Here is a 230686-nt window from a genome sequence, read left to right as displayed (position 1 = left end):
TGTCAACCTTAGCGGAAGTGGAATCCATCTCATCATAGCCGGCAATTGCCTGAAGGACATACGCAGAGTCCTCCACGTTTTTCGTAATCGGCCCGATCTGGTCAAGGGATGAAGCAAAGGCTACAAGCCCGAAGCGGGATACGAGGCCGTAGGTCGGCTTGAGGCCGACAACGCCGCAGTAAGAGGCCGGCTGGCGAATCGAACCGCCTGTGTCAGAGCCGAGAGAGAAGTATACTTGTCCCGCAGCTACTGCAGCTGCCGAGCCGCCGCTGGAGCCGCCTGGCACATAATCAGTATTCCATGGGTTGCGTGTCGGGTAAAAGCTCGAGTTCTCATTGGAACCGCCCATTGCAAATTCATCCATGTTCAGTTTTCCGATCGTAACCGATTGTGCCGCCTTCAGTTTGCGTGAGACGGTAGCATCGTAAATCGGGTTGTAATTGCTCAAAAACTGGCTCGCACAAGTTGTCAGCAGGTTCTCCGTGACAATGTTGTCTTTAATCCCTGCGGGCAGACCAAACAGCAGACCGCGTTCTGCGCCGCCTGCCAGCTGGCTGTCCAGCTCCGCTGCTTCCTTGCGTGCCTGCTCTTCATTTAAGGTCAGGAATGCCTTGATATTGGAGTCTGTATCCGCAATTTTCTTGTAGGATGCTTCAACGAGCTCCGCAACGGATACCTCTTTGTTGTTAAGCTTGCTATGTAAATCCTGCAGGCGCAAATCAAACGTTGATGCCAACAGTGATTCCTCCCTTCAGTTCTGTTCGAATCTATTCCAGTACAGCCGGAACGCGGAATTGTCCATCCTCTTCATCCGGCGCATTGCGCATCGCTTTCTCCACGCCTGTCGACGGACGCGATACGTCCTCGCGCATAACATTTGTGATCGGTTGTACATGGCTGGTCGGCTCCACATTATCCGTATCCAGCTCGCCCAGCTTTTCGGCATATTTCAAAATTGCATTCAACTGGCCCGTGAACTGCTCCTTTTCTTCCTCCGAGAGCTCCAGACGCGCCAGCGCTGCAACATGCTCTACATCTTTAATCGTAATGCTCATGAATCGTGCTCCTCCTTTTCCAAGCCCTATACTCAATGTTCCCATTATAGCCTAGAGATGGCTTCAACTCAATAAACTCCGGGATAAACACATTGCCCGTTCCATGCAGACCAGGTCTGAACGAAACGGGCAATGCAAAATACATTATGAAAAATTCGCACAAGGGTAACGGTTAAGCCGCTCCTGACAACATCGGCATCAATTTGCCATTAAAGGTTAGAAGAAAAATTGCGAGTTTCTTCACCTTGTTAAATCCAGGCCTTAAGATTAATCTGTCTGACAAAATCTTCAGGCTTGGTAATGACGGTGTGCTCCTCGTCTGCTTCCTCTTCCACCGCGTCCCCATTCATAATCCGCTTGAACAGCGCTTCATTATGGGTTGCCAGCGCAAAGTCAATCAGCGCCTCACGCTCAATGCGGTCAACCTCTTCCTGGACCAGCACTTCCTCCAGCTCCAGATCAGAGCCCGGAACAAAGAAGTTCTTATTCACCTTCGGAATCCGTACGACATAATCAAATGCATTATCCGCATTCCGGTCATACGCAATTATATACCCATACTCCCCCACAGGGAGATTCTGTTCAAATTTATCTTCGACAACGATGACTTTCTGCCCAAGCTTCCACATCGCTATCCGCCCCCTATTCTAGCAGCTCGTTAATTCTTGTATATATCCTACTAAAAAAAGATAGCGGTGTCCAATGGTAGAGACTCCAGTCATTCAACGGCTGATTAAGCAAAGGGCAGACTATACCTTTTGCAGCAGCATTGCCCTTTGCAAAACGAATAAAACTTCCAGGCACAACATCAATAAATGATAGTTTTGGATAGCTGCTATTTAGCTATTATTCCATACATTATTTAATTGGCAGTCTAATCAATTCCTCTTTGGAGCGTGTAAGGGCAAGCGGTTCTCCTTCAGTGACCGCGTATGTATTCTCAATGCCGACCACCCCTCTGCCCGGGAATGTAAATTTGGGCTCAATTGCCAGCACCATACCCGGCTCCAGCGGATTGCCAAATCCCTTCGCCAACACAGGGAGCTCATCAATCTCAAGACCGATGCCGTGACCCAGAAATTTCACCTGGTCATCTCCATAGCCCATAAAATGTCCGGATAGTCCGGCATCAGCCGCCAGCTTCAGCGCATCTGCGTACAAGGCTTCACATGGTATGCCCGGAATCAAGGCGCTCTCTGCCGCCCTGATGATCTGCACAGATACCTCATAAGCGCTAAGCAGGTCTTCATCCATAGCTCCGATAACGGCTGTCCGGGTCTGGTCAATCACATATCCGTCCACACAGCAGCCAATATCAATTAATATCGGTTCGTTCCGCATGAACGTCTTGCGGCTCACACTTTGAGGCGCTGCCGGGCCGAGCCCTCTGCCGCCAGCAGGACCGTCAAAGTAGGAAGGTTCTGCCGCGGCCGCGCCTGAGCCGACCATCCCGGTCACAACTTCCTGGTTGTAGCCGCGCATCCGCATCAGCCCGATATGTCCGCGCACCCGAATCTCCTTCTCCAGGCGGGCCATCCATTCCAGTTCGGTCACTCCTTCCCGCAAATAAGGCAATGCAGCCGTCAACGCTTCATCGACCACAGCCGCAGCCGCGGAAATTCTCCCTAGTTCATAAGGCGATTTCACCATTCTTACTTCGCGGATCACCCCTGAGCCTTCTGCCAGTTCTATCCTTGCGGTGCCTGCATTCAATATATCGGCCAGCTTCAAGTAAAGCTGCGCCGGCATCACGTCCAGCTCCGTACCGATTCTGACCGGATTGTTTCCTGAAAAGAGCTGCGGATAATCAGCAGCCAATGTCCGGGCAAAATCACGAAATGAGCCGAGAGATACTGTCCGGACTGAAGCTTCTCCAACAGCCCTCATTAAACTTCTTCGCACATAATAGGTCGGCTCTCCTTCTGCCGGTACAATTAAATACCCGGTCTGCATGGAGCCCGTCAAATAATATAAATCCACATTCTGAGTTGCCAGAAACGCGTCCAGCCCCGATTTGCGCATCGCGGCCTGCAATCTGCGTGTACGGGCTGCACACTCGCCCCTGCTGTCCTGCCATTCCAAGTTCATCCTGTGTTCACTCCTGTCCTTAAATTCCCTCCTTTCATTACAGCAAATTTCCGCTTGTGGCGTCAACTTGTCAGCAGCTCTGCCACCCCCTTTATTTTCCACTCGATCGGATCAAGAACCGTGAACGCGCGCGGGTACTTCATTTGTGCTATTATAACGATCCCCGGACCCTGCAATATCACCTCAAACTGATGTTCAGCCGATCTGTAACGGTAAGGAAAAGACTGATCCCCGTTAATGATGTCAAAAACAACAATTTCCGGTCTCTCCTTGAGCAACGATCCCGGTTCCGGCCGCCCCCCGCTGTCCAGAAGCAGGTTATAGTACAAATAATGCATTGCCATCTCCCTCGCAGCGGTCCGGTCAATCACCAGCTTCCCCGATGCAAGCTCAGCCTGATCCAGCTGCTGGGCTGCCGCATGAGCAGCCCGATTGACCGCGTGCTTGCCATGGAATAAGGTTTGAATCGCCATCTCCTCATCCAACTGAAGCACATGCAGCATCATCCAGACAACCATCATTAACGGAATCAGCAGCAGCTTGTACATCTTGCGAATGCCTCCATTTCTACCTGATAAACTCGCTCATTTTCATGCCTTTCGCACTCATAAGAGAATCAGCGGCAGGAGGCGTCAGCCCGATCAGTCGGTCAATTTCCAGTATGCGCTCATAAGGATAGCGAATCGTTAATATGATTCCGGTGCCCCGGCGCAAGGGAACAGCAGGATTATCAGCAGCCAGGCCGTTTGTGGAGACAAGCTCATAAATGGCCAATTCCGGCTTGAGCCCGACTGCTGCAAGCCGCCCCTTGGACTCCTCAACCATACCCCGGCTGATATAACCGTGCTCACCGCTTGCCCCTATCTCCAGCAGATAGTCGACCTCCTTTTGAAGGACAGCCTGCCGTACAATAAACACATGCTTATAGATGGGAGAGAACATAAACCAGCACATCGTTGCAGCCAGCATGACAAATACAAGCAGTGACTTCACGGGTCAATCCCCTGAATCAGCAAACTCATTTTCGAGCCGCTGCCGGTAATCAGCTGTTCTGCTCCCCTGTCTCCCCTGAAAGTATCGGAAAAAATGACAATAATAGCGGCAATCAGCAGAACGCTGATTAGAATCCCCCGCATATCAGCCCTGCCTCCTTTGCATGCTGCAGATTATTGCGGGGCGAGTGCGCCAATTTTCGTATTGGCGGCTGTCCCCTGCTTCTGAATCTGTGCTTGTGTTCCGGTACTGCCTTGCGTAATGATGCCATTGAACAGAAGAACAACGACCACAAGCATCATGACGGTCATCAGAATATTTCTCACTTGAAGCTCACCTCCTTTCATGGATAGACTATGTATCCGTTAATTGGAATGGATGAAGTACCTTTTTTTCAGTTGAGTGATTGAAAAAGCTTCTGCGCCTCCTGGACCCAGGGATAGATAAAAATCTGAAACATGTACAAAATCGGTACTCCTGCCAGAACAAACAGCAGGTAGGATGCCGATTCCTTGCGGCTTTCCTTGACCAGGTCAAGCTTCTCCTTATAGTCTTGAATCCGCTCACGCAGCAGCCGGTAATACTCCTCGCTTTCATGCAGACGAAGCGAGCTGATCGTCTCGACAAAGCTTAGGCCCTCCTCGGTTCCGATACGGAGCTTGAATCTTGTCATGGCGCCTTCAGCGTCATGGTACCATTCGCCCAGCAGCCGCTGAAGATCGCCACGGAGCACTCTGGCATAAGGCAGACAGCGCATCAGCTTTGTATGAATATTCAAGGATGAGCCGGATAAATAGAGCAGCTGATTACTGATCGTATAAATTTCCTTGGTCATCCGCTGTGTCCGCCATCCTTTCATGCCTTGCAGCCAGGGCTTATCGAACAATAGGAGGACGGCTCCGGCAGCGGCGCCTGAGTACCAGAGCGGCTGTATGCCTTGCTTGTAGCCAATTGCAGCAGAAGCCTGAAGCAGCACCAGCATAAGCTGCCTGAGCAATAAATAGAGTGCAGGATCACCCGAATAGCCGATGCCAACCAGGAGCCCTTCCCGCTCCTTGAAGGCCTCGCCATCCCTCCCGAGCCCCAGCCAGCGCAGAAGGGAATCAGGTATTCGACTTTGTCCGTCCGGACGCCCGGAGACAAGATGAAGCCATCTCGGTCTTCGCAGAAACAAAGCCCGCAGCAGGGCTACGGCTGCAATGAAGCCGAGCACATATTGACCGGCAAGCGCAGCCCACAACATATATTGTCCGGTTACCATAGGCTCCGCTCCCTTCTTTTACATTTTTTTGCGGGACAGATAAAGCCCCATAATAAAAGAAACAAATATAAGCACGGCTGCATTAAGCAGCATATCCCGCCCTTGCGGGTCCAGCACATAATAGTAGTAAGCCTGTTCCGGGTTATAGTAGAGATTGATGCCGATGAAAAGGGCCAGAAACAGAATCGGGGTGAAATTGGCAATCCTAATCTCCAGCAGTTTGTTACGCTCCTGCTGGTTGGCGCGGCGCGCCTTGCGCATATCCGTAATCAGTTCTTTGAGATTATCCCCTACAGCGTGGCCCTCAGCGAGCGCCACACGCAAAATCTGGACATAATAATCCGCCCACACATGACCGAGAGATGCTGCAAATATACGAAGACTGCCCTCATCATCTCCACGGACAGACAAATTGCGGTACAACTGCTCAAAGACACTCTGAATCGGGCCGAGCAGCCGCTTCTCCTCCACCGTCCGCTGGAGGGCGTTCCGGATTTGACGTTCCCCCGTAATCAGGTAGCACTGGTAAAACAGCTCTACAGCCGGGAGAAAATCAAGCTGTGTATTGAGTTGTCTCTGGACAAGCGACATCCGGAGCCCCAAATATGGGGCTGCCCCCAGCAAGGCGGCAAGCAGCACCGCTCCTTTTACACTGTGAAATAAAATAATTCCTCCTGCAGCGCCAGTGACAAATAAGACAGCGCACAATAATACAAAACCGCCTGCCTGCAGCGGCCATCGCATGGACTCCAGCAAATCTGATAGATGGCGGTGCGGCGCTTCATATTTTGCGAGCCAGCGTGCAAAGCGGTTGACAAGTCTGCCGTTGCGTTTGTAATGCAATCTGTCCTGTCTGCTCTCCAGCTGTGCCATTCCGTGGAACATAACATAAAGCACGCCAAATACGAGAAGAAAAAGCAGGACTCCCAAAACAGACAGAATCGCGCCAAGCCCCATCGAATCGCCCCCTAGCATTATCTTGAATATCGTCCGGGTACAGTTCCGCCACCGTTTGTCCAAACACTGCTGCCATGTGCGATACCTGCTTGTACTGCTTTTTGCGCATGCAGCTCCTGTCAGTATGATACTTGTTCATGAGCTGCTGCTTAACCGTTCACTGCCTCTCCAGGTGATGCTTTGCCTTGCGATACTTGCTCATATGCTGCTTGCTCAGCTGTTTCAGGAAATACCCATGTTTCGCGCTGTATGTCGTATCGGACCCAGTTCCTTACTGCCGGCTGCCCTTTATGCCAGTACAAGCTGCCAATGCGTACAATTCGCCGCCTGCCGCTGATCAGCCTCATCTCAATGCCGACCTGGGTCACATATTCCGTGATCCGCTTCATCAGCCGTTCGGGATTCATGGCCCTGCCATCAAGCATGCACATATCGGTTATTGCCTCCGGCAAATCTTCCAGTGTATTGGCATGGACGGTCGTCATACTCCCGGAATGCCCGCGTGTGCACGCTCTGACATAAATGTTGGCATCCTCATCCCGGATTTCCGCGTGGATAATCCGTTGGGGCGATTGACGAAGGGCCAGCTTGAACGCTTGTGGAGCACTGTGCAGAACATCTTCCTCATCCGTCTCATATTCCACGACATTCTTATTCGGAAAGTCCCGGCGGAGCCTCATCTCCAGCCGGTTCTCAATGGTAATGATCCGCTCTTCATCCGGCAGAGCGGCAATTAAGGACTTGATCAAATGTGTCTTCCCTGAATTGGTCGGGCCGATAATGACCACATTGAACCGGGATGCAAGGATATGACGAACCATCTGAAGCACGCCCGCGTTCATTGTCTGTACTTCCGGACTGCACAGCCCTTCCAGATCGAAGTGACGCACCGTATAAAACCGCAATGTCAGTGTCGGCTCTGAGGTAAAGCCAAAACCGGTCATCGTAACCCTCGAACCATCAGAGAGCATGACTTCCGCCCACCGCTTGCGCGGATTAATGCGGTCATTATTATACAAAACCAGGTTTTGCTGAATGCGCTCCACATCATGCACGCTGTCAAATGAATAGGATGAGGGAGAGGCATGACCGTCCCTGATCTCAAATATTTGCGTGCCGACAACCTGAATTTCCTCAAGCCCGTCCTTGTGCAGCAGTACCAGTTCCAGCACATGAAGGCCGATGACTTCGGCAAACAGCGCTTCGGCCAATGTCGGATAGGGATGGTTATACCCGGCAATCTGATGGACCCGGTGCCTGATCAAACGGTCGGTAATCATCGCAAGCACCTCTTCCCGCTCCCGGCGGAATCCGAGTACCGCCCTGTTCAAACGTTCATTATGCTGTCTCCGCTCCTCCTCTGTCGTTCCGCGCGGCGCTGCCAGATAGCCGCGAATATCCTCTGCGAGCTTGCTGAACTCCTGCTCCGGCTGGTTATCTTCCCTTACGTGCCTCCGGTCTGTCTTCACCTGCTCTTGCCCTAGCCGGGCCGCATATTCCGATGGAGAGAAGCGACTCTCTGCTGCCCGCTCAGTCATAAACCAGCTCCGTTACGTATGGCTGCCAGCCTTCGGAACCAAGGCTGCTTCCGCTTGTCCATACGTCTTGGCAGCATAAGCTCACGGGTGATCATATCGGCTGCAGGCTGCATCGCCTGGCAGCCCTGCTTGTCTGATTTCAGCCAGTCCTCCAGCCTCCCGCTGTCCAACTGCATCAGCATGGATTCTGTTATTTTGAATTGCCCCGCCAGGGGAATACCGGTTTCTTTACGAATGTCTCTCACTGGGAATCCTCCGTTTCTCCAAGGGGGAGAAATAATAATGCTTCTGTATTCTGAAGATGAAATTCCAAAAAGGGGGGACACCTGCCCAATCCAGCGCTGCCCATCCTCCTGGAAGCTGGAGAGCGCTGCTGTAGTTGTCAGCATCCTGATTGCAGCTCTCCGCATGACTGTGACGGTTGCCGCGTTATCCCAATAAGCACTGACATCCGCGATCACAACGGAGTATGCCTCCTGTGCAGCTTCCAGCAATCTATCTATATCCGCCGGAGTGAAATATTCCGCCTGGTCTCTGAACATATTGCCGAATAAGACATGAAGCTGCGGACAAGCGGGCATTTCGTAGGCTGCGCCTGTCAGCTTGACGCTGTTCATAGAGCCGGACAGAAGCTCCGGACGCAAATGGTCCAGCGTTATGCCTGGGCGGTCAATCCCAAGATAGCGGTGAAGCTTGGCACTCTTCAAATTCAGATCCATAAAGAGTACCCGCCCCTCAGAACTCTCGGCCAGACGATATGCCGCCGCAAACGCTGCTGATGTCGTTCCAATATTGGGCGTTGTTCCGATAAAACTGATTAATGGTGTCATAGAAATTGTCACTGCACCCCGTCCTTCCCTCTCATTTCCGGCAATTCAAGGGACAAAGGGCTGAAAGCAATGACCAGCTTGGCCTCTCCCGGACTGCACAGCTTGTCTATTTCGAGCCATTGCTCCTCTGTCAAATTCAAATTAATATAATCAATCATCGCATTGGCGTCACGGCGTGAGACATACATTCCTTCCACATTACCACTGGCCATGGACAGCATATTGGATTTGTTCGGATCATCGACCTCCTGATTGCCGGAACTCTTGACCGAGGCTACCGTCACAGGCTCTCTGAACAATCGCTGGGCTCCCTGCTCTTGTCCGGACAAATACAGAATAACCTTATCTCCAGCGCGGATACCGTTAGAGACGGACAGGACATATTCCCTTGGAATTTGAAAAGTAGCCTGATCTCTTCCTGGCAGGAGCCTGTAGGGGCTGATCTTCCAGTTGAGAATCGGCTCGCCAAGGCCCAGCGGGACAGCCGTCTCCATCCCAAGGACATGTACGGGGTCCGTCATCATTTCTTCCCCATATGCAGCCCTTGAGATCTTCTTAACGGACAGCACATCAGCTGTAATCCTCTCTCCTGTAGCAATAAAACGGCTGGGTACAATAACCTCTACTGTCTCTTGCAGTACAATTTGCCGAACCTGCAGCTCATACATCCCATAGACCAGCAATGCGGACAGAGCGGCCGCAATTAAGCCGATCATTACATTCCGTTTCCGGTTCATTACGCCTCCTTTGCAATAAGCCAACCTGTCTCCAAACGCTAAAAAACGCAAAAAAGAACGCAGCGAGGGTGGATACCCTTGCATGCGTTCTTCGCATAGCGGTTGCTTATAGAACTATATTTAGATGGTGTTATAATATCAGCTTTCCTGTCATTTGTCTACAAAAATTTCTAATGATGGTTTTATTTATGTGTAAAGGAAATAGACAATTCCCTGCCCTCACTTTCAAAAAAAGAAGCTGCCCTTACGGTTTCTAACGCCAATCATCATGGTATATTCTATAATAAAGCAACACCTTTATTTATTGATCTGAGTGATATTAACCATGTATAGAATTCATATGGACGATCATCCACTTACCTTTGGGAGGGAATGTATGGGCAGCTATATTTTATCCATTGATCAAGGGACCACGAGCACACGGGCGATTTTATTTGACAAGAGCGGTGAGATTGTCCAGTCAGCCGGACAGGAAATTCAGTCGCACTTCCCTCATCCGGGATGGGTGGAACAGGACGCCGAAGAAATCTGGGTATCCGTACTGGGAGTTATGGCCTCTGTACTATCAAAGGCAGGCGTCAACTCCACGGAAATCGCCGCAATCGGCATTACGAACCAGCGGGAAACAACAGTCGTGTGGGATCGTCATACGGGAAGAGCCATTCATCCGGCGATTGTGTGGCAATCGAGACAAACTGCCGAGCTGTGCGAAGAGCTTAAACAGGCCGGCCACAGCGAACTGATCCGCAAAAAAACCGGACTGCTCATTGATCCCTATTTCTCCGGCACGAAAATCAGATGGGTGCTGGATCATGTGGACGGAGCAAGAGAAAAAGCGCAGCAGGGAGATTTGCTGTTCGGTACGATAGATTCGTGGTTAATCTGGAAGCTGACCGGAGGCGAGGTGCATATGACGGACTATTCCAATGCCTCGCGGACGATGCTGTTCAATATTTATGAGCTGAAGTGGGACGATGAGCTGCTTGCGCTGCTGGACATTCCTTCATCCATGCTGCCTGAGGTCCGCTCCTCCTCTGAAGTCTATGGCCATACGGCCCAGCATCATTTTTTCGGAAGCCGGGTGCCGATTGCAGGCTGCGCGGGAGACCAGCAATCCGCCTTGTTTGGCCAGACCTGCTACGAGAAGGGCATGGTTAAAAATACGTACGGCACCGGCTGCTTCATGCTGATGAATACAGGAGAATCACCAGTCGCATCGGATCACGGACTGCTGACGACGATTGCCTGGGGTATCGGCGGCAAGGTCATCTATGCGCTGGAGGGAAGTGTATTTGTTGCCGGTTCCGCTCTGCAATGGCTGCGTGACGGACTGCGCATGATCAAATCGAGCAAGGATACGGAAACCTATGCTGCCCGGGTGGAGTCTACAGAGGGCGTCTACGTTGTGCCTGCTTTTGTCGGCCTGGGAACCCCTTACTGGGATAGCGAGGTTCGCGGCGCAATTTTCGGGCTGACAAGAGGTACGGAGAAAGAGCATCTGATCCGGGCTACGCTGGAATCCCTCGCCTATCAGACACGGGATGTGCTGAGTGTGATGGAGGAGGATTCAGGAATTGCGCTCAAAGCATTGCGGGTTGATGGAGGAGCCGTTCAGAATGCTTTACTGATGCAGTTCCAAAGCGACCTGCTGGGCACATCTGTGGAGCGGCCGGATAATTTGGAGACGACAGCTCTAGGTGCTGCTTATTTGGCAGGGCTGGCGGTCGGCTTCTGGAGCAGCCAGGAGGAAATATCCGCTCTGTGGAAAGTAGGCCCGACCTACACACCTTCCGGCAATACAGAGCATTTTGAACACCTCTACACAGGCTGGAAAAAAGCAGTCAAGGCTGCAATGGCGTTTAAGAATGATTGAAATTCAATAAAAGACAGTTTCAAAAAAACAAAGCCGGAACCACTCTTGAGCGAGCGGTACCGGCTTTGTCTTTTAAATTATTCGTCAGCGTCCTCCCACTTCTTGGAGTACGCCTTGTTCGTTGCCCATATCGTCACCCAGATTATAAAAACGGTAATGATGCCGGCAGCGACCCACACACCTGTAGGTACATCCATTGTGCAACCCTCCTTGTTCCGGATTCAAAGGCTGCTCGTCGACCTATTGCCCGCGATAATTCAATCCGCCAAGAATGAAGTCTGTTGCATGTTCAATAATCGCCTCTTTGGAATGAGGCCCTTCCGTCATCAAGGATTTGAACTCTGAATGCTTGGTACCAAACAACAGGACGCCCAAAACCGACATCAGCGCCAAATCGCCGGAATTAAAGCGGAATAATCCCCGGCCCCTGCCATCTTCCAGCAGGCGCTTGAGAAGCTCCCATGTCGGAAACATATTGGTCCGGATAACCTCGCTCCGCGGAGAATCAATCATCATTTCCTGGCGTAATATCCGAATCAGCTCAGGCTCGGCCATCCTGAACGTTGTGACTTCCTCAATGAGTACTTTTAACGCAGCTACAGGATCCTGTTTGACAGCTTCAACGCGCTCACGTCTTTCCTTGGATATGAAGTTCTCGAACAAGGCATTGAATACTTTTTCCTTGCCTCCAAAATGATAAGATACCATCGCAATATTAGCGCCCGCATCCTCGCAAATTTGACGTACTGTCGTCCCTTCAAAACCTTGCATCGCAAACAGCTTCTTGGCAGACTGCAAAATCCGCAATTTGATATCGGGTTCATCGTTACGCATTGGCAGCCTCCTTTCTCAATCCCTGAAAGGAAATGAAAACTTCATCATGGTCTCTATAAATTATGAAGTTGTTGCACCCATAAAGCAAGGGATTAATTTGTTGCGACAGTCCCGTGTCCGGGAACATCAACTCTCTTGTCGCGGCGAAGCGCAACCGCACCAAAGCTGAGCAGCAGCGCAATTACCAGAATGACACCAAGCATTCCTACAGCCCGTCCTGCCCCGGTACCGCCAAACAGCAGATCCATGTAACCTTCTACAGAATAAGTGGCAGGCAGCAGCTTGCCCAGACCGATATAAAAGTCAGGGAGAAGCTGCCGCGGAATCATAGCCCCTGATGTAACAAGCTGTACAGACAGAACGATAATATTCAGCAGCATTCCTGCCATGCCCAGGAGCAAGATGAAGAACTGCGACACAAACATAAAGGTCAATACTACGCTGAACTGCAAGCCCCACACGGCCAAAAACCCCTTTACCATCTGGCCGCCAAGCGCATAAACCAGCGAAGAGCCCACAAGGGATACCACCACAGCCGCTATGACATTAAGCAGACTGCGAACAGCAAACCTTCTCCATTTCCCCGTATGGGCACTAATTGCCATCGCCGACTGCTCAAAATTCATCGCCATAATCATTGCCCCGACATAGGAAGCCAATACCATCATCATCGGAACCATCTGGCTATTGGTGCCCTCTACCGGATTCGTAATCGTAACGTTTGCAGCGACTCTCTCCGAGAGTGTATCGGAGGCGCCGTTCACAGTTTGCTCCGGCAGATGAAGACTGCTGAGCAACGCCTTCGATCCGTTGGCAATCGCCTGCTTGTTAACTGCTGCCGTCACCTGTGAGGAAATCGTGGTCATCACACTCTTGATCATGGAAGGGTTCGATTCATTAATAAAATAATCCAGTTTGGCCGCTTCCCCGGAAGCTGACAAGCCGGCACTGAACTCGGCTGGAATCCGGATAATCATCTGCAGCTTGCGCTCATCAAGGAGCTGCTGTGCTTCCTCAAGCGTGCTCGTCTTCGTTATCTGCACAGGCAAAATTTCGGCCAGCTGGCCGGCAATTACTGCGCCTGTCTCCCCTTTATCCTCATTCAGGATACTGACGTGGAGCCGGTCGATTCTTTCCGATACTCCACTGTATCCCGTCATCCAAATGACCGAGAAAATGAGCTGAAACATAATGGCGGTGACCATACCTACAATTGTTGTTGGTCTTTTGAGAAATGCCTGTAAAGCATTCTTCATAAATTCTCACTCCTATTTTTTTATCTGCCGGCTGTTTATGCAAACAACCATTTAAAACAATTATTTTAAACAAATGTTTAAAACGTATGTTTGGATTATAAAGCAGGAATTTTTCCTTGTCAACCAGCAGATCAATGTTTGTCCTCCCCGTGCTGATGGGTAATAAAGGACGACAAGGCAATGATGATGGGAGCTGGACGATTGAAATACAAAAAAGCCGCAGCACTCACGAAAATTCGTGAATGCTACGGCTTCTTAAACATGAAGCGCCATATAACGGGAATCTGGGTTTTGCTGCTTTGCTCACCGGCAGCGTCTTAAAAATCGATAAGCCCCACGCTAATTTGCAGCGCTTCGTCAACCTTGCGCATCGTTTCGTCATCCAGATGCGTAATTTTATCCGTTAATCTCTGCTTATCAATTGTCCTGATCTGTTCCAGCAATATGACCGAGTCACGGTCAAATTCATGTGTGGCTGCATCTATCTCGACATGCGTCGGAAGTTTGGCCTTCTGAATCTGCGCCGTGATGGCTGCTACAATGACAGTGGGACTGAACCGGTTGCCGATATCATTTTGAATGACCAGAACAGGACGTACTCCTCCTTGCTCGGAGCCGACCACCGGTGACAAATCAGCAAAGAACACATCGCCTCGTTTTACGATCAAGCTCTACACCCCGCTTACAAGACGGCCGAGCGTACTGTCGGCATCTTCCTCCGCTTGAAAGGCTTCCGAGGCCATATTCAAGTTGATTTTCGCCATTTCCAGATAACCCCGCTGCATCGATTCCCTGATCTGCCGCTTTTTTCGCTCAATCAAATACAGCCTCATGGCCTGCCGGATAAACTCGCTTCGATTCGAATTTTCTCTTGCCACAATTCCGTCCACTTCCTGAAGCAAGTGATCCGGCAAGCTAATCATGATTCTTTTGGTGTTCTGCATATTGGCCACCAACTCGCACCTCCAAAAACATTTCCGAAAAACCTATTCCCAGTATTTCGCTAAATGAACCGAATTATACACCTGACGTCAACGGCTGCCAGCTTCCCTTGGCATGGCAGCAGCATTTTGCGAAGAAAGATAAGCTTCATCATGTGCCGAAACTTATGCTTTCTTATACTTTGAACATATCTATGCACAGCTTATAGCATTTATGTTGTACTTATAATGAAGCTTGATTGTACCCATTAGGCAAGTATCTAACTCACCCTGATCTAAATAGTTCGTGCTTCATCCCAAAAATCCTTTTCCAAACGACAAAAAAATATCTGGTAAATGAGACCAACTACATAAGAGAGCAATTGCTTACAGACAAATTCTGCCCTCCGCGGGTATATACGCGAGCTACGCGTGCAGCCAGCATACAGGTAATCTCATAGTTGACCGTGCCAAGCAGAGCAGCAATTTCCTCAACAGGAATTTGCTCATCCCCCTGCCGTCCATATAGCACAATCTCCTCCCCTTCCTGAACCGGAAGCTGATCTGCACCTGCAGCGTTATCCAAAGAAATCATGCATTGATCCATGCAGATCCTTCCCCGGACAGGAACCCGGCGTCCGCGCAGCAGCACCTCGGCCTTGCCGGTCAGCATCCGGGAGTATCCGTCTGCATATCCAATCGGCAGCGTGCCGATTCTTTCTTCAGCATCCGCTACATACACTGTTCCATAGCTGATTCCCCAGCCCGGAGGAACCTGCTTCACCATGACAATCTCTGTCTTCAGTGTCATCACAGGTTCCAGCAAAATCCGCTGTTGATTCACCTCATCGGATGGATACAGCCCATACATGCCAATACCAAGGCGAAGCATTCCGCCAGTCCATTCCGGAAGTTCAATGCCAGTGGCACTGTTGCCTGCATGTTTGATCGGAATATCCCATCCGCGTTCTTCAATGTACCCGATAACCTGTGAGAAACGCTCATGCTGCAAGGCTGTGTAAGTTTTATCGGCTTCATCCGCGCTTGCAAAATGGGTATATACGCCTTCAACTTCAATTCCTGGAGCAGTCATTGCCTGCTCCAAAAAAGACTGCCACGATTCATGCGGCATGAGTCCGAGACGTCCCATTCCCGTATCGATTTTCAAATGCACCTTGAGCCGCTTTCCGGAGGGGGGCAACACAGCGGCAGCCTCCAACACATCCTGACGGAACAGGGTAATTGTAATATCCAGCTCCCGGGCCAGCCCGACCGTATCCGCTGCAACATAGCCCAGTACAAGAATCGGGGCTGTAATGCCCGCCTGCCGCAGACATACAGCCTCATCTAAAAAAGCAACGCCCAAATAATCGATGCCGCACCGTACGGCTTCCTTGGAAATTTCCACTGCACCGTGCCCGTAAGCGTTCGCTTTCACAGACGCCATCAGGCGTGTTCCTGCTGGAATAGCATTCCGGAACGCGGCCAAATTGCTGGCCAGCGCATCCAGGGAAATTTCCGCCCGGGTTGGCCGATAGTAATTCATCAATGTCTTCACCTTCTCTTCCGACAAACCCATGTAGACTTTATGTTATACGGTTCGACAAGGACTGTCAATGAAGGAGGGAGAGGAATGTTCCGGTACGTATTGGTGGAAAAGGATTTTACTTCCACCTGGTCTGCAGCAGACTCTAATTGGTTTTATTTCTCCATCAGCTGCACGGATTGAGCGACCTTGATCATCTCGGTTTCCGGCAGGTTGGCACTGGTGAGACGATACTCTGCACCCTCCGAAATCCAGGTCAGCGTACGCTGCTCCTCGCCGGTGACAAAGCCCACCGTGAAGCCCAGATCCAAGGTTGTACTCGGCACCATTGCAGCCGCTTTATCCTTTGGTTGTGTCTGTATAAGCGTATAATCATACGTACCGCTATATCGGATCAAAAATCCTTGATTTCCGCCATAGACAATCTCATCCATATCCTTCAGGGCTACCCCCTCAGGCAAATAGGTCGGCTCCATCAGCGACAGCTCTCCGGTAGTTCCGGAAGTGGGCTGACCAGCCGTCGGCTCGGCTCCGGTCTCGTCTGTCTGACCGGTCTCCTCCCCGTTCTGTGGAGCACCCTCCACTTCATACGGAGTAATCGCTCCTTCTGAATGGCCTTCGGAAGGCTGAGTTCCTTCAACCTCCGGCTCAAGCGCAGTCTGGCCCTTCTCGCCTTTGCCCTCCTGATATTCCTTGGTTGCAGCCTCCATGTTTTTCGCCATGTCGAAGGCGTCCTTCTCGAATGCCGGACCAAACTCGAAGGAATCGAACTTCACCTCTACAACTACAGTGCCGTTGGCATCACTGACCTGAACATGATCAGGACGGTAGTCCTTTTTGTTCAGCCATATTTTCTGACGTGCTAATGATCCGTTCTGATAATTAGCCATGACATCAAATACGTAGGCTTCATTCTCTGTTGTGAATTGTCTGGAGTTGTCAAGCTTGATGCTCTCTACAAGGGTCTGGTACAGATAGACCTGTCCCTGATTTTTCGGCCAGTCGCTCTGGAAGCGGAAGCTCTTGTTCAGATGAGGTGTCAGTACAAATACACCGTCATCGTTGCGCAGGACAATTTGCGAGATGTCTTTTTCTTTATTTTTCAATGCAATACGGTAAAAGTCCGGCTTCTGATACCAAACTTCAACTTGATACTCCAGGGGCTGCTGTCCGGTCAGCAAGGTCATTGTTCCCGTGCCTTTATAGCTTTCCATATCACTTACGACTTTCCCTAAATCTTTAACTACCGACTCGGCATCTTTCGTTCCGCAACCGGCAAGCAGCACCGTTACACTTACGATTACGGCTGCGATCCATTTGATGCGACGCATGAAATCATCCCCTTTTGCACATGGTTTTAACAGGCTGATACCATGTCTATGTGGGAACTTGGACAATTATGCGGACTAGATTGACGAGCTTCAGACCTGGCTTTGCGGCAGGCTTGCCTGGCCGTACACCAGCCCGCAAATTCAAAGATGAACGGACTTGGACAGCTTGCCGTATTTAATAGACTTTCCCTGATGCATCAGACTTACAGGAAAGTTCAAGCGTAGCTCCGCCCCGCCCTCTTCCCGGTTCCCTGCCGATATGGAGCCGCCGCAGCGCTCAACAATGGCTCTGGAGATCGCCAGTCCGAGGCCGGACTCTCCGTCCTTCCCTTTTACAAAGCGGTGGAACAAATAAGGCAGCAGTGACTCGGAAATCCCCGGTCCGTCATCTGCAACTGTAATCTCAATCTGCCCTCTTTGCAGGGAGACCCCTATTGTAATTTTCCTGACAGCGTAGCGTGTCGCGTTTGCAGCCACATTCAGCAGCGCCTGCAGCAGTTTATCCCGGTCTGCATAGAGAACCAATTGCTCCTCATCCCGGCAGTTCAACTCGACTTCCAGCCCTTTTTGCACCACAAGCGGATTAATACGCTCAATTGCTTCCGTCAGCAATTCATGGACGCGGATTTCCGACCGCTGAAAGATGTTCTCCTCACTATCCAGCTTCGCCAGCAGCGTCATTTCGGTGACCAGCTTTTTCAGGCGGGTACTTTCACTCATTATAATGTTCAAGCCCTTGTCTACCTGTTCCCCTTCAAATACACCGTCACGTATACCCTCCGCGTAGCCGGAGATAGACATCAGGGGCGTCTTTAGCTCATGGGATGCGTTTTGGAAAAAATGTTTTTGTACCTGGTTAAACCGGTTCAATTCGCCCGCCATCTCATGAACAGTCTGGGCTACAGTACCCAGCTCTCCACCCGACTTCACAAGCTGTACCTCGGAAAAACGGCGCTCCTTTACCTTGCGCAGTTCTGCCCTAAGCTCCATCAGCGGTTTAATGAGCCTCTTCGTTATAAATAAGCTGAGTAAAAACATAGCCAGTCCGCCAGCAAGCAATACGATCAGCATCTTTTTTAATAAAGCCTGTTCAATTTCCTGAATTTTGTTCATGGGGCTCACAAGTGTCAAATTCCCTTGGGGCAAGGCCTGAACCTCAGTGATATATTTAAATTGTCCGCCAAGATTTGCAAAAATGCCTTCCTTATTCATGTTTTGTCCCTGTGCAACCGTTGTGACCTTCGACATTTCTAGTCCATCTTCACTTCTTAAACTAGCAGCACGCGAAAGCAACGGCTGCATCCGTTGAACAATTTTTCCGTTCTCATCTGTAATAAAAGCTTCAACACCGGACTCCAGAGGGGCAATCGCCGCGGTTGTAATCTGAAACGGGTCCAGATTGCCCACTCCGCTTGCCAGGTCATATTTATCCAGCTTTTGTGCCATGGCACTGCTGATCGCGCGAAGCTCATTCTTCTCGGCCCCAATAAAATGATCCAGCAGCACATAGTGAATGACAAGCCCAATGATGGACAGGACAACAATAAACGCCAGACCAAAAGCAAGATTAATTTGGTGGGTCAACTTCATACTGCCTGCCCCCCTTCTTCCACGCGCAGCCGGTAACCGTGTCCCCATACTGCTTCAACGGGAAGCTCGTCCATCTTTTTGCGGATTCGCTTGATCAGATGATCAACCGCACGGTCACTGCCGAAATAATCATCTCCCCATACATACGTCAACAGCTCATCTCTGGCAAAAGCCCGGTTTGGATGCTCCGCAAGCACTTTTAAGAGCAAAAACTCCTTATTGGTCACCTCAACCTCTTCCCCTGCCCAAAAGACACGGCGTTCTTCCCTGATCAAATGAAGGGGACCTACCTCAAGCTTTGACACAGACTCGGATTGCAGGGCGGACATTTCGTCAGCCTGATTAAATCGGTACCACTTATGAAGCTGCCGCTTGATTCTGGCTACCAGCTCCCTGGGACTAAACGGTTTCACCAAATAGTCATCGCTGCCAAGCTCAAGGCCGAGTATTTTATCCACTTCATTATCTCTGGCAGATATCATAATAATCGGAACTTCCGCTTCATTGCGGATGCGTCTGCAAAACTCATACCCGTCCATGCCGGGCAGCATGATGTCCAGCACCCACATATCAGGAGGGTTGTTCTTCCATAGTGTCCATGCCTCTTCTGCTGTCTCCAGACCAATAGTGCGATAGTTCTCTTTCTTTAAGTAAGCTTCCACTAGATTACGTATATGCTCGTCGTCGTCCACAATGGCGATCAAATAATTTTGGTTCAAGATCGGGTTCCTCCCGCGTTAGTCTTGCCTTCAGTATAACAAGTTCAAGACCTGCAAAAAACAATGCCATCGTTTTTCCATAATTTAAGCCACGTTCTGCCACACTTGCTCTGTAGACTGATACCTGTAAGACAAACCAAATCAAACAAACATGAGGAGTGTTGATCTATGAATTACAAGCCAATGATGAAAAAAGCTACCCTGTCCGTATTGATGCTGTCTGCTATTGCAACTGCCGGAGTGGCGAGTGCCGCCACCGATAACGGCACTGTCGACAAGTCGCTTCCTACGGCTGCAGCTGTAAGACTGGAAGCTGCAGCATTCTCTAACCCGCTGGAGCTTGCCAAGAAATATGCGCCGGATACCGTGAACGAATGGAAGCAAACACTTGATGCATTCAAAGAACACGGGCTTAAAACGCCATCGTTTGCTTTGTCCGAAACCGAAATGAAACCGGCCGGTGACGGCGACATTAAGCAGGTCGACGGATTCAGAAGCATTACAATTCGTACAGAAGCTGGCGATAAAGAAGGCAAGCTGACCCCCGCACTCAATGTAGACAGCAAGGAATTGAGCCATGCTGCTGCTGTAGCTGTGAGAGGAGCTGACGGTAAGGAAATCAAGTTGACAGCAGAACAAGTAAAAGGAGGACAAACAGTTTTCGCGCCGGTCAAAGACTTGAATGCTGCTCCTGTTCAAATAAAAGAAGGTTCCCGGACTGACTTGGCAATAACTGTAGATGCGAATGCAAGCATGGAGCTGTTCAAAGCGGAGGCAGAGCTGGCAAGAGTGGAAAAACGCGGAGATGCCTCAGAAATTCAGACCGCATTGACACGACTGTTGGACGCTTACCAAGATACCATTGAACGGTACCAGCAAAAATAAGAAGCAAACTATTAAAGGAGCTTGAAAGCTGCGCTGATCTCACTCCATTCCGTTCTGACCCTTGGGAACGGACCAGAGAATGGATAGCCGTGCAGCAAAAGGCCGCAGCCACTTCCAAAATGGAAGCAGACTGCGGCCTTTTGCCTGTTATTCTTCTGTAACACCAAGCGCCTTGTTCTTTTCCTTGAACCGCTCATTGTGGGAAGAGACATAAGCCATATATGGTGCCTCAGGATCCATATACAGCTTGGCGCTGTTTACGGCAAGGGCAGCATCAGTAAAGGCCCCGGCAATGAGTGTAATTTTGCTATCGTATGCTGCGAAGTCACCCGCACTGAAAATACCGGGAAGATTCGTATTCAGCTTCGGACCCACAAACACGTTCCAGTCATCCATGTGAAGTCCCCAGTCCTTAATGCCGCTGAAATCCGCCTTGAGTCCATGGTTCACGATTACGGCATCGACCTCAAGCTGCTGAGTCTCTTCGCTCTCTATATGGCGAATGGTGACCCGTTCAATCGAATGCCCGTTACTGCTGTAGAGTTGGGTGACTTCGTGAGGGGTCAATACATCGACGGAAGAATTTTTCATCCGCAACACATTTTTCTCATGGCCGCCAAACTGGTCTCTACGGTGTACAACGGTAACATGGCTTGCAATCGGCTCCAGCTCATTGGCCCAGTCTACTGCTGAATTGCCTCCCCCGGAGATAAGGACGCGCTTACCGCGAAACGGCCCCAGTTCCTGCACCGTATAGTGCAGATTGGACACTTCGTAGCGCTCCGCACCTTCCAATTCCAACTTCGCCATCTTCAGAATACCGCGGCCGATTGCCAGCAGAATGGTCCGTGTCCAGTGACGCTCCCCTGAAGCAGCCTCCAATATGTAAGTACCGTCTTCCTGACGCTCCAGTCCGGTAATATGCTGCCCCAGAACAATCGTAGGGTCAAAAGTTTTGGCCTGCTGAACCAGCTGTGTGACAAGCTTCTCGCATAAGATTGGCGTGACACCGCCTACATCCCAAATCATCTTCTCAGGGTATATGAGCATACGCCCGCCCAGTTCTTCTTTGGCGTCAATCAGCTTCGTCTTCATATCTCTCATCCCGCTATAAAATGCTGCATACATACCAGCAGGCCCGCCACCAATAATGGTTATATCATAGAGTTCCAACTGCTCGCTCAATTCTATATCCTCCCTTATGAGAACTCTCAAACTTTTGTTGAGATAAATTATCATTATCATTAATTTTAGTCGCTGTCGAACTCGCTAGACAATGCACAAAGCCGACTGCCAATTTATATTTGTACAAATCTGAATAACACGTCCAAAACATTTAAAAATGATACTCATTCTCATTTATTGTAAAACAAAAAGAGCCTTCCTTCAACCTTCGTTGAAAAAAAGCTCTATCTTCCTCAAAGTTGAACCGTTATTTCACATCGAACATCCAGTATTACTTCTTATTATAAGCGTTCCCGACTTGAGTCAAAAACCATAAGCCAGCCGCACACAATAACCCAATCACCACATTCATCCATGGGAATACGAAATACATGACGGCTGATCCACTCCCGGAACGGCAGGCAGCACAAACTGGATAGCACAGGAATGAAAAAGGTAAACGGGCTTATCTTGATCAGCATGATGCCCCCCTCCCTGGCGGTTCATTGCATAATCATCATGCCAATTACGGGTTATTCCTTCTCAGCCCGCAGTTCCTTCAGCCACTGCTGCAGCTCGGGCTTTGCAGAAGGACTTGGAAGCTCCAGGCTTCGCAGCGCATCTACCGCAATCCGCAGCACCGCATAATTGCGGTACCAGCGATGGTCTGACGGTACAACATGCCAAGGGGCTGACTTGGCGCATTTGTCGAACAGTTCTTCATAATAGCCGCGATACGCCTTCCAATGCTTTCGCTCTGTCAAATCAGCAGGATCAAATTTCCAGTTTTTCTCCGGATCCTCGATCCGCTTGATTAGTTTTTCACGCTGAAATTCCTTGGAAATATGAAGAAATATTTTCACAACCTTGATCCCGCTGTCCTCAAGCAGCGTTTCAAAATGATTAATATGCTTGAACCGCCGCTTCGCATCCTCATCACTGATCTGCTGGTGCACTCTTGTAATGAGTACATCTTCATAATATGAACGGTTGAAGACTGCAATCTGACCCAGTGCAGGTGTATGCCGGTGTACCCGCCACAGAAAATCATGACCCTTCTCATCGTCTGTAGGCGCCTTGAAGCTATGTGCCTTTATTCCTTGCGGGTTCAGTCCTGCAAACACATGCTTGATGACCCCATCCTTGCCGCTGCAATCCATCCCTTGAAAGACGAACAGAACGCCCCTGCTTGCTCCAGCTGCAAGCTTCTCTTGCAGCTCCTGCAGCTCCTTTTCCAGCTCAGCTTCTTCCCCTGCCACATCCTCATTGGACTTAAAATCTCCTGTGAACTTCGGGTCTATCGAAGACAGCTTTGCTTTCTTTTTCCCTGTCCATACAAACGGGTTCGTCATCTCCTTCTACCTCCCTGCAAATTGATCCCTGCTGTATCTGATATCATGTTGCCCATCTCTGCCGGATCCATGACTTCCACCGCTCGCAAACACCAAAATAAAGCGGATTCATTTCACTAAAACAAGACTTAATCTTCATTCTAACGCAACCGGCCGGCCATATAAAAAAGAATCTTTTTTCCCGCTTATTATAGTCACGTAATCGTAATTGTATAAATCCCTTTTATGTGCTAGAGTAACATGGGGACAAACGCCAACGGCGTTGTCAAGCATCATGATTTTGGCGGCACGAAAAGCGCTGAGATAACCGGGCACGGGATAAGTAAGCGCCTGATTATCATTCGTATGGGGTGGTGAGATAAAATGATTCAGGTTAAAGAATTCGTAGACACAGATTCCCGTCTTGCGGAGAAATCTGCCAATGAGTTTCTGGCTACGCTCGACGAGCAGCAGGTGGTTGAAGTCTGCTACGGCAGTATGATCAAGCAAAATCCGAACCAGCTCAGCTCGCAAAGGAGCTCGATCCTGGTTGTATATAGAACAACCAAAGTGTAGCCCTCATTCCTATAAACAAGAAACCGCAGTTTCGGACACCATCCGCCCGCTGCGGTTATTTGGCATTTCATACTCTGGATACACCAAGCGAACTTCCACTAAAACTTCACTTCAAGTTTGCGATAAATTATCCTATAATCAGAGAGGCGGCTGACACTGTCAGAGAGGCCGAATAAGTCAGTGTGGTGATCAAGATGTCGGATAGACATAACAGCATGGCAGAGCATAATATGAAGCTATCCCGCTGGGTGCAAAAGCTGCTGCTCTCGTATTGGATCATTATTGCCGTTCACGGCATCGCCCAGCTTTTCTGTTTTCTGTTTCTCCCCTACCCCGCCACAGCACTGCAATTTTATGTGCATATCCTCATACTTCCTACCATTATTATGAGCGGTGTTACGCTGCTCGCGCAATTCGTCCACCGGAAATATAATGTCTTCGGTTTCTATTCCCTTTTCTTTGCAGGCACAATTATAGCCGTGATGATTATCCGTTTAAACTACGATATAAGAATTATTACAGCGGCCTTTTTGCTCCCGATTTTCACTTCGGTCATTTTTTTTCGTCGCGGCCTGACCTTTTTCTCTGGCGCTCTGCAGCTTGGCGGATTTGGTGTTCTGTATGTAATAGATGCGAAATTCCGCGGCTATCTCTCTGTGTTTGACTTGGTGGCCATTCCGCTCTTTCTCGTGGCGGGCACACTGATTGCGAACATTATCCGGATGAGTGGTCAGGAATTGCTTCGTGATTTGCAAGCTACGCTGACCGCAAAGCAGGATTTAATTGTAGAAAATGCTTTGATGGTCAAGTTATCCAAAACCGACGCCTTAACTAATTTGTACAACCATATTTCTTTTCATGAATACTACAATAAAGCGGTTGAGTATGCGGCCGCTGTTCCGTTTCATCTGGCACTGATTGATATTGATAATTTCAAGTCAATCAATGATTCATTCGGCCATCGAACAGGCGATATTATTCTGGCGCGGGTTGGACAGCTTATCAAGGAAAATATGGCGACGAACGACGTTGCCGCACGCTATGGCGGGGAGGAATTCGCACTGCTGCTATTCGAGAAATCCCCTGAAGAGGCGCTGCAAACCTTAGAAAAAATCCGGATTCAACTGTCCCAGCTTCATCACCGGGAACTGAACGGAAAGGCAGTAACCGTCAGTATCGGCCTGAAAGGCTATGCAGCACCGCTCACCAAGGAACAACTTTTTGAAGGAACGGACGCTTATTTGTATGCCGCTAAAAACGGCGGGAAAAACAGGACTGTAATTTCCTCCTGATCCCTCCATTTGAAGACTTGCTCTTGTGCAGGAATGCAGTTGAACACATATTTCTTCCGCTCTTCTCCTCTCTTTCTACTTCTAATTCCGCCTTAATTATTAAGCCTGAATCCCCGGTCCGCTGCCGCTGCGCCAATTAGTATGGCCATCCGGCCAACCAAGCAACGGGCACTACGACTATTAAATGTATAATCTATGATTTCACTTCAGCCTTTCATACCCTTGTCGCTCCTCATGCTGCACTGCCGTAAAATCCCGGTTCATCTGCCAATGGCCTTCCCTCTATATGAAACTGATTTAAAAACAGGCTGCGGGTTAAGGAATATAGGAGACGTACAACGCGGTTAAGAGAGGAGAATGTATATGGGACACTATATTAAGATGGAAGACAATGCGAAGCTTTACGTAGAGGATATTGGTTCCGGTACTCCCCTGATCTTCATGCACGGTTGGCCGTTGAACCACAAAATGTTTGAATACCAGTTTACGATGCTGTCAAGAAGAGGCTACAGATGTATTGGAATTGACCAGCGGGGATTCGGACGCTCTGACGCTCCCGCGTCGGGATACAGCTATGACCGCATGGCCGATGACCTGCGCACCGTCATTGATCATCTTGATCTTCAGGATGCAGTGCTGATCGGCTTTTCTGTTGGAGGAGCCATTTCGATCCGCTATATGGCCCGCCATCACGCACACCGGATTAGCAAGCTCGCTCTGATCGGCGCTGCCGCCCCGGTGTTTACCCAACGCCTTGACTATCCCTATGGCATGACCAATAAAGAAATGAACGACCAGATTCAAGCGGTTATTACGGACCGGCCGAAGATGCTTCGGGACTTCGGCAAACAGTTCCTGGCTCATAAAGCAAACCTGTTCAATGCCGTCAGCAATGACTTTACAGACTGGCTTCATCAACTGGGCCTTGAGGCTTCCGCATGGGGCACGGTCCGGGTTGCTGAATCCCTGAGGGATGAAGATTTGCGTACGGACCTTGAACACATTCGCTGCTCCGTCACCATTTTCCAGGGCTTGCAGGACAAGATATGCCCGCCGGATTTTGGGCAGCTTCTCGTGAAGGCAATTCCCAAATCCACCCTTGTCCAATTCGAAGACAGCGGACACGGCATTATGTTCGATGAGCCGCAAAAATTCAATGACGAACTGATCTCCTTCCTTGAGAAGTCACGGCCTGTACGGGATGCTGTTAAAGGACCGACGATTTTGATTTAATAAATGAACATAAAACCAATGCGAAGAAGCAGGACTTGTTCCTGCTTCTTCGCTTTACAAATACCATGATTACAAACCGTACACGCGAGGGCTGTCGCATTTCTTTTGAAACTCCGCCAACAACCAAGCTTTAAAGCTTATAATCAATCTCCAGAAACCGCTCCACTTCCTTCACCCATCGCTCCTGTACAAATTGCACATGAAGCGGGTGCGCATTATATGCTTCATACTCCGCCTGATCGGCAAACTCCATAGAAAAACCGAAAGCGTAATCATTTTTCGGGCTGACCTGGCGATACACCTGAAAGTTTTTGACGACGGGAATCTGCGTAAGTATCGCTCTCCCATCCTCCAGAAAACGGCGCTCTTCCTCTGATCCTGATGCATGATTCAAATTAAAGATGACGGAATGCTGAATCCACGCTGACATTCGGACACACTTCCTTTATGGTTATTAAACCGAGTATAACAGAGGTTCAGCGGAGAGGTGAATTTTTTTAATCCGATATCCAAATGCAGGAATAAAAAAGCTTGATGAAGGCAGAATAAGACCGCTTCAAAAAACTTCTAAAGGAGCTTACACCGTGAATCAGAATATCTCCAATCAAATTCAGCAATGCGAACAAATTCTTAACCAGTTGATGAACCAAACCCAGCAAGCCAGCCAAAATTATCAACAATTACTTCAACAAGAACAGCAAAATGCTGCGCAACTGGATGCGCTGGCTCAGCGTGAGCGCCAGGCTGTACAAGTCATTCAGAACGCGCTTCACGGACATCAATTGGCGATGCAGCAAATGCAGCAAGCTACTCAGATCTGCAAGCAGTTGGAGCAAATCCAGCAATCCCAGTCTCAATTGAGCTACGGCGCAATTAACCAGTCCAATCAAAGCTCCTACAGCCAACAAAGATATCAATAAGCTGTTACTAAATATAGGATGCACTGCAGCTTAAACTCGAATAGAGCTGTCCTCCATGCGAGAAGCATAGGACAGCTCTTTTCAATAGCGTGCGCATCCGTTGCAGAGTTGCCTATGAACTCATCGAAAGCCCACCGTCAACATGAAGCACCTGCCCGGTTACATAGCGGGAATCATCCGAGGCCAGATAGACAAAAGTGGGCGCAATCTCAAATGGCTGGCCTGGACGGGACATTGGCGAATCGGTGCCAAAGGTTGCATTCACATCCGCCGGGAAGCTGGCCGGAATCAGCGGCGTCCAGAATGGTCCTGGCGCAACTGCATTTACCCGGATGCCCTGGCCGACAATGCTTCTGGCAAGCGCTCTGGTGAAGCCGACATTGGCAGCTTTGGTAGCCGTGTAATCAATCAGCTTCTTTTCACCGTTATAAGCCACAACAGAGGATGTATTAATGATCGAGCTGCCAGCCTTCAAGTAAGGCAATGCTGCGCGGGTCGTATAGAAATGAGAATATATATTGACTTTAAAAGTATCATCAAACTGCTCATCCGTAATATCCAAGAGACTTTCCTGATGGAATTGAATCCCCACATGATTGCATAAAACATCAAGCCTGCCAAAGACATGCAGGGTCTGCTCCACAATTGCACAGCATTGCTTCTTGTCACGCAGATCCCCCGGCATCAGCAGACAGCGGCGGCCAAGCTGCTCTACCCTCAGTCGGGTACGCTCGGCATCTTCATGCTCATCCAGGTATGCGACCGCTACGTCCGCCCCTTCCTTGGCGAAAGCGATGGCTACCGCGGCTCCCATGCCGCTATCTCCGCCGGTAATAAGCGCTACCTTGCCCGTCAGCTTACCGCTGCCGCAATAGTTGGGATTCTCAATTATCGGGCAAGGGACCATAAGCCCTTCCACCCCCGGCTGGCGAAGCTGGCGCTGCTCCGGCGCAATAAGCGGCGTATCCATATAGCTGGTAATCATGCCGTAATTCGCATTCATCGGGTAAGGGGATGTTACTTTATGCTCGTCAAACATCTGCTGATACGCTCGAATTTGTTCAAGTCTCTCCTTGTCGTCCATGGTCAGCCTCCCGGGCATTGTTTTGATGTTACCATATGAAAGATAGGCATTAGCCGTGCTTGAACCACAGGGAAAATTTCTAATACCCGGTACTTGCTCCGAACCGGCAGGACGCGCGTAACATGGAAAAAAAGCAAAGGAGCTCTTGCATGATACCCTTTTACTTCAACCCTCAAGTTCACATTCTGCTCATTAATCAAACGAATGACCGTGTTCAAATGCGCTACGATAATAATCCCTTTACCTGGTCAATGCCGCTGATTGGCCCCCGTCCGCCATACTATACAAATCCCCGTTACGTTTTCAATTATCCGGTGATCTAACTACAGCAGTCAGGTATGATGATCTACCAGGAACGGTAAAAAAAACCGTAAAGCCGGAATTCGGCCTTACGGTTTTTTCGGGTGTAAATTACAATGATTTTTTCTCATAATCAATCATCACAATATGGCCCAGTTGGGCAACCTTCTTCATTGTAAAAGTGGCCGGAGTGACTCCTTGAGGGAACAGTGGAATGCCTTCGCCAAGCAGCTTGGGGATTATTGCAATTTGCATTTCGTCCATGAGTTCCTTCTCCAGAAATGCTTTGACAAGCTGACCGCCTCCGACCAGCCAAATCGCCCCCTCGGACGACTCCTTCAATCTGTGAACAAGAGTATCAATGGCTTCATCTGTAAACACAGCATTCGGATCAGCAGGCATTTCCGACCTCGTCAACACATATACCGGCTTGCCCTTATACGGAAATTCATCCGACAGCTTCAATACTTCCTCATACGTAGACCGCCCCATCACAAGTGTATCAATGGTACTGTAAAAGGCCTCGTAACCGTTATCCCCTCCATCGCCTTCTACATCGAACAGCCATTCCACTGAACCGTCCGGCTTTGCAATATACCCGTCCAGACTCATTGCAATATACAAAATGACTTTATTGTTTTTCATTTCAGTATCGCTCCCTTCTAAGATATAGGTTAAACTATATTTATGACATAATATGACGTAATTAAGGGAGCGTATCATGAACGAGCGCAGAATAGCGATGATGCAAATTATTGATTCACGCAAAAAGTTTACAGCCCGCGAGCTGGCTGAACGCTTTGGAGTATCCGTGCGGACGATTCAGCGCGATCTCGACTATTTGCAGCAAATCGGCTTTCCACTCTATACGGAGCAGGGACCTCACGGAGGCTACCGGGCGCTGCCCAACCGGATTTTGCCCCCGCTGCAGCTCAACCAGACTGAAGCATTGGGACTCTTCCTCAGCTTGCAAGTGCTGGAGAAGATCAGTGACTTTCCCTTTTCAGCGGTGAGGAGCCATTTATCAGCCCAATATTACGCCAGCCTGCCGCAGGATATTCAAGACACCATCGACCGGATGCACAACTATATCGCCTTTTACCAACAGCAACGGGTGGAGAAATACGCGCCCTATACGACCGAAATTTTGCAGGCTGCTATGGAGCAAAGAGCTTTGGCTTTTCAATATCAATCCAAATCCGGCAGCAGACAAGTATATGCTTTCCCCGTGGGACTCTATTATGAGAACGGGTTCTGGTATATGCCCGCGCTTCATAAAGAAAGGATCCTGCTTTACAGAGCAGACCGCATCCAAAACGCATCTATCACAGAAGAGATGATGCCCGGGCTGCCCTCTTTGAAGGAATGGCTGGCATCCGAAGAGCAGCGTGAAGGCGAAGAGGTGAAGCTTCAATTTACAGAGCAGGGGGCAAGAATCGCACAGGATGACCGTTTGTTTCAGGCTGTCAAAAACCAGGTTTGGCGCGGCCATGTGCCTTACGAGGAAATGTCCTTTCTGGCCCGCAAGCTTGTGCAGTACGGCCCGGAGGTTAAGGTTATTGCGCCCGCCTCACTTCAGGAGCAGGTTGTGGGACTGCTGAGACAAAGCCTTGAACAATATATATCGTAGACTTGCCTAATCTTTTTTGCCTTTTTTCTGAGCAGAATTATGATCAAGCTTGCAAACGAAGAGCGGCTGCCACCGAAATTATCACGGGGCAGCCAGGATTAAATCGTTATTTAATTGGCTTCGTCTTCTTCTCCTCTACTATGGAAACCAGAATCAACTGAACAACCTCATCGTCGCCTTCAATCGGTTCAATTGTATATTCAAACCTGGCTCGAGTATGTTCAGGCATGGCCTCGATGGCATCAAACAGCTCCGGGCCAAATTGGAATGCGGTGGCTCCCCTTCCGTCCCACTTGATCTCCACCGTATGTCCGTCGGCCAGTCCGACAACTGCGCCTTTTCCGCTATAAACTACATTTTGCTCGGAGACCGGATTAGCCGGAACAGCAGCCTTGGCCCCTCCTCCATGACCATCCAATGCGACCATTACGATGAGCGGAAGGGTAACGAGCCATTTCAGCAATGTTTTATAATAATTTGACAGTTTCATCATCAAGCACCTCTCTCTTATCTTCCGTATTCACTCCCCGGGATATTCACTATTACCCAATTTCCGTCCGGGTTATGACGAAAGAACAGAAAAAGTCAGCCTTCCCCGAAATAGAGGCACGATTCCTCACCTTCTGGATGTCATCCATTCGAAAGATGACGAAAGGCCAGGCATCATAAGAAACGCCGTTTGGATGGCATGAAGTCTGTAATGAGACGTCATGTCGCCCACACGGCGTTGATAAGCTAACTGTTATATTTAATGAAGCTTGCGGAATTGCTCAGGCGTCATGCCTGTACTGCGGCGGAAGGTTGCGACAAAATGACTTACATCCCGAAAGCCGACGTCTTCGGCAATCCGGGTCACCGTATATTCTTCCTTGCCAGCCAGCAGTTCCTTTGCCTTTCGGAGCCGCACATTAATGAAGTAAACATAGGGCGACATCCCGAAAGTCTGGTTAAACAAGGTGCTTAAATAGCGGCTGGAAATGCCCAGCACGTCGGCCAGATCATCAAGCCCAATATCCGGATTGTGATAATGGACTTCCATCCACCGCACAAGCGGCTGAATTTTATCAATATTGCGCGAGACGGAAAAGTTCTGGTGAAGCCGTCCGAATTTGCTGAGTGTGCCGAGAAAACGGTAAGCATCTACGGATGCCTCCAGGCCGAACATATCCTCGACCGATTCCAGCCGCTCCAGCATCTGCAGCAGCAGGCTGTCACAGGGTGAATCCTTTTCCCAGCGCAAATAACTCGCTTCGTTCATACCCAGGGAGGCCAGCAGACTGAACACCGCGGCTCCATCGAAAGTCAGGTACATCGTCCGCCACTGCGGGGATACTGCTTCATAGTGATGAGACATCCCCGGGGGCAGCAGCAAGCCACTGTTCTGAGACAGCAGCCAGGTAGTCCCGCCGACAGTCAGTGCGCCTTCCCCCTCCTCCGTTTGCAGCCAATGATATAGCGGGTAGCCATCGGGACGGGTGATGGGCTCTTGGTCGAAATTGATGCCGATACTCTCCACAAAGAGCGGCAGCGACTGTTCAGCGGAAGCGGAAAAGATTATGCGGCGGTGATTGGGCAGATTCATCATTGTCCTCCTGAAAAAGCATCTATCATACAGGAATGGCCCGAAAACTGTTGCTTTGATTCGGAACGAGCCTTGATGAATGATATTTATTGGATGTATTTCATAATTTATGTGTTCCGTATTATTATACGTCATCTCGTTAATCTTATATTTATAGCGGCGAGTCAAACACATACAATAAGACTATATAATTATACTTTAAATTTAACACAAAAGGATGTGCTGATGTTGATTAACGATAAATTGCCGAAAATCTGGTATGGCGGCGACTACAATCCGGAGCAATGGGGCGAAGAAGACTGGAATGAAGATGTCCGGATGTTCAAGCTTGCAGGCATCGACGTTGTAACATTGAATGTATTCTCCTGGGCGCAAAACCAGCCGAGCGAAGATACGTATGACTTCTCTTTCCTCGATGCAATGATGGACCGCATGCACGAAAACGGAATCTATGTCTGTCTGGCAACCAGCACTGGCGCACATCCGGCTTGGATGGCCCATCGTTATCCGGACGTCCTGCGTGTCGACATTCAGGGTCGCAAACGCAAATTCGGCAAACGCCACAATTCCTGCCCGAACAGCCCGACCTACCGCAAATATGCGACTGCAATGGCGGACAAGCTGGGCGAGCGCTATAAAGACCATCCGGCACTCGTAATCTGGCACGTCAACAATGAATTCAGCGACTACTGTTACTGTGACAACTGTACTGCACAATTCCGTGTATGGCTGAAAGAGCGCTATGGCACCCTTGATGCGTTGAACAGCGCATGGTACACCAAATTCTGGGGGCATACCTTCTATGATTGGGAAGAAATCGTCCTTCCAAGCGAGCTGAGCGAAGAATGGGGCCTGGACAACACGAACTTCCAGGGCATCTCCCTTGATTTCCGCCGCTTCCAGTCCGACAGCCTGCTCGACAACTATAAAATGGAGCATGAAGCGCTGAAGCGCCATACTCCTAATGTTCCAATTACAACAAACCTGATGGGTCTGTATCCGGATTTGGACTACTTCAAATGGGCAAAAGAACTGGATGTAGTCTCTTGGGACAACTACCCCGCACTCGATACACCAATCAGCTTGACTGCAATGTCGCATGACCTGATGCGCGGTGTTAAGGGCGGCAAACCGTTTATGATCATGGAGCAAACACCAAGCCAGCAAAACTGGCAGCCGTACAACTCCCTGAAACGTCCTGGCGTTATGCGTCTGTGGAGCTACCAGGGTGTGGCTCGCGGTGCTGACACGATCCTGTTCTTCCAGCTTCGCCGCTCGATTGGCGCTTGTGAAAAATACCATGGCGCTGTCATTGAGCATGTTGGTCACGAGCACACCCGTGTATTCAGAGAGTCTGCAGAGCTTGGAGCCGAGCTGCACAAGCTGTCCGATTCGCTGCTGGATGCCCGTGTACCAGCAAAAGTCGGTATCGTATTCGACTGGGAAAACCGTTGGGCGGTTAACCTGTCTAGCGGGCCGTCCGTTGCGCTTGATTATGTAGCTGAAGTGCATAAATATTATAAAGCATTGTTCGATCAAAACATTCAAGCCGATATGGTCGGTGTCGAAGATGATCTGAGCAAATATGATATCGTCATCGCACCGGTATTGTACATGGTGAAGGAAGGCTATGCCAAGAAGCTGGAGCAATTCGTAGAGCAAGGCGGCACGTTCCTTACAACCTTCTTCAGCGGCCTGGTTAACGAGAATGATATCGTAACAACTGGAGGCTATCCTGGAGAGCTGCGCAAGCTGCTGGGTATCTGGGCTGAGGAAATCGATGCACTGCTGCCTGAGCAGTCCAATCAGATTGTATTCAATAAAGAGTGGGGCAAACTGAGCGGCAGCTACGAGTGCGGCATTCTGTGCGATCTGATTCATTCCGAAGGCGCTGAGGTGCTTGCCGAGTACGGAACAGATTTCTATGCCGGCATGCCGGTTGCTACGGTGAACAAGTTCGGTAAAGGTAAAGCATACTACATTGCTTCCAGCCCGGATGATGCTTTCTTGAAAGGCCTTGTTGCCAACCTGTGCGCTGATCACGGCATCAAGCCGATCATCGAAGCTCCTGCGGGTGTAGAGGCTTCTGTACGTACAAAGAATGGCGAAGATCTGCTGTTCCTCCTGAACCACAATGCCGAAGCGGTCAAAGTCAATCCGGGTGAGGGCACGTTCCTGAACATGCTGACTGGCGAGACACTGCAAGGCGAGCTGGAGCTTCCAGGCAGAGACGTACTGATCCTCAAAAAATAAGCTTGATGAGCTTAATGAATAAATCCTTTCAATCCTCCGGGCCGTTGGTCCGGGGGATTTTTTGATGAATAGACGCTTTATGTCCGTTCTAGGGCAGGCTGCAAGATGAAGGAATCTTTAATCCTTGCCGTATCCTTTTGCTCCACCTATTCGTTTATACTATAGGGAGACAACAAACAACGGATGCCGCCGCTCTCGCTGGGACTGGCGCATATCGTAAGTACAGAAAGGATATGAAACTATCCGATTAAGGCTAACGGAGGTGCCGGTAATGAAAGCATTGCCCAATATAAGCACGCGTAGCACAGCTGATTCGCTATTAGGCGACAAGCTTGCCCAGCTTCACGCTGACCTGCTGCACTATTGCACGGGGCTGACAGGTTCAAGGCATGCTGCAGAGGATCTGGTTCAGGATACTTTTCTGAAGGCCCTTCACCTGCTTCAGCAGAAGATGCCGCATCCGAATCCTGGCGCGTATCTGAAACGGATTGCCCGGAACCAATGGATCGATCTGGTCAGGCGCAGCGCCCGCTATGAGGATCTTCTAAAGCTGGCTGCGGCTCACCAAGAGGAGACCGGCGCTCCTTGGAAAGCAATGGAGCAATCACAGGAGTTGGAAAACGCACTCAAGCTGATGATATCCTGCCTCTCACCTCTCCAGAGAACCGTGTTCCTGCTGCGGGAGGCATTATCCCTCACAGGACCGGAGACCGCGGCTCTGTTGAATACAACAGAAGGTGCTGTAAAGGCTGCTCTCAGCCGCGCCCGCTCTGCATTGTCCCGTGTGCCGGATGGTGACAGGATAGACGATGAAGCAGAAACCTCAACTCCGATTGAGACTGCTGACTTCTCTCTGCTGCAGGCATATTCGGCCGCGCTTCAGCTCGAGAATACCGGACTGCTTGTGCAATTAATGAACAATGACCGGCTTGATCCGGCTGCATCTGTTGTTGTACTGCGTAATCACGCCTCCCGGGAACGCAAAGCTGCATCCGCCCCGCAAGCCTGCTTGGCTGCCTGACCGCAAACAGATACCGCAACCGTTGCCGGGGACAGGACATAATCATTTTTTTGAAGGAGGCGTATAACTATGAACCTGATTCCTTATGTCGTAGAACAAAGCAGAAACGGTGAACGGAGCTATGATATTTACTCCCGTCTGTTGAAGGACCGTATTATTATGGTAAGCGGCGAGGTTAATGATGATATGGCGAATGCGGTAGTAGCCCAACTGCTGTTTTTGGCAGCCGATGATCCGGATAAGGACGTTCAAATGTATATCAACAGTCCTGGCGGATCGGTGACAGCCGGGTTTGCCATCTACGATACGATGCAATATATGAAGCCGGATGTTTCAACGATCTGTGTAGGAATGGCAGCCAGCTTCGGGGCCATGCTGCTGGCAGGCGGTACGAAAGGCAAGCGCTTCGCGCTGGAGAGCAGCGAAGTGATGATTCATCAGCCGCTGGGCGGCGCACGGGGGCAGGCATCAGATATTATGATCCATGCCGACTGGATCTTGAAGACGCGGGAGAAGATCAACCGGATTCTCGTGGAGCGGACCGGGCAGCCTCTGGAGCGGATCGAGCGGGACTCAGACCGGGATTTCTTCATGGATGCTGAAGCAGCCACAGAGTATGGGATTATTGACGGGATTATCCGAGGCAGCAAGTAACCGTCGACCCGGCACACTACGGTAAAAAAGCAACAAGCGGTGAGAAGCAGCCTTTGGCTGAACATCCTCACCGCTTGTTTTATTTCATCCCCGTTGTGGCGATCCCGCGGACAATTTGCTTCTGGAAGAACAGAAAGACGATGATGAGCGGCAGCACCGATACAGCAGCTCCCGTCATAATTTGCACCCAGTTGCTGCTGTCCTTGGCTTCACTGGAGAAGAAGGCCATTCCGACAGGAATGGTGAACATCTCCTCTGTCTGTGTCACAATGAGCGGCCAGATGAAGGCGTTCCAGCTCCCCAGGAAGGACAAAATGCATAAGGTCGCTACAGCCGAACGGACAAGCGGTACCACAATACGTACCAGAATACCCCACTCGCCCATTCCGTCAATCCGTGCCGCATCAAGAAGGTCCGAGGGCACCGACTCCATGAACTGCTTCATCAGGAAGATGCCGAAGGCTGAAATGATACCCGGAAACATTACGCCCCAGTACGTATCCACCCAGCCAAGATTGGCCGCATACAAGAACCAGGGAATAATCAGCATTTCTGTCGGTACCATCAATGTGCTTAGAATAAGCAGATAAATAATTTTCTTGCCATGGAAATTGAACTTCGCTAACACATAGCCGATAACCGTATCGAAAAAGCAGACGCTAATCGTCGTCAGCACAGCTACAATAAAACTGTTCACAATCCATTTGCCAAAGGCTGTGCCGCTAAAGAGGGCCGAATAATTATCCCATGCCGGAGCCGAAGGAATAAGACTAAGCGAGTAAATTTCCTGAGGTGACTTGAGTGATGTCGCGATCATCCACAAAAACGGGAACACCATGAAGACGAGACCCAATGCGAGAAGGATGTAACTGATCAAAGTGATTGCATAACGATCTCCCGGAACGCCCGTTTTCCCCTTAAATGAAAGCCCCGGCTGCACTGGCTTGCTCATCTGCTCCCTCCTTCCCAATTTCATCTTGCCTGTTTCCGGCAGCCTCCAACTTCTGCTTCCAGGGCAGTTCTGCCGACCCGTCGCTGACATCAATTAGCCAGCCACATACTGCTAATGCTCCACTTTACGGTTCAGCACCTTTAGCTGCAATATCGTCAGTGTCAAAATGAGCAAAAACAGTACGACCGTCGCAGCCGATGCCTGCCCCATCTCGAAGCTCTTGAAGGCACGGTTGTAAATATACAGCACAATTGAGTTCGTCGAGTTGAGCGGGCCTCCGCCTGTCATATTGAGCACTTGAGTAAAAGTCTGCAAAAAGCCAATACTGGCAATAACAACGGAGAACAGCAGCACCGGATTGAGCAGCGGCAAGGTGATATGAATAAATTTGCGCCAGCGGCCCGCCCCATCAATAGAGGCGGCATCATAATAGAGGCGCGGAATATTTTCGAGCCCTGCCAGAAATACCAACATCTGAAATCCGATATTTTGCCAGATTACCGCAATAATGATCCAATAGACAGCCTGCGAAGGTGAATAGAGAAAGGGCTGTGCCGAAAAGCCTAGCTCCAAAAGCAGCCCGTTGGCTACCCCGTTTTTCATCAGAATCCAGCGGAACACCCAGCTCACAGCCACTACACTGGTAATATACGGGATAAAGTAGATGGTGCGGAAAAAGCTGCGGAAACGGACGATGCGCTGAAGCAGCAGCGCAACGGCCAGCCCCGCTGCAAGCTGTCCGGGGACGCCGGCGACGACATAGATCAACGTGTTCCAGATCGTCTGGACAAACACCTCATCCTGAAATATGGCCGCATAGTTGGACAGCCCGACAAACGGCTTGGTCTGCGATAACAGATCCCACTGGCGGAAGCTGACATGGAAGGAATACAAGATCGGCAGCACCCGCACGATAACAAAAAAGAGCAGCGGTATGAGCAGACAGCTATAGATAAACAGATAGCGCTTCGTCTTGAGTCCCGGACGCCAGACAGGCAGCGCTAATTTGCGGCTTGACGAGGCGGCTTCGGCCTGTTCCAATGTATTCCCTCCTTTCTAACCCCGAATTGTTCTGATTCCTCAATAGAAATAGCGTACCTGTTGAGAGCCGCACTTTATTTCTGATGGCTCCTGCCGCCACTCTTCAACTAGCTTCCCTGCTTGCTCCAGTAATCGTCATACAGCTTCTGTGTTTTAGCGACCAGATCAGCGAAAGCCTTCTCAATCGGCACGTTTGTAAGCAGCACCTGGTCGACGGCTTCAATGAACAGCGTTCTTTCCTGTGTCTCATCAATGAAGAAGTGAGCACGGCCATCCGGCAATTGTTTGATAAAGGCGCCGAGGAATTCATCCTGAATATATTTGTCCTGCAGTGCAACTTCCTTCTGGGCCGGGAGCTCGCCGATTTTGTCCACCCACTGCTCCTGGACATCCTTGCTCGTTAAAAATTTCAGAAATTCCGTCGCAGCTGCCAGTTTTTCATCCTTAACGGTAGATGGTATTGCATTGGCCCAGAATGAAGCCTGGGTAGACTTGTTTTTGTAAGCCGGAAGCGGCGCAATCGCATAATTCAAATCCGGCGCATCCTTGCGCAGCGAGCCAAGACGGTAAGATCCGTCGACATTAATGGCTGCATGACCCGTTTTGAACGCGTTGGCGTCATCCGTATAGAAACCGTTAATCCCGACTTTATGCTCCTTGGCAAAATCGATCAAATATTTGAATGCTTCAAGTCCGGCAGGAGATTCATTCCATAAAATCCGTTTCCGGTCCTCACTCGTATCCTGGCCTCCTGCCTGGTAGAGCAGGCCGTCACGGAACCAATGGTGCAGTTGGGAACCAGGCTCCCAGGCGAAGCCTTCAATAACAAACTGCCCTTTGCTGTCCGTCTCCGTCAGCTCCTTGGCATATTCGACAAGCTCCTCCCATGTTGCCGGCGGCTTCGCCGGGTCAAGTCCGGCTTTGGTAAACAAGTCCTTATTGTAATAGAGGCCGAGCGTGCGCACGCCTGTTGGCAGCGCATAGTATTTTCCGCCAAGCCTGGCTGTCTCAACGAATGGAAAGAAATGCTCCTCGATATCAGCAGCCGGGAACTCGCTTTCCGGGAGTGGCTGCAAATAGCCGGAGGACACATATTTCGGCAGCCAGCCATAATAAAGATTGATGACATCCGGACCTTTGCCAGCCGGAATGAGCGTCGCCACCTTCTGGTTGTACTGGTCATAAGGGAAGTTCGTCTGCTTGACCTTGATATGCGGATGCTCCTGCTCAAATTGCTTGATCAGCTCATTGATCAGCTCCACCTTCGCCGGGAATTCATACTGCCAATATTCAATCGCAACCTCCTTCGGCTGCTCTGTCGAGGCGGAAGTGTTGCTTTTCCCTTCAGCCGATGAATTGACCGGTCCGCTGCTGTCTGATTTATTCCCGCCGCCGTTTGCCCCGCCGCAGCCCGCAAGCATTACAGCCCCCAGCAGCAAAGTTGTCATTAAGGTATACAATGATCTCCTTCTCACCCGAACCCTCTCCTTTGTCTCTATCCGTTTTTTTATCTGTACAATTAACCGCCCGTCTCGGATATTTGTGTGTTCGTGCTGTGCAAGGTGTGCAATCCGAGCAGCCGGCGGGCATTGTTGCCAAAGATATTTTCAATATCGCCTTCCCCAAAACGCAAATCGCGGCAGACACGGACCTGATCCTGCAAGTACCTGTAAGGATAACCCCGCGGAAATCCGAGAGAGTCTGTGCCGAATACGATTCGCTCCGGCCCGATCAGCTCATACGTTTTGCGGAAAAGCGTCTCCAGCGTCAGCTCGTAAGGCATCCATCTGACCCACTGGTTAGAGCCGGAAGTATCCACGTAGACGTTCGGACAGCTCCAGCACAGATGAAGCAGCTCCTGAAAGTAACCCGCGCCAAAATGGGGAATGATGAACGGGATATCCGGGTATTCTCTTGCGGTGTTGAAGATCGCCAACGGACTAATATTCGGATGATGAACAATTCCGCCTGCATGGCCGAGAAGCCCGAAATGAATGAGCACAGGAAGCTTGCGCTCGGCAAGTACTGTCCATACCGGATCCAGTGACGGATCGTCAAACGGGATGCCTGTCAGCGGACCAAACAGCTTGTAGCCTTTGAGCCCCAATACATCTGCTGCCCGCTTCAACTCCTCCGCAGCACCCTCATCCTCAATCGAATGGTACGCAAATCCGGTAAAACGGCCGGGATGACGGGATATCTGATCCGCCATATTGTCGTTGTCCAGTGCCGTCAAAAAATTCAATCCGGCAATATTGTATTTGTCCAGCTCCTGCACCCAGCGGTCAATGAGCGGGAGCGTCTCATTGTGCTGATTTTCTATGGCAAGCTCCTGAAAATCCCACGTCAGCCGCATCCGCTCGCTTCGCTCGGCCCCATAGCGGCTAACCAGTTCATGCCTTTTTCCCCCAAGCACAAGCCGGTAAGGCAGATGTCCATGAATGTCAAATACGCGAAAAGGACTGCGAAACATAAGCCTTCTCTCCTCTCGTGTCCGTTCCTGACCGCAGAAACTCTAAATTAATGGCTTTCTCTTCAGCTCTCCGGTGCCTTGCCTGCTAACGAAAAAAAGACTTCTCACATCAATAGTGGAAGTCTCCGGTTATCCGGTAGATTAGTATATTATTCCAAGCGGAATTGTATGATTAAGATACTAACACCGATTATTTAAATGTTCAACCTTTTTTTGAAGAATAGTAAAATCAAATGATGCTGCTTGATGCGAGCAACATAAATTTGCATCAAAACGTCGTATTTATAAAACTCCCAAAAAAATTCAAGGGGGAGGGTGGCATGAAAAAGACAAGCCTGCTTTTATTTTTTTGCTTAACCTTTGTATTTTCGGGCTGCTCAGACTCCGCCCAAGAACAACTTCAAAGCTGGGCATTTGATGTGGTTACCTGGGATCACGGTGTTTATCGGATGACAAACGAGGCTGTTAATGATATTGGCAAGCAAATCGGAGTCATTAAAGTGCAATCCACAAAAGAAAGAAGCGGCTTGCCGAATCTGTTCTCCAACAGGTACAAGAAAGGCACCCGGTTGTATCAGATTCACAATGTCGACCCGGCAGATGGCATAGCTGTTCAAGAAAACGGAACTTACTATAAAGCGGAAAGAGTGGGAGGCATGAAAACAGCAGCCAATGGGGCTGCTGTTTTCATGCTGAATATTTAACTCCTGCTATTTCTATATACTTTTAAGAGCTTACACGCAACACAATTTTTCCGATATTCTGATTCTGTTCCATATGAGCATGAGCCTGCTCCACGTCCTGCCAGTCCCATACAGAGTCAATAACAGGATCCAGCCTGCCGTCCTCCAGACGGGGAAGGGCGAATTCGGCAAAGCGCCGGGTCAGATCCAACTTGTCTGCCAGTGAGCGGGAACGCAATGCCGTTCCGATTACTTGAAGCCTTCTGCTTAGGAGCACACCAAGATTCACTTCCGGCACCTTCGCGCCGCCCAGCATGCCGATGAGCAGCAGTCGCCCGTCAACAGCCAGAGAAGCAAGGTTCTGCTCCCAGTAGGACGCTCCGATAAAGTCCATAATAATGTCCGCGCCTTTTCCCCCGGTCTGCTCTTTAACAATGGGAGCGAACGGCCCGGCTTTATAATCAATGGCATGGGCGGCACCCAGTTCAAGGCAGGCCTTCCGCTTCGCTTCGGTCCCAGCTGTCACAATGCTGGCTGCACCTGCTTCGCGAACCAGCTGTACAGCTGCAGTACCGACACCGCTCGCTCCAGCATGTATGAGTACGGTGTCTCCCTGTTTCAGTCCGCCGAGCATGAACAGGTTCAAGTATGCCGTCAGAAATACTTCCGGCACACCGGCAGCCTGCTCGAAGGTGAAGGACGATGGAATGCGCATCGCCATGCCTGCCGGAATAACAACACGCTCGGCATAGCCCCCTCCCGGCAGCAGGGCGCAGACACGATCCCCCTTGGACCAGCCGCTTACCCCTGGCCCAATCTCTTCGATTATACCGGACATTTCCAGCCCCAATATATCAGAGGCTCCCGGAGGCGGCGGGTATAGCCCGCGCTTTTGCAGCAGATCTGCACGATTGAGTGCAGTCGCCTTAACCGTTACCAGCAGTTCCCCTGATCCCGGACTGGGTTCCGCGGTCTCTCCGATAACAAGACGCTTTGACACCTCATCAACTAATACAGCTTTCATACTGGTCCCGATCTCCTCTCTGAATAGCTGAATTTTCCATCATGCATACCAAATTCCGCCCTATGGAATTTAAGATGCAATTTCATAGCTAATCCCCAAGATACGCTTCAGCAGGCATGTCTGTATAAACACCAGTTTAGCTTACACTCCCTTTATTCTCAATAAAATCCAAGACGGCCCTCGGGTTTCATCCATTTTCCCTTGCGCCCTTTATCCAGCTCTTCCTTCATGCTCCGCACCAATTTGTCAACGTGGACAGGCTGCCCCTCATGCCACTCCAGCGCCGCGCTGACATACAGTTCGCTAAGCTGCGCCAGCGAGAAATCCTTGGTCAGCTGTGCTGCTTCGCTGACCCCTTCTGAGCCTGCAAAAGTATCAAAGCCGCGCAGCTTTAAGTATTGTACGCGCAGCTCCTCATCCGGCAGTCCGATCTCATAGGAGCGGTCAAAGCGGCCGGCTCGGTTCATCAAGCCCGGGTCAATCTTGTCCGGATAGTTGGTCGTCCCGATGAGGAAGATTCCTTCCTTCGAAGTTGCTCCATCCAGTGTATTCAGGAAGAAGGAGCGGACCTCCTGAGGCATCGAGTCGATATCCTCGATAACGAGCACCATCGGCGCCAGACGCACAGCGGCGTTGAAAACTTCCTCCACCGACTCGCTGCACGTATGCTCGGTAATCTGCCAGTAAGCCACTGGCCCTGGAACACTGCCGGCAATCGACTTGACAAGCGTCGTCTTTCCGTTGCCCGGCTGTCCATAGAGCAGAATTCCACGCTTGTATGGAATGTTATAGGTACGGTAGAATGTGCGGTCTGCAGCGAAGAACTGGTCGAGGGAGCGGAAAATCTCCTGCTTCAGTTCCGGCTTCAAAATGACTTCATCCCGTCCAATTGTCCTTGTAATCGGCTCCAGCTCACTATTGATGCCGTGACGTGTATCGGTAAAAACCGTTACCTGCCGCATGTTTTGCTCCCGCTGTCTGGCTCTGACACTGCCCAGAAAGGCGCGTAATTTATCGTCGTCAACCGCAAATACATAGTCATCGCTGCCGATGCCATGCTCGCGGAAGACCGGAACACGGGCGAGTGCAACGCCCCAGGCCGGATAAGCGAATACATTGTTATGCACCGAGCGGTGAACACTGTATTCCGGCTCTGTGCGATTATCTTCATAGGCAAAGGTCTTCTCCTCCAGCCTGTCGAAAATTTTGGCCACATGCTCAACTCCGCTGTCCGGCCGGCGAACATCCTCTTCAAGCAGCTTCCAGTATTCCATATTCGGGTCACCGCTGGAATACAGCTCATAACGGATGCCGTACCGAGCCATCAGTGCCTCTGCAATACCGTCGATTACCTGGGCATAGATTTCATATCTGTCAATCCGCTGATTCGCCGCTTCCGTATAGCTATAGATTGCAGGAGCAGCACTGGTCTGCTCCTTGGATTCACCGTGTTCTTTCCAATCCTCTATCTTCGTCCAAATATCCAAACTTTATTTTGCTCCCTTCACAGCGGCGAGCGGCTTGCATTTGGCGACGACATCCGCCAGTCCCGCTCCCGTTACACTTTCAATAATATCGTCCACGTTCTTGTAAGCCTGCGGCGATTCGTCAATGATCGATTCCAGCGAAAGCTGATTGACGACGATCTCATCATCGGTGCCGACCTTTAACGCCCCGGCGAACTCTTCCACCGTAACCAGCCTCTTCGTTGCTGACCGCGAGCGAATCCTTCCGGCTCCATGGCAGATGGAGTAATAGTTGGCTTCGCCTTCCGGCCGTCCAACCATCAGATAAGAGGCTGTTCCCATCGAGCCCGGAATAAGCGCCGGATGACCTGTAGCCATATAAGGCTTGGGATTGTCAGGGTGTCCTGCCGGCAGAGCCCGGGTTGCTCCCTTGCGGTGAACGAACACAGATCCTCTTTTGTCATGATGCTCTTCCCAGGCATAATTGTGCATCAGATCGTACAGCGTCCGCAGCTCGCAGCCGCTGCCCATTACCTCACGAAATGCTTCGCGAACCGCATAGGCAATCAGATGACGATTCACAACAGCATAATTGAGAGCCGAGTACATCAAATTCACGTACTGCATACCGTCCGGGTGATCCAGCGGCGCAAAGACCAGCTTGGGATCAGCCGTACCCAGCCCGAGCCTGCCCATTGTCTTCTTTATGGCAGTCGTACACAGCTGATTGACCGCCCCGCCCCATGCGCGCGAGCCGGAATGGATCATCACAGCAATCTGTCCGTCGACAAGTCCCCATGCTTCAGCGACAGCGCGCTGTTCTTCGGCAATTTCAATGGCCTGAATTTCGACAAAGTGGTTGCCGCCCCCAAGTGTACCAAGCTGGCGGTGCGCCCGGTGAATCGCCTGCTCCGGCATTGCATCCAGCACAGATTCATCAAATGCAAATTTCCCGGATTCCACATGTGTCAGCGAAGTCGATTTCTTCGGCGTATAGCTGTCCGGCACATATTTGCCCGGCAGTCCATGAAGCCCCTTCTTCACCACATGTTCTAGGCGAATATCCGAGAAATGTCCACGCTGGTGGGACTCCATCGGCAGCAGCTTCCCGATTGCCTTGACCAGTCTGCGGCGCAGCTTCACATCCTTCAGATCGCTGCTGTGCAGATTGGTCAGATGGACCCGCATCCCGCAGCCGATGTCACTGCCAACAATGGATGGCGATACATAGCCGTCCCCGTTGTTCCACACCGCTGTTGTGCCGATGCAGGTTCCGACGCCTACATGCACGTCCGGTGTATAGCTCATAAATTGAATACCCGGAATTTGCAGATTGTTATTGGCCATTTCAAATATTTTATAATCCAGCGTACTGAACAGCTCAGGCCCTGCATACACCTGAACATCTCCCGCAGGAAGTTTAACTTTATGAAGATAAGTAGACATATAATTTATAATTCCTTTCCTTGCTCTCGTTATGGCTTGCAAATCAGCCCCGCCATCTGCACAAGGTTAAACGGCTTAGCTGTCCTTGGCAGTCCGGGCGACGTTTCGAATCAGAAATATAAGAATCGCTGGCTGTCACGCGCTGCAATTTCTTATATCAACAAAAAATGCCACAGACTCATCGTCCATGGCATTCTCACGCAGATCATAGATTATCGATTCCCGTACCTTCCATACGCAAATACAAAGGCCCCGCCTTGCAGGCTTCGGCCTCAATCTATCATGTCGCCCGTGCGGGGCCGATGATTAAAACAGGTTCATATGCGGTTATATTCAGATAATTGTTCCATGCTGTCATGATAAATCGGCCCCCTCTCGTTATTGTTATCGTCTATATTAAAGGTGTGCTTCAAAAAAAGTCAAGCAATTTTTGGTAATTGGTTCTTGACGACTATAAAGCGGCTTTAAATTCATTCCCCTTTTTCCGATAATAAAAATAACGAATACCAATCAGAAAGGAGTCTGACACCATGAAAATTCAACCTGTATCCGCCGTAAGCCGGATTGCCCCGGCAAGCGGCAATTCAAGCCAATCATCCTTGCTGGACCGGCAGATAGCCGATTTGCAAAAGCAGATTTCAGACGTCAAGGAAAGCAAGCAGGATGCCCAGAGCAAAGCGAAAGCTATCCAGGATCTGGAGGGCAAAATCGCCGAGCTTCAAAAGCAGCGAAATCAGGAGCTGCTCAATGAGCGTAAAAAAGAGCTTGAAGAAACGCAGCAGAAAATGGCTGAAAAGCTGGAGCGAGAGGCGAGAGAGAAGCAGGAGCCGGATCAGGCATTATTCACCTTGCAGGCACAAAATATGATGAAGGCCGTTACGCAGCATTCTGACCTGCAGGCGGCGCAGCAGGTAAAGGCCGCCATGCCTGACCAGGAGACCCGGGACGCCTTCGCCCTTAAAACAGCGGCCAAAGCCTTCGGGCAGCAAAAGGAACTGTCCAAATCGGCAGTGGAGCAGGCCCGGCTGGCCCGGGAAGCAGAACAGGCGAGATTGGAACAAATACAAGAATCTGCTGACTCCGAAGATGACCCTGACAGTCGGACGGATTCCGTTGACTTTAGAATCTAGCCGCGTTTGATTTTGCCTAATCATCCAAACGGCTAACTCTCCAAACAATCGGCCTGTCTCCCCCATTTCCGCGATTGAAGCTGAAATCAGGGAAACGGGCTTGTTTTCATCAAATTCCTCATTTCAATGGCATAACACAAGGGATACGTTTAAAAATGCCGAATTAAATGAATATGATAAAATTCCCACTTAACCGGTACTTTAGCCTCAAACAGTTAATCTTCTTTATTCTATTTCTGTCTATTCTGCTTGGGCTGCGATGGCTGTGGTTCACAGCCAATGCCATCCCGGACCAGCCGTTGGCATCCCAAGGCATACTCGACCTGAGGAGTTGGGACTTTGAGAGCAACCGATCTGTCTATTTGAATGGGGAATGGGAGTTTTACCCGGAGCAATTTATCTCCCATCATGACACGCTGGCAAATCAAATTAAAGCCCCCTCCCATATTCAAGTGCCCGGGGACTGGAGCAGCGGCTTTTCAGAAATAAAGGACAGATCTTACGGATATGGCACCTATCGGCTCCGTATTCTGGTCGGAAAGGAAATTCATCAGCCTTATTACTTCTGGTTTCAACCCATTGAAGCTGCTTCCCAGGTCGAAATCAACGGCATTTCAGATCCAAGTTTTGGACTGCTTGCAGCACATGAGGCGGACTACGAGCCTAAGGCGGTATCCTACACGGCAAGCTACATTGCCGGAGACCACAGGGAAATTGAACTGCTTGTACGTGCAGCCAACTTCGATAACCCTGTCAGCGGAGGAATCACCCATTCGATCCGCTTTGGCATGCAATCGACAATTGATACAGAACGGATGTACTCCCTCGGATTCCAGCTAATCGCCTTTGTTATTCTGTTGCTTCATGGCTTATACGCCGGGATTTTGTTTTTCTTCAATCCGAAGCAAAACATATTTCTCATGTTCTTGCTGCTGTTGATTTGTGCCGGCATTTCCGTCGTATCCGATCATGATTCCATTCTGCTGTTGTGGCTGCCGATCAACTACACCTGGGCTTTTAAAATCAAATTGCTGTCCTATTTGTGGTTATCCTTTTTCATGATTTTACTGACCACAAGCTTCTCGGCATATGAAAAGCCAGGATGGGCCTTCAAGTCATACCGTATAGCATTGTGCGTCTATTCTTTCGTTGTATTGGTGACGCCAGTCGATTTTGTACTTTATACAGCCTTTGTCTATAACATCTTAATCCTGCTCTATCTGCCGCCAATAATCGGAGTCGTCTATCTCATTGCGAAAATGATCATCAAAAACCAACAGGATGCGGTCTATTTATTCGCTGCGGCCACCGGCATTTTTTCAAGTGTCGTGTGGGGGATCTTCGTGAACATCGGCGCTGTGGAGGGCACCTATTACCCTGTCGATATTTTAGCGTCGATTATCGGCTTTTCCGTTTACTGGTTCAAGCAGTACTTCCGGAATTCCAGGGAAAAAGCCAGGCTTAGTGAACAGCTTCAGCATGCAGATAAGCTAAAAGATGAATTTTTGGCCAATACGTCCCACGAACTGAGAACACCGCTGCACGGCATTATCAACATTGCCCAGACCATTGCCGTAAATGAGAAGCAGTCACTGAATGAAAAAAGCTTCAAGGATCTGGAACTGCTCATTACAATCAGCCGCCGCATGTCATTCCTGGTCAATGATTTGCTCGATGTGGTCAAGCTGCAGGATCAAAAGATCAGGCTTCAACAGGAACAGGTACGAGTTCAATCCGCTGCTTCCGGCGTAATGGACATGCTCGCGTTTATGACTGACGGGAAGCCGCTCACACTCCGAATGGATATTGGCCAGACCTTCCCTCCTGTTTTGGCCGATGAAAAGAGACTCGTTCAGATTTTGTTCAATCTGATTCATAATGCCGTCAAATTTACAGACGAAGGGACGATCGCCATTACCGCCGAAGTCCGGGGAAATGAGGCTGTTATCCGCGTATCCGATACAGGGGCTGGAATGGATGCCGATACAAGGGAGCGCGTATTTAACCGGTATGAACAGGGCTATCCGGGAATAAGCAATGGCGGGCTTGGACTTGGATTAAGCATTTGCAGACAGCTTGTAGAGCTGCATGGAGGAACAATAACTATGGATTCTTCGCCCGGTAACGGCTCCATCTTCTCATTCTCACTTCCTTTAGCTGATTTGAACGCCACACAGACTGTGGAGACTGCAGCTTCCCAGGAAGAAGTAATCGTGAAGGACACTTCCCGAAGAATCATACATCAAGATGCAGCAGCTTTGTCCGGCATATGGACAACTTTGCAGAATACCACATCCACTGCTTTGGGAGGGAAGCTGAATATACTGGCGGTTGATGATGACCCTGTCAATCTGAAGGTGCTGCTCAGCATTCTTCCTGCAGAGCACTACCATATCCATACAGCCATGTCTGGCGTTGAAGCTGTAGGGCTCCTTGCATCCCGGCAATGGGACCTGCTGATTTCCGATGTGATGATGCCCCATATGTCCGGTTACGAGCTGACTCGGATTGTCCGTGAACGCTTTACAATTTCCGAGCTGCCGGTACTGCTGCTGACCGCAAGGAACCAGCCAGAAGACATTTATACAGGGTTTCTGTCGGGAGCCAATGATTACGTTGCCAAGCCTGTCGATGCTCTGGAGCTGCGCTATCGGGTGTGGTCATTAACGGCATTAAAACAATCGGTAAGCGACAGCCTGCGTATGGAGGCTGCCTACCTGCAGGCGCAAATTCAGCCGCATTTCCTGTTCAATACACTCAATTCCATTATGGCGCTGAGCAATATCGATTCCGAAAAAATGCGCAGGCTTGGAGATGCGTTTACCTCATACCTGCGCATCAGCTTCGACTTTATGAATGCAAAGCAGCTCGTTCCGCTGTCCCATGAACTGGAGCTTGTACATGCCTATTTGTATATTGAAAAAGAAAGATTCGGAGAACGGCTGCATATTGAATGGGATATCGGCCCGGGTATTGAGCTTATGCTCCCGCCGCTGACCATACAACCGCTGGTCGAGAATGCCGTCCGGCATGGCCTCCTGAGCAAGTTCAGCGGGGGCAAACTGGTCATTCGCATCACTGACCGGGGCGGAGATACACTATTCGAGATTATAGACAACGGTGCAGGTATGGAGGAACAAATGGCAGAGCAACTGTTGAACCCTTCGCGCCAAGGCCAGGGCGGCATCGGACTGCTCAATACAAACCGCCGTTTGATACAGCTTTACGGCAAAGGGCTGCTCATTATCAGCAAGTCCGGGGCGGGCACGACGGTATCATTCACGATTCCAAGACAAGAATCTTCTTCAATTTAACGGCTTATAGAGCTAACGCAAATAACCGTCCAGAGGGATATTACAAGAAAGTATACCAGGCAAAGAGCCTTCACCTCCGCTGTATGGGAGATGAAGGCTCTTTGATGATCGGTTCTGTTTGGGCTTTCAGATGACTATGAAAATTTGCGGTTGTACATTGGCTAAGGTCTTAATCTGCCAGCTTCACTGCTTGCAGGAAGCGGTCCAGGATCGCAGCTGCCTCAGCACGGCTGGCCTGATCGCCAGGACGAAGGTTCAGACTGCTGTCATGCTTGAACAATCCTGCTGCCACTCCATCTTGCACAGCCTGGATCGCCCAACTGCTGATCTCCCCGGCATCTTTGAATTGCAGCTGCTGGTTGTGATTCGCGGAAGTGTCGATCCGATCTGTCAGAGCGATCGCACGCGAGAACATTACGGCCAGTTCTTCACGGCTCACCGGCTGCTCCGGACGGAACAGTCCGTTGGCATACCCTTGTACCAGACCAGCGGCAACAGCCGCGTTCAAATCATTTTGCAGCGCCGCTCCTTGTACATCTTTAAAGGATGCTGTCCCCTGGTATTCAGACAAGCCCAGGCCGCGAACTAGCAGGTGAACAATTTGTCCGCGTGTTACCGGAGCTTCTGGTGTGAATGCATCCGCCTTTGTGCCTTGCACAAGCGCTTTGGAAGCAAGCTTCTCTATGATAGCCTGCGCCCAGTGGCCCTGCAGGTCAGCAAAGGATTTGTCCCCTTGCACAAGCGCATAGTCGCCACTGCCCAGTTGATGAACAACTGCGAAATAGCTGCCGTCCGGCTGGAGGGCAAAAGTTGCAGGAACTGGCGTCCACACACCCGATGCAGCAAGCTTTAATACGGCTGTTTGAGCAGGGTCCAGTTTGCCCGCAGCAAACGTCTGATCTGCAAAGACCGGGCTGGCAGGCTTCCACTCTGACGTTTTTCCTTCTTGATCAATCAGAGAAACTTCAAAAGAAACGCCTGCAAGTGCTGTAAATCCGCTTTCTGCAAGCGCCGGCTTTACTTCTCCGGCCTTCTTGCCCAGCGTTACTTTAACTTGCTTGATATTATCCAGCTGGATTGCATCAAGCGGCAGATTGTAGCTGCCAAGGCTGCTGACAACAATCAATTGAGCTTTTTTGCTTCCCCTTGCTGCCGCTTCTTTCACGATGCGGGTATCCAGCTCGAACGTAATTTGGCTTGCGCTTTTATCCACAGGAACATGAACAATAAAGCTGTCCGTTCCCTCTTTCGCTGCCTTCAGCTCTGCCAGTGCTTTGTCCACATCCAGTGCTGCAAGCAGGTGGCCATTGGCAATTTCCTTCGGCTTCAGTGTGCTGGTCAATTCCAGCTTGGTGCCTGCAGCCGGTGTAATTCCCGTTGGGAGGGAAGGCTTGCTTCCCTGTCCCTCCGGTTGTCCTCCTGTGCCTCCAGCAGATGAAGGGCCGCTCGGATAATAATTGTTGTTAGGTACAATTTTATATAGAGCGGATTCATAAGCTTTCAGAGACACCTTAAGTTGACTTTGCATATCAACAAAACTCAGCGTCTTCTCTTCCCCCGTCCAGAGGTTGGTAACAGTATACTTGTCTGCAACCGGAATACCGGCACGGGTATAGCTCAATGTACGCTCTGCAGGAGCATTCGCATAGTTGAACAATGCCGCGTAATAAGCACCTTTATCTTCAAGAAGGAACATATCAGCTGCACTCTGGCCTGTGTTGCCTTCGAGCGGACGGAATGCTTTCCCGATCTTCGCAACATTATTGACAGCCGGGTTGGTCATCAGTTTTTCCATCAGCTCTTGTGCTTTTGTGTTTCTGACATCGTCAGAGCCCAAATAAAGTGTACCTGAGATGGCAAGTGCAGTCACGCGGGATTGCGCCGCTTCAAATGTCTCGCCCTTCAACAGGGTCATGTAGTCCGGATCTGTGTAGTGATAGATCGTACCATCCTGCCACCAGCCGTAGGTCAGATTATTCAATTGATATTCGGTCTTGCCGATCGTACCGTCAACATCGCAGGAAATCCGTCTGCTGTGCGCATACTGGCTTGGGAACGTCGGCGCAATCGAAGCACTGACAAACATTTTGCCATCGAGCACTTCGTTGACGTAGGCCATGCCCTCATTGTAAGCCTGAATTCCTGTATGAGCATCCTTGTTGTAATGAACACCTTCAAAAGCGCCATGGGTCAGGAAGTCCAGTTTGATAAATTCAAAACCATGGGACATGAAACGGTTCATATAGTAGTCAATCCGCAGTTTTGTTCCCGGGTGGGTAGGGTCCACTGCATATGCACCGTCAACTGTAGGCAATACATTGCCTTCATGGTCACGAAGTACGATATCCCCATAGGTGTATTTACCATCGGAGCCTTCGACTTCCTGCTCCATGTTGTCGCCCCAATAAACGAATGGAGCATAGTAAATGCCTGCACGCTGGCCATTCTTTTTAATGTGCTTAACCAGGTTGCCGAGCTGCTCATCGTTCATATTATCCCAGTAGGAATCGAGGTTAATATAAACATCACCATTGTTGATAAAATTGTTGTTTTGCAGCTTTTCCTTGTAATAGTCAGAAGTTTGAATCGCAATATCATAGCTCAATTTATGCTCATGCGCGCCCCAGCTGTTCCAGCCGAATGGAACACCAGTAGGAATGCCTTCACCAAACGCCAGTGGCGGCGCAATCTCAGCATTGGCACGGCCATAGGCTTCCATACCATTGCGATAATCGGAATAGTAGCCGACCATCACTTTCGGAGATTTGACGATTGTACCCGTTACCTTGCCATGCTCAAGTTTGTCATGAGTCGAAGATTCTGAAGAGAAGCCGCCATATACATTCAGCTTATTCAAACGGTTGTTGTTGCCGCTCCAGTAGATGCCTGTCTTCTACGTATCATGGGTAACCGATCCAATAACCAATCCTTTGCGGCTCGTATTGTCAAAAATGGCTGTAAGCTCCGAGCTGATGTAATGATCGTTATTCAGGAAAGTATTCATCGACTTGGACTGGTATCTGGACCACATGTCGTTATCGAACGGTGCCACCAGCACCCGGTTGTCATCATAGCTGCCAATGTCAATTGCACCCGTTCTGTCTACGATAATAGGTGCCAGATAGTTCGTACTGATAGGCGTATCATTCTCAATGATCGTCTCCGTCAGGAAATGGTCTGCATTCTCATATAAATAATACTTTTGCTTCATGGTTGGAAGACCTTCCTTGGTGTTCACAACCGTCATTTCAATTCCTTTGCCAATGCCGTCCCGGAAAGATACCGGAGGCTGAGCATCGAGCTGGTGCGTCGTGTAATCGGTGTTTTTCACCAGGCTGTCCACTTGAACACCGCTTGTGACACCTTTGGCTATAACCTTGCCGCCCCACGTATACTGCGCAAAGCCGGTTGCCGTGTTATATTGCACCTTGTATTTTCCAGTTGAAGCAACGATACCTTGCGTGTACTTGGCTATGGTCACACCGCCATATTGGGACTCGCTAATCAGGGTACCGATATCCCCGTCTTCCCCGTCACCCGGTCCAGGATTGGAGCCGCCTTCATAGGAAATCTTGATCTTGTCAATATCCGGGGAATAACCGCCTGCGTCGCTGATCAAAATTGTGTTGCTGCCTTGATTCAGATGAATGTCAATCGTATACTGACCGACCACATCCCAGCTCTCTGTCTTGGGAGGGTTAAAGTTCTCCAATTCCCCTCCGTTAACGCTTACAGAAAAAGGCCGCTGATCGCCGGATATGTAATACACCGTCATTTTGTAGATGCCGCTTGTACCAGCCTGCACATTATTGAATTTCACGGAAGAGCCCTCGTAGAGGTCTCCTACCTTCTTGCCCCCTGAGCAAGCTGTACAATTAGAAACTTTCGCGTTGCCTGAAAGTTCATTCGCTTCAGCTTCAGCCTCGTAGTTGGCAGAGGAAGAATCTCCGCCTGCAAATGCCAAATCAATTTTGTCGATGTCCGGGGAGTAGCCGCCGCCGTCGCTGATCAGAATTGTGTTAGCGCCTTCATTTAACAGAATTTCAAGTGTATATTGGCCGACAGTATCCCAATTCTCCATCTTCGGAGGATTATATGTTTCCAGTTCTCCGCCGTTAGCGCTTACAGAAAAAGGCCTTGGATCACCTGAAAGATAAGATACGGTCATCTTGTATACACCGCTTTCAGGAACAACCACATCATTAAATTGCAGAGAAGCGCCCTGATACAGGCCCCCTACTTTTTTTCCGCCGGAGCAGGCCTCACAATTGCTAGCGCTTGCATTTCCAGTCAATGTATTAATCGTTGCCTCCGCCTCAAAAGACAAGGCAGCTGTCTCTGCCGCCGCCGCATTCCCCGTTGTAAAAAACGGGGTAACGGGCAGCAGCAGTACAGCCAGCAAGGAGGCGATGACCATTTTGAAAGTTTTCATTTTCAATGCGTTCATCTTCATCCTACCTCTCAGTTCTTAATTTCAATTCTGAACAGCTTTGACTGGGCGGGTTCCAAATCCACGCTCAGATTGCCTTGTCCTTCCTTATCCGTCTGTTCCCACAGATCGAAGATCCGATATTTTGCTCCAGCATCCAGTCCAAGCCGCTGCAAATCAATATTGCGGACAGCAGGCTGTGCGGCATTATAGTTGAAGACAGCTACATAGACCTTATGCTGGTCCTCATGCAAGGCAAAGACATTTGTCGAGCCTTCCTGGACCGGGCTTTCTACCGGGACAAAGGTTTTGCCAAGACGCGCAACCTCAAGGACAGACTCATTCGACAGCCATTCTCTGGCACGCGATGCAGCCTCCTCCACCCGATAGTCATCCCCAAGCAAAAATACCGTTCCGGAAATGACCGAGGCATTCAGGCGACTTCTGCCTTCTTCCCTCGTTGTTGCTTCATGGTTATAGCTTTTGTACAGCACGCAGTGGTCCGGATCATTAAACCGGTACACAGAATCGTTCAGCCACCAGCCATGACTCAGCGAATTGAGCATGTATTCCGTATCATGCAGTGTACCAAACGCATCACAGGAGACACGGCGGCTATGTGCAAACTGATGCGGGAATATCGGAGCGATGGACAGATTAATGAAGAATGGACGCCCAACACGCTCAGGTGACAACCGTTCTTCCAAGTAAGACAATCCGAAATGGTAGGCAGCCATGCCCGTCGTAATCGCGGAATCATAGTGCTTTCCTTCCAAAGCGCCATGACCCATGAAATCCATCTTGATATAATCAAATCCCTCGGCTATGAATCGATCCGTGTACCAGTCGATCCGCTGCAAGGTGCCGGGATGTGTCGGGTCAATCGCCAGACCGCCGTCCAAATCAGGCAGCACTTCACCTTCCAAATCCCGAAGCAGCAGGTCTTTATACGTGTAACGCCCTTCTGTCCCCTCTACCTCACGGTCAAACTCTGCTGGTCCTCCCCAAAAGGCAAATGGAGTCCAATAGGTCCCCGCCTTATGGCCGTTGCTATGGACAAGCTCGACCGCATCCTTGATTTGCTGCTTCGAAAGGTTGGTCCAGAAGGAGTCAAAATTGACATAGACCTTGTCTTCATTGCGGAACAAAGGTACGTCCGTTTTAAAGAAATTGCTTGTTGCCGTATAAAGGTCGTAATCCAGCTGGTCTGCCGCAGCAGACCAGCTGTTCCAACCAAACGGGACGCCTTCCTTCCATTCCAGCGCAGGCGCAACGACTGCGTTCGCTCGTCCGAATGCCTCCAGCCCGTCGCGATAATCCGTGTCGAAGCCAAGCCACACGAGCGGCGATACAATCTTGCTGCCGGTAACGTAGCCATGCGGCAGGGAATCACGGGTCAATTCGGAAGCTGCTCCTCCGAACACCTCCAGATTTTCAATCTGGCCGGAAGCGTTCCCCTTTACCCGGATGCCTGTCTTCCACAGCTCATGTGTCAGAGAACCAACAACGATTCCCTGACGGCTCTCCCGGCGGTAGATAGCAGACGCTTCATAGCTCTCCGTCTCGCATGGCAGGGTGTACGCCGCATAGCGTACCCACTTGTCGTTATCGAACGGCACACGCAGGACCGTCAGGTCATCATCCCCTGAACTTTCGGCAGGTGTAATGACAGAAGACGACTGAATGACGGCAAACCGGTTGATCTTCAACTGCTCGGAGCTGGAGAGCTCCGCCCGGATCAGGACGAAGCTTCCTTCCTCATACAGGAAACAGTGCTGTAAAAGTGATGGCAGGGTGGCATCTTCCATTTCATGCAGAATCGTGACATGAAGGCCCTTGCCAAAGCCATCCTCTACCTGGGCAGGCGTTCCGGTCAATGTATGCTTCTGATAGTTACGGGTGCCGACCATGCGTCCCTGCCATCTGAACTGAACCGATGCATCGCGAACCTCGGTGCCATTTGCTCCTGTATAGGTTGTAGTTCCTTGCTGAAGATCGAACTGGACAGATGCACTTCCATTATCCAGACGGAGAAGAGAAGACGATTGCTCAACGTCAATTCTGATATTGCCTTCTGTCATTTACCTTACCTCCTTATTCTTTGGCAGACCAAAGCTTCATGCGCTCTTCATATTTCTTGTTGATAATTTCTTCAACTTTGCTGTCGCCAGCTTTTTTCATGTCTTCCAGCATTTTATCAAAGATTGCGTTAGCTTCTTTTTCGCTTGGTGCGATAATCACTTTAGTCACGCTTTGATCCATAATATCTTTTACTTTCTGTGCAATCAGAGCCTCTGGCGTACCGCCGTCAGGGTTCAGGTTGTCGTATGGAGCCGTATCCCATGTGGAATCTCCAAGACTTGCAATTGCATGCTTATCAACTTCATTACGCTCATATTTAACCGTCATATCATATGGCTGGCCTTCGGTATCCAGACCGTTCTTGATGAACCACAGCCATTTGCGCACGCCAGACTTCTTCACAGCATCGTCCCAGTTGTCCTTAAAACTTTGCAGCAGTTCTTCGTTCGGAACTTTTTTGCCGTCTACACGGTTCCAGTCTTTGCCTTCCAGACCCCACAGCAGCAAGTGCTGGCCTTCTTCGCTTGCAAGGAAGTTGAACAGCTTCATTGTAGCTTCAGGATGCTTGTTGTTCTTGGTAATACCGATTGCATCCCATCCAAGGGAACTTCTCGGTCCGAACGTTGTTTGTGCAGGATCAACGCCTGGTGCAATCACTTTATAAGCAAACAACTGGTTTTCCTCGCCGCCGTCTTTCTTCAGAGCGGTATTACCGTTACCCGGATCCCAGAAAGCGCCTGCAGTGGAGAAGACATGTCCTCCAGCCAACTTTTGCTCCCATGTTTGCTTTTTGCTGATCGCGAATTCTTTCTCAATCAGACCTTGTCTGTACAGGTTGTTCATGTACAGCACCATTTCACGGTACTTCGGATCTTTCACGTCATATTCCAGCTTGCCATTGTTTTCGTAATAAGTTTTCATTCCCCAAATCCCTTTGAACGCACCCAGGTTTGCACCCATGTTCTCTCCGTTCATTGTCAAAGGAATGGACTCTTTGCCATCAATTTGCTTATGCTTGCTCTTGAAATCTTTCAACAGAGCTTCGAATTCTTCTGTTGTCAGCGGTTGGCTTCCATCCGCTTTGTCCGGAGCCAGCTCTTGCACCAGATTACGTCTCATCAGCATACCGAATACCGGGTCGCTGTCGAGCGAGTACCAATTGGCAAGGTAGTAGTTTTTACCGTCTGTATAGCGGGTTTTGATCAGTGTATCGCCATACATTTCTTTGATATCAGATCCATGCTGATCGATGAGTTCATTCAGCGGAATGAATGCGCCAGTGGAAATGTATTTATCCATTGAGGCATCCCCTCTGCTCATCACTACGACATCCGGATAATCGCCACTTGCAAGCATCAGGCTCAGCTTCTCCGTCGGGTTACCGGTCGGCTGTTGAATTTCCACTTTTACGCCGGTACGTTTTGTAATCTCTTGAGCGACGGCATCGGTGAACGGCTCGCCCTTCGTATTCGAATCAAACCAGGAAAGCGTAATCGGTCCGTCTGTATCTGAACCTGTTTTTGTGTCGCCTTTATTGGAAGCGCATCCAACAAGTAAGCTGGAAACCAATGCAACAACAAGGCTAATTTTCATCCATTTGTTTTTAGTAGACACCCTGATTCCTCCTAAGTAAATCCATGATAGTATTCCTGCAAAACTGCGAAGCAAACGCCCGACGCTCACCTCCCTTCATGGCTGCCGAGATCCCCGGCAGCCATGTTGTTTACCCTATTTACTTTTAATCGTGCAAAACTTATACGATATTAACTCTTAACAGCACCAAGTGTCATCCCTTTGACAAAATACTTCTGCAGGAACGGATATACAATGACAATCGGCAAGGTCGCAACCATCGTCGCCGCCATCCGGATAGTATCGCTGGACACCGCGGTACGCTTGGCGGAATCAGCCAGCATCTGTGCCGAGGATACCATACCGCCTGTCTGGAACTGGTTCAAAATTTTAACAAGCACAGCCTGCAAGGTTTTCAGGTCATTGCTATACGTGAAAGCGTAAGAGTCAAACCAGGAATTCCAGTGTCCGATCGCCTGGAACAATCCGATTGTCGCAAGTACAGGTGTAGTCAACGGGAGAATGATGCGGAAGAAAATCGTCAGATCATTCGCTCCGTCTACTTTAGCAGACTCTTCTACTTCTATCGGAAGCCCCTCCATAAAGGTCCGTACAATAATCATATAGAACACGTTCATCAGGCCTGGCAGAATGAAAACGGAGAACGTATCGATCATGTTCAGCGCTTTAAGCACCATATAGTATGGGATCAGTCCGCCACCGAAGTACATCGTAAAGATAAAGTATAAGTTAAATCCTTTGCGTCCGACCAGATGCCTGCGGCTCAGCGGGTACGCCAGCATCGTAATAACCATTACAGACAACGGTGTACCAACGATAGTACGCTTAATCGTTACCCAAATTCCGTTCAAAATCTCGGTGTCATTCAAAATTTGCTGATAGCTGCTAAAGGTAATATCCCTTGGCCAGAAGTACACGCCGCCACGTACGGTGTCGCCAGCACTATTCAAGGATAGAACTAGAATGTTCCAGAATGGCAGGAACGTTGTAAGCAGAACCACGACCAAAAAGAGATAGACAAAAAACTTAAATATATAATCCCCGTATTTTTCCAAAACCATCTCAAGCGCTCCTCTCCAATTTTTGTCTTAAAACAACGCTTGATCGTTCATTTTCTTGGCAATCTGGTTGACGATAATGACAAGAATAAATGCGACCACCGATTTGAACATCCCTACAGCCGCCCCGTAGGAGAACATGCTGTTCTGCAATCCGTATTTATAAGCATAAATATCGATAACTTCCGAGTATTCAAGAACCGTATTATTTTGCAGCAAATATTGCTGATCGAATCCCGCGTTCAGAATGCCCCCGATAGCCAGAATCGCCAGAATCACGATTGTTGGACGCAAGGATGGCAGCGTAATATGAAACATTTGGCGGAAGCGGCTCGCTCCATCCACTCTCGCTGCTTCATACAACTCAGGGTTGATGGCAGAAATGGCGGCCAGATACATGATCGCACTAAAGCCCATTTCCTTCCACATATTCGATAATGCGATAATCCACCAGAACAAAGGCCCGTTTTGCAGGAAGGCAATCGGTTCCTTGATGATGCCCAGCGTTACCAGAATGCTGTTAATCATCCCTTCGGAGGAAAGCATAGTAACAATAATATTGGCTGCAATAACCCAGGAAATAAAGTGAGGCAGGTATGAAACCGTTTGTGTAAAGCGTTTAAAGAATCCTTGTTTCGCTTCGTTCAGCACCAGGGCCAGCAAAATTGGCGCCGGAAATCCGAAGAACAGGGACAACAGGCTTGTTGCCAGCGTGTTGCGCATAACCCTGTAAAAATCACCAGTCGTAAAGAAATACTCAAACCATCTCAGGCCGACGAACTCTGAACCGAAAAATTGCTCTAAGAACGTTCCGCCCCCGGGCTGATAGTTAATAAACGCCATATACAGACCAAACATCGGACCGTAGGAAAAAAACAATGTCGCAAGTAAGGCAGGCAGCATAAGCAAAAATAACCATTTTTGATCTTTCAGCCGTTGGATTAAACCAGTGCCCCTGACTGTTTTGATAGCGTTTCCTTGATACATCAGGCACTCCTCCTGTTTTGATAATGAAATAGATGCATTAGCTGCAACCTTGTTTTAATGCTCATCAATCATCTTACGCTCCAGAAGGTTTTGTTTCTATAATAAAATCCACCGAATGATACCGCTTTTTAACTATATTTCTGGACATCTATTGTTGGATTTCGATATATTATTTACTATGATACATAGGTAAACATGAATGAATTACTAGGGATAATAAGGGAATATTATTATAAGCGTAAACAGCTTTTCCATCCTTTAACAGACAAAAGCTCCGTTTCGCGCAGAAATTTAACCCGTTGATAAAAGTGAAACTTATACTATCTTATATTTTAAAAACTTATATTTTTAAAAAAAGCGGATTTTTGCAGGAGGCGATAAGCCATGTACGACATACTGCTCGTGGATGATGAGAAAATCGAACTTGAGGCGCTAGAGCACTATGTACCATGGGAGACGATGGGACTCCGGGTAGCAGGAACAGCCCGCAACGGCAAGGAAGCACTGGAGCAGATGAAGTTGCTTGAGCCGCAAATCATCATAACCGACGTCCGCATGCCGGTAATGGACGGTCTGGAATTTGCCCGCCGGGCCAAGCAATTGAACGCCAATGTAAAAATTATATTTTTAAGCGGTCATAATGAATTTCAATATATTAAATCCGCACTGAATCTGGAAGCGTCCGGTTATTTGCTCAAACCGGTGGATGTAAGTGAACTCGGCGAAACTATGGAAAAGATGAAAAGCAGACTCGATTCTGAAGCTCTGCTTGCCCATTCCGCCGCTTCCATGTCTGAAGGACTGCTGTTCAAACTGCTGCATGAACCTTCGCTCCAGCTCAGGCACGGACTTGCAGCCGAACTGCGGCTTATTCAGCCTTCTCTGCAGGCCGAGGGTCTGCTTGCCGTCTCCTATTTGATGTTTGGGCCGTCTGAAAAGAATGAGGAAGCGGTAAGCAATCCCCGTATGCTGCTGCCGGGTGAGGAGGCCATACCCGGTACACATGATATTTGGGTCAAGCTTCCTCCACATGCCTGGTTTATCGTGCACCAGATTCCGATTGGGCAGGCCTATGCCGCCAGGCTGCTGCTGCGAACGTATTGGGAGAACTGGCAGAATAGAAGTATTGCGGCCGGAACAACAACTGCTGTCGTTGGTATCTCCGCCCTTGGAAGCGGTTCCTTGAAATTGGAGGAGCTGCACAACCGTTATACAGAAGCCAAAGCTGCAGCGGAGGAGCGGTTCTTTGCAGGGACGGGAGCGGTAATTCTATATGAGGAAATCCCTCCTGCAACAGCCGCTGTACCTGCCGTCGATCCGCTCATTAAGGAATTGAGCACCTCCATCGCCAGAGGAATGCCGCAACCTGCAGAGAAACAAATCGGACAATTTGCAGAACAGCTCCGCCTGGAACGTTCGCAGCCCCGGCAAATCCGCTCTTCTGCGGTTCATATTTTATCTGCGCTGGAGCAGCATTTCTCGTCCATGATTGCCCATTCGCAGCCCGAGCTGCTTATGATCGATCATTGGAAGAGTGTTGCGGAGCTGACAACACTGGCGGAAATCGAGGTGTATTTGGCTCAATACTGTATCCGGCTATGCTCCCTTATTGCTGAGAAGGAGACAGACCGGAATGCAGTAGTTGTACAAAAAATAACGGAGTTTATTCAGGAGCATTATTCGCAATCGCTGACCGTGGAGAAGATAGCCCAGCATGTCTACCTCTCCCCCAATTATGTCCGTTCGCTGTTCAAGGAACATACCGGAGAGACGATTCTCAATTATATAACCCAGCTTCGGATGCAGACGGCGTCCCAGCTGTTGAAGCAGCCTGAGCTTAAGATTCATGAGATTGCGATGGCTGTCGGGTATGAGAATACATCATATTTCTGCTCTGTATTTCACAAGCATGCGGGATGTACCCCTTCGGAATACCGAAACTCCATGCGATATTAAAAGGAGGCTCCCGCCACCGTGCGTTATTTGTATCATAAATGGATTTACTTGCCCTTTGTAAACTTAAGCTTCCGCTCCAAGATGTTTGTCGTGTTCGTTCTGGTGACGATCATCCCGATGCTGCTGTTCGTCTACTTTTCATTCGAGCTGACAAAGTCCAAGCTGACGGAGCAAATTTATATTAATATGGTAACCTCAACAGCACAAATCAATAAAAACCTGGAGAACAAGCTGGACAGCTATGAGCGGATTTCCGCCTCCATCTACCTGGATAACCGTCTGTCCGGCTATTTAACCAGCGAATACGACGACACCCCTTCCTATTTGGAGGCTTACAGATTCATCGGCAACAGCATCGACACGATCAAAACGGCCTACATGGATTTTGATGAGGTTTTTATTTATTCGGATAATGCATCGTTGCCCAAAGATAATTATTACGTTCATCCGGTAACAGATGCCACCAGGAAATCCGAATTGTTTCACCTGCTCAGCGAATCTCACGGCAACCTTGTTCATATGTCCACTCCACAGACCGGGAACAGCCCCGCAATGTTTACGATTGCCAGGCTTTTGAATAACAACCAGATTCAATACCCCTATGGCATTCTGGTGTTCCGGATTCCCGAATCAGCCATCTACTCTCTGATGGAAAAGGAGACGGATGACAAGGATATATTCATCGTGAACGAGGACGGCATTATTTTGTCGGCAGCGGATAAGCAAATGCTCAATACAAGTCTGCCCAAGCTGCTTGACCTCGGAGAGAACGGACTTCCGGCCGGCAGATTTGATGCGGTATACAAGGGAGAGAAGGCTATTGCCGTCTCCAATACAGTCAAAAACGGCTGGAAGACTGTATCGGTTTTCCCGTATGAACGGATCATCCATGAAGCACGTTCATTCTCCAACCTGATTTTGGTGATCTCGCTCGCCTTTATTGTGGTCGCCCTGCTGCTCATCTATATTACCGCACTGCTGTTCAGCAAGCGGATTACGATCTTGATTAAGATGGTGCGTCGTGTTGAGCGGGGAGATTTTACTCCGGCGGGCCACCGGAATCTGGGGAATGATGAGATTGGCCAGCTTCATTTTGCCTTCGATCAGATGACCGTGCGTCTGAAAAATCTCATTACAGAGGTGTATCAGAAGGAAATATCGGGCAAGGAGGCCGAGCTGGAGCTGCTGCAGGCCCAGATTAATCCGCATTTTCTGTATAATACGCTAGGCTCTATCTCATCGCTTGCAATGAAGCATAATGACCCGCGCATTCAGAATATGGTGGTCAATCTGGCGAAGTTCTACCGGATTTCACTGAATAAAGGCAAGAGCATCCTTCCGATTCATGAGGAGCTCAAGCTCACCCAGAGCTACATTGCCATTCAGACAACCCGATTTGAAGGTCAGCTGAACGTCACATATTCTGTAGACGAAGCAATCCTGCCACACTCTACAGTGAAGCTTACCTTGCAGCCATTTGTCGAAAATTCCGTCGTTCATGCTCTGTGGGATCAGGACAACCGGTTAAACATTCATATTAAAGGCATTTTGGAAGCAGATGATATTGTGCTGTCGGTCATTGATGACGGAGTGGGCATGAGCCAGGAGACAGTCGAATCCCTGCTCCAGGAGCGCCCTGGACGAGGCTATGGCATTATGAATGTCGACCGCAGAATCAAATTGAAATTCGGTGAAGATTACGGAGTGAACGTGTTCAGCCGGCCCGGCATTGGAACCACGGTGCAAATTCGCCTGCCGCAGAAGGGTGTCATTGAGGCACCCGACAACGGGATATAGCAAGCAGCAGCTTGAGAACGATTAGCCGTTCGCAAGCTGCTGCTTTTTTTCGTGACGATGTGAACTATTATGGGCTACTCTTCAATAACCAGAAGTTTCAGAAGCCGAAGCTCATTGCCGATACTGCGCTCATCCTTGCTTGCCGTATTGCGGATCGACAGCCGGATAGACTGTGCCTCTTCATACAGCTCCAGCTGAGAGATAATCGGCCGATAAGCACCGAGACACCATTCATCGAACATGTTGACCTGCTTATACGCCGACCCGTTAACAGAGTACTCGAATATGCCCGACTTTGGCCCCCACATCGCCAATACGCCGATTCCTTTGACTTGCAGTCCGATTGTCAGTTCTGCCCCAGGCTGGTCGGTGAACAGATGGGTGGAGTCGTAGCGCCAGTTCATGATCGGCTCCTGTGACAAATCTCGCAGCGAGAACCCATCAGGCGTTGCCAGTCCGGCAATATCCTGCATCGCCGCATATGCCAGATTATTCGCCTCCAGCGGAGCGGTTGCCGCAGCTTGAATCAGGTGGACATCTGTAACTGCCTCTTCGCTGAGTACAGTGCCAAGAAATGTAGTGAGTCTGTCTGCATAGACAGCATACCCCGCATCATTCGGATGGGTGCGGTCAGGGGCAAGCTCCTCCCATGTTGTTTCTCCCTCACGAATCATCCCGCGGACATGAGCCGCAAAGTTGACTGACGGGAGATTGTAATGGGCGGCAACTTCCTCATGAACAGCAATGTTGAACGGCAACCCCTCTCCCAGATTGTCATCGTCTGCCGTATACAGGAAACAGATGTCAGCCTGCGGATTCAGACGATTACACTGTCTGACGATGCCTTCCACCCCGCGAATGGATTCTTCACGGTCTGCGCCGTCATTAACGCTGAACTCCACGAAGAGCAGATCAATACTGCTGATGCCGGACATCACATGCTCCTGGAAACGATGGGCGCCGAATGTTGAAGTCGTCCCTCCAACGCCTGCATTGATGCAGGTGACATTGTCTGAGCCAAAAACATTCTGCAAGTATTGCCCGGTCAGAGCCCGGTAGCAGCCTGTATCCGGGTCCTTGGCACCGTAGCCCTCCGTGATGGAGCCGCCCAGGAATCCGACTATAATCGGTTCATTCCTTTGCCGCCTTGCTTGAAGATTCGGAAGCCCGCGCCGTACTTGCACTTCGCGGCCATATTCAGTCTGTGCATTCATCTTGCTCTAACCCCCGAAAGTTTAATGTGATGATGCCGAGGCAGGCTCGAGGCGAAGCGTCTCTCCTTGAACGGTATCAATTGTGAGAATGCTGCCCGACAAGGACAGTGATCCCTGCTCCCTGATGCAGGTCACGACATCCCCCCAAGGATTATATACGCTAAGCGGTTCCCCGGCTTCGCTCTGCACCTCTACCCAGCTAACCGTTCCTTCTCCTGCAGAGGCGCTGATCAAGAAGCCCCCAACAGCCCGCAGTGTGGAAAACTCTGCGCGCTGATGAAGCGGCCAGTTCGGGAACAGCCGGATAATGCCATTATAACTCTGCATCAGACATTCGTTAATAACCGCGGGCAGCGCAAAATTTTCAAACCAGATGCCCATTGGAGCCATATAATCAAACGCTGTCGCGTCTGAATACCGTCCGCCAGCCTCCAGAAGCTTGTCGGTGCAGGTTCCGTTTGGCAGCATGCAGTAGGCAATCTGGCGTTTGAAACGCTCCAGATCAAGCCGGCCAAGCCGGGCTCCCGCCATGTGATAGAAGACCAGCTCGTTGCCGCCTTCATTGCGATGGTTCAAATACGAATTGAGGGCAATCTCGTAATCCTCCGGTGATGAGTGAAGCCCGTACTCCTCGCCAGGAAAAACAGGAGTTATACTGTTTGGTACATTGTATACGGCCTCCGGGTCCTCTCCGTGAACAGATACAAAAACTTCTCCACGCTGGGATATGGCCGTTGGATATTCCGGGAAACGCTCCAGAATATCCCTGACCTCTTGCAGCAGTTCCTGCTCCGCTTCCGTCCTTTTCAGCACCGCGCACGCCTTGCCAAATGCATGGAACAAAAATTTGGTCAGGGTCAAATCGACGAGACAATCCTTGTTTTTCTTAAATCCAGGGGTCAACTCGTACAGCTCAGGCACAACAGTCGGATAAATGTGGTAACGGTCATCTCCCCATGCTTCCCCGTGCGCATCCGGGCGCTTCATATAATCGACCATGAACAGAACCGCATCCTTTATGGGGCAAAATGCCCGTTCCGCCAGAAAATCCTCATCCATCGTGTACATATAATGCCACCATAAGCTTTGTACAGTCCACGGTGTCTCGCAAATCTCCCAGCCCCAGTGCGGGACCGGATACGGCATCATGTTCATTTCGACCGGATAGGCCGAGTGGGGGAAATAAGCTCCGCGCAGACCGTAATATTCATTTGCCCACTTTCTGCTGACCGGAAGCACGTGATCGACCATATCCACATAGGGCAGATGCTTGTCGGCATGATTGCTGGAGAAGGCGAGCCAAAAAGGCTGTTGGGTATTATAATTCATGTGATAGTCCCCATGCCATTCCGATCCAATTCTGCCGTAACTCCAGTTGGCGAACAATCCCGGACATGTTACACCCGGCTTCACCGCACATTGGAAGAAATACAGGTTCCGGTACCATACCTGCTCCAGTTCCTCATCTTCCAACGATACCCCGGAGCGGGACCAAAACGCATCCCATACGCTGTCCGATGCCGCCATTGCTTCCGTAAAAGCTTTATAATCAGGTTCCGGGAGCAGTGGCGGCGTCTTGGACACCTCTGTATCCAGCCCTTCTTCAAGCATGATACAGGCTGTAAACGAAGTGTTCCCCCGAATCAGTCCCGCCTCCAACTCCTCCGTCCCTTTCTGTTCAAAAGCTTGCGACAACCTTGCAGACAGCCGGAAAGCCCGGTTCTTGGCCCTTTCCGCCTCACCCGCATCTTCCTTCACGGAGAAAGGAAGAATCTGACGGTACGAAAGCTGGCTGGCCGAAAAGTCGACCGCAGCGCTCAGTTCAGGCAATTCCTGCGGCGTATTCGGATCAGGCAGCAGCCGGACCCGGTTAAACAGTGATGCTGGTCCTGTACCATCTGCATTCTTAATAGTCAGCCACAAGCGGTCGTCATTCTGGTCTGCAAAGATTTGCAAAGTCGCCTCTCCGTCACCGAATTTGAAATGGACTTCGCATAAACCGTTGTCCATATGCAGCGAGTGGCCCAGCACCTCGGCCTCACGGCGGTCAAAGCCCAGCACCAACGTACCACACGGCATCGGGCGCGGATAAGGATGGCTGTAGTTCTCAGCCGTCATTTGAACATATTCCCGGTACCAGTCATCCTCGTCCAATGAAGCAAAATCCACAGGTATGTCCTTCATTCTGGTAAAGAGGCTTTCGAAATCGCCGATTTGATCCTGATGATTCTCTTCAATCCGGATATCCCACACATTGTTATGTCCAAAATGAATGGCTACCGCATCCGGACGGGTCGTGACAACAACGCCGAGCCCGCCGTTGCCCAGCAGCGCACCCTCGAAGAATGTAGCAGCAGGGCGGTCATAGTGAAGGGTGTGCTTGCCAGCCAATATATGTGAATTCAATGTGGTTTCCTCCCAGGTTTGATGATGCTTGATTGTATGTGATTCAGAACTGGTCCGGCAAGGGACTAACGATCAAACTATCCGATAGCGGTTACCTGAAGACGGCTGTCCAGTTCATATACACGCCCTGCCTCAAGCTCCAATGTCACCACCGTCTCGCCGGCACGTACAACAGCGTTCGTAGAGGAGTAAGCTTTGATCACCGCTCCGCTCAGTGCCCCCTGCTCCCAGGCTGCATCAATCTCCAGATTGCCCTTCGCACGCAAGCCTTCATAAGAACCGCTCTCCCATGCCTTCGGAATAGCCGGCAGCAGATGAATTTCTCCAGCATGGCTCTGCAGCAGCATATCTGCGATCGCCGCCGCTCCGCCATAATTTCCGTCAACGACGAATATATTGGTCTCCGCACCAGCTACTCCGGCTTTGGAATAGGTCAGCAGGTTGTCGAAGCAGAGCTCGCCAATGAGATGATTTACATGCTTGGCTGCCCGCTCCCCGTCATGGAGTCTGGAGAAGCCCGATGCAAACAAGGCCGCAGTAAACTCAATATCCTCCAGCTCCTCTGTCTGCATCCGGCCGAGCAGGGTCTTGCGCACAGCTTCGCTCAGCTCAGGCGTCTTGTTCGGCGCGATTTGGCTGCCCGGATACAGCCCATACAGGTGGGAGAGGTGGCGATGCTCCGGCTGTGCTTCCTCGTAATCCTCCAGCCACTCCTGCAGTTGTCCCTTCCTGCCGATTTGCAGCGGCGGCAATTGTCCGATTGCCGTTCTCAGCCGTGCTTGCAGCTCCTGATCCGTATCCAGCAGCTCAGCTGTTTCCAAAACAAAACCGAACAGATCCCGCACCAGCATCTGGTCCATCGTAGAGCCCATTGTCAGCTGCTGTGCGCCCTCCTCGGGCGCTCCCGGATAGAAGCTGTTCTCCGGCGAATTGGAAGGTCCGGTTACGAGCCAGCCGTACTTCGGATGAATGACCATATAGTCCAGGAAGAAGATAGCAGCTTCCTTCATGACCGGATACGCCTGCTGCTCCAGAAATCCGCGGTCCAGTCCGTATTCGTAGTGCTCCTTCATATGGGTAGCGATCCATAGACCGCCTGTGACATTCAATCCCCATGAAGTCTCCCAGCCCGGAACTGTGAAGCCCCATGCATTGGAGAATACATGCGCAACCCAGCCATCACACCCGTAGAAATCCTTTGCCGCGAGGCGTCCTGCTTCCGCCAGACGCCCGATATAGTTCATCAGCGGAACATGGCATTCTGCCAGATTGCTGATCTCAGTCGGGTAATAATTCATTTCCGTATTGACATCCAGATGGTAATCACAGCTCCAGGCCATCCGGTTCGCCTCCCCGTCATTCCACAACCCCTGGAGATTGAGCGGCAGCGGGGAATCTGCTCTGGAGCCGGCAATTGTCAAATACCGTCCATATTGATAGAACAACGCCGTCAGTGCCGGATCATCGGTATGCCCGTCCCGCAGGCGTCTTGTGCGCTCATCTGTCGGGAGTTCGCTGTACGGGGAACTGCCCAAATTGACGCTTACACGTTTATATAAGGACTGATAATCGGAGAGATGCTCCTCTTTCAACTGCACATAATCCTTGGACTGTGCAGCCTGAACTTGTCTGCGGCTGTCTGCAATCCAGCTCTGGCCCGACTTCGCATAATCCGTATGGACCGCAAAGTAAATCACAGCCTCATCTGCCCCTTCGATGATAATCTCCTGGTCCTTGCTTTGAACCGTACCTCCTTCAACCTTGACAGCCAGTTCACCCTGGCACAGAACGCCACATTGGCCGTTGCTGTGGACATCCTCCAGCGCCTGTCCTGAGAATACAAGTGTATGCGGATCAACCAGAGAAGCTGTAAATTCCTTGGTGCGCCCTTCAAGACGAAGCGTAAAGCTCACCTTTCCGGGCTTGTCACCCTTAATCCGGGATACAACAATGCCTGCGGGATGCGAGGCAAAGGTCTCTCTTGCAATCGTGTAATCAGAGCCTCTATATGCAGCCTCTGCAACAGCCGTCTCCAGATTCAGCTCACGAACAACCGACTGCATCTGGTCCCCATAGCGCAGAACCACATCGCACAGTCGAAGATGTGTCCCGAAGTTGCCTTTCTTCGGCTGAAGGAATTCCTTGGCCAGACGGTCGCCCGCCGCATAATCACCTTTGAAAAATGGCTCCCGCATCTGCTCCAGAGCAGCTTTGCCGTCCGGTGAACCTGTGATCCGTTCGGATTTGCCGGACCAGTATGTGACCTCTGTCATGTTCCAGGTCTCTTGCTCCAGCCCTTCATGAACGACTGCACCTATTCTGCCGTTGCCAATCGGAAGTCCTTGCGCCCAGCCTGCTGCAGGGCCGTTGTACCAAAGCTTGAAGTTGTTCATTTTTTCCATCCTCTCGAGTATGCTGCTGCTGACCGCCCGGGGTTCCAATACACAATCCGGACTGGCTGCAAGCTTGTTCATATATTGATAATTAATCCGCTAATAAAAGCAGACCGCTTTCATAAATTTCGTAGTTATTGTAACATGGTTAAGGAATGATGTATTTGCTTCGTCATCCATTCATTTGATGATTTGTCCGCTAATATTTTTAAGCGATATGAAATGGAGAGCATTGTTATGAAGACGCTGAATGAGCTTACCCCCTATGTCGGGGATTCGATGAGTTATCTCTATGCGGGCCGCTCCAACGAGAAGCTGCGGGCCGGCAATGTATTTGCCTTTCATTTATTCAACGATGGACCAGGAGAGATGGAAGTTAATGGAATCCGCTACCCGATTGAGAGCAAGACGCTCATATTTGTAAGGCCGGGGGAGCCGCATGCGTTCCATGTGAAGCCCGGACACCGTCTTTCCTCATACAATATTTATTGTGATTTGTGGGAGGCGCAGCGGCCGCTATCACCAAGCCGCGGCTTTATATATGCGCCAGAGCCCCTTCATATGGACCCGCTTGCGCTTACCGAGGAATGCCCGGAGCTGGATTCACTGCCGAGCGCATTTTCGCTCCAGCCCTATCCCTGGCTCTATGAAGCATTCGTTACCCTCTCGAATGTCTACAGCAGCTCCTTCCATTACCGGATGGAGATGGTCAATCAACTGCTCTATGCCTGGATTTTGGGCTGGTACAACGTGATCCATACCCGCCAGCCTACCGACTACCGGATCGTCAAGCTGCTGGCTTATTTAAACGAGCACCCGGAAGAGCCTGGCTCCATTGAATCCTGGGCCGTCCGGTGCGATCTCAAGCGCTCTTACTTTTACTCCTTGTTTGTCCGGGAGACAGGGCTGACGCCCAAAGCCTACCATCATAATCTGGTCATGCGGCGTGCCGCCAATCTTCTGCTCGAAACGGAGCTGTCCGTCACCACCATTTCCGATATACTCGGTTATGTATCGCTTCACCCCTTTACCCGGCATTTTAGTGCCTACTATGGAGTCAGCCCGCGCCAGTACCGATTGAAGCGGCCTAACTCGATAAGTTGAATGGCAGGCTCGAGCAAGTCCGCCGTGTGAAAAACCGGCAGTTCAGATCCGGCTCGACCCAACCCTACTATAATCTTTGGAACACGGGCTGTCTTTGCCTGCAAGACTGATTATTTGTTTAACACTACGAAAGAAATAACAGCCATCCCCTCCATGCAGCAGTAGCGGAGAAGATGGCTGTTTGAGATTTCGATATGCAATTATTTGTAAATTGTGAAAATCAGATCACGGTTGCCTCCGCTCTCTGTATGCCAGGTGGCTCCGCCGTCTGTGGACAGCCGCTCAAAGCCTCCCGCGTACGGATTGGCATCGCTATAGGCAAAACCGTATTTATTATTCGTCGATTTATCATCCTTCGACTGCGGGGAACGGAGAATCAGACCATATTTTTTGGACGTATCCAGCCCCGTCAGACGAGGGAAAATCGCATACGGCATCGGTGTGCCCGGCATATTGTATGGATGAAGAGCAGCGCTGAAGAGCACTTCAGAAGGATTATCATGCTCATCAAGCAGAACAATATCCAGATAGAGATTATCCTCCGGTACCTTGTTGACATAGCTCTCGTACAGATAGACATCCATTCTTGGCAGGCCCGAGGATGTGAGCGTGAATGTCTGCATCCGCTGAACCGCATCGCGGATATCCGAGTAGGTTTCGTATGCAGCCCCGCTGTTGTCCTGATCAATGATGCTTCCGGTATTGCCCGGTACATGATAGGCTTCAATTTCCTGAATGGAAGGAATGAACCTCGCATTCTTGACGTACAATCTGATCTTGGTTGTGGACACCGCAGAAAAATTGAACTCCTTGCGGTCGCCGATCGTATACCCCTTGGTCAGATCGACGTAGCTGGAACCGTTCCAATATTGGAGCGCATACGTTTCGATCTGGAAACTTTGATTGCCGCTTCCGTATTCATGCACGACAACCCTGTTTACATCTGTCTGTGCTCCAAAATTGACCTCAATCCACTGATTGTTCGCCGTACCTCCCTCTGCGCTCCAGCGTGTCGACAAGCTTCCGTCCGTCACTTTGGATGCCTCATAACCGGTTTGGGCTGACCAGGTTGACGAAGCTGCCGCAGGCTTGCCAAGCGCCAGATTCACCGGCTCCGCAGGCCAGCTTGTGGACTGCTCCGAAATTCGGATAATGACCGACTCTCCCGGCTTCAGAGTCCGGCTGTAGCTTCCGGAGTAAACACCTGTCTTCGTCTTGCTGTACAGCTCCGTCAATGTATAAGACGCGCTTGGATTCAGCCCAAGGTCCTTGAAGGCAACAGATACCGGGAGCGGCTGATTCATATTCCAGTTGGACAGCCCGACAACCTTGTCCCCGTTCGTATCCGTCAAATAGATAACATCAGGCGAATGCTCCAGCTTATGATAAAAATTCGTCATCCTGACCGGCTTGGCTGCCTGGCCCTTTTTCACCAGAGCAAGCAATTCCTCATTCATCAGAACATCCATTCTGTCATCAGCCAGGAATGGAACATTGTCCCCGACCAGCCAATGTCCACCGCCCAGAATAATTGAGGTGGCAAGCAGCTTTGCTTCATTTAATGTCATTTTGTTAAAGCCGTCAATAATGTTCTCCGGGAAAATCATATCCGGATCGTTATAGGCATACATCGTACCATTCGTCCACCAGGATGCCGACGTATTGAACGCCTGACGCTCGATGCCCGGATACGACTCCAGGCCGATTGTCGTATCAACAGCTGTCCTTCTGCCGTGTGCCTGCCCGGAAGGCATTAACGGTGCAATGGATTCATTAATGAAAATGTCCTGCGGCGCGGCCATCAGCAGATCGCGCATGAGATCCATCCCGATCCGATACGCCTGCATGCCATTCTTCGTTGTGTCATAGAAGCTGCCCTCGTACATGCCAAGATCGATGAAGTCGAGCTTCACATAATCAAAGCCCGGATTGACATGATAGGTCTCCATAATCCAGCTCAGATAGGCCTGCCCGCCCGGATGGGTCGCGTCTACAATGTACGTATTAATATAAGATTTGATCGGATTCCCCGCAGCATCCTTGAGGGCAATCTCTCCAAAGGTATAAGACGTTCCCGGCACGGTCGAGTTTAAATCATCAAAAATCGCAAACGGCGCTGAATAAGTCCCTGCCTTTAATCCTTTGCCATGGACGTAGTCGACGAATTCATTCAAATTCTGCACATCTGTCTGCCCCGGCACTCCCTGGTAGCAGCAGTCGAGATTCATATAATTATAGCCCAGTGATTTGAGGTGGTCGGCAAAATAGTCCGTAAGGGGCAGCAAGGCATCTGCCGTCGGGTAAGTATAGTAAGCATACCAGGTGTTGAAGCCGATCGGCACATCTCCGCTCCACTCCAGCTTGGGCTCGCCTACGGCATATACTTTGCCAAAGGTCTCCAGCCCGTCACGGTAATCGTCGAAGTATCCGAGGAAAAAACGGTCGGAGGAAACAGAGGGGCCGCTCATCTTTCCGCCCGCATTGTAAACGGTAAAGCCGCTCAGCGGACCATTAGGTGCAGAAGCCTGGCCAAGGTGCTGCATGCTCTTCCAATTGGTGGTCGTCGCTGCCCCTGCAATAAAGCCCTTCTGGCTGATATTGTCGAACATACCGGCCACCCAGTAGCTCCTGCCGTTGAAAGGGCTCCACGTTTCAACGAACCCATGCGGGCGGTCATCCCCATTTTGGCTCTTGCCAAAATCATTCACCGGGGCTACGCCAAAGTCATAGTTGTTCGTATAAGGCGCCGTATAAATGCGCTTGTCGGTGCCCGGACCGATATCGAGGTTGTTCGCGGCAATCGGTTCCAGGAAATTGACGGTCAGTCCTCCCGGACGGCTCACTGTCATATCTGCGAGCAGATATGGCTTGTCCTCATACATTGCAAGGTGCAGCTCAATCGTAGAACCGGATGAGAGACTGCTCGTAATGGTCAGCTTCTTGCCGCCCGTCCCATATCCGTCTGATCCGATAGACGTCCAACTGGCCGTTCGGGCTGCCGGGTCTGACGACTTGTACCGTGTGGAGCTTCCGTCCAGCCCATAATTCGAGTAGAAGCCGGACATCAGTGTATTGCCGCTCTGCTTAAGCTCCCCTGTCCCTGAAGACAGGTCATACGTGACGGACAGAATCCCATTGGTAGCGGTTACAATATTGCCCGTCTGTGAAATTTCCACTCCTGCTGCAGACGCTCTGGATGTCTCTGACGACAGATACAATGAAAATCCGAGCGTCAGAATCACGAAGAATTTCACGCTTTTCATCAACATGAATAATCCCTCCGAATGAACGAGTAGGCGCATTTCATCCTGGTGCAGCACGCCCCGAAGCTCATTATATCGTGAGGGATTGACAGCGAACATTCAATTATTTGTGCGAACGGTGTTCAATTTTTTGCCAGTTGCCGGTTTAAGGGGCAGACCATGTCTGCCCCTTCACCTAACCTTTCACAGCCCCGGCTGCAATCCCCTTAATGATATATTTCTGCATCAGCAGGAAGAAGGCAATAATCGGGATCATTCCCATTACCGCATAGGCAAAGGCCAAGTTCAGATCACTGCTGTACTGGCCGAAAAAGAAATACTGCTGGAGCGGTATCGTCCGGTACGCCTTATCCTGTAAATACAGGAGGGGCAGCAAAAAGTCATTCCAGATAAACAGCGCATTAAGCACGAGTACGGTTGCCGTCACAGGTTTGAGCAGCGGCATAATAATCCGGATAAAGATACCCGGCGTCGAGCATCCGTCAATCTTGGCAGCCTCCTCGATCTCCGTCGAGATTGCACGGATAAACCCTGCATAGAACAGGACGCCCATCTGTACGCCAAACCCGCCGTAAATCAGGGCAATTCCCCAGTGCGTATTCAGCAGTCCCAAATCCTTGCCCAGCTTGTAAAGGGGCAGCATCGTAATCTGGAACGGAACGACAAGTCCGGCGAGAAATACGATAAAGATGAAATTATAAAAGGGCTTGTTGCGTCTGGCAATGGAGTAGCCTGCCAAGGCGGAAACGAAAATAATAAGCGTGATCGAAATCGCCGTAATCAGAAAACTGTTCAGCATGGCGGACGGATAATTGGACGCGCTCCAGGCGGATGCAAAGTTGGCCATATTCAGACTTGAAGGCAAACCGTAGAAGGAGTCAAAGGTTTCCTTGGGCGTCTTGAGCGCCATAAGCAAAGCGACATAGAACGGGAACAGAAATACCAGCGCTGCCAGCAGAACGGCGGAGAAGATAGCGGTCTGTCTGATTTTCATTAGAGGTCTACCTCCCGCCTTCTAAAAATTGAGATTTGCACAACGGTCACGATGACGAGAATCAAGAAGAAAATCATCGACAAGGCCGTTCCGTAGCCCGCCTGGAAGGACGAGAACGAGATTTTGAAAATATAGGTGGTGATTACCTCGGTAGAGAATGCGGGTCCGCCCTGAGTCGTCACATAGACGAGATCGAATACTTTCAGTGCGCCCGTGAGCACCAGCAGCATATTAATCGTAATGGAGGGAGCGATCAGCGGCAGCGTGATATGCCAAAATGTCCTGGTCGTGTTTGCCCCGTCGATGCGTGCGCTCTCCAAAAGCTCGCCGGGCACGCCTTGCAGACCCGCGATGTAAATGATCATCGGCGACCCGATGCCCTGCCAGACAGCAATAATAATCAGCCCGAGCAGCGCATAATCGGGATCGCCCAGCGGACTTGTAAGCTCAACCCCAAAATAGCTGAATAAATTCGGAATCCCGATCGCGTAGTTATATTTCCATATAAATCCTGATAGTACAATCGAAATGACACCCGGCAGGAAAAATACGGTCCGGAATACATTCTTGAATTTCAGATAGCTGTCGAGCAGCAGCGCCAGCAGCAGCGCGATCACATTGACCAGAATCGTGATGACAATGGCATACTTGAACGTATTCCATAAAGCGCTCCACAAATCGCTGTCTGCCAAAGCCCTGGTATAATTGCTCCAGCCTATATATTTCGCTGATGGGGACAGGCCGTCCCAGCTGGTCATTGAATAACCGACTCCCATGCCAAGCGGTACGAGAACCGCCAGCGTAAACAACGCCAAGCCTGGGATGAGAAACAGCACATACCACAGCTCGCCTCGAATGATTCGTTTTAAATTTGCCATAGCTTCCCTTTCCCGATGTATAACGGCATAGGCAGCGCCTATGCCGTTATCTCGTGATGCCCGTTATTTGTGATTTTTTTGCACCCAATTGTCCATCGCCTGGATCACTTCATCCTCAGTTGCCTTGTTGAAGAACAGCTTCTGAAGATTCTGGATGAGCTGTCCGGACCAGTCAATTGTCGTCTTGGCCAGATACACCTGGGAATCATACATATCCCCGCTGTCAAAGTACGGCTTCAAATCATTGACAGCCGGAGCGATATTGGTATCTGTCCCTTTCACATAGCTCAGGGAGTTGATGTTCTTTACAAGCAAATCTCCGCCTTCCTTACTCGCCATAAAGGCCAGGAACTTCTCAGCGGCTTCCTTGTGCTGTGATTTGCTGCTGATGGCAAGGGATGCATCCGGGTTGAATTCGAGCTTGTTCAGCTTCTCGTCATTGCTGAACGGGTAAGGGAAGTAGCCCATATTATTATAAATGTCAGGATTTTTCTTCTGAATGTCTGCCAGCGGCCATGTGCCCATGTACATCATCGCCGCTTCGCCCTTGGCGAACAGATCGACTACGCCGTTGTAGTCCACGCCGAGCTGGTCTTTGTTTCCGAGAGCAAAAAGCTCCTTGGCATGCTGAATTGTCGTTTTGATCGCCGGGTTGTCTGCGAATTTGACCTCACCGGTCTCCAGCTTTTCGAAGAAATCCGGCTGATTGGCTACCAGGGCCGTATTGCTTGGCAGGTCCCTGCCGATCCACATGCCAAGGGTCCAGCCGTCTTTCCAGCCGAGCGCGAATGGTGTCTTGCCTGCCGCTTTCACCTTTTCAGCCGCTGCGATCATTGCATCATAGGTTCTCGGCACCTCAATGCCAAGCTCGCTGAATATTTGTTTGTTATAAAATACCGCGATCGGGTTCGCGTTCATTGGCATAATGTAGTTCTTGCCATCCGTTTTTTGAGAATCAACGACACTCTGTTCAAAGTTCGAAAGGAACGGCTTGCCGCTCAAATCCTCCAGGTAGCCGCCGTCCACGAACAGCTTGGTCTGGGCTCCCGCATTCAGCGTAAAGACATCCACGACATCGCCACCGGCCATTTTTGTTTTGAGCAGCGTATAGTAATCATCATATTTAACAGGCTGAACATCTACCTTGATATCCGGGTTTTCGGTTTCAAACTGTTCGACAATTTTATTCATGCCATCTGTAAAATCACTTTTGAAATGCATAAAGGAAATGGTCACTTTCTCTCCATTGCCCGCAGCCTTGCCGCCTTGTGGCGTATTATCAGGAGTGCCTCCGGTTTGCGTGCCGCTGTTGCCGCCGCAGGCCGTCAGCATCAGCATAAGCGCCAGCAGACACAAGCCAAGCTTATTGCTTTTTTTCATTTTACTTCCCCTCTTCTACTGGTGATTAAAACGAAATGTTCCTCGCTTTGTATCTAGCTTACCGTGCAACCGGAAGACGGGTAATAAAATAAATTGTGCTCGTCATGTTCAATTTTTTGCAGGCGGGCGCAAGGCATGCTCCCGGTACTCAGACGGAGTCTGGTCCGTAAACTTCTTGAATACCTGGCTGAAATAACGCTGATTCTCGTAACCGACCAGCTCGGAAATTTCATTGATTTTGCGGTCGGTATCCCGCAGCAGCTCGCAGGCTTTCTCCATTCGCTTCCGCGTCATGAACTCGACGAAATTTTCACCAATGGCGGATTTGAACAATTTGCTTAAATAGGTCGGATCGAGATGAAAACGGGTCGCAACATCAATCAGGCTGATATTCTCAAAATACCGAGCTTCCAAAAACGATGTGATCCGATCCATGATATGGACGGAATCCGCCCCCTCACTGCTCTGAAAGTGAGCCGCTGCCGCAGCGCCCAGCTGATCCACAAAAGCGCTCAGCTGCCGCAAATCCAGAATGCCTGCAAGCAGCCCAGGCTCCCTTAGAGCAGGAAAGGCGCTAGGCAGTCCCTTGACCTCCGACGCAGCCAGCCCGACAATCTGGTTCAGCTCCAGATGGGCGTCGCGAATGGTCAAATCCGGGCGCTTGGCAAGCTTCGATACAAATTCACCCAGCAGCCGGCGGCTGCTCTTGCTGTTGCCGGAAGCAAACGCATGACCAAGCTCCTTGAGATCAAATGAACTCAGTACCGGGGCACTGACATGCTGTTCTTCTGCGGCAGTGCCCCCGCCACTTGTCATGATGGACAATCCCTGCGTCTGCAACGGGTTGGACCACAGCGCCGTATTCGCCGCTGCATACGCCTCAGGAAGCAGCTCAAGTCCTGCGCTTGCGGGACTAAGACCGACAGCCAGATCGCTGCCAAGCATCCTTGAGACTGCCTGATGGAAATCACGAAGCAATTGAACGGTACGGTCCGCATTATAGTCATAGCCGGGCAGGATGAGGCATAACCGGGTGCTGTCGTCCGTCTTGTAGATCAGCAGGCTGTCGTCCTGCATCACCTCTTGCAAAATATTTTCCACACTGAACATAAACAAATCGGCATTGCCGTGAAATTTCGTCCTGGCCGTCTCCTGAAATTGGCGCAGCATGCACACCGCAAGCTGATAGCTGTTGCAGGCATCCGTAATATCCAGCTCTGCAGCCTGGCGGTTCATATCCGATAGATTGGCAATACGGCGCCCCGTCACATGCTGTAAAAATTCCTTGCGTCTTAGGCCAAGCATCTCCTCGCTGGATTTCTTCTGCTGCTGCATGCTGCTGTATTCACGGCAGGCTTCAATGGCCTTGAGCATCGCCTCTCTCAAATCCGGAATCGAGACCGGCTTCAGCACATACTCGCACGCCCTGTATTTCAACGCCGCTTTCATATACTGGAATTGGGAGTAGCCGCTAATGACAATGACCTTGATACTGCTATGCAGCGTGTACAGGCTTTCCAGAAACCGTTCCCCGTCCATAACCGGCATATTCATATCCGTCACCACAATATGCGGCGATTTGAGACGAATCAGCTCCAGCGCTTCCTGTCCGTTCGTTGCCTCAGCGACAACCTCGACCGCAAGCGGCAGTTCGCCGATCATTTTGCTGATTGATTTTCTCCCCCATATCTCATCATCGACAACCATCACCTTATACATCTTCAGTGCCCCCTTTGCTGTACGGAATGCGTATGCGGACTGTTGTGCCGATATTCGGCTCGCTGTCTACCTCCAGGCCGTATGGCTGCCCGTAGACAAGACGGATGCGCTCATGCACATTCTTGAGTCCGATCGATACGCCGGAAAAGACTTCAACCGAGCGCCGCTCCAGGCTGGCCCTCAAGGCGGCCAGCTTGCCTGCTTCGATCCCGACACCATTATCCCGAATCCTCAGCACAAGGCTGTCCTCTTCCCTCACTGCGCGAATGCTGATGGAGAGTACCCCCTGATCAAGCCTATCCGCACCATGAATCATAATGTTCTCGATTATCGGCTGGAGCACAAAACGAATCATCCCCTGCTGCATCAGACCATCCGGCACACCGATCTCGGTATGCAGCGCCTCTTCGAACCGGAACTGCTGAATGTAGAGGTAGTTGTTCACATGTGCCAACTCCTGTCCCACCGTGGATTCCATATTTCCTTCATAGAAGCTGTACCGGAACATGTCGCTCAGCGCATGGCACATTTCATGAATTTCGTATTCCCCGCTCAGTACCGCCTTGCCGCCGATCGCCTGCAGCGTGTTGTGCAAAAAATGCGGATTGATCTGCATTTGCAGCGCCAGAATCTGGGCTTCCTTATGGCGAAGCTGCATCTGGTATTCATTTTCGATCAACTCTCGAATCTTCTCGGTCATAAAATTAAAGTTCCGGCCGAGCTCGGACAGATCATCCTTGTTCCGGGTAGACGGCAGCGTGACATGAAAGTTCCCGTTGCGCACTGCTTTCATCGCTTTGCGGAGCATCTGGATGGGCCGGGTAATGAATCGCTGCGCCAGAATAGAGAAGATGAAAATAACGAGCATGACGATAACTAATGCGCCAATTGAAATAAACAAGGTATTCTTCCGGTTCTGGGCGAGCTCCGGGTTCGGATAGACGAGCGTGATGCCGATATTGGAATTATCCAGGTATGATGTGCCGACAAACAGATCTCCGCTGCGTGTAAAGGAGACGTTGCGGGGATTGTTATTCGCCCATGGACCCGGATAGCTGAATGGATGAACAACCTGGTTATAATAATCATTTGTGCTGTAAAAGATTTCGCCGCGTCCGTTTTGCAACACAATAATATTGGGCGGGCTGTTGTTCTCCTCAATCGTTTTGACAAAGTCTTTCTTCTGGATATAGAAGACGAGCGATCCGTACTTTTGCTTGTAGAACGGGTCATAAATCGGGATCGCATAGACAAGCAGATCATTCCCCAGCAATGGCTCGTTATAAGCGAACATCATGGACTGCTGAAACGGCAAATTGAGCATCTCCATATAGTGCGGGATGCTCCTCTCCAATTGAATCGTATCGTAGCTGGCCGCTCTCGACCAGGCGTCCCTCAACGTGTTGTCCTTGCCATAAACCATGATTTTGATAATGTCTTTGTTCTTGTTGACAACCAGACGGTAGTAATTTTCCAGTGACTCCTTGACATAAATCGTCTCCGCGTCATTATAATTTGGCCCGTGCTCCATCAGGCCGATAACGCGGTTAAACGAGTACACTGCCAGGGCGGAGGTGGAAATATTGCGAAAATACTGGTCCAGCCCGCTCGATAAATAGCCCGCATTTTGTCCGGAACTGCGAAACATCGTCTTCTCCAGGGAATTGGTGCTGGAGAGATAGAACAGACCTGACAAAATCAAAAGGGGAATGAGCGAGATCAACATGCTGCTCCAGACAATCTTGGCGCTGATGCTGCGGTTCATGAACAGCCGCTTCATGATGCATTCCCCCTTGTTTTCCTTGCAGAATTAAGCAATGACGATTTCCATATGCCACTGATATTTCCCGCCTGCCGGGACAACTGCAGTTTCTCCTGTTGACATGGCATGGCTTAAGTCATCCATGCGGCCTGTTGCCGGCTCAATTGCCAAATGGTAGTAACCGCCATAGCTTCCGTAGTTGGCCCAAACTGCCAGATAAGGCACCTGCCGGGCAGGAAAACGGAATTCAATCGACTCACCGGTTGCCGGGTCGTGAAGCGAAGCCCGGCCTGTGTCCAGCTTCCCGGTAAAATAATATTTTTCCGCAGTTTCAGCGCTCATTGGCTCTGTTTTCCCAAGATCAATGACCTGGCTTTCCTGCCTGATAACCGGCCATGGCTGCTTGTCCCCGAATTGTCCCAGACGGCTGCCCGCGGAATAGGAAACCTCAATCTCATCCGGCGATCCGGTTACTTGCAGCCGCATTCCCTCCGTGATCTGAAGCAGCGGATGGGCCGCCCACAGGAACGACAACGGCGATCCGCCGCGGTTATGAACCTCATAATCAATCCGCAATGTATTCTCCGCGGTAAAACGATAGGTTTTCTTCAGCGTATACGGGAAGACCGGACCTTCTACCCGGCAGTGCAGTTCCTCTCCTGATCCTTCTGCCTGCCACGCAAGCGACCACACTTCACCATGGTCGGGAATCGAAGCTCCTTCATAAGGCGCCTCCGGATACAGGCATTCATTGATGGACGGGAACATCTCATCCCATCCGCTCTCGTCACTTTCGGCGAAGGATGTGCCAAAGCCCTTGTTGCCGAGCGGCTTGCCGCTCCTCCACAGCCACTCCCGTCCGGTCTTGCGGCTGACAAGGGAAATCACCTTGCTCCCAAGCTCCGGAATCATGCACAGTGATATATATCCGTTATCTCCCACCCAGGCGTCATAACCCTCCCGCTTCTCTTGCGTCCAATATATATGTGTCATCACTTTTCCTCCATCATCGGAAATACCGCCTTGGAATACCGCCCTTGTCTGTGACCCGGTCAGCCCAAAGCTATTAGGACAGCTGCGAAACTTGCCCCCTCACAGATCAACATGCAGACAGTCATTCTCCATACTAGCATTCTATCAGCAATGCCGGTTCGATCAAATGCAATAATTTGGTCTGATACTGTTCAAAAATTTGCAGCCGTTATGCAAAGCAAATTTATTTTTGTGGTGTAAGCGATTTCAATTGTGATTGGTGTCCAGCTTACCATAAACATGAACCTGTCAGCAATGGCCGGGCAGCAGCAATTTGTCCCACCCCGGCGACGAAGCATAGGCTGATTATAAGGAAAAGAGTTGAGAAGACAATTGACGTTTTTTTGCTTAAAAGACGCATAATATTGCAGATTTCTCGCTTATATTTGCTAAAAATTTTTAATATTGGACTTTTTGATTGACAACATTTCCTTTTTTTATGCTATAATAGATTCAGTATTACAAGATTTTACTGCTTGCACGTTACGCTTTCTCTCGACTTATCCTCTTTCTATTCGCCCGCCTTACACCCTACTTATTGACACAGTCTGTATCTACTACTATTCATCATTCCTTCTTTACTTCATTTCCGGCTTTTCGATCTTATCTTTCAACCCAAGTCTGTGTATAGGCTCATTTGAGTTTATATAAATCTAAGGACAGAGGAGGTTGGTACATGAGTTAAGACGATCAGATTTCAGCACAAGCATGCATCTGCAAGCCATCTTACAAAACCAAGGAGGAAAAATCACATGAACACAATCCAGATGCCTCAATCGGGTGTAAAAAAGTTTTTTGCTCTCGCACTTATTATGGCGCTCGCCTCATCCCTTTTTGTAATCGCACCGCAAACTTCTTCTGCCCACGGCTATGTTGAAGGACCTGCAAGCCGTGCAGCACTTTGTAAATCAGGCCAGAATCAGAACTGTGGTTCGATTGTATGGGAACCGCAAAGTCTTGAAGCTCCTAAAGGTTTCCCTGCTGCAGGACCGGTAGACGGAAAAATTGCCAGTGCCAATGGAGCATTCCCTGAGCTTGACCAGCAGTCGGCTACACGTTGGGCTAAAGTAAACATTAACTCCGGACCAAACGCCTTCACTTGGAAATTCACAGCCAACCACAGAACAACAAACTGGAAATACTACATCACCAAGCCAAACTGGAATCCAAATGCTCCACTGACACGCAACTCGTTTGACCTCACTCCTTTCTGTACGGACAACTACAACGGAACACAGCCTCCTACGACTTACACCAGCAATTGTAATGTTCCTGCGCGCACAGGATATCACGTTATTCTCGCTGTTTGGGAAATCCATGATACTGTAAACGCATTCTATAATGTTATTGACGTTAATTTCTCCGGCAGCAATCCTGCCGACACGCAACCTCCTACAGCTCCGTCTGCACTTGCTGCATCGGGCACAACTACAACCAGCGTATCCCTTTCCTGGAACGCCTCCACAGATAATGTGGGGGTTTCCGGATACCGGATCTTTCAAGGCGCTAACCAGATCGGAACGGTTTCCGGCTCTACTTTGAACTACACGGTAACTGGTTTGACTGCAAACACAACGTATAACTTTGCTGTCAGAGCGTTTGATGCTGCTGGCAATGTGTCGGCTAACAGCAATTCCATCAGCGTAACAACGCTGGCTCCATCCGGTCCTGATACTCAAGCCCCTACAGCTCCAGGCGGACTGCATGTTATGGGAGCGCCTACATCCTCCAGCATTATGCTGATGTGGAACCCTTCCACAGATAATGTAGGTGTAACAGGCTACCGCATTTACCAAGGCTCCAATCTTGTTACAACAGTATCCGGAACAGCTACAAGCTACACCGTAACAGGTCTGAACCCAAGCACCACGTATTCGTTCAGTGTATATGCTTTTGACGCCGCCGGTAACCAATCCGCTGCCAGCACTGTAAGCGGAACAACTGCTGCCGCTTCAACCGCACCAGCATGGGCTCCAAATACAGCTTACGCTGTGGGTGCAAAAGTCACTTACAATGGTGCTGTGTATGAGTGCAGACAGGCTCACACGTCCATCGTAAGCTGGGAGCCTGCTACAACACCGGCATTGTGGCTGTTGAAGTAAGCGACAATTATCGTACCAAAAAAATTAAGGCGTTAAAACAAACCAGCCCTCCATTTTCTGCCCAGGCAGAAATGTTGAGGGCTGGTTTGTTTATTCTGCTAAAATGCTTGAGTTCATGCTACAGCATTATTATGCAAAATTCATTTATTCAAAGCCGACAAATCCTTCTTCTCGCTTGCGTGCATCCTGTCATGTTCCAGCTTCTCGATCAAGCCGCCCACCCGGATAAAGACGAAAACGGTAATGATCGTAAAGATGACGATGCCATAGAAGCCCGCGCCAATACCGATCCCGACGCCTCCCGCAAACAAAATCATCGCCGCTGAAGTGAGTCCCTTTACCTCAAATCCGCTTTTCATAATAAGACCCGCACCCAGAAAGCCAAGACCGGATACGATTTGAGCCGTCAGGCGCATCGGGTCCATCATCGTCCGGTTATGCAGATGGCTGTACATTTCTACACTCTCAATCGAGACAATTGTAATTAAAGCCGAAGCAACTGTAACGAACGTGTACGTCTTTACGCCCGCCGGCTTATGCTTGTGCGTCCGGTCAAATCCGATCAGCAAGCCCAGGATGGCACTGATCAGGATGCGGATATAGATTTCATACTGGGCAAAAATTGTTGTGAAAAATGTTACAATGTGTTCCATAGCAGCCTCTCCATTATTGTTATCGGGCTGTAGCTGAAAGGCTGATGCAAATCAGCCCTCCCTCTCCTGAAGCTAATAGCTTCTTCACTTAAAAGCGTAGTGATGAAAACATCACTACGCTCCAAATCAGATCGCACTTGCCGTCTCGTCCTGTACGCCCTGCAGGTTCAGCTCTTCTGCATAATGGCAGGCAGTAAAATGGTTGTCGGCTACCTGGCGAAGCTCAGGCGCCTGCTGCACGCACTTTTCTGTCTTGTAAGCGCAGCGCGGGTGGAAGTGACAGCCGCTAGGCGGATTAGCCGGGTTCGGCATTTCGCCCTCCAGAATGATCCGGCTCTTCTTCAGCTCCGGGTCAGGCTGGGGAACTGCTGACATGAGCGCTTCTGTATACGGATGCTTCGGGCTGCTGAACAAGGATTCCGTTGTCGCCAGTTCAACAATTTTGCCCAGATGCATAACCGCTACCCGGTCAGAGATATTCTGTACAATCGAAAGGTCATGAGAGATAAAAATATAGGTAATTTGAAATTGCTCCTGCAGGTCCTTAAGCAGGTTAATGATCTGTGCCTGGATCGATACGTCCAATGCCGACACGGCCTCATCGCATACGATCAATCGCGGACGCATAATCAGCGCCCGGGCAATCGCAATCCGCTGCCTCTGGCCACCGGAGAAAGCATGCGGATATCGCTGCAGATAATTGACATTCAAGCCAGTCTTCTCGGCGATCTCCATTACCTTCTGTTCTACCTCGGACTTGCTCAGCTTAAAATTGGCAATAAGCGGTTCGGCAATAATATCGAACACACTCATTCTCGGGCTAAGCGAGGAATACGGGTCCTGGAAGATCATCTGGATATTTCGCCGGTACTGCTTGGAGTGCTTCCCTTTCAGCTTGAGAAAGTCAATCTGTTGTCCGTCCTCTGTATGGTAATAGACATTGCCGGAAGACGCATCCATTCCCCTGACAAGACAACGCCCAAGCGTGGTCTTGCCGCAGCCCGATTCCCCTACAATACTCAATGTCTCTCCTTCGAGCAGCTCGAAGGAGATATCATTCAACACGTGTACAGAAGCAGGCTTGCGGAACAAGGCTTTTTTGGATTTGACTTGGAAATATTTATTTATATTTTCGACATTTAAGATTTTTTTGGTCATTGTGCTTCTCCTTCAAGCTGATCCGAATACAGGAAGCATCTTACGCTGTGCTGATCGGAGATATAGGTTTTCGGCACAGCCTTTGTATTGCACACCCCTTCGATCCGGTCCTTGCAGCGTTCATAGAAACCGCACATCGGAGGCATGTCGATCGGCATGGGAACTGATCCTTCAATAGAATCGAGCCGTTTGCTCTTGGTCCCGCCAAGCCTTGGCATCGATTTGAGCAAACCCTTTGTATACGGATGCTTCGGATTATAGAAGATCTCTTTCACCGGTGCCTGCTCCACAATTTTGCCCAGATACATAACGGCTACCTCATCACACATTTGTGCAATGATTCCCAAATCATGCGTCACCAGCAAAATGGCCATCCCCAGCTCCTTCTGCAGTTCGCGCATCAGCTCCAGTACCTGGGCTTGAATCGTCACGTCCAGTGCAGTTGTCGGCTCATCGGCAATAAGCAGCTCCGGATTACAGGATAAAGCCATTGAGATCATGGCCCGCTGCCGCATTCCACCTGAGAACTCGTGCGGATACTGGTCAAAACGCTTTTCTTGATCGGAAATGCCTACCTTGGCCAGCATTTCCAGGGCGATCTTCTTGGCTTCCTTCTTATCCTTTGTCCGGTGAATCAGAATGGCTTCCATAATCTGATTGCCAATCGTATACATTGGAGAGAATGCCGTCATTGGCTCCTGAAAGATCATCGCAATCTTCCGTCCGCGAATGGAACGAATTTTCTTCCCGGTAGGCGGCAGTGACAGCAAATTCAGATTGTTGAGCGCCTTTTCAGACTCCGAATGGTATACAATATTGCCTGTCGTCTCACATTCTTTGGGATTGATGCTGATAATCGATCTGCTGGTCAAGCTTTTACCGCAGCCGGACTCGCCTACCAGTCCTAAAGTTTTGCCTTTATAAATATCAAAGTCTACTCCGTCCACTGCGTGCATGACTCCGTTATCCATTTGAATCTGGATCTTAAGGTCTTGAACGGACAGTAGAGGTTGCTCCGTGCGAGCTGCCTGAGTCGTCATGCTATCCCCTCGCTTGCCTCTTAGTAATTTCCTTATTTCTTATATGGGTCTGCCGCATCGCGCAGGCCGTCACCCAGGAAGTTATAGGTGAGTACAGTCAAAATAACGATCCCGAGCGGGAACAGCTTCCAAGGATACAAGGCAACGTTCTCAATCTTTTGGGCTTCCTGAAGCAGTACGCCCCAGCTTGTAGCCGGCGAGCGGATACCGAGTCCGAGGAAGCTCATGGCAGTCTCGGCGAGAATCATGCCCGGGATCGCCAGTGTCGTCGCCACAACCAGGTAGCTGATAAAGCCCGGCAGCAAATGCTTGACAATAATTTTGCCATCGCTCACCCCGGCGATTTTCGCAGCCACGACATAATCTTCATTTTTAAGAGAAATGAACTTGCCCCTTACGACCCTCGCCAGATCGGTCCAGCCGATGAAGGCGAAAATAATAACGATGTACAAATACATAGTCACGACAGGTATGCGGGGCGGAATTGCCGCCGATAATGCCATCCACAGCGGAAGTGTAGGAAAGGAACGAATAATCTCAATGATGCGCTGAATTACAGAATCCATCCAGCCGCCGAAATAACCGGAGATGCCTCCGAGAAATAAGCCAATTACGAAGCTGATTCCGACCCCGACGAGCGGAATGCTAAGTGAAACCTGGCTTCCCAGCACAATACGAGAGAACATATCCCGGCCCATGCCATCCGTTCCAAGAAGGAAAATGCGTCCTGGCTCCTCAACGCCAAGCAAGTGCAGGGAGGTTGGGATGAGGCCCAGAAATTTATACTCCTCGCCCCTCACAAAAAATTGAATCGGATAGCGATTTTCCGTATCCGCAACGAACATTTTACGCATGGTCTCCGGGTCGCGCTCGGACTTGAGCCCGTATACAAACGGCTTGAAGTGGAACTTGCCGTCTGCATCTATAAAATGCAGTCCCATCGGAGGCGCGTTGACATATTTGCTATCATAGCTTTGCAGCCCGTAAGGGGCGATAAATTGGGCAAATAAAGCGACAGTGTACAACACGGCCAGAATAACCAAGCTGATGCGAGCCAGCTTGTGCTTCTTGAATTTTAAATAGATCAGCCGCCATTGCGAGCTGTAATTGGCATCCTTGGTTTTTGCCGGACTGATAACTGCGGGTTTTTGTCTTTTGAATACAGGTAGTGTTTTCATCGCTTAGTTACCCCTGAACTCTGTACGGATTTTTGGATCAAGCCATGCAAGCAAAATATCGGAAATCAGGGTACCAACTACGGTCAGCAACGCCATGAATAACAGCCAGGAGCCGGCAAGATACATGTCTTGACCGAGCAATGCGTTATACATGACAGGTCCCTGAATCGGGAGGTTCAAAACAATTGCCGTAATCGTCGCACCTGTAAAAATGGAAGAAAGCGACCATCCCAGCGTACTGACAATCGGATTCAACGCTGCGCGTGTCGGATACTTCCACAGAATGCTCCATTCTGACAAACCTTTGGCTCTTGCTGTCACCACATTCGGCTTGTTCAGCTCATCCAGCATCTGACCCCGCATTATTCGGACCAGATCGGCTGTACTGGAAAGCCCGATTACAATAACCGGTATAATCAAATGCTTCATCAGATCGAATACCTTTTCCATAGACCATGGCGCATTTACATATTCATTGGAAAATAAGCCGAGCAGCGGGTCGCCAAACCATGTATACGACAGATACATTAAAATAATGGCAAGCAAAAAGTTTGGTGTCGCCATACCGATAAAGCTGAGGCCCGAGAAAAAATAATCTCCTGCAGAGTATTGCTTGACAGCTGTATAGATACCGATAGGAATGGCCACTGCATATTGAAATAGCATTGTGACTAGCGATACGACAATCGTAAGGCCCATATACTGCCCTACGACGTCAATAACGGGCTTATTAAAGTTAAACGAGAAACCAAAGTCACCATGCAAAATAATTTTCTTCATCCACACAAAATATTGCTCATATACCGGACGGTCCAGGCCCAGATTGGCCCTCATTTCATCCATCTCTGCCTGTGTCATGACATCGCCTGCTGCCGACATTTTGGCCGAGTAGCTGGACACATAGTCACCTGGCGGAAGCTGAATGATATAGAAAACAACAAACGAAATCAAGATCACAACAGGTATGACCAATAGGATCCGCTTTATAATGTATTGAAGCATCTCATATCCTATCCTCTCCGGAACAATTAAAAGCCTTACCGATGTATAGCGGAATAAGGAAACAATAGCGGGGAAGCAAAGTTCCCCACTATTGTCACGATTCGTCTCTCAGTATTACTGCTTGATATAGAACTGCGACGGATGGCCATGGCCCAGTGTACGGTATTCATCTGCCCATACGAGATTGGACGGAACGTTGCGGACACTGTTGGATGCTGTAATCAGCACCGGGGTTGGGCCGGCATAACCGATGACCCATTGGTTTTTCATATGAAGCTTCACAATCTCATTGCTGTATTGATTGATTTCATCTACGCTCTTGCTTGCTTTGACCTTATCCCACAGCTGGAGAATCAGCGCCACATCGCCCTCCGGTTTCTCGCCTTCTTTACCCCCTGAAGAGCTGTACAGTCCGTAGTGCCCGAACCAAGGTGTAATAACGCGAAGCGGAACGAGTGTATCCGGACGGAAAGCTACGTTCGCTACAGAGATATTCTCTGTATGCATCGGAATCTTGTTTGCGTATTTCAGGTCAAACTGTGTACCCGAATCCACGACTTTAACATTTAGTTTAAGTCCCAGATTCTCATAGTATTTCTTCAGCAGTTCCAGGAATGCTGCATTATCCGGGCTGCCTTCTACAATATCCAGCGTCAAATCCGAACCGTCAGCGAATATGCGGAAATTGTTTTTGTCACGCTTGGTCAGACCAAGCTCATCCAGAATCTGATTGGCACGTTCAGGGTCGTATTCAGCCCATTGCTTCGCCCATCCCTCTTGATAGCCGATAACGCCTTCCGGTACGGAAGCCTGAATCGGATCAGCAAGACCATTGGTGACGATTTCGGAAATTTCTACACGGTCAACCCCGATGGACAGTGCTTCTCTGAAACGAATGTCCTGGAACAGCTTGCGCAGATTAGGATCTGGTGTCGTCTGGTTCAACTGGACTCCTGCACTGGACCAAGTCGGCTGTGTCCAAGGAATAACGCGGAAATCACCTTTTTTCTCGTTTTCCTTCAGAACCGTGAAATCCTTGGAATCAAAGGTTACCAGGTTGTAATCGCCAGAGAGTGTACCGAGCAGCTTTTGGCTTGGGTCTTGAATCTTCGTCATGACGATACGATCCATGTAAGGAAGCTGCTTGCCTTCCGCATCTGTTTTCCAGTAGTACGGGTTGCGCTCATAAATGAACTGATCGCTGTTTGGATCGTTTTTTGGAACCCAGGCTCTGATCGTTGGGATCTGGTAGTGAATCCAGTCGTAGTAACCGGTCTCAACCAGGAAAACCTTCGGATCCTCATAGCCCCATTGCTTGGTGATTTCGAGTGTTTTCGCATCACCTACCAATTCCGGAAGAATCGTCTTGTGGAAGTGTGCTGGTGCGAAAAACCATTTATTATCGATCGCTACGCGCTCCAGAAACTGAACGTTTGGATATTTATGTGTCACCGTAAACGTGTAATCATTGACCTTTTTCACTTCAGCCAATGCCTTATTGCCTGTCGCAGGATCAACGGAATAGTAGGCATCGTAGATTTTCTTGCCGAAGGTTTCCTTCGTCAGCATGTGCTCCCAGTAGAACAATACATCGTCAGCTGTGAACGGCACGCCGTCCGACCATTTCATGCCTTCACGCAAATGAATCGTAAAAACGGTAGAATCATCATTGACTTCATAGCCTTTGGCAACGTTAGGCTCCACTTTGTCGCCTGTCTTGTTGAAACGGAACAGTGCTTCCTCAGTCGCCATGCCGACGCCCCACTTGTCGCCAGGTCCAGTCCATGGCATTTTCCAGTCGCCGCCGTACGTTCCGATCTCATCGACAACCTCCTGCACCATGATATCCGATTGGACCGGCATGCGCTCTTCCAGCTTAGGCAGTGTCCCTGCCGTAACCAGTGCTGTCAGCATTGGAGCTTCTTTGACATCGGACTGTGCCGTTTCAACCGGCTTATCTGTGTTATCCTTCGGTTTTTCTGCCTCTTTCGGCGCTGCATTGTTGCTGCAGGCTGCCATAACCAGAGCCATGATGACGAGAAGCAAAATAAATGATTTGTTTCTTTTCAAGTGAACCCCTCCATAATTGATTTTGCCATGAGTTATTTCTCTCTTACCCTGCCATGACCCCCACCTCCTCATGTCAATTAAAGATGGAGAAGTGCTGCCTTGCCTTAATTGATAACGCTGTTATTTGCTTAGTCCAGCACCACGTCATTGAGCAGGGCTCCTTTTTCCTGTGGTCCGGTAGGTCCGTCAGCAAGCAATGGCTGGCCGAAGAAGCTGCCTTGTGCCGGATTGCCGAAGCGATAGATGGCACCGCTGTTCGGGTTGCTGAAGTCTCTGCCGAGCCAAGCCGGGAATGGATTGCCGAGCCCGACGCCAGTACCCTGATTCGGGAAGTATTGGAATGCCTGAATGTTGTTCCATGTATCCCATGCTGTACCTTGGTTGGCTACGTCGATCAGTTGCACAACGACCAAGTCCTTGTAGACATGGTTGCCCGGATCTTTCCACATGCCGTGCGAACCAAATGCGGAATAGCCTACAGGATGCGTGCCATTGATCTTGTCAACTTCATCCCATCTGTATACCGTGCTGAAGGAATGCGCGCCGTACAGGACTTGCACCGGCTTGACGTATTGGGTGTTGTTGTCTTCGAACTTCGCTAAACGGACTGTGATCCGCTCCCAGTCGCCGACATGGTCGCCAACCTCTGTACCAAGCACGGTCTTGCCCAGATCATAAGCACTGAACTGGAAGTACACCAGATCGACATTTCCATACTCCTTTTCTACCCAGAAAGCATAGATTGGAGCATTGGCCAAATCCCCTACGAAATAAGGCAGCTTCAGGTTGTAAGGATTCAGATCTACCTTTGTCTTCAGCTCATATTTGCCCGAGTTTGGATTCAGATAGCGGTCTACATACGGGAAGGTGTATTCCACAGAAGACGGGAAGTATACTTCGCCTTGGGCAAACCAGATGCGTGGTGCAAATGTTTGCAGGAGCTGCCGCTTGGCAGCATCACTGTATGCATTACCAGGAACCGCTATGCTTGTGGAGTCCACCGGCGAAATCTTCTCGACCTTTAAACTGGAAACGCTGTCATTAAAGTCATCCAAATATATTTGGTCCGCCGTCAATACCTTCGATGCCCCCTGATAGCTGTGATCCTTGTACAGGGTCACCTTGTAGCCCGGGCGGATTCGGATCGAAGACATCTTGTCATTGCCGACTCCGGCGTTGAGAACGTCCCAGTTGAACTCACCTACATCAAACTGCTGCTCCACTCCTCCATAAGGAGAATTGGCATAAGCAATGACTGGCAGATTCGGACCGCCGATCAATTCAACCTTGAGGCTGGATGTTACATCGTTAAACCAACCGAGCCATGAAGAGTCTGACGTAAGTATGTAACTGTCTCCTGAGTAATTGGCATCCTTGTAAAGCGTTACCCGATATCCCGGCGCAACCCGGACGGATGAAATTTGATCATTGCCGACTCCGGACTTGAGCACATTATCATTGTAAAAGCCAACGTCAAAGCTTTGCGAGGTTCCTGTAAAATCCCCGTCCTTATACACGGTTACCGGCAGAGCGTTGGCTTGCACGGTTTCCGCCCCTGCCAAAGCCAATGAAGATGACAGCATTGCGAAAAGCGCAACGACTACCCACAACTTGATTTTTTTCATAATCGGGCTCCTTATTTCGTTATTGGTTGTACCTTACACTATACATTCCTTAACAAATAGAGCTTGCAGGATTCACTTTCAAGATAATGTGATAACGCTTACAAAACCAATCCTCCTCTCTCCTTCAAACTATGTCAGAACCATACAATAAGGATAATGTATGTCATTGACATATACAACTCATTCGGGGTCAATTTTTTTATTCTCTTTGATGCCAGTGGAAACTGCCTGTCCAAAATATCATTGGTACAGTTGCCCATTCCCCGGACTTGCGATGATCGGGCTGTCCAGCGCCCTGCGGATCGTATGTACCGAGCTGCGTTCAATAATAGACGTATTTACTTTTATCGTAATGGCCCCTTCCCTTGAATTTTCCATCCGCTTGCAAACCAGATTGACTGCAGCTTGACCCAATTGCTCCGTAATCTGTCTTGCCGTAGTAAGTGGAATCGGCAGCAGGCTTGAGAGTTGAATATCAGAAAATCCGATTATGGACAAATCCTCGGGAACTGACTTGTTCATATGCAGCGCCGTATAGAGACAGGATGTCGCCAAATAGTCGTCCATGCACACAACAGCGGTAAGGGAAGAATTGTTGCCGAGAAAGGTTTCCAGCTGCGGGTTGGGGGTGTTCAGATTGCTCATGAACTCCTCTGTACATTGCAGAAAAATATTGTTGCTGTTCACGGATAGATTATGGTCCAGCATGGCCTGCATGTACCCCTTATATCTGTCCTCTCTGCTTGTAACCCCGTCAAATGAAATGGATATGTAACCGATTTCAATATGGCCTTTGCCAATTAAATATTTCGTCAGGTTATAGGCTCCCTGATAGTGATCATGATAGACGCAATCGATGCGAAGCTCGCGGAAAATCCGGTCGATGATCACAAGCGGGTAGTTGGACAGCGTAAGTTCCAACACTTTCTCACTGCACTTCATCCGCCCCCGGGGGTACAAAATAATACCGTCTACCTGGTCATCGTACAACTCCTGGAGGCACTCGCTCTCATCTTCATTGTCAGTCGAGATGCGAACGAGCAGATGACAATTTGATTTTCGCGCTTCCTGCTCCGCAGCAGCGATAATTCTCGCGGTATAGTCATCCAGATTCGGAAATACCATGGCGATCCTTCGCTTCGCCTGCTTTTGCGGCGCGGCCGCGGGCTGAAATACCAGTTCCTTGGCATTCTCCTGTACAAAATCCGCTGACAGGAAAGTTCCTCTGCGCTCGAGCCTATATACAACGCCCTCCTTCACCAATATCTGCAGAGCGAGCTTGGCGGTCATTCGGCTGACCGCATACAGCTTGGCCAATTCGCCTTCGGATGGGACCGGATCATGCGGCTGCAAATTCCGCTTTCTGATTTCGTCCATTACTTTCTCAGCCATCTGTACATAGAGCAGTGGCTTACGTCCTGTCTTGCTGTTGCGGGACTTCATTTCAAGCATTCACCTCTGTTCTAATGTCCATATCAATTCTACTGGTTATGCCACTGACTGCGTATATCACCTCGCATCCTGTCTTTTCTTGTCATAATTTTACTTTGCTAACATTCGTTTTACAAGCCCCTTCTTCATTCTCTTGAATAATCTATGCTTATTTGATTGTCTATGTCAATAGCATAGACGACCAACCAGCCCGTCCCCAGGCCATTTGGAGAGGGGGCGTGAAGGCCGGCAGCTCAGGTCATTTGATCCTGCAACCCTTGTACAGACACAAAAGCAGCCCCAATGGTAAACTGCACCTCCATAGTTGATCTTGTCTTACAAATGGGGTGCAGTTCACTGACGGGAGGCTGCTTTTGCATGATCACTGCCTTGAAAGGGCTGTCTTGCAATTGGGCAATCGCTTACTCAACTAAACTTCCGTACATGGCGCGTCCATCACAGGGTGTGAAGGCAGTTTGACAACTGTCGTTGTTCCTTTCCCCTTCTTGCTCGTATACTTCCAATGCCCGCAGATGGCTTGAATAATACGGAAAGAGACCGTTAGGCCAAGCCCTGTTCCCTTCCTTTTTGTAGAGTAAAACGGCGTCCCCAGCTTTTCCAGTTCTTCCTTCGACATCCCTCTTCCATTGTCACATATGGACAAACAAATATGCCCGGATTCACGGTAAGCCTTTACCCTGACCTGCCCCTCCCCGGATGCTTCAATCGCATTCTCGATGATCCGGGACAATGCCTGCCTGATTTTCAGCCGGTCCGCACGAATCCACAAATTTTGTTCGCATTCCATATTCAAATCCACCTTATACAACACAACCATCGGGGACATCGAGTCCTTAATTTGACCCAGTACATCGCATACGAGAAAGTCTTCTACCTTCTCTACCTGCGGCCGCGCAAAATTAAGGAAGTCATTAATGACATACTCAGCCTGGTTCAGCTCCGCCAGTGAGTTATGAATATACCGCCTGTTTTCTCCTTCCAGCCCGCGCGTCGCCAACTGCAAGTAACCCTTCACCACCGTTAACGGGGATCGAAGCTCATGTGCAAATGCCGATGCGAGCTGCCCTGCCGCATTCATTTTCTCGGAGACCAGCATCTCCTCCCGTACTTGCTTGCTCCTGATTACCATCTCCATAAAAAGCGTGATGAGTGCCATTGCTCCAAGATGAACCACCAGGCCAGGCGAGAAGATCAGCGCTTCCACCAGCTCCTCTTGATTCTTATGGACAGTCCTGTAAATTTGCGAAATATAATAGGCCATGAAGGACAGACCAAGCGTAATCAGAAAACGCTGGTATGGCTGCCATCTCATGAATCCTGACCGTACCAGCGAGACGACACAGACGACGATGAGAATAACAGCCAGGGCCTCATTCCATTCACCACCCCAAGCGGCATACCGCACAATAAAAAAGAAAAGCATTGCAATACCCAGGGATGCAAATCCGCCATACAGCAAGGAAATAATGAGCGGAACATAAATAAAATCCCTGCTAAAATCAGCCGCTAACAAGCCCTGAAGCAACACAGAGGAATTCATCGCAAGTCCGCAAAACAGGCCAAGTCCGATCTGGCAGCGCCAGCCGCTGGATACATGAATTAATATTAAAAATTGATATAATAGTATCGGAAAAACAATAAAAAGTAATTCCAAAAACAACTCTTTTATCATGTGCACCCCCTGTTCAATCTGTGATGTAAAAAGTACCGTAATGCATCTTCATTTGAGTTGTTATCACCACCCTTCATATGACTATAAATGTTATTTCGACAGATTCCATGTTTTTCCTTCCAGTACTTTGTGCCTATCTATGATTCTAATTTCCTGATTCGTAAACATGAACTTTTGAAGAAAGAAAACATAAAAATTACAACTCAAAAAGTTAAATATGGTATTTATTGTATTAAATTCAACTAATACTTATCTCTTTTTTACTTTAAATGTAAGCGCTTTATTTGTTGCTGTAAATAGATTATAGAGCAATCATTCTGCTGCCGAAAGGGACTTTTTTCATAGATTCGGACAAGTCTTTAAACCAATTTCCATATAGACAGATCCCAGACAGAAAAAAGCTGCGACCGCTTTTATCTCTTGGATAAAATGGCCACAGCCTTTTAAATATTTCATTCGTATTTTAAGCCTTATCTCGTTATCGGCCTGTTATAGCCTTTTTCCTCAAACGGCTGCAATTTTTCAAACCACTTTTTTTTCATTTGCTTCAGCTCCCACTTCACATCAGCCACCTTGTCGGATTCCTTCTGTTCCAGGACCTCATAGTCAAACGCATCTGCCCCGAGTTCATTCCAGTCCTTCTGGAGTTCAAAGTTGGGAAACTGCCCCATGCCAAGCGACATTTGAATGGTCATCCATTTGTTTTTCAGGTTCGGATAGCTTTCCACAAATATTTTGCCGTTTGCCTTATTCGTAATTTGTATGGTACCCATATACGTTTTTAGTTCCTTGTATGCTTCCAGTAATTCCTTGCGCTTGTTTCTATCCATAGTAAATTCTCCTCTCTACCACATCTAACTTTGTTATCATTACAAATAACGTGCGATCATCCGCACCAGCTTGGCAGGCAGCTCCGCAAGGTTTGTAATATCCAGAAACCTCTCGCTTCCGTAGATTTGATGAATGACATTCTTGTCCTGGCCGATTGCCGCTGCGAGAAGTTTAACGCCTTTCCGTTCATACTCGGCTATGGTCTGCTGCATATCCCGGCGGGCATATTGTCCAGTGTAATCAGCCATTGCTTTGGGCTGTCCATCACTTAAGCTGATTAATAATTTTGTCTGCTGTGGTGCAGCAGCAAGCCGTTCACCCATAATACGCAGCGCCATCCCGTCACGGTTATTGCTTCTGGCCCTTATTCCCATAAGCCGCAACCGGTCACTCGAATCCGTCTTCTCAAAATCCGTATAGGCGTATATCGACATCTGCTCCAGTCTGGACACATCCGCCGTGTCTCCATAAATGAGAACGGGAATTTGGCACATCTGGCAAAATTCATAAACGGCAAGCACCGCACGCTTCGCTGCTTCCAGTCTTCCGAAAGCAGCCATTGACGCGGATTCATCGACTCTCAGGCCGACCACAAGCGAAGGAGACTCTGACGGCGGACGCTTTTTGGAAAAATATCTGTAATCCTGAAGCGCTACACGGTCTGCCTGAAATTTGCTGCCGTAAAACTGGTTTCTGGCGAAATCAGCAGAAACCTCGTGCTCCAGCAGCGGGAGTGTCTTTCTCGCAATCTCTCTTATGACAGGCAGAAGCTCCTTGCTCAGACTCAAATACTCCTGCTCGTGTTCGGGACCATATTCCGGACGGTGAACAATCAGTTTCACTCTGCTATGAATGGAATTCGCCACGCTCTCTCTGGTGTCCTGGTTCAGCTTCTTACGGAATTTGCGCTCCTGCTCCTTGGCATCATCCGGCATGGGTTCCGGATTCGCCTGATGATATCCGGGGGTACCGTTCTCCCCTGTATCTGTGCTCTCCATACCGGTAGTCTCATCCGCAACACTGGACGTGCTGTCCTCACTGTCTGCGGATTTTTTAAAAGCGATGCCTTGCTCATCTTTCTCGGGAACGGGATCAAAATCCGAATCATCAATCTTGCCCCAGATCCGGATTTCGGCCCGGTCCATTATACTTTTTTTTTAAGATTGGCCTCGAGCTCATTCAGGCTCTCCTGAAGTCCCCTGCTTTTGAGCACATCCTCCAGAATTTTGATTTCCTCCGGGTCCGTCGTAATCTTATAGATCACTTTGTGGTACAGGGATTCTTGTGCCGAGGCTCCTCCGGCGACCGCATCCACCCAGTAGAAAAATGAACGCATGCCCGCCACGCCTTTAATCGCATTGGCACGCGCAGTCTCATCCAGAAGTATGATGACATCCGCCAGCACACCCAGCACCTCAAGATCATCAAATCCAGTCTTGGCTGCTGCCCGCTCCAGCATGACTTCCTTCGCCGGCAAATCCATCTTCTCCGTATGCTGAACTCTGTCCCGCAGCGATTCATTGAGCGGTCTTGTTCCTGCGTAATTGCGGTTGGTCGTGATAACCGCTACGAAATCAGGATGGCGCCTTACAATTTCTGTTGGCAGGTTAATGCTGCCATCCAGCTCCAGCGCTGAATTAAGCGCCATAAGCACCGCGGCGTCGCGAATAACGGTTGGCTCCTGAATTTCCAGCAAATATCCGTTTTGATAAGCTCTGACAATCTCCGAAGGGTAAAAGCGGTATTCAACGGATTCCCCTTCCGTATTCTGCTCCACTTTCTTCATCAGCTGCTTCAGCTTATGAGTGGCATGCTCCCGGCTGACAGCCAGAGCCTGCATCACAATTTCGGTCGCACTGTGAAAGCCGTCACTCTCATATAGCGCCTGCAGAACCGTCTGCTCCTCAGACTCCATCTTCTCCAGCTGTTCGGTGGGGATAATCGGCAAAATCGCACCGATCACATCGGATTTATCCATATCAGCAAAGCAGGTCACTTTTGTATAGGGCAGCCCGAGATTGTACGATAATGCTTTTGCAAGCTGTGTTTTCCCGGAACCGGCGTCGCCCTCCAGCAAAATATTCGCAATTTTCATTTCTCCGCGATTCCAGTTGCGCTTGATTTCTTTGCTAATGCGCTGTTCTTCTGCACTTGTTTTGTGGGATTGCGGCTTGTTCCATACAAGCTGCTGTTCTGCATCCGTCAACTTTCGTGCCGGGGACACATAATATTCCTGTTCCATTTCTTTATTCACCTCTTTAAAAAGATTAAAGCCCCATTTCGTTCAACAAACCAGATAATACACGCAGCCGTTCGCCGATCATTTCGCCATCTTCACTAAGGGCCTGAGCGAACATCTTGATATCAGTGTCAATCATTGGATTGCCGTCACAAATAGATACTGTCATGGCATCCCCTTGCAGCCCGATCCGGTCAATTGTCGGATTTTCCGGGTCATACATTTTCGGGAAGCGGTATGCTTCCTCAAAGTGCAAGCTGGTTCTGCAGATCAGAATGGCAAGGTCAAGCACCCGATGCATAGGAAGCTCCTCGGACTGCCTGGACCATTTCTCACCGGTATATCTCCATACTTTGGCGGAAACTTCAACCTTCCCCCTGTCATTCCACTGGGCTAACCCGAGGGACAGGCCTTTGGCATCTGTGTTCCGGGCGTAACGCCCGTCAACTTGCTCATAATTTTCCGATACGACAACAGGTTTATGTTTTAGGGTTGTTGGAATTTTCATATTAACACACTCCAATATACATTTTCGGATGATGGATCGAATCTGAATTAACTAAATTACTAATTTACTAAATTACTAAATCTGAAACTAATGATACTCTTCATTTCATCGTCTGTCAATTGGGTGATTTATCTAAACACAATAAAAAAACCGCCATTTTGGCGGTTTTCCCCTCATCCATTCACTCTCATGAATGCCCGGTCTTTCTCTTTTAATCTCGGGCATTCGTAGCAGTAGCCAAAATCTCCATTCAGGCAGCAAGCCAGGCAGCAGGCTGTTTTTATTGCCACTTTTTGATCCGGGATCGTTGGGTGTTCAACGAAAATTCGTTTGATATCAAACGGGTTTTTGCGGAGTCCGAATGCGCTGGACATCACCCCACGTTTGAGCAGCTCAAAATGAGAAATGATTCTTTTCCAGACTTTTTCATCTGACGCTCCAGCTAATTCTTCTTCGATTTGAGCATACATTGTATTCACGATTTGTCCCCATAATGGAATGACATTCATTTGAACAGATTCAGCTAAGCTTTGAATTACAGGGGTTATGTTCACCCGATAAAACGAATCGAGCAATTCCCTAATCCAATCGTCACGATTCTGTATTGGAGCTTTGTGATATTGCAATTCGTTGATTTTAAATGAAAAACGGGGATAAGGGCCACAATTATATAACTGTACAGATAATTTGGACAAGGACAAATCCAGCACCAATTCATCTCCTCTATACAGCATGTGCTGCAAAGCTCCACATACTCCCGCATACCAACTAATAAAAAAGGCTGCCGTTGCGGAACATTCCCTAGCCTGGATAAGCATGCCGTACGTACCGATTAAATGCTTCATGCTTTCTTCTTTTAATAGGTCGCTTGCAGGGATGGTAAATATAATTTCTTCCGGTTCATTCAAAGTAAGAAAAAATTTTTCTTCCAGTTGCGGAAAATCAAACGTGCCCACTGCGTCCCCCATTATTTTTGTTTATTATCAAATGCACGGACAACATCGTCAATCGCATTCATGTCGGCCAGTGGAGACATGCCAAGGCTAAACCATTCAGCGCCCCCCATCATGTACACCTGATCTTTCTTCACAGCTGTCATGTTTTTCCACAAAGAGCTATTCATCATTTCTTCATATCTATTCTGTACTTCGCTGGAGTCATTATCTAACTGCAAAATGATGTGGTCCGGGTTATATTCAGGTATCTTTTCCAATGAAATTGAAACACTGCGCTCACTTTGCGGGAAATCTTTAATCGGTTTTAGACCCAGTTGCTGATGAATAAAGCTGCCGCGGTCGATATTCTCTCCGTAAATCACAATCTCCTTCGCCATGATCATCATATACATGACCGTCTCGTTTCCAACAAGAGAACGTAGCTTCTCTTTGGCCACTTCTTCCTTCTTTTTCAAATCTTGAATAATCGCCTCAGCTTGTTCAACTTTGTTTAAAACCTCGGCAATATCTCGCATCTCATCTCGCCAATCATCTCGCTGCGGCAATAACACAGTAGGAGCGATTTTAGAAAGATCAGTATAATCTTTATCCGACCACCATACAGGAGCAATTATTAAATCCGGCTCAGAAGCAAGAATAGCTTCAAAGTTAGGGGTTTGGGCAATTCCCATCTTCACTGTATTTTTAAAGGGTTCTGTTAAATAACCCGGGAATTCCTGGTGATAGTTTTGTACTGCAACGGGTGTAATACCAAGTGCATATAAGAACTCTGGATAGACAACAGAAAGCCCAATGACCCTTTTAGGCTCGATTGGAATACTAATATCACCTTTTACAGTTGAAATTACACGCTGGTTGTCGGCGGCTTCCTCACTCGCATTTCCAGTATTTCCAGTAGTTGTTCCGTTCTTATCGGCTCCACAGGCCGTACTAAACATGACTAGTATTAAGATAGCCAGTCCAGCTAAAAAACGATGTTGTTGTTTCATTCTTGGATGATCCTCCTGAAAATGAATTATTTATGACAATCACTAGTTAACATCGATTATCATTATCATATAATAGGAGTATAGATTAATTTATATTGGTATAATATTGACGATAACGCCATTTTTTTATGCACGATCCCGCCAAATCTTTAACGCTTCATCGAGCAAAAGATCATGAGTGAAAGCCGTATATTCTACCCAAGGGTAGGACGGGAGATAATCTACCCGACTATTCCTGACAGCTTTCAGATCCCTCCATAGTCCAGAGTTCATGAGTGCCCGCCAACTGAATTGTGACCGGCTATCCTCGTCTACGATCAGCAATAACCGATCCGCATCAAAATCTGCCAATTGTTCCGGCGTTACCTGCTGATCCGTTCTTGTCGGATCGACACCTTGTGCAAGCACAACATCCAGATCATTGTAAAACACTTCTCCCAAGCTTCGGCTACCCAGAACATGATAATGATCACCGGTAATTCTCAGTATAAGAAGACTCTCATCCTTGAAGGTGTTCCTCAATTGCTGTCTAACAAATAAGGCTTTACGATCATATTTATCAAGAAAAGCTTCCGCTGCTCCTGACAGGTCCAGGAACTGCGCAACCAAGCGCAAATGCATCCGCCAATCGTTATTCATCCAGGGCACGAAAAATGCCGGTGCAATTTCCCGAAGTATGGCCTGCTCCTCGGAAGACAAATGAATATCAATTCCAATAATAAAATCTGGCTTAGCAAGCTGAACTTCTTCCATCTTTATCAATGCATTTGAGCTTAACGGCAGTAAAGAATCCATCTGATACTTCCGTTTGTAGTAATCCGTCCATGGGTGATCGGCTGGTGCGGCAAAAGGATTAATTTGAAGTGCAATCAGTTGCCCAATGTTGGAGAAATGGTAAGCGACTATTTGTTTCCTGCTGTTCTTCATAAATGTTGCCGGCGGCAAACCGGATACTTGTTTAAATTTGCGTCGAAAGTAAAGATCATCATTGTACCCGACATGCCTTGCAATATCCCGAATACGATTTTCCCCACCTGATCTCATAAGCTGTTGTGCCTGATTAATACGGAATACGGCCAAATAGTCAATTGCGCTACAGCCATACCTTTTTTTAAATAAACGCATAAAATGACGTGTACTGAGTCCAGCCACCTTAGCCAGGTGATCGATGGAAAGTTCCTGCTGATAATGCTGCTCAATGTAGCCTTTCACGTATTCCAGCACCACTTCCAAGTCATTTCCTTGTACGAGTCGGGCATCTTGCAGGATGGTATACAGCATTTCTTGAAAAAGAATTTGCCCGCGAAATCGTTTTAAACGATCCTCGTCCTGCAACAATTGACAAATGGTTTCGCACATCGAATTAACGGAAACAGGGGATGTAACAATAACTTCCCCTTGGGCCGGGAATGGACTATTCCGCTTAATAATCTGCATCGAATGGATTGATGATCCGTCATCGTCCATCACATCGAAGCGCATATAGTAAAACCCGCGTTCATCAAAAGAGTGTGCGGCTGCTTCGACGAGTTGACCGGGCGCAAAAACATAAACACTTCCCTGGCGAAGTTCCGTAAATTGCCCGTCAATCGTCAGCCAGCCCTGGCCGCTTGCTGCCACAAAAATCATATGAGACTCGATAAACTGAAGCCTTAAATCCCATTTGTTCGCCCGGCTCTTGAAATGTTCAATTTCCCGAAGCTTAAAGCACATGTCTTCTAGAGTGGCATATTCTTGATATTTAATGTTCGTCTCCAGATCAGCCAAGAATTATCACCATCCTTATTTAGCTTTGAACATTTTAGCCCACAATTTTTCACATCACAATTCCAATCCAAAGAAACCTCGCATCATGCTAACTTTTTCTTTCTCGTACAAACCATTATCAACGCGGACACACTTCACTCTGCCCATCTGTACGTATTAATTTTACATCAAAGCATTAAAAAAGCCGCATTTATGCGGCTGTTATTAACAAAATAGTATTATCTGCGAACCCCCTGCTGAGCCCAATTAAGCAAAGTCACCAAAGATCAAGATACTGATCGCTGATGACCAATCCCGGAATCATTGCGCTTGTTAATTTGCTCATGCCCGGCTCCCTTCTGCCAATGGCAGCCAGTTTAGTACACGCTGTATTTTGGCATCCCAGTATGTCCAATCGTGGCCCCCTGTCTCTTCTTCATAAGTTAAATCAAGATCCAAATTGCGGGCATGAGCCAAAAAACGCTGATTGTCCTCATACAAAAAGTCTTCCGTACCGCAACACTGGAACAGCTTAGGAACTGTTTCACCGCTCTGCTTGAGCTGCTTGGCCAATGCAAACAGATCATTGACGCTCCCCTCGGCCTCCTGCCGGGAACCAAAAATATGACCGTACTCGGCCTGGCCCATTGGTCTCCCTTCGTCCGCCAAGCTTGAAATATCCAAGGCTCCTGAGAGGCTGGCAACCGCAGCAAACCTGCCCGGATTGCGAAGCCCTAACTTGAACGCGCCATATCCCCCCATGGAAAGGCCCGCGGCAAAACGGTCTTCACGGCGCCCGGACACCGGGAACAAGGACTCCGCAATATGGGGCAGCTCCTCACTAATGAAAGTCCAATACGCATGACCATGCTTCATATCAGTGTAGAAGCCGCGATAGACAGTTGGCATAACGACTGCCAAATTCAAGACGCTGACATAGCGTTCAATGGACGTGGCCCGTTGCCACATCGTGTGATCATCTGACAGCCCATGCAGTAAATAGAGGACAGGGAACTTCTGATGACTTCCTAATGAGCCATTTTGCTTGGCATGATTGAAGCCTGTAACCGGCAGAATGACATTCATTGTGACAGAAAGCCCAAGTGATTCCGCAAAATAATTACACTGTATAAGCGGCATTGCAACACCCTCCTGAACGTTTACTCTAACTATTTCTGAATATATCATACAGGAAGAAAAAGAAAAGCAGTATTTGGAAAAGCTTGAATTTCAATTCACGTAATCCTCTGATGCACGTTATAATTTGAAATAAATGCGAATCTTCCGGCTATCGTCGGGTAGCCTTCACGGAGCAATTGAACAGTTAATTTTCAAATGGAAGTGAATGCGGACTTGAATTTGCAGATTCCGCTTTTGAATTGGAGATTGGTTAATACATAAACAAAGATGGCCTTCCTCATGCTAATACGAAGAAAGGCCATCTTTTTGGCATAGCATTATAACGGATGTGCCGTGGACGATAAGCATCTCATTGACTAAAGCATCTTCAGGCTCATTAGTGCATAAGCGCTGAATGCCCCGTATTAAAAATAAATTATCATTGTATGAATTAAGGCTGAGCTGTTGGTCTAATGATGATTTCATTGACTGAAGCATCCTCAGGCTCATTAACCGCAAAGGCGATCGCTCTTGCAATGCTGTATGGGGAAATCGCCACAGCATCAAAATGTTTCGCCATTTCCTTAACCGCCGGGCTTGTCACCGTGTTGAACAGCTCTGTTTCTGTCATTCCAGGTGCAATAACTGTTGTCCGGATACGGGAGGTTGCGGATTCCTCTTTACGCAGCCCCTCCAGAATTGCACGCACTGCAAACTTCGTAGCGCTGTATACAGCTGATGTCGGACTCACTTCATAGCCCATTACAGACGAAACATTAATAATATGACCGCCTTGCTGTTCACGCATAACCGGGAGCACCGCTGCGATTCCGTTCAACACGCCTTTTATGTTAACATCAATCATTTGATCCCAGTCCTTAACTCTCAGCTCACTCAGTTGCGATACCGGCATAATTCCCGCGTTATTAACCAGGACATCGATCCGTCCATATTGCTTCAAAGCAAAATCAGCCACCTGCTGCAAATCCTCGGCCGAGACGACATCCGCTGTAAGATAGGAAGCTTCCCCGCCCGCCTGTTTGATTTCATTTACGACCGTTTGCAGACGATCTTCTCGTCTTGCCGCCAGCACCAGCTTGGCTCCCTTTTCAGCCAGCAGTCTGGCCGTAGCTTCCCCAATTCCGCTGGATGCTCCCGTAATAATAACTACTTTCCCTTTTGTATTTTCCATCTGTTATCTCTCCTTAAGAATTAATATGGGATGAACTTGTGAAAGTTAGAATTGAACAAATCAGCTCGCCACTTTTCGAGATTTGAAATTGAATCATTGTATGATATCAAACATTTGTTGATTAATTAACGGCCGTTGATTAATATTATATAGAGATGCTTCATCAATTCAATCGCTAATACTTGCGCTTTCGTCCGATATGCAACAGATAAGATGATATTGTTCATTAACAGAGGGGCGGGTTGCCAAATGGAGACGGAAACAAAAATCGACAGGCGGGTTCTTAGAACGAAAGAGGCCATTAACAAAGCATTCCTGGAGCTATTTTCAGAAAAAGAACTCGAACACATTACCATAAACGATATTGCAGAACGGGCCAATGTAAACCGCGGGACGATTTATTTGCATTATAGCGATAAATACGATCTGCTGGATAAGTGCATTGAGGATCATTTGGGGAAGCTGATTTCCTTTTGTAGTTCACATGATCTGCCCCCGGAAACAACGGTAGCGGTTCAGGATTTGAGAGCTATAATTGAGTATGTGGGGGATAACTTTCTATTCTTCTCAGCCATGCTCTCCAACCATAGAAGCACTTTATTCCGGGAGCGGCTGCTGCAGTTCATTTCAGCCGGCTTGAAGAACAAGCTGGATAAGCAAGACGCACACTCGGGCATCGACAAAGAACTCAACGCCCAATTTATGTCCTCGGCCTTCGTGGGAATTTTGGAATGGTGGATTCGCAATAAGATGCCGCACCCCCCTGAATATATGGCAGATCAGGTGCGGAGATTGTTTGAGAAAAATGAGGTTTATGCTTCGAGTTGATTTATATCTAATACTTATACCCTGAACAAAACCAGGACAGGCCTGTGCACCAGTACAAGCCTGTCTTTTAATATTTTGAACAGCGTTAACTAACTGCAGAAGACTATCAAAATATATAATTTTTACTTCCCATCCGACTCCGTAACCTTATCCCACAGCCTTACAGGCTCTAGGCGGTCAGCGCCCTGGGTAGCGAGCATCCAGCCTGGATATTCCGGAGGCAGAACCGCAGGAGGACAATCAGGATGAGTCTGTATAATTTTCTTTACACATTTTTGAGCATAAAAATATAATAGAGCGCCGCCAGCTCATGAATTCCATAACGGGAATCAAGAATCTTAATGGTCACTTGATTAGACTTGGGCGGTATGAACCCGTGAGGGGCCGCTTCTGCGATCAGCTCTTCATACAAGAAAAACCGGATTCTGCGGTCGGCAAAATCTTTTTTAATCCAGATTTCATCCTGCTTCTTCGTATATCGGAATTGGGGATTCATTCGGGTCCGGGATTTCTGAATACACTCAAAAACATCGTTGCCGATATGTACATGCCATTTCTCCCTGATCAGTGTTTTGACCGTATTTATTTCTTGAATATCGATAGCCAGATTCTGCTTCTCATCGAATACTCTCACATGGTTAACGAAATTATCAAAGATGAAATTCAAACCAGCCTCAGCCTTGCTGGAATGATACCGTTCCATGGCGCCAACAGCTTCACCCCTATCATTTTTAATGATGACAGGTGATGTACTCCGGCGTAAGAACGGGAAGATCATATGATATTTTATACCAATCACCTGCCCATAATCGTATATAAATGCAAAACCAGCTTCATCGATGTACACAGTCTTCAAGCTTGCTTGATGCTTTACACTTCTAGTGCCCAATTTCATTTTACACAAAAAGGATGAATCCCAACAACTGGGAAACATCCTTTTTGTTATACTTTATGATCCTATCCAGCCAAGGGAATTTAATCGGCAATCAGCGATATGTTTTCCCATTCCTTCACTTCATCAATCCGCTTGCTCAGGGCATCACGGATGCTGTAGGTGGCCATGGAGCCGACAGGGAAATGAAGAGGCGGATTTTCACTGTTGATCATCGCGATCATGGCTTCAACGGCTTTGTTCTGATCCCCTTTTTTCACGGCATCATAGCTTTTATTGAAGGCATCATAGACCGGTGCATACTCCGGCAACGGTTCGGACAGTTTTTGGGAACCACCCATAAATTTAGTCAAGAATACACCTGGCTCCACAATCGTGGTTTTAATACCGAATGGTGCAAGCTCATCAGCCATCGCTTTAGAGAAGCCTTCCACTGCAAATTTTGATGCTGCATAAAGGCTGTAGGCAGGAACTGTCCATACGCCAAAGATGGATGAGATATTCACATAATGTCCGGATTTTTGCTTCTTGAAGACCGGCAGCGTCTCACGAATGACATCCAGCATACCGAATACATTGACATCAAATTGATTTCTGATTTGCTCATCCGTGTATTCCTCCAACATACCAAACAGTCCGTAACCGGCATTATTGACCACAATATCAATACGGCCAAATGTATCGACTGCCTCCTGAACTGCAGCTTGAATCTGCTCCTTGTTGGTGACATCCAAGGCTGTAATATGAACATTGTCCGGGGACTTCTCTTTCAGGTCCGCAATCGCATTAACATTGCGTGCGGTCGCTACGATCTTGTCTCCTGTCGGGATCAACTGCTCCACGAACTTACGGCCGAATCCTGTCGATGTACCTGTAATAAACCATACTTTACTCATTTATAAGTCCCTCCTGATTGGTAAAATTTACTGCCTGCGATAAATTGGAGCACCAAATGGCGAAGAACCTGCCCCGCCATCCATACTAATTTCAGCACCCTGGACATAAGCGGACTCATCAGAAGCCAGGAACAAGGCAACATTCGCGATTTCCTCCGGCTCCCCGAGACGGTTAAGCGGAATTCCGCGAGTGAGTACAGCTTCCAATTGTGCAAAGCCTTCTGCTGTCTTTTGTCCCCAAATAGGTGTTCGTGTCGCACCTGGAGAAATGGTATTGACGCGAAAAACGGGAACGTTCATTCTATAATGGTTAAAAAAATATCTAATTCAATATGGACAACGTGGTGTTGATAATTTCCTTTAATTTTCCGGTAAAGGCGTTATAAAAGTATTGCGCCAAAGACAGGGCATCAAGAGTCTGGGAGATTTCACCAGATCGTTGGCCGGATTCGATAACTTCGCACATCAGCTCTTCCGAGCAGCTCCAACATTGATTAATTAAAAGTTTGGATTGCGGATCATGCTCTGCAAGCTCGACAGCAGTATTGACCAATAAACAGCCTTTGGGAGACTCAAATTCGCGCTGAAAGGCCATCTCAAGCAGCAGCTTGAGCGATTCCTTCGTCGAACGGGCATTGTGCACAATACGCTCAGAGGATTGATCAATGATTTCGCTGTAGCGTTCCAACACCTTCAAGTACAAGGTATGCTTGTCGCCAAAGGTGTCGTACATACTTCGCTTGTGAACACCCGTATGCAAAACCAGGTCCGTCAAGGATGTCCGCTCATAGCCGTGTTTCCAAAACAGCTCCATGGCTTTGACCAATACTTCATCCACATCAAATGCCTTGGCTCTGGCCACTTCATTCATTCCTCCTCCCGATATCGATAATAACAAAATGAGAACGAACGGTAAAGAATTATTTTTTACCGATCATTCTCATTGTATTGAATCACTGTTCGTTTATCGCAACAGCGGCATGTTATTATTGTTCAAATAGCTTTTAATATCCCTCCGGAGCGCAAAATGGACTGCTTCACCAGAACTTCCATGGCATCCACCACATGTTGCCCCTGCTCGGCTGGCAATGGAATACAGGATAATTCCGTACAGGCTATAATAACCCGGTCACACCTGTAGTCTGTTATCAACTGATCTATAATGTGGACCAGACCGGCAGCATTCAAATCCCCGTTGCGTTTGACCTGCTCATAAATGATTTCCGATATCTCCCGTTGGAGCTGATTTGGCGGAACGACCAGATCCAGACCATATTCAACACAACTGTTAGCGTAGACTCCGCTTTTGACCGTTCCGTTCGTTGCCAGCAACCCGATCCTCTCAATTGAACTGTCTGTCTCCCTGACTGTCCGAATTGTCTCATCCACCATATGAATGATGGGGACAGAAGTCATCTGCTGCATCTGCCCATAGAAAAAATGCGAGGTATTGCAGGGAACTGCAATATTTGCCGCACCCGCCTGCTCCAGCAGCTTCAAATCCCTATGAATGGCATCAGTAAAATTGTCATAGTTCCCGCTTTCGATTGCCTCTGTCCGGTCAGGGAGCGCAGCATGATTCAACACAACCATATTGATATGATCCTGGTCTTGCTTCGCAGCTGTGTGTTCAACAATCCGTTCGATGAAGACCGCCGTAGCCTTCGGCCCCATTCCGCCCAATACGCCAAGTGTGGAGCTTATCATACCAGCGCCTCCTCCCGGCTGTTTTGTCCGCTGCTACTCACAGCCTGTCTGCTGCTGCTTTCAAAAAATTGCTTGTACCACACCAAAAATACATAGACGGTCCACAGTTCGCGCGCATGATTAGCTTTGCCGCTGTAGTGGTCATTCAAACGTTTCAATAGCGGCTTCGGATGAAAAAACATCGCTGCTGTCCCGGATTCGAAGTGCTCCTTCAGTATCTGATAATATTTCTCCTCTCTCAGCCAGTGCCGGATCGGTACCGGGAAGCCGACCTTTGGGCGCTTCGCCCAGGCTTCCGGGAGGTAGTCTTTGGCGGCTGAACGAAGCGCCCGCTTGGTCTCGCCATTCTTAACCCGCAGACCCGAGGGCAGGCGGCCCGCAAGCTCCATAACCGCACGGTCAAGGAAGGGGACGCGCAGTTCGATCGAATGAGCCATGCTCATCTTGTCTGCCTTCAGCAATATATCTCCCGGCAGCCACAGCTTCATATCGAGATACTGCATTTTTGTCAGATCATCCTTGTCCTTTACTTCCTGGAAATATGGACTGGTAATATCCCTTACAGAAGGCCCCTGCTTATAATCGTTCTGCAACAGATCTTGTGCCTCTGCTTCATCCCAGACCTTTGCCTGCCCGATAAATCTCTCCTCCACCGTCTGGCCTCCCCTCATCAGGAAGGTGCTAATGCGCCCCTTGGGCAGGTCTTTGACAAGCCTGGATGTGACTCGACGGACGACAAAGGGCAGCCGGGAATACGTCTTCATTGCCGGGGTAAGCTCATATCCGTCATATCCTCCGAACAGTTCATCGGCCCCTTCTCCGGACAAAACGACGGTGACATGGCGGCTCGCTAGCCCTGACAGAAAATATAGCGGCACACACGAAGGATTGGAATGCGGCTCATCCATATGATATTGAATGTCCGGCAGTTTCTCAAAGCACTGCTCTGCACTAAGCATTTCTTTATAATTGCTGATATGAAGCTGATCTGATAGTTCTTGTGCCAGCCCAGTCTCATTAAAACTGCCCTCATACGACTCAAATCCGATGGAGAATGTCTTATCCGGCATCAGCAGCGCCGTGATATAGCTGGAATCCACACCCCCGGAGAGAAAAGAGCCAACCTTCACATCACTGATCCGGTGCGCTTTCACTGACTCGCGCAATGTCTGTTGAATTTGCTGCCTGTACGAATCCAGTGTTTCCTCCACCGTATCAAATTGCACCTCGGCATAACGCTTGATTTCAAGCTCACCATTGCTATACAGCATGAAATGTCCCGGCTCCAGCTTGTATACCCCTTTAAAGAACGTCTCCCCGAGCACGGAATATTGAAATGTCAAATACGGTTTCAAAGCATCCTTGTTAAGCTCTTTAATGAAGGAGGAATGGGCCATAAAGGACTTGATTTCTGAACCGAACAGCAGGCACCCGTCCTTGGTGTGCCGGGAATAATATAACGGCTTGATGCCAAAGAAATCACGGGCCAGAAGCAAAGATTGACGTTTGTCATCCCAAATGGCGAATGCAAACATCCCTCTTAACCGCTGGAGAATGCCCACTCCGTATTCCTCATAGCCGTGAATAATGACCTCGCTGTCTGTCTGGCTTGTAAATCGGTGCCCTTTTCCCCGCAGCTCTTTCCGCAGTTCCGCATAGTTGTATATTTCCCCGTTAAAAACAAGCACACAGCTCCGGTCTTCATTGTACATGGGCTGGCTGCCCCCGGCAGTCAAATCCATAATACTCAGCCTGCGAAAACCAAAAACCGCCCGTTCCCCGGCATAGATGCCCCCGCTATCCGGCCCGCGATGTACGATTGTGTCCATCATGGCCCTAATGGTCTTCTCCGGATGGAGTGTGGACGGGCTGTCTACAAAGCCTGCAAAACCGCACATAATCTCTCCCTCACATTCCCCTCGTACTTAAAGTCTAATCCACGGACTTCATCAGTTCGGCCTCTGCCTCATACCTGGAAGACATAAATTCCTGTACAATCTCTCTCTCGTTAAACGGCAGTGCTGTGCTTCCAATGATTTGCGTGGTCTCATGGCCTTTGCCGGCAATGAGCACGACATCTCCCTTTTGGCATTGATCCAGCGCAAAATGAATGGCTTCCTTGCGATCCACGAAGGAATGATGCATGCCCCCGGCCTGCTTCACGCCTCTGACAATTTCATGGATAATACGGGCGGGATTCTGGTGCTTGGGGTTGTCCGATGTGACAACGGACAGATCCGCATAGGTCCCCGCGATTTTGCCCATCGCTCTGCGCTTCCGCTCCCCGTGCATGCCTTCCGCCCCATATACGCCAAACACCAGTATGATCCTGGCATCCGAAAAAGAACGAATCGTCGCAAGAACCTGCTCCAGACCGTCTTCGGTATGGGCGAAATCCACAATGACTTTATTGTCGTTATCCTCATAGACCGTCTCCAGACGGCCGCGAATTCCGGCAAGCTGGTCCATACCTTGTTGAATGGCGGTCAGGCTAATGCCGCGGCTGACTCCAAATGCAATAGCCGCCAGCGCATTATAGACATAAATCATGCCGGGAAAATGAATCCGGATGGAGATCTCCCCTGCCGGTGTATGTGCCATAAACGTCGTTCCGCCCTCTAATGTCCGAATTTGCGTCGCGTATACATCACTAGCGTTATGAATGCCGTAAGATATGAGTTTTGCCGTACGGCTGCCAAGCCTGCGCAGCAGCACCTGCCCGTACTTGTCGTCCGCATTAATGATATTGGCTTCAGATGTCATCTCGAATAACTGCGATTTGGCCTCAAAATAGCTTTCCATGGATTGATGGAGCTCCAGATGATCGGGTGTCAAATTCGTAAATATGCCTGTACGGAACCGGCAATATGCGGTGCGCTTCAAGCTTAGGGCGTGGGAGGATACTTCCATCACACAATCATCCACACCCTCATCGCGCATTTGCAAGAACAGCCGTTGCAGATGCAGAGATTCCGGTGTCGTATTGCGTGTCTGAAGAGCGTTTCCCTTGATCATGCTGCCCATCGTGCCGATTAACCCGACCGAGCGGCCATCCTGCTCCAGTATGGATTGAATCATAAACGTAATGGATGTTTTGCCGTTCGTTCCGGTAATTCCGGTCAAATTCATATCCGCCGTCGGGTCACCGTAGAAAGCAGCCGAGATTTGGGCCAGCGCATCCCGTGAATCCTGTACCATCAGCACAGCGACGCCGTCCTTAACTTCGGCTTCCTTTTCCAATACGACTGCAACTGCTCCCCGCTCAATCGCCTGGCGAATATAGTGGTGCCCGTCCGTTTCGAAACCGGCAATCGCAACGAAAATGCTGCCCTTCGTCACTTCCCTTGAATCAAAGGCAATGGACGACACCTCCACCTGCAGACTGCCCTGCAGTTGATTGAATTTTAGACCGGCAACGATGGATGACAACCACATATCGCGGACCTCCTTTTGTAAGCAGCTTGTGTCATAGTTGTTTAGCCCCTGCGCACTTTCTTCAGAATTTTGCCCAGTACAATCCCCATATAGGCGAAAGCAGGCTGTGGATCATTCCAGTCCCATATAGCACTCGCTTTTGGCCTGAACAGGGAACGGACCACTTGAGCCGGTGAAAGCTGGCCTGTCCTGATATAATCCCGAATCGCCAGCAGATCCTCGTAGGCATAGCGGAAGACGCGATTTTGGCTTTGCTGCAAGCTGAAGGGCGGAACAGCCTCATGCCCCGTCAACTCGCAATACGTAATGTACGGAATGTTCATTCCCACCTGATGAAGCAGAACATTCAAATTGGTAATGCGCACATTCACCTCGATCAGATAAAATTGGCCGGTATCCGCATCTTTCTTGAATTCAATTTCCGCAAAGCCTTTCCACTGAATCCGCTCCAAAAATTCGCCCCCGATTTCAAGCAGTTCAGGAACCTGATGATGCTCGGTATAGACCGAAGCTCCAAAATTAATCGGATACTGGCGGAGCTTCCGGCAACTGACCCAATGCGTCACTTTGGAATCCTGGTTGAGATAGGCATCGAAAGTGTACATATGATCGTCGAAGCCCGGAATGATACGCTGCACAATGACCTCCAGCCCCGCACGCTCAGCTTCATTTAATGCCCGGGTCAACTCCTCCCGGTTATGTACCTTGAACAGCTTGCGCCGAAAATAAGCCACAAAAGCAGGAGAATCTACAGGCTTGACGATGCACGGATAGTGAATAATGTTCTCAATTTTTTCGAAAAAATGCTCCTCGCCTGGACGTACTGTCTCCGGCACGGGAACACCATTTTGTACAGCCACAAGATGGAGGGTATCCTTGTTCATTACTTCTGTATACAGCCCCTGCTTCGTCTGCGGGATCAAATAATACTGCCTGAGTTCCGCCAAATGCTCGTCGATAATTTCCACATATGCATCATGGCAGGGAATAAGTACCGGAGGCAGACTTTGCCTGCTGGCATAATCGATCAGGAAGCGGATAAACTTTTTCTTCTCCTCCTTGTAATGCGGAGCAATCAAGTGCTCCGAGCAATATTTAGATCGGGCTCCGTAAGCTTGTTCAGCCGAATAGTCTACCGCTACTGTATGAATCCCGTATATGCCGAGACAACGAATTGTACTCAGGCCAATATAATAATTACAGCCCAGAATAACGGCCTTATGTTTCACGTCAGCACATCCCAATTCACAAAGTAAGTCTTGCTTATATTTATTGTTGCAAAATGATTGGAAATCATTCTATTTAAGCATGTATTAAAGCCATGTATGTATTTAATCAAATACTTATTTCAAACTTGTATCCACATTGTAAATTTGTTAACGGATGATGCATCCAAAATAACCCTGAACGCAAAAAACACGGCCCGAAGGACCGTGCGCCAGTTACAGCTGCCAAAAGCCGTCTGGATATGGTGTGGGGAATATGCAAATAAAAAAGTCACATCCGGAACTTAGCTCCGGTGTGACTTGACAGTATCTGTTTTCTTGCAATAGATAATTTTTTTAATGCTTTCGCCCGAAAGGCAGAATTGTTCCGCCAGTTGAGCAATCGTAGACCCTTCCGAATATTTTCGGCGGATATCGAGATTTCGCTCTTGCAGATACAATCTGCTGCCCGAATTCTCGCCCCAGGGCTTGCGCGTACCTTCAGGTTTGGGGATGTAAACCATCCCGCCGTGTATATACTTCTGAATTTCCTTCAGCAATTCTTCCGGAAAAATAACATCTGCGTTCACATATTTCATGATAGCTCGCTCCTTAGATTTTTTTTAATCTTCAAGGAAGCAAAGTCTATCTTATGAACATCCGTGATTCTTTATTTAAAGCGGTTACTAACCTGTGCTCTATACAAACAACCGCCGTTGTTCATCAATAGACCTTGCATAGAGCATGTCTCTAAATCCAACATATATGGTATCCGCCTTTCTTTAATAGTTAATTGATTATATATCATCAGTTTTCACCTCCACACCAATTATACTATAGGATGGAAATATCTGAAACCTATTCCTTGATTATCATTTCTTTCAGATCTTTGAGTCGCCAATTCGGTCTTTCTCCAAAAATGCTGTGCAGGTTCATTATTAATACACACCTTACGCCCCATTATAAATATGGCTGCGTGAGTAAAGATAGGTAAAAAACAGCTCTAAACCATTCAAGGCATAAATGATGACAAGCGCAACAGCTTTGCCGTTTTTTGACAAACAAGAGTTTCGTTTTGCGTAAAAAAACAGGCCGCCAGCAGCAGCCTGTCACACTCCAATTAACCCGATAACCACAGCATCTTTACCGGATGCTTTATTCATAGGAATTCCCCTATCCGTCATTCAAACTATTCATTCAGAAGCCGTTCCACTAATTCATCCAGCGACAAGGGCTGATCACGGATAATGTCAATCTGGGCTTTAGTCAGATAATTCATCGCGGACTGCCAATCCCGGGTAACAAAATGCGGATAAGGGCTGCCACTATACTCCAGAACTCCAGGAATTTTAGAAAGATCAGGCAGTTTATCAATGGAGAGCCATACCCTCCGCCAGGATTCCACAAGCGCATCCTTATCGAAAGGCCCTTCTATTATTCCGTCCTTGAGCAGTAAAATCTGGTCGGCGAACTGACGGATATCCTCAACAGAATGGGTCGTCATTAATACTGTACGCTCTATCCGTTCCGAATCCGCGACTAACATCTGCTTGAGACGGTTGCGGCTCTCTATATCAAGGCCATTCGCAGGCTCATCCAATAACAGCATCGGTGCCTGTGTGCTTAGCGCCAGCGTCAGAGCCACCTTCTTTCTCTCTCCGGGCGACATACTTTCGTAACGTTTATCTAGTGGAATTTTGAATTGCTCCGCACGCTTCAGGAAATCAGGATGCTCCCAAGCGGGATGCCACGGAGCAATCATTTCTCCCATTTGGCGAAGTGTAAAAAGCTCACAACCTTCTAACGGATCAGGAGAGAACGCAATCAGTTGCCTGATTCCTGTCTCACCCTGCCAATAGCTTTTCCCGTAAATTTCAATTGTGCCTGCGGACGGCTTCATCAGATTCATACAGCATTTTAATAACGCACTCTTGCCTGAGCCGTTTGCTCCCAGAAGGGCATAGGTCATGTTAGGCTCCAGCTGCAGATCGACCGGCCCCAGCTGGATACCATTCTGCTTCTTTACCAGTTGCTTGATATGTAATGGAATCCCGCTGTTCATCACCTGTTTATTCCCCTTTCCTTCAAGATTTCCGCGAGCACCTTTTCAAAAGTCTCTCTTGTCCTGGCCTCATCATTTTGCAGCCGCAGACTCATCTCTACAGCAGCCCGAAAAGCCTGATGCAGGCTTTCATCCGCAACATGCTGCTTCTCTTCGGCTTGAATATTGGCTACAAATGTTCCTTTACCCTGAACCGTTTCAATAAATTTGCGCTGCTCCAAATTTTGATATGCCCGATTGACCGTAATTACACTGCAGGATAAATCGCTCGCTAGGGCTCGTATGGAAGGCAGCGGCATTCCTGGTTTCAGATGACCGCTCACAATAAAAGAGATCAACTGCTGCTCGATCTGATGATAGATCGGCTCCCGGCTATGCTCGGAGATTTGGATCGGTAGTTGAATCCCCGCCACCCCCTTTCTATGAGAGATCCCGCTTGAGCAGCCTTTTCGTCAAGGACCACTGGAATATCCATACGCCCGCAAATCCTGCAATAAGTGCCAGAGCAGCAGGCCAGAACAGATTATGCTGTACAAGCTCCATCATGGCCACATAGACGGGCTTGCCGAGTACATGCTGAAGCAGGAAGGCGACTCCGATCAGCAGCACGATAGTGCCAGCCGAGACGATAACCAGTGTTATCCCCTTCGTACCAAACTCAAACAACGGATGTATTCCGTTGATTGCAAGCGCATAGCCCACCAGCATTAACAGATAGGTTATATAACCCCATAAACTCACAAATTCTGAAAAAACCGGCCAACTGGTCTGAATAAACATAATCATAAAACCCGTCATTGTAGCCGTAAAGCAAATCAGCATATGAATCATGCGGCTCCAGGAAATGACTTTAACCGGAATTGCCCACATGCGGTAAAAACTCAATCTTTTCAAAAACGGGTCATCTGTAAGCGTACTCCAGCTCAGATATTCTTTGGAGAAGGAAAGTGCTCCCAATGTCGCCGGCATGGCAAGCAGTAACAGATCGGTGTAAAACGTGTTGTAGAGATCCTTGGCCAGCATTCTGCCCTCAATGGCTGCTGCTACCGCCCCGCCGCAAACATAACCGAGCATGATCGCGAACAGTACCGTCAGCAGCAGTGAATATAATCTTGGTTTGAGTTCATTCCAAGCCATTATGAACGCATAACGTAAATGATTCACCTTCATGCCGCTCTACCTGAAGTAATTCCAAGAGCATCAAACCCGTAATAGGCCGCTACCGCCGCTAGAACAGTTGTGACGAGCAAACCTAAAGTCAACCAGAACGTCACAGCTCCCCGGGGAGCCTTGAATATCATCGCAAACGCTGCAGCAATCTCCGTGCCGATCAATAGTGGTCCGATAATAGCAAGGCCTGGAAGTCCGTACTTCACAAAAATACGATGCGCAAGCTCGCGGGATCTGCCCTCTTTCTTGGTCTCTCCCCTTCCCCCGCGTCTTCTCGCGCGCCATTGCTGGAATCTGTCAAAGGCAAAGATGACCAACAGCATGACAAGCCAGTTGCCCAGGAAAGCGGCGATGCTCACTGCAACCGGATTTAATCCGAATGCTATGCCTAGAGTCACAACAACAGCGGATTCAAGCCAAGGCAGCGCAGCTAGAATAAAAACGGCCAGATAGGTCCATTCTCTTAAATATTCAACCATGATAAGTCCCTCCTCATACTATCAAGGTGTTATAGTGTTTATATGTATATATACAGTACATCACATAATATTCCTTGTCAATATCCTTCGATCTTGTCCTTCAGCCTGCTAATCCTGCCGGGCCAGGATGACCCTTCAACACAACAAGTCTTGAGCGGAGATTTCAAAATTTGGTGCGGTCAAAAAAAGTCGGCAAAAAGCCGGCATGACGGTAATTACTAATACTGCATCCGTCCTGCCAGCTTTCACAATTTGTTTATGCTTTGGCTTGTACCTTAGTATAACGATTGACCGGGCGCGCCAAGCCCAGATGGCTTCGCAAGGTGCTGCCTGTATACTCAGTACGGAACAGCCCCCGTTTTTGCAGCTCCGGCACAACCAGATCAACAAAATCGTCCAGACCTCCCGGCAAGTGCGGGAACATAATATTGAAGCCATCCGCTGCCCCGCCAAGAAACCATTGTTCCAGCACGTCGGCAATTTGCTGAGGTGTGCCTGCAATTCCGCGCGAGTTAACCCGCTTGTACAATTGGCGAATCGTAAGCGGCTCTTCCTCCAGTAGTCTGATAATCCGTTCCAGACTGGATTTGCTCTGATTAAAACCTTCCAGTGCGGGTTGGAATGGCAGCGGCTCATCCAACGGATAACCAGAGATATCTTTGCCTAGATAGTGGGATAAAAGATCCAGCCCCAGTTGCTCCGGTGTCAGGTCCTCGACAATCGCCAGCCGCTCCGCTGCTTCCTCCTCTGTCCGTCCGATAATCGGAAGGAAACCGGGCAGTATTTTCAGCTCATCCGGGTGTCTGCCGTATTTCGACATCCGGGCTTTGATATCATCGTACAGCCTTTTACCCTCCTCAAAGGAGTCAAGCGGCCCAAAGGCTGTCCCTGGAGCAAATACGACCTCTGCTGTAGCAGCGGCCAGTTCCCTTCCCGCATCAGACGCCCCGGCTTGAATGAGCACCGGATAACCTTGTGGGGGACGGGACACATTAAGCGGCCCCCGCACTGCAAACTCCCCGCTCTTATGATTCAGGTTATGCAGCTTGTCCTTGTCCGCAAATGTGCCGGAAGCTTTATCCAATACAAGGGCATCGTCCTCCCAGCTATCCCATAGGCCTTGGGTAACTTCTACGAATTCCCCGGCGCGTCCATAACGGTTTTCATGTGCCAAATGCTTCTCCCGGTTGAAATTGCGGGCCTCCTCATCGGTCTGGGACGTTACAATATTCCATCCTGCCCGGCCGTTGCTGAGGTGATCGAGTGTTGCCAGCTTGCGGGCAATATGATAGGGCTCGTTATAGGTCGTAGAAATGGTCGCCGCCAGCCCGATCCGCTCGGTGACAACTGATAGTGCAGAGAGCAGCGTAAACGGCTCCGGGCGAATGCTGTTGGCCTGGCTGATGCCTGACTCAAAACGATCCCAGACATATAGCTCGTCCGCATAAAAAAACATATCGAACTTGCCCCGCTCTGCGGTCTGCACAATCTGCTTGTAATAATTGAAGTCCATAATGCCATGTGCATCCGCCTCGGGATGCCGCCAACTGGAGATATGTTCTCCTGCCGGGAAATACATCATCGCGCCAAGTGCCATCTGCCTTTGTCTGCTACTCATTGTCCAGTCCTCCTGCCCCTTATTTAATAAGTCCTTCAGCCTTCAACCATTCTTTGGCTACCTCAATAGATGTCCGCTGCTTCTGGTCCACCTCGCCATTGAGCTTTTGCATTTCCTCATCGGTAATTTTACCGGCCAGCTTATTGATGACTGCTTCCAGCTCCGGATGCTCCGTCAATGCCCCGTCACGGATGACCGGAATCTGCTCCTCAATAAGAAGTTTAATCATATCGGCCAAAATGTCCGATTCTGTAGGTCGCAATCGTAACGGTAGAACTTCCTCCGCTGCCGGAGACCAGACTTCATCCTGCTGCGGTAATGGCTGTCACCACCGCCAAACCCGTTATTAGCAAAACTCTCATCATTGCACGCATCAATCATTGCTCCTCTCAGATGTTCGCTATATATTTTGCAGCCGTAAAGCATCGGGCGGAACCGACACAAACTATTATTAAACCTATTGAATTAGTCAATAAATAGGTAATAAAAAAGGTCTCATTCTTCATGCAGCAGCAAGAAGAATGAGACCTCCTGTTGTCAGGTCAGTCCCTTTATAAATTATTATATGATGATAATGAAATATTGTATTGCAATATTATAATGATCGCAATTCGTTGTCAATGATTATTTTATTAATCCTATTGGAATTATTTGATTATAACTTCCCAGACAGTTTATCCCTGCCATCCTACCTGAAAGAACTGGTGCAAACATGAATCGACCCGGCCAACCCGACTACTAATTATAAAAGACAGCTCCGGTATTACACCGAAGCTGTCTTGATCATACGGATTATTTTGTTGCTACAACCGGCTTGTCTTGGTTGACAGCCAATTCGTTCAGATAAACTTTTGTTCCGTCACCGATTGCGTAGTTCAGAACCCGTTTGTTGACTGGAACTACTACCGCACGGTACAGAGTCGGGAATACAGGAACTTCTTCCGTCATCAGCTTTTGCCATTCATTGTAAACTTCTTTACGTACATTTACATCGAATGCTTCTGCAGACATCCCTTTTTCCAGCAGTTCATCATTCTTCTCGCTTGCAAATCTGGAGAAGTTGAACAATGCTTCGCGTCCATACAGGTTTTGCGGATTCACGTCAATACCTACACCCCAAGCAGCTTGGTAGACATCTACTTTAGGATCGTCTTCGCCTTTGCTGCCGACACGATCATAGAACGTATTAAATTCAATCATTTCCAGATTAACATTCAAGCCGATGGCTGCCCAGGATTGAACATAGTAACGGGAAAGCGGCTCAGCAATGTCTGAACCCGTCATAGAAATAAAGTTGATTACTAAATCACTTCCGTCCGGATTCGTACGGAATTCACCGTTCTTCTTGTAGCCGGCTTCATCCAGAATGCGGTTTGCTTCTTCAGGATTATATACCAATCCCGGGTTGGAAGAATCGTGGAACTCAGGATGGGAAGGTGGAATCAATGTTGTCGCATTCCAGCGCAGACCATGGTAGAAGCGTTTGCCGACCTGGTCATTATCAACGGCCATAGCCATTGCTTTACGCAGGTTTACATCTGCCATTTTCGCATCCGGATTCGGTTTTACAGTGTTCTTTTCCTTATCCCATGTACCGAGCTTGAAGCCCACATAAGAGTATGCACGGTCAATATTGCCCAGGTATTCCACGTTGGACATTTTTGCGTTGTCCGGGAACTGCTCGATCGGGAACTCACTTACCAGATCGACTGCGCCAGTCTCAAGCTGTTGAACAATTGTTGTCGGGTTTACGACTTTCAGCGTAACCTTGTCCAGGTTAGGCTCGCCGCGCCAGTAGTCCGGGTTTTTCACAAATACAACGGACTCCCCTGGCACGATGCTTTCCAATTTGAACGGTCCAAAGCCGATCGGCTTCTCGCGGACTTCTTTGGAGGAAGACATCTTGGAGATTTCCATACCACCGAAAATATGTTTCGCCAGCGGGTAATTCCAGACTCCGCCTGTCAGCAGGGAAGGATTGGATTTGATAAATGTAATTTGCAGTTGTTTCTCGCTAAGTACTTTAATACCGGAGATTTTTTTCGCTTTGCCGTCATGGTACTCTGCCATGCCTTCAACATTTGTGAAGTTCTGGCCATAACGAGGACCGTTATAGTCTTTGTGGCCGATTACCTCATAAGCGAATTCCCAGTCTTCAGCCGTTACCGGCTTGCCATCCTGCCAGTTGACATTGTCACGGATTGTAAACGTAAAGGTACGTCCATCCTCGGAAACCTCATAAGTTGCCGCACCGTCATTGGTGTAGACGTAGTTGGCATCCCAAGTGAGCAGCGGCTCATCAAACCATTGCAGCACGTTGGCATCCGGGTTCGCGCCATAGAAGTTGAAGTTCAGAATTCCTTCAAACGGTGTATCCGAAACAAGACCATAAGTGATGGAACCGCCCTTGATTGGTTCACCCTCATTGGTTTTTACATTGCTGAAATCTTTGATGTTGTACAAGCCATCTTCAGCAGGCTTGCCAGTTTCGCCTCCGGTGTTGCCACCAGGGGAAGGTGTATTGTTGCCTTTGTCAGAGCTGCACGCGGCCAGCACTACAATCAAAGCCAACATCAGGGTTAAAACCGACAAAAAAGACTTTTTCAATTACTTTTCCTCCCTTTTATCCTTTTCTTTGCCTTGCATCCGTCGCGCGTTTTAACGCTTGACCGACATTATTTATACTCAACATCAATACCAGAATCAGTATTGATGCAGGTAACCAGATCCACCATCTGAATTCCAGCGTCTGCGGATTTCTTGCATAGCTGACGAGTGTCCCCAGACTTGGCGTGCTCTCAGGGAAACCAAAGCCGAGGAAGGACAAGCCGGATTCCAGACCGATATTCGCGGCCAGGTTCAGCGTCATCGCAACGATAATGATCGAGCTCAGGTTCGGAAGCACCTGGGTAAACATAATTTTGAAGTCGGAAGACCCCAAAGTTTTGGAAGCTTGAACATATTCCAATTCTCTCTCCTGCAGCGCCTTGGAACGGATCATCCTTGCAATGCCCATCCACAGGAAAGCCGTCATAATGAGTGAGAATGACACAATACTGTAATTCGGCACAGCGGTAACAAAAGCAATAATAACCATAATCGCAGGCAGAATCATGAAGAAATCCAGAACCCTCATTAATATATTGTCTATTGTGCCGCCATAATAACCGGAAATCAGACCCAGCAAAACACCAATGAATCCGGTCATCAGTGTCACAATAATACCGATGCTCAAGGAGTTTCTTGTTCCAATGATCAACTGCCCGAACACATCACGGCCGCCATAGTCCGTACCCAGCCAAAATTGGGCGGACGGCTTCTGATACAAGGAGAACAAATCGACGGTAACGATTTGTTTCTGGTCCAGCACCAGAGAGATTCCGTATACGGCAACAACAATCAGGCCGATGAATATTAAAGATATGAGCGCCAATTTATCTTTTATAATTTCCCGCCACAGAATGGAGAGTCCTGACGGACTCTTCTCAAATTTCTGCGGCTGAGGCGTCACATTATTCGCATTCGCCTTACCCATTTCCTTCACCTCAGCGTTTTGGAGTTCTTATTGAATCCGAATGCGCGGATCAACAATACTTAATATAATGTCAGATAGCAAAGCTCCCAGAATAGAAGCAATTCCGTACAGCAGAACCAAGGCTGTCACGACACTGAAATCACGAATCATAATCGAGCTGATAAACAGCTGGCCCATCCCCGGGTAACTGAAAATGCTCTCAATAAAGATCGAGCCCCCAATTAGTCCCGTGATTTCATAACCGGATAAAGCGGCAATGGGCAATAGCGAGTTGCGCAAAATGTGACGGTTGTACACACGGGATTCAGAAGCACCCTTCGCTCTTGCAGTCAAAATAAATTCTCTTTGCTTCGTATCAATAATTTCGCTTCGCAAGTATTGAACCGTTGTGACCGTTGCGATCAAGGCCATGGACATTGCCGGAAGCATCAAATGATAAAACTTGCTTGCCAGATAGGCGAAGCTGCCTGCAGCAAGACCCGGCTCGACGCTTCCGCCTGTCGGGAACCATTTCAGCGTAAAACCAAAAATCCACAGCATCAGCAACCCGAAAATAAACAGTGGCGCTGCAAATCCGAAGTACGTATATCCCGTAATCAGACGGTCCTTCCACGTGTCGTTGTAGCGTCCGCTAATGATACCCAGCGGAATTGCAATCATATACGTGAGCAGCAGCGTTGCCAGGGACAGCCATACGGTATTCATCAGCCGTTGGCCGATCAGATCCGATACCGGCATCTTGAAGCGGAACGACTGGCCAAAATCGCCCTGGACCGCTTTCGTTACCCAATCCCAGTATTGTACATACCATGGGTTGTTCAAGCCGAGTTTCTCCCGCTGTGCCTCAATCGCTGCCGGATCAATGCTCGGATCAATCATGCCGGTGAGCGCGTCCCCCGGCATCGCTTTTGCAAGCAGGAACACAAGAACACTCAGCAAAATAACTTGGGGAACCATGACAAAAACTCTTCGTACTATAACCTTCCACATATCATTCAACCTCTCCCGGGCAAAGCCACTGAATGTGTCGCAGAGACGGATTTCAATGGATAGGCCAAGCCTTCTTCATCGAAATAATCTCTGTAAGCCTGCTCATATTCCGTCTTTACCGAATCGCGGAATTTAAGCCTTTCCTCACGGCGTGTCGGATCAATATCCGGAATTGCGGCAATCAGACGCTTCGTGTAAATATGCTGCGGGTCGTTGAATATATCTTGCGTTGTGCCTTCTTCCACATAGCGACCCTTGTACATGATGCCGATCCGGTCGCACATATGCTTGATAATGCCGAGATCATGGCTGATGAAAAGATAAGTAAGGTTCAATTCCTTCTGAATTTCCCGCATAAAATTCAGTACCTGCGCCTGAACGGATACATCCAGCGCGGAGACGGGCTCGTCCGCAATGATCAGCTTCGGCTTCAAAGCAATCGCCCTGGCGATTCCGATCCGTTGACGTTGTCCGCCGGAAAATTCATGCGGATATTTGAAGATTGATTCCGGACTCAGATTGACTTTTTCCAGCAGCTCCAGCACACGCTTTTTCTCTTCCTGCGGCGAGAGCTTCTCAAAATTGCGCAGCGGCTCGGCAATAATATCCCATACCCGCTTCTTTGGATTCAGCGAGGAGTATGGGTCCTGGAAAATCATTTGAATGTCCCTGCGGACATTCAAATGGCTGCGCCGGCCGCCCTTTGCCAAATCAATCCCGTTGAACATCACATTGCCGGAGGTAATCTGGTTCAGCCCGATAATTGCGCGTCCGGTCGTCGTTTTACCAGAGCCCGACTCTCCTACCAGTCCATATGTCATGCCTTGCTCTATTGATAAATTTACGTTATCCACGGCCTTAACATCACCAGTATGTTTATTGAAGAGGCCGGTGCGGATTGGAAAATAGACTTTCAAATCTTTGACTTCAAGAAGTGCCATAAGCTTAATCCTCCTCAGTTGTGATCAGGGAAGTGAAATCCCTTATAGCAGGTGCAACGTACGAAATGCCCTGGTGCTACCTCATGCATCTGCGGGTTCTCTTCATGTGCTGATTCATCAATCCAAGGAATTCTGGCTTTAAACCGGCAGCCCTTGCGGGGGAGATTTTTCAGTGAAGGCACAATGCCCTGAATAACATGAAGCTTGTCCTGCTTTTCATTCCCCGCCGGAATCGAATTAAGCAGCGATCTTGTATACGGGTGCTGGGCATTAGAAATCAGGCTGTAGATGTCCGCAATTTCGACAATTTGCCCGGCATACATGACCGCAACACGATCCGCCATCTCAGCAACGACGCCAAGATCATGTGTAATGAGAACAATGCCGGCATTAATATCATTTTTCAGCTTGCGGAGGAGATCCAAAATTTGCAATTGAATCGTCACATCAAGCGCTGTCGTCGGTTCATCAGCAATCAGCAGGCTGGGCTCATTTGCAATCGCAATGGCAATAATAACCCGTTGACGCATCCCTCCAGAAAGCTGATGGGGATACTGTGTATACGTATGTTCAGGACGGGGAATACCCACTTTTTGAAGCAAATCGATCGCTTTTGTCTTTCTTTCCTTGGGAGACAGCTTGGAATTATGAAGGATCAATATCTCTTCGATCTGGTCCCCGATTATCATAAGCGGGTTTAACGCAGACAAAGGATCCTGGAAGATCATGCCCATCTCCTTGCCGCGAAGCTTATTCAGCTTGGACGGAGGGAGGTTCACAATATCCTGACCCTTGTAGTAAATATGCCCTTCCATTTTGGCTCTTGTGTGCAAGCCCATGACAGAGAAAGCAAGCGCGCTCTTGCCAGATCCGGACTCCCCTACGATCGCCAATATTTCGTTCTTCTTGACTGTAAGTGATACATTGTCTACGGCCGCATAATAATCGTCAACAATTCGAAATGATGTTGTAAGATTTTCAATTTTCAACAGTTCTTCACTCAAATTTAATCACCCTTAACGACAATTAATTTCAAAAAATGACGAAATCAATCATAATTTTAAATATAGTATATTGAATACATTAAAATGCATGACATTTCGGCAAACTCCGCAAAGGAGCCTGCCGAAACACATGTCAGCTATTGTAACTTCAATATATGATCATTATCGAACAATTTGATACTATTGCATTATATATTAGCAATGACCACTATTTCAGCGCACTTCGTCAAAAAAACGTTCAATTCTGTGAACATTTTAACTTTTTTTAAACAAATGTACAACCTTTTGTAGCATATTGTATATTTTTTACCTTTATTTCATTCACTTCTTGTTGTTTTGTTAATAAAAATTTAACACACGATCACATGTTCGTGTCATAAAACTTGACATAATCACTTCGTCTTCAAAGCTTATTTCTCTAATATAACGTACTCTTCCGATAATTCCAAGTTTTTTTTACAATTTAAATAAAAACTGTATGCAAACTTACAATTGTGCTTTAGAGGAGAATGAAAACGTTTTATCATACAATTAACTGAATGTCAATTGATCCTCTATAAATTAATCGTAAGACTTACAACGATACAGTAAATGAGAATAAAAATCAATGATCCGATTCCAAATCCTAAACCCGAACAAGTATGCCGGCTATTCATCAAAAAAATAATATACCATATATGTTCGTACCCTATTGATTAAGTATCCGACCCTTTAAACATTGCTTCTTCTTGCGTCCGATAACGTTTCAACAGAATTGAAATACAAAAAGAGCAAAGCCCCCCGTTGCTTCGCTCTTTTCTATTGGGCGGGCTGAAAATATCCTCATTGCCCCGCACCTCAACTCTGCCTGTTCATTACAAGGTCTCAGCTACCGCAGCCAAATTATTCAGCTCAAAATCTGGCGGAAGCTGCAGCTCCTCCTGCGGCTCCCCTCTCCGGTTCACCCAAGCAGTACGAAATCCGAAGCTTGCTGCACCTGAGACATCCCATCCGTGAGCAGAAACAAACATCATTTCCTCCCGTTTCAGTCCGGTATGATCCAGCGCCAGGCTGTAAGCGGCAGGCGAAGGTTTATACTGCCTGATTTCATCCACACTGATGACCAGATCAAAATAAGCTGCCAGCCCGCTATTCTGGAGCAAAGGAAACAACAGATCCGGTGAGCCATTGGATAATGCTACCGTCCGCCTGCCATTTTGCTGAAGCTCGCGAAGGAGCACAGCAGCATCGTCAAACGGGGGCAAATGATTGTAGGCATCCATTAACCACGCTTCCGCCTCCGGCGTTAGAATGACATGTGCGGCATTAGCCGCAAAATGAAGAGAATCGAGAGCAATTTGATGGAAGGGACGGTAACGGCCCATTATTTGTCTCAGGAACGTATACTCGTTCTGTTTGTCCCGCCAAATCGATCCAAGAAGCCTCCCCCGTCCCGGGTACAGCTTCTCTGCGGTTGTTTCGATTGTATCCTCATTAATTAATGTGCCGTATATATCAAATACATAAGCTCTTATCATCTCCCGGGCTCCTCCTTGTTAATTATTTACATATTCACTTTTATGCCAGACTTCCCAATCACAGAACATAGAATCCCAAGCAGGCTCAAGCCGGAAAAAGCCATAACACAAGAAGGCGCCGGGCGTGCAATGCACAGCCGATGCCTTCTCATGTTATGGTTTATGCAAAATCTATTCTATCGATCATTCAACTAATCAGGCTTTCCTCGCTAACCGGCGGAACCCCCTGGCCGCGACGCCTGGAATTCGTGATGTATACCCCCGCCAGTACGAGAACCCCTCCAAGCAACTGCGCTGTATATATAGGCTCGCCCAGGATAAAATGACCCGCTATTAACGAGATAAACGGCGGGATATTCATAAACATTGCAGCCTTGCCAGGCCCGGCAACCGCAACTCCCTGCGTCCACCATACACCCGACAGTGCTGTTGTCATGCCCAGCACAATCAATAGCACGATGACCAAGGTGTCCCCGCTTGCTTTGATCTGTCCGGTGAGTGCTTCTCCCCCCGCTAAAGGCGCCATTAAGAGGACCCCGACGGGTCCTGAATAGAAGTATATCGATACGGATGACATGCTCTTCGCCAACAAGGGAGTAAACAGCATGCTTATGGTCATGCCCAGCATCGCCGCCAGAAGCAGCAAATCCCCCATCGAAATTCGGAAGGAAGCCCCACCCGAGCTGACGATGACGAGTACGCCAAGGAACCCCAAGAAACCGCCCAGCAGCTTAATTCCGGTCAATCGGACCTTGAGGAAGATGCGCTCCAGTATAATGGCGGCAAGCGGCGCCACCGCATAAATTAATGAAGCATTCGCAGCTGTCGAATACTGAAGGCCAATAAAATATAAAGGCTGCTGAATCAAGGTGCCGAATATGGACGACAGCAATATAATCAGCCATTCTTTCCGGGTGGGCCATCTTTGTTTGCCTGTCTTGACAAGCACGCTGAGCATGAATAGCCAGGTCAAACACATTTTGGAGAAGGATAACAAAATCGGTGAAAATGAATGCAGCAAAAAAGCGCTGACGACATAGCTGAACCCCCACAGCATGGCTACACCCAGAAGGACCAGCAACGCTGATTTCTGCTCTGACATGATGATTTCCGCACTTCCTTAATGGAACAGCCTTGCCGGGCTGTTTTTCCGAATGGGTTCAAGCTACCACTGCCAGTACATAACTTAAATGAATTTATGGACAAGATGCAGCTCCGCCATGCAGCGCTGTGCGAACCTGGACAAGCACCTGTCCGCTCTTCATCAATTCATACGCACGCTGAATATCTGCTGACAAATTGCGGTCCTCTGCCAGAAAGGGAACAGCAGTCCGAATCGCAGCATAGGCCGCCTGCGAACCACGCCCTAGCCTTAAGCCGCCGCGCAGATCGATCGCCTGCACCGCGTGTATGGCCTCAATGCCAAGCACAATGCGCAACCTGTCCAAAATCTCCCTTGTTTTGGAAACGACAAAAGGAGAGTTCGCAGCATGATCCTCAATATCTCCGGCAATGGAGAAGTAGTCGGAGGAAGCCGGGTTGATCAGGTGGCGAATTTCTGTATCGAGTGCAGTAATCGTCTTTTGCAGCGTGCAATAGCCTATCGAACAATTTTCATCCGCCGTCAGGAAACGGGTAAGTCCGGTAAACGCCGGTGTACCCAGCTTGAGCGTCCGATAGCTTGAGCTCTTGGACAAATGATGCAGGGCGCTGCCCAGCATTTCGAACGCCAATGTCCAAGGCAGCGCTTCGAAGTTGGCACAAGATACAATCCTGCGCTCCTCCAGCAATACACATGGATTGTCATCCGAACTGTTAAGCTGGATTTCAAGCTGCTCTATGGCATAGTGCAATGCATCTCCGGCAGCCCCGTGAATTTGGGAAGCATTGCGGAAGCTGAGCGGATCCTGCAAGGATTGTGCATTGTAGTCCGTCCACAGATCGCTTCCTTCCAACAATGCCCGGATGCGGGCAGCGCTTTGCAACTGGCCGGGATAAGGCCGCTTCAACTGAACTGCCGGATCGAGCGGGCTGACATTGCCACGAATCGCTTCCAACGAAAGGGTATAGATGATATCTGCAAGCTCCAGCAGCTCTGTACATTCATGGAGTGCCAGCGCTGCAGTTCCTGCGGATAGCGCATTTGAGCTGATAATTGCCAGTCCATCCTTGGGACCAAGAACGAGCGGCGCCAGCCCTGCCTGCTCCAGTGCTGTCAAAGCCGGCATCGGCCTGCCCGCCAGTTCCACTTCTCCCTCACCGATGAAAGCAAGGCCGATATGGGCGAGCAATGTAATATCCGCTGCTCCGATCGAGCCTCTCAGCGGCAGACGCGGATGAATATGCAGGTTGAGAAAATCCGCATACTGCTGAACAATTGCAGGCTGGACACCCGTGCAGCCGAGCAGCAGCGTATTTAATCTGGCAAGCATGACCGCCCTTACCTCCGCTTCAGAGGCATAGGGCGCTACACCTGCACTGTGCGACAAAATCATATTGCGGTTGAACCGCTCAAAAAACGCCTTGTCAATTACCTTATCCTTGTTCCAGCCAACCCCGCGGTTAAAGCCATAAACCGGAATGTTCTGCTCTGCCAGCTCAAAAATCAACTGCCGGGATGCTCCCACCCGTGCAAACGCTGCTTCGGCAATCGTAACTTTTCTCGATTCGCAAGCGACCTCATAAATCTCCTGGACAGACAACCCTTGTCCGTTCAGGATTAGCGCAGCTGCTGCTAACGGAATTCCGCTGGCGGCTCGTTCGTGATCAGACATTTGCTTTTTCAACACCGTCCAGAGCATATTTTAACAGTTCAATTCCAAGCGCCTGCTCCACCTCTGGATATACAGAAGGGTCTTTGACACTGGAGCTGAGCGGAATCAGAGACTTATCGATAACAAATACGCCAATTTCCTGACCCTCTCTTATATGACCGACACTTACAGGCTCACCCGTCTCCAGAGAGATGGTCGTGATTACATCCGGGAAGGTGCTGAGTCGCGTGCCCTTGCTGTCGTCGACCGCCATATACTCATTCATGACATGAAGCTTCAGCTTCTTCTTGCCAGTACCTACCTCGATAATTCCGATATCAAATGCACCGGAGTAATGTACGTCTTTCTTCGTCACTTTTCCTTTGCCGATAAAAGTTCCGCCTGTTTTCTTGCAGATTGTCTCCATTACATGCTCAGCGCCTTGCGGCTCTGCTTCTATGATCGCGCGACCCAATTCAAGTGCAATCGAAATACCGCCGACAGCAGCATGCTCCCGGATATATTTTGCAGGGAGCGGATGACGTGCAGCTGCAATAAAACCGCCTGCCATATCCGATGCCGTCCGCAAAATGTTGGAAGTTTTGGCCGGAGTGCCTGCCGTTACAAGCTCAATGTAGGTGCCAAGCTCCGGCTTGCCGCCTGCTACAGCCTGAATCGTCTCGAAGTCCGTACGGGATGCCAGACCAAGTGAGCCCATTTTTCCTGTTGGATGCGCACGGATGTCGCCAGTGGCGTCCACAACGACAAGACCAAGCGCTGCTGCGGGAAGCCAGCCGTTGATCGTGCTTGACATGCCGTTCTGCGGTGTCATCACACCAACAACCTTGCCCTCATAACGTTCAATAACCAGTTGAACAGCTTTAATATAATCTTTGCCCAACATCTGCCAGTCTGTTCCGGCTGGAGCACCGATCGCCGTACAGGTCAGAATGATGGCATCATCAGGCAGCTCGTCCACAGATACCAGCTTCGGTCTGCCTACTGTAACCGCTGCGGTACCAATTTCCAATCCATGGTCCACCCAGCCGCCTCCCCCTGCGGCAAATACAGAGCCGCCTTTAACGGCTGCCAGAACATCCTCTTTCGTTAATTCACGCATAAGATTACCTCCTCATATTTTCCGCTATTTGTACGAAACAGCCATCAGATTACAATACTAGCCATACAAAAAAAGTCTCATTCTTCCAAAATGTAAGAATGAGACTTCTACAATTCGGACAGCCTCTAACATTATTATATTATGATAATTGGGTATTATATTGTAATATTAAATGGAGTCCAGAATGTTGTCAATATAATTTTTAGTAATCCTATAGGAATTAAAATACCACTTTCTCAGACCTGTGGCTGTACTCGCCCCCCCTTCTAAGAGCGCTTGCTTTATCTCCGCTCAATTGAAAGCAGATCTATCCTCATCAGTCATAAATATTGTCTTGTTTTCTATTTTCATTATAATCCCGAAAGCTTATTCTTATTTAATAGTAGGAACAAGTTTCCATATGGTCGTAAACGGCTTTTTAGACATACAAAAACAGACCTGAAAGGAGCGTTTCATTCTCCTGTCAGGTCCGTCTGCTTAAGCTTTCTTTATACTATTTGAAATCCGATGAGAAAAATCTGTTAAACATGCCGATCGCCGTAATTTTATCTTTTTCTGTCAGCTTTGCCGTACAGCGGACGGCCACTACATAGTTGTCGCAGACCGTCATATTCTGAATTACCTGATCGCCAAGCCCGCCCAGCAGATTAATTCCCCATGAGACAATTGCATTGTCGGCCTCGCGTTTGACCTCATTTTTCAGCCAATCTGTAAAATCTGCTTTCTTGGGCACTGTTACGACTGACACAATGATAAATAATGCAAACGCTCCTACAATCAGCTTTTTCATTCTCCATGCTCCCCCAAATGTATACAAGAATAGAAATAATATCTCTTCCTTTTACGTCTTTTGAAGGAATAAAGTTTCAACCGGACTCCAAGGCCCGATCTGGTGAATAGAGGCGGCTCAGTCAGCACTCCACTGCTCCAGCATTCCTTTGGCCATTTCCAAATCCGCTTCTTTCCCTGTTGTTAGCGCGAATTTGGCGACCACTGCCGGGTAAGCTGCCCACTGCTCCGCAATATGTTCCGGCATACGCGGCCATACCCGGCCCCCTGCCTTCTCATATCTTTGCAGCAAATCCCGCAGCCCTTCATCACCGAACAATGCAAAGTAAATAGCAAAATCCTTGCCCGGATCACCCACCTCTGATTCTGTCCAATCCAGCAATCCGGATACCCGCTGATTCTCATCCACTACAATATGGGGCGGATGAAGATCGCCATGGTTCAGCACGGAATAGTCCGGCCAATAGGAATCGGTAGCCAGCCAGGCCTCCCAGCGCTTAAGCAGCTTGGCAGGCACCGTAAAGTGCTCTTGGACCTCTGTAACATTCCGCGCAAACCCCTCACGCGCCTCCGCCGGGCTGTTTACACGAAGTCCCGCTTCCGCCGCTGCCTCATGTTGGATGCCGTGCAGTGCAGCCAAAGCGCCTGCCAATGAATCAAAAAACAGTTCTTTCAAGGACTGCTGTTCATATTTCCACGCATAACCGCCTGCAGCAAGGTCGACAGTCGCTACCGGGTGACCCGCCAGCAGCGGATAAGCAATCAGCTCTGGCGAGAATATCCGCCAGTCCGGAACATTTACCGGGAGCAACCGGCTTACCAGCTTGAGCACCTTGTGCTCATTCTCCGCTCTCTCCCATACATCCTCACGCCGAGGCTTCCTCAGCACCCAACGGCTTCCTTCATGATCTGTCGCGAAAGCAACAAGAAAATCCATCCCCGTTTCATTAATTTCCATTCCGGCTTTGTTCAACTCCAAGCCATGCTTACGCGCAGCAGCCAGCATTTCCTCCATCACCGCAAGGTGTTCATTTGAGTGCATAATCGTCATTCTGACACACGCTCCTTCTCGATATGAAATACAAAAAAAACACAGACGTATTGCCCGCCTGTGCTGTTCGTAAACGAAAAGGTATCCCTGTCTGTCCCAGTAGCCTGAAATCAGCAAATTGCAAACACAGAATACACGCTGCCGCTCATAGAGGCAGAATGACTCTGTGAAACCTAACAGCTTCCCTATACATCAATAAGGAAGCGGCTAATCTCTGACATCAATTGAATATGGGTTAACGTAAATAGGCAGACCAATCCCGATTACTCCGCACAAGCAGAGCCAGATAGCAAGCTTCAATTAGACGCAAGCCTTTCTTAACCGGAAATAATTCGCCACACGTAACCCTCCATTCATTTTGAATAGCCTTATCCTACCATAAGTGTTTCATCATTTCAATAAGAAAACTGGCCCTGCCGCGGGTAATCGCCCATGATTTCCATAGCTTCAGACCGGTTGCCGGTACGATCCTATTGCAATAAGGGTCAGATTAACCTGATTGTCGATATGGTCATTGCCCGTTTTAATGATTCAAAATAAAATAGCCTCCGGTACCGTTTCTGTGACCCGGTGCCGGAGGCTATTCTTTTTATGCTTCTTCCATCATCATCTGATAGGCACGGCGCTGCTCCTCTGCAGTCAGCTTATCACCAATTTGTTCATAGGTCTTGATCAGCCCCAAATGCCCCTCCTCTGAATACGGGTGAAGCTGAACAATCCGCTGATACACCGCTACAGCCGCCGTCAGCATCTGGCTGCCAGCGTAAAAGGAGGCAAGCTGCAGCGCATGATGCAGCCAGTTCAAACGAAGACGGTGCCGTTCACTTTCCGCCCACAGGTAACCCTGCTCTCCGAAATAATCCCCGGTGTAACTATCAATCAACTTCTGATGCCTCTCGTAGTTATGCAGATTTACTTTCCCGAGCTGAAGCATCTCCTCCTGCCATAGATCCGAGTCAATTCGTACTTGCTTCAGATCCAGCTTATACCCCCGCTGCGCTCCCACTTTATCGATCGCTATATCAATATTTAGTTCCTCAAGCATTTTGCGTATCTGATAAATAATAGTATACAGATGAGTCATCGCTTTCTTATATTCAGTATCGGGAAACAGCATGTCAATCAGCGTTTCTTTGTTGACCACACCCGTCCGGTTATGCAGCAGAAAGCAAAACAACTCCTCAGATTTAAGCGTTCGCCACCGGAAAGATTCAAGCGCACCTTCCGTCCTTTCATACTGAAGCATGTTCAGACAGCGGATGACCGGGGCTTCGGCAGGAATCAGCTGTTCCACCCTCAGCCTGAACCTGTTCTTAAGCTTGGCAGCCGTCTTCTCCAGCCTGCTGCGCTGCAACGGCTTGAGGACATAATCCATCGCATTCAGCTCGAAAGCCTCTACTGCATACTGGTTATAAGCGGTAATGAATACGATATCTGCTGCAGGCCAGTTTTCCTGAATCAACTCTGCGGCTTGCAGGCCGTCCAGCTCGGGCATATCGATATCGAGGAAGACAACATCCGGTCTTGCTTCGGGCACAGCACGGACAGCCTCAACAGGATTCGTACATGTTCCGGCAATGTCGAATCCACCCAGATCCTTCAGCATGCTTTCCAGATACAGAAGAGCAAGCGGTTCATCATCGATCAGATAAGCCCTGATCATCTGCATATTCACCACACTTAGCATTAATATTATCCTGATTATACCATACGTGCGGCGCTGTTACCCGTTGTTAAAATAATGGCCATTTCACCTTAGCAAAGCGTTATGCACGGATTCAGTGTAATTTCAAAAGCGCGACCCCATGTAAAGCGGGTTGTGTATGACGGGAGAACCACGCTTCTGTATGGCGCAAGGGACCATACTCCATTTTGGATGCAGCGGATATTGCGTGCTGCTGGCGAACAATCCGGCATAAAGGCATTGGTCTGTGCAAGCTCTGCTGTATACATTTGCATGTATTCCTCCAGCAATACGGACAAGACAACATAATCGCTCTCCGAAATGAAGAGGAGCAAATTCGAATCCGCTGTCACATTTGTATATGGAGTCCGGCTTGCCGCTTCTAAACGGATCTCTCTGATAGTCACAGCTTTATAATAGTAATCTTTGAGAAATCTCTTGAACAACAGCGATCCATGTGCGTTCAATGCAGCATTCAGTGAAGAAGGCGGCACGGCTGCTGTCAAAAATGCATATCGGGCCTGCCCCATGCCCACAGCGAGTCCAATCTTGTTCCCGGCTGTATTCCATGCGCTATACCCGAGAAGCCTTCCTGTAAAAGGACTGGCGAGCAATGCCCTGGTAACCGTCTCATTGGCTACACCGCCGCTGGTAAAATCAATGACTACAGAAGGCACTCCACATGCCCCGTTTGCTTCTACATGCGCTACCGCCTGCGCAGCCTGATTCTCTGCAGTTACAGCTATAATATCAATCTCGTAAGGGGCGTTCACAACAAGCTTGCCGCCGACGATATCAATATGGCTTTTGATATTTTGATGGACATCCATATATTCATATGGATTCACAATGGTAGAACCATGGGGACCGTAATAACTCACTCTGTACCTTGGCTTGGCATTGCCATGATACAACCGGGCCGCCATCCGGGCCAACAGGGAATGTCCAAGTCCGTCCGCATCAGGCAAAATAACAGCCCTCTCCGGATTATCGCCATCTGTGCCTCCAAGCCAGGTATTAATGCGGTCCTCTACCCAGGCTATTTCATTCGCCTGAACCCCCTCAATATAGGCATCGTCTACACCAATGGCGAGAAAATCAATGTACCCTGCCCGGGCAAGACACTCCAGCACATAATGGGTCGTTTTTAGTTTATGGCGGCGTGTGTTGTAAAAATGCTCTTTATTAAAATGAACCGTGTCCCCATAAGCCGTGCCGTCCGGCTTAAGATCGTAACCTTCCAAAATGTCCTCAAACGAAGTAAAGCTCTTGCGCGGCCGCCGCATAAAATTTCGGGACTCCTGATAAGCAGGCGTTGTAAGCCCCTCAACGTGAACCGTCGTAGCCAGACGCATAATCGTGTCCATGACATAGACCGGCTTATGGGGACAGGCTTGCTTGATCTGGCGGATGATATCCAACAATTGTGTCGTTTGCGGATCAAAGCCGGGATACGCCCCGCTATCCTCTGTACGCAAATGACGGCTCCCGATCAGGCCGCCGTAGGCCAACATATCTACCGAGATAATAAACCCGTCTGCCCCGCCGGCCCGCTCCAATATAAACTGTCCGATATTGGCCGGCTTTCCGTACACGGGCGAGCTTGTGCTTGCAACCTCTGATCCGGACACCGTCTTTTGGGTATCCAGGCGATTGCGGATATCAGCAGCATCCGGTGTAATCACTTGAATTCCTGCGGATCTTCCCTGTGTGATCACATCATCGAGATTGACAGGACGGTCATCGAGCGGAACATACACTACCTTTTTCATCAACATCACTCCCTGGTATAAGTTATGACAGGCTGCGGGGGATTGATGAATCCTCCATTGGTTGTTGCTTGTGCCGTCACTTATATAGGAAAAATAATTGGCCCGGATACAACCGGACTTCAAGAACTTTTGTGAAAATCACGATTTTTTTCTGGGCAGCCGTGCACGGCCTCTCGGAGTTAATAGACCCGCCAAATGGGGGTATGGATGGTTTTTTTAGCATCCTTTTATAAAAATTTATTAAATTCGGATCTTTATCTGTCGATTTATAGATAGTTTTGTCGATAATCTATTATACTTTCTTTTAGGGGTACCCAGGATTTTACTTTTCCCTGTTCGGCATAGCCGAGTAATCCCCTGCCAACATGCATACACAAGGAGTTGAAATTAATGAAATGGTTTGCCAATCGCAGCGTGAAGACCAAACTGGTCACCTTAATCTGCATTTCCCTGCTGCTGGCGTTCGGAGCGCTGCTTTACTCCAACATCAGCAGTATGTACAAACTCACGCTTGATAAGGGAGAACTGACGACGATGCAGTCGGCAGATGCGGCAGCAGATTTATTCCAGGATAAGCTGAACCGGCTCGAAGCTTCCCTGAAGACGATGGGGGAAGTGCTGCTGGATGCCAGCGAGAATAATACGTTCAGCCGCGCGGAGGGTGTGCGCCTGCTGGAGAAGGAACTGAAAAAGCAGCCTGATCTGCTGGCCATTTACACGTTGTGGGAGCCCCAGGCCTTCGACGGGCAGGACGAGGTGAACAAGAGCAAAGAGCGCTATGATGATGACAGTGGCAGATATCTGCCTTACGTTTTCCGGGAAGGGGACGAAATTCTCGTTGAAACATTGGATTATTACACGGATCCGAATTCCGAGAAGAGCCAATATTATTTCTTGCCTAAATCTACGAAGCGTACATACTGGTCCGAGCCGATGGATTACATCGTGAACGGCAAGAATGCGATGCTTAATAGTGTGACGGTACCGGTACTGGACAAAGACGGCAATTTTGTCGCGATTGTAGGTGCGGATTTCAGTCTGGACTTTCTGCAAAAAATGACCGAGACGCTGAAGCCGCTTGGCGGTTACTCCTCGATCATTTCCCAGAAAGGAATCTTCGTAAGCAACGGCCGCTATCCGGAGGAGATTCAGACCGAATTCGGAGACAGTCCCGATAAAGCGGCAATTTGGCAGCAAGTGCTGCAAGGCGATTACAAGCATTATACGGATGACCGGGATGATGAAAATGTCATTCGGATGTTCACCCCGATTGTACTTGAAGGATCGGACAACCGGATGTATATGCAGACAGTCGTATCTGAAGATGTCGTATTGGAGGAATTCCACAGCTCATTGTTAACTACCATCCTGATCGCTGTCGGATTGCTAATTTTGCTTGGGGCATTCATGTATGCCTTTATCCATTTAATTGTCAGACAAATCGCAAGGGTCAATGACTTGTCTGTCAAGCTGGCCGAAGGCGACTTCACCGGAAAGCTGGAGGTACGCAACCAGGATGAGCTTGGAAGCATGACCGCACGCTTGAATGAAATGATGGACAAGCTGAGACTGACCATCAAGACGGTATCAGATCATTCCTTGTCCATTGGAGCCACCTCCGAGCAGCTTACAGCCAGCGCTGATCAGACCGGGAAGGCAGCCGAGATGATTGCCGCCTCCATCCAGGAGGTAGCAGCAGGCGCCGAGTCCCAGCGGAATGATGCCGCTGAGACTGCCAGGACAATGAATGAGCTCGCTGCCGGTATCGATAAAATCGCCACGTCGGCATCTGAACTTGCGGACTCCTCGCAGGTGGTTGAGAAGCAGACACGCGACGGCAATGAGTATGTACAGGCTTCTGTCCGCCAGATGGCAATCGTATCGGATTCTGTAGAGCAGTCATCCCGCATCATCCGGGAGCTGAATGACAAGTCTGAGGCTATCGGCCGTTTTGTCGGCATTATTACGGGCATCAGCTCCCAGACGAATATTTTGGCCCTGAATGCTGCTATTGAAGCTTCACGGGTTGGCGAGCACGGCCGCGGCTTTGCCGTCGTCGCAGAAGAAGTGCGCAAGCTGGCAGAGCAGTCCAACCAGGCTGCAGGCCAAATATCCGTTCTGATCCAGGAGATTCTCACGCAAGTCTCTGCTGCCTCGCAAGCGATGGAGCAGGGCGCCTTGGAGACCGGGCGCGGTGTTGAGGCTGTAGAAAACAGCGGCCGCATCTTTGCCACTATCACGCAGGAAATGACGGATGTGAACAGCCAGATCAACGAGCTGTCTGCTGCCTCCCAACAGATGTCTGCGAGCGTTGAGGAAGTGACTGCTTCTGTTGCCCAGATGGAGCAAATTGCCGAGAAATCAGCGACCAGTGCCCAAAGTGTAGCAACAGCTTCCGAGGAACAGCTCGCAACAATGGAGGAGGTCAGCGCAGCTGCTTCCCAATTGTCCAACATGGTGGAAGAGCTTGTGGAACTGATGAGCAAGTTCAAAACCTGATGATTGTTTTCAAATGGATTACCTGATGATTTTCCAGGCCTGCCGGCTCCCTCGCATCTTTATTGCGGGAGCCGGCAGGCCTGTTTAACTAGCCCATGATCAATTTCGGCCATTCCCATCAGCCACTTCCGCAGGTGTTGTCTATTCTCCCCTCTGCCCTCATATAATTCAGATCATAGACAGCAACATGGAAAGGAGGAGATCCCATGTCCCGTTCACCCGAGACTGAAGGGCCGAACAAGCTCGGCACCATGCTCAAGGAGTTGATGAAGCAGCACAATCTATCCATGCGCAAGACCAGCTCGCTGACGCAGATCGATACCGCTACCATATCCCGGATCGTGAACGGCAAGCAGGCCGCACGAACGGGCCATCTCCAGAAATTTGCCGAAGCACTTCAGGTTCCGCTTCATCAATTGCTGGAAGCGGCAGGTCTGGAAATCCGCCAACCTCCTGAACATGGACTCAAGCAGTCTCTGGATTCCATTCAGGAGATGTTCGCCGCGAACGGATTTTTTAATGGGCAGGATACGACGCGACAGGTGGAACAGGCACTTTCCGGATATGAAGAATACGCTCAAACCAGTGAAGCCCAGCGGATGATTCATGATGGCTTCCGGGCCAAAATCCTCCAGGTGGACGGTGCCGGGCCTTTCATCGACCGCCTGGAGGATATGTATGCCGCGTTTTGCAATAAACAAACCTCTGCTATGGAAAAAAGGGTCATCGGTGCGGGACTGCTTTATTTTATCTGGTCAGCAGACATCATCCCGGATTATCTGTTCCCGATCGGCTATCTGGATGATGCGATTGCGGTCACTTTGACCTTGGACCGACTGAGGCAAATCCGCAACTCCTGAGAGAGGACGCTACAGGAACGCACCTGCCGCAATAATCAGCAGCAGCAAACCGCTTATCAAAGTCCCGAACTGTCCGACAGAAAAGGAACCAATTCGTACATCGGACAGTTTGCGTCCCAAGTATACCCCCAGCCACACCGTAACAAAGCTTCCGATTGCAGCCGATGCGGAAATTGCCAGCGGCGGGAAGCCCAGCATTCCTGCCCCTACTCCGTTCGTCAGTGCATTGGCAGACAGCGCTACTCCAAGCAGCATCGATTCCCAGAAGCCGATGGCTCCTGAACGGTCGAGATCCGCGCGCTCGGGATTCTGCAGCAGGCCGGACAAGCCGCCCAGCTTTTTAGTCGTCCCCTTTTTGGCCCCCATCCTGCTCATCTTCCCTGGTCTTGGCTGCCCCCTGTCCGCCGCGGGCTGATGCCCGGCTGGTCTGGGAATTGCCAGCAGGATAATGCGCAGTCCGATAATAAACAGCAGGAAGGCTCCCAATATGACCGGCAGTATCCCGGGCAATATCGCTGAAATCCACCTGCCAGCCAATATTCCGCCCATGCTGAACAAGAAGCAGATGACCGCAATCCACGTATTGGAGAGAACACCGATTCTAATCTTCCGAATTCCGTAAGACATGCCTACGCCCAAATTGTCCACGCTGGACGCAATAGCCAGACCAAGCACAAACATCCATTCCATCCCGGGTACCTCCTGCACTGTTTGTTATTGTCTAACCGTACACTATATTGTCTGAATCTCAACATCGTGCCAGTCCTGAGGAAAAAATGTTGAGAAAATTTCAACATCAGGCTCAACATGCCGATCTAAACGCGTCCCGGTCACACTTCTGATATTGCTGCCCTGTCAGCGTATGAAGAGAAAGCCCTTGCTATACAGACTGAAAAGTCCGTGCTTGAGCCGACCGAAGCTGTAACCCGTATTTCCAATAGCAGATTGCCGGAAAAGGTATATGTTAAGGTCATGAAATATTTCAGCCACAAACAACTTACGGAGTTAATCATCTTTATGAACACAAATCAGACCAGCCATCACCTTCTGCTTGAGAAACAGGGGTGATGGCTGGTTTTTTTACATCGTTGAATATTTACGGCATGATATAAAATCAGGCCGGAATAAGGATTAGATTCATCATGAATCAGGACTTGTAAAATACGGAGCAGAGCGGGTTGTACGCTTGCCTGATTATTGGTAGATTTGATATGATAGAGAAGTAGGATCAGGAAACACAAATAGCCCTCTAATCATAGAGGGAGTAGCAGCTCATGCTGCGCAAGCTTCCACCTTGTGCAACGCAGGCTGTATCTGATTTTGTGTTCCATAATAATTCAACGCCAAGGAGGTGTCAAACTATGGCTAAAGACGTATTGTGCGAAGTGAACTCCTGCCGTCACTGGGATAGCGGCAACAAATGCGGTGCTGAGACCATTTACATCGTTGCACATAAAGAAGCTCAAACATCCACTGAAACAGACTGCCAAACCTTTGAAATGAAATAGGCTGACTTTGGGGAGGAACAATGCCATGTTCCTTCTCTTTTTGTATTTTATCAAGAATGAGAATTGTTATCAAGCTTTTTTTGAAGAAAAATAGGATTCCGTTCCTTGCCCCTATCCTTGCATTTCAAAGATTGCAGCGGGCAGCGGATCATCAGGGCTTAATTTTGCATGTCCCCTTCTGTCCGCCATCCGCCAAAATTCCCTTATTCCAAGCTTAGCTGCTCAATGTTTCTGTAAGTATAGGCACGATTTGCTTCTTGCGGGATACAACACCCTTCAGAACCGCTTTGTTGTTCTCCAGTGTTACATTGTATGCTTTCTCAACAGCCGCAGTCTGGCTTCCGAGTGCCAAGGCAACGGAGTCGCTGTTCAGGATGTCGGTTACAACCAATACGAACAGATCAAGGCCTTTGCTTGCAATGATTCCATTCAGCGCATCCTCAAGCTCAGCCTGCCGGGAAATGACATCGTTAGGATCAATTGCGTTCACTTGTGCGATTTCTACCTTGTAAGCGCCCATTTGGAACTCTTTCGCATCCACAGACAGCAGCTGCTCAATGGTTTTGTCGCTCAGATCAGCGCCGGCTTTCAGCATATCAAGGCCATAACTATCTGCATTGACGCCGGCAATTTCAGCCAGCTCGCGTGCAGCAGCCACATCCTGGTCTGTGCAGGTCGGGGATTTGAACAGCAGAGAGTCGGAGATGATTGCAGACAGCATCAGGCCGGCAATCGGAGCGGAGATCGCTACACCGTTCTCTTTGTACAGCTTGTTCAAAATTGTCGCTGTGCAGCCTACAGGCTCAGCACGGTAGTACAGCGGGCCAGCCGTCTCAAAATTAGCAATACGGTGGTGGTCGATAACTTCTGTTACCGTTACTTTATCAATATCGTTAGCGCTTTGTTGACGCTCATTATGATCGACGAGAATAACTTCTTTGGCTTCCTCAGATACGGCTTCGACAAGACGCGGTGCATCCACTTTAAAGTAGTTCAAGGCAAAGCTTGTCTCGCCGTTAATTTCGCCCAGACGGACAGCTTCCACATTTTGTCCCAGCTTGGTTTTCAGGTCTGCATACGCGATCGCGGAACAGATGGTATCTGTGTCCGGGTTTTTGTGACCAAAAATCAACGTTTTTTCCATTGTTTCTTACTCCTCCATCGTTGGGTTTGAGAACAGGCAAGGCTGCATCCTTTTGCACAGCAGCTTAAGCCCCATTTCATTATAACGTTAAATAACTATTATTCCTATCCTAATATTTGAGATTGAGAGACGAAATATAAACCCGTCTTTCGCAGTTTTGCTCTGTGCGCCTGCCTGTCCTGCAACCCGGCCCTTCTTTTCAGCCATATTGCTCAATTAATCGCTGTGCAACCAACTGGCCGGACTGGACAACAATTGGTGTTCCGCCCCCGGGATGTGTCGTTCCGCCGACAAACCAGAGATTCTGAATATCTCTGGAACGGTTGGATGGACGCAGGAAGGTCTGGGCTGCCGTATTGGATGAGATTCCATAGATTGCTCCTTTATGCGCGCCTGTGTCCCGATGAAGCTGAAGCGGCGTATAGGTCAGATCCACCTCAGCCTGATCCAGTCCCTCCAAGCCAAGCTGCCCCAGGCGTTGAAGGAGCCGTTGGCTGTATGCTTCACTCTCAATCTCCCAATCCCAACATTCTGATAGATATGGGGCATTTGCCAGCACAAACAGGCTGCTTCCCCCGGACGGGGCCACTCCCTCCTGCGAAGCCGCCGGATTGCAAATATAGATAGTCGGCTGGTCCGGCGGCCGCCTTTTCCCGAAGATCGCCTTGAACTCTTCTTCGTAGTTGTCCGGGAAAAACACCGTATGATGCAGCAGCCGATCATAAGTTCTTGGAACGCCAAGCAGCTTCACAAAGCCCGAAAGCGACGGCTCATACCGTTCTATTCTCTCATTTGCCATCGACGGACGTTCTGCTTCGTCCAGCAGTCTGCTGTAAATGTCCAGCACATCGCCATTGGCAACAATAATATCCGCCGCATGCTCCCCCTCTTCCGTTTCAACCGCTACCGCCCTGCCTTCACGGGTTACAATCCGCCTGACTCTTGCCCCCGTCTGAATTTCCACCCCAAACTCCCGGGCCAGCTTCACAAATGCCTGAACAATCGCATAGGTTCCACCTTTCACACCATAGATTCCCAATGAAGCTTCAACATGGGCCAGCATGGCAAACAAGGCCGGAGCACCATAGGGCGAAGAGCCGATGTAAGTTGCATACCTCCCAAACATGGCGAGTGTATGCGGATGACGAAAATGGCGTGTGAGCAGACGATGCAGCGGTGTAAAAGGCTTAATGCTCAAAAAAGCCGCTGTCATAGCAGGATTCAGCCTATCCCGCCAACCGAGCAGCAGCTTGTTCAAAAAGTGATCCTCCGATTTGCGGTACAGCCGTCCGGCTTCCTTCAAAAAGCCGTGATAAGCCTGTGCATCCCCTGAGCTGTAGGCAGCGATCTGTCCGGCTACCGCTTCAGCGGATGAAGACAGGTCTACAACAGTCCCGTCTGCAAATATATTGCGCGCCGCAGGCTCAAGCGGATAGACGGATAAGTAATCCTCTAGATGACGGCCCGCTGCCGAGAATACTTCCGCGAACCGGTGCAGCATTGTAATTGTGCTTGGCCCCCGGTCGAACCGGTAGCTGCCCGCTTCAATCTGCTGCAGCTTGCCTCCTGCCTGCTCCTGCTGCTCCAGCACTGTTACCCTGAACCCGGCCCTGGCAAGCCGGATAGCAGCGGACAAGCCGCCAAGTCCGGCACCAATGACAATTACCCGTTGTTCCGCTTTGCGTATCATCTTCATCCCCCCCTGGGTTTGCCCCCAATTCTGCCATGCATTCCGCTCAACGATGGCGCATGCTTCCCAGAACCCGCTTCATGCTGTCGAAGTGATCGCTCGTAGACCGCCCGCCCCGAAGCAATGCCGCATATTCAGGGGATGGCAGCGGGGCACTTTGCACAACCGACTGCTTGTGCGCCTCCAATTGCTCATTTAGCCGCTTCCTGAGAACTGCGCTGATGGACCGCCTCTCCATCTCATTCCAGGGCATCATCAGCGGGGCAGCCGCCTGCAAGGTAACCTCTGCCTTTTGATGATGGCAGAGGGAATAATATGCCGTCATTGTCATCACGGCAGCAGCCGGCGAGCTCCGGAGCAGATACGCTGCACCGCTCTTGAATTCCAGCGGGCGGCTCTCCAGATGGCGGATGTCTCCCTGCGGGAACATCCATACCCTTTTTCCGGCTGACAGAAGCTCAGCGGCGTAATCCAGTGAGCGAACAATGCCGCGCGTGCTGGATTTGTCTATAGAGAAAGCGCCCAGCTTGCGGAAGAAGCTGTAGCGGGCAAGCTGGCGCTCGTCCATCATTACGTAATGGTCCCCTTGGGAGCAGGTACAGATGGCGTGGTAGACGATTAGCCCGTCCCACCAGGAGCTGTGGTTCATCAGATACAGCAGGCCTGTCCGGGGAAGGGGATCAAGCTCTCCGGACAGGCCGACATAACGGAAATGGCGACGCAGCAAATAATACGCATTATAGCGGAAAAACAGGGCATTAAAGAGACGGCTTTTGCTCGCTCCGATCAAGGCGGATTCTCCCTTCCAGCACAATCAGTCCGGCGGCGGCAATTCCGAGCGGCCACCAGAGCAGCTCCTTGCCCGCCAGCAATCCAAACATAAACAGCATCCCCTGGGACAGACGGAGCGCTTCCTTGCGAAGCGGCGGCGGTGTCGCAAGCTTGGGCAGCAGCAGCGACATGAGCATCGCAAGCACCAGCCAGCTTAAGAAGTTTTGCAACGGAATCCCGTAGTAGCTGCCCCACTCGGCACTGTCCTTCCAAATCCAGAACTCGCGGGCAGCGGCCACAGGGTCCAATACCAGATCGAACCACAAAGCTACGACTCCTACTTCCAGCGCACGGCCGATCCGGGTCTGGGCACGGGAGACCAACACTCCGCAAACGACAATGCCTGCCCATGCAAATGCAATGGATACCGGTACGCCACTCCCGGTAAAACGCAGCACATTGGTATATTCATACTCGCCAAACGGAAGTCCGCTCTTCATGCCGATCCACTCCGCAGCAAATGTCACAAGCCCGATCAGGACGATACAGAGCAGCAGCATCCAGTCCGGCTGGCCAGCCTCTCGAGACTGGTTTTCCCTGCTGCTGCGGCTGGCTTCCCATAGGAGGATGAATGCATACAAGGCAAAAAAGATATTAAACAGCCCGTTGCTGAATTCCAGCCCGCGGGGCACATGATAAAACAGCATCAGCAGCAGCCCGATAATCATCCAGCCCCAAAATACATAGCGGGCGACAGCAAGATGCTGCGCCTTCTGATTTTCAGGGGATAAGCGCTGCTTCATGATGGCACCGCAATGCTCTCATCCGGACCGCCATCCGGCGGCGGAAAGCTGTGTTTGCTGACCAGATCTCTCAAAATCGCTGCCTTTGTCCTTCCCGGCACATACGAACGGCGGCGAAATACTTCATAGCGGTGGGCAGCCGCATCATCCAGTATGGCGGCATACATTCTCGCCGCCAGCTCCATGCAAAAGCTGCTGGCCCGAGGGTATCCCTGCTTCTCCCGCAATCCCTTTGCGAACCAGTCTTTGGAGAGTGTGCTCAATTCAAGCATGACTGCCGTCCAGGCCGCATTGATTACGCCATGATGAAAATCATGCAATGAATACTGGTGCTTGTTCATCAGTTCCAGCGGAATGTAACGGCGTCCGCGCCCTTGATCCTCTCCGACATCGCGCAATACATTCACAATCTGCATCGCTTTGCCCAGCCAGATGCCAGCCTCTACCGTCCGCTCGTCAGGGGCGGGATGAAGCACAGGAACGAGCATCTCTCCGACCGTTCCGGCTACAAGATAACAGTATGTCTCCAACTGTTCCAGCGTATCGTAGTGCGTCTTCGAGTAGTCCATCCGCTGCCCTTCCATCTGCTTGAAGAAAGGTGCCTTGGCAACGGGGAAGCTTGTGAACAGCCAGCGCATGGCAGGCCATATAAAATGCCCTGAAGCACTTTCCAGCCGGGTAAAGCTCTCTTCCAGCTCCTCTAAAGTAAAAGCAGATTGCTCCGGCTCATCCACAGCGTTATCGATCAGCCTGCAAAAAGCATAGATCACATAGACCGCCTCCTTGCGCGGAGCAGGAAGGAAGCTGAACGCCCGGTGAAAGGTCGTCGAGCCTTCCTTAATCATGGCTTCACAGGCATCCAGTGCCCCAATGAGTTCTTTATCCATCGGTTATCCTCCTGATTGAAGATGATCCGCGAGCAGCTTCGCTCCCTGCATGACAATCGGGATGCCGCCTCCCGGATGAATGGAAGCTCCCACGCTGTATAATCCGCTGAGATGATGGTACGGGACCATTTGCGGCCGGAAGGCCCCCGATTGCAGCCAGGTCGGCGCAATACCGAAGCTTCCCCCGCGGTACCATCCCTCTGCCTCTCCGTCGGCAGGCGTACGGAGCTTCTTCCAGCGTATGGCAGCGCGAAGACCGGGGAATGCCCGCTGCTCAGCATCATCCAGCACCCGCTGGGCCAGCCGCTCCCCAATCTCCCGCCACTGTTCATCCGTTCGCTTGCCGTCTACGGCAGCTGAGCGGAGCGGCATCGGAATTAGCACATACAATACGGAATGACCTTCCGGCGCAGCCCCGGCATCAAGCGCGCAGGGGTTGAACACATAATAAGCCGGAACCTCCCCGCTTGTATCTGCCTGCCCGCTCTTTAACCGTTCCAGACTTGAAGTTAGCGACGGCGGGAGGAAAAATTGATGCGCCAACACTTTCCCCGTCTCCACGTCCTTGTGCTGTTCTCCGCCCCATCTTCGGTCAGCCCCGATGTAGAGAAGAATAGATCCGGATGAAGGCACATATTCACGCCGCGGCTGAAGCTTTTCCGAAGGCAGCAATGCGGGCAGATACGGGAAATCCCCATTGAAAATGACTTGGCTGTGGAGATGGCGCAGCCCGTCGTGGGTCTCAATAGCCTGAACTTTTCCCTGCCGGGTGACGATTTCGCGCACAAATCCTCCTGCCCCAGTCCGGACCTCCACCCCGGCCTCTGTCAGCCTGTGTGCCAGCAGCCCGGACAACCCTGCATAGCCTCCGCGTAAATACCAGATTCCAAAGGCATGCTCGGCATAGGGAATAAAGGTATACAAAGATGGCGAGCCGGCAGGCAGACCGCCGACATACAGCGTTTGCAGCGAAAAGGCATCTATTGCCTGCTCCTGTCTAAAATACCGTGCAGCCAGCTGTCTGGCGCTCAAATGAACGCGAAGCTTGCCGAGCAGCCGGAGATTGCGGCCTGAGAAGAATTCTCTTTTCCTTACAAATGACCGTTGCAAAAACTGGGCCTTTCCTGCCTCAAACAGCTCCCCCAGCTCATTTAAATACCGGTGGACACCTGCTCCCTCTCCGGGGAAAACCCGTTCCAGCTCCTCTGCCATCTGTGCCGGGTTCCGGTACTTCGTCAGCACTTTGCCGTCTGCATAATGAATGTTATAGAGCGGGTCGCATTCCAGCAGCTCGCAGTCAGACTCTCCAATTCCTGCTTCTGCCAGAAGCGACTTGAGCATTTGCGGCAGCAGCACAATCGTCGGCCCGCGATCGATCCGGTACTGCAGCCCGTCTCCTTCATAGGCCAATCTGCCGCCAAGGGACTCCTGACGCTCATAGATGACCGTCTGTCGTCCTTGTTCCGCCAATAGCAGCGCGGTCATCATACCGCCAATCCCGCCGCCTACAATTCCGATTTTCATATCTGATTGCTCCTTCAAACGGATTGTCATCGGGGCTTACCCGCTTGCCCGGCTTGAGAAACTGCCTGTACGCCGGTCCTGCTCCATTAGCAGGCGGGTGCTGATTCTTGCTGATTCCAAAATGGTAGGCAGCCCGCTCCCCGGGTGGGTCCCTCCGCCAACCAGCCAGCAGTTCTGCACATCCTGGAACCGGTTATGCGGACGAAGCATCATCATCTGGCTGACAGAATGTCCGATATTAAACGCAGCGCCTTTATAGACGTAAAAGGATTGCTCCCAATCCAGCGGGGTTACGACAGATTCGATCTCGATGTCGCCGGAGAGCCCTCTAAGCTCCGGCTCCTGCTCCAATCGGTAAAGTACCCGGCTGCGTATATGATCGAGCTGCTCCGGATCAGACCAGTCCGTCTCCCCGTCCAGATTCGGCACCGGCATCAGCACATACAGTGATGATTTGCCGGGAGGGGCCATGGTCGGATCAATGGCCGACGGATGATGCACATAGATGGAAGGATCAGCAGACAATTGGCCGTCCATCATTTCCCTGACGTTTTGCTCATAATCACGGGCAAACAGCACGGTGTGATGCGGCATGTCCACTTTCCGCCTCACTCCGAGATATAGAATATAGGCAGAACATGAGAAGCGCAGACGCTCCAGCTTGTCCGGCTTGTACTTATGCAGCTGCTCCGGCTTGAACAGCTTCGTCATTGCTGTTCCGAAGTCGGCATTGAGAACAACATGCTCTCCCTCAAGCATCTCGCCATTTTCAAGCTCCACCCCGATTGCCCGGCCATTATGGGTCAGTATCCGGCTCACACCGCAAGAGAGCCTGATTTCACCGCCCAGCTCCTCTGTTACCTTGGCCATCGCATCACAAATCCGGTTAACGCCGCCAATCGGATGCCACAGCCCGAATGCATGCTCAATATAAGACAAAATCGTAAACGTACCCGGACATTCCCAGGGCGACATCCCCAAATATTTGGCCTGGAATGCAAAGGCGCTTCTCAGCCTGTCATCCTTGAAATAACGGGAAAGCCTGCCATACACCGTATCGGTCAAGTGCAAACGGGAAAGCGCTCTAAAAATATCTGTCTTGATGTAATCGGACAGCCTGCTAAAAGGCCTGCGAAGCAAAGGGCTAACCCTGTCGAACTTGTCCCCTTCTTCCTTCAGGTACCGCAAATACCCCGCTGCCTCACCCGGGAACAGCTGTTCAATTTGGCGCGCCGTCTTCTCCCGGTCCATCCCCGGTTCAAACTTTACATCGCCAAATTGCAACCGGTACAGCGGGTCTACCGGCACCAGGGACAAGTAATCATGTACAGATCGTCCTGCGGCCTGGAACAACTCCTCCAGAAGCTGAGGCATCATTAAAAAAGTCGGGCCTCTATCAAACCGGAAGCCGCCAATTTCAAAGCCTGATGTCCGGCCCCCTGCATACGGCTGCTTCTCAACAACAGTTACCGGATAACCCTGCGCCGACAGCAGCATCGCAGCAGCCAGCCCTCCGGGACCTGCACCAACAACGATAACGGGCTTTCTCAGTTGGAAGACACCTCCGTCCTATGGGAAATAGATTGCCGGCCATATCCGATCTTCTATCAAGCTGATATCTTCCTTTCACCTATTGCTATACGCTAATCTATGATTCTATAAAATCAAGTATGCCCAAAAATGAAAAAAATAGGCATCATATTCAATGATTGAATCAAACAAAAGAAGCCCCGGCCGCAATTCATGCAGCCGGGGCTTCTCCCGTTAACCGATATTTACATGTGTGTCGCAGTCCTTATCTAATCCGCAGAAATATCCTGCTGTTGCGATTGTGGAGCAGCTTTCTCAGCTTCCCGTTTCTTACGGATTATTTTGCGTACCCACAAACCAATCAAAATGAGCGGTACTCCAATAAGGAAAATGTACAATGATACTTTGCCAACCATACCTTCTGCAGCACGGCCGTATACGTAAAACAGGATGCCGATGGCATAAAACTTGATTGCCCGCCCCAAAGCAGCATAAGCCAACAGCCGCCACAGCGGGAAATTCAGACAACCGGATAAAATCGTAAAGACCTTAAACGGAATCGGCGTGAATGCACCGATCAGTATCGCAGTCTCCCCGTTTTTCTTGAACATTTCCGTCGCCGTGTCCACCCATTGCTTCTTTAATATTTTGTAAAGCAGTGACTTGCCGACAACTTTACCGATCAAATAGCCGAACGGAGTACCGAGCAGACAGGCGATGAAACCCACCGTAGCCAGCCATAGAGCATTAGAAGGGTCAAGCAGGCTAAGTGAGACCTGAAGGAAGAAAGCTGGAATAGGAAAAATAACCGCATCAATAAAGGAGTGGATGAATAAGCCCCACACTCCGAAATCCTTCAAAAAATCCAAAATTGACTGAATCAATACGCAGGCCCCTTTCCACATCCGTCAATTATCAATAAAGCCTGGGTACTCCAACTTTATTTTCACTTTATTTAAGCTTACTTCAATAAGTATATATACGTAAGCGGCGCAGGACTGGTTTCATCCCCGACCTCAGTCTAGTGAAAAAATCTGCGCTTGCCCACATCATCATACTACAATTCCGATTAAATTAGAATGACAAGCTGCAAAACGCGCCACTTTCAATATTTTCAACTTTCATCAGCAGCGGCTGACAATCGTTCCAGCTCATGAAGCTGTTCCAGAAGCTGCTCCCTGGAAAAATGCTCCCCAATAAATACGGCAACATCATGGACCTGCCCTTGCGGGTTAATCCGCAAAAAGTCGCTCTCCCGGTATGCATACTGGAACATGAAGCGGCTTCTGGTCTCCTTGAAGGTGACTAAGCCCTTGGCTCTGTAGATATCGTCAGGCAGACGTTTCAACAGCGCTTCGAATGCTTCCCCATCGACCGGTTCCTTAAAATAGTGGGTCAGCGCCATCACGTGGCTGTGGCTGTGATGCACATGCCCGCCTGCATGGCCTGTCTCATGCTCATGATGCCTGCAATCTGCGTGATCGTCATGCGTACAACTATGCCCGCCGTGAGCCAATTGATCATCAGACTGTCCGTAGCTGTCGGCATCATGGCCCGATTCCGCCTCAACCTCAGAATAATCGCCTTGCTTCCCGTATACACGGATGCCAGCTGTATCCGGACCGCTCCCCGGCTTCACCGAACCGCCGAGCAGTACCGCAGCATCAACTACAGCCTTTACGGTTACTACCAGTTCCGCCTTCTGATTCCATTCCCGGACGAGCTGCTGCACTTCTACAACCTGCTCAGGGTACAGACGGTCCGCCTTATTCACAATCAGATGTGTTGCACAGCGTATCTGTTCCTTCATCAGCCGGAAGGTAGCCCCTTTGCCATTGCGGCCGCGCTCCAGCAGTTCCGGACCGTCCACCACCGTAATGACGGATTGCAGCTCCACCCGGACAAGCAGCGCCGCCTCTGTTACCCCGTCGATGATTTCGAGCGGGTTGGCAGCGCCTGTGGACTCAATCAGAATGACGTCAGGCCGATGCGCGGCTACCAGTTCCTGAATCTCCATCCCGAGGTCGCCGCGGATGCTGCAGCAGATACAGCCGCCAAGCATCTCGCTCATGGGCACCTCTCTGTCCATCAGTGTTCCGTCCAGATTGACATCCCCCAGCTCATTCATGACGATTGCAACTTTTTGGTCCAGCGCATGGTAATAATCGATCAGCCGGGTCAGCAGCGTAGTCTTGCCGCTCCCCAAAAAACCGGTAATCAAATGAACCGGAATATTCCGCTCCTGTACTGCCATCTGTGTTCATCCTCTCCGAATAGCTTCTAGTCGGAATTATATCGTAATCATTACGGTTGTGACAAGCATAAGCAAACCTCTCTCTTTCGAAAAAAAGACCCGCAAGAGGGCTGCTTTTTTCAAAGCGTCCTTCTTGCGGGTCACCGTTCACTTTTATTCGTGCGTTCCTCTTACGGGTTACTGAAAACAGATGATTGAATATTTGGTCCGTTCAGTCTGATTCCCTATTCAGAAAAGCCGTCATTACAGAGTAGAGGGATTGGCTCCCGCTAACTGTCTTTCAGCACCATCGCATGCACAATAGCGATCCATCGCCTCTCTGAGAGTCTCCAGCTGGACAGGTTTGCTGATGAAGTCCACCATCCCGGCTTCCAGACAGCTTTCCCGGTCCCCGGACAAGACATTCGCTGTCATCGCAATGATGACCGGGCAATCCCCTTCACCGAGCGCTGCGACGATTTGCCGCGCCGACTCTCTGCCGTCCATGACCGGCATTTGAATATCCATCAGTATCAGGTCATAACGGTTGCGCAATGCGAGCTCCAGCGCCTCTTGTCCGTCACTTGCCACATCGGCCGTAAATCCGAGCCGGTCCAGGAGCCGCAGCGCCAGCTTCTGATTAATATCATTGTCTTCGGCAACCAGTACCCGGAAATGAGGATGATCCTGTTCATGTGAACCTCCACTTGCTCCGGCATGCGAATGCTCAGGCTCCCTGCCCGCACTGATCTCATTCTCCATATCCTGCTGCAGCAGCGCCGAGAAGGAAAATGGCTCATTATGCGCCGCTGTACGGCGGCTCAACCGGAACGGCTTGACACGAAGCGTGAAAATAAAGGCTGCACCGCGCGTCCGCTCCATATCGATGCGAATGGAGCCGCCCATAAGCTCAATCAGATTTTTACAGATGGCAAGCCCCAGACCAGTCCCGCCAAATTTGCGGGTCATCGAGGAATCAAGCTGCGAGAACGGCTGGAATAAGAGCGGCACCTTTTCCTTCGGGATGCCTACCCCTGTATCCTCCACTGCAATTTCAATGACCATCGCATGCCCGTAATCGGCAGCCAGGCGTGCATGCACCGAAATTTCGCCTTCCTGGGTAAACTTCACCGCGTTGCCGACCAGGTTGATCAGCACCTGGCGCAGTTTGGTGACATCGCCCACAACGGATTCAGGCAGCCCCGGCTCCAGGTCATAGCTCATTTGCAAATTGCAGCCTTTGGACTTGGGCGTAAACAAATCGAAGGTTTCAGCAATGCAGGCCTCCAGCTGGAATGGAACCTCCTCCAGTTCCATCTTGCCGGACTCGATCTTTGAATAGTCCAGAATATCATTAATGACGGATAACAGCGCATCTCCGCTCTTGCGGATAATTTCCGCATATTCCCGCTGCTCCTCTGTCAACTCGGTCTCCAGCAGCAGCGTCGTCATCCCCAGTACGCCATTCATTGGAGTCCGAATCTCATGGCTGACCATCGCGAGAAATTCTGTCTTAGCCTGCGCTGCAATCTCTGCAGACTCTTTGGCCTCCACAAGCTCCTTCTCAAACCGCTTGCGCTCTGTAATATCAATCACCGTACAGGCAAAGATCGGTTCGTTGTCGACTTCTGCCTTGCCAAGCTGGATTTCCGCCTCGAACACACTGCCGTCCTTGCGGCAGGGAGTGACCTGCTGGAACGAGCTGACCTCGGCAGTAAGCTGCGGGGAGAAGTTGTGCAAATGCGGGTCACAGGATGCCAGGCATGGGATCAGACGTGTAATATTCAGCCCCACCGTCTCCTCGGCTGAGTAATAAAACATCTGCTCCACAGCCGGATTCACGGTCAAAATGGAGCCGTCCTGATCAAAAGTAATCATCGTATTAACCGATGTTTCCCCGACGACTCTCGCCTGGGCCTCCGTCTTGCTCAGCTTATTGGCGGTGCATCGGAGTTCATGGTTAATTTTCTCCAGTTCCTTCGTCTTCTGGTGCAGTAGCTCCGTCTGGAGCTGGAGCTTCTTGCTGCTCACATACATGTTGACGAAGCCGTCGATTTTGGTACGCAAAATTTGCGGAACGAACGGCTTGAGCATATAGTCAATGGCCCCAACAGAATAACCGGTATAGAAATGCTCGGATTCCTTGCTGGTCGCTGAAATAAAGATAATCGGAATTTCCTTGGTTTTCTCCCTGGCCTTAATCAGCCGCGCCGTCTCAAAGCCGTCCATGCCCGGCATTTGCACATCCATGACAATGACCGCATAGTCATCCTTCATCAATCGGCGAAGAGCCTCTTCACCGGAAAAGCATTTCACCAGATTGTAGTTTCGGTCCCCGATGACCGCCTCAATGGCAAGGAGATTATCCGGGTTATCATCCACCAGCAAAATGTTGATCGGTTGCTCAGCTGAAAACACAGGTTCTTCACCCCATATCTTAATATCTGACCGTCTATCTGACCTTGCGGTACAGCCGGTTCTGCATATCCAATTCATCATAAGCATCCGTATGCGGTGTGAAATTAATCGACTCCTTCGTCCCGAGCGCCAGCACTCCGAACGGGCTCAGACTGTCATACAGCAGATGATGCACGTGATCCTGCAATTGTTTGTTAAAGTAGATCATGACATTACGGCATAAAATCACGTTAAACTCATTAAAGGAACTGTCTGTGACTAAATTATGCTGCGCAAACACGATATTGCGCTTGAACTCCGAATTGAAGATGACGGAATCATACTTGGCCGTATAGTACTCAGAAAAGGCTGTCTTGCCGCCTGCTTCCATATAGTTTCGCGTATACAGCTGCATTCTCTCCAGCGGAAAAACCCCTGTCTTAGCCCGTTCCAGAATATCACTGCTCGTATCCGTAGCATAGATCCGGGTCTTGTTGTACAACCCTTCCTCATGCAGCAGGATCGCCATGGAATAGACCTCCTCGCCGCTCGAACAGCCCGCATGCCAAATGCGGATGAACGGATAAGTCCGAAGCAGCGGCACGACCTTTTGCCGGAATGCGAGGAACATCTCCGGATCACGAAACATCTCCGTCACATGAATGGTCATATCCGCCAGCAGCCGCTCCATGCAGGAGCGGTCATGCAGCACCCGTTCCTGCAAAGCGGTGATCGTCGGCAGCTTCTCAGCGTGAACACGGTGCCAGATCCTGCGGCGCACAGAGGAGAAGGCATAATTGCGGAAATCATAGCCATACATGAGGAATAACGCCTCAAGCAACAGCTCAATCTCAATCCGTTCCCGCTCCCCTATCTCATGCTTTTGCTTATTTATATAACCACACCCTCATTAAAGATAACAATTGCTCTGTATTCACCGGCTTGGCAATATAGTCGGACGCGCCGGCTTCAATGCATTTATCCCGGTCATCCTTCATCGCCTTCGCAGTAACGGCGATAATCGGCAGTTTGTCATACTGCGGCCGGAGCCGGATCTCACGCATGGCCTCATAGCCATCCATCTCCGGCATCATAATATCCATCAGAACCAAATCAATATTCGGATTCTGTTCCATCTGCTCCAGCGCCTCGCGGCCGTTCTCAGCGAAAGTAATTTTCATCCGGTAGCTCTCCAGCACACTGGAGAGGGCGAACACATTGCGGATATCGTCATCGACAATCAGGATGCTCTTATCCTCAAATATCGTCTCGATATTATGCAGCTTGCGCAGCATGTTCCGCTTGTCCTCAGGCAGATTGGCCTCCACGCGGTGCAGGAACAGAGTCGTCTCGTCCAACAGCCTCTCGGGTGATTTGACATCCTTGATAATGATCGTCCCCGCATATTTCTTCAGCTGCAGCTCTTCCTTATTGTCCAACTCGCGGCCGGTGTAAATAATGATCGGAATATCCCGGATTTGCTCATTGCTGCGAATCGCATCCAGCAGCTCAAAGCCTGAAATATCCGGCAGCCCCAGATCAAGCACCATACAGTCAAACTGCTGCTCTTCAAGCAGCAGCAAAGCTTCGCGGCCCGTAGACACCGCGCTGATCAGCACATCATCATGTCCAATCAACTGGATGATGCTTGTGCGCTGCGCCTCGTCATCCTCCACCAGCAACAACCGCTTCAGATCACGCTCCAGGAATCCTTCGATCTGGGTAAATACACGCTCCAGGCTGATCTTGTCCGCCGGCTTCTTCACATAGGCAATCGCCCCCATGGACAACCCTTGCTGGATATTATCGACGACCGAAATGACATGAACCGGAATATGCCGTGTCTCGGCATGATGCTTTAGCTGATTGAGTATTGTCCAGCCGTCGACTACCGGGAGCTGAATATCGAGCAGGATGGCATCCGGGGCATAGCTTCTGGCATAGGACAAGCCCTTGTCACCCTGGAGCGCCACAATCCCCTTGAAGCCTCGCGAGCGGGCAATATCGAGCAGCACTTTGGCGAAGTGAACATCATCCTCAATAATCAGCACCACCTTGTCCGTGCTTTGCAAATTATCCAGATCATCCTCCACCGTCTGCTGGGTTGCCGCATTGGAAGCTGCCGCGGCCTCGTTGGACGAGCTTGTCAGTGTATACTCCTCTTTGCGCCGCGGTACTTCCTCCAGAATATGGTCATGCAGCTGTCTGATTGGCTTATGAATCTCTGTATGGTACTCCGGCAAATACAGTGTAAACGTACTGCCCTTGCCTTCTTCACTCGCTACCGAAATAAAGCCGCCCAGCAGCATAGCCAGCTCCTGGCTAATGGCAAGCCCCAGGCCGGTGCCGCCGTAAATCCGGCTTGTAGTCCCGTCTACCTGCTGGAACGCCTCGAAGATCAACTGCTGCTTCTCAAGCGGAATTCCAATCCCCGTATCCTTCACCTCAAAAGCAATCCGGTCGCCCTGTCCCTCCAGTTGCGGATGCTCTTCCGGCAGCGCTCTGCGAATATTGAATTTGACCGAGCCCTTCGAAGTGAACTTGAAGGCATTGGATAATAAATTCTTGATAATTTGCTTGAGCCTGTGACTGTCCGTGTACACATCCCGGACAAGGCCTTCCTCGACGGCCGTTGCAAATTCGATTCCTTTTTGCCCGCTAACAGGTGTAAAGCTGCGCTGGAAGAACTGCTCCAGCTTGCTTAAGGGCACATTCTCGACGACAACATCCATTTTGCCCGCACTAATCTTGGACAGGTCCAGTATTTCGTCAATAAGCTTGAGCAGATCGCTGCCTGAGGAATGAATTGTCGATGCGAACTCCACCTGCTTGGCCGACAGATTGCCTTCCTGATTATCCATTAGCATCTGCGACAAAATGAGCAGGCTGTTCAGCGGAGTACGCAGCTCATGGGACATATTTGTCAAAAACTCGGTTTTATACTTGGATGAAAGGGCGAGCTGTATCGTCTGCTGCTCCAGCGCAGCCTTCGTTTTCTCAATCTGGTCGTTCTTCAGTTGAGTCTGCTTCATTTCCCCCTCAAGCAGATGCGTCTTCTGCAACAGCTCTTCATTTGTCTGCTCCAGCTCCTCCTGCTGGGTCTGCAGCATTTCCTCGGATTTCTTCAGCTGCTTGGTCTGTTCCTCCAACTGGTCATTGGAGCGGCGAAGCTCCTCCTGCTGGGAGATCAGCTCTTCAGACTGAGCCTGCAGTTCCTCCGATTGCGCCTGGGACTCTTTGAGCAATTCCTCAACGCGCATCCGGTCAAACAGGTTATTAAATAAGATTCCCAGACTGTCGGATACCTCCTGAAGGAACCGGCGCTGCAGCTTCTGGAACGGAACCGTCGACGCCAATTCAATGACAGCCAGAGTGCGGCCCTGATACACAACCGGATACAAGAGCAGGTAGCCGGGCACGCTGCTGCCGATTCCGGAGTGGATTTTCACGTAATCGCCCGGTACGTTGTCCAACTCAATAGGCTTGCCTTCGTACGCGCACTGCCCGACAAGCCCCTGCCCCGGCACAAACAACTTCTCAAAGGCTGACTCCTCTTCAAAAGCAAAGGCACCCTGAATTCTCAAGAACTGCTGGTCTCCGAACCCTTCACGCACATACAACGCGCCATAAGAAGCACCGGCCAGTGGGGCGATTTCGCTGATGAAGGAGCGGCTGACATGGCCGATATCCGTATCTGATTGCAGCGTGGTCATAACTCCGGCCAGATTGGACTTGACCCAGGACTCCTCCTCTACCTGCAAATTGTAGGCCAGTTCGCGCCGGTTCTTCTCTTCAATATCATCAGCCAGCCGGTTAAATACCTGGGCAACCTCGCCGAATTCATCCTTGCGGATAATCCCGATTCGCGCATTGGCATCAAGCGTGCCGCGTGCGAAGCCTCTAATAATTGCTGACAGGCTGTCCAGCCCCTGACTGAGATTTTTCAGATTCCACAGCATCGTTCCCAAGGTCAGAATCAGGCCGGCAGCCGCCATGATCCACATCAGCGTCTCCGTGCGGCTATTGCTGGCAGCCGACTCATTGAACGCCTCGCTCATCACATTGATCTGGTAGTTCGCCAGCTCATTGGTACGGTACAGCAAATTGTCCTGGTCCTCCAGGCCATGCTCATTCAGCAGCTTGACGGCTTCATCAATCTGTCCGTCCTCCACCAGCTTTAGTGCGGATTGAATGAAATCCGAATAGATTGCACGCGCCTGCTCGATTTCCGAGAAAATCTTGCTCTCCAGTTGGCCCCGGCCTGCAACCTCCAGCTTTTCGTAGGCTTCCATTGCTTTTTTCCAGGCGCCGCGGATGGTGTCCAGACTGGTTTCCTTGACCGCCTCTGTGGGCGTCAGCAGCATGTTGGTAATCCCTTTGGCAATCTCGTTGACATTTGTCCGGTACTCGTAAGCCATCAGCAGCTTTTGATATCGTTCATTGTAGAGCTGGTCCAACTGCTTGCTCTGTACACGGGTATTTATAATACCTGCCCCGGCAAGCAACAGTACCGTACTGAGCATAATGATCGAACCGATCATCATTTTCGTCTTCGTTCTCAACATCAACCGGTTTCCTCCTAGCAAAAGGTTAATCCTTCCCTCGACCGGTTCTGTGTCCTGTCCTCGGGTACTATACCAGGCGACGATACGTGCAAATACAAGCGTAAACAGCCGCCCCGTTCCGGACAGCGGCAGCAGCGTTTCTCGCAGAAATATAAGAATTCCGTGACAAGAAAGTATTCATTCTCATATTTCAAGACAAGCCCATGGAAACTCAGCTTGTCTTGCAGCGCCTGGCATCTATGAAAATAGCTAATCATGCTGAATATATGTCTATTTTAAACCATTACCCCGATTGATCTGATATGAAACAAGTTTTTTATTTTTGAAAATAGATCCGACACCTGGCTTGCGGGAGGTTGCTGCGAAAGGCTGAGAGATGAAGCATTCTTCTGATTGCTCTTTAAAGGCTACCGTTTTCGTTTCTCCAAAATGCCCCATCTCTCCGCCAGTTCAAACATTTGCCAGCCAATAGACCTGTAACGATTCCAGCTGGGTCGTTCCCTGTTCATAGAAGAGCTTCAGGCATATCTCGTCCCTGATATAGACGAGGCCGTCTTCAGCGGTGAAATCCGGCGATCCCAGCCGCTTTTTGAGCTCCACTATCTCCATCGGAACTTTGACCCCGTCCAGATCTACGGTATCCTGCTCATTCGTTATTTTAATGAACTCAATTTCATCGCCGCTGTATCCGATCGTTTCATTCGCATAAATATGCTCCTCACGATCCTGCAAAATCTCATCCCGTTCAACCTTCAGCGGCTCCCCTGCCTTCTTCCTGACCTCAGACGGACTGTCATCCAGCCCAATTCCGTTTACTGTTCCAAAAGTCGTAATTTCCCCGGTATCGGACGGCTCCTGCTTTTTGTTCAAAGACGCTGGCTGCTCCGCCGTCTCCGCCTTCGGTTCCGTATCCATGGGCCAAGTGGACTGCAATGCCTCATCATGGGCTGTCCAGGCCGGATTCATATATGCCACGAGTCCAAATGCCGTTACGCAAACAAGCGCCAATCTCATCATGATACAGTCACCCCTTCTTGACGTTGTGTTACTGCTAATTACCCGTTCAGACTGGGCCTGAACCTCCAAGGCTGCAGAATATAGTGCCGCAGCAGACACATCGGACCAACACAAAAATCCGCTGCTGTTCCGGCCGAAACCGGAAACAACCGCGGATTATGAATCCCTGTACCAATAGCCATGATTTATGGAGCAGATACCGGCTGCGCAGTACGTTCCTGCTGCCGGGAGATCAGAAGCAGCGTCAACCAAATCAGCATAAATCCAATCAGCTGCGTGACGGTAATGACCTGTTGGAAAGCAATCCAGTTAATAAGAACGCCAACCATCGGGAAACTCAGTTCTGCCAATGTGGCATAAGATGCCTTGATACGGCTGAGCCCCTTGTAATACAGCAGCAAACTCAGCAGCCCGGGCAGCAAAGCTTGAAGCAGCAGATTCAAAATGACCAATGATACGTCCAGTCCACCGGATGGCAGCGACCAGATCTGGCGTTCGGTCAGTGTAAAGGCCAGCAGAATCGGAAGCGCCAAAATAAACCGGAGCGAAGTAACCGTCTCATAATTGACTGCCCCGAGCAAGTAGCGCCCCATTACCGTCGAGCCGCCCCATAACAGGGCAGCACCAAGGGAGAGCAGACTGCCATACTGGATGAAATCGCTCATTTGAAGCGAAGGCAGCGTCCAGCCGAAGGTCAGCAGGTAGGTACCGGCAATCGCCAACAAAAACAGCGAACCAAACGATTTCGGCAGCATTTCCTTGAGCAGCCATCTGGCAAGTACAATGGCGAACAGCGGCTGGAGCTTCTGAAGTAGCAGCACAGCATTCAGATTGCCCAGTTCAAGCCCCTTCGTGAACAAAATCGTGGCAAAAGCCGAACCGCCCCATGAAATAAACAGCAGGGCGCCTACATGACGCAATCGAAGCTGCTTGAGCTGCGTCCGGTGCTTCCAAAGTACCGGAGCCATGAACAGCACCAAAATGACATGCTCCAGCAGGACGATCTGCGTAGAAGTCAGGGAATCAAGCAAAATAATGCGGAACAGCGGGTCTACGCCCCACAGGGCTGAACCGAGCACGACAAACCAGAACGCAGGTTTAATCCGTTTGTTCTTCGATACAGTTGAAGCAGTCATGTCATTCATGATGGAATACTCCTTCTCCCGCATCCAGCCTTCAGGGAAGCTTGAGCTTCATTATGGAATTCATATAAGTACGGTATTGCATGCCGCCCCTATACTGCAAGAAAGCCCCGTTTCGCCTGGGTACGGCGAAAACGGGGCTGGCCAAATAAACATGCGGCAGCACAAAAGAGGCCTGGCACATATTTCAAATGGCGATCTTCTCCCATCCGGACTTTAACCGTCGGCCTTGGATTCACACCAAGTCAGTCCCCTTGCCGCTGTCGGCTTAGAGAGTCGCGGGCTTCGCTTCTGTCAGAAGCGTTACCGCCGGTCAGGAATTTCACCTGCCCCGAAGATCAGTATGCTAAATTTTATAAGATTCGATTTCGGATAATCATTTGTACAATCTCACACGATAAAAAAGTAAGTGTCATTGATTATTTATCCTATCATAATTTCATTGCAAAGAATTGTCAAGAGTTTAATTCCAATAAAACAAATCGGAAAACATTAGAATATAAACCTTTCAGGCTTTCTAATGCTTTGCCGTCCGCTTTTTTATGTTAGCCTCATTCATTTTCCGCCAGCTTTGCCGAGTGTGTGACACGATTTCTTCCGCTGCTCTTGGAAGCGTACAGCGCGGTATCGGCTCTGTCCAGCATAGCCTCCTCTGTGTCCCCTTCCATGGCCGTTGATACGCCAATACTGATTGTAATGCTATGTTCTCCCCAGTCTGCCGCCGCTGCTGCTCTGCGGAATGACTCGGCAATGCCCATGGCTTCCCCTTCGCCGGCTTCGGCAACAATTGCAACGAACTCTTCCCCGCCAAACCGCGCAATAATATCTTCTTTGCGGGCCAGCGATTGCAGCAACCGGGCCAGGCTCGTCAGCACCAGATCCCCGACTGGATGGCCGAATGTGTCATTGATGCGCTTGAAGTGGTCAATGTCCATAATGAGCAGTGAGAACGGCGAATCGTGCGTCCGGAACATATTCAAATGCTCAATCAGCTGCTCCTGAAAATACCGGCGGTTTCGAAGCCCAGTCAACGGATCCGTTGTTGCCTTTATCTCCAGCTCCTCGTTAACCTTTATCAGTTCCTGCTGCTTCTGTACGTACTCCTCATTTAACCGCTCCAGCTTCGTATTCGCTTCCTGCGTTTCTTTGTAGAGCTGTTCCAGCTTGGTTTTCGTCTGGAGGATATCCTTCTCGTACTCAATCCGCTTGCGCATCATAACGATTGCACAATCAATGAAGGGCTCCCCGCCGCGTTCCTGGCGCACCCCGTTCAGAAGTACGGGCAGTTCCTGCCGGCTGCTGGTCCGAAAGGAGAAATACATCTCATTAACATGCCCGTTTAGCCGGATATAGGGATAAAAATAAGTATGAAAAAAAAGCTTGTTCGTCACCGACATGGTTGACTCTATATGCTGTCCCAGCAATTCATGCCGTTCATAACCGAGCATATTCAACAATGTCTGATTGACGGCTTGAATAAGGCCTGCATCCGAAATGGATACAAAACCACAAGGGGCTGTATCTAATTGCATTTGCATATCCATAACTAAATTGCCTTTCTCCAAATTTATTAGGCGCCCGCTAAGTATTCTTTGATAAATTGAATAGTCTCCTCCGGGTGGCTCAAATGGGGATAGTGACCTTTGGCGGTCATCTGGCGCAGCTTGCTGTTCTTGAGATGATGGTGCAAATAATTACCGACCTCCACCGGGGCAATGCTGTCATCAGAGCACTGCAGGATCAGTGTCGGAACCAAAGCATCCGGCAGGCTGGTGCGGCAATCAGACATAAAAGTAACTTCTGCGAACTGCCGCGCAATATGCGGATCTCTGGAACAGAAGCTTTGCTCCAGCTCTTCGGCAAGCTCATGCCGTTCAGGATTTTGCATCACGATCGGTGCCAGATAGCTGGCCCACCCTGTAAAGTTCATTTGCATCATATTGAGCAGCTCTTCAATATCACTCTTGTCGAATCCCCCGTAATAATCCGGTAGATCGTTCATATAGCGCGGTGAAGGGCCAAGCATGACGAGATGCCCAAAATATTTTTGTGCCCGGATTGAGGCAAGCATGCCGATCATGCTGCTGACGGAATGCCCGACGAAAATGACATTGCTCAAGTCGAGCGCCTCCATAATATCCAGCACATCCTGCGCATATCCTTGCAAATCGCTATATTTATCCGGGTTATAGTCTTTAATTTCCGATCGGCCGGAGCCGACATAATCAAACAGCACGATCCGGTAGTCTGCGGCAAAGCCGGGAACTATATAACGCCACATATCTTGATCACAGCCAAAGCCGTGCGCGAGCATAATCGTCCGGCTGCCTGTGCCGAGCACTTTTACATTATTGCGTACCAGAACATCGACTGACATATAGAATCCCCTCTTTGATAGGATAGGAATAGCTGAAGGGGAGCGCAATTCTGCGCGGCTTCACGTTCACTGTTTCACTGTTCTTCACTGCCTGATTTGAGCCATCTGTCTCTGTATCATCCTTTATCCGGAACCTGAACCCCTGTCAGCCGGGCATACAGGGCATAATATTCCGCTGCCGAGCGGCCCCAGCTATAATCACCGCCCATGGCCTGCTGCGCAATTCTGCTCCAATGCTCCGGCTGTCTGTAAAATGACAAGGCTCTGCGGATGGTATGCAGCATGTCATGCGCATTGTAATTGGTGAATGTAAATCCGTTGCCTTCCCCGGTAAATTCATTGTAAGGCAGGACCGTATCATTCAAGCCACCTGTCTCCCTTACAACCGGAATGCTGCCATAGCGCATGGCAATCAATTGGCTTAGCCCGCAAGGCTCGAATCTGGACGGCATCAGGAACAGATCGGACGACGCATAAATTTTCCTGGCCAGCCCTTCATCAAATTTGATCTGTACAGCAAGCTTGTGCGGGTAACGGTTGGAGGTGTCACGGAAGACATGCTCATAATGGGCATCACCGCTGCCGAGCATGACAAGCTGCACATCATCATAGTCCATCAGCTCAGGCAGTATGCGCTCCACAAGATCAAGTCCCTTTTGCCCGGTAAGCCGCCCGACCATGCCGATCATCGGCGTGTTCCGCTGCTGCTCCAAACCGAGCAAGCGTTGGAGCTCCATCTTGTTCAGCCGTTTTGTGTTCAGGCTGGAGCGGTACGGATGAGATAAATTCGGGTCGCTTGCCGGATTGTAGCTCTGCTGGTCAATGCCATTCACAATGCCGCTCAGGCGGCTGCCAAGCCAACGCAAAGTGCCGTCCAATCCTTCCCCGTAGTATTCGCTTTGGATTTCCCGCGCGTATGTGCTGCTGACAGTCGTCACATGGTCGGAATAATTGATGCCGCCTTTTATGAAACTGACGCCACCCCTGTACTCCACCCCACCGGGATGGAAATACGAGTCATCCAGTCCGAGCAGGCCGCCCAATATGGAATAGGGAAATACGCCCTGATATTGTAAGTTATGAATCGTAAATACGGTTTTTATCGACTGATAATAAGGATTGTGTCGGTAATGCTTGTGGAGCATAGGGGCAATCATGCCTGCATGCCAATCATGGCTGTGTATCACATCCGGCTGGAATCCGATATGAGGCAAAATTTCGAGTACGGCGCGGTTAAAGAACGCAAAGCGTTCCTCATCGTCGCCATGACCATAGATACCGTCGCGTGCGCCAAAAAAATATTCATTATCTACAAAATAAGTCCGCACCCCGTCATGTTCCAGCTCAAAAACTCCGCAATAGCAGGCCCTCCAGCCCATCGGTACTTCAATATGGGTGAGATAGGTCATGGATGCGCGCAGAGCCTCCGGAATGGCCTTGTACTTAGGCAAGATAACCCGTGCATCTGAACCGGACTGACGCAGCGCTTTGGGCAGCGCGCCAATGACATCGGCCAAGCCTCCTGTCTTCACAAAAGGACTGCCTTCTGCAGCAGCGAACAACAGCTTCATGATTGCGTCCCCTCCTACACTCTCTTTATAATATCTAAGCCTTCACTGATTAAACTTACCTGGCTGGCTAGCCATGCAATTTCATGCTGCCTCCAGGCACAAGGGGCCACATCCTGCAATATTGCCTTCATGAGATGTTCAGTTCAGTCGATACAAGCGGCTTATATTTGGATGTGAAATTATGTGCGCGCAGTTCTTATATCGGCAAAAGTCCACATCCTGCACAGCTACTAAGGACATTCTACATACCTGATCCGATTTCCTCCACCATATGACAGTCTTCCGGTGTCTATTACAGGGAACGGGCGGCTTTTTTCAAAATTTCACAGGTTCAATGCAAACGATGCGTGGCCGGAATCCCCTCTACAAATGCAAAGGCCCGGTATCAAGAGTTGAAAATCCCTCTTGAACCGGGCTTAAACTTTTTTATATAAAATGAAACAGGCAGCAATTACATGTACAAGCCATATGGCTCTCTTAATAACTACAAACTTAATCCATCTACAATCGACTGCAGATTTCGCTCCATGACACCGATATAATCCAGCCCCTGCTTTTCTTCATCGGCAGTCAAGCCTTCCAACGGGTTCAGCACAAGCGCCTTCGCGCCGATTTCATTCGCCAGTGTCTCCGCTACCTTGGAGGATACAAGCGTTTCGAAGAAGATCGCCTTCACCTGATGCTCCCTGGAGAAGGTTACAAGCTCAGCCAGCCGCTCAGCAGAAGGCTCCTGTTCCGGGGACAGGCCGGCAACGGCAACTTGGGTCAGCCCATACTCTTTGGCCAGATATCCAAAAGCCGCATGCTGAGTCACCAATTCCTTGCGCTTCAGCTTGCCTATTTCTTCCTTGAACTTCGCATCCAGCGCCTCAAGTTTGGCGATGTACCCTTGCGCATTTGCATGATAAGCCTCGGTATGCTCAGGGTCGGCCTTGACCAGTGCTGCCTCAATGCTTCTTACCTGTTCAATTGCCAGACGAGGACTCAACCAGACATGGGGATCGAACTCACCATGGTCATGATCGTGATCCTCCTCATGAGCAGCATTGCTTGCATGGTCGTGGCTGCTCTCCTGTTCAGCAGGGTCTGCGTTATGCTCGTGATCGTGCCCTGCCTCGTGAGCCTTGTCTGCTGCCTCATGATTATGGCCATCCTCATCTTCATGTTCATGTCCGCTGCCCGCCATCAGCTGCACTCCTGCGCTGGCCTCTACCGCAACCAGCTTGGAATTGCCCAGGCTGCCGAGCACCTTATCCACCCAGTGCTCCATTCCTGCGCCGTTATAGATGAGAATATCCGCCTGTTCCAGCAGTTTCATATCCTGTGGCGTCGGCTCCCAGTCATGCGGTTCGGTGCCTGCCGGAACGAGATTCTTCACATCCGCCAGATCTCCTGCTACCTGCCTGGCGAATTCGGCCATCGGGTAAAAACTCGCGGCAATCGCCAGCCTGGCTTTGCCGGGCTTGTCTGCCGTCCCCGGGGCATTACTACTGCTTTTGCTTGAGCAGCCTGCTATGATCAGCGCCAGCATAAACAACACCGCCGTGCCCGTTTTCCACAATCTCTTGTTCATTCGTCTCTCTCCTCGTTTTTCTGTATTTAGACCGCCACAGCCATATCCGCTTCAGCGCAACTCCAGTGAGCAACAGCAGCAGCAGAATCAGCGCTATCGTGCCTCCCGGAGGCGTATTGTAAGAATAGGATAATGACAACCCGCTGAAAATACCTGTAAACCCAATCGCTACCGCGGCGGCAATTGCAGCCGTAAAACTACTCGTGATGCGAATCGCCAATGCAGCAGGAAGCACAATCAGCGCAGACACCAGCAGCACACCGATAATCGGCATCGCAACAGCTACGACCATTCCCGTCAGCACAGAGAAGGACAAGGACAGCCATCGTACCTTTACCCCGCCAAGCCGGGCCGTCTCCTCGTCAAAGGTAAGCTGGTACAAGGGCCGCCGCAGCACGATGAAATAGGCAAGCGCGGCAAGCGTGACGAAGCTCATCAGCCACAAGTCCGACGGCTGTACCGCTACAATAGAGCCAAACAGGTAGGCGCTAAACCCTTTGTTTAAGCCCTGGGACAAGCTCATAAGCACAACGGCCAGGGCGAGCCCCGAGGTCATAATGATTGCTACCGGAACCTCCCCATAGGTCTTAAAGGTGCGCCGCAGCTGCTCAATGCCGACAGCACCGACAATCGCCATGACAAATGCGGATGCAACCGGATTCCATTGGAGCACAATGCCAAGCGCCACCCCTGCCAAGGAAACGTGGGACAGCGTATCTGCCATCAGTATCTGTCTTCTTAGCAGCAAGTAAATACCGAGTATTGGCGCGACTACCGCAATCAGGGCTCCGGCCCAAAATGCGCGCTGCATGAATTCGTAGTAAAGCATCGCCAGCCTCCTCTCTCCTGATGCTCCAGACTGATAATCCGATCCAGGAACCGGGATGCCTCATCTACCGCATGAGTCACCATAATAACCGTTCGTTTATGACTGTTCACATGATGGCTCATCAGTTCGTAAAAGCCTTGGCGGCTGTCATAGTCCATTCCCGTAGTCGGCTCATCGAGCACAAGTACATCCGGCTCCTGTGCCAGTGCCCTGGCGAGACAAACGCGCTGCTTCTGGCCGCCGGACAGTTCCCCGATCCGTTGATTCCTAAGCTCCCACATGCCTACCTGCTTCAAGCTCTTCTCGACAATGGCATGATGCTCGCCCTTGAAGCGGCGAAGCAATCCAAGCCTTGGATAGATGCCTGATGCCACAAGCTCCTTCACCTTGCTCGGAAAGCCGCTATTAAATGAAGCAATCTGCTGTGGCACATAGCCGATTGACAGCTTCGTTCCGTCTTCCATGATCCGCGGGAAATAAACCTCCCCCCGCCACGGCTTTAGTATGCCTAGCAGAAGCTTTAACAGCGTTGACTTGGCCGCTCCGTTCTGTCCGGTCACCGCGATGAATTCTCCCCTGCCGATTTCAAGCTCAACCCCATCCAGACACGGCCGTTCATCATAGCCAAATACAACATCACGCATAACAGCAAGCTGATTCATGGTATACTGCCTTACCTCCTTTGCTGCGGGCCACTCGGCTGCAAAATTCTGCAGTTGGCCTACTAACTAGAACAGCCTGATCAAGGCCATCAAATGTTCGTCTTATTTAAATGTAATTTTTACTACTGAAAAACAAAATTAATATTATCGTAATTATTACATTTTGTAAACTGTAATTTTTACATTATCACCTAAAAGGAAAACGGCTGCCGCCTTCTTGGGCGTTCTCAGCCGTACTAAACTTGTAAAGATAATTTAACTGACATGAATGGAATTGCTTTTGATCGTACTTCACAGTATCATGCATTTAAATGCCAACCGGAACAATATACAATCCAAGCCCCTGCTCCTGCCTGACGACAACGTTTACCCCGTAAATGGCTTTCATCGTCTCCTGGTTAATGACTTCCTCCGGCGTGCCGCGAACGATGATTTCACCTTCCTTCATCACCATAATTTGATCGCTGTAACGGATCGCCTGATTAATGTCATGCAGCACCATAACAATGGTTAACCCGTGACGAACGTTCAGATCGCGAATCAGTTCCAGCAGTTCAATCTGATAGTAGATATCCAGGTAGGTCGTCGGCTCGTCCAAAAATAAAATCGGCGTCCGCTGGGCCAGCGACATGGCAATCCAAACCCGCTGCCTTTCTCCGCCGGAGAGCTGATCGATCGGACGATTGCGCTTCGCCAGCAGATTTGTACAGGTTAGGGCCCACTCAATAGCCTGCTCGTCCTCCTCCTTGTTTTGCGAGAGCATCCCTTTATGCGGCATCCGGCCGTAGCTGACCAGCTTCTCGACCGTAATGTCTGCCGGCGCATCATTATGCTGATGCACAACGGCCAGCTTTTTGGCCAGCTCCTTCGGCTTATAGCTGCTGATCGCTTTGCCGTCCAGCAAGACCTCCCCGCTTTTCGGCTCGTAGTTTTTGGACATGACACCCAGCAGTGTTGACTTGCCGCAGCCGTTTGGCCCGATAATGGTCGTCACCTTGCCGTGCTGAATGACGCTGCTTACTTTTTTCAGGTGTTCAGTCTTCTGGTCATAAGAGAATACGACATCTTTAATTTCCATGAATTCGCCCGCCCTTCCGCAGCAAAAAGATCAGGAACGGCCCGCCGATAATCGTCATAATAATGGATGCGGGAATTTCGCTTGGCGCAAGCACTGTGCGGCCGATCGTGTCCGCAGACAGAATCAGCAGGGCACCCGCAAGTGCCGAGAACGGGATGAGCACCTTATGATCCGAGCCGACCAAAAACCGTGAAATATGCGGAACCAATAGACCGACGAAAGCGATCAGGCCCCCGACCGCCGTCGATACCGCTGCCAGCAGCACCGCAACAATAGAAATGACCAGTCTTGCTCTGGTCACGTGAATCCCCAGATTTTTCGCCGTTTTGTCCTGCAAGGACAGCACATTGCACCAGGAATACAGAAACAGGGAGGCGATCAGCCCTATGCTGCCGTACAGCAGCATAATGTCGACGTCCTTCCAGATTTTCATTGTAAAAATCGAGGTTGTCGCCTGGTTCACACTGCCTGCCGCATAGCTCCCCCGGTAATTGAATGACTGTCCCATTCCTGTAAACATCGCATTAATCGCAATCCCGACCAGAATAATCCGCACCGGGCTAAGGCCGGATTTCCAGGAGAGCGAATAGACGAGAAAACAGGCAAATGCCCCGCCGATAAATGCGAATAACGGCATCCAGAAGAACAACGCCGGAAAAAAGCTGACGAACAACAGAGAAAACAGCCCTGCCCCGGAGGAAATACCGATCACGCCGGCATCGGCCAGCGGGTTGCGCATGACCGCCTGCAGCAGCACACCGGACACCGCCAATGAAGCCCCCGTATAGAGCGAGACGATAATTCTGGGGAACCGCAAATCTTTAATAATGTTAACCGTCTCATGCGTACCCGAGAATAAGCCCTCAAATAGCTCGATTACACTGACCTTGAGGCTTCCCGTCACTGCCGAATAGCAGGTCACTGCGACCAATAGCACCGTAACCCCGATATAGCTCCAGACTATTTTGTTCATGCCAAGTGTCCTTCCTGATGTAGCAGTTTTCATGTTCCCTCCGGATACATCATGTCCATGAGTGCATCCAGCGCTTTATTCGCCGCCAGATTGCCGGTCGTTCCGAAGAGCGTTTCCTCCAGATCATAGACTCTGCCAGTTTTCACTGCGTTAAAATGCTTCCAGATGTCATTCTTCTTGAATTCCTCATTGAACATGACGACGACCTCATCCGGCAGCCCGTGAGCCGCCCGCAAAATAATATCCGGATTGGCCTGCTGGAGATATTCGGTGTTGGAGGCAAGATACTCGACTTTCTCGCCTTGAACGATGTTTTTGCCCCCTGCCAGACGGACAAGGTCGCCAATATAGGAATGCTCTGTAGCGACAAGATAGCTTCCGGGAACGCCCAACAGAATCAGGACGCTTGGCTGCTTTTTGCCTGCAATGCGCTGATTAATTTCTGCCAGCTTTTGATCATAGCTTTGAATGATTGCAGCGGCCTGCTCCTTGCGGTCATAACGCTTCCCCAAATCGGCGATTTCGTCTTTCATGTGCTGGAGGCTGGTAAAATCAAGAAAGTGGGCATGAATGTTAACCGATTCAAAAATCGGCTTTAAATCATACTCCAATGTCGTAACCGACAGCACCTCCGTTGGCTTCAGCGATTTGACAATCTCCATATCCGGTTTCATCGGATTGCCCACTTTGGTCAGGCCGTCATAACGTCCGGGCAGCGTCTTCACGCTTGTGGGAATACCAATCAGATCAATATCAAGAGCAGCCATAATTTCTGCAGCAGCTAACGTTGTTGCGATTATCCGATGCTCCGGCTGTTCTGTCTGTTTGGCTGCAGACTGTGTACGCTGCTCATTTCCCTGATTCCGAATCTGTCCGGCATTTTCCGGTACAGCCCGGCTTCCCGAGCAGCCTGATAATAGCAGAAACAGCGCTGCAAGCAGCAGAAATCCCGCACTCATTTTGCCATTCATCACTTGTCTCTCTTCCTTTCCGGTTCTCTTGCCATACCCGCATTAAAATCATAGAGGACGCCAGTTTCCTGACATCCTCATGATTGGCACTCTTGGAAGGGTGCAGCAGGGCGGTACAACAGACCAACCTGTTATTTCTTGCTTATTTGGAGCTTAGCGCCTTCAAACTTGCCGTATCGAACTGGAATTGCACTGTATACTTATTGTCGTAATCCAGGCCCGGAATACCCGTTACAATGACGTGGGTATAGGCATACAGCTTATCGGTCAAATTCGGCACCTCAAACTGGACAACACGGGTGTCCTTCGCTTTATCCTCGCTGATTACTTTCACATCTGTGAACTTGGCGGCATCATGATTTACATTGCCGGGATCGGTCTTCAGCACTTTGGTCCAGCTTGCATTCTTCAAGGTAAGGGTGACCACATATTTATCGCCTTCGACCTTTACGGTTGCCGGTTTCAGCGTGTAGTCATCCATGACGGACTTCTGGTCTGTCTTATCCTTCAGAACGATAAAGTTAACCGTATATTCGCCATTGGCAATTCCTTTGGAATTCACTGCCGGAGCTTCCGGCTGTTGACCCGTCTTGGTTGGCGTGCCCGGCGTCGCAGGATCAACCGGAGCCTCCGGCTTTTCAGATACAGCAGGCGTTTGTGTGTTACTCAAGTGATTTTTCACAGCCAGAATTACCGCTACAGCCTCGGCACGGGTTGCATTCAGATTAGGAGCAAACGTCTCTTTTGTTTTGCCGCTCATTAATCCGGCTTTTACAGCCGTTGCGATTTGCGCCTGTGCCCATTGCGGGGTCTGTCCTTTGTCTTCAAAGCTTAGCGCAGTTGCTGCCTCCAGCGGGAGACCGGCAGCACGGACAACGATTGCTGCGGTTTCTGCACGGGTAATCAGATTGCCCGGACGGAACGTCTCATCCGCATAGCCGCTAATCATTCCTGCACCTACAGCTTCAGCCACATAAGCCTTGGCCCAATCCGGAATGTTCTTGACATCTTTAAAACTGAGCTGTGCCGGCTTGCCCTCGAGCTTCAGCGCTCTGCTGAGCATCGCTGTAAATTCACCACGGGTAACGAAGCCGTTTGGACGGAAGGTACCGTCGCTATAGCCTGTTACGAACCCTTGTGCCAGTGCTTTCTCAATAGCCGATTTTGCCCAGTGTCCTTCAATATCCTTCAGCTTGGCAGATGCTTCGGCCGGGGTTTCAGGCTTGTCCGGTTTGCCGGGATCTTTCGTGCCGTCCTGCTCTTTTACTGGTGTAGTGCCAAGCCTTCTCATGCTATGCTCTTCAAACATAAACGTGACATCGTAGGATGTATACGACTTTTCATCCAGTGCAACCTGGAATCTTCCGTTTACAGGCTTCGTTACATCATCGATCTGGAATTGGGCGATTTTCTGCCCGTTCTTCTCCGTAATCGGAACGTTGACCGATTCCTTATTTACTTCCGCACGAATTTCTTTAATATTTTTGTTATTCAGCACAAATGAGAAATACGTTTTGCCATAGGCGTAAGAGATCGTCCCTGGATGCGCCAACTGCTCATCTACAGCAGACTTCTCTTTAGTTCCCTTCTTCAGCACGGTGTAAGCAACGCTGTAGTCGCCCGTTTTGTATTCGGCGCTTGAGCTGTTGCCGCTTCCTGCCGATGCGGAGTACGCGGAGATGCTTCCGAATTGGAAATGAACATCATACTCGTGATGGTAGTTGATTTCCGGCCAGTCGACCTTCACCCAGGCTTTCAGCTTTTTCTTCAGATCTCCAACCTCAAACTCGTAGGTTTTGGTATCTTTCTCCTTGTCAGTGGCTGTGACAGAAGGGGTAACCAGATTTCCGCTGCGCTCTACTTTAAAGCCTGTAATGTATTGCGCCTTATCAAAAGTAATTGATACATAATTGCGTCCGTTATCTACCCTCAATACGGCCGGATGACGAACATATTGGTCCATGACTGAGGTGCTGTCGGCGTTGAATTTCAAAACTGTGTACTCAATGTTGTACTTGCCATCCTTCTGGCCTTCTCCTGGCTGTGGATTGCCCGGATTTCCGCCCGGGTTCCCTCCACCCGGATTGCCGGGGTTACCTGGATTGCCTGGGTTACCGGGGTTGCCCGGGTTACCTGGATTACCCTCTTCCTCTTCGTCCACTGCTGAAAAATCAGGCTTGGCAGTATCCACACCAAAGGAAATGGCTTTCGTTTCTGCACCCTGCTTGACCGTAAACTTGTAGGTGGAGGCAAGATCAGGCAGCGCATATTTGGCCGTTACAGCCGCAGCAAGTGTAGTCACTTGGCCCGTTTGCTTGGTGTTTCCGCTTAATGGCTCTATTACTGTAGATGTGCCGTCACTGTTCTGCTTCTCCAGCTTCTCGATTTTGGCGTCGTCTTTCAAAGCCAGCTTGATAATCTTTGTACCGTCCTGCTGAACATTCAGCTTTGGCGTTTCATTCAATACAGCTTTTAATGCCTCAGACTCACCCTCACTTGAACCTTTCAGATCCAGTGTATAGTGGCCCTTTTCAATTTTTGAAAGCTCAGGAACCCTGATGCTGCTTTTGTCAAATACGTACCGGATATCGTGGGTCGCTTTGTATGGGACAAGCACTCCATCCTTTACATATTGCGTCTCAATGAAGACTTTCCCTTTTAACTCGTTCTCAAGAGACTGAACTTCGAACTGTACGATTCTTTCTTTCAATTCCTGGTTTTCACCAATTGTTTTCACATCTTCATAGCTTCCATCGCTCTTTTGGATTTGAATCGCTTTTACCTGATGGGCGCTTTCCGTCGTGAAAGTGACGATGTACTTATTTTTTTCAACCACTACGTACTTGTCTTTAAACAATCTGTCCATTGAAGATGCTGCATCCTCCGTAGCATGCTTCACGACAAAATTGAGCAGATATTGCTTGTAGTCTAATGGAATCACGGACGCTTCAAATTTTTGAACCGCTTCTCTCAATGTCTGAACTGCAGCATCTACCTTAGCCTGGTCTGCTTCTGTATCTGCGAATGCAGCATCTGCACTTTGAATGGCTGCTTCGAGCTTGCTTTTCGCCTCTGCCGGGTAATTGCCCGCTTTATCTCCGATTACAGCTGCCGCAGCTTTTGCCTTCGTATCTGCAATCAGGGCTTTCAATTCATCACGGTTGACCGGCACTTCAGGTGTTTCCGGTTGTTCCGGCTGCCCGACTTTTACAATGCTGCCCTCGTCAAATTTAAATTGAACGATGTATTTGTTATCATATTCAAAGCCAGGAATACCCGTAACAATAATATGCGTATAAGCATTCAGCTTCGCTGAAAGATCGTTCACCTTAAAACCTACTGCCCGTGTGTCCGCCCCTGTATCTTGGCTAAGCTCGTCAACAGGTGTGTAAGCATCGGTGTTCGTACCTGCCTGATTCATATCTACACGCAAAAACTGAATCCAACTGCTGTTTTTTAAAGTCAGCGATACATAATATTCATTATCTTTGACCGTTAATTTAGCTGGTTTTACGGTGTAATCATCCATGACAGAGTTCTTGTCTGTCTGGTCAGACAACACATTGAAGTTTATCGTGTATTCCCCATCCGCCAGCTGTCCGGCAGCGTTTAACTCCTCTGCATGTACAGAAACAGGGAACTGAATGGCTCCCCATAACAGGGCAAACATAATAACCAGGGATAAATAAGTTCTAAATCGGCTTTTCACTTCGATACGCTCCTTTGATTTCTATGATGAACAGCTATTTCTTTTGACCACGTTTTACTTTCCAAATAACGAAAAATGCAGCTATAAACAAAATCAGCGCCAGCACTGAAAATGGGATGTTGCCTCCTGCTTTGGGATTCTCCATAAGGGCAGCAGTTGCTTCCCCTTGCTGTCCGGCTTCTGCTTCTACTGCTTTATCAGTGCCGGTTGTTTCTCCAACTTTTTCAGCATGATCAGCTTCTTCAGATAATCCGGCTTGCCCGGTGACTTCAGCCGTCTCTGCCTTTTCACCATCCTTGGTATTCCCGGCATCTGCTCCCTTTTCATCCTGCATCGGGGCAGCAGCTTCTTCAGCCATTACGGTCTTGCTGCCAGAGCTGTCGTTCCCGCTTGCGGTCGATGAGCCCGGGCCTTCTGTTTTTTCTGCTACAGCCGCAGCAGTCTTGTCGTGGCTTGCTTCTTCAGGAGCCTTATTGTTCGGACTTGCCTTATCATCTTTGCTGCTTTTGCTGTCTTTTGCGTCTGCTTCTCCCACGGGAGCTTTTGCATTGGCATTTCCGGAAGGCTTGTCTGTAGAAACTGCCCCGGTGTCTGACTTTCCGGGAGCCGTATCCGCCTTGTTTCCTGCGTCTTTAGCCGACTCAGCCTTGTCTCCTGAAGCAGGAGCAGCGGGCTTGTCTGAACCTTTATGGCCAGCTTGCCCGGACGAAGCCGATTTCGGCGGGGCTGCAGCTTTAACCAATTTCATTTTGTCCGTATTGAAAGCAAATCGGACCGTGTAATCATGATCATAGTCAATCGACTCCACTGTCACATGAATTTTGGCTTCTACCGGCTCTGTCAGGCTGTTTACGTTAAATTCCGTCAACCGCTTATCCGCCTTTTCGTCTGTGCTGATCACTTTGACATCACTAAATCCGCTGCCGCTTGGAACCTTGAACTCCGTGACCCATTTGCTATGATTCACCCGCATCTGAACGGTCAGTTTTCCGTTGTTCACAATAAGCGTCGCCGGTTTTTCCCAGTAATCATTCGCCATCGAGACGGAGTCATTCTCCGCCTTTAGGACGGTATAATCAATGGTGTATGTACCGTTTTCGAGTTCCGCAGCCGCTTTAACCGCAGGCACTAATCCCCACGCAGCCAAAATGATGAACAGCACTGCCGCCATCCATCCATTCCTTAATCTCATGAACCGCATTTGCACCTCCAGGGTAATGATTATCATTCTCATTATCTTCGCAAAAAAATAGTTCCTTCTCAGAAGGAAGCTGTTTCTTCTTGCTGGTTGTATTTAGGGTCAATCGCCATCCCAACACCTCGCTTGCATGACTCGCCATTCAAATCCAATAACGTCCCGGTTACCGCGAAATTATGGACGAATCCGGATGGAACAACCGTTTTGATTATCAACGGCCGACAGGCTCAACTTACGTTTTAAATACTAGCCTAATGATCCTAAATATGTCAATACCCGTCCCTCCACAATATTTTCATAATCATATTGACAGCAATAATGATATTCATTATCATTTAAGGGTATAAAAGTTGGAAATCACTACTATTTTTTTCTAAGTAAAAACAGGGGGATGACGTGAACAAACGATTACTTATACTGCTAACCGCCCTTGTATTTACGATAACAGGGTGCAGTCAGCAAGTGCCGGCCCGTAACAACAGCCAAGGGACAACCCAGTCAGACAGCAAGGCCGCAGCACTCTCCGTGAAAGACTTTGCAGATCGTGAGGTTGTCTTCTCAACCAAGCCGGAGAAAATTGTTGCGCTGAGCAATGGTGATGTGAATACGGTCTATGCTCTCGGCGGTACGCTTGCCGGCAGACCAACCAGCAAAGAAATCTCTGTCAAGGAAGCGGAGTCTGCAGAGCAAATTGGCACGACCCACAGTATTGATCTGGAGAAGATCGCTCTGCTGCATCCGGATATTGTATTGGGCAATTATCCCTTGAACATGAAGGATATCGCGTCCGTCGAAGGGATCGGCTCCAAGCTGTTGCTCACGTCCGCCAATTCCGTGGATGAAATCAAGCAGCAGATTAAGCTCTTCGGACAATTGCTGGACAAAAATGACCGGGCTTCCGAATTGATTCAGGATATCGACCACAAGGCCGAAACGATGAAGAAGGATCAGCCTGATGCAAAACCGAGAGTGCTGATTGTGTTTGGAGCTCCCGGCACTTATATGGCGGCGCTTCCCAACTCATTAAGCGGTAACATTGCCGAGCTCGCCGGAGCAGCCAATATTGCTGCGGATTATCCGAATCTGGAGAAGTACCCGCAATATGCCCAATTAAGCACAGAGCGGATTATTGAAGCCAACCCGCAATATGTGTTCATCACCGGACATGGCGATCCGAAGGAAGTGACCGCAGGTTTCCTCAAGGAAATGGAACGCAATTCGGCCTGGAACGGCATAGATGCTGTCGTTAACCATCGGGTGACGGTGCTCCCGGCTGACTTGTTCGGAAGCAATCCCGGTTCCCGCGTTCTGGAGGCAATGGATATGCTGCACCACATCCTGAACGGGGAAGGCCAGAAATGAAGCCTGATGCACGCCGAAAACGCAGAAACTGGGCATGGGTCCTTGCCCCGCTGCTGGTCATTGCTGTTTCCTTGTATGGTCTTGCCTACGGGTCAGTTTCCATATCTCTGAATGAAATATGGCAGGTATTTGCCGGAAGCAGTCTGCCCGCGCATGACAGAATCATTATGGATCTGCGTCTGCCCCGCGTCCTCATTGGCCTTTTGGTTGGAGCCTGCCTGGCATCTTCGGGAGCACTGCTGCAAGGCGTCATGAAAAATCCGCTTGCTGATCCCGGCATAATCGGGGTTTCGGCCGGAGGCGGTCTGGCTGCCATCATTACGATGATTGTGCTCCCGCAGTTTGGTTATCTGCTTCCGGTGACCGCATTCGCCGGCTCCTTGTGCACGGCAATGCTCATCTATAGCCTTGCCTGGGATAAAGGAGCTTCGCCGCTCAAAATTATTTTGGCAGGGGTTGCCATTAACGCGTTGCTAGGGGCAGCAACCAATGGTTTCATGGTGCTGTTCAGTGACCGTGTGCAGAGTGTCCTTCCCTGGTTATCCGGAGGGCTAAGCGGCAAGAGCTGGTATGAGCTTGGCTTCATGTCGCCTTATGCGATTGCGGGACTGCTGCTCAGCTTCCTGGCGATCAAGCCGGCCAATGTGCTGCTTCTCGGCGATGAATCGGCCAAGCTGCTTGGACAAAAGGTGGAAGTGCAGCGTTTTTTCATCATTTTGCTATCAGCCCTGTTGGCCGGAGCTGCCGTTAGTGTTGCCGGACTTATCGGCTTTGTCGGTCTGGTCGTGCCTCACGCCGTGCGTCTCATCATCGGGGAGGATTATCGCTACCTGTTGCCGTTATCCATGCTCACCGGAGCAGCGCTTGTCGTTTTTGCTGACACCGTAGCCCGGTCCTGGTTTGATCCGATTGAGCTTCCGGTTGGCATATTGCTTGCCGCTTTAGGCGCACCGTTCTTTTTATACTTGCTTAAGAAACGGAGAATGATGTGATGACAGCCATTCAGACGGAGCAGCTTGAGCTGGAAATGGGCCATTTTCGCCTGGACAACATCTCAGCCTCCATTCCCAAAGGGAAAATCACCGGCATCGTCGGGCCTAACGGCTCTGGAAAATCAACCTTACTTAAAGTGATGACGAGATTACTGGATGCGGATAAGGGCGAGGTGCAGATTGAACAGCGTCCTTTGAAAGATTACTCGACGAAAGAACTGGCCAGGTCCGTCTCCATGCTTCCCCAATCCAAATCAGGACTTCCGGAGTTAACAGTCAGAGAACTGGTGGCTTACGGACGTTCACCGCATAAGCGTCTGTTCGAAAGCCGGATGAAGCAGGAGGACGAGGCGATTATCGACTGGGCCTTGGAGATAACGGGGACGAAACGGCACGAAAACCGGATGTTCCATACCCTGTCAGGGGGAGAACAGCAGAAGGCCCGGATCGCTATGGCTCTGGCACAGAAGACGGATATTTTGCTTCTGGATGAGCCGACAACCTATCTGGATATCGCCCATCAGCTGGATGTGATGGAGATGCTGCAAAAGATCAATCAGGAATACAATCTGACCATTCTGATGGTGCTTCATGATTTGCAGCAGGCCGCCCACTACTGCGACTACCTGATCGCCATGAAAAGAGGAAAAATCGTCACGACCGGAACACCGGAGGACATATTAAGCCGTGAATTTTTTCAGCATGTCTATGACATTGAGGCCAAAGTCAAATTTGAAGACGGGTATCCCGTCATTATACCTTCAAAAACAAGAAGATTAGGAGCGTGTGATAAAATGGTTATCGTAACGAATACAAGCAAAATCAAACCGGGCAATGCCCATCTGCTCATTGAAAGATTCGACCGTGTCGGCAAGGTAGAGGAAATGGAAGGCTTCCTGGGCCTTGAGGTATTATTGACGGAGAACACGAAGGAATTCGAGGAAGTAACGGTCAGCACCCGCTGGGAATCCAAAGCAGCGTTCCAGGCATGGACGCGCAGCCCGGCTTTCAAGGAAGCCCACTCCCACCGCGGCATCCCGGACTACATTCTGGATAATAAAATTTCCTTCTACGAGGTTAAAATCGTCAGAAATCCTCTTCCGGCTGCTTCTGGAGAGTAGAACTCCACTTTAAGTCAAAATGGCGTATAAGATAACCCGGCTTGATCTGCAAGCTGTGAAGTTATCTTATACGCCATTTTTAATGGCTACACTCATGAGACCTAATTAGAAACCTATATGAATATCAGCGTTGTCTGCAATACTGATCAAAATGGAATGAAGCTGGTTTTACTTTTTGCTATAAGACAATCTAATCTCACCATTTTCATGTGAGGCTGTAAGCCCCAGCACCTGGAGCGACACCAGAGTCGCATTATTGCTCATAAACAGCTCCGCCCCTGCCTCATACATGCCCTGTCTGTGAAGCTTAATTTCAGGCTTGTTCGGAAGGCTGAATACAAAGACGTCTCCTTCATGAGACATGTGGTTTTTAAATAGGGTGGCCTGCACATAATCATGACCATCCAGCCGAACGTACTGGTACAAACCATTCATGTCTGCAAATACCTGAAAATCCAATGAACGAAAGGTATACTTGCTGCCAAATTGGCCCGTTTGACGATCATTCTGGCCCGGCAGCTTCTGCTCGATTCGTTCCAGCAAGCTAATAATCCTGCCTATTGCCATAAGAAAAATTCCAGGAAGGATGGAGTAAAAGAATAAAAGACCGCTCTCAGATGAAATTCCAAAAAAGGCCCCTGCGACAATTAACAATATACCTGCGACATAAAGTACTGCGACCATATTTTACCTCCTAGTAACAGTTCTTTTAGCATCGTAAACGAAAGAGATGGAAAAGTAAACCGATTAACCGAAAATTACCAGGTAAATGAAATATTAAAAGTTGACATACAAATAGGAAAAAGGCTCCTTAACTGTTTGAATTCGAACAGTTAAAGAGCCTTCCTTATAGACAGTGCCCCCTTATAAAGAAGCCCCTGATGCCACAGGCTATTCAGCCTGTATTACATCATGCCGCCCATGAGACAAAAGTATTTTTATAGGTTTTTTGAGTCCTTTGGTGGCCTTATTGTCCGATTTTCTTCAGAAATCAGTCATATATATCCAAGAAAATACGATGTGTGCGTAGAGTTCGTGGGCAAGTTGTGGGCATGGAATTATTCAGGTATGTGTGTCGTATGCGGGAACATAGGCTAGTTAGCACCTATCCGTCTCGGCGTACTAGAGCTTTGATTTATAAGGATTTTCCACATTAGAAGTTGGTTCTATTTGGTTGCCGTTCATCCTGAAATAAAGACTTTCGTCCCCAATCCGTACCATCTTAAGGGATAAACTTACCATGTGACAGCATTAATTTCTTGTGTAAGATTAATTACATTAAAAATAGATCTATGAAATGAAAAATTTTGAACTTTCAAACATTTCAATGACATCAATTATTTCTTTTTCTATATTTCTTTTATCGTTATATTCCAAATCTTCAGATTGACAATAAATAGAACATTTATCACGAATTAAATCATATAACTCAACTTCATCACTGATTATTGTATCAATATCAAAATCAGTTTCATCTAACCATTCAATATTTTCTTTATATAACTTTTCAGATATAGCCTCGGATATCATATTGTTTAGCACATCGTAGATTTCGTCATAAATAGTGTCAACAAAATCATCAAAGGGTTCTCCTTCATGATTATCAATATTACTAGCTGCACTCTCCTGAATTTTTGAAACTAATTGATCATAAATTTCATTACCTACATGGGTCGCTATATTATTTATCGATGCACTTCTTACTTGAGGCAAGTTATAAAAATCGTCTTCAAAACAAATTTTATATTTTTTGCAGATATTGTTTAAAATACAGAAGTAGGCTTCATCTCTTGCAACAGACTTAAGTATTACCTCAAAATATTTTTTATTAGTAATAACTTTTGTAAGATTATACTTATTTATTAGTGGTTCGGAAAATAACTTGCAAAATATTTCTGAACTTTTTAATGGGTTGTAAAGTCTTGCTTCGCTCTCTACCAAATTGTAGTTTTCGCTAGTAAATATTTCTCCTATAAAATTTTCTACCCAATCATTATCTAAACCTATCTTAGCTAAATCTGTATCATCAAGTTTCCATAATAACATTTTCAATAAATATAGATACGACGGCGTAGTATGTTCAATAGACTCTATAAATACTAGTTTAGGTAAGGTATTCAGTTTTAAAAATTCATAATTTTTCATTAATTCAATAAGAGGTTTTTTAAAATACATTGTAGAATCAAAGCATTCTATCTGTTCATAATACAATGCACTGGAAATTATTTTTTCTATTTCAAGACTGTTACTCATTAAATTTTTATATAGCCAGTCATTAATTGAAGGATTTAATACACCAACTTTTTCAAAATGTTTATCAATTTTTATTATTGAATTTAGCAAACGAGTAGAAACAACTTCAAATTGAGAAATCGTTGTATCTAGACTTGGAAAGTTCTCATTTTTGATTCGTTTATCAAAGCAATTTCTTAGAGTACTAAGATTCACATTAGTTTTTGTTAATGAGAAAAGTGTAAAAATAAAAATCCTGTCAATCTGTTGTAAATTTTTTATTTCCTTATCCCAAATTTTATCGGGATTTTTTAAATTTAAAATAATATACTCAAAATAGTTTTCAGGAGCGATATCCTTCACATCTCTTGTAACATAATCAATGACTCTTGGATTAAATTCGTTATTTAGGATTATTTCCAAATATTTTTTCTCATTTAATAAAGCAGAATAATGTTGCTCTGAAATATATCTATTCTTGTAAGCTTTTTTTAGATGATTATATAAAATACCAGCTTTATCACAAATATCTAAAGAAGAGTCAAAAGTGATTTCATGGACTTGGCTACTGTCGATTGCTTGTGTCGTTCTTTCACTCGTAGATTTAAACACGTTGTATACTGGGATTCTAGAATTAATCAACATTTTGATTCTATTATTTTCTTTTTTCACTTTTTTTATTAACTTCGCAATTTCTTGATCTTTTTCACTTTTTATTAAATTGTAATTTAATCCGAGAAAATCATCCAACAAAATAAAAATCTTAAGTTTTGGGTTTTTCGAAATAAAGTCTATAATTTCTCTAACTTGATTATTTTCATTAATATTTTCTGAATATAAAATGGAATACCCTCGTTCTTTATACTCAAAACATAACCGTTTTGACGTGAATGTCTTACCAATTCCAGGTATCCCAAGTAAAACGACAACTGAATTCTTATTAAACGAATCTATCACTTTCTTATAATATTTTGTTTCAAAAAACTGTTCTTGAAAATCGTCGTCAAGGTCTTCTGAATAGTTTTCAAAATCAAAATCTGAGTTACCAGTGATAATTGCCAAGATATTTATTTTAGAATCTATTACGGCGTAATTATCATTACCCTCCTGTGTTATCTTTTTCTTCTCGAACAAATAAATCCCGCCCTACTTTGGAATTTTGAATCGCCACATTTCCGTTGCCTTTTTGTTTTATATTTGATTTTACTATACTGTTTTTCTCATAAGCTCTACCACTAAAAAAACCTATTACTGCTCCACTTATTAAGCCTGCAATTATACCAATTGTTAATGAACCTTCTAATGTTGAAGGATTAAAAAAATCCACATTTTCACCTCTCTTAAATCTCACATTTCGCACCTAATGATGCTCAATACCAATAACTAGAGCAGCGATTGTGGAGGAGTATCAACTCACAAGCTTTTTTTTTCGCTTGGTCCTCGCATCGTGCTCACCTTGAGAGTCAGGAATACATCAAGCATAGATACTTCGGAATACTTCTGTTGAATTCGACAAACATTATGGTTTTTCCTCTCACTTTAGTTAATATCATCAAAGTAAAACAACAGGGAGAGTTTATCGGAGGAATTGATTGAGAAAAACAAGAAAATGTCCTAAGTGATGTTTTCAAACCCTAAGCCAACCAGATCATAGAAACAGCCAACTTTAATAATACAACGAATGTACACGATAATTTATCGTAGCCTTAGGCTTCTCCTCCAGAAGTGCAAAGTTCTTATAGATGTCGTGTCCACGATCCACCAAGACGTTTTATTCGTGATATCCAGTTCTGTTATGTATTCAAAAATTGCTGAAGATGCGCAAGACCTCTCCCCTTTCTTAAAAACAGAAGACACCTTAGAGTAATTTCCATCACTCTAAGGTGTCTTCTGTTTACACAATGTGGGCATGGAATTGTTCAGGCCTATGTTTCGTATGCGGAAACATAAGCTACTTGGTTCTCCTACGCCGCGGCGAGCTAATGCTTTGAATTATAAGGGGGTTTACTTTTTGCGTATGGTTACGTTTGTTGCCGTTTTCATGAATATGATGACCTTCGTCCCCAACCGGTATGCGTTTCTAAACAATAAAACTTAAGCGCTAAATCACCCATGCTTCAAGTGCCTTTGATGACAGGTAAGAGGCTCTTCTATAGTTGCGTTTTCATCCCAAATATCGGCGTCAAGATAAGCGGAAAGGGTCTCTATTCCTTCCGCATATTTTCTTAATCTGCCTTTATCACCTCGTTCAGATTTCTTTTTCGCCCAGTCGGAGTCACGTATGGAAGCGTTCAACGCTTGCGTGATAATCGTTAAGTTTCCAGCGTAAGCAGTTTGCGGTCACGGAAATCCGCAGCAGCTTTATCCCCGCTAAAAGCCCAATGGTTACGCCATTTCTTAGGCATCATATGTTCCAATTCATGAGATTATAGAAAAATTAGGACACCAGGACGACGAAATTACAAAACGTGTTTATCTCCACGTCACCAAAACTATGAAAAAAGAAGCTTCTCAGAAGTTCAATGAACTCATGCAAAGCTTGTAATACTAAGGGCAATTATCTTTTCATATTATCAATGGTTTGTTGCTGATCATGTAATTTCTCTAACTCATCAACAAACCTTATTATTTCATCCGTTATGAATTCTATTAGATTATAAAATTCATTCACATCAGATTCTGCAGCTTCTGCCAATTCTTCATGTCGATCAAAAGCTCGTTGGGACGCTATCTCTGTAGCTTTATCTAGTTCATCATAATATGAAAGTTCATCACTGATTAGTTCACAAGCAAAATCTTGATGATCAAAGAATGCTAATTCATACATAGGTGATTCTTCTTCACATAAATTTCGGGCAGTCTCTAGGTTACTAATAATGTTTGACTCAGAAAAAGTGTCATGTCCAGTAACGTTAATCAAATCATTTATTTCCTCATCAAATTCATACAATATCTCACACAACTGATTAAGCTTTTTAGGAGATACATATGGATCTCTCGAATTATATACCTCGTTCTCTTCGAATCGACCTACATAAGTAAACAATCCTTCCTTCATGCTATCCGTAATAGACATCATATCTGATAATAGCTTTGATAGAATAATTTGCTTTTTATTAAATACATCACCGAAATACTGAATCCCTTCATCTTCAATTAAAGGTACCAAATTTTCAATAATCAGCTTTACCTTCTCGGGGTCACGAATAAGCGTACCTGTCTCTCTGTTATTCATGCTTTCATCCGAGAAATTCGCTGAACCAATGTAAGCTATATTATTTGTTAGTACTATTTTAGTATGATTATCAAAGTGATAAAAAGTAGCGATACCATCTATCTCATTTGAATTCAACCGTTTTGTATAATTCTTGATGCTATCTTTAGCTTTTTCACGTGCTGAATCACTATAGTAGGTATCATAATGATTTGGAATATTTGTAACAATACGTACCTCTGCATGTTCTGCAGAATCTTTAAGTAGATCTAATAAGTAATTTCTTTTTGCAGAGATATTATATGTGGTTACAAATATATACTCTGCATTCGGAAAATCATCCAAAACCTCCTGATAATTTAATTCATCCTTTGAGGAAACTAATTCTATACTTCCAGGCACTAGTATAATTCTTTCTAAACTCAAATCATCATCCCTTAGTCAAGATATACAAAAGATACCTTAGAGCAATTTTCATCACTCTAAGGTATCTTATTTTTACACAATGTGGGCATTCCAGGTTTCCCCAAAGAGAAACCCATACCCCACAGGCTGTTCAGCCTGTATTACATCATGCCGCCCATTCCCATTCCACCCATGCCGCCCATGTCTGGCATAGCTGGTTTGTCTTTTTCTGGTTTGTCAGCTACTACAGCTTCAGTTGTCAGGAACATCGCTGCAACAGATGCTGCGTTTTGCAGTGCGGAGCGGGTTACTTTCGCTGGGTCAACGATACCGGCTGCGAACATGTCTACCCACTCGCCGGAAGCTGCATTGTAGCCTACGCCGATTTTTTCGTTTTTCAGACGTTCAACGATTACAGAGCCTTCTTGGCCTGCATTCGCTGCGATTGTGCGTACAGGCTCTTCCAGCGCGCGCAGAACGATGTTAACACCTGTTTGCTCGTCGCCTTCCGTTTGAACTGCCGCTACCGCGTTATATACGTTAACCAGAGCCGTACCACCACCGGATACGATACCTTCTTCAACCGCAGCGCGGGTGGAGTTCAAGGCATCCTCGATGCGAAGCTTGCGCTCTTTCAATTCAGTTTCAGTAGCTGCTCCGACTTTGATTACTGCTACGCCGCCAGCCAATTTAGCCAGACGCTCTTGCAGCTTCTCACGGTCGAACTCGGAAGTTGTATCTTCCAGTTGAGCTTTGATTTGGTTAACACGAGCCAGGATGTCAGCAGAATCTCCGCTTCCATCAACAACGATCGTGTTTTCTTTGGTTACACGCACTTGACGTGCAGAACCAAGCTGCTCCACAGTAGTGGATTTCAGATCCAGACCCAGCTCTTCTGTAATCACTTGACCGCCGGTCAGGGCAGCAAGGTCTTGCAGCATTGCTTTGCGGCGGTCGCCGAAGCCTGGAGCTTTAACGCCGACACAAGTGAAGGTTCCGCGCAGTTTGTTCACTACGAGGGTTGCCAAAGCTTCGCCTTCGATGTCTTCTGCGATGATCAGCAGTTGCTTGCCGGATTGAACGACTTTCTCCAGAACAGGAAGAATCTCTTGAATGTTCGTGACCTTCTTGTCTGTGATCAGAATGTACGGGTTATCCAGTACAGCTTCCATTTTGTCTGTGTCAGTGATCATGTAAGGAGAGATGTAGCCGCGGTCGAATTGCATACCTTCTACGACTTCCAGCTCTGTTACAAAACCTTTGGACTCTTCAACTGTGATAACACCGTCGTTGCCCACTTTTTCCATAGCTTCTGCGATCAATTGTCCAACTTCATCGTCAGCGGAAGAAATTGCAGCAACTTGAGCGATAGATTGCTTGCCTTCGATTGGCTTCGCAATGTTTTTCAGCTCTTCAACAGCAGCGCGAACCGCTTTTTCAATCCCTTTGCGGATAACCATAGGGTTAGCGCCGGCAGTTACGTTTTTCAAGCCTTCGCGGATCATAGCCTGAGCCAGAACTGTTGCAGTTGTTGTACCGTCACCAGCTACATCGTTGGTTTTAGTTGCAACTTCTTTAACCAGTTGAGCACCCATGTTTTCGAATGCATCTTCCAGCTCGATTTCTTTTGCGATGGATACACCGTCATTTGTGATGAGCGGGCTTCCGAATTTCTTTTCCAATACTACGTTACGGCCTTTAGGACCGAGTGTTACTTTAACCGCATTTGCCAGCGCGTCTACCCCGCGCAGCATCGAGCGGCGTGCGTCTTCACTAAATTTAATATCTTTAGCCATGACTTGATACCCTCCTTCAATTGTTGAAGCTTAAGTATGTTTCATTCATCTATATGGTTTCAAAACCGGGCTTATCCCAAGATCGCGTGGATGTCGCTTTCCTTCATAATCAAATACTCTTTACCCTCGTATTTGATTTCTGTGCCAGCGTATTTGGAGAAAATAACGCGGTCGCCTTCTTTTACTTCCAATGCTACACGAGCGCCATCCTTAATTGCTCCGCTTCCTACAGCGATTACTTTACCTTCTTGCGGTTTCTCTTTCGCTGTGTCTGGCAGTACAATGCCGCTGGCAGTCGTTTCCTCTTTCGCGATCGGTTCGATCAATACGCGTTCACCTAAAGGTCTGATCATGAAAAAATAGCCTCCTTTTGAAATTTAGTGCTCCCTTTATATTAGCACTCGTTAACGTCTAGTGCTAATAATCATTTTTATAATACTAATTTGAGCAGCATTTTTCAAGTCCTTTTATCGCTTTTTAATGAAAAAACACCCATAAGCCACACCTGATTCTACTCACGGCTGATGCTAAAAGCATTTCAGGCTCCCGCAGCCTTTGCTGCTCACGCAATGACTAAAGTTCTGCAAAGGCTGAAACAATAACAGTGCTATGGCTTAACTGATCTCCTTTAATCGGTCTATCAGCCATCCCGGGTCCGGAAGCTTGGCCTGAAATCTGATTCTTACCCGGGAATCCTCGAATGTAACCTGACTGATCTCGACCCAGCTTGGAAGCTCGCTGCCCAAGGGAACGACAATTTCCTTCAGCAGTTCAGAAGGCAGATTTACAGATCTGACGGTGAGGTGCTCGGGTATGGCACGCAGGTTGGGCTTATCCCACACAAGACGGTACTGCGCCGATGCGCCCATTTTAACCAGACCCATATACGTCAAATTTACCCGGGCGGACATCAGGCTGCCGTTCAGCTTAAAATCAGCGCCATTCAGCTCCGTCCCGTTCTCCAATTTGGGATTTTTCTGCAAATGGCTCTTGATCAAATGATTGATTTCTTCCGATGTCAGCGTAAGCTCAGGCTTCAGCTCAATCGCCATCTCCAGAACTTTTTTCTCCATATTAACCCGGGGAGCATCCAGGCCAAGCTGCTCTTGCGGAGCAATATAGCGAATCAGTCCCCAAACTCCCAGTCCGAGCAGCAGCAGCAAAACAAGCAGCACAGTAAATAAACGCCGGAGCAGCCTCATCGATCTCCCTCCATCTCCATGCCTGACCGTTTAATAAAACGGCCATTTTTGTTATCCCTGTCTCTATTTTAGTGTCTGCAAGGAGCGGCAAGCAAGTTATCCGGCTCTGTGTGCTCCATGTACTCATGGGTACGTATACGCTCGGAAAGACCTAAGTATTCATTTCGCTTCTATTGCCTGACATACCCGCTCTCTAAAGAAAACTCCACAATATACTGTTTGCAGATCCGTTCATACCCCAGCGACTCATAAAGGCGTATGGCAGCTTCATTTTCCTCCAGTACATTCAAATATACATTCGGTGTCAACGCTCTTGCATTCCGGGTCAGCTCCGCAGATATGCTTCTGCCATAGCCCTGCCGTCTCCATGCAGTATTCGTCCCGATATTGCCCAGCTCTGCATAATCCCCATTGTAAATATGGTAGCCCCCTGCCGCAATGAGCTTCTGCTCCGCCAGTGCGCCAAAGAAGGGATAGTTCAATTCTTCTTTGGTAAATGCCATCGTATTTAATTCCGCCATCAATTCTTCAATCTGGGGAAATGAGAATGATGCCAGCTGTTGCACACGCTCGTCCTGGGGAGGCAAGGCTTTCAAATTCATATGTTTCATCAGGATGAGTCCCCGCGGCGGCCTTGTGAAATTCACCTGTGCGGACAAGTATGCCATCTCCTGTTCATTCAGAATAAAGCTGCCTGTTGCCTGGTCAGGCAATTGTAATTGACGCTTAATATAGGAAAGCACCGGCTGAAGCTGAAACGCCCTCTGGACGGCATATGCGGAAAAAGCATAAAACGGGAGTCCCTTTAAAAAAGCAAGAACGCCGGTTAATTCGCCTTCATCTGTGAACTGCCCGTAGTGCTGCGCGTTGTGCTTTCGTGCGGTCAGATAGGAGTAATAGAGAAAATGATGGTCGCGATCGATCGTATTCAAAATGGCTGTTAGCTCTTCCGGCATGAGTTTGCGTATCAATGAATTCCCGCCTTTAAGTGGAACTTATACTTTCTTATATTTCAAAAAGGCTTCTCAAGAAGTAAAAAATCACCCCCAGGAAGCCTCTTTATATCATATCAAAAACCTACCGGTTCATCCAGCCGCCATCGACACACAGCACATGGCCATTCATATAATCACTCGCAGAAGAAGCAAGGAATACAGCCGGGCCTTTCATATCTTCCAGTTCGCCCCAGCGGCCTGCCGGAATACGCTCCAGTATTTGACGGCTGCGGACCGGGTCCCCGCGCAGCGCTTCGGTATTGTCTGTACTCATATAGCCCGGAGCAATAGCATTCACCTGCACACCCTTGGACGCCCATTCATTACCGAGTGCCTTCGTCAAGCCTGCAATGGCATGCTTGCTCGCCGTATAACCCGGCACATTGATGCCTCCCTGGAAGGAAAGCATGGATGCGATATTGATAATTTTGCCCGACCCTTGAGCGATCATCTCCCTGCCTGCCAGTTGGCAAAGCGTGAAGACCGCATTCAAATTGACGTCCAGCACTTCCTGCCAATCCTCAAAGGCATGATCTGCCGCAGGCGTACGCCGGATAATCCCCGCATTGTTAACCAAAATATCAATACGTCCGAATTGCTCCAGCGTCTGCCGGATAATGCCGGGAAGCTGGCTCTGATCGCCGACATTGGCCTGAATCGTCAACGCTTTTCTGCCAAGAGCTGCAATCTCCTGCTTCAAGTCATCAGCCGGAGTGCTGTTCGTCACCAGCACCACATCCGCACCAGCTTCGGCAAGGCCCAACGCAACCGCCTTGCCGAGCCCTCGCCCTGCCCCTGTAACGACTGCTGTCCTGCCGCTTAAATCAAACAAGTTCATTTCTCAAACTCTCCTTTTGCCATCAGGCCCGAATCAGCTTGACTGCTTGTCCATCGTATTTCGACACCAGCTCATCATTGAGACCGCTGTCTGTGATGAAATAATCCACTTCTGACAGCTCCGCAAATGTAATCAGCGCACCTTTGTCGAATTTGCTGTGATCAGCTACACAATAAATATGTCTGGCACAGGACATGTACACCTTCTTGAGCTTCGCCAGTTCCTCCGTAAAGATCGTCAGGCCGTATTCCAAATGAATGCCTGTCGTAGACAGAAACAGCTTGTGCACATTGAGCCGGCTGATCCACTCCAGCTCCTCGCCCCCGATAAGCAGATTATGATGCCTGTAGCCGCCAGGGACGACAAGACGAATCTGCTCCTTGAGCGCCAGCTCGCGAATGATCAGCAAATCATTGGTTAGCACGGTGAGCGGCATATTCTTAACCCGCTTTGCAATCTCCAGTGTTGTGCTGCCCGCATCGAGTGCGATAATATCCCCCGGTTCAATATAACGCAAAGCCTGCTCGGCAATCGCCGCCTTGGCCTGTCCATTGCGAATATTGGGAATCATCAGCGGCAGCAGGCTGTCCTCGCCCTCCGCCTCCAGCACAGCGCCACCGTGAATGCGCTTCAGGAGCCCCTTTTCCTCGAGCTTCTCCAGGTCCTCACGGATCGTCTTCTCCGTCACCTGGAAGCTTGCGCTCAGCTCGGAAACTTTGACACTCCCCTGCTTTTCAAGCCGTTCTATAATATTCCGATGTCGCTGTGCAGCCAGCATGAATGACTCCTCCCAAATGTTAAAAAGGCTACTTCAAATCCCACATCGGGACGATGTCCATATCCTTAAAGGTATAATTTTCTCCTGCCATCGCCCAGCAGAACGTATAGCTGCTTGTGCCAGCCCCCGAATGGATCGACCATGGAGGAGATATAACGGCCTGCTCATTGCTGACGACCAGATGCCGTGTCTCCGATGGCTCGCCCATAAAATGGAATACCCGCGTATCCTCTTTCATGTCAAAGTACAGATACGCTTCCATCCGGCGGTCATGCAGATGTGCAGGCATCGTATTCCATACACTGCCTGGCTTGAAGCGCGTAACCCCCAGCATAAGCTGGCAGCTTTGTACGCCATCGGCATGAATATATTGATAAATGGTTCGTTCATTCGATGTCTCGATCGAGCCCATATGAAGCGGGTTCGCTTCACTAATGAGCACTTTCCTTGTCGGATGCGTTGCATGTGCAAGTGAAGAGCAAAAATAAATTCTGGCCGGGTTGCCCTGATCCTTGCTTGCTACCGTGAGCTTCTTGACGCCCATTCCCACATAGAGCGCATCCAGCTTGCCAAGCTCGTAGACTTCCCCGTTAGCCATAATGACAGCCTCACCGCCGCCTACGTTCAATAGACCGATTTCCCGGCGCTCCAGAAAATATTCGGTCTTCAATGCATCGGCATCTTCAATCTCCAAAGGTTCGTTCCCAGGAACGGCACCGCCGACTATCATCCGGTCATAATGAGTATACACCATTGTAACTTTGCCTGTCTGAAACAAGTCTTCAATCAGAAAATCCTTCCGCAGTCTTTCGGTCGTGTACGACTTTATATCGGAAGGATTGGTGGCGTGACGAATTTCCATGGGTAAGAAAACCTCCTGAATAGTATGATTATGTTCGTTTTAAGTATATCATCAAAAAAACGAACATAAAAGAACTTTTTTGGAGTATCTATCTTCCCATTAGCCCCTGATTTGTGCTTTTCGTTCTTCACTTTGTTACCGCTTTAACATAGATTTCACCACAAAACTCACATTTTCAGGCCGTTCTGCAAGCCTTCTCATAAAATAACCGTACCAGTCCACCCCGTAGGGTACATAGACCCGCATCCCATAGCCTTCCTTGACAAGCTGCTGCTGGAGCATCGGACGAATGCCATAAAGCATTTGAAATTCGAATTTCGAGCGTGGTATATTGTGAGTCTGCACAAATTGCTTGACGTGGTTAATGATCTGCTCATCATGGGTAGCTATAGCCGCGAAGTGGCCATTGCGAAGCTGCAGCTCAATGACCTTGATAAAGTTAAGGTCCACATCTTCTTTTTTTGGAAAAGCAACTTCGGAATCTTCTTTGTAAGCCCCTTTGACCAGCCGGTAATTGGGAGCATGCTTTTTCATCCTAATCATATCCTTCTCTGTCTTGTACAAGTAGGCTTGGAGCACAACGCCAACGTATGGGCCATAAGCCGAGGAGAGCGTCTCATACATGGCGAGCGTGCGCTCATTGCGGACATAATCCTCCATATCGATACGCACAAAATTCCGATGGCGCTTGGCGGCAGCTACGATCCCCCGCATATTGTAAAGACACTTGTCATACGATAAATCCAGTCCGAGTTGGGTAAGCTTCACGGAAACGTTGGCATCGGCTCCGCTCTCATGAATGGCTGCGAGCGCCCGGACTACCGCTGAAGCAGCGGCCTCCGCCTCTTCTATACTGAACACATATTCGCCCAGATGGTCGAGCGTGACCTTAATTCCCTTATCATTCAGTTCCTTTACCTTCTCCATTGCTTTCTCCAGCGTTTGTCCTGCAACAAACCGATCTGCGCCAAATCTCAATCCAAATCTCTTCGCGGCACGGTTTGCTGTGCGGTTTTTGGATAAGTACAGAAGCATATTGCGCATGATCGCCATGCAGGAATCACCACTTCCATTTGTTGTATTAGTTATATCTATGTTGCGCAGGCTTCTCCATAAGACCTCCCTGCAAAAATTTCCTGTTCCTGCAAGGCTCCGCATCAAAATATAGCTAATTGAGCCGGATAAAATCCCTTCTGCAACGTTTTTCACCAATCTTGCGTATAATTAACAGAGTTAATGACCAGGGCACGATGTCGTTGCCGCAGCTTTGTCAGCTGGATCATACAAGCGCAAGTGTCCAGCAACTTGACCGATGATGCAGTGATTTCAAGATTTACGAAAGAAGGAGGGATACGATGCACGTAGATTTTCCGTCCGGGGGAGTCGGTGGTTTTGACTTTATATTCAATCTGTTCCCGGTCATTTTTGTAATTATCGTCATTATTATTATCGTGAAGCTCCTGATGGGTGGGGCTAAATATGTGCAAAATGCCAGCTCGCCGCGGGAGTCCCACTATTCACGGATCGTAGCCAAACGGACCGAAGTCCGAAGCACAACGAACCATCATCACGGAGAGAACGGGGCCATGCATCCGACGCATTCCTCCAGAACTTACTATTACATAACATTGGAGTTTGATAACGGATCGCGCAAAGAGTTTTTGGACGTTAAAAATCTCTACGGTCTTGTAGCAGAAGGGGATAACGGGTATGCTTCCATTCAAGGGGATTGGATTGTTGCATTTGAACGCCAGCCGATGGAATCAAGGGTCTGATACCCGCCGTCTACTCCATAAAGCAAAAAACAAGGCAGCTCCGGGTGTTTCTTCCGGAGCTGCCCTGCATTAAGGGGCTGAATTACTGCCCTCTTATTTTTCCTCATTTGCTGCACCAAGCTTTTGCTTGAGCGCCTCAAGCTGTTCATTCACTTGAGCCTGCTTCAGAGGGTCACGTGCGGATGGCGGGGCGGATGGTGCGAAAGCGCCTGGCCCAGGGAAACGGGATACTTCAGCTTCCGCCTCCAACTGCATAATTTTCTCCTCCATGCGGGAGAATCCGCGTACAGCGCCGCCGCCTTCAATCGTGTGTCCCACGCTCACAGTCCCTTGTGCAAGCTGCTGCCTGGCTTTGGCAGCCTGTGCACGTGCTGTCAGGTCCGTACGCTTGGCGCGCAGTGCCTGAAGCTCGCCTTTCATTTGCTCCAGCTCGCCGCGGAGCTGCTCAGCCTGAACCTTGCTTTGCTCGTACAGGCCATAGAATTGCTCTGCCTGCTGATCATAAGCCAGTTTCTCTTCGAGATACTTGCGGGCTGCCTCTTCATCACCAGTAAGTACAGCCTGTTCAGCACGGGCTTCTGCGTCAGCCGCATTTTGAACTGCGGACTCATAACGGTTCTTCATTTGCTGCTCATGGGTCAACTGCTTGGCGACTGTCACTTCAGCAGCCTGAACTTCACCTTCCATGTCGCGGACATATTGATTCAGCATAACGGTCGGGTCTTCAATTTTATCCAGTACCTCGTTCAGTGTCGCTTTTGTCATGTCCTTCATTCTTTTCAAGATTCCCATAGTTTTCATTCTCCCTTCTCGTATTGAGCGATTTTAGTACGATATTGATCCAGTTCTTTGCGGAGTGCCGCTTTTTCCAGGTCATTCATTCTTGTATCTACATCATGGGCTGTTGTGGAGCCTGTTCCATAACTGTTATAGGTGGCGGCAGGCTGCGGGTCCCAATGATCCCAATGAGGCCTTGCAGTCTCGTAAGAATTGGTATACGATCTCGGTTCTGTCGGGATCACGAAGGTAGAGAGCAGATACACGATCAGCAATCCTCCGCCGGTAAACAGGGTCCCTACTACAAGTAATATTCGGATCAGGGTTGCGTCGAAGTTGAACCGCTCGGCCAGTCCGCCGCAAATCCCGCTGATCATTTTATTTCGTCTTGAACGGTATAGCTTATCCATGTTCCGCTCCATCCTCCTTGTGGCCTTGTTACTCTAAATTCAATTTTTTCTTCAACTTTGCAAGCTCCAGATCAACCTGAGGCTGCTTGTCAGGGCTTAACCGGATTGCCGGGGAGCCTTGGGATTGTCTTACTTGGCGCAAGCTCTGTGCCTCCAGCTCCCGGTCCGAAATCTGATCCTCCAGCCGGCGGAACACATGATCAGGACTTCCACCATTCAAGCTGTTGCTTCTTTGTGCCATTCGCTGCTGCAGCCGGAGGGATTCCATTCTGGCCATGTAGTAGCTTCTCTTGCTGACAGCCTCATCATATTCACCCTTCAGCTCTCCCAGCCGGTCTTCCAGTTCGACAAGCGTGCCTTTGCTTTGCTCATACAGCCCCTTGTATTGGCTCGCTCGCTCGTCATGGGCCGTCTTGTCAAGCAGTGCCGCTCTTGCCAGTTCTTCTTCTCCTGACTGAAGTGCTGTTACCGCCTGACGTTCGCGGTGCTCCTTTTGCTGCTCCGCTTGAAGCCATTGACGTTTCAGCTGAATGGAGTGCGTGGAGCACTCTCTGAACAGCTGCTCTGCTTTTACCAGTTCTTCTTTGGTTGATGCCAGGAACCTGTCAATCACCTTAACCGGATCTTCAGCCTTGTCCAGCCTTTCGTTCAAGGTCGCCACTGTGATGTCCCGTACTCTGCGCAATATGCTCATAGGCCATTCCTCCGTTTCTGCTCTAAAGTGTATATATAGTTGCGTTTTAGCAGTTTCTGTTACATTAGGTTATTAGTATCTTTTCTTTGTCAGCATCGATACGCCCCAGATGACCAGCAGCACCGCCAGTACCAGGAAAATCACCTTCGAAAGCTTAGCCAGGAGCAAAACTGCACCTACTGCCAGGAATGCGCCGCCAATGATCCTGCTGTTATTTCTCCAGCCGATGACCCCAACTCCGATGAGCAGAAGCGGGAACAGCAGACTGAACAACCAACCAATCGTAACGCCGATAATCGGAAGCAAAATCCAGATACCGACCACCGCGAGCAATATACCAATCCAAGTTTTTTCCTTCATGAATCTCTTCACCGCCTTTCGCTTCCTTCTCTCGCTTGCTTATGTACTTATTGTAGATCGAAATGGCTTTTGCCAAAACAGACCTGCGGCGGTTTTTCAACCTAGCTTTAGGTCGGGGTTTTGGCTGACCTTAAGGCGGAGCCTGCCGGACCTTGTACTGTGGCGTATTCCCTTTAGCCTGTTTACGGCTGTATGCCATTTTCAAAAAAAATCAAAAATCCGGGTAGAGAAAAAGAAAAGGGCATGTTATAATGGAAACGCATACAAGTTTATCTAACATGTACTTACCCGTTTTTTCCCTCTTCAATTCCTTTTACAAGGAACTTTCAACCATCTTTGGGTCCCATCTGACCCGAAGCATCCCTGATTTCCATGATTTCACCTAAACCATCTATTCAAGCGGGCTTGCCGCCCATACAGCTGCATCTTTTGATGTTCCCTTTTCTGCGCTTACCCAACCACTGAAAGTCTCTGCTTCATTTGCAACATTCACCACTTCGAACCCATCTCCACCATTTGAATACCTTCTTTCAACATTTTTCATTTAGAGCATGTTGAGATATTTGCATTGCAAACTTTTTCCTATCCAAATATGAAAGGAGGTGATATTCACCGAATCCGGATTTTCCCACCCTGTTTAGATGTAGCAAGGACTGTCAATTCAAATGAAAAAGGAGCGAGGTTTAATGCAGTTAAAAAGAAAATCATTGGTTCGCAAATGTCTGCTCTTGTTTTGTGCCGCTATGCTGGTGATCCCTGCAGGGATGTCCTTTGCGGCCAGTAAGCCATTTCCACAGCATACGACGTATACGTCAGGATCAATCAAACCTAACCATGTGTCCCAGACGGTACTGGATAATGCCGTAAGAAACAAATGGAACTCCTGGAAGGCCGCCTACCTGGCCCCGGCTCTTACCAGCCAATATTATGTGAAATATAACCCTGCAGGCGAGACCGTATCCGAAGCACACGGCTACGGAATGATGCTTGCCGTCCTGATGGAGGGCTATGACGCCAATGCCAAAACCTACTTCGACGGCATGTACCGTTATTATAAGGCTCATCCAAGCACCAACAATGCCTTCTTAATGGCCTGGAAGCAAAACAGCAGCTTCGTAAATGTTGATGGACCAAACTCGGCTACGGATGGCGACATGGACATCGCTTACGCCTTGCTGCTTGCGCACAGACAATGGGGCAGTACCGGAGCAATCAATTATCTCCAGGCAGCCCAAAACATCATTAATGCCATCATGAGCCATGATGTGAACCAGGCCCAGTGGACACTGAGACTGGGTGACTGGGCGACCAGCGGCAGCTATAATACAGCTACGCGTCCTTCCGATTTCATGCTCAACCACCTCAAAGCATTCCGCTTAGCGACAGGCGATGCCAAATGGGATAATGTAACGAACAAGACCTATAACATTATTAACTCCATCTATTCCGGGTACAGCTCTTCGACGGGCTTGCTGCCTGATTTCGTAATCCTCTCCGGCAGCACTTACCAGCCAGCAGGAGCAGGCTTCCTGGAAGGTCCAAATGACGGCCGCTACTACTATAACTCCTCCCGCACACCTTGGCGTATTGCGACGGACTACCTCATGAGCGGGGATACCCGCGCAGTTAGCCAACTAACCTCCTTGAACAATTTCATCAAAACGTCCACAGGCAGCAATCCGGCTAATATCAAAGCGGGCTACCAATTGAACGGAACACCGCTTGTGACGTATAACAGCGGCGCCTTCTATGCTCCATTCGGTGTAAGCGCGATGATTTCCTCCAGCAACCAGGCATGGCTGAACTCAGTATGGAACCACACAGTCAGCGGCTCAATTGAGGGCTATTACGAGGAGAGCATCAAGCTGTTATCCATGATCGTCATGTCAGGCAACTGGTGGACGTATTAATAAGCTTGCAGCAAAAAAAGACGCCGGACATTATGCCGGCGTCTTTCACAACTCAGGTCCAACCCCAAAAGAAACCGTCGCGATCCCAGGCCGCGGCGCCCTTATGGAGTTTTTTGAACCGTTTTTTTACCTCTTTATCGATGGATTCATTGCCGTTCTCATTGATGTAAATAAAGGCTTCTCCATAATGCTCTCGAATATGGGAAACAGCATCACCCTGATACAAAATCCCTTTGAATTTAAGTTCCTTTAACATCCATTCGGCAATTTCCTGTGCTGTAACTTCCATTGTACTTCCCCCTTAATGTCAAACAAGCATACCCCATAACTTATAATATGAAAAGGCAGCCCTAAGGCCGCCTTCGCTATGTTCACTCTCCGCCGTGCTCCGTCTATTCTGCCAGCCCATGCTTATGGGCATAAATAGCGGCCTGTGTGCGGTCTTCCACACCCAGCTTGGAGAAAATATTCGTAATATGATATTTGACGGTCTTGATGCCAATGAACAGTTCGTCCGCAATCTCCTGATTGGATTTCCCCTCTGCAAGCCGATGCAGAACATCCATCTCGCGGTCGGTCAAATCCTCATGCAGCGGTTTTTGCTTTGGTGTCTGCGGCTGGCGGAAACGGTTCATCATTTTGGCTGCTACTTGCGACTCCAGCACAGACTGTCCCCGAGCCGCCGCGCGGATGGCATCCGCAATTTCTCCCGCACGAGAAGTTTTTAGCAGATAGCTGAACGCACCCGCCTCGATGACCGGATACATTTTGCTGTCGTCAATATAGCTGGTCAGTACGATAACTTTGCATTCCGGGTACAGTTCCAACAGTTTTTTTGTCGTTTCCACTCCGTCCATGCCTTCCATAACCAGATCCATCAGGACAATGTCCGGTTTGTAAGCCTGGGCCATCCGGATGCCATCCTGCCCGTTGCTGGCTTCGCCGACAACTTCAATTCCATCCTCTGTATCAAGCACTGCCGCCAGACCGATGCGCACCATTTCATGATCATCGACCAGCAGCACTTTTATCGGTTGCTGAATCTCCATTCTCTATTCGCTTCCCCTCTCATCGGTCAAAGCCGGTATCCATATTTCGATGGTCGTCCCCTCTCCCGGAGCCGACTGGAGCTTCATCGTACCTCCCATCTCATGAACACGCTCCTCCATGGTAAGCAGTCCATAAGAGGTTTGCTTCTTGGATTCAAGGTCAAATCCAACCCCGTTGTCTCTCAGCGTCAGGTGAATTTGCTTCCCGTAACGGACCAGCCGGATTTCCATCGCAGTGGCCTTGGCATGACGAAGTGTGTTGGACAATGCCTCCTGGACAATCCGGAACAGATGATCCTCCGCATCGGTTATCAAGCTGATTCCCGGATCAATGTCCAGCTTAATATCCATGGGTACTTTTTGACGCAGCTCCTCCATCAGCGTACCGAGCGCATGAGCCAGATTTTTCCCGTCGAGATGAATTGGACGCAAGTGAAGCAATAGCGCACGCATCTCGGATTGGGCCACTGACGCCATCTCCTCAATCAGCTCGACCTGGCGGCGGGCACGCTCGAAATCCTTGTCTATCGTTCTGCCCACAGCTGTAGCTGTCATCGATATGGCAAATAATTGCTGGCTGACCGCATCATGAAGCTCCCGCGCCAAGCGCTGGCGCTCCTCAATGACTGCCGTAAACTTTACCTTCTCCTGCCAAATCTGTTCTTCCTCATCCGGCTGCTTATTTTGCTCTGAAGGATCATCGGAAACAAGTGTGACCGATCTGAACCTGCGGGATTGCTGCTCGGTCAGCCGCTTAATTGTCTCTTTAAGTTTAAGGCCTTGCAGGTAGCTGTACACAGCTCCTGCTGCCAAGGCTATCCCGATCACGGCCAGTCCAAAGACAGCGGCCTTACCCTGCAGCAGCTGGAACCAGCTCAAGTAGCCCATAGCTTGCAGAACCAGGACGAGCAAGCCGATAATGACTAGCAGCCATAGCAAGGTCTCAATTGTCTGTCGGCTGATCCGGTAAGGCGCCTTCTCCTCCGTTTTATTATCCGCCATATGCTCCCCTCCCGTCTACAATCTCAAAGGCAAGCCGAATGCCCGGAGCGCTCCGGCAGGAGCGCCTGTTGGACACACGGCTTGCCTATAACCATGTCTTATATATTATTCTTCGCTCTTCACAACAGGAGGAGCGATTCTGGATTTCAATGCTGCAAGCTGCTCTTCTACTTGAAGCTTCTTTTCCAGATCCACTGCGCTTGGCGCGCTTGTTCTGGAGGAGTACAAACCTGGTGCTCTCATAACATCCGCTTCGGCCTCCAGCTGCATAATCTTCTCTTCCATCCGGCTGAAGCCGCGGGTGGCGCTGCCGCTTTCCAGGGAATGGGAGCCCATGCTGGACATTTGTTTTTTGGCCTTTGCCATTTGGGCACGGGCTGAAAGCTCATTGCGCTTGTTGCGAAGCTGATAGAATTCTTCCTTCATGCTGTGCAACTGGCTCATCAGATCGTCCGCTTGCCCTTTTGCTTCCGCATGCATATCGCCATACTCATTTACTTTTTGATCAAAGTAAAGCTTCTCTTCCAGCAGCTTGCGGGCCAGATCCTCATGACCGGAACGGATCGCCTGCTCAGCTTTGCTTTCTCTGTCCATTGTGCTGCGGACTGCTTCTTCATAACGCTGTCTCATCCGGCGCTCATTTGCCATCTGCTTGGCGACCGTCACCTCTGCCTGATGAATTTCAGCCTCCATGTCTCTCAAATACTGGTTCAGCATAACGACCGGATCTTCCATTTTATCCAGCATTTCATTCAAAGACGCTTTCGTCATATCCTTCATCCGTTTAAAGATACCCATATTATTTATCCTCCTTCTCAATCTTAGCTAATTTTGCACGAAGCTCATCCAATTCTCTGCGCATCGCTTTTTTCTCAATGTCATTCATCATATCGTCCAAATCGGAACGGTCTTTTGGCTGACCGCTCGGCGGCACATTCTGCCAATTCGTATGGCTGTTCGCCGAAGGTCCATGACCGGGATTGTAGTACCCGCCATGATCATTAAATGAAGAAGGTCCATTGTTGTACCCGCCGCCATAGCCCCGATGATCATAATTATTGTAGAAAGGCGGTTCCTTAGGCACGACCAGTCCGGCCAAAATATATACAAAGATCAGTGTTCCGCTGGAGAAGATGACAGCAACGATAAACAGCACCCGCAGCAATGTAGCGTCAATATTCAGCATTTCAGCTACGCCGCCGCATAAACCGAGAAGTTTTTTATCCCGGGTCGAACGGTACAATTTCTTCATCCTTGGAGTCACCCCTTCTGTTCAAGTTTGCGTTTCAACTGCTGCAACTCATATTCAATCGTGTTCTGTACGCCGGATTGCACTTCATGCATGATCTGCTTGCCTGCGCGGCGCAAATCCCGCAAGCTTCCTGCCTCAAATTCAAGGCCGCTAATCCGTTCATCAAGCCGGCGGAACATGCCATCCGGATTTTGTCCCTGTCCGGAGCCGGTATATCTGGCATTCATGCGCTGCTGCAGCCTGAGCGATTCCATTCTCGCGGAGTAATACTCGCGCTTGTCATATACGGTCTGGTATTCGCTGCGCAGTTCCTGCAGATGCTCCTCCAGCTCCACAATGTTTTGCCGGCTTTGCTCATACAGTTCTTTATATTGTACGGCACGCTGATCATGCGACTGCTTCTCCTGCAACGCCAGGCGGGCTACATTCTCCTCGCCTGCCTTAAGCGCAGTAATCGCCTGCTGCTCGCGCTTTTCCTTCTGGTGCTCTGCCTGGAGCCATTGCTCCCGCAGATGATTGCCGTGCGAGCTGTATTGCTGATAAAGCCTTTCGGCATGAATGATTTCTTCCCTTGTTGACCAGAGGAACTGGTCAATCAGCCTTACCGGGTCTTCGGCTTTTTCGAGCCGCTCGTTCAAAGTTGCTACTGTTATATCACGTACCCGCCGAATAATACTCATCGCTTGCCCTCCATTCACTAGGACTAGTAAACTCTTTTATTTCCGTTAAACATCGAGATTCCCCATGCGATCAAAGCAATTGCCGCAACCAGAAGCACAATACCGTGCAGCTTGGCCATAATCATCAGCACGCCGACCACGATCATTGCGGTACCAATGAAATGCTTGTTATTCTTAAGCCCAACCGCTCCAAGACCAATCAGAATAAATGGGAAGAACAGACTCGTTAATGGTGCAAGAGAAACTCCGATAATTTTGAGTGCGAACAGGCCACCCAACAGTACAAGTGCCACACCCAAAAGCGTCTTGTTATTCATTTGCCGTCCACCACCTTTCATCAAATGTGAATGATGCTTAATTTCCATCAGTTCAACCTTATGTCCTTATTCTAGATGGAAACAGGATATTTCAAAACAGACTTGCGGCGGTTTTTGCACCTGGACTTAAGTCGGGGCATCTCCGGACGCCGGACGGACAACGGTTCCACCAGGCTGCCGCCATGTCTGGAAAATACGGATTTCCCCATCCTGTATGGAAACTTGTACAAACTTCAGCAGACAGCAAAAAGGCGGTCCTAATCAAAGCAGCATTGCCGCCTGAACAGGACACACCTTATGAACCGAATTCCTCTTCCCACTTTGCCTGTTGCTCCAGCTGCTTGCGGTATACCATCGATGACAGAAACACGCTGAATTCATACAAAATGATAAGCGGTACGGCAACCATAATATCCGAAATGACATCCGGCGGCGTAATTAGCGTCCCGGCGAGCACCATCACAAAGTAAGCCACCCTGCGCATCTTCTTAAGACGAATCGGGTTGAGAATCTTGAGCTTGGTCAAAAACATAATGACCATCGGCAGCTCAAAAAGCAAAGAGATGGGGATAATAATGTTGAACATGAACGTCAAATATTGAATGACGCCGTAGGTTTCAATCAGATTCAGCCTCTGCGCAACCTCTGTCGTAAAATGATAAGCCATCGGGAATACGACAAAGTAAGAGAATGCCAGACCGATCAAAAACATAAGGAGCGTAAACGGGATATATCTTAGTGTCGCCTTCTGCTCCAGTTCCCCCAGACCCGGCTTAACGAACGCCCAGACCTGGAAAAAGGTAAAGGGAAGCGTGAGCACAAGAGCAATTACCATGGCAAATTTCATATAAATGCCGATACCGTCCCATAATGAAAACGTGTGGAGCGGCAAGCCGTTGAGCGGCTCCTGGCTCATCAAATAATCATACGCCGGCTTGGCAATAAAAAGACCAATTACAAGGCCGATAACAAAAACAAAAAGGACGGCGATCAGCCGTTTGCGAAGCTCTCCAATATGCTCGAGAATCGGCATGATGCCTTCCTTTTTGACACTCTGGTCTGTATCCTGCTGACCCAACCTGACAGTTCCCCCTTCCATGGCACCTGTCCTGCCTTAAACTTATTCCGGAAGTCTCTTGCTGGCTTGCTGCTGCTCCTCAGTCTGAGCGGCTTCGGCACGGCTAGGCTCCTTGGTTTCCTGCTTGGGGCTGTCATCCATAATGTCTTTCGCGCCATTCTTGAATTCGCGAAGCGTTTTGCCGAATGCACGTCCAAGTTCAGGAAGCTTGTTCGGACCAAACAAGAGCAGCGCCAAAATGGCAAGCAAAATGATACCGGATGCTCCTAAATTGCTAAACATGAGCAAATCCTCCTTAGGATTGGTCTGTATGAGGTCTGTTGAAAAACAACAACATGGACTGTCAGTTAGGCCTCTACCTGCACAGTCCATTAATTACCCTATTATAGCATAGCAGGGCTTTCAGCTATAGTCTATTTCCTGACAATTATTTGTCCGCATCCCCTATTATTCCCCAGGCTGCCCGGCCAGCATACGAAGCGCTTCCGGAAGCTCGTCCATAATGGCCATCAGGCACTCATGAACACCTTTGGGGCTGCCAGGCAAATTGACGATCAGGGACTGCCCCCGGATACCGCAAATACTGCGCGTCAGCATATAGCTCCGCTTCTTTTGCATCGCATAAAAACGCATTGCCTCCGCCATGCCCGGGACTTCCCGGTCGATAACGCGCTTTGTCGCCTCCGGCGTCAAATCACGCGGGGCAAGTCCTGTACCCCCGGTTGTCAGCACCAGATCCGCCTGATAATATTCAATCATCTCAATCAGGGCGGCCGTAATTTCATCCTGTTCATCAGGAACGATACGATAGTCTACGATAATGCCGGTGAGCTCCTCCTCTACCAGCTCCCGTATTACCTGAGCGCTCGTATCCTCACGCTCCCCGCGCGAGCCTTTGTCGCTTGCCGTTAAAATCGCTACCTTCCACTGCATGAGCAACCCTCCTGTCCCTAAAATGTCATAAGGCAGCACGTTTTCTCACTCAAGCATAAACACTGCACTGCCCCCTGAGTGGAGCAACAGCATTTTGCGCAGAAATACAAGAACATGATGACGATTCATTCTTATATTTCAAGGATAGACGCCCCGCTCGGTGAACACAGCATCCAGCCTGATATCATGCCGCTCGCCAGGGATCCGGCCGGATAAGACCAGTTGAACTTCAAAAGCAAGCCCAAGCCACAAGGGCAGTCTCTGGCCAGCTGCAGCTTTGAACAAGGCTTGTTCGAAAAAGCGGTCGTAGTAGCCGCCCCCGTAGCCAAGCCTGCCCCCTTCACGGTCGAAGGCAAGACCTGGCACCAGCACGGCTTCAGGCAGCTGCGCCGGATCCCATAGATCAGCTTTGTCCGGGTTTGGCTCCCTGATGCCGTAAGCCCCGGCCTGAAGCTCTTCCCACCCGGTCAATTGATGCAAGACCATCTCTCTGGTTGAAGGAATACAACGCGGCACGATAAGCGCAATCCCTTCCGACCAGGCCCATTCGATCAGCGGCGCTGTATCTGCCTCTGAACGAAAGGAAACATACGTCATAACAGAGCGGATGTTCCGGGCCGCAAGCCATTTTGCAGCCTCTGCTCCGATCAGCCCGGACCGCCGGCTGCGCTCTTCGCCCGTAAGCCCGTCTCTCACTGCGGCCATCTGGCGGCGCAGCTCCTGCTTGTCCTTCAGAGCGGCTGTATTATCCATTGCTTTATATTCTCCAGTAATTTCATTTTTCGCTGTTCTTAGTTTACCACTGTAAGCCCAATTCGCCAACTTGTACATGAGGCGTATTCCACACTTTATACTTATCCAAATCTCCACTGTGTATCGCGCTTCCATACAATTTCATGTAAAATGTATACAGAATCTTTTTTACGGAGGTTGCTATGCTTCTTCAAGTTTCAGAACTATCCAAAAGCTACAGCGTAAAGACTGTGCTATCCAATATTACCTTTCAGATTCAGCCCCGTGAGCGTATCGGGCTGGTAGGTGTCAACGGCGCGGGCAAATCGACCCTGCTCCAAATTATTGCCGGGGAGCTCACTGCTGATTCCGGCACGATCTATAAAGCAAAAGAGACCCGAATCGGTTATCTGGCCCAAAACAGCGGCTTAAGCTCTTCACGGACAATTATGGAAGAAATGCGAGCCGTCTTTGCCCACCTGATCGCAGCCGAGCAGGAACTGCGGGATATGGAGCAGCAAATTGCCGACCCGGCTCTTCATGAGGATGAACAGCGTTATGAAGAGGTGCTATCCCGATATGCGGCCCGCTCCGAGTGGTTCAAGCAGCAGGGCGGCTTCGAGATTGAGACGAAAATCCGCAGTGTGCTCCACGGGATGGGCTTCGGTGACTTCGCGGCTGATACGGTCATCTCCACCCTGAGCGGCGGGCAAAAGACGAGACTGGCGCTCGCCCGGATTTTGCTGCAGGCACCGGATTTGCTCATGCTTGACGAGCCGACCAACTATCTGGACATCCCCACACTAACGTGGCTGGAAGATTATTTGCGCGGTTATTCCGGAGCTGTGCTGGTTGTTTCCCATGACCGCTTTTTCCTGGATGCGCTGGCAACAGCCATTGTTGAAATCGAACGCAATGCGGCCAAGCGCTATACCGGCAACTACAGCCGCTATATTGAAGTCAAGGCAAGCGAATACGAAGCAGCAATGAAACAGTATGAGAAGCAGCAGGATGAAATTGCCCGGATGGAGGAATTCGTTCAGAAAAATATCGTCCGCGCCTCTACCACCAAGCGTGCCCAAAGCCGCCGCAAGGCGCTGGATAAAATGGACCGTCTGGACAAGCCGATGGGCGATTTGAAAAAAGCCAGCTTCTCCTTCGATATTCAGCGGCAAACAGGCAAGGATGTGCTGGATGTACAGCAGCTCTCCATCGCCTTCCCGGGGAGCAGCAAGCCGTTATTCGAACATGTCGCCTTCCAGCTTCACCGCAGCGAGACCGTAGCCCTCATCGGTCCGAACGGGATGGGCAAGTCTACTTTGCTCAAGGCTTTGGTAGGGGAACTGACACCACGCCAGGGCTCTATCAAATGGGGCTCCAACGTCAAAATCGGGTATTACGACCAGGAGCAGACAGGGCTGAATCCTTCCAATACAGTGCTGGAGGAAGTATGGAGCGCTTATCCGCATCTGGAAGAGGCGCGAATCCGTACGGTGCTGGGCAACTTCCTGTTCAGCGGCGAAGATGTGAAGAAGAAAATTGCTGCGCTTAGCGGCGGCGAGAAAGCACGCGTGTCGCTATCCAAGCTCATGCTGCTCGAAGCGAATGTACTTATTCTTGACGAGCCGACGAACCATTTGGATTTATTCAGCAAAGAAGTGCTGGAGTCGGCTCTGGTCGATTTTGAAGGCACGCTGCTCTTCATCTCTCATGACCGCTATTTCCTCAATAAAATGGCTGAGCGGATCGTTGAGCTGACGCCGCAGGGCATACTGCAATTTCTCGGCAATTACGATGAAATGCTGGAGAAAAAACAGGAGTTGGCCGAACTGCAGGAAGAGACGGCTGCTGCAAAGAAAGATATCGCGAAAACAGAGGGCGCCCCTGTCTCCAATTATGAGATGGACAAGCAGGCCAAAAAGGACCAGCGGCAAAGGCAGAGGAAGCTGGAACAGCTGGAGCAGAGCATTGCCGAACTTGAGGCAGAAATTACGGTGCTGGAGGAAAAGCTGACCGAGCCGGATGTGTACAATGATTATGTGCTGGTCCAGCAGCTTCAAGCCGATATTGAACAAAAAAAATCCGAGCTAAGCTCCTGCTACGAAGCCTGGGAAGAGTTATTGGCTTAATAATAAACCACATTAATATTAACGCATTGTTAACAAACCGTCTGCATACAGCACCTCGCTGTTCAGGCGGTTTGTTGTATTTTGGCAGCCGTTTTTGGTCTATCCACTTTTTCCACAGGCTTATCCACAGGTTAGGGATAATTTTTAGGCAATTCTGTCGATATTAATGCCGTAAAATAAAAGGGTTTGACGCGTTTTTTTTAATTTTATGTCGAAAAAACCGAGTACTCCACAAGTTAATCCACATTATCCACAAAATACACATCTTGGTTGTGAAAAACTTATCCCCATTTCAACAGTGATGTATATCCATATAGATTGCCGCTGAATGCTTATTATCCACAGAAAATTCTGAATATGTGTATAAACTTGTCTACAACCCTTTCTTACTCTTGTCGCATCCAAAAAGCAGCAAGGAACCCGCTGAAGGTATCGGCAATATAATCACAGGCGCGTGATTTTACCTGCACATAACAATCAGGCTCCCTTTACGGCAGTTGGCTTTATCATCACCTGTCTGCGCCATGGGAGCCTGTATCAATCTTTACTTTTCATTACGCCCGAATAAGCTGGCGGATTACGTCCTCTCCAGCTCACCTGCGGTGATCTCCATATAATCAATACGGGAAAGCGGCTTTTTGGCCGGGCCGTTCAATACCTCGCCTTCAAAGGAAAACCTAGACCCGTGGCATGGGCAATCCCATGAGCGTTCTCCCTCATTCCATTCCACTTCGCAGCCCATATGGGTGCACGTCGTGTCCAGCACATGCAGCTTGCCTTCCGGTTCGCGATAAGCGCCGGCTCTTCTTCCATTTATCATTACAACAGCACCCCGATCCGGGCCGATGTCCTCTGGCATTGTTTTTGCCCACTCCAGCTTGCCCGTCACAAGATGCTTGATAACATCGCCTGTTTCAACGAGCAATGTCTTTAGGCCAGGGTCAGCATTGAAGCGGGAAGGCGTGAACAATTCCCGATAAGGATTTTCATCTGATCGTTCAGTGATGTAGTCCTTGAGCAGATGGGCAGCAACGGCGGAGGTTGTCATCCCCCATTTGCGATAGCCGGTCGCCACCAGAACCCGGTCATTGCCCGCTGTAACCGGGCCGATGTAAGGCAGCTTGTCCAAGGAAATCAGATCCTGTGCCGACCACCGGTACGAGATAGCAGACAGGCCAAATGTTTGTTGTGCAAATTGCTGGAGCGCTTCATAATGGCGATGGGTGCAAATTCCCTGGCCGGTCTGATGGCCTTCCCCTCCGAGCAGCAATGCATGCTTCCCGCCGATCTGGACGCTACGCACCGAGCGCTTTGGATCATCCACATTCAAATACATCCCGCCCGGATAATCTGCCTGTTCATCCGGGAGAGGACAAGCAATCGCATAGGATCTCTCCGGGTGCATCCTGGCAAAATAAAGTCCCATCCCTTCGTGAAACGGGTAATGGGTAGCCGCCACCACGTAGTGCCCGGTTACCCGGTGTCCTTCTTTTGTCAACACCCGGGGGCGTTCCCCGCTCTCGACACCAGTCGCTTCGGTCTGCTCATAGATTTGTCCGCCCAAAGCTGCAAATTCTCCTAATAAGTAACGCAAGTAGCGCAACGGGTGAAATTGCGCCTGGCCGGGCATTACGACAGCCGCCTTCACACCAAGCGGATCCAGCGGCACCTGGTCCACATAAGAGCCGGGAATGCCCAGTTTCTCATAAGCACGAAATTCCTGCTCCAGCTTACCCGCCATATCTCCCGCAGTGGTGTACAAATAAGCATCCTGCTCTTGGAAATCACAATCAATACGCTCCCGCCGGATAAGCTCCTTCATCCATTGAAGCGCCTGATGGTTCGCTTCGTAGTACAGCCGCGCCTGTTCAGTTCCAAAATGGCTGATGAATTCGTCGTAAATCAGGTCATGCTGCGCGGTTATTTTTGCGGTTGTATGCCCGCTTGTCCCGGTGGCAATGGTTCCGGCATCCAGCAGGGCTACTTGCAGACCTTCCTTGGCCAGCAGGTAAGCCGTCGTAACACCAGTGAGCCCGGCTCCCACAATGACAGCATCGACTGAAATTGAATCTTGCAGCTTCGGATAGGTGCGAAAAGGTGTCGAAGCGATCCAATACGATTCCGGAAACTGCGGCAGCTCAATTGAATTGGGCAAATTTTGGGCCATCAGAGTCTCTTCCTTTCTATATTCACATTCAGCTTATTCTGCTCCATTTCCAATCCAGGATATTCACTGGAATCCGCTAACATTGTCTTGGGTCCGTTAAAGCAAAGAAGCTCCCCAGTCCTGCACGGCATCCGCCATACAAGACCAGGAAGCATATAAACCTTGATTATTAATATTTCCAATTATCTTATGATTTCGTCTAAGGCGTTTCGTTTTCCTTTTTGAAAGCTTCCACAACCTCGTCAATCTGGCGGGTTACCGGAATAAAGTTCCCTTCATATCTGGTCTGAATGTAGTCGCTGACCTTTTGCGAATGAAGCACTGCATTCAGCTTTTTGAACGCTTCCGGCTTGTCCTTCAAAATGCCCTCTGTCGTAGCTACAACATTAATATATGCGGTATCGGCCTCATTCTCATGATACAGGGATGAGTTCAGCTTATAGCCTGCCTGGAGGGCAACCCCATTGTTAATAATGGCTGCTGCCACATCATCCAGCACCCGTGGGAGCATGCCGCTCTGTGCTGTAATGATGTTCAGCTTAAGCGGATTGTCCGCAATCTGGTCTACGCCTCCCTTGGCAGCATCGAATCCTTCCTGAAGCTTGATCAGTTTGGCGGATTCGAGAAGCTTTAGAGCCCGGACCAGATTCGTCTGGTCGTTCGGGATGGCTATTTTCGCGCCCTCCTTAATTTCCTTAAGGTCTTTGATATTTTTAGCGTAAATGCCGAGCGGCGCAATGATTGTCGTATCCGCAGCAGCGAGTGAAGCTTTATGAATGCCATTCCAGCTTGTCAGATAGGCAATATGCTGGAATGCATTCGCGTCCAAATCCCCGTCAGCAAGCGACTGATTCAAATCCACCTGGCCTGTTAGAGTGACTACCTCAATGTTCAGGCCGTCTGCCTTGGCCTCATCCCGGATAAAATTCCACAGATCAGCCTGAATATCGGTCGTCCCTACTTTGAGTGAATTTTCGTTACCTGAACCCGCCCCTTTATTGCTGCATGCCGATATTGCCAAGACTGTTACCAAGATTAATGCCGTTAACAATAGCTTTCCTTGCCGAAACGGCTTGTCCATATGAACGCCCCCTAAATAGTAAGATGGAGATAGAATTACTAAAACCAAGTAAACACATAAGATTTATTAAGATCATATCAACTTTACTCTGAATGTCAATCATTTTTTATTCAATTGAGGAATTGATTTCCACTCAGATCTGAGGTATCATAATTTCAAATTAAAACTGAGTAAACCAATTTATTAACTATGTTTAAAAATTTAACTATGCTTAAACTTGAGATTTCTTCATTTGCTTTGCTGCCTGTTTGTCTTTGCCGCTTTCCAACGTTAATTTTGAACGCAATCAGATTTACGGAGAGGATGAAATCGATGTCTGCCCAAAGACAAATTAAAATCGGACTTTATATTGTCGGAACCGGCATGCATATCGGCTCCTGGCGCCTGCCGCAAGCTCAGGCCGATGCCAGCATTGATGTCGGCTTTTATAAAAAAATCGCGCTTGAAGCGGAAAGAGGACTGTTCGATGCCGCCTTTATCGCAGACAGTCTGGCAATTGATGAAAATTCACATTCACAAATTCTGAACCGTTTTGACCCTACTGTACTCATTACGGCCATTGCGGGGGCAACGACTCATATTGGTGTTGTAGCTACAGCCTCCACTACCTATAACGAGCCTTACACCTTGGCCCGGCAGTTCGCTTCTGTGGATATCATCAGCGGCGGAAGAGCCGGATGGAATGTGGTAACAACAGCCGATGCAACCGGACTTACGGCATTGAATTTTAGCCGGAAGGAGCATACTCTGCATGATGACCGGTACAAGATTGCGGAGGAATTTATCGATGTGGTCAAGGGACTGTGGGATTCCTGGGAAGAGGACGCCTTTATCCGCAACAAGGAGACCGGACAATTCTATGATCCTGACAAGGTGCATCTGCTCAATTACGAGGGCGAATTCTTCCAGGTTCGGGGGCCGCTGAATATCGGCCGGACCCCGCAGGGGCATCCGGTACTGTTCCAGGCTGGCTCATCCATACCCGGACAGGAGTTTGCTGCGAGAACAGCCGAAGCGGTGTTCAGCCACAAGAAATCCTTTGAGGACGCCCGCAGCTTCTACAAGCAATTGAAGGGCCGCATGGCGAAGTATGGCCGCAAGGAGACTGAGCTTCTGATTTTGCAAGGCATATCTCCGATTATCGGCCGGACTGAGGCTGAAGCCGCTGAGAAAGCGGCGCTGCTGGAATCTACAATCATCCAGGAGCAGGCACTGCGATTCTTGTCCGGGTATGTAGGCAACGTTGACTTGACCGCTTATAACCTGGATACACCTGCATCAGAAGTGGCCTGGCGGGAAGTCAACAGCATTCAGAGCGATTTCGAAATGATCCAAAAAATAATCCGTGAAGAAAATCTGACAATCGGCCAGCTCTATTCCAAAATCAGCAATGTGGCAACGAATGGATCGCTTCGCGGAACTCCCGAGCAGGTCGCCGATACCTTGACATACTGGTTTGAAAATAGCGCTTGTGACGGCTTTATCTTCATCCCGCCTGCTTTGCCGGACAGCCTCACTGACTTTGTAGACCTTGTTGTGCCGATTCTGCAGGAGCGCGGAATCTATCGGACCGAGTATACGGAGACAACGCTGCGCGGACATCTTGGACTGTCCATCCCGGAAAACCGCTATACGGGACAAAGATCCCGGACCAGCCATGCGCTGTAGAAGCCGAAGGCTTATCATCTTCCATATTGAAATGATCCGGCAGGCTTGGCCTGCCGGATCATTTTGTGCTTTAACAGCCCATAACTGCTAGCATATCAATCCCGTTATTCCCGGCGGGCCTTGCGTCCCATCCGGTTCCCTATTGATTGAATTCCCTGCACCAGAACGAGCAAGATCAGGACGGTCACAATCATAACAAAGGTATCGAAGCGCTGGTACCCATAGGTAATAGCCAAATCCCCGATCCCGCCGCCGCCGACTGTCCCGGCCATCGCCGTGGCTCCAATCAGCGTAATTGTAGCTGTTGTAAAGGTAAGAATGAGCGAGGCGAATGCTTCCGGGAGCAAAAAATGCCAGATGACCTGGAAAGGGGTTGCACCCATGGATTCTGCTGCTTCCAGAATGCCCGGATTCACCTCCAACAATGAATTTTCGACAAGCCTTGCGATATAAGGCGCAATATAAATCACGAGCGGAACGATAGCCGCAGTGGTGCCAATAGAGGTTTGTACAACAAATCTTGTGAACGGGATAATGGCTACGAGCAAAATAATAAAAGGCAGCGACCGGACAATATTAATGACCGGATTGAGAATGCTGTAGACCAGCTTGCTCTCTATGACTCCGCCCGGCCTTCCGACTACCAGCAGAATGCCTAACGGAACTCCCAGCAGGGAACCGAACAGAAGCGAGACGCCGACCATTGTCAGTGTTTCCTGCAAGGCCTTAATAATCTGATCCGCCGTAATTGTCGTGTCCATCATACGGAATCAACCTCCTCTATATATACGCCTTGGTCCTGTAAAAATCGGGCTGCCTGATCAATAACCCTATCCTCGCCTTGAAGCTGAATAATCATATTTCCCAGTGTTGTCGCTTGAATCTCCGTCATATTGGCGAACAATATATTGACCTGCACATTATAATTGCGAATAAGACCGTTAATAACCGGCTCCGACGCAGACTGCCCGATGAATTCAAGCTTGAACAGCCGCCGCTGCCCTTCTGCCTTCAGCGTCTGAATAACACTCGACGGTACGGTGTTGCGAATGACAGTCCGCACAAAATTGCGTGTGGTCTCATGCCGGGGGCTCCCGAATACATCCAGCACATTTCCTTGCTCGATAATGATGCCGTCTTCCATTACGGCTACCTTGTTGCAAATCTGTTGAATGACTGCCATCTCATGTGTAATCATTAGTATAGTGATCGGATACGTCTCGCTGATTCTCTTCAGCAGCGCCAAAATCGATTGTGTCGTCTGGGGGTCAAGTGCAGAAGTTGCTTCATCACACAGAAGAATGGTAGGATTGCCGGCGAGCGCTCTGGCGATACCGACACGCTGCTTTTGTCCGCCTGACAGTTCCTTCGGGTAACTCCCTGCCTTGTCGCTCAGCCCGACGAAATCCAGCAGCTCTGTGACACGCTGTCTAATCTCGGACTTGCTTTTTTTGACAAGTACAAGCGGAATGGCGATATTATCGTACACCGTTTTCGACTCCAGCAAATTAAAATGCTGAAAAATCATGCCGATTTTTTTCTTCACGTTCCGAAGCTCATGAACACTATATTGATCGAGAGGCTGACCTTCTACAATTACCTGCCCTTTCGTAGGTTTTTCCAGATAATTAACCAGACGGATCAATGTACTTTTCCCCGCCCCGCTGTATCCGATGACACCGAATATATCCCCTTTTTCCGCTCTTAGACTTACGCCCCGCAGCGCCTCAATGGAGCTCTCGCCCCTCTTGTATGTTTTATACACATCCACCAGTTCTATCATCGTGCAGTTCCTCCCGGCCATTAAACAAGATTAGAACAACAGTCGTTCACTTGATGCTGATACAGCCCGCCCGTAAAGGCAGGCCTGGGAACCGTCACTTCGTAGGGTCCGGTCAATTCTCCAATCATTTTAAATCATACTATCATTATAGGAATACAATGTAAATCTATTTTTTGTAAAAGAATTCCGCTGTAAATCGACGGATAAGAGCCTGATGACAGGTATTCAAGAAAAATAAAATTCAGGATTGATAAACCCGGAATCCAGGTACATATGCAATCCTCACCATATAAAAAAGCGGACAATATCATACATAATTAGAAGTTATCCACTGAAAAAGAAATTTATAATGTTATCCACAAAATATACCTATATACACAGATGTATATGTGGATAACAATTCGCTCTAAAGGAATCATCACTCACTTATCCCCATTCCTGCGGGCTGCTCTGGGGGCAAATTTCCCATCCAATTAAAGCTCACATGAATTCCGCAACTTTTCCCTTTGTTTACCGTCTAAGCTAGTACAGTTTCTAATCGGGAGCCTGCCGCACAGCTTGACTGGGAGCAGACTCGGCGAAGCACGATTACAGCAGCAAAGAAAGGGCTTGACTGGACTCGACAGGCCTTTTGCAATTCAAGTAAAGGAGATTTTTGCACAAAAAATGAATACTGAATTACAGACGAACGCGCCTCAGCCCCATGAGAGAAAACACCGCAACAATGCCAAGCGACCGGTCTATGTGTTTCTTGGCGTATGGGTGATCCTGATTATTTGCGGAGTGGCCGGAACCATATGGTATACGGACCGCACGAAACAGGCACTGACCGCCCGCTTGGAGGCTCAAACGGCCGCCCAAATGGCTGTCATGCAGCAGCATTACGAGGAACGAATTGGAGCTGTGGAGAAAGCTTTTGCAGATGAAATTTCCACTTTGGGGAGCAAGGTCGAAGCACTGAATGAGCTGCTTACCTTCACCAAGGACAACGCCAGCGACAAAACCGACAACAGCAACAAGCTCTACACCCAGATTAATGAAGTGAAGAAAAAGCTGAATGAGCTTGAGAAAAACCTGGAAGTGCTGAAATGATGGTTACGGTCAAATACATAAACCGGCTGGGACTGCTTGTTTGCGCTCCGTTCGCAGGCATGCTCATCTGGCTGCTGTGCTCCCCATTTACAACCGAGCTGTCTCCTGCTGCATTTCCCGAGCCGCCCGCCTATACCACGGCGCAAATCAGCTCCGGCAGTGCTGTGCTTGATGAGAAGCTGGATGAAGCGCACGGGATTGCATCCACAATCTCGGCATCGATGAAAAAAACAGCATGGCTCTATAATGAAACGAATAAAAATGTAAGCACCATCGCCAAAACGGCCAGCCTTCAGGCGGACAGGCCGCTGAAAATTTATGATACCCGGATCAGCTCCAAGCTCGGTAAGCCGTCACAGACACTCGATACCGACCGTATGCGCGCCCAGCTCTTCTATGTGAATGCAGAGAACTTCAAGGGCTATGCGCTGAAGGTGAAGCTCAAATCCAGCGAGGCCATGTCCATGGTGCTCGGCAACGACAAGTATGGCGGCGCAGAAACGACACTTGCCGCAGTACGCCGGACGAATGCTGCAGCAGGCATCAATGCCGGCGGTTTCGCTGACCAGCAGGGCTCGCGCTACCCGCTGAGTACGACAATCGTGGACGGAGAGTATGTAAATGGCTTCGAGCCTTCCTTCTCAGATTTGTTCTTTGTCGGCGTTAACAAAGACTTGAAGCTGGTCGGCAATAAATATAACAGCCGGAATCAGCTTGATAAGGAACAAGCCCAGTTCGGTGCATCCTTTGTCCCTATTTTGCTGAAAAACGGCAACAAACAGGCGATCCCTTCAAAATGGCAAACCAGTCCGAAGCGGGCAGCACGTACCGTCATCGCCAATTACAAGGATGACCAGCTGTTGTTTCTTGTAACGGACGCCGCTGATGAGCAGGGCAATTCGGGCGCATCGCTTGCCGAGCTGCAAATTCTGCTCCAGCGTTACGGTGCAGTGGACGCCTACAATCTCGACGGAGGCGGTTCATCGACGCTCGTTTTCAACGGACAGGTAATTAACAAGCCTTCGGACGGGACACTCCGCAAACTGGCGACGAATTTTGTTCTTTTCTCCTGATCCCCCTGGTACTGCATATCAATTCTGTATACGCAAATAAGGCCATCCTTCGGCAGACGTGATCAAGACGTTTGCCGAAGGATGGCCTTCCTGTTAGGGTTACCATCCATATTTAAAAACGAAGCAGCCTGTCTATAAGCTATAAAAAGCGGTTAAGCCTCGCTCTTCTCAAGCTCACATACCGACCATTCCTCCAGGGAAAGCATCGGATCAGCCTTCATATCCAGCTCAGAGAATTGCCCGCGTTCCCATTTCAGGTGAGCAGCTGCTGCAATCATGGCCGCATTATCCGTACACAACGACATCGGCGGAATGAGCAGCGGCATATTCTCCTTCTCACAGCGGGCCTGCAGCGCAGCCCTCAGTCCGCCGTTGGCTGCCACTCCACCGCACAGCAGCAGCTGCTTGGCATCATAGGCATGAACGGCGCGAATCGCCTTCTCTACGAGCACCTCAATAACCGATTCCTGAAAGCCGCGTGCAAGCGCTCCAGGATCGAGAGTCTGGCCCTTCATATTCGCCTGGTTAATCGCCGCCAACACCGCGGATTTTAACCCGCTGAAGCTGAAATCATAGGAATCCGGCTCCAGCCAGGCTCTCGGCAGGGTCAACGCCTCATCCGCGCTCTGGGCCAGCTTGTCCACATGCGGGCCGCCCGGGTAGGGGAACTTGAGCGAGCGCGCTACCTTGTCATAAGCCTCGCCGACTGCATCATCCCTGGTACGTCCGATAATACGGAATACGCCCTCACGCTCCAGCACGACCAGTTCCGTATGTCCGCCGGAGACGACGAGGGCCACCGAAGGATACACCATGTCATGCACCAGCTTGTTCGCATAAATATGACCGGCAATATGATGCGTCCCAATCAAGGGAACATCAAGCGCCATCGCCAGACTTTTGGCAGCTACAAGGCCTACCAGCAATGCGCCGACAAGTCCGGGCCCCTGGGTGACGGCAACCGCATCAATATCCTGCAGTGTAATGCCGGCCTTGCGGACAGCTTCTTCCATAATCAGCGTGATCGATTCCACGTGCTTGCGCGATGCAATTTCGGGGACGACCCCGCCAAATTGCTTGTGCGTCTCGATTTGGCTGGAGACAATATTGGACAATACCTCGCTCCCGCCGCGGACGACCGCTACTGAGGTTTCATCACAGCTGGTTTCGATTGCCAAAATAATTTCCTCACAGGCGGCAGCCAGTTTAGTCTTCGTCATCTTGAGCACCTGCCTTTACCTGATCCAGCTCTGCCCACATAATCAGAGCGTCTTCTCCGTTATCGGAGTAATAGCCCGGTCTTACGCCCGAAGGCTCAAATCCGAGCTTCCGGTACAAATTTTTGGCGGGTTCATTGCTGACCCGCACCTCCAATGTCATACGCCCCGCGCCAAAAAACACCGCTGTCCGCTGCAGCTCGTGGAGCAGCCGCTCCCCCAGCCCCTGGCCGCGGTAGCCTTCACACACGGCAATATTAGTCACATGCGCCTCATCCATAATGGTCCACATGCCGCCATAGCCAATCACTTTGTCTTCCCACTCCATCACCATATAGCGGGCAAAATGGTTGTTCGTCAGTTCATTGATAAATGCTTCCGCTGTCCATGGGCTTGTGAAGGCTTGCTGTTCGATTTGACAAATAACCGGCACATCCTCCAATTGCATGGAACGGAAGATCAGCCGCTCAGGCTGAACGGCAGTCTGCCCCTCGTCCTTGCTTTGAACTCCCGCCGTATTCGCAGTGGCCTTCCCTGTGCAAAGCAGACTGTCTGCTCCTGCAGCACAATTCTTCGTCTCAGACACGCGGCTGCACCTCCCCGCCTCTGGCTGCGAGCAGCTTCACTTCCGCTTCTGCCAGCTGCGTATAGTTGGGTACTAATGTGTGCGGGGCGCTCAACTCGCCGCGGTGCAGCTTGTCCTGCCCGAGGCGGGCAATATGGCTTCCCTCAAGCGTATAGGCGGCAGACAGTACCTTGAGGGAGCCGCTCATTCCGGCAAATCGATCTGCCTGCTCCTGATGAAGCTCCAGTTCACCGGCAAAAATAATCTCCTGCGGGAGCTGCCGTCCATCTCCATCCTTCACCAGCCGCGCCAGTTCATCCGCCCAATCGGCCATCAGCCGGATGCCATCACTGGCTACCCGCTCCCACTGGCCGTCAGTACCGGCGGCAAAAGCAGCCGTATATACTTGCCCGCGGCGGGCATCCATAAGCGGAATGACCCAGCGCAAGACGTTCTCATCACCTGCAGCACGCTGTAAAGCTCCATAGGCCAGCCCCTCCAGTGAGGATACGCTGACCAACGGCTTATTCCACACCCATGCCAGGGTCTTGCCGATTGTCACCGCGATTCTCATTCCGGTGTAAGAGCCCGGCCCGCAGCCAACAATAATTGCGTCAAGCTCGGAATGAGACTTGCCAGCCTGCTTGAGCAGCTGCTGCAGGCTGGCAACACTGTATACGGAGTGATTCCGCTCGGACATGGAGTTCAGTTCCCCCAGCACCCGCTCGCCCTCCATTAATGAAGCAGCCATGACAGCTGTCGAGGTATCGATTGCCAGCACCAGCGGACAGCCAGTGGTCTTCTTGTGTTCCGCCTGGCCTGCTTTTACTTGTTCGTTCATATGCTAACGCCTCCTAACGTACCGAGCTCCCTGCACCAGGACACATAAGGCTCACCGTGACCTGTGAGCATGAATCGGCGGGCTTCGCCGCCCAAATGCTCGATATACAGGTCAAGCCGGCACTCCGGCAAGACCGGCCCGATAATACTGGCCCATTCTACAATCGTTGCCCCTTCACCGAAAAAGTAATCATCCAGCCCAAGATCGTCCGCTTCCCCCAGGGAAATCCGGTATACATCCATATGATAAAAAGGCAGCTTGCTGCCTGCATATTCCTTAATTATTGTAAAGGTCGGGCTGTTCACAATAGCCGTCACTCCGATGGCAGCTGCAAAGGCCTGGGAAAATCTCGTCTTCCCGGCTCCCAGGTCGCCATCCAGAGCAAGCATCGTACCCGGCAGCGCACGACTGCCCAGCCATCCGGCCAGCTGAATGGTATCCTGTTCGGAATGCGCCGTCCAGTCAATCTTCATTACTTCCAATTTAGACATTCTGCTCACCTGTTGCTTTCAGAAAAATGGTTATAGCCCCGTTTCAAAATTGCTGTTCGTTCTCCGCCGTCACTGCCGTACATCCATACCCCGGGTGCCCCGGATTCAACCCGGCCGATGCGGTACAGTGGAATCCCCTGACGATTTAGCTCCTCTTTGGCTTGCTCCAGATCTGCCTCCGGCATTGTGCCGACAAGCACATAGTCCTCTCCGCCGTACAGCATCCAGTCAACCGGATTTTTGCCGGTCTGCTCCGCGTAATGAAGGAGACTGGCACTGCGCGGAAGCAAATGCTCACTAAGCACAATCGAAACCTGAGAGGATTCAGCCAGCTCCCAGGCTTCGCTTGCAAGTCCGTCACTGACATCATTGAGCGCATGGCATGCCCCTTGAGAGATGAGCAGCCTCCCTGCCGCTACCGAAGGCTGCGGACGCCTGTGATGACGCACCAGCGCTCCTGCACCCTCTGTATCGGCCATCTTCTGGGCTGTCGCAGCCAGTTCCCTATACGGCACAACCTTCCCGTATTTCTCCGGGAGCTTCATCAAATAATCCAGTCCTGCTGCGGACATCCCGAGCAATCCGGTAACGAAAACAGCATCGCCCGGCTGTGCTCCAGAGCGGTATACGCTGCGTCCCGATTCGATAATACCTGTCAGCGTCACTGCCAGCACCAAATGCGAAGGCGAAGAAGTCGTATCTCCGCCTACAATTGCAACCCCATATTGATTTGCACAGGCATACAGCCCGTCATAAATTTGCTTTACCCTCTGGGGGCTGTATGAAGGAGGGACGCTGACAGATATAACCGCATGCCGCGGTATCCCGCCCATTGCCGCGATATCGCTAATATTGGCTGCCAGCGCCTTATATCCAACATCCTCTTCCAGCATGGTCAAGTCGTTGAAGTGAATCGTCTCGACCATCGTATCCACGGTAATCAGGCTCTGCCAGGACGAAGTGGAACCCGTACCGCCTTTTCCCGGCGTTGCCTCGACAACTGCTGCGTCATCGCCTATGCCAACAACAACTCCGCGTTCCTGCTGCCAGGATTTCTGCTGGCGGTTCTCTGTCCAGCTGCGTATGCCTGCAAATTCATCCAAGCGTTCCCCTCCCTTAACCTGCTGTCCGAATTATTGATCACATTATAGCGGCCAGATCATCCGTCCGCAACCAGACCCTGTGATTAGTGAATATCCTTCTTCTTGAATCGGCCGCCCTTCACATCATGGATATTGCCGATCGCTACAAAGGCCTGGGAGTCCAGCTCCTGAACAATCGACTTGAGCTTGGCTTCCTCCAGACGGTTAATGACGCAGAAGATGACCCGTTTACTGGAACCCGTAAAGGCACCCTCCCCGTTCAGATAGGTTACCCCACGCCCCAGCCGGTCCATAATGGCGGAGCCGATCTCAGTCGATTCTTCGCTAATTATCCATACCGCCTTGGATTCATCAAAGCCCTCCAGCGTAACGTCGATCAGCTTGAATGCAATGTAGTAAGCAATCAGTGAATACATCGCACGGTCCCAGGTAAATACGAAGCCCGCTGTAATCATAATAAAGAAGTTGAAGAACATGACAATCTCGCCTACAGAGAAGGGAGATTTTTTATTAATGAGTATCGCTACAATCTCTGTCCCGTCCAGCGAGCCGCCGAACCGGATGACCAGCCCGACCCCAACACCTAGCAGTACACCTCCAAATACGGTAACCAGAAACAGGTTGCTGGTCAGCGGTGGCACGGAATGCAGCAGTGCCGTATCTACCGACATGACGGTGACTCCGTACAGCGTCGACATCGCAAAAGTTTTCCCGATTTGTTTGTAACCCAGAAACAAAAACGGGAGATTAAGCAAAAACAGAAACATGCCCAGCGGCAGATTGGTCAAATGGGAGACAATAATGGATATGCCTACAATTCCACCATCAATAATATTGTTGGGTACCAGAAAAATTTCTAACGCCACAGCCATCAGAGATGCTCCGAGTGTAATAAATAAAATCCGGAACATGACATCCAGCTTGGTCAATTTAAGATGCTGATGTGTTGCCATTTTACACGGCTCCCCTTTTCTCGTCTCCCTATTATTTTATATGAATCCGGCCGATTGATAAAGAATTTCCTTTGGGGCAACCGGGCGGACAGCCGCCCGAGCATATTCAGGAATAAAAAAGAACTGCTCCTCTGCGCGTGAGGAACAGTTCTCTGTCAGGCGATTCTAATAGAGGATAGCAGTATCTGTCTTGCCTTGCAGCTCAACAAGCCGCATCATCACCACAGCAGCCTGTGCCTTGGTGACAGGGGCATCCGGGTTGAACCTGCCGCCTGACGGGGTCAGCAGGCCGAGATTCGAGACGATTGCGGCCGCACCCTTGTTTTTGATTTTATCGGAATCCTTCAAGGAGGCAATCCGGACATCATCGGTCATATGTTCAGCAAGCTTCCCGTATTTCAGCATGTTTGCCAGCAGTATCGACAGTTCACCCCGGGTTAGCGTCCTGCCCGGATTGAGCTTATTACCGGGGTTAGCCTTTAGCCAGCTGTTCTCCACAAAGAAATCAACCCCTCCTTTGAACTCGCTGTCCTCCTGAACATCGGCAAAATGCTTTTCTTCTGAACGCAGATAACCATCATGCTCCCCGTATACGCCCCGCCTGATCATATTCATCCAATCTCCGTAACGGATGGACGAGTCCGGGTGTATACGTCCATCCGGATCCGGCTTGAGCAAGCCGTAGTTAATGAGTGTGGTGATTTGGCTATTGGCCCAGTGGCCTTCAATATCTGCCGGTATAGAAGTCTGCTCCGCCCCTAAACCTCCATCCCTGTTGAACAAAAGCTTGATTTCACCTGTCTGCGCATCAATTACATGAGCGGCCCTGCCCCCTCTTATCAACGGTTTGTAAATGAGCTTGATACCGTCGATGAAGGCTTCATAGGTCAATTCGGCTTTCAGTTCCGCATGATAGCTGCTGCGGGCAGCTTCCTCTGAGATCTTTGCTGTTAACAGATCAAGCGAGGCTCCAAGTCCATCCAGTTTTACAGTCTCATTATGGTAAGCAGACAGCTTGCCGTCCGCATCCAGTGACACGGTCACCGTGTTCCGCAAGAGCGGAGTGCCTTTATAGAAGCTCTGGAACGTATATTGAAACCGATCCTCCTGATCCCCAAAGCTGTTGTCTGCTTTTCTTAGCCCTTCAGCATTAATCAGCTTTAATTCTTCCCTGGCATTGGGGTACAGCTTAACAATCAGCTTCAACGCAGTATCCCGTGCTTGCTGCTCAGTGACCGAAGTTTTTTTGACTTTTGGAGCCTCCTGATCTGCTGTGTCTCCCAGGATGTGCCTCGGATATTTGAAAAAGGAGAAGTGTCGGATTTCCCCTGTTGACGCATCCACAACGGCATTCAAATTCTCACCCATGAATTGCCCCTTTTGCCAGCTTAAATTCCACATCTGCCCTTTGCCACCCCTGTAATCCTCACCCAAACGCTGCGATGAAAGAGTAAAATCAGAGGGTACAGCGACTGCAGCCTTTATTGTCTCCTCCGCCTGCTCAGCGGTCAGCTGCCCGCCTTGATGGGGCTTGAAGACCTCGGTGGCGGCAGGAATATCGGCATATACGCTGCCGCTATTTCCAAATCCGGGGGTTTCAATCAGCTTGCCGCTTTGGGCATCAAGCTGAATGGCTACAGTTGACGGCACATAAGCCAGCATCCATTTTGACTTTTCATGCAGATTGGCGGGCGACCAGTCCGCTGGCACATAGTGGAGCACCAGCTTATCCTGCTCCTTGAATAATTTCTCTGCTTCGTCCTGTTTGATCCCGGCAGAAGCAGCCGGATATTGGCTGTTGGCAGGTCTGCGGTGATAGTCGCGGATTTCTCCATTGCCGTCTACGGTAACTTGAACATTCTCAACAGACTTAATCCCGTTTACTTTAATATGGTAGCTAAAATGATGACGGACGGGACCAAAAAGCCGCTTGGGCTCGCCCCAATAGAAATTGGGATCCTCCTGTACAAGCTGGGCTTGTCTGATCTTCCCGCCGGATGCCTTCTCAATGATTTGCCTCGCAATTTTCTCTGCTTCGGCGTTTGACACTTTCGGCGGATAGTAACTTTGATTATCCTCTCTGTCATAAGGGGTGGTGTAGGTCAGCACCTCGCCCGAAACGGCATCCACACGGGTTGAGAAGCTGGCTGAGCTATTAGATTTGTGGCTTATTGTCCATCTCATTTCCCAGGCTATGGCTCCGCTATTAAAATTGGGAACATGGTTCGTGTTCTCCAACGTAACCGAATCCAGCTTTGCCTGTTGAAGAATCGGAAATAGCTTGCGCATGGTTTGCTCCGCTTGCTCTTTGGAAATTTTGGCCTTGGCCATCTGCCCGCTATCCATACTTTCCTGACCTTCAGGTCTGGCCTTTACGGATTCGGAGACTGAACCTGAACCGCTTCCTTGGATTACTGTGGATGCAGCATCTAATCCCGACGCATAGCCCGGCTGTGCCGCTCCGTACATGAGACTCAAACCTAACGTTCCGGCTACAGCCAGCTTGACTGCCCTGTCTTTTCTTGCGGATTTCTTCAAAGCAAACATCATCCTTTCCCTCAATTCGTCTATTTATTTACGTATTTTCCCATAAAAGGTTTCAGTTATATCTATTTGAAATGTTTCCCGATATCTATATATACAAAAAAACCTTTTTCCAGTACGACTCTCAATGGAAAAAGGTTTGCCTGATTTAATTTGCTACTTGATTGGTATCATCTCCGCTATGGTGACAAACGTATAGCCTTTGCTTCTCAGCTTGGTAATTATAATCGGCAGTGCCTCCACACTGCCACTTAGATTCTCTCCCTTGCCCGAGTGCTGGAGAATGATGGACCCTGGTCTGACATGGGGCAGGACATTGGCGCATACATCTTTGGCGCTAAGCCCCTTCCAGTCAAGTGAATCCACGTTCCAGTTCACTGCCTTGCGCTGGTTTTTTGCCAGCCACCTGATTTGCGGTTCGGTAATATTCCCATAGGGAGGACGTATGTAGCTCGGTACATATCCTGTAAACCCGGCAATAATCCGGTCGGTTCTGATCATCTCATTCCGGAATTCATCCAGGCTAAGCTTGTTCATATTCGGATGGCTGTACGAATGATTGCCAATGATATGGCCCTCTCTGACGATGCGGTTCATTACTTTCGGATAAGCCTCAGCCCGGTTGCCCAGCACAAAAAATGTCGCCTTCACGCCTTCCTTTTTTAAAATGTCCAGAATTCGGGGGGTGAATTTGTTATCCGGCGCATCGTCAAAGGTTAAAGCGACCCTTTGGCCGTAAGGCTTGCCATTTAGAACGAAGGTTCCCGGGTATTTGGCATGAAGCTCCGGCAGAGAAAGCGGCTTAAAAACGGTCTCCTCTTCTCTGATTGCCGGAAGGGAGAGGCTGTTTTTTTTTACCTCCTGGCTATTTTTCTGTCCCGTAGAAGGATCAGAAGCCAAGCAGCACGCAGGCAGCGCCAACAGCATGACAAGCACCAGAATTCGCACCGCAGCTTTCCGAAACTGCTTCATGGTTGCTCCTCCCTTGCATTGATATTATGCCTATTGTTGCCCGTTTGGCCTTCTTCCATTCGAGATGCCTTCCTGGTTACACCAAACTGGCAGTTTCTGAAGAGAGGCTGTTTTTGATCAATAGCGGGTGCATATGTGCCCGCTATCGCATTTTGGCAACACCGTAGATCACAATAATAAGCCAGCCTGCAGATCAGGTGCAGACTGGCTTATCAGCAGTAGATAACAGGATTATCTCAAGACATCTTCTCCTGCCTATTCCTCCGTAAATGAACGGTGCTCCTCATCCATGGTATCGGTTGTCGAAGCATCGACCAGACCATTGTGGGGTGTCACTTGGCCGCCCCCGAGTCCCTCATTGACCATCCGGTCAATATCCATGAAATAATCCTCGCGCCCTTCATGCGAGATATCAGCGGCAGCTTGCGGCGTTTGCGGCGAATTTCCGAGCTCTGACATGATGATGTCCTCCTTCCTGCAATAAACAGATTACCGGGTGAACATTGACTTTCATCCCTTGCCCAAAATATAACCGCCCTGAGTCATTTTCATACAGGATGGACAAGCTAACTTCAAAACAAGGGCAAATTACGGGAGGAAACAGTGATGCATACGGTTTGGAAGGGCGCAATCAGCTTTGGACTCGTGCATGTGCCGGTCAAAATGTTCTCCGCTACGGAGGATAAGGACATCTCGATGAAAATGATTCATAAGGTATGCGGGGGGCCGATCAGCTACGTCAGGCAGTGTAAAAATTGCGAGGTCGATGTGGAATGGGATGATATTTCCAAAGGCTACGAGTATGAAAAAGGACGCTATGTCCTGTTTGAAAAAGATGAGCTTGATGCGCTTGCCTCAGAGGCGACCAAGACGATTCAAATTTTGGACTTTGTTGATTTGAATGAGATTGATCCGATTTATTTTCAAAAAACGTATTATCTTTCCCCCGACCAGGCCGGCGGCAACGCTTATAACCTGCTGCTTGCAGCAATGCGCGATACAGGCAAAATCGGCATTTCGAAAATATCAATCCGTTCCAAGAGCAGTCTTGCTGCTATCCGTGTGCTGGACAACTGTCTGGCAATCGAGACCGTCTTCTACCCGGATGAGATCCGCCCGGTAAGCCAGGTCCCCGGGCTTCCGGATGCGGTCAATGTCAATGATAAAGAGCTGACGATGGCGCGAATGCTGATCGACCAGTTGTCCACCCCCTTTGAACCTGCCAAGTATACGGATGATTACCGGATCAGGCTGATGGACGTCATCGGCAAGAAGATTGCCGGAGAAGAAGTACACGTCGCTCCTGAACAGCAGCGCGCCAATGTTATTGACCTGATGGCAGCTCTGCAAGCGAGTCTGGAGGCTGTTCAGACCGATCCGGCAAACGGGCCGACAACTGCGAAGGTATCCGTGAAAAAGCCTTCCAAGCCCGGAGCCAAGTCGACAAAAGCGAAAACCAAAGAAACCGTATCTTAGGAAGAACAGGTATGGAAAACGATCCCTGAGTCATTGGTCAGGTCTAGCCCGGAAAAGGCACAAGTTATTGCTGAAACGTACAAGATGCCGGATCAGCCTGAATCACGGCCTGAATGCTGGGCTGGCGAAGCGTGCTGTGGCGGGTCCATTCCAAATAATGCACTTTGACGGCCAGCCACGGCTTTATCCACACTGCCTCTTTGCTGCGCTCAGGAACGTTGGCGAACGGGCGCTCCGCAACCTTGAGTTCATTCGTCAAACGGGTCAAATTAGCCCAGTCCTCCGTGTTCAGCTTGCCTGTGCCTGCGTGGCCGATGTACCACAGCTTCCCGTCCGCATCATAGAGTCCGAGGAGCAGTGCATTTACCTGCTTGCCGCGGTAGGTGACGCCGCCAACGGCCGCAGTCAGATCCTGAATGTTTTTTTTCTTCCGCCAGCGGTCATCCTTGCCTTGGACCGCATAAGGACTGTCCAAATCCTTAATAACGATCCCTTCCAGCTGATGGGCCACCATGACGTCATACAGCGCTGTGGAATCCGGGGTGCTCGTTACCAGTTGCACTGTTGCGCCGGGACGGATAATGCTCTCAAGCAGTTGCTGCCGCTTATGCAAGGGAAGGTCTGTCACCCAGCGGCCATCTATGAACAGGACATCAAACAGCATATAGGTGATTGGAACTTCCTTGACCAATCCGGGGATAGAAGACGTCTTGTGTGCACGGTCACGGCGCATAATCTGATGAAATGATGGCTTTCCCTGATCCAGTGCAATGATTTCCCCATCCAGAATGACAGATTGTGCCGTGCAAAATTGTTCAATCTGCTGAAGCTCCGGGTATTGGGCCGTACGGTCATTCAACCTGCGATTTACAAGCCGCACATGAGTGCCATCATAATAAAGCAGCATGCGGACACCGTCCCATTTCACCTGTCCGACCCATTGCTTGCCTGACGGAATGTTATCTACAATTACCGGTTCAAACGGAATGACCGGTTCAAGCTCCATCCTTTGTTCCCCCATTTCTATTCATTTGTAACAAGGAGTTGAAACCTATGCCAACCGCGGTCAAAGGTTCCATTATGATCGAAGAACAAGAGCTGACAATATCCAATCCGGACAAGCTGCTGTGGCCGGAGATGGGCATTACCAAGCTGGTGTACCTGGAGAAGCTTGGCGAGCTGGCTCCATATCTGATCAAGCATTGCAAGAACCGCTACCTGACTACTATCCGTTACCCGAATGGCATTCACGGCAAATTTTTTTATCAGAAAAATTGTCCGCAGCCCCAGCCTGACTTTGTACATCTTGCTCCGCTCGACGCTATCGCCTATATTCATCTGGATTCGCTGCCCGTGCTCCTTTGGCTTGGCAATCTGGCCTGTCTGGAGTTTCATGCTTCCTTCGACCGGATCAATGAGCCTGAGCGGCCAACCGAATGGATTATCGATCTTGATCCTTCACTTGAAGAGGAACCGAGAATTATGGAAGCCGCCTCTCATGTCGGCAAGCTGCTGCTGTCCCTCGGCATTCAATCCGTTCCCAAAACGTCAGGGGCGACCGGCGTTCAAATTGTTGTGCCGCTTGAGCAGGATCTGACCTTTGATGAACTGCGCCGGATCGGACAATTCGTCGGGGAATATTTGTCCCGCTCTCACCCCGGGCTGTTCACGATTGAACGGATGAAGAAGGATCGCGGTGATCTGATTTATTTTGATTATTTGCAGCATTACCGCGGCAAGACCATTTCTGCACCTTACACGCCACGGGCGAAAAAGGCGGCGAGCGTCTCCACCCCGCTCACCTGGGATGAGGTTGGCCGGGATGTGAAGCCTGCCGATTATCATCTGTTGAACATTATGCAGCGCCTGCATAGCCGGGGCGATCTGCTTGATTCCGTTGCGGCGCAAAATTTGCGTCCGATTTTGAAATTTATTGGACGGTGAGCACAATAGCAGCTTCAATCCCTATAGCAGCGGTGACAGCAGCCGTGACACCGCTTCGCCAATCTTGTGCAGCCGGGGCCGCTTTTTAAAGCTGGATAGACGAAGTTCTTCACTGGCCTGCAGGTCACGCCGGAAATCCTGCTCCACCTGCTCAATAGCCTCCCGGTTGAACAAAATTGCTGTCAGCTCAAAATTGCTGAAAAAGCTGCGCATATCCATATTCGCCGTTCCGATTGAGGTCAGCAGCCGGTCGACAATCAGTGTCTTCGAATGAATAAACCCTTTCTGATAACGATATACTCTTACACCAGCCTCCAGCAATTCCTCCACATAGGAGAGTGAAGCAAGCATTACAAGGCGGGAATCGCATATTTGAGGAATAATCAATCGTACATCCACCCCGCTCAGCGCAGCAGTCCGCAGCCCCATCAACAGGCTGGAATCCGGGATAAAGTAGGGCGACGTAATGAAAATTTTCGATTTGGCTACTGCAATTGCATTAAAATAACATTCCAGTACGGCATCGGCGCTGCTGTCCGGCCCGCTGGACACAATCTGCACCTGCTCACCCGACTTGCAATTATGCTCCGGGAACAATTCCTGTCCCGACAAGCGTTCCTTGGCTGTAAACCACCAGTCCCGCATAAAGATATCCTGCAGCGAATAGACGGCATCCCCGTACAGCCTAAGATGCGTATCTCTCCAAAAGCCCAGCTTCGGATTCCCGTTCAAGTATTCATCACCGATATTTATCCCGCCAAGAAATCCTGTTGTGCCGTCAATGACCACGATTTTGCGGTGATTGCGGTAATTCATCCGTTTCTCGAAAAATGCCAGCCGCGGCGGCAGGAAGCAACAGGTTCGTATGCCTGCAGCCTCAAGCTCATTGAAGTAAGCGCCATGCGTCTCATAGCTCCCGACTCCGTCATAAATGATTCTTACCTTGACGCCGTCCTTAGCTTTTCGTATTAGAGCCTCCTTGAAGCGCTGCCCGATCTGATCATCGCGGATGGTGTAATATTCCATATGAATATGATCCCTTGCCTGTTCAATGGCCTCCAAGATTCGGGCATAGGTTTCTTCTCCGTTTTGAAGCACTTCAATATCATTGCAGGACGTTATGGGCGACATGCTGAAGCTTTGCAGCAGACGGAACAGCCTCTCCTGATGGATGAATTCGCCATCACCCAGCTCATGTATGCGGTGAACAAGCTTTGTTCGCCGAAGTGCACGAAGACGAAGTTCCGGAGAGACAATGCCTTGACGGCGTACCGTCCGTTTTCTCTGAAATTCCTTCGCCATAAAGTAGTAGGTTACAAAACCGATCAGCGGGAAGACGAATAAAATCAGCTGCCATGCGACGGCCTTGGACGGATTGCGATATTCGGCAATCAGAATGGTCAGAACTTGAAATATAATGACTAGCAAGGCTATTATGACCCAAATCATCGCGTTTCTCCTTCCCTATGCTCCTACCTTGCTAGCTTTGACCTGTCCTGCGGCCTCTATACTTGTTAAAACAGATTCGGAAAAGGTTGAATCGGCTAAGCCGCGAATGTTTGGTCTATTTTGACCAAGTTATGAATAAATAGCTTAGAAAGCACCATATCAGCAAAGGAGGAAGGGAATCGATGTTCAAAGATCACAAGCAGAGATTATCATCCATGGAAACGCTGATTGGCCAGGGCACGAAGGCAGAGGGAAAGTTCCATTGCGAGACCGGAATCCGGATTGAGGGCGAGTATCACGGGGATATTGAATGCAAGGGCGATGTCATTGTCGGGGAATACGGGGTATGCAAGTCAAGCATTTCTGCACAGGACGTGACCATTGCCGGCGTTGTGTACGGGGAAGTGCATACAAGAGGGGTGCTGACGATTACAGCCTCCGGCCAGCTTCATGGCAGTACGACGGCCCACTCCTTGGTTATTCAGGAGGGCGGCGTGCTGAACGGTACCTGTCTGATGGAAAAGCCTTCTGTCTCCTCCGGTGCGCCGCTTGCCCCCAATACCGACAAGCCGCGCGCGGAGCAGGAGAGCAAGGGAAAAGATAAAAAGGCGCTGCAGGCCGGGTAGTACATATTGTTGTGCCGGATGAAATATCAAATAGCCCCTGTGCAAATAAACGGATTGTCCGTTAATTTGCACAGGGGCTTGTTTTGATTCATAGTCCCGTTTTATGCTTAGGTCGCAACATCCCGTTTTTTAAAGATATACCAGGTGATTGCAATAAAGATGACATAATAGACGGCAAGAACGGACAGCGAGAATCCGAGGGTCATTTCCTGCTCCGCACGGGCAAACATGTTCCCCCCGTTCAAGTAATCACTGAGTCTCAGGTTCATGAATATTACATATTTCACCCACGGGTAATTCATCAGGCTGAGAATGCCTGTCAGCAGCTGGCCGCCAAACAATAAGAATATGGACAGCCCAATCGCAAAGCTGCCGCTGCGAAATACCGTCGAGACGAGGAAGGACAGGGTCACCACCATTACCAGACTGATAAATTCATACCCGTAATACTGGAGGAAAAAATTCAGCGCAGGCAATTGGTCAATACCCCTTACCGCTGCGGTATCGGCACCAAAAAACAGCCAGTTAACCGCAAAATTCCATACCAGAAAAAGAGCCATAAACAGTACTGCGAACAGCAGCAGAGTCAAGTATTTGGACAGCAGAATCTTCGAGCGGGACCATGGCCGGATCAGCAACAGCTTGATCGTTCCGGAGCTGAATTCCCCGGCAACTGTCTCCGCTGCAATAACGACTGCAAATATCGTCACAATATTTATCCCCAGCATAGTACTGATCTGGAATGGCAGCCACATGGAAGGAAGCTCCCCATTCGCCCCATCCGGGAAAGCATACGCCATGATGCTGACAGCAAGTGAAATCGCGATCAGAATGAAAAGCATGACCCATGTACGGGGACGGCGGTAAATCTTCATGTTCTCATTTCGGATAAGCTGTATGAAATTAAACAATCTGTTCCCCTCCTGTCACTTCCAGGAACTGGTCCTCAAGAGATTTGGTGAGCGGACGAATGCTGAATACTTTAATTCCCGCCGATACGAGCCTTGCGTTAATCCGGGCAATCTGCTCACGGTCTGCGGTAACCAGAATCCGGTTCTCCTGATGCACGGCCTCCAAATCAGACAGCAACTGAGCAGCTTCGCTTGCCTGATCGACTTCAAAAGCCACTTGAGCTGCCTCAGGCTCGCTGCCGGAACGATGAACCTGGCGAATATCGATCAGCTTGCCAGCCTGAATGATCGCCACCCGGTCGCACATCAACTCCA

The 230686-nt window shown here is 49.3% G+C and carries 202 protein-coding genes, 1 pseudogene and 1 riboswitch (2 of these 204 running past the window's edge); of the genes and pseudogenes, 33 read left to right on the top strand and 170 right to left on the bottom strand.

Annotation, left to right across the window (positions count from 1 at the left end; all coding sequences use genetic code 11):
* From gatA to H583_RS0127515, 13 genes are all read right to left on the bottom strand, one after another.
* Positions 1-736: the 5' portion of an Asp-tRNA(Asn)/Glu-tRNA(Gln) amidotransferase subunit GatA gene (gene gatA, locus H583_RS0127575; RefSeq protein WP_028563307.1), read on the bottom strand. It extends 725 nt beyond the left edge of the window; only the first 736 of its 1461 coding nucleotides appear in the window; its start codon is at positions 734-736; its stop codon lies beyond the left edge, outside the window.
* Between the two features lie 31 nt (positions 737-767).
* Positions 768-1055 carry an Asp-tRNA(Asn)/Glu-tRNA(Gln) amidotransferase subunit GatC gene (gatC, locus tag H583_RS0127570; RefSeq protein WP_028563306.1) on the bottom strand — a complete coding sequence of 96 codons (288 nt, stop codon included), beginning with the start codon at positions 1053-1055 and terminating at the stop codon, positions 768-770.
* Between the two features lie 248 nt (positions 1056-1303).
* On the bottom strand, positions 1304-1684 hold the full coding sequence (locus tag H583_RS0127565; RefSeq protein ID WP_028563305.1) for a hypothetical protein: 381 nt from the start codon (positions 1682-1684) through the stop codon (positions 1304-1306).
* Between the two features lie 229 nt (positions 1685-1913).
* A complete protein-coding gene (locus tag H583_RS0127560; RefSeq protein ID WP_051237119.1) occupies positions 1914-3143 on the bottom strand; it encodes a M24 family metallopeptidase in 1230 nt (409 codons plus the stop codon).
* A 62-nt stretch (positions 3144-3205) separates the two neighbouring features.
* Entirely contained in the window at positions 3206-3691 is a 486-nt protein-coding gene (locus tag H583_RS0127555; protein ID WP_028563303.1) for a hypothetical protein, read from the bottom strand.
* Between the two features lie 19 nt (positions 3692-3710).
* Positions 3711-4136 (bottom strand): hypothetical protein, encoded by a 426-nt coding sequence (locus tag H583_RS0127550; protein ID WP_028563302.1) that lies wholly within the window; start codon positions 4134-4136, stop codon positions 3711-3713.
* Positions 4133-4279: a hypothetical protein gene (locus tag H583_RS36900; RefSeq protein ID WP_154666011.1), complete on the bottom strand. Its 147-nt coding sequence runs from the start codon at positions 4277-4279 to the stop codon at positions 4133-4135. The genes H583_RS0127550 and H583_RS36900 overlap by 4 nt, the downstream gene beginning before the upstream one ends.
* A gap of 30 nt (positions 4280-4309) precedes the next feature.
* On the bottom strand, positions 4310-4462 hold the full coding sequence (locus tag H583_RS37275) for a hypothetical protein (protein ID WP_169456520.1): 153 nt from the start codon (positions 4460-4462) through the stop codon (positions 4310-4312).
* Positions 4463-4530: 68 nt separating this feature from the next.
* Positions 4531-5397: a hypothetical protein gene (locus H583_RS0127535; RefSeq protein ID WP_028563301.1), complete on the bottom strand. Its 867-nt coding sequence runs from the start codon at positions 5395-5397 to the stop codon at positions 4531-4533.
* An 18-nt stretch (positions 5398-5415) separates the two neighbouring features.
* Complete coding sequence (locus tag H583_RS0127530; RefSeq protein WP_051237116.1) at positions 5416-6354, bottom strand: type II secretion system F family protein; 939 nt, start codon at positions 6352-6354, stop codon at positions 5416-5418.
* A 149-nt stretch (positions 6355-6503) separates the two neighbouring features.
* The gene (locus tag H583_RS0127525) at positions 6504-7892 is read right to left on the bottom strand and encodes an ATPase, T2SS/T4P/T4SS family (RefSeq protein ID WP_028563299.1); all 1389 of its coding nucleotides are present in this window, start codon (positions 7890-7892) and stop codon (positions 6504-6506) included.
* The gene (locus tag H583_RS0127520; RefSeq protein ID WP_245586012.1) at positions 7889-8734 is read right to left on the bottom strand and encodes a CpaE/TadZ family protein; all 846 of its coding nucleotides are present in this window, start codon (positions 8732-8734) and stop codon (positions 7889-7891) included. Before H583_RS0127520 ends, H583_RS0127525 begins: the two co-directional genes overlap by 4 nt.
* Positions 8731-9459 (bottom strand): CpaB family protein, encoded by a 729-nt coding sequence (locus H583_RS0127515; protein ID WP_028563297.1) that lies wholly within the window; start codon positions 9457-9459, stop codon positions 8731-8733. Before H583_RS0127515 ends, H583_RS0127520 begins: the two co-directional genes overlap by 4 nt.
* 376 nt (positions 9460-9835) lie before the next feature.
* Between H583_RS0127515 and glpK the strand changes: the two genes are divergently transcribed.
* Positions 9836-11332, top strand: coding sequence for a glycerol kinase GlpK (glpK, locus tag H583_RS0127510; RefSeq protein ID WP_028563296.1), 1497 nt, complete (start codon positions 9836-9838; stop codon positions 11330-11332).
* Between the two features lie 240 nt (positions 11333-11572).
* Here the strand turns inward: glpK and H583_RS0127500 are convergent, their stop codons facing one another.
* From H583_RS0127500 to H583_RS0127465, 8 genes are all read right to left on the bottom strand, one after another.
* The gene (locus tag H583_RS0127500) at positions 11573-12166 is read right to left on the bottom strand and encodes a TetR/AcrR family transcriptional regulator (RefSeq protein WP_028563295.1); all 594 of its coding nucleotides are present in this window, start codon (positions 12164-12166) and stop codon (positions 11573-11575) included.
* Positions 12167-12258: 92 nt separating this feature from the next.
* Entirely contained in the window at positions 12259-13422 is a 1164-nt protein-coding gene (locus H583_RS0127495; protein ID WP_028563294.1) for a YhgE/Pip domain-containing protein, read from the bottom strand.
* 317 nt (positions 13423-13739) lie between these two features.
* Complete coding sequence (locus H583_RS0127490) at positions 13740-14090, bottom strand: type II toxin-antitoxin system PemK/MazF family toxin (protein ID WP_020618872.1); 351 nt, start codon at positions 14088-14090, stop codon at positions 13740-13742.
* Positions 14091-14093: 3 nt separating this feature from the next.
* Positions 14094-14375 (bottom strand): CopG family ribbon-helix-helix protein, encoded by a 282-nt coding sequence (locus H583_RS0127485; protein ID WP_028563293.1) that lies wholly within the window; start codon positions 14373-14375, stop codon positions 14094-14096.
* Between the two features lie 334 nt (positions 14376-14709).
* Complete coding sequence (alr, locus tag H583_RS0127480) at positions 14710-15891, bottom strand: alanine racemase (RefSeq protein ID WP_028563292.1); 1182 nt, start codon at positions 15889-15891, stop codon at positions 14710-14712.
* Positions 15892-16043: 152 nt separating this feature from the next.
* On the bottom strand, positions 16044-17219 hold the full coding sequence (locus tag H583_RS0127475; RefSeq protein WP_028563291.1) for an outer membrane lipoprotein-sorting protein: 1176 nt from the start codon (positions 17217-17219) through the stop codon (positions 16044-16046).
* A 141-nt stretch (positions 17220-17360) separates the two neighbouring features.
* On the bottom strand, positions 17361-18809 hold the full coding sequence (locus H583_RS34520; RefSeq protein ID WP_051237114.1) for a sensor histidine kinase: 1449 nt from the start codon (positions 18807-18809) through the stop codon (positions 17361-17363).
* A complete protein-coding gene (locus H583_RS0127465) occupies positions 18806-19528 on the bottom strand; it encodes a response regulator transcription factor (RefSeq protein WP_028563290.1) in 723 nt (240 codons plus the stop codon). The genes H583_RS34520 and H583_RS0127465 overlap by 4 nt, the downstream gene beginning before the upstream one ends.
* A 168-nt stretch (positions 19529-19696) precedes the next feature.
* Here H583_RS0127465 and H583_RS0127460 point away from each other — a divergent pair, with 168 nt between their 5' ends.
* A complete protein-coding gene (locus H583_RS0127460) occupies positions 19697-20413 on the top strand; it encodes a hypothetical protein (protein WP_028563289.1) in 717 nt (238 codons plus the stop codon).
* A gap of 147 nt (positions 20414-20560) precedes the next feature.
* Here H583_RS0127460 and H583_RS0127455 read toward each other — a convergent pair whose 3' ends face one another.
* From H583_RS0127455 to H583_RS0127445, 3 genes are all read right to left on the bottom strand, one after another.
* Positions 20561-21598, bottom strand: coding sequence for an NAD(P)/FAD-dependent oxidoreductase (locus H583_RS0127455; protein WP_028563288.1), 1038 nt, complete (start codon positions 21596-21598; stop codon positions 20561-20563).
* Positions 21599-21879: 281 nt separating this feature from the next.
* Positions 21880-22059 carry a hypothetical protein gene (locus H583_RS0127450; RefSeq protein ID WP_028563287.1) on the bottom strand — a complete coding sequence of 60 codons (180 nt, stop codon included), beginning with the start codon at positions 22057-22059 and terminating at the stop codon, positions 21880-21882.
* A gap of 51 nt (positions 22060-22110) precedes the next feature.
* The gene (locus tag H583_RS0127445; protein WP_028563286.1) at positions 22111-22929 is read right to left on the bottom strand and encodes a PPK2 family polyphosphate kinase; all 819 of its coding nucleotides are present in this window, start codon (positions 22927-22929) and stop codon (positions 22111-22113) included.
* A 363-nt stretch (positions 22930-23292) separates the two neighbouring features.
* On the opposite strand from H583_RS0127445, the gene H583_RS0127440 reads away from it, so the two are divergent.
* The 3 genes from H583_RS0127440 to H583_RS34515 all read left to right on the top strand — a co-directional run bounded on the left by H583_RS0127440 (position 23293) and on the right by H583_RS34515 (position 26009).
* The gene (locus H583_RS0127440) at positions 23293-23484 is read left to right on the top strand and encodes a sporulation protein Cse60 (protein ID WP_028563285.1); all 192 of its coding nucleotides are present in this window, start codon (positions 23293-23295) and stop codon (positions 23482-23484) included.
* Between the two features lie 194 nt (positions 23485-23678).
* Entirely contained in the window at positions 23679-24776 is a 1098-nt protein-coding gene (locus tag H583_RS0127435) for a GGDEF domain-containing protein (protein ID WP_036711293.1), read from the top strand.
* Positions 24777-25139: 363 nt separating this feature from the next.
* Positions 25140-26009 (top strand): alpha/beta fold hydrolase, encoded by an 870-nt coding sequence (locus H583_RS34515; RefSeq protein ID WP_051237112.1) that lies wholly within the window; start codon positions 25140-25142, stop codon positions 26007-26009.
* A gap of 130 nt (positions 26010-26139) precedes the next feature.
* Here H583_RS34515 and H583_RS0127425 read toward each other — a convergent pair whose 3' ends face one another.
* Positions 26140-26439 carry a Dabb family protein gene (locus H583_RS0127425; protein WP_028563283.1) on the bottom strand — a complete coding sequence of 100 codons (300 nt, stop codon included), beginning with the start codon at positions 26437-26439 and terminating at the stop codon, positions 26140-26142.
* Between the two features lie 211 nt (positions 26440-26650).
* Here H583_RS0127425 and H583_RS0127420 point away from each other — a divergent pair, with 211 nt between their 5' ends.
* The gene (locus H583_RS0127420) at positions 26651-26929 is read left to right on the top strand and encodes a hypothetical protein (RefSeq protein ID WP_051237136.1); all 279 of its coding nucleotides are present in this window, start codon (positions 26651-26653) and stop codon (positions 26927-26929) included.
* 112 nt (positions 26930-27041) lie between these two features.
* On the opposite strand, the gene H583_RS0127415 is transcribed toward H583_RS0127420, so the two are convergent.
* Both H583_RS0127415 and H583_RS0127405 read right to left on the bottom strand, forming a co-directional pair.
* Positions 27042-28013 (bottom strand): SDR family oxidoreductase, encoded by a 972-nt coding sequence (locus tag H583_RS0127415; RefSeq protein WP_028563281.1) that lies wholly within the window; start codon positions 28011-28013, stop codon positions 27042-27044.
* Between the two features lie 411 nt (positions 28014-28424).
* Positions 28425-28958: a dihydrofolate reductase family protein gene (locus H583_RS0127405; protein ID WP_028563280.1), complete on the bottom strand. Its 534-nt coding sequence runs from the start codon at positions 28956-28958 to the stop codon at positions 28425-28427.
* Between the two features lie 76 nt (positions 28959-29034).
* Between H583_RS0127405 and H583_RS0127400 the strand changes: the two genes are divergently transcribed.
* Entirely contained in the window at positions 29035-29943 is a 909-nt protein-coding gene (locus tag H583_RS0127400) for a helix-turn-helix transcriptional regulator (RefSeq protein WP_028563279.1), read from the top strand.
* A gap of 106 nt (positions 29944-30049) precedes the next feature.
* Here the strand turns inward: H583_RS0127400 and H583_RS0127395 are convergent, their stop codons facing one another.
* Positions 30050-30436, bottom strand: coding sequence for a hypothetical protein (locus H583_RS0127395; RefSeq protein ID WP_028563278.1), 387 nt, complete (start codon positions 30434-30436; stop codon positions 30050-30052).
* A gap of 255 nt (positions 30437-30691) precedes the next feature.
* The gene (locus H583_RS0127390; protein WP_051237110.1) at positions 30692-31525 is read right to left on the bottom strand and encodes a helix-turn-helix transcriptional regulator; all 834 of its coding nucleotides are present in this window, start codon (positions 31523-31525) and stop codon (positions 30692-30694) included.
* 228 nt (positions 31526-31753) lie between these two features.
* Between H583_RS0127390 and H583_RS0127385 the strand changes: the two genes are divergently transcribed.
* The 3 genes from H583_RS0127385 to clpP all read left to right on the top strand — a co-directional run bounded on the left by H583_RS0127385 (position 31754) and on the right by clpP (position 35453).
* Positions 31754-33778: a beta-galactosidase gene (locus H583_RS0127385; RefSeq protein ID WP_028563276.1), complete on the top strand. Its 2025-nt coding sequence runs from the start codon at positions 31754-31756 to the stop codon at positions 33776-33778.
* Between the two features lie 271 nt (positions 33779-34049).
* Positions 34050-34799 carry an RNA polymerase sigma factor gene (locus H583_RS34510; protein ID WP_051237108.1) on the top strand — a complete coding sequence of 250 codons (750 nt, stop codon included), beginning with the start codon at positions 34050-34052 and terminating at the stop codon, positions 34797-34799.
* Between the two features lie 69 nt (positions 34800-34868).
* Positions 34869-35453, top strand: a complete 585-nt coding sequence (gene clpP, locus H583_RS0127375; protein WP_028563275.1) for an ATP-dependent Clp endopeptidase proteolytic subunit ClpP — start codon at positions 34869-34871, stop codon at positions 35451-35453.
* 79 nt (positions 35454-35532) lie between these two features.
* On the opposite strand, the gene H583_RS0127370 is transcribed toward clpP, so the two are convergent.
* The 4 genes from H583_RS0127370 to H583_RS0127355 form a co-directional block, all read right to left on the bottom strand.
* Entirely contained in the window at positions 35533-36405 is an 873-nt protein-coding gene (locus H583_RS0127370; RefSeq protein ID WP_081667625.1) for a carbohydrate ABC transporter permease, read from the bottom strand.
* A 111-nt stretch (positions 36406-36516) separates the two neighbouring features.
* Entirely contained in the window at positions 36517-37446 is a 930-nt protein-coding gene (locus tag H583_RS0127365) for a carbohydrate ABC transporter permease (RefSeq protein WP_028563273.1), read from the bottom strand.
* 107 nt (positions 37447-37553) lie between these two features.
* Positions 37554-38921 carry a sugar ABC transporter substrate-binding protein gene (locus tag H583_RS0127360; RefSeq protein ID WP_245586011.1) on the bottom strand — a complete coding sequence of 456 codons (1368 nt, stop codon included), beginning with the start codon at positions 38919-38921 and terminating at the stop codon, positions 37554-37556.
* A gap of 44 nt (positions 38922-38965) precedes the next feature.
* Positions 38966-39919 carry an amidohydrolase family protein gene (locus H583_RS0127355; RefSeq protein ID WP_028563271.1) on the bottom strand — a complete coding sequence of 318 codons (954 nt, stop codon included), beginning with the start codon at positions 39917-39919 and terminating at the stop codon, positions 38966-38968.
* Between the two features lie 320 nt (positions 39920-40239).
* On the opposite strand from H583_RS0127355, the gene H583_RS34505 reads away from it, so the two are divergent.
* Positions 40240-40623: a hypothetical protein gene (locus tag H583_RS34505; RefSeq protein ID WP_051237106.1), complete on the top strand. Its 384-nt coding sequence runs from the start codon at positions 40240-40242 to the stop codon at positions 40621-40623.
* Positions 40624-40645: 22 nt separating this feature from the next.
* Here the strand turns inward: H583_RS34505 and H583_RS0127345 are convergent, their stop codons facing one another.
* The 3 genes from H583_RS0127345 to H583_RS0127335 all read right to left on the bottom strand — a co-directional run bounded on the left by H583_RS0127345 (position 40646) and on the right by H583_RS0127335 (position 44538).
* Positions 40646-41626 (bottom strand): NAD(P)H-quinone oxidoreductase, encoded by a 981-nt coding sequence (locus tag H583_RS0127345; RefSeq protein WP_028563270.1) that lies wholly within the window; start codon positions 41624-41626, stop codon positions 40646-40648.
* A gap of 158 nt (positions 41627-41784) precedes the next feature.
* On the bottom strand, positions 41785-43095 hold the full coding sequence (locus H583_RS0127340; protein ID WP_051237132.1) for an ATP-binding protein: 1311 nt from the start codon (positions 43093-43095) through the stop codon (positions 41785-41787).
* A gap of 21 nt (positions 43096-43116) precedes the next feature.
* Positions 43117-44538, bottom strand: coding sequence for an RtcB family protein (locus H583_RS0127335; RefSeq protein ID WP_051237104.1), 1422 nt, complete (start codon positions 44536-44538; stop codon positions 43117-43119).
* Positions 44539-45068: 530 nt separating this feature from the next.
* Between H583_RS0127335 and H583_RS0127330 the strand changes: the two genes are divergently transcribed.
* Both H583_RS0127330 and H583_RS0127325 read left to right on the top strand, forming a co-directional pair.
* On the top strand, positions 45069-45668 hold the full coding sequence (locus H583_RS0127330; protein WP_028563267.1) for a hypothetical protein: 600 nt from the start codon (positions 45069-45071) through the stop codon (positions 45666-45668).
* A 167-nt stretch (positions 45669-45835) separates the two neighbouring features.
* A complete protein-coding gene (locus tag H583_RS0127325; RefSeq protein WP_342663559.1) occupies positions 45836-48982 on the top strand; it encodes a hybrid sensor histidine kinase/response regulator in 3147 nt (1048 codons plus the stop codon).
* A 169-nt stretch (positions 48983-49151) separates the two neighbouring features.
* Here H583_RS0127325 and H583_RS37735 read toward each other — a convergent pair whose 3' ends face one another.
* The 6 genes from H583_RS37735 to H583_RS0127300 form a co-directional block, all read right to left on the bottom strand.
* Positions 49152-51839, bottom strand: coding sequence for an S-layer homology domain-containing protein (locus tag H583_RS37735; RefSeq protein WP_051237102.1), 2688 nt, complete (start codon positions 51837-51839; stop codon positions 49152-49154).
* 36 nt (positions 51840-51875) lie between these two features.
* The gene (locus H583_RS37730; protein ID WP_051237100.1) at positions 51876-53429 is read right to left on the bottom strand and encodes a carbohydrate-binding protein; all 1554 of its coding nucleotides are present in this window, start codon (positions 53427-53429) and stop codon (positions 51876-51878) included.
* 14 nt (positions 53430-53443) lie between these two features.
* Positions 53444-55492, bottom strand: coding sequence for an alpha-galactosidase (locus tag H583_RS0127315; RefSeq protein WP_028563265.1), 2049 nt, complete (start codon positions 55490-55492; stop codon positions 53444-53446).
* A gap of 13 nt (positions 55493-55505) precedes the next feature.
* Positions 55506-57107 carry an extracellular solute-binding protein gene (locus tag H583_RS0127310; RefSeq protein ID WP_245586010.1) on the bottom strand — a complete coding sequence of 534 codons (1602 nt, stop codon included), beginning with the start codon at positions 57105-57107 and terminating at the stop codon, positions 55506-55508.
* Between the two features lie 149 nt (positions 57108-57256).
* The gene (locus H583_RS0127305) at positions 57257-58147 is read right to left on the bottom strand and encodes a carbohydrate ABC transporter permease (RefSeq protein ID WP_028563263.1); all 891 of its coding nucleotides are present in this window, start codon (positions 58145-58147) and stop codon (positions 57257-57259) included.
* A gap of 27 nt (positions 58148-58174) precedes the next feature.
* Positions 58175-59131 carry an ABC transporter permease gene (locus H583_RS0127300; RefSeq protein WP_028563262.1) on the bottom strand — a complete coding sequence of 319 codons (957 nt, stop codon included), beginning with the start codon at positions 59129-59131 and terminating at the stop codon, positions 58175-58177.
* A 384-nt stretch (positions 59132-59515) separates the two neighbouring features.
* On the opposite strand from H583_RS0127300, the gene H583_RS0127295 reads away from it, so the two are divergent.
* Together H583_RS0127295 and H583_RS34495 are read left to right on the top strand one after the other, a co-directional pair.
* A complete protein-coding gene (locus tag H583_RS0127295; protein ID WP_028563261.1) occupies positions 59516-61087 on the top strand; it encodes a response regulator in 1572 nt (523 codons plus the stop codon).
* Between the two features lie 18 nt (positions 61088-61105).
* Positions 61106-62884: a cache domain-containing sensor histidine kinase gene (locus H583_RS34495; protein ID WP_051237098.1), complete on the top strand. Its 1779-nt coding sequence runs from the start codon at positions 61106-61108 to the stop codon at positions 62882-62884.
* Between the two features lie 74 nt (positions 62885-62958).
* On the opposite strand, the gene H583_RS0127285 is transcribed toward H583_RS34495, so the two are convergent.
* The 3 genes from H583_RS0127285 to H583_RS0127275 all read right to left on the bottom strand — a co-directional run bounded on the left by H583_RS0127285 (position 62959) and on the right by H583_RS0127275 (position 68897).
* A complete protein-coding gene (locus tag H583_RS0127285; RefSeq protein ID WP_028563260.1) occupies positions 62959-64098 on the bottom strand; it encodes an SGNH/GDSL hydrolase family protein in 1140 nt (379 codons plus the stop codon).
* Between the two features lie 21 nt (positions 64099-64119).
* Positions 64120-66504 (bottom strand): glycosyl hydrolase family 95 catalytic domain-containing protein, encoded by a 2385-nt coding sequence (locus H583_RS0127280; protein ID WP_028563259.1) that lies wholly within the window; start codon positions 66502-66504, stop codon positions 64120-64122.
* Positions 66505-66581: 77 nt separating this feature from the next.
* Entirely contained in the window at positions 66582-68897 is a 2316-nt protein-coding gene (locus tag H583_RS0127275; protein ID WP_028563258.1) for a glycoside hydrolase family 95 protein, read from the bottom strand.
* Positions 68898-69134: 237 nt separating this feature from the next.
* Here H583_RS0127275 and H583_RS0127270 point away from each other — a divergent pair, with 237 nt between their 5' ends.
* Entirely contained in the window at positions 69135-70001 is an 867-nt protein-coding gene (locus tag H583_RS0127270) for an AraC family transcriptional regulator (RefSeq protein ID WP_028563257.1), read from the top strand.
* Between the two features lie 200 nt (positions 70002-70201).
* Here H583_RS0127270 and H583_RS0127265 read toward each other — a convergent pair whose 3' ends face one another.
* The 7 genes from H583_RS0127265 to H583_RS0127235 all read right to left on the bottom strand — a co-directional run bounded on the left by H583_RS0127265 (position 70202) and on the right by H583_RS0127235 (position 80990).
* Entirely contained in the window at positions 70202-73270 is a 3069-nt protein-coding gene (locus H583_RS0127265) for a discoidin domain-containing protein (RefSeq protein WP_028563256.1), read from the bottom strand.
* Positions 73271-73439: 169 nt separating this feature from the next.
* Complete coding sequence (locus H583_RS0127260; RefSeq protein ID WP_028563255.1) at positions 73440-74258, bottom strand: carbohydrate ABC transporter permease; 819 nt, start codon at positions 74256-74258, stop codon at positions 73440-73442.
* Positions 74258-75136 carry a carbohydrate ABC transporter permease gene (locus tag H583_RS0127255; RefSeq protein WP_028563254.1) on the bottom strand — a complete coding sequence of 293 codons (879 nt, stop codon included), beginning with the start codon at positions 75134-75136 and terminating at the stop codon, positions 74258-74260. Before H583_RS0127255 ends, H583_RS0127260 begins: the two co-directional genes overlap by 1 nt.
* Positions 75137-75199: 63 nt before the next feature.
* Entirely contained in the window at positions 75200-76516 is a 1317-nt protein-coding gene (locus H583_RS0127250) for an ABC transporter substrate-binding protein (RefSeq protein ID WP_028563253.1), read from the bottom strand.
* A gap of 108 nt (positions 76517-76624) precedes the next feature.
* Entirely contained in the window at positions 76625-78235 is a 1611-nt protein-coding gene (locus H583_RS0127245) for a response regulator transcription factor (protein WP_028563252.1), read from the bottom strand.
* Positions 78228-80015 carry a sensor histidine kinase gene (locus tag H583_RS0127240; RefSeq protein ID WP_051237094.1) on the bottom strand — a complete coding sequence of 596 codons (1788 nt, stop codon included), beginning with the start codon at positions 80013-80015 and terminating at the stop codon, positions 78228-78230. The genes H583_RS0127245 and H583_RS0127240 overlap by 8 nt, the downstream gene beginning before the upstream one ends.
* Positions 80016-80045: 30 nt before the next feature.
* A complete protein-coding gene (locus H583_RS0127235) occupies positions 80046-80990 on the bottom strand; it encodes an aldose epimerase family protein (protein ID WP_028563250.1) in 945 nt (314 codons plus the stop codon).
* 791 nt (positions 80991-81781) lie between these two features.
* Here H583_RS0127235 and H583_RS0127230 point away from each other — a divergent pair.
* A complete protein-coding gene (locus tag H583_RS0127230) occupies positions 81782-83131 on the top strand; it encodes a lytic polysaccharide monooxygenase (protein WP_028563249.1) in 1350 nt (449 codons plus the stop codon).
* A gap of 140 nt (positions 83132-83271) precedes the next feature.
* Here H583_RS0127230 and H583_RS34490 read toward each other — a convergent pair whose 3' ends face one another.
* The 18 genes from H583_RS34490 to H583_RS0127140 all read right to left on the bottom strand — a co-directional run bounded on the left by H583_RS34490 (position 83272) and on the right by H583_RS0127140 (position 104561).
* A complete protein-coding gene (locus H583_RS34490; RefSeq protein WP_036711186.1) occupies positions 83272-83784 on the bottom strand; it encodes an MgtC/SapB family protein in 513 nt (170 codons plus the stop codon).
* Positions 83785-83910: 126 nt separating this feature from the next.
* On the bottom strand, positions 83911-84942 hold the full coding sequence (locus H583_RS0127220) for an ABC transporter ATP-binding protein (protein WP_028563248.1): 1032 nt from the start codon (positions 84940-84942) through the stop codon (positions 83911-83913).
* The gene (locus H583_RS0127215) at positions 84939-85982 is read right to left on the bottom strand and encodes an ABC transporter ATP-binding protein (RefSeq protein WP_028563247.1); all 1044 of its coding nucleotides are present in this window, start codon (positions 85980-85982) and stop codon (positions 84939-84941) included. The genes H583_RS0127220 and H583_RS0127215 overlap by 4 nt, the downstream gene beginning before the upstream one ends.
* Before the next feature lie 32 nt (positions 85983-86014).
* Positions 86015-87160, bottom strand: coding sequence for an ABC transporter permease (locus H583_RS0127210; protein ID WP_036711184.1), 1146 nt, complete (start codon positions 87158-87160; stop codon positions 86015-86017).
* Positions 87161-87163: 3 nt separating this feature from the next.
* Entirely contained in the window at positions 87164-88162 is a 999-nt protein-coding gene (locus H583_RS0127205; protein ID WP_028563245.1) for an ABC transporter permease, read from the bottom strand.
* A 114-nt stretch (positions 88163-88276) separates the two neighbouring features.
* Complete coding sequence (locus tag H583_RS0127200) at positions 88277-90232, bottom strand: ABC transporter substrate-binding protein (RefSeq protein ID WP_028563244.1); 1956 nt, start codon at positions 90230-90232, stop codon at positions 88277-88279.
* A 128-nt stretch (positions 90233-90360) separates the two neighbouring features.
* Positions 90361-91857, bottom strand: a complete 1497-nt coding sequence (locus tag H583_RS35720) for a Vps62-related protein (RefSeq protein ID WP_028563243.1) — start codon at positions 91855-91857, stop codon at positions 90361-90363.
* 240 nt (positions 91858-92097) lie between these two features.
* On the bottom strand, positions 92098-93300 hold the full coding sequence (locus H583_RS34480; RefSeq protein WP_051237092.1) for a GntR family transcriptional regulator: 1203 nt from the start codon (positions 93298-93300) through the stop codon (positions 92098-92100).
* Positions 93301-93718: 418 nt separating this feature from the next.
* On the bottom strand, positions 93719-94981 hold the full coding sequence (locus H583_RS0127185) for a sensor histidine kinase (RefSeq protein ID WP_028563242.1): 1263 nt from the start codon (positions 94979-94981) through the stop codon (positions 93719-93721).
* A 470-nt stretch (positions 94982-95451) separates the two neighbouring features.
* Positions 95452-95811 (bottom strand): GIY-YIG nuclease family protein, encoded by a 360-nt coding sequence (locus H583_RS0127180; protein WP_028563241.1) that lies wholly within the window; start codon positions 95809-95811, stop codon positions 95452-95454.
* 39 nt (positions 95812-95850) lie between these two features.
* A complete protein-coding gene (locus H583_RS0127175; protein ID WP_245586009.1) occupies positions 95851-96957 on the bottom strand; it encodes a vWA domain-containing protein in 1107 nt (368 codons plus the stop codon).
* Positions 96957-98054, bottom strand: coding sequence for an AAA family ATPase (locus H583_RS0127170; RefSeq protein ID WP_028563239.1), 1098 nt, complete (start codon positions 98052-98054; stop codon positions 96957-96959). The genes H583_RS0127175 and H583_RS0127170 overlap by 1 nt, the downstream gene beginning before the upstream one ends.
* Positions 98055-98079: 25 nt before the next feature.
* Positions 98080-98559: a DUF6530 family protein gene (locus tag H583_RS0127165; protein WP_028563238.1), complete on the bottom strand. Its 480-nt coding sequence runs from the start codon at positions 98557-98559 to the stop codon at positions 98080-98082.
* Between the two features lie 173 nt (positions 98560-98732).
* Positions 98733-99515, bottom strand: coding sequence for a hypothetical protein (locus H583_RS0127160; RefSeq protein ID WP_028563237.1), 783 nt, complete (start codon positions 99513-99515; stop codon positions 98733-98735).
* Between the two features lie 11 nt (positions 99516-99526).
* Positions 99527-100504 (bottom strand): ABC transporter substrate-binding protein, encoded by a 978-nt coding sequence (locus H583_RS0127155; RefSeq protein WP_028563236.1) that lies wholly within the window; start codon positions 100502-100504, stop codon positions 99527-99529.
* 126 nt (positions 100505-100630) lie between these two features.
* On the bottom strand, positions 100631-102271 hold the full coding sequence (locus tag H583_RS0127150) for an ABC transporter substrate-binding protein (RefSeq protein WP_051237090.1): 1641 nt from the start codon (positions 102269-102271) through the stop codon (positions 100631-100633).
* 321 nt (positions 102272-102592) lie between these two features.
* Positions 102593-103390, bottom strand: coding sequence for an alpha/beta hydrolase (locus H583_RS0127145; protein ID WP_028563234.1), 798 nt, complete (start codon positions 103388-103390; stop codon positions 102593-102595).
* Positions 103391-103820: 430 nt separating this feature from the next.
* The gene (locus H583_RS0127140) at positions 103821-104561 is read right to left on the bottom strand and encodes an SDR family oxidoreductase (RefSeq protein WP_028563233.1); all 741 of its coding nucleotides are present in this window, start codon (positions 104559-104561) and stop codon (positions 103821-103823) included.
* A gap of 249 nt (positions 104562-104810) precedes the next feature.
* Here H583_RS0127140 and H583_RS0127135 point away from each other — a divergent pair, with 249 nt between their 5' ends.
* Positions 104811-105389: a TetR/AcrR family transcriptional regulator gene (locus H583_RS0127135; protein WP_051237088.1), complete on the top strand. Its 579-nt coding sequence runs from the start codon at positions 104811-104813 to the stop codon at positions 105387-105389.
* A 265-nt stretch (positions 105390-105654) separates the two neighbouring features.
* On the opposite strand, the gene H583_RS0127130 is transcribed toward H583_RS0127135, so the two are convergent.
* The 28 genes from H583_RS0127130 to H583_RS0126995 form a co-directional block, all read right to left on the bottom strand.
* Positions 105655-106236: a tubby C-terminal domain-like protein gene (locus tag H583_RS0127130; RefSeq protein ID WP_028563231.1), complete on the bottom strand. Its 582-nt coding sequence runs from the start codon at positions 106234-106236 to the stop codon at positions 105655-105657.
* A gap of 128 nt (positions 106237-106364) precedes the next feature.
* The gene (locus H583_RS0127125) at positions 106365-107177 is read right to left on the bottom strand and encodes an SDR family NAD(P)-dependent oxidoreductase (protein WP_028563230.1); all 813 of its coding nucleotides are present in this window, start codon (positions 107175-107177) and stop codon (positions 106365-106367) included.
* Positions 107178-107204: 27 nt separating this feature from the next.
* Positions 107205-107477 carry an SDR family oxidoreductase gene (locus H583_RS0127120; protein WP_081667621.1) on the bottom strand — a complete coding sequence of 91 codons (273 nt, stop codon included), beginning with the start codon at positions 107475-107477 and terminating at the stop codon, positions 107205-107207.
* A 22-nt stretch (positions 107478-107499) separates the two neighbouring features.
* Complete coding sequence (locus H583_RS0127115; protein WP_051237086.1) at positions 107500-108048, bottom strand: TetR/AcrR family transcriptional regulator; 549 nt, start codon at positions 108046-108048, stop codon at positions 107500-107502.
* Positions 108049-108170: 122 nt separating this feature from the next.
* Complete coding sequence (cuyB, locus tag H583_RS0127110) at positions 108171-108884, bottom strand: cysteate racemase (protein ID WP_028563227.1); 714 nt, start codon at positions 108882-108884, stop codon at positions 108171-108173.
* Positions 108881-110782 (bottom strand): asparagine synthase (glutamine-hydrolyzing), encoded by a 1902-nt coding sequence (gene asnB, locus H583_RS34475; protein ID WP_051237083.1) that lies wholly within the window; start codon positions 110780-110782, stop codon positions 108881-108883. The genes cuyB and asnB overlap by 4 nt, the downstream gene beginning before the upstream one ends.
* Positions 110783-110816: 34 nt before the next feature.
* Entirely contained in the window at positions 110817-112319 is a 1503-nt protein-coding gene (locus H583_RS0127100) for a UDP-N-acetylmuramoyl-L-alanyl-D-glutamate--2,6-diaminopimelate ligase (protein ID WP_028563226.1), read from the bottom strand.
* 41 nt (positions 112320-112360) lie between these two features.
* Positions 112361-113548, bottom strand: coding sequence for a carboxylate--amine ligase (locus H583_RS0127095; RefSeq protein WP_028563225.1), 1188 nt, complete (start codon positions 113546-113548; stop codon positions 112361-112363).
* Between the two features lie 281 nt (positions 113549-113829).
* Entirely contained in the window at positions 113830-114123 is a 294-nt protein-coding gene (locus H583_RS0127090; protein ID WP_028563224.1) for a CD3324 family protein, read from the bottom strand.
* A 590-nt stretch (positions 114124-114713) separates the two neighbouring features.
* Positions 114714-115586: an ATP-binding cassette domain-containing protein gene (locus H583_RS0127085; protein ID WP_028563223.1), complete on the bottom strand. Its 873-nt coding sequence runs from the start codon at positions 115584-115586 to the stop codon at positions 114714-114716.
* On the bottom strand, positions 115586-115999 hold the full coding sequence (locus H583_RS0127080; protein WP_245586008.1) for a GntR family transcriptional regulator: 414 nt from the start codon (positions 115997-115999) through the stop codon (positions 115586-115588). The genes H583_RS0127085 and H583_RS0127080 overlap by 1 nt, the downstream gene beginning before the upstream one ends.
* 7 nt (positions 116000-116006) lie before the next feature.
* Entirely contained in the window at positions 116007-116750 is a 744-nt protein-coding gene (locus tag H583_RS0127075; protein WP_154666009.1) for a hypothetical protein, read from the bottom strand.
* A gap of 2 nt (positions 116751-116752) precedes the next feature.
* A complete protein-coding gene (locus H583_RS0127070; protein WP_028563220.1) occupies positions 116753-117235 on the bottom strand; it encodes a small multi-drug export protein in 483 nt (160 codons plus the stop codon).
* Between the two features lie 256 nt (positions 117236-117491).
* Complete coding sequence (locus H583_RS0127065; RefSeq protein WP_028563219.1) at positions 117492-118853, bottom strand: LLM class flavin-dependent oxidoreductase; 1362 nt, start codon at positions 118851-118853, stop codon at positions 117492-117494.
* A gap of 19 nt (positions 118854-118872) precedes the next feature.
* The gene (locus tag H583_RS0127060) at positions 118873-119115 is read right to left on the bottom strand and encodes a glycine betaine ABC transporter substrate-binding protein (RefSeq protein ID WP_028563218.1); all 243 of its coding nucleotides are present in this window, start codon (positions 119113-119115) and stop codon (positions 118873-118875) included.
* Positions 119116-119645: 530 nt separating this feature from the next.
* Positions 119646-121427, bottom strand: coding sequence for an oligopeptide ABC transporter substrate-binding protein (locus tag H583_RS0127055; RefSeq protein ID WP_211228363.1), 1782 nt, complete (start codon positions 121425-121427; stop codon positions 119646-119648).
* A gap of 49 nt (positions 121428-121476) precedes the next feature.
* Positions 121477-122388, bottom strand: coding sequence for an ABC transporter permease (locus H583_RS0127050; protein ID WP_051237080.1), 912 nt, complete (start codon positions 122386-122388; stop codon positions 121477-121479).
* Between the two features lie 27 nt (positions 122389-122415).
* Positions 122416-123378, bottom strand: coding sequence for an oligopeptide ABC transporter permease (opp4B, locus tag H583_RS0127045; protein ID WP_028563215.1), 963 nt, complete (start codon positions 123376-123378; stop codon positions 122416-122418).
* 5 nt (positions 123379-123383) lie between these two features.
* Positions 123384-124319, bottom strand: a complete 936-nt coding sequence (locus tag H583_RS0127040) for an ABC transporter ATP-binding protein (protein ID WP_028563214.1) — start codon at positions 124317-124319, stop codon at positions 123384-123386.
* A gap of 14 nt (positions 124320-124333) precedes the next feature.
* On the bottom strand, positions 124334-125323 hold the full coding sequence (locus tag H583_RS0127035; protein ID WP_028563213.1) for an ABC transporter ATP-binding protein: 990 nt from the start codon (positions 125321-125323) through the stop codon (positions 124334-124336).
* Between the two features lie 854 nt (positions 125324-126177).
* Positions 126178-126840, bottom strand: a complete 663-nt coding sequence (locus H583_RS0127030; protein WP_028563212.1) for a haloacid dehalogenase type II — start codon at positions 126838-126840, stop codon at positions 126178-126180.
* 187 nt (positions 126841-127027) lie between these two features.
* A complete protein-coding gene (locus H583_RS0127025) occupies positions 127028-127942 on the bottom strand; it encodes a DMT family transporter (RefSeq protein ID WP_028563211.1) in 915 nt (304 codons plus the stop codon).
* Positions 127943-128036: 94 nt separating this feature from the next.
* On the bottom strand, positions 128037-129614 hold the full coding sequence (locus tag H583_RS34470) for an HAL/PAL/TAL family ammonia-lyase (RefSeq protein WP_051237127.1): 1578 nt from the start codon (positions 129612-129614) through the stop codon (positions 128037-128039).
* Positions 129607-130713 carry a thiohydantoin desulfurase gene (locus tag H583_RS0127015; RefSeq protein WP_028563210.1) on the bottom strand — a complete coding sequence of 369 codons (1107 nt, stop codon included), beginning with the start codon at positions 130711-130713 and terminating at the stop codon, positions 129607-129609. Before H583_RS0127015 ends, H583_RS34470 begins: the two co-directional genes overlap by 8 nt.
* A gap of 493 nt (positions 130714-131206) precedes the next feature.
* On the bottom strand, positions 131207-131503 hold the full coding sequence (locus H583_RS0127010) for a hypothetical protein (RefSeq protein WP_028563209.1): 297 nt from the start codon (positions 131501-131503) through the stop codon (positions 131207-131209).
* A 117-nt stretch (positions 131504-131620) separates the two neighbouring features.
* Entirely contained in the window at positions 131621-132553 is a 933-nt protein-coding gene (locus H583_RS0127005; RefSeq protein WP_028563208.1) for a macrolide 2'-phosphotransferase, read from the bottom strand.
* Between the two features lie 589 nt (positions 132554-133142).
* The gene (locus tag H583_RS34465; protein WP_051237078.1) at positions 133143-134240 is read right to left on the bottom strand and encodes a response regulator; all 1098 of its coding nucleotides are present in this window, start codon (positions 134238-134240) and stop codon (positions 133143-133145) included.
* A 68-nt stretch (positions 134241-134308) separates the two neighbouring features.
* Positions 134309-136009 carry a DUF4127 family protein gene (locus tag H583_RS0126995; protein WP_028563207.1) on the bottom strand — a complete coding sequence of 567 codons (1701 nt, stop codon included), beginning with the start codon at positions 136007-136009 and terminating at the stop codon, positions 134309-134311.
* Between the two features lie 390 nt (positions 136010-136399).
* On the opposite strand from H583_RS0126995, the gene H583_RS0126990 reads away from it, so the two are divergent.
* Positions 136400-138508 (top strand): methyl-accepting chemotaxis protein, encoded by a 2109-nt coding sequence (locus tag H583_RS0126990; protein ID WP_028563206.1) that lies wholly within the window; start codon positions 136400-136402, stop codon positions 138506-138508.
* Positions 138509-138714: 206 nt separating this feature from the next.
* Positions 138715-139368, top strand: coding sequence for a DUF1232 domain-containing protein (locus H583_RS0126985; RefSeq protein WP_028563205.1), 654 nt, complete (start codon positions 138715-138717; stop codon positions 139366-139368).
* Between the two features lie 9 nt (positions 139369-139377).
* On the opposite strand, the gene ytaF is transcribed toward H583_RS0126985, so the two are convergent.
* A complete protein-coding gene (gene ytaF / locus H583_RS0126980; RefSeq protein WP_028563204.1) occupies positions 139378-140058 on the bottom strand; it encodes a sporulation membrane protein YtaF in 681 nt (226 codons plus the stop codon).
* 671 nt (positions 140059-140729) lie between these two features.
* On the opposite strand from ytaF, the gene H583_RS36335 reads away from it, so the two are divergent.
* Complete coding sequence (locus tag H583_RS36335; protein WP_081667619.1) at positions 140730-140876, top strand: DUF1540 domain-containing protein; 147 nt, start codon at positions 140730-140732, stop codon at positions 140874-140876.
* 214 nt (positions 140877-141090) lie between these two features.
* Here H583_RS36335 and H583_RS0126965 read toward each other — a convergent pair whose 3' ends face one another.
* The 25 genes from H583_RS0126965 to isdC form a co-directional block, all read right to left on the bottom strand.
* Positions 141091-142020, bottom strand: a complete 930-nt coding sequence (locus tag H583_RS0126965; protein WP_028563203.1) for a manganese-dependent inorganic pyrophosphatase — start codon at positions 142018-142020, stop codon at positions 141091-141093.
* 199 nt (positions 142021-142219) lie between these two features.
* Positions 142220-143710, bottom strand: a complete 1491-nt coding sequence (locus H583_RS0126960; protein ID WP_154666008.1) for a phytoene desaturase family protein — start codon at positions 143708-143710, stop codon at positions 142220-142222.
* A 46-nt stretch (positions 143711-143756) separates the two neighbouring features.
* The gene (locus H583_RS0126955; protein ID WP_028563201.1) at positions 143757-144500 is read right to left on the bottom strand and encodes a lysophospholipid acyltransferase family protein; all 744 of its coding nucleotides are present in this window, start codon (positions 144498-144500) and stop codon (positions 143757-143759) included.
* Positions 144469-145284: a carotenoid biosynthesis protein gene (locus H583_RS0126950; RefSeq protein WP_051237076.1), complete on the bottom strand. Its 816-nt coding sequence runs from the start codon at positions 145282-145284 to the stop codon at positions 144469-144471. Before H583_RS0126950 ends, H583_RS0126955 begins: the two co-directional genes overlap by 32 nt.
* Positions 145281-146171 (bottom strand): phytoene/squalene synthase family protein, encoded by an 891-nt coding sequence (locus tag H583_RS34460; RefSeq protein ID WP_051237074.1) that lies wholly within the window; start codon positions 146169-146171, stop codon positions 145281-145283. Before H583_RS34460 ends, H583_RS0126950 begins: the two co-directional genes overlap by 4 nt.
* Positions 146172-146174: 3 nt before the next feature.
* The gene (locus H583_RS0126940; protein ID WP_028563199.1) at positions 146175-147695 is read right to left on the bottom strand and encodes a phytoene desaturase family protein; all 1521 of its coding nucleotides are present in this window, start codon (positions 147693-147695) and stop codon (positions 146175-146177) included.
* A 36-nt stretch (positions 147696-147731) separates the two neighbouring features.
* Positions 147732-149231, bottom strand: coding sequence for a phytoene desaturase family protein (locus tag H583_RS34455; RefSeq protein ID WP_342663561.1), 1500 nt, complete (start codon positions 149229-149231; stop codon positions 147732-147734).
* Between the two features lie 263 nt (positions 149232-149494).
* A complete protein-coding gene (locus H583_RS0126930) occupies positions 149495-150109 on the bottom strand; it encodes a YqaA family protein (protein ID WP_028563198.1) in 615 nt (204 codons plus the stop codon).
* Positions 150110-150339: 230 nt separating this feature from the next.
* Positions 150340-151479, bottom strand: coding sequence for a CobW family GTP-binding protein (locus tag H583_RS0126925; RefSeq protein ID WP_028563197.1), 1140 nt, complete (start codon positions 151477-151479; stop codon positions 150340-150342).
* A gap of 243 nt (positions 151480-151722) precedes the next feature.
* On the bottom strand, positions 151723-153876 hold the full coding sequence (locus tag H583_RS35715; protein ID WP_051237068.1) for a response regulator: 2154 nt from the start codon (positions 153874-153876) through the stop codon (positions 151723-151725).
* Positions 153877-153910: 34 nt separating this feature from the next.
* Positions 153911-154750 carry a CheR family methyltransferase gene (locus H583_RS0126915; protein ID WP_028563196.1) on the bottom strand — a complete coding sequence of 280 codons (840 nt, stop codon included), beginning with the start codon at positions 154748-154750 and terminating at the stop codon, positions 153911-153913.
* Positions 154743-158420 (bottom strand): response regulator, encoded by a 3678-nt coding sequence (locus H583_RS0126910; RefSeq protein WP_245586013.1) that lies wholly within the window; start codon positions 158418-158420, stop codon positions 154743-154745. Before H583_RS0126910 ends, H583_RS0126915 begins: the two co-directional genes overlap by 8 nt.
* Positions 158421-158870: 450 nt before the next feature.
* Positions 158871-159437 (bottom strand): hypothetical protein, encoded by a 567-nt coding sequence (locus H583_RS0126900; protein ID WP_028563194.1) that lies wholly within the window; start codon positions 159435-159437, stop codon positions 158871-158873.
* Positions 159438-159622: 185 nt separating this feature from the next.
* Positions 159623-160582: a DMT family transporter gene (locus tag H583_RS0126895; protein ID WP_028563193.1), complete on the bottom strand. Its 960-nt coding sequence runs from the start codon at positions 160580-160582 to the stop codon at positions 159623-159625.
* A gap of 190 nt (positions 160583-160772) precedes the next feature.
* A riboswitch (FMN riboswitch) is annotated at positions 160773-160922 on the bottom strand.
* A gap of 208 nt (positions 160923-161130) precedes the next feature.
* Positions 161131-162117, bottom strand: a complete 987-nt coding sequence (locus tag H583_RS0126885; protein WP_028563191.1) for a sensor domain-containing diguanylate cyclase — start codon at positions 162115-162117, stop codon at positions 161131-161133.
* A gap of 32 nt (positions 162118-162149) precedes the next feature.
* Complete coding sequence (locus tag H583_RS0126880) at positions 162150-162956, bottom strand: alpha/beta fold hydrolase (protein WP_028563190.1); 807 nt, start codon at positions 162954-162956, stop codon at positions 162150-162152.
* A 116-nt stretch (positions 162957-163072) separates the two neighbouring features.
* Positions 163073-164527 (bottom strand): glycogen synthase GlgA, encoded by a 1455-nt coding sequence (gene glgA, locus H583_RS0126875; RefSeq protein ID WP_028563189.1) that lies wholly within the window; start codon positions 164525-164527, stop codon positions 163073-163075.
* Positions 164528-165011: 484 nt separating this feature from the next.
* Positions 165012-166100: a metal ABC transporter substrate-binding protein gene (locus H583_RS0126870; protein WP_028563188.1), complete on the bottom strand. Its 1089-nt coding sequence runs from the start codon at positions 166098-166100 to the stop codon at positions 165012-165014.
* Positions 166015-166935: a metal ABC transporter permease gene (locus tag H583_RS34445; protein WP_081667613.1), complete on the bottom strand. Its 921-nt coding sequence runs from the start codon at positions 166933-166935 to the stop codon at positions 166015-166017. Before H583_RS34445 ends, H583_RS0126870 begins: the two co-directional genes overlap by 86 nt.
* Positions 166881-167591: a metal ABC transporter ATP-binding protein gene (locus H583_RS0126860; RefSeq protein ID WP_028563187.1), complete on the bottom strand. Its 711-nt coding sequence runs from the start codon at positions 167589-167591 to the stop codon at positions 166881-166883. The genes H583_RS34445 and H583_RS0126860 overlap by 55 nt, the downstream gene beginning before the upstream one ends.
* A gap of 307 nt (positions 167592-167898) precedes the next feature.
* Complete coding sequence (locus tag H583_RS0126855) at positions 167899-168669, bottom strand: ABC transporter ATP-binding protein (protein ID WP_028563186.1); 771 nt, start codon at positions 168667-168669, stop codon at positions 167899-167901.
* Positions 168659-169642, bottom strand: coding sequence for a FecCD family ABC transporter permease (locus H583_RS0126850; RefSeq protein ID WP_028563185.1), 984 nt, complete (start codon positions 169640-169642; stop codon positions 168659-168661). Before H583_RS0126850 ends, H583_RS0126855 begins: the two co-directional genes overlap by 11 nt.
* Before the next feature lie 29 nt (positions 169643-169671).
* Positions 169672-170613, bottom strand: a complete 942-nt coding sequence (gene isdE, locus H583_RS0126845) for a heme ABC transporter substrate-binding protein IsdE (RefSeq protein WP_028563184.1) — start codon at positions 170611-170613, stop codon at positions 169672-169674.
* Positions 170614-170755: 142 nt separating this feature from the next.
* Positions 170756-174322: an NEAT domain-containing protein gene (locus tag H583_RS0126840; protein ID WP_028563183.1), complete on the bottom strand. Its 3567-nt coding sequence runs from the start codon at positions 174320-174322 to the stop codon at positions 170756-170758.
* Positions 174323-174356: 34 nt separating this feature from the next.
* Positions 174357-175514 carry a heme uptake protein IsdC gene (gene isdC, locus H583_RS35710; RefSeq protein ID WP_161631226.1) on the bottom strand — a complete coding sequence of 386 codons (1158 nt, stop codon included), beginning with the start codon at positions 175512-175514 and terminating at the stop codon, positions 174357-174359.
* A gap of 402 nt (positions 175515-175916) precedes the next feature.
* Between isdC and H583_RS0126830 the strand changes: the two genes are divergently transcribed.
* From H583_RS0126830 to isdG, 3 genes are read left to right on the top strand one after another with little or no spacing between them, the layout of a single operon-like run.
* Positions 175917-176882, top strand: coding sequence for an ABC transporter substrate-binding protein (locus H583_RS0126830; RefSeq protein WP_028563182.1), 966 nt, complete (start codon positions 175917-175919; stop codon positions 176880-176882).
* Entirely contained in the window at positions 176879-177874 is a 996-nt protein-coding gene (locus H583_RS0126825) for a FecCD family ABC transporter permease (RefSeq protein WP_028563181.1), read from the top strand. Before H583_RS0126830 ends, H583_RS0126825 begins: the two co-directional genes overlap by 4 nt.
* Positions 177874-178995, top strand: coding sequence for a heme oxygenase (gene isdG, locus H583_RS37915; protein WP_028563180.1), 1122 nt, complete (start codon positions 177874-177876; stop codon positions 178993-178995). Before H583_RS0126825 ends, isdG begins: the two co-directional genes overlap by 1 nt.
* 168 nt (positions 178996-179163) lie before the next feature.
* Here the strand turns inward: isdG and H583_RS0126815 are convergent, their stop codons facing one another.
* From H583_RS0126815 to H583_RS0126765, 13 genes and pseudogenes are all read right to left on the bottom strand, one after another.
* Positions 179164-179679: a hypothetical protein gene (locus tag H583_RS0126815; RefSeq protein WP_028563179.1), complete on the bottom strand. Its 516-nt coding sequence runs from the start codon at positions 179677-179679 to the stop codon at positions 179164-179166.
* A gap of 606 nt (positions 179680-180285) precedes the next feature.
* Positions 180286-182361, bottom strand: a complete 2076-nt coding sequence (locus tag H583_RS0126810; protein ID WP_028563178.1) for an nSTAND3 domain-containing NTPase — start codon at positions 182359-182361, stop codon at positions 180286-180288.
* Positions 182327-182554 carry a hypothetical protein gene (locus tag H583_RS36880; RefSeq protein WP_154666007.1) on the bottom strand — a complete coding sequence of 76 codons (228 nt, stop codon included), beginning with the start codon at positions 182552-182554 and terminating at the stop codon, positions 182327-182329. Before H583_RS36880 ends, H583_RS0126810 begins: the two co-directional genes overlap by 35 nt.
* 779 nt (positions 182555-183333) lie before the next feature.
* Positions 183334-183540: pseudogene (locus H583_RS38210) on the bottom strand (hypothetical protein); the annotation flags it as partial.
* Positions 183541-183784: 244 nt separating this feature from the next.
* Entirely contained in the window at positions 183785-184867 is a 1083-nt protein-coding gene (locus H583_RS0126805; RefSeq protein ID WP_081667607.1) for a phospholipase D-like domain-containing protein, read from the bottom strand.
* Positions 184868-185007: 140 nt separating this feature from the next.
* Positions 185008-186642, bottom strand: a complete 1635-nt coding sequence (gene groL / locus H583_RS0126800; protein ID WP_028563176.1) for a chaperonin GroEL — start codon at positions 186640-186642, stop codon at positions 185008-185010.
* 71 nt (positions 186643-186713) lie between these two features.
* A complete protein-coding gene (gene groES / locus H583_RS0126795; protein WP_028563175.1) occupies positions 186714-186995 on the bottom strand; it encodes a co-chaperone GroES in 282 nt (93 codons plus the stop codon).
* 261 nt (positions 186996-187256) lie between these two features.
* A complete protein-coding gene (locus H583_RS0126790; protein ID WP_028563174.1) occupies positions 187257-187844 on the bottom strand; it encodes a hypothetical protein in 588 nt (195 codons plus the stop codon).
* A gap of 170 nt (positions 187845-188014) precedes the next feature.
* Complete coding sequence (locus H583_RS0126785) at positions 188015-188815, bottom strand: GNAT family N-acetyltransferase (RefSeq protein WP_028563173.1); 801 nt, start codon at positions 188813-188815, stop codon at positions 188015-188017.
* A gap of 106 nt (positions 188816-188921) precedes the next feature.
* Positions 188922-189677, bottom strand: coding sequence for a 2-dehydro-3-deoxy-D-gluconate 5-dehydrogenase KduD (kduD, locus tag H583_RS0126780; protein WP_028563172.1), 756 nt, complete (start codon positions 189675-189677; stop codon positions 188922-188924).
* A 22-nt stretch (positions 189678-189699) separates the two neighbouring features.
* Complete coding sequence (locus H583_RS0126775) at positions 189700-190455, bottom strand: DeoR/GlpR family DNA-binding transcription regulator (protein ID WP_028563171.1); 756 nt, start codon at positions 190453-190455, stop codon at positions 189700-189702.
* Positions 190456-190483: 28 nt separating this feature from the next.
* The gene (gene kduI / locus H583_RS0126770) at positions 190484-191317 is read right to left on the bottom strand and encodes a 5-dehydro-4-deoxy-D-glucuronate isomerase (protein WP_028563170.1); all 834 of its coding nucleotides are present in this window, start codon (positions 191315-191317) and stop codon (positions 190484-190486) included.
* 135 nt (positions 191318-191452) lie between these two features.
* On the bottom strand, positions 191453-192370 hold the full coding sequence (locus tag H583_RS0126765; protein ID WP_036711173.1) for a proline dehydrogenase family protein: 918 nt from the start codon (positions 192368-192370) through the stop codon (positions 191453-191455).
* 302 nt (positions 192371-192672) lie between these two features.
* Here H583_RS0126765 and H583_RS0126760 point away from each other — a divergent pair, with 302 nt between their 5' ends.
* Positions 192673-193092 carry a DUF2500 domain-containing protein gene (locus tag H583_RS0126760; RefSeq protein ID WP_028563168.1) on the top strand — a complete coding sequence of 140 codons (420 nt, stop codon included), beginning with the start codon at positions 192673-192675 and terminating at the stop codon, positions 193090-193092.
* A gap of 93 nt (positions 193093-193185) precedes the next feature.
* On the opposite strand, the gene H583_RS0126755 is transcribed toward H583_RS0126760, so the two are convergent.
* From H583_RS0126755 to H583_RS36875, 5 genes are all read right to left on the bottom strand, one after another.
* Positions 193186-193884, bottom strand: a complete 699-nt coding sequence (locus H583_RS0126755; protein WP_028563167.1) for a PspA/IM30 family protein — start codon at positions 193882-193884, stop codon at positions 193186-193188.
* Positions 193885-193889: 5 nt separating this feature from the next.
* Complete coding sequence (locus H583_RS0126750) at positions 193890-194279, bottom strand: PspC domain-containing protein (RefSeq protein WP_028563166.1); 390 nt, start codon at positions 194277-194279, stop codon at positions 193890-193892.
* Between the two features lie 28 nt (positions 194280-194307).
* Positions 194308-194973 (bottom strand): PspA/IM30 family protein, encoded by a 666-nt coding sequence (locus H583_RS0126745; RefSeq protein ID WP_028563165.1) that lies wholly within the window; start codon positions 194971-194973, stop codon positions 194308-194310.
* Positions 194974-195045: 72 nt separating this feature from the next.
* Complete coding sequence (locus H583_RS0126740) at positions 195046-195333, bottom strand: LiaF transmembrane domain-containing protein (protein WP_028563164.1); 288 nt, start codon at positions 195331-195333, stop codon at positions 195046-195048.
* A 391-nt stretch (positions 195334-195724) separates the two neighbouring features.
* Entirely contained in the window at positions 195725-195877 is a 153-nt protein-coding gene (locus H583_RS36875) for a hypothetical protein (protein WP_154666006.1), read from the bottom strand.
* A gap of 142 nt (positions 195878-196019) precedes the next feature.
* Between H583_RS36875 and H583_RS0126730 the strand changes: the two genes are divergently transcribed.
* The gene (locus H583_RS0126730) at positions 196020-197243 is read left to right on the top strand and encodes a family 8 glycosyl hydrolase (protein WP_028563163.1); all 1224 of its coding nucleotides are present in this window, start codon (positions 196020-196022) and stop codon (positions 197241-197243) included.
* 52 nt (positions 197244-197295) lie between these two features.
* Here H583_RS0126730 and H583_RS0126725 read toward each other — a convergent pair whose 3' ends face one another.
* The 11 genes from H583_RS0126725 to H583_RS0126675 form a co-directional block, all read right to left on the bottom strand.
* Positions 197296-197532, bottom strand: coding sequence for a DUF6953 family protein (locus H583_RS0126725; RefSeq protein WP_028563162.1), 237 nt, complete (start codon positions 197530-197532; stop codon positions 197296-197298).
* A 103-nt stretch (positions 197533-197635) separates the two neighbouring features.
* Positions 197636-198292, bottom strand: coding sequence for a response regulator transcription factor (locus H583_RS0126720; RefSeq protein WP_028563161.1), 657 nt, complete (start codon positions 198290-198292; stop codon positions 197636-197638).
* A gap of 3 nt (positions 198293-198295) precedes the next feature.
* On the bottom strand, positions 198296-199294 hold the full coding sequence (locus H583_RS0126715; RefSeq protein WP_028563160.1) for a sensor histidine kinase: 999 nt from the start codon (positions 199292-199294) through the stop codon (positions 198296-198298).
* 105 nt (positions 199295-199399) lie between these two features.
* Positions 199400-200092, bottom strand: coding sequence for a PspA/IM30 family protein (locus H583_RS0126710; RefSeq protein ID WP_028563159.1), 693 nt, complete (start codon positions 200090-200092; stop codon positions 199400-199402).
* A gap of 1 nt (position 200093) precedes the next feature.
* Positions 200094-200546, bottom strand: a complete 453-nt coding sequence (locus H583_RS0126705; RefSeq protein ID WP_028563158.1) for a PspC domain-containing protein — start codon at positions 200544-200546, stop codon at positions 200094-200096.
* An 8-nt stretch (positions 200547-200554) separates the two neighbouring features.
* The gene (locus H583_RS0126700; RefSeq protein ID WP_028563157.1) at positions 200555-201226 is read right to left on the bottom strand and encodes a PspA/IM30 family protein; all 672 of its coding nucleotides are present in this window, start codon (positions 201224-201226) and stop codon (positions 200555-200557) included.
* A gap of 23 nt (positions 201227-201249) precedes the next feature.
* Complete coding sequence (locus H583_RS0126695; protein WP_028563156.1) at positions 201250-201543, bottom strand: LiaF transmembrane domain-containing protein; 294 nt, start codon at positions 201541-201543, stop codon at positions 201250-201252.
* A 295-nt stretch (positions 201544-201838) separates the two neighbouring features.
* Positions 201839-202642, bottom strand: coding sequence for a twin-arginine translocase subunit TatC (gene tatC, locus H583_RS0126690; protein ID WP_051237064.1), 804 nt, complete (start codon positions 202640-202642; stop codon positions 201839-201841).
* Positions 202643-202663: 21 nt separating this feature from the next.
* Entirely contained in the window at positions 202664-202903 is a 240-nt protein-coding gene (locus H583_RS0126685) for a twin-arginine translocase TatA/TatE family subunit (RefSeq protein ID WP_028563154.1), read from the bottom strand.
* 165 nt (positions 202904-203068) lie between these two features.
* Entirely contained in the window at positions 203069-203554 is a 486-nt protein-coding gene (locus H583_RS0126680; RefSeq protein ID WP_028563153.1) for a MogA/MoaB family molybdenum cofactor biosynthesis protein, read from the bottom strand.
* A gap of 138 nt (positions 203555-203692) precedes the next feature.
* The gene (locus H583_RS0126675; protein ID WP_028563152.1) at positions 203693-204307 is read right to left on the bottom strand and encodes a 5-formyltetrahydrofolate cyclo-ligase; all 615 of its coding nucleotides are present in this window, start codon (positions 204305-204307) and stop codon (positions 203693-203695) included.
* Positions 204308-204489: 182 nt separating this feature from the next.
* On the opposite strand from H583_RS0126675, the gene H583_RS0126670 reads away from it, so the two are divergent.
* Positions 204490-206415, top strand: coding sequence for an ABC transporter ATP-binding protein (locus H583_RS0126670; RefSeq protein WP_028563151.1), 1926 nt, complete (start codon positions 204490-204492; stop codon positions 206413-206415).
* Between the two features lie 577 nt (positions 206416-206992).
* Here the strand turns inward: H583_RS0126670 and H583_RS34435 are convergent.
* Both H583_RS34435 and H583_RS34430 read right to left on the bottom strand, forming a co-directional pair.
* On the bottom strand, positions 206993-208582 hold the full coding sequence (locus H583_RS34435; protein WP_051237062.1) for an FAD-dependent oxidoreductase: 1590 nt from the start codon (positions 208580-208582) through the stop codon (positions 206993-206995).
* Between the two features lie 199 nt (positions 208583-208781).
* Positions 208782-209663 (bottom strand): MetQ/NlpA family ABC transporter substrate-binding protein, encoded by an 882-nt coding sequence (locus H583_RS34430; protein ID WP_036711170.1) that lies wholly within the window; start codon positions 209661-209663, stop codon positions 208782-208784.
* Positions 209664-209975: 312 nt separating this feature from the next.
* Between H583_RS34430 and H583_RS0126650 the strand changes: the two genes are divergently transcribed.
* On the top strand, positions 209976-211331 hold the full coding sequence (locus H583_RS0126650) for an LLM class flavin-dependent oxidoreductase (protein WP_028563149.1): 1356 nt from the start codon (positions 209976-209978) through the stop codon (positions 211329-211331).
* A 104-nt stretch (positions 211332-211435) separates the two neighbouring features.
* On the opposite strand, the gene H583_RS0126645 is transcribed toward H583_RS0126650, so the two are convergent.
* Both H583_RS0126645 and H583_RS0126640 read right to left on the bottom strand, forming a co-directional pair.
* The gene (locus tag H583_RS0126645) at positions 211436-212095 is read right to left on the bottom strand and encodes a methionine ABC transporter permease (RefSeq protein WP_028563148.1); all 660 of its coding nucleotides are present in this window, start codon (positions 212093-212095) and stop codon (positions 211436-211438) included.
* Positions 212092-213114 carry a methionine ABC transporter ATP-binding protein gene (locus H583_RS0126640; RefSeq protein WP_028563147.1) on the bottom strand — a complete coding sequence of 341 codons (1023 nt, stop codon included), beginning with the start codon at positions 213112-213114 and terminating at the stop codon, positions 212092-212094. The genes H583_RS0126645 and H583_RS0126640 overlap by 4 nt, the downstream gene beginning before the upstream one ends.
* A 666-nt stretch (positions 213115-213780) precedes the next feature.
* On the opposite strand from H583_RS0126640, the gene H583_RS0126635 reads away from it, so the two are divergent.
* Both H583_RS0126635 and H583_RS0126630 read left to right on the top strand, forming a co-directional pair.
* Positions 213781-214206, top strand: coding sequence for a hypothetical protein (locus H583_RS0126635; protein ID WP_028563146.1), 426 nt, complete (start codon positions 213781-213783; stop codon positions 214204-214206).
* Positions 214203-215279 (top strand): phosphodiester glycosidase family protein, encoded by a 1077-nt coding sequence (locus H583_RS0126630; RefSeq protein ID WP_028563145.1) that lies wholly within the window; start codon positions 214203-214205, stop codon positions 215277-215279. The genes H583_RS0126635 and H583_RS0126630 overlap by 4 nt, the downstream gene beginning before the upstream one ends.
* Positions 215280-215431: 152 nt before the next feature.
* On the opposite strand, the gene tsaD is transcribed toward H583_RS0126630, so the two are convergent.
* The 9 genes from tsaD to H583_RS0126585 all read right to left on the bottom strand — a co-directional run bounded on the left by tsaD (position 215432) and on the right by H583_RS0126585 (position 224424).
* Positions 215432-216499, bottom strand: coding sequence for a tRNA (adenosine(37)-N6)-threonylcarbamoyltransferase complex transferase subunit TsaD (gene tsaD, locus H583_RS0126625; RefSeq protein WP_051237060.1), 1068 nt, complete (start codon positions 216497-216499; stop codon positions 215432-215434).
* A complete protein-coding gene (gene rimI / locus H583_RS0126620) occupies positions 216486-216959 on the bottom strand; it encodes a ribosomal protein S18-alanine N-acetyltransferase (RefSeq protein ID WP_028563143.1) in 474 nt (157 codons plus the stop codon). The genes tsaD and rimI overlap by 14 nt, the downstream gene beginning before the upstream one ends.
* Positions 216960-217074: 115 nt before the next feature.
* Positions 217075-217902, bottom strand: a complete 828-nt coding sequence (gene tsaB, locus H583_RS0126615; RefSeq protein ID WP_028563142.1) for a tRNA (adenosine(37)-N6)-threonylcarbamoyltransferase complex dimerization subunit type 1 TsaB — start codon at positions 217900-217902, stop codon at positions 217075-217077.
* On the bottom strand, positions 217899-218393 hold the full coding sequence (gene tsaE / locus H583_RS0126610) for a tRNA (adenosine(37)-N6)-threonylcarbamoyltransferase complex ATPase subunit type 1 TsaE (RefSeq protein ID WP_028563141.1): 495 nt from the start codon (positions 218391-218393) through the stop codon (positions 217899-217901). The genes tsaB and tsaE overlap by 4 nt, the downstream gene beginning before the upstream one ends.
* A gap of 5 nt (positions 218394-218398) precedes the next feature.
* A complete protein-coding gene (thiL, locus tag H583_RS0126605) occupies positions 218399-219496 on the bottom strand; it encodes a thiamine-phosphate kinase (protein ID WP_028563140.1) in 1098 nt (365 codons plus the stop codon).
* A gap of 83 nt (positions 219497-219579) precedes the next feature.
* Positions 219580-220449, bottom strand: a complete 870-nt coding sequence (locus H583_RS0126600) for a YitT family protein (protein WP_028563139.1) — start codon at positions 220447-220449, stop codon at positions 219580-219582.
* A gap of 165 nt (positions 220450-220614) precedes the next feature.
* Positions 220615-222987, bottom strand: a complete 2373-nt coding sequence (locus tag H583_RS0126595; protein WP_161631223.1) for a YcdB/YcdC domain-containing protein — start codon at positions 222985-222987, stop codon at positions 220615-220617.
* A 162-nt stretch (positions 222988-223149) separates the two neighbouring features.
* The gene (locus H583_RS0126590) at positions 223150-223965 is read right to left on the bottom strand and encodes a polysaccharide deacetylase family protein (RefSeq protein WP_028563137.1); all 816 of its coding nucleotides are present in this window, start codon (positions 223963-223965) and stop codon (positions 223150-223152) included.
* 255 nt (positions 223966-224220) lie between these two features.
* Complete coding sequence (locus H583_RS0126585; protein ID WP_028563136.1) at positions 224221-224424, bottom strand: hypothetical protein; 204 nt, start codon at positions 224422-224424, stop codon at positions 224221-224223.
* Between the two features lie 147 nt (positions 224425-224571).
* On the opposite strand from H583_RS0126585, the gene ku reads away from it, so the two are divergent.
* The gene (gene ku, locus H583_RS0126580; protein ID WP_028563135.1) at positions 224572-225441 is read left to right on the top strand and encodes a non-homologous end joining protein Ku; all 870 of its coding nucleotides are present in this window, start codon (positions 224572-224574) and stop codon (positions 225439-225441) included.
* 64 nt (positions 225442-225505) lie between these two features.
* Here the strand turns inward: ku and H583_RS0126575 are convergent, their stop codons facing one another.
* A complete protein-coding gene (locus H583_RS0126575) occupies positions 225506-226447 on the bottom strand; it encodes an ATP-dependent DNA ligase (RefSeq protein WP_028563134.1) in 942 nt (313 codons plus the stop codon).
* 47 nt (positions 226448-226494) lie between these two features.
* On the opposite strand from H583_RS0126575, the gene ligD reads away from it, so the two are divergent.
* Positions 226495-227385, top strand: coding sequence for a non-homologous end-joining DNA ligase (gene ligD, locus H583_RS0126570; RefSeq protein ID WP_028563133.1), 891 nt, complete (start codon positions 226495-226497; stop codon positions 227383-227385).
* 21 nt (positions 227386-227406) lie between these two features.
* On the opposite strand, the gene cls is transcribed toward ligD, so the two are convergent.
* Positions 227407-228834 carry a cardiolipin synthase gene (gene cls, locus H583_RS0126565; protein WP_028563132.1) on the bottom strand — a complete coding sequence of 476 codons (1428 nt, stop codon included), beginning with the start codon at positions 228832-228834 and terminating at the stop codon, positions 227407-227409.
* Positions 228835-229016: 182 nt separating this feature from the next.
* On the opposite strand from cls, the gene H583_RS0126560 reads away from it, so the two are divergent.
* Positions 229017-229460 carry a bactofilin family protein gene (locus H583_RS0126560; RefSeq protein WP_028563131.1) on the top strand — a complete coding sequence of 148 codons (444 nt, stop codon included), beginning with the start codon at positions 229017-229019 and terminating at the stop codon, positions 229458-229460.
* Between the two features lie 107 nt (positions 229461-229567).
* Here H583_RS0126560 and H583_RS0126555 read toward each other — a convergent pair whose 3' ends face one another.
* Positions 229568-230371 (bottom strand): ABC transporter permease, encoded by an 804-nt coding sequence (locus H583_RS0126555; protein ID WP_028563130.1) that lies wholly within the window; start codon positions 230369-230371, stop codon positions 229568-229570.
* On the bottom strand, positions 230364-230686 hold the end of the coding sequence (locus tag H583_RS0126550) for an ABC transporter ATP-binding protein (RefSeq protein ID WP_028563129.1). Its footprint extends 601 nt past the window's final position; the window shows 323 of its 924 coding nt (coding positions 602-924); the start codon falls outside the window, past its right edge; the stop codon is at positions 230364-230366. The genes H583_RS0126555 and H583_RS0126550 overlap by 8 nt, the downstream gene beginning before the upstream one ends.

The organism is Paenibacillus pinihumi DSM 23905 = JCM 16419, assembly GCF_000422505.1.
Classification (GTDB): domain Bacteria; phylum Bacillota; class Bacilli; order Paenibacillales; family Paenibacillaceae; genus Paenibacillus_D; species Paenibacillus_D pinihumi.
The sequence above is the reverse complement of the archived record's forward strand: the minus strand, read 5'-3'. Positions and strand labels throughout refer to the sequence as shown.

Excerpts from the sequence above, each read along its gene's own strand:
- H583_RS34505 (WP_051237106.1), top strand. The coding sequence starts at position 40,240 with ATGAAAAAGACAAGCCTGCTTTTATTTTTTTGCTTAACCTTTGTATTT.
- glgA (WP_028563189.1), bottom strand. The coding sequence starts at position 164,527 with ATGAAGCTGTTGTTCGCTGCTGCAGAAGGCAGTCCTTTTGTGAAGACA.
- H583_RS0127270 (WP_028563257.1), top strand. The coding sequence starts at position 69,135 with ATGAAGACGCTGAATGAGCTTACCCCCTATGTCGGGGATTCGATGAGT.
- tsaE (WP_028563141.1), bottom strand. The coding sequence starts at position 218,393 with ATGTCTAAATTGGAAGTAATGAAGATTGACTGGACGGCGCATTCCGAA.
- H583_RS0127305 (WP_028563263.1), bottom strand. The coding sequence starts at position 58,147 with ATGGTTTTGGAAAAATACGGGGATTATATATTTAAGTTTTTTGTCTAT.
- H583_RS0126850 (WP_028563185.1), bottom strand. The coding sequence starts at position 169,642 with ATGAACAAAATAGTCTGGAGCTATATCGGGGTTACGGTGCTATTGGTC.
- tatC (WP_051237064.1), bottom strand. The coding sequence starts at position 202,642 with ATGGAAGGGGGAACTGTCAGGTTGGGTCAGCAGGATACAGACCAGAGT.
- H583_RS0127185 (WP_028563242.1), bottom strand. The coding sequence starts at position 94,981 with ATGATAAAAGAGTTGTTTTTGGAATTACTTTTTATTGTTTTTCCGATA.
- ku (WP_028563135.1), top strand. The coding sequence starts at position 224,572 with ATGCATACGGTTTGGAAGGGCGCAATCAGCTTTGGACTCGTGCATGTG.
- H583_RS0127055 (WP_211228363.1), bottom strand. The coding sequence starts at position 121,427 with ATGTTGGCTTTGATTGTAGTGCTGGCCGCGTGCAGCTCTGACAAAGGC.
- H583_RS34470 (WP_051237127.1), bottom strand. The coding sequence starts at position 129,614 with ATGTCTGATCACGAACGAGCCGCCAGCGGAATTCCGTTAGCAGCAGCT.
- H583_RS37730 (WP_051237100.1), bottom strand. The coding sequence starts at position 53,429 with ATGAACGCATTGAAAATGAAAACTTTCAAAATGGTCATCGCCTCCTTG.
- H583_RS0126790 (WP_028563174.1), bottom strand. The coding sequence starts at position 187,844 with ATGAGGCTGCTCCGGCGTTTATTTACTGTGCTGCTTGTTTTGCTGCTG.
- H583_RS0127560 (WP_051237119.1), bottom strand. The coding sequence starts at position 3,143 with ATGAACTTGGAATGGCAGGACAGCAGGGGCGAGTGTGCAGCCCGTACA.
- H583_RS0126670 (WP_028563151.1), top strand. The coding sequence starts at position 204,490 with ATGCTTCTTCAAGTTTCAGAACTATCCAAAAGCTACAGCGTAAAGACT.
- H583_RS0127120 (WP_081667621.1), bottom strand. The coding sequence starts at position 107,477 with ATGAACGTTCCCGTTTTTCGCGTCAATACCATTTCTCCAGGTGCGACA.
- H583_RS0126880 (WP_028563190.1), bottom strand. The coding sequence starts at position 162,956 with ATGTCAGTCGATGTTCTGGTACGCAATAATGTAAAAGTGCTCGGCACA.
- H583_RS0126965 (WP_028563203.1), bottom strand. The coding sequence starts at position 142,020 with ATGGAAAAAACGTTGATTTTTGGTCACAAAAACCCGGACACAGATACC.
- H583_RS0127065 (WP_028563219.1), bottom strand. The coding sequence starts at position 118,853 with ATGAGTAGCAGACAAAGGCAGATGGCACTTGGCGCGATGATGTATTTC.
- H583_RS0126725 (WP_028563162.1), bottom strand. The coding sequence starts at position 197,532 with ATGGAAGTTACAGCACAGGAAATTGCCGAATGGATGTTAAAGGAACTT.
- H583_RS0127155 (WP_028563236.1), bottom strand. The coding sequence starts at position 100,504 with ATGAAACAACAACATCGTTTTTTAGCTGGACTGGCTATCTTAATACTA.
- isdE (WP_028563184.1), bottom strand. The coding sequence starts at position 170,613 with ATGAATGGCAAAATGAGTGCGGGATTTCTGCTGCTTGCAGCGCTGTTT.
- H583_RS0126755 (WP_028563167.1), bottom strand. The coding sequence starts at position 193,884 with ATGGGAATCTTGAAAAGAATGAAGGACATGACAAAAGCGACACTGAAC.
- tsaB (WP_028563142.1), bottom strand. The coding sequence starts at position 217,902 with ATGAACGAACAAGTAAAAGCAGGCCAGGCGGAACACAAGAAGACCACT.
- H583_RS0126700 (WP_028563157.1), bottom strand. The coding sequence starts at position 201,226 with ATGAGTATTATTCGGCGGGTACGTGATATAACAGTAGCAACTTTGAAC.
- H583_RS0126600 (WP_028563139.1), bottom strand. The coding sequence starts at position 220,449 with ATGGCAACACATCAGCATCTTAAATTGACCAAGCTGGATGTCATGTTC.
- groES (WP_028563175.1), bottom strand. The coding sequence starts at position 186,995 with ATGATCAGACCTTTAGGTGAACGCGTATTGATCGAACCGATCGCGAAA.
- H583_RS0127535 (WP_028563301.1), bottom strand. The coding sequence starts at position 5,397 with ATGGTAACCGGACAATATATGTTGTGGGCTGCGCTTGCCGGTCAATAT.
- H583_RS0127415 (WP_028563281.1), bottom strand. The coding sequence starts at position 28,013 with ATGGACGACAAGGAGAGACTTGAACAAATTCGAGCGTATCAGCAGATG.
- H583_RS34460 (WP_051237074.1), bottom strand. The coding sequence starts at position 146,171 with ATGGATAAAGAACTCATTGGGGCACTGGATGCCTGTGAAGCCATGATT.
- H583_RS0127090 (WP_028563224.1), bottom strand. The coding sequence starts at position 114,123 with ATGAAATATGTGAACGCAGATGTTATTTTTCCGGAAGAATTGCTGAAG.
- H583_RS0126630 (WP_028563145.1), top strand. The coding sequence starts at position 214,203 with ATGATGGTTACGGTCAAATACATAAACCGGCTGGGACTGCTTGTTTGC.
- glpK (WP_028563296.1), top strand. The coding sequence starts at position 9,836 with ATGGGCAGCTATATTTTATCCATTGATCAAGGGACCACGAGCACACGG.
- H583_RS0126870 (WP_028563188.1), bottom strand. The coding sequence starts at position 166,100 with ATGAACAAGAGATTGTGGAAAACGGGCACGGCGGTGTTGTTTATGCTG.
- H583_RS0127230 (WP_028563249.1), top strand. The coding sequence starts at position 81,782 with ATGAACACAATCCAGATGCCTCAATCGGGTGTAAAAAAGTTTTTTGCT.
- H583_RS0127215 (WP_028563247.1), bottom strand. The coding sequence starts at position 85,982 with ATGACGACTCAGGCAGCTCGCACGGAGCAACCTCTACTGTCCGTTCAA.
- H583_RS0127085 (WP_028563223.1), bottom strand. The coding sequence starts at position 115,586 with ATGAACAGCGGGATTCCATTACATATCAAGCAACTGGTAAAGAAGCAG.
- H583_RS0126705 (WP_028563158.1), bottom strand. The coding sequence starts at position 200,546 with ATGAAGAAATTGTACCGTTCGACCCGGGATAAAAAACTTCTCGGTTTA.
- H583_RS0127420 (WP_051237136.1), top strand. The coding sequence starts at position 26,651 with ATGAACCAAACCCAGCAAGCCAGCCAAAATTATCAACAATTACTTCAA.
- H583_RS0127145 (WP_028563234.1), bottom strand. The coding sequence starts at position 103,390 with ATGCCGCTTATACAGTGTAATTATTTTGCGGAATCACTTGGGCTTTCT.
- clpP (WP_028563275.1), top strand. The coding sequence starts at position 34,869 with ATGAACCTGATTCCTTATGTCGTAGAACAAAGCAGAAACGGTGAACGG.
- H583_RS0127255 (WP_028563254.1), bottom strand. The coding sequence starts at position 75,136 with ATGGCAAATTTAAAACGAATCATTCGAGGCGAGCTGTGGTATGTGCTG.
- H583_RS0126645 (WP_028563148.1), bottom strand. The coding sequence starts at position 212,095 with ATGATGGACACGACAATTACGGCGGATCAGATTATTAAGGCCTTGCAG.
- kduD (WP_028563172.1), bottom strand. The coding sequence starts at position 189,677 with ATGAACTTGTTTGATTTAAGCGGCAGGACAGCAGTCGTTACAGGGGCA.
- H583_RS0126590 (WP_028563137.1), bottom strand. The coding sequence starts at position 223,965 with ATGAAGCAGTTTCGGAAAGCTGCGGTGCGAATTCTGGTGCTTGTCATG.
- H583_RS0126635 (WP_028563146.1), top strand. The coding sequence starts at position 213,781 with ATGAATACTGAATTACAGACGAACGCGCCTCAGCCCCATGAGAGAAAA.
- H583_RS0127030 (WP_028563212.1), bottom strand. The coding sequence starts at position 126,840 with ATGATAAGAGCTTATGTATTTGATATATACGGCACATTAATTAATGAG.
- H583_RS0127275 (WP_028563258.1), bottom strand. The coding sequence starts at position 68,897 with ATGAACAACTTCAAGCTTTGGTACAACGGCCCTGCAGCAGGCTGGGCG.
- H583_RS0127245 (WP_028563252.1), bottom strand. The coding sequence starts at position 78,235 with ATGTATAAGGTGATGGTTGTCGATGATGAGATATGGGGGAGAAAATCA.
- H583_RS0126765 (WP_036711173.1), bottom strand. The coding sequence starts at position 192,370 with ATGGCGATCATGCGCAATATGCTTCTGTACTTATCCAAAAACCGCACA.
- H583_RS34480 (WP_051237092.1), bottom strand. The coding sequence starts at position 93,300 with ATGAAGTCCCGCAACAGCAAGACAGGACGTAAGCCACTGCTCTATGTA.
- H583_RS0127355 (WP_028563271.1), bottom strand. The coding sequence starts at position 39,919 with ATGTTTCGCAGTCCTTTTCGCGTATTTGACATTCATGGACATCTGCCT.
- H583_RS0127295 (WP_028563261.1), top strand. The coding sequence starts at position 59,516 with ATGTACGACATACTGCTCGTGGATGATGAGAAAATCGAACTTGAGGCG.
- H583_RS0127210 (WP_036711184.1), bottom strand. The coding sequence starts at position 87,160 with ATGAAAACACTACCTGTATTCAAAAGACAAAAACCCGCAGTTATCAGT.
- H583_RS0126560 (WP_028563131.1), top strand. The coding sequence starts at position 229,017 with ATGTTCAAAGATCACAAGCAGAGATTATCATCCATGGAAACGCTGATT.
- H583_RS0127070 (WP_028563220.1), bottom strand. The coding sequence starts at position 117,235 with ATGGTTGAATATTTAAGAGAATGGACCTATCTGGCCGTTTTTATTCTA.
- H583_RS0127135 (WP_051237088.1), top strand. The coding sequence starts at position 104,811 with ATGGAGACGGAAACAAAAATCGACAGGCGGGTTCTTAGAACGAAAGAG.
- H583_RS0127435 (WP_036711293.1), top strand. The coding sequence starts at position 23,679 with ATGTCGGATAGACATAACAGCATGGCAGAGCATAATATGAAGCTATCC.
- H583_RS0127345 (WP_028563270.1), bottom strand. The coding sequence starts at position 41,626 with ATGAAAGCTGTATTAGTTGATGAGGTGTCAAAGCGTCTTGTTATCGGA.
- H583_RS0127125 (WP_028563230.1), bottom strand. The coding sequence starts at position 107,177 with ATGAGTAAAGTATGGTTTATTACAGGTACATCGACAGGATTCGGCCGT.
- H583_RS0126650 (WP_028563149.1), top strand. The coding sequence starts at position 209,976 with ATGTCTGCCCAAAGACAAATTAAAATCGGACTTTATATTGTCGGAACC.
- H583_RS0127445 (WP_028563286.1), bottom strand. The coding sequence starts at position 22,929 with ATGACGAACCCGTTTGTATGGACAGGGAAAAAGAAAGCAAAGCTGTCT.
- H583_RS0127260 (WP_028563255.1), bottom strand. The coding sequence starts at position 74,258 with ATGAAAATCAGACAGACCGCTATCTTCTCCGCCGTTCTGCTGGCAGCG.
- H583_RS0127115 (WP_051237086.1), bottom strand. The coding sequence starts at position 108,048 with ATGAATGAAGTGGCCAGAGCCAAGGCATTTGATGTGGATGAAGTATTG.
- H583_RS0126860 (WP_028563187.1), bottom strand. The coding sequence starts at position 167,591 with ATGAATCAGCTTGCTGTTATGCGTGATGTTGTATTTGGCTATGATGAA.
- H583_RS0126745 (WP_028563165.1), bottom strand. The coding sequence starts at position 194,973 with ATGAGCATATTGCGCAGAGTACGGGACATCACAGTGGCGACCTTGAAC.
- H583_RS0127040 (WP_028563214.1), bottom strand. The coding sequence starts at position 124,319 with ATGGCACTTCTTGAAGTCAAAGATTTGAAAGTCTATTTTCCAATCCGC.
- H583_RS0127205 (WP_028563245.1), bottom strand. The coding sequence starts at position 88,162 with ATGCTTCAATACATTATAAAGCGGATCCTATTGGTCATACCTGTTGTG.
- H583_RS0127265 (WP_028563256.1), bottom strand. The coding sequence starts at position 73,270 with ATGTTGATGAAAAGCGTGAAATTCTTCGTGATTCTGACGCTCGGATTT.
- H583_RS0126720 (WP_028563161.1), bottom strand. The coding sequence starts at position 198,292 with ATGGAGATTCAGCAACCGATAAAAGTGCTGCTGGTCGATGATCATGAA.
- H583_RS0126855 (WP_028563186.1), bottom strand. The coding sequence starts at position 168,669 with ATGGAAATTAAAGATGTCGTATTCTCTTATGACCAGAAGACTGAACAC.
- H583_RS0126675 (WP_028563152.1), bottom strand. The coding sequence starts at position 204,307 with ATGGATAATACAGCCGCTCTGAAGGACAAGCAGGAGCTGCGCCGCCAG.
- H583_RS0127325 (WP_342663559.1), top strand. The coding sequence starts at position 45,836 with ATGAATATGATAAAATTCCCACTTAACCGGTACTTTAGCCTCAAACAG.
- ligD (WP_028563133.1), top strand. The coding sequence starts at position 226,495 with ATGCCAACCGCGGTCAAAGGTTCCATTATGATCGAAGAACAAGAGCTG.
- H583_RS0127010 (WP_028563209.1), bottom strand. The coding sequence starts at position 131,503 with ATGAAAAAGCTGATTGTAGGAGCGTTTGCATTATTTATCATTGTGTCA.
- H583_RS0127330 (WP_028563267.1), top strand. The coding sequence starts at position 45,069 with ATGAAAATTCAACCTGTATCCGCCGTAAGCCGGATTGCCCCGGCAAGC.
- H583_RS0127460 (WP_028563289.1), top strand. The coding sequence starts at position 19,697 with ATGAATTACAAGCCAATGATGAAAAAAGCTACCCTGTCCGTATTGATG.
- H583_RS34520 (WP_051237114.1), bottom strand. The coding sequence starts at position 18,809 with ATGAAGTTGACCCACCAAATTAATCTTGCTTTTGGTCTGGCGTTTATT.
- kduI (WP_028563170.1), bottom strand. The coding sequence starts at position 191,317 with ATGGAAATTCGTCACGCCACCAATCCTTCCGATATAAAGTCGTACACG.
- H583_RS0127250 (WP_028563253.1), bottom strand. The coding sequence starts at position 76,516 with ATGAAAAAAAGCAATAAGCTTGGCTTGTGTCTGCTGGCGCTTATGCTG.
- H583_RS34510 (WP_051237108.1), top strand. The coding sequence starts at position 34,050 with ATGAAAGCATTGCCCAATATAAGCACGCGTAGCACAGCTGATTCGCTA.
- H583_RS0127220 (WP_028563248.1), bottom strand. The coding sequence starts at position 84,942 with ATGACCAAAAAAATCTTAAATGTCGAAAATATAAATAAATATTTCCAA.
- H583_RS0127050 (WP_051237080.1), bottom strand. The coding sequence starts at position 122,388 with ATGGGTAAGGCGAATGCGAATAATGTGACGCCTCAGCCGCAGAAATTT.
- H583_RS0127370 (WP_081667625.1), bottom strand. The coding sequence starts at position 36,405 with ATGAGCAAGCCAGTGCAGCCGGGGCTTTCATTTAAGGGGAAAACGGGC.
- H583_RS0126760 (WP_028563168.1), top strand. The coding sequence starts at position 192,673 with ATGCACGTAGATTTTCCGTCCGGGGGAGTCGGTGGTTTTGACTTTATA.
- H583_RS0126730 (WP_028563163.1), top strand. The coding sequence starts at position 196,020 with ATGCAGTTAAAAAGAAAATCATTGGTTCGCAAATGTCTGCTCTTGTTT.
- H583_RS0126715 (WP_028563160.1), bottom strand. The coding sequence starts at position 199,294 with ATGGCGGATAATAAAACGGAGGAGAAGGCGCCTTACCGGATCAGCCGA.
- asnB (WP_051237083.1), bottom strand. The coding sequence starts at position 110,782 with ATGTGCGGTTTTGCAGGCTTTGTAGACAGCCCGTCCACACTCCATCCG.
- H583_RS0126950 (WP_051237076.1), bottom strand. The coding sequence starts at position 145,284 with ATGAAGCAGCGCTTATCCCCTGAAAATCAGAAGGCGCAGCATCTTGCT.
- H583_RS0127390 (WP_051237110.1), bottom strand. The coding sequence starts at position 31,525 with ATGAATCTGCCCAATCACCGCCGCATAATCTTTTCCGCTTCCGCTGAA.
- H583_RS0126985 (WP_028563205.1), top strand. The coding sequence starts at position 138,715 with ATGTCCCGTTCACCCGAGACTGAAGGGCCGAACAAGCTCGGCACCATG.
- H583_RS34430 (WP_036711170.1), bottom strand. The coding sequence starts at position 209,663 with ATGGACAAGCCGTTTCGGCAAGGAAAGCTATTGTTAACGGCATTAATC.
- H583_RS36900 (WP_154666011.1), bottom strand. The coding sequence starts at position 4,279 with ATGCGGGGGATTCTAATCAGCGTTCTGCTGATTGCCGCTATTATTGTC.
- groL (WP_028563176.1), bottom strand. The coding sequence starts at position 186,642 with ATGGCTAAAGATATTAAATTTAGTGAAGACGCACGCCGCTCGATGCTG.
- H583_RS0127555 (WP_028563303.1), bottom strand. The coding sequence starts at position 3,691 with ATGTACAAGCTGCTGCTGATTCCGTTAATGATGGTTGTCTGGATGATG.
- H583_RS0127015 (WP_028563210.1), bottom strand. The coding sequence starts at position 130,713 with ATGCGTGAATTAACGAAAGAGGATGTTCTGGCAGCCGTTAAAGGCGGC.
- H583_RS0127530 (WP_051237116.1), bottom strand. The coding sequence starts at position 6,354 with ATGGGGCTTGGCGCGATTCTGTCTGTTTTGGGAGTCCTGCTTTTTCTT.
- H583_RS0127440 (WP_028563285.1), top strand. The coding sequence starts at position 23,293 with ATGATTCAGGTTAAAGAATTCGTAGACACAGATTCCCGTCTTGCGGAG.
- H583_RS0126940 (WP_028563199.1), bottom strand. The coding sequence starts at position 147,695 with ATGAAAATCGGAATTGTAGGCGGCGGGATTGGCGGTATGATGACCGCG.
- H583_RS0126990 (WP_028563206.1), top strand. The coding sequence starts at position 136,400 with ATGAAATGGTTTGCCAATCGCAGCGTGAAGACCAAACTGGTCACCTTA.
- H583_RS36875 (WP_154666006.1), bottom strand. The coding sequence starts at position 195,877 with ATGAAAAATGTTGAAAGAAGGTATTCAAATGGTGGAGATGGGTTCGAA.
- H583_RS0127495 (WP_028563294.1), bottom strand. The coding sequence starts at position 13,422 with ATGAAGAATGCTTTACAGGCATTTCTCAAAAGACCAACAACAATTGTA.
- H583_RS0126740 (WP_028563164.1), bottom strand. The coding sequence starts at position 195,333 with ATGAAGGAAAAAACTTGGATTGGTATATTGCTCGCGGTGGTCGGTATC.
- H583_RS0127425 (WP_028563283.1), bottom strand. The coding sequence starts at position 26,439 with ATGTCAGCGTGGATTCAGCATTCCGTCATCTTTAATTTGAATCATGCA.
- H583_RS0126995 (WP_028563207.1), bottom strand. The coding sequence starts at position 136,009 with ATGAAAAAGGTAGTGTATGTTCCGCTCGATGACCGTCCTGTCAATCTC.
- H583_RS0127315 (WP_028563265.1), bottom strand. The coding sequence starts at position 55,492 with ATGACAGAAGGCAATATCAGAATTGACGTTGAGCAATCGTCTTCTCTT.
- H583_RS0126960 (WP_154666008.1), bottom strand. The coding sequence starts at position 143,710 with ATGATACGCAAAGCGGAACAACGGGTAATTGTCATTGGTGCCGGACTT.
- H583_RS0126815 (WP_028563179.1), bottom strand. The coding sequence starts at position 179,679 with ATGGTCGCAGTACTTTATGTCGCAGGTATATTGTTAATTGTCGCAGGG.
- H583_RS0127335 (WP_051237104.1), bottom strand. The coding sequence starts at position 44,538 with ATGTCTACTTATCTTCATAAAGTTAAACTTCCTGCGGGAGATGTTCAG.
- H583_RS0127515 (WP_028563297.1), bottom strand. The coding sequence starts at position 9,459 with ATGAACCGGAAACGGAATGTAATGATCGGCTTAATTGCGGCCGCTCTG.
- H583_RS0126640 (WP_028563147.1), bottom strand. The coding sequence starts at position 213,114 with ATGATAGAACTGGTGGATGTGTATAAAACATACAAGAGGGGCGAGAGC.
- H583_RS0127100 (WP_028563226.1), bottom strand. The coding sequence starts at position 112,319 with ATGTGGTTGTCATCCATCGTTGCCGGTCTAAAATTCAATCAACTGCAG.
- H583_RS0127235 (WP_028563250.1), bottom strand. The coding sequence starts at position 80,990 with ATGACACATATATATTGGACGCAAGAGAAGCGGGAGGGTTATGACGCC.
- H583_RS34465 (WP_051237078.1), bottom strand. The coding sequence starts at position 134,240 with ATGCTAAGTGTGGTGAATATGCAGATGATCAGGGCTTATCTGATCGAT.
- H583_RS0126680 (WP_028563153.1), bottom strand. The coding sequence starts at position 203,554 with ATGCAGTGGAAGGTAGCGATTTTAACGGCAAGCGACAAAGGCTCGCGC.
- tsaD (WP_051237060.1), bottom strand. The coding sequence starts at position 216,499 with ATGACGAAGACTAAACTGGCTGCCGCCTGTGAGGAAATTATTTTGGCA.
- H583_RS0127405 (WP_028563280.1), bottom strand. The coding sequence starts at position 28,958 with ATGAAAAACAATAAAGTCATTTTGTATATTGCAATGAGTCTGGACGGG.
- H583_RS0126585 (WP_028563136.1), bottom strand. The coding sequence starts at position 224,424 with ATGTCAGAGCTCGGAAATTCGCCGCAAACGCCGCAAGCTGCCGCTGAT.
- H583_RS0127170 (WP_028563239.1), bottom strand. The coding sequence starts at position 98,054 with ATGGAACAGGAATATTATGTGTCCCCGGCACGAAAGTTGACGGATGCA.
- H583_RS0127025 (WP_028563211.1), bottom strand. The coding sequence starts at position 127,942 with ATGTCAGAGCAGAAATCAGCGTTGCTGGTCCTTCTGGGTGTAGCCATG.
- H583_RS0126910 (WP_245586013.1), bottom strand. The coding sequence starts at position 158,420 with ATGTTGAGAACGAAGACGAAAATGATGATCGGTTCGATCATTATGCTC.
- ytaF (WP_028563204.1), bottom strand. The coding sequence starts at position 140,058 with ATGGAATGGATGTTTGTGCTTGGTCTGGCTATTGCGTCCAGCGTGGAC.
- H583_RS0127175 (WP_245586009.1), bottom strand. The coding sequence starts at position 96,957 with ATGGACCGGGCCGAAATCCGGATCTGGGGCAAGATTGATGATTCGGAT.
- H583_RS34435 (WP_051237062.1), bottom strand. The coding sequence starts at position 208,582 with ATGGCCCAAAATTTGCCCAATTCAATTGAGCTGCCGCAGTTTCCGGAA.
- H583_RS0127395 (WP_028563278.1), bottom strand. The coding sequence starts at position 30,436 with ATGATGAAACTGTCAAATTATTATAAAACATTGCTGAAATGGCTCGTT.
- H583_RS35720 (WP_028563243.1), bottom strand. The coding sequence starts at position 91,857 with ATGAAAAAAATCAAGTTGTGGGTAGTCGTTGCGCTTTTCGCAATGCTG.
- isdG (WP_028563180.1), top strand. The coding sequence starts at position 177,874 with ATGACAGCCATTCAGACGGAGCAGCTTGAGCTGGAAATGGGCCATTTT.
- H583_RS0127525 (WP_028563299.1), bottom strand. The coding sequence starts at position 7,892 with ATGACTGAGCGGGCAGCAGAGAGTCGCTTCTCTCCATCGGAATATGCG.
- gatC (WP_028563306.1), bottom strand. The coding sequence starts at position 1,055 with ATGAGCATTACGATTAAAGATGTAGAGCATGTTGCAGCGCTGGCGCGT.
- H583_RS0127500 (WP_028563295.1), bottom strand. The coding sequence starts at position 12,166 with ATGCGTAACGATGAACCCGATATCAAATTGCGGATTTTGCAGTCTGCC.
- opp4B (WP_028563215.1), bottom strand. The coding sequence starts at position 123,378 with ATGTGGAAGGTTATAGTACGAAGAGTTTTTGTCATGGTTCCCCAAGTT.
- H583_RS0127165 (WP_028563238.1), bottom strand. The coding sequence starts at position 98,559 with ATGAAAATTCCAACAACCCTAAAACATAAACCTGTTGTCGTATCGGAA.
- H583_RS0126575 (WP_028563134.1), bottom strand. The coding sequence starts at position 226,447 with ATGGAGCTTGAACCGGTCATTCCGTTTGAACCGGTAATTGTAGATAAC.
- H583_RS0126895 (WP_028563193.1), bottom strand. The coding sequence starts at position 160,582 with ATGAATGACATGACTGCTTCAACTGTATCGAAGAACAAACGGATTAAA.
- H583_RS0127240 (WP_051237094.1), bottom strand. The coding sequence starts at position 80,015 with ATGAAGCGGCTGTTCATGAACCGCAGCATCAGCGCCAAGATTGTCTGG.
- H583_RS0127565 (WP_028563305.1), bottom strand. The coding sequence starts at position 1,684 with ATGTGGAAGCTTGGGCAGAAAGTCATCGTTGTCGAAGATAAATTTGAA.
- H583_RS0126925 (WP_028563197.1), bottom strand. The coding sequence starts at position 151,479 with ATGGCAGTACAGGAGCGGAATATTCCGGTTCATTTGATTACCGGTTTT.
- H583_RS0127450 (WP_028563287.1), bottom strand. The coding sequence starts at position 22,059 with ATGCTGATCAAGATAAGCCCGTTTACCTTTTTCATTCCTGTGCTATCC.
- H583_RS0126900 (WP_028563194.1), bottom strand. The coding sequence starts at position 159,437 with ATGATGAGATTGGCGCTTGTTTGCGTAACGGCATTTGGACTCGTGGCA.
- H583_RS0127005 (WP_028563208.1), bottom strand. The coding sequence starts at position 132,553 with ATGACGATTATGCACTCAAATGAACACCTTGCGGTGATGGAGGAAATG.
- H583_RS0127285 (WP_028563260.1), bottom strand. The coding sequence starts at position 64,098 with ATGAATGCACAGACTGAATATGGCCGCGAAGTGCAAGTACGGCGCGGG.
- H583_RS0126710 (WP_028563159.1), bottom strand. The coding sequence starts at position 200,092 with ATGGGTATCTTTAAACGGATGAAGGATATGACGAAAGCGTCTTTGAAT.
- H583_RS0126750 (WP_028563166.1), bottom strand. The coding sequence starts at position 194,279 with ATGGATAAGCTATACCGTTCAAGACGAAATAAAATGATCAGCGGGATT.
- H583_RS0126825 (WP_028563181.1), top strand. The coding sequence starts at position 176,879 with ATGAAGCCTGATGCACGCCGAAAACGCAGAAACTGGGCATGGGTCCTT.
- H583_RS0127475 (WP_028563291.1), bottom strand. The coding sequence starts at position 17,219 with ATGCGTCGCATCAAATGGATCGCAGCCGTAATCGTAAGTGTAACGGTG.
- H583_RS0127400 (WP_028563279.1), top strand. The coding sequence starts at position 29,035 with ATGAACGAGCGCAGAATAGCGATGATGCAAATTATTGATTCACGCAAA.
- H583_RS0126695 (WP_028563156.1), bottom strand. The coding sequence starts at position 201,543 with ATGAATAACAAGACGCTTTTGGGTGTGGCACTTGTACTGTTGGGTGGC.
- H583_RS34515 (WP_051237112.1), top strand. The coding sequence starts at position 25,140 with ATGGGACACTATATTAAGATGGAAGACAATGCGAAGCTTTACGTAGAG.
- cls (WP_028563132.1), bottom strand. The coding sequence starts at position 228,834 with ATGATTTGGGTCATAATAGCCTTGCTAGTCATTATATTTCAAGTTCTG.
- H583_RS0126885 (WP_028563191.1), bottom strand. The coding sequence starts at position 162,117 with ATGCAAATGCAATTAGATACAGCCCCTTGTGGTTTTGTATCCATTTCG.
- H583_RS0127140 (WP_028563233.1), bottom strand. The coding sequence starts at position 104,561 with ATGGAAAATACAAAAGGGAAAGTAGTTATTATTACGGGAGCATCCAGC.
- H583_RS0127300 (WP_028563262.1), bottom strand. The coding sequence starts at position 59,131 with ATGTATCAAGGAAACGCTATCAAAACAGTCAGGGGCACTGGTTTAATC.
- H583_RS0127180 (WP_028563241.1), bottom strand. The coding sequence starts at position 95,811 with ATGGATAGAAACAAGCGCAAGGAATTACTGGAAGCATACAAGGAACTA.
- cuyB (WP_028563227.1), bottom strand. The coding sequence starts at position 108,884 with ATGATAAGCTCCACACTTGGCGTATTGGGCGGAATGGGGCCGAAGGCT.
- isdC (WP_161631226.1), bottom strand. The coding sequence starts at position 175,514 with ATGAGATTAAGGAATGGATGGATGGCGGCAGTGCTGTTCATCATTTTG.
- H583_RS0126685 (WP_028563154.1), bottom strand. The coding sequence starts at position 202,903 with ATGTTTAGCAATTTAGGAGCATCCGGTATCATTTTGCTTGCCATTTTG.
- H583_RS34490 (WP_036711186.1), bottom strand. The coding sequence starts at position 83,784 with ATGGAACACATTGTAACATTTTTCACAACAATTTTTGCCCAGTATGAA.
- H583_RS0126775 (WP_028563171.1), bottom strand. The coding sequence starts at position 190,455 with ATGCTGGCTGCACAGCGACATCGGAATATTATAGAACGGCTTGAAAAG.
- H583_RS36335 (WP_081667619.1), top strand. The coding sequence starts at position 140,730 with ATGGCTAAAGACGTATTGTGCGAAGTGAACTCCTGCCGTCACTGGGAT.